197 protein-coding genes, 10 tRNA genes, 9 rRNA genes, 1 pseudogene and 1 riboswitch (2 of these 218 running past the window's edge) are annotated in these 230,686 nt (G+C 34.8%); of the genes and pseudogenes, 115 read left to right on the top strand and 102 right to left on the bottom strand.

The genetic code is table 11. The features are described 5' to 3' along the window. The 10 genes from sov to ACQQ6V_RS09195 form a co-directional block, all read left to right on the top strand. On the top strand, positions 1-1,369 hold the 3' end of the coding sequence (gene sov / locus ACQQ6V_RS09240) for a T9SS outer membrane translocon Sov/SprA (protein ID WP_448845231.1). Its footprint begins 5,738 nt before the window's first position; the window shows 1,369 of its 7,107 coding nt (coding positions 5,739-7,107); its start codon lies beyond the left edge, outside the window; the stop codon is at positions 1,367-1,369. 280 nt (positions 1,370-1,649) lie between these two features. Continuing rightward, a complete protein-coding gene (gcvH, locus tag ACQQ6V_RS09235; RefSeq protein WP_448845230.1) occupies positions 1,650-2,027 on the top strand; it encodes a glycine cleavage system protein GcvH in 378 nt (125 codons plus the stop codon). Continuing rightward, positions 1,978-2,388, top strand: a complete 411-nt coding sequence (locus tag ACQQ6V_RS09230; RefSeq protein WP_448845229.1) for a VanZ family protein — start codon at positions 1,978-1,980, stop codon at positions 2,386-2,388. Before gcvH ends, ACQQ6V_RS09230 begins: the two co-directional genes overlap by 50 nt. A gap of 925 nt (positions 2,389-3,313) precedes the next feature. Next, positions 3,314-4,831, top strand: a 16S ribosomal RNA gene (locus tag ACQQ6V_RS09225). 216 nt (positions 4,832-5,047) lie between these two features. Continuing rightward, positions 5,048-5,121, top strand: a tRNA-Ile gene (locus tag ACQQ6V_RS09220). A gap of 99 nt (positions 5,122-5,220) precedes the next feature. Continuing rightward, positions 5,221-5,294, top strand: a tRNA-Ala gene (locus ACQQ6V_RS09215). 155 nt (positions 5,295-5,449) lie between these two features. Further along, positions 5,450-8,213, top strand: a 23S ribosomal RNA gene (locus ACQQ6V_RS09210). Positions 8,214-8,354: 141 nt separating this feature from the next. Next, positions 8,355-8,462 (top strand): 5S ribosomal RNA (gene rrf, locus ACQQ6V_RS09205). Together the 16S, 23S and 5S rRNA genes with 2 tRNA genes alongside form the textbook arrangement of a ribosomal RNA operon. A gap of 600 nt (positions 8,463-9,062) precedes the next feature. Then, complete coding sequence (locus tag ACQQ6V_RS09200; protein WP_448845228.1) at positions 9,063-9,542, top strand: BON domain-containing protein; 480 nt, start codon at positions 9,063-9,065, stop codon at positions 9,540-9,542. Between the two features lie 6 nt (positions 9,543-9,548). After that, on the top strand, positions 9,549-9,965 hold the full coding sequence (locus tag ACQQ6V_RS09195; protein WP_448845227.1) for an SH3 domain-containing protein: 417 nt from the start codon (positions 9,549-9,551) through the stop codon (positions 9,963-9,965). Positions 9,966-10,059: 94 nt separating this feature from the next. On the opposite strand, the gene ACQQ6V_RS09190 is transcribed toward ACQQ6V_RS09195, so the two are convergent. Together ACQQ6V_RS09190 and ACQQ6V_RS09185 are read right to left on the bottom strand one after the other, a co-directional pair. Continuing rightward, positions 10,060-11,034, bottom strand: coding sequence for a glycosyltransferase family protein (locus ACQQ6V_RS09190; protein ID WP_448845226.1), 975 nt, complete (start codon positions 11,032-11,034; stop codon positions 10,060-10,062). After that, positions 11,031-11,861: a UDP-2,3-diacylglucosamine diphosphatase gene (locus ACQQ6V_RS09185; protein WP_448845225.1), complete on the bottom strand. Its 831-nt coding sequence runs from the start codon at positions 11,859-11,861 to the stop codon at positions 11,031-11,033. The genes ACQQ6V_RS09190 and ACQQ6V_RS09185 overlap by 4 nt, the downstream gene beginning before the upstream one ends. A gap of 157 nt (positions 11,862-12,018) precedes the next feature. Here ACQQ6V_RS09185 and ACQQ6V_RS09180 point away from each other — a divergent pair, with 157 nt between their 5' ends. From ACQQ6V_RS09180 to ACQQ6V_RS09170, 3 genes are all read left to right on the top strand, one after another. Further along, on the top strand, positions 12,019-13,554 hold the full coding sequence (locus ACQQ6V_RS09180; protein ID WP_448845224.1) for a dicarboxylate/amino acid:cation symporter: 1,536 nt from the start codon (positions 12,019-12,021) through the stop codon (positions 13,552-13,554). Between the two features lie 93 nt (positions 13,555-13,647). Then, positions 13,648-14,745 carry an Mrp/NBP35 family ATP-binding protein gene (locus ACQQ6V_RS09175; protein WP_448845223.1) on the top strand — a complete coding sequence of 366 codons (1,098 nt, stop codon included), beginning with the start codon at positions 13,648-13,650 and terminating at the stop codon, positions 14,743-14,745. 6 nt (positions 14,746-14,751) lie between these two features. Then, on the top strand, positions 14,752-15,006 hold the full coding sequence (locus tag ACQQ6V_RS09170) for a NifU family protein (protein ID WP_448845222.1): 255 nt from the start codon (positions 14,752-14,754) through the stop codon (positions 15,004-15,006). 71 nt (positions 15,007-15,077) lie between these two features. On the opposite strand, the gene ACQQ6V_RS09165 is transcribed toward ACQQ6V_RS09170, so the two are convergent. From ACQQ6V_RS09165 to aroC, 4 genes are all read right to left on the bottom strand, one after another. After that, a complete protein-coding gene (locus ACQQ6V_RS09165) occupies positions 15,078-15,422 on the bottom strand; it encodes a YkvA family protein (protein WP_448845221.1) in 345 nt (114 codons plus the stop codon). Positions 15,423-15,494: 72 nt separating this feature from the next. Continuing rightward, positions 15,495-16,052, bottom strand: a complete 558-nt coding sequence (locus ACQQ6V_RS09160; RefSeq protein WP_448845220.1) for a TlpA family protein disulfide reductase — start codon at positions 16,050-16,052, stop codon at positions 15,495-15,497. Between the two features lie 207 nt (positions 16,053-16,259). After that, positions 16,260-16,826 carry a thioredoxin family protein gene (locus ACQQ6V_RS09155; RefSeq protein ID WP_448846195.1) on the bottom strand — a complete coding sequence of 189 codons (567 nt, stop codon included), beginning with the start codon at positions 16,824-16,826 and terminating at the stop codon, positions 16,260-16,262. Positions 16,827-16,831: 5 nt separating this feature from the next. Next, positions 16,832-17,893, bottom strand: coding sequence for a chorismate synthase (aroC, locus tag ACQQ6V_RS09150; RefSeq protein ID WP_448845219.1), 1,062 nt, complete (start codon positions 17,891-17,893; stop codon positions 16,832-16,834). A 147-nt stretch (positions 17,894-18,040) separates the two neighbouring features. Between aroC and ACQQ6V_RS09145 the strand changes: the two genes are divergently transcribed. Then, a complete protein-coding gene (locus tag ACQQ6V_RS09145) occupies positions 18,041-18,769 on the top strand; it encodes an SDR family NAD(P)-dependent oxidoreductase (protein WP_448845218.1) in 729 nt (242 codons plus the stop codon). A gap of 60 nt (positions 18,770-18,829) precedes the next feature. On the opposite strand, the gene ACQQ6V_RS09140 is transcribed toward ACQQ6V_RS09145, so the two are convergent. After that, on the bottom strand, positions 18,830-24,751 hold the full coding sequence (locus ACQQ6V_RS09140; RefSeq protein WP_448845217.1) for an alpha-2-macroglobulin family protein: 5,922 nt from the start codon (positions 24,749-24,751) through the stop codon (positions 18,830-18,832). A 59-nt stretch (positions 24,752-24,810) separates the two neighbouring features. On the opposite strand from ACQQ6V_RS09140, the gene ACQQ6V_RS09135 reads away from it, so the two are divergent. Continuing rightward, a complete protein-coding gene (locus ACQQ6V_RS09135) occupies positions 24,811-25,569 on the top strand; it encodes a UbiA prenyltransferase family protein (RefSeq protein ID WP_448845216.1) in 759 nt (252 codons plus the stop codon). A gap of 51 nt (positions 25,570-25,620) precedes the next feature. Continuing rightward, positions 25,621-26,697 carry a DNA replication/repair protein RecF gene (gene recF / locus ACQQ6V_RS09130; RefSeq protein ID WP_448845215.1) on the top strand — a complete coding sequence of 359 codons (1,077 nt, stop codon included), beginning with the start codon at positions 25,621-25,623 and terminating at the stop codon, positions 26,695-26,697. Between the two features lie 169 nt (positions 26,698-26,866). Here recF and ACQQ6V_RS09125 read toward each other — a convergent pair whose 3' ends face one another. The 3 genes from ACQQ6V_RS09125 to ACQQ6V_RS09115 all read right to left on the bottom strand — a co-directional run bounded on the left by ACQQ6V_RS09125 (position 26,867) and on the right by ACQQ6V_RS09115 (position 28,830). Further along, entirely contained in the window at positions 26,867-27,346 is a 480-nt protein-coding gene (locus tag ACQQ6V_RS09125) for a cytidine deaminase (protein ID WP_448845214.1), read from the bottom strand. A gap of 76 nt (positions 27,347-27,422) precedes the next feature. Next, positions 27,423-27,815: an alternative ribosome rescue aminoacyl-tRNA hydrolase ArfB gene (gene arfB / locus ACQQ6V_RS09120; RefSeq protein ID WP_448845213.1), complete on the bottom strand. Its 393-nt coding sequence runs from the start codon at positions 27,813-27,815 to the stop codon at positions 27,423-27,425. Beyond that, a complete protein-coding gene (locus ACQQ6V_RS09115) occupies positions 27,808-28,830 on the bottom strand; it encodes an AMP-binding protein (protein ID WP_448845212.1) in 1,023 nt (340 codons plus the stop codon). The genes arfB and ACQQ6V_RS09115 overlap by 8 nt, the downstream gene beginning before the upstream one ends. A 102-nt stretch (positions 28,831-28,932) precedes the next feature. On the opposite strand from ACQQ6V_RS09115, the gene ACQQ6V_RS09110 reads away from it, so the two are divergent. Then, positions 28,933-29,003: transfer RNA gene (locus tag ACQQ6V_RS09110), tRNA-Gln, on the top strand. A gap of 308 nt (positions 29,004-29,311) precedes the next feature. Here the strand turns inward: ACQQ6V_RS09110 and aspS are convergent. Continuing rightward, the gene (aspS, locus tag ACQQ6V_RS09105; protein WP_448845211.1) at positions 29,312-31,066 is read right to left on the bottom strand and encodes an aspartate--tRNA ligase; all 1,755 of its coding nucleotides are present in this window, start codon (positions 31,064-31,066) and stop codon (positions 29,312-29,314) included. A gap of 352 nt (positions 31,067-31,418) precedes the next feature. On the opposite strand from aspS, the gene ACQQ6V_RS09100 reads away from it, so the two are divergent. After that, a complete protein-coding gene (locus ACQQ6V_RS09100) occupies positions 31,419-31,619 on the top strand; it encodes a 30S ribosomal protein THX (RefSeq protein ID WP_448845210.1) in 201 nt (66 codons plus the stop codon). 35 nt (positions 31,620-31,654) lie between these two features. On the opposite strand, the gene ACQQ6V_RS09095 is transcribed toward ACQQ6V_RS09100, so the two are convergent. The 5 genes from ACQQ6V_RS09095 to ACQQ6V_RS09075 form a co-directional block, all read right to left on the bottom strand. Then, entirely contained in the window at positions 31,655-33,949 is a 2,295-nt protein-coding gene (locus ACQQ6V_RS09095; RefSeq protein ID WP_448845209.1) for a T9SS type A sorting domain-containing protein, read from the bottom strand. A 30-nt stretch (positions 33,950-33,979) separates the two neighbouring features. Further along, positions 33,980-35,170 carry a cell surface protein gene (locus ACQQ6V_RS09090; protein ID WP_448845208.1) on the bottom strand — a complete coding sequence of 397 codons (1,191 nt, stop codon included), beginning with the start codon at positions 35,168-35,170 and terminating at the stop codon, positions 33,980-33,982. Between the two features lie 11 nt (positions 35,171-35,181). Further along, positions 35,182-36,312, bottom strand: coding sequence for a YncE family protein (locus ACQQ6V_RS09085; RefSeq protein WP_448845207.1), 1,131 nt, complete (start codon positions 36,310-36,312; stop codon positions 35,182-35,184). Further along, on the bottom strand, positions 36,309-38,318 hold the full coding sequence (locus ACQQ6V_RS09080; protein ID WP_448845206.1) for a TonB-dependent receptor: 2,010 nt from the start codon (positions 38,316-38,318) through the stop codon (positions 36,309-36,311). The genes ACQQ6V_RS09085 and ACQQ6V_RS09080 overlap by 4 nt, the downstream gene beginning before the upstream one ends. A 100-nt stretch (positions 38,319-38,418) precedes the next feature. Next, positions 38,419-38,609, bottom strand: a riboswitch (cobalamin riboswitch). 28 nt (positions 38,610-38,637) lie between these two features. Next, positions 38,638-39,753 (bottom strand): DUF3667 domain-containing protein, encoded by a 1,116-nt coding sequence (locus tag ACQQ6V_RS09075; protein ID WP_448845205.1) that lies wholly within the window; start codon positions 39,751-39,753, stop codon positions 38,638-38,640. Between the two features lie 306 nt (positions 39,754-40,059). Here ACQQ6V_RS09075 and rplM point away from each other — a divergent pair, with 306 nt between their 5' ends. The 3 genes from rplM to rpsB all read left to right on the top strand — a co-directional run bounded on the left by rplM (position 40,060) and on the right by rpsB (position 41,843). Then, positions 40,060-40,515, top strand: a complete 456-nt coding sequence (gene rplM, locus ACQQ6V_RS09070; RefSeq protein WP_448845204.1) for a 50S ribosomal protein L13 — start codon at positions 40,060-40,062, stop codon at positions 40,513-40,515. Between the two features lie 5 nt (positions 40,516-40,520). Further along, entirely contained in the window at positions 40,521-40,907 is a 387-nt protein-coding gene (gene rpsI, locus ACQQ6V_RS09065) for a 30S ribosomal protein S9 (protein ID WP_448845203.1), read from the top strand. Positions 40,908-41,084: 177 nt separating this feature from the next. Then, entirely contained in the window at positions 41,085-41,843 is a 759-nt protein-coding gene (rpsB, locus tag ACQQ6V_RS09060) for a 30S ribosomal protein S2 (RefSeq protein ID WP_448845202.1), read from the top strand. Between the two features lie 88 nt (positions 41,844-41,931). Here the strand turns inward: rpsB and ACQQ6V_RS09055 are convergent, their stop codons facing one another. The 6 genes from ACQQ6V_RS09055 to ACQQ6V_RS09030 all read right to left on the bottom strand — a co-directional run bounded on the left by ACQQ6V_RS09055 (position 41,932) and on the right by ACQQ6V_RS09030 (position 49,816). Beyond that, complete coding sequence (locus ACQQ6V_RS09055; RefSeq protein WP_448845201.1) at positions 41,932-42,519, bottom strand: DUF6759 domain-containing protein; 588 nt, start codon at positions 42,517-42,519, stop codon at positions 41,932-41,934. Position 42,520: 1 nt separating this feature from the next. Beyond that, positions 42,521-43,198, bottom strand: coding sequence for a tRNA (guanosine(46)-N7)-methyltransferase TrmB (gene trmB, locus ACQQ6V_RS09050; RefSeq protein WP_448845200.1), 678 nt, complete (start codon positions 43,196-43,198; stop codon positions 42,521-42,523). Positions 43,199-43,271: 73 nt separating this feature from the next. Further along, a complete protein-coding gene (locus tag ACQQ6V_RS09045; RefSeq protein ID WP_448845199.1) occupies positions 43,272-44,069 on the bottom strand; it encodes a hypothetical protein in 798 nt (265 codons plus the stop codon). Between the two features lie 129 nt (positions 44,070-44,198). Beyond that, a complete protein-coding gene (locus ACQQ6V_RS09040; protein ID WP_448845198.1) occupies positions 44,199-46,577 on the bottom strand; it encodes a choice-of-anchor L domain-containing protein in 2,379 nt (792 codons plus the stop codon). Positions 46,578-46,703: 126 nt separating this feature from the next. Next, entirely contained in the window at positions 46,704-48,440 is a 1,737-nt protein-coding gene (locus tag ACQQ6V_RS09035; RefSeq protein ID WP_448845197.1) for an FG-GAP-like repeat-containing protein, read from the bottom strand. 173 nt (positions 48,441-48,613) lie between these two features. Further along, positions 48,614-49,816 (bottom strand): aminotransferase class I/II-fold pyridoxal phosphate-dependent enzyme, encoded by a 1,203-nt coding sequence (locus ACQQ6V_RS09030; RefSeq protein WP_448845196.1) that lies wholly within the window; start codon positions 49,814-49,816, stop codon positions 48,614-48,616. A 156-nt stretch (positions 49,817-49,972) separates the two neighbouring features. Here ACQQ6V_RS09030 and ACQQ6V_RS09025 point away from each other — a divergent pair, with 156 nt between their 5' ends. After that, a complete protein-coding gene (locus ACQQ6V_RS09025) occupies positions 49,973-50,425 on the top strand; it encodes an Lrp/AsnC family transcriptional regulator (RefSeq protein WP_448845195.1) in 453 nt (150 codons plus the stop codon). A 116-nt stretch (positions 50,426-50,541) separates the two neighbouring features. Here ACQQ6V_RS09025 and ACQQ6V_RS09020 read toward each other — a convergent pair whose 3' ends face one another. After that, the gene (locus tag ACQQ6V_RS09020) at positions 50,542-53,907 is read right to left on the bottom strand and encodes a methylmalonyl-CoA mutase family protein (protein ID WP_448845194.1); all 3,366 of its coding nucleotides are present in this window, start codon (positions 53,905-53,907) and stop codon (positions 50,542-50,544) included. 159 nt (positions 53,908-54,066) lie between these two features. On the opposite strand from ACQQ6V_RS09020, the gene ACQQ6V_RS09015 reads away from it, so the two are divergent. Beyond that, positions 54,067-55,602: a membrane-binding protein gene (locus tag ACQQ6V_RS09015; RefSeq protein ID WP_448845193.1), complete on the top strand. Its 1,536-nt coding sequence runs from the start codon at positions 54,067-54,069 to the stop codon at positions 55,600-55,602. Beyond that, on the top strand, positions 55,602-55,934 hold the full coding sequence (locus ACQQ6V_RS09010; protein ID WP_448845192.1) for a hypothetical protein: 333 nt from the start codon (positions 55,602-55,604) through the stop codon (positions 55,932-55,934). Before ACQQ6V_RS09015 ends, ACQQ6V_RS09010 begins: the two co-directional genes overlap by 1 nt. Positions 55,935-56,060: 126 nt before the next feature. Here ACQQ6V_RS09010 and ACQQ6V_RS09005 read toward each other — a convergent pair whose 3' ends face one another. Genes ACQQ6V_RS09005 through ACQQ6V_RS08995 form a run of 3 tightly spaced genes read right to left on the bottom strand, consistent with a single transcriptional unit; the run spans position 56,061 to position 57,793 of the window. Continuing rightward, on the bottom strand, positions 56,061-56,717 hold the full coding sequence (locus ACQQ6V_RS09005; RefSeq protein ID WP_448845191.1) for a DUF937 domain-containing protein: 657 nt from the start codon (positions 56,715-56,717) through the stop codon (positions 56,061-56,063). A 60-nt stretch (positions 56,718-56,777) separates the two neighbouring features. Next, on the bottom strand, positions 56,778-57,248 hold the full coding sequence (locus tag ACQQ6V_RS09000; protein WP_448845190.1) for a nucleoside deaminase: 471 nt from the start codon (positions 57,246-57,248) through the stop codon (positions 56,778-56,780). Positions 57,249-57,280: 32 nt separating this feature from the next. Beyond that, positions 57,281-57,793 carry a DUF2480 family protein gene (locus ACQQ6V_RS08995; protein ID WP_448845189.1) on the bottom strand — a complete coding sequence of 171 codons (513 nt, stop codon included), beginning with the start codon at positions 57,791-57,793 and terminating at the stop codon, positions 57,281-57,283. 115 nt (positions 57,794-57,908) lie between these two features. Between ACQQ6V_RS08995 and lpxB the strand changes: the two genes are divergently transcribed. From lpxB to ACQQ6V_RS08970, 5 genes are all read left to right on the top strand, one after another. Continuing rightward, entirely contained in the window at positions 57,909-59,015 is a 1,107-nt protein-coding gene (gene lpxB / locus ACQQ6V_RS08990) for a lipid-A-disaccharide synthase (RefSeq protein WP_448845188.1), read from the top strand. A gap of 62 nt (positions 59,016-59,077) precedes the next feature. Further along, positions 59,078-60,889, top strand: a complete 1,812-nt coding sequence (locus ACQQ6V_RS08985; protein WP_448845187.1) for a ComEC/Rec2 family competence protein — start codon at positions 59,078-59,080, stop codon at positions 60,887-60,889. A gap of 107 nt (positions 60,890-60,996) precedes the next feature. Then, positions 60,997-61,665 carry a succinate dehydrogenase cytochrome b subunit gene (locus tag ACQQ6V_RS08980; RefSeq protein ID WP_448845186.1) on the top strand — a complete coding sequence of 223 codons (669 nt, stop codon included), beginning with the start codon at positions 60,997-60,999 and terminating at the stop codon, positions 61,663-61,665. A gap of 16 nt (positions 61,666-61,681) precedes the next feature. Continuing rightward, positions 61,682-63,694: a fumarate reductase/succinate dehydrogenase flavoprotein subunit gene (locus tag ACQQ6V_RS08975; protein WP_448845185.1), complete on the top strand. Its 2,013-nt coding sequence runs from the start codon at positions 61,682-61,684 to the stop codon at positions 63,692-63,694. 24 nt (positions 63,695-63,718) lie between these two features. Then, positions 63,719-64,489: a succinate dehydrogenase/fumarate reductase iron-sulfur subunit gene (locus tag ACQQ6V_RS08970; RefSeq protein WP_448845184.1), complete on the top strand. Its 771-nt coding sequence runs from the start codon at positions 63,719-63,721 to the stop codon at positions 64,487-64,489. Positions 64,490-64,553: 64 nt separating this feature from the next. Here ACQQ6V_RS08970 and ACQQ6V_RS08965 read toward each other — a convergent pair whose 3' ends face one another. The 4 genes from ACQQ6V_RS08965 to ACQQ6V_RS08950 all read right to left on the bottom strand — a co-directional run bounded on the left by ACQQ6V_RS08965 (position 64,554) and on the right by ACQQ6V_RS08950 (position 69,069). Then, positions 64,554-64,772: a PspC family transcriptional regulator gene (locus ACQQ6V_RS08965; protein WP_448845183.1), complete on the bottom strand. Its 219-nt coding sequence runs from the start codon at positions 64,770-64,772 to the stop codon at positions 64,554-64,556. Beyond that, complete coding sequence (locus tag ACQQ6V_RS08960; protein WP_448845182.1) at positions 64,765-66,036, bottom strand: DUF2851 family protein; 1,272 nt, start codon at positions 66,034-66,036, stop codon at positions 64,765-64,767. Before ACQQ6V_RS08960 ends, ACQQ6V_RS08965 begins: the two co-directional genes overlap by 8 nt. 95 nt (positions 66,037-66,131) lie before the next feature. Further along, on the bottom strand, positions 66,132-67,256 hold the full coding sequence (gene bshA, locus ACQQ6V_RS08955; protein ID WP_448845181.1) for an N-acetyl-alpha-D-glucosaminyl L-malate synthase BshA: 1,125 nt from the start codon (positions 67,254-67,256) through the stop codon (positions 66,132-66,134). A 124-nt stretch (positions 67,257-67,380) separates the two neighbouring features. After that, the gene (locus ACQQ6V_RS08950; protein WP_448845180.1) at positions 67,381-69,069 is read right to left on the bottom strand and encodes a glycoside hydrolase family 3 protein; all 1,689 of its coding nucleotides are present in this window, start codon (positions 69,067-69,069) and stop codon (positions 67,381-67,383) included. Positions 69,070-69,180: 111 nt separating this feature from the next. Here ACQQ6V_RS08950 and ACQQ6V_RS08945 point away from each other — a divergent pair, with 111 nt between their 5' ends. Continuing rightward, positions 69,181-69,717 (top strand): hypothetical protein, encoded by a 537-nt coding sequence (locus tag ACQQ6V_RS08945; protein ID WP_448845179.1) that lies wholly within the window; start codon positions 69,181-69,183, stop codon positions 69,715-69,717. 77 nt (positions 69,718-69,794) lie between these two features. Here ACQQ6V_RS08945 and ribA read toward each other — a convergent pair whose 3' ends face one another. From ribA to ACQQ6V_RS08905, 8 genes are all read right to left on the bottom strand, one after another. After that, positions 69,795-70,394: a GTP cyclohydrolase II gene (gene ribA / locus ACQQ6V_RS08940; RefSeq protein WP_448845178.1), complete on the bottom strand. Its 600-nt coding sequence runs from the start codon at positions 70,392-70,394 to the stop codon at positions 69,795-69,797. 14 nt (positions 70,395-70,408) lie between these two features. Next, on the bottom strand, positions 70,409-70,870 hold the full coding sequence (locus ACQQ6V_RS08935; RefSeq protein ID WP_448845177.1) for a hypothetical protein: 462 nt from the start codon (positions 70,868-70,870) through the stop codon (positions 70,409-70,411). Beyond that, positions 70,867-71,478, bottom strand: coding sequence for a DUF4254 domain-containing protein (locus ACQQ6V_RS08930; RefSeq protein WP_448845176.1), 612 nt, complete (start codon positions 71,476-71,478; stop codon positions 70,867-70,869). Before ACQQ6V_RS08930 ends, ACQQ6V_RS08935 begins: the two co-directional genes overlap by 4 nt. A gap of 15 nt (positions 71,479-71,493) precedes the next feature. Further along, positions 71,494-71,700: a Sec-independent protein translocase subunit TatA gene (locus tag ACQQ6V_RS08925; RefSeq protein WP_448845175.1), complete on the bottom strand. Its 207-nt coding sequence runs from the start codon at positions 71,698-71,700 to the stop codon at positions 71,494-71,496. 32 nt (positions 71,701-71,732) lie between these two features. Continuing rightward, positions 71,733-73,289, bottom strand: coding sequence for a murein hydrolase activator EnvC family protein (locus ACQQ6V_RS08920; RefSeq protein ID WP_448845174.1), 1,557 nt, complete (start codon positions 73,287-73,289; stop codon positions 71,733-71,735). Then, the gene (gene lolB1 / locus ACQQ6V_RS08915; protein WP_448845173.1) at positions 73,286-74,089 is read right to left on the bottom strand and encodes a lipoprotein insertase outer membrane protein LolB1; all 804 of its coding nucleotides are present in this window, start codon (positions 74,087-74,089) and stop codon (positions 73,286-73,288) included. Before lolB1 ends, ACQQ6V_RS08920 begins: the two co-directional genes overlap by 4 nt. 127 nt (positions 74,090-74,216) lie before the next feature. After that, positions 74,217-75,236 carry a sugar phosphate nucleotidyltransferase gene (locus ACQQ6V_RS08910; RefSeq protein ID WP_448845172.1) on the bottom strand — a complete coding sequence of 340 codons (1,020 nt, stop codon included), beginning with the start codon at positions 75,234-75,236 and terminating at the stop codon, positions 74,217-74,219. A gap of 70 nt (positions 75,237-75,306) precedes the next feature. Then, on the bottom strand, positions 75,307-76,767 hold the full coding sequence (locus tag ACQQ6V_RS08905; RefSeq protein ID WP_448845171.1) for a lipopolysaccharide biosynthesis protein: 1,461 nt from the start codon (positions 76,765-76,767) through the stop codon (positions 75,307-75,309). A 143-nt stretch (positions 76,768-76,910) separates the two neighbouring features. On the opposite strand from ACQQ6V_RS08905, the gene ACQQ6V_RS08900 reads away from it, so the two are divergent. The 3 genes from ACQQ6V_RS08900 (at position 76,911) to ACQQ6V_RS08890 (ending at position 81,654) form a co-directional block, all read left to right on the top strand. Then, positions 76,911-78,248, top strand: a complete 1,338-nt coding sequence (locus ACQQ6V_RS08900; RefSeq protein WP_448845170.1) for a dihydroorotase — start codon at positions 76,911-76,913, stop codon at positions 78,246-78,248. Positions 78,249-78,436: 188 nt separating this feature from the next. Continuing rightward, positions 78,437-79,315: an SDR family oxidoreductase gene (locus tag ACQQ6V_RS08895; protein WP_448845169.1), complete on the top strand. Its 879-nt coding sequence runs from the start codon at positions 78,437-78,439 to the stop codon at positions 79,313-79,315. A 143-nt stretch (positions 79,316-79,458) separates the two neighbouring features. Next, positions 79,459-81,654, top strand: coding sequence for a M1 family metallopeptidase (locus tag ACQQ6V_RS08890; RefSeq protein WP_448845168.1), 2,196 nt, complete (start codon positions 79,459-79,461; stop codon positions 81,652-81,654). A gap of 44 nt (positions 81,655-81,698) precedes the next feature. Here the strand turns inward: ACQQ6V_RS08890 and ACQQ6V_RS08885 are convergent, their stop codons facing one another. After that, a complete protein-coding gene (locus tag ACQQ6V_RS08885; RefSeq protein ID WP_448845167.1) occupies positions 81,699-82,382 on the bottom strand; it encodes a response regulator transcription factor in 684 nt (227 codons plus the stop codon). Further along, positions 82,372-83,649 (bottom strand): sensor histidine kinase, encoded by a 1,278-nt coding sequence (locus tag ACQQ6V_RS08880; protein WP_448845166.1) that lies wholly within the window; start codon positions 83,647-83,649, stop codon positions 82,372-82,374. The genes ACQQ6V_RS08885 and ACQQ6V_RS08880 overlap by 11 nt, the downstream gene beginning before the upstream one ends. 169 nt (positions 83,650-83,818) lie before the next feature. Between ACQQ6V_RS08880 and ACQQ6V_RS08875 the strand changes: the two genes are divergently transcribed. The 4 genes from ACQQ6V_RS08875 to ACQQ6V_RS08860 all read left to right on the top strand — a co-directional run bounded on the left by ACQQ6V_RS08875 (position 83,819) and on the right by ACQQ6V_RS08860 (position 89,920). Next, positions 83,819-86,191, top strand: coding sequence for an outer membrane beta-barrel protein (locus tag ACQQ6V_RS08875; protein WP_448845165.1), 2,373 nt, complete (start codon positions 83,819-83,821; stop codon positions 86,189-86,191). Between the two features lie 81 nt (positions 86,192-86,272). Next, the gene (locus ACQQ6V_RS08870; protein ID WP_448845164.1) at positions 86,273-86,986 is read left to right on the top strand and encodes an AAA family ATPase; all 714 of its coding nucleotides are present in this window, start codon (positions 86,273-86,275) and stop codon (positions 86,984-86,986) included. 101 nt (positions 86,987-87,087) lie between these two features. Continuing rightward, positions 87,088-88,950 carry a M1 family metallopeptidase gene (locus ACQQ6V_RS08865; RefSeq protein WP_448845163.1) on the top strand — a complete coding sequence of 621 codons (1,863 nt, stop codon included), beginning with the start codon at positions 87,088-87,090 and terminating at the stop codon, positions 88,948-88,950. 265 nt (positions 88,951-89,215) lie between these two features. Further along, a complete protein-coding gene (locus ACQQ6V_RS08860; protein ID WP_448845162.1) occupies positions 89,216-89,920 on the top strand; it encodes an FKBP-type peptidyl-prolyl cis-trans isomerase in 705 nt (234 codons plus the stop codon). Positions 89,921-90,021: 101 nt separating this feature from the next. On the opposite strand, the gene clpB is transcribed toward ACQQ6V_RS08860, so the two are convergent. Further along, positions 90,022-92,625, bottom strand: a complete 2,604-nt coding sequence (gene clpB / locus ACQQ6V_RS08855; RefSeq protein ID WP_448845161.1) for an ATP-dependent chaperone ClpB — start codon at positions 92,623-92,625, stop codon at positions 90,022-90,024. A gap of 342 nt (positions 92,626-92,967) precedes the next feature. On the opposite strand from clpB, the gene ACQQ6V_RS08850 reads away from it, so the two are divergent. The 6 genes from ACQQ6V_RS08850 (at position 92,968) to ACQQ6V_RS08825 (ending at position 97,378) form a co-directional block, all read left to right on the top strand. After that, positions 92,968-93,771: an enoyl-CoA hydratase/isomerase family protein gene (locus ACQQ6V_RS08850; RefSeq protein ID WP_448845160.1), complete on the top strand. Its 804-nt coding sequence runs from the start codon at positions 92,968-92,970 to the stop codon at positions 93,769-93,771. A gap of 5 nt (positions 93,772-93,776) precedes the next feature. After that, the gene (locus ACQQ6V_RS08845; protein ID WP_448845159.1) at positions 93,777-94,199 is read left to right on the top strand and encodes a PaaI family thioesterase; all 423 of its coding nucleotides are present in this window, start codon (positions 93,777-93,779) and stop codon (positions 94,197-94,199) included. 70 nt (positions 94,200-94,269) lie between these two features. Then, on the top strand, positions 94,270-94,887 hold the full coding sequence (locus ACQQ6V_RS08840) for a hypothetical protein (RefSeq protein ID WP_448845158.1): 618 nt from the start codon (positions 94,270-94,272) through the stop codon (positions 94,885-94,887). A gap of 32 nt (positions 94,888-94,919) precedes the next feature. Beyond that, positions 94,920-95,210 carry a winged helix-turn-helix domain-containing protein gene (locus ACQQ6V_RS08835; RefSeq protein WP_448846194.1) on the top strand — a complete coding sequence of 97 codons (291 nt, stop codon included), beginning with the start codon at positions 94,920-94,922 and terminating at the stop codon, positions 95,208-95,210. A 337-nt stretch (positions 95,211-95,547) separates the two neighbouring features. Continuing rightward, positions 95,548-96,909 carry a DUF4153 domain-containing protein gene (locus tag ACQQ6V_RS08830; protein ID WP_448845157.1) on the top strand — a complete coding sequence of 454 codons (1,362 nt, stop codon included), beginning with the start codon at positions 95,548-95,550 and terminating at the stop codon, positions 96,907-96,909. Next, a complete protein-coding gene (locus ACQQ6V_RS08825; protein ID WP_448845156.1) occupies positions 96,887-97,378 on the top strand; it encodes a hypothetical protein in 492 nt (163 codons plus the stop codon). The genes ACQQ6V_RS08830 and ACQQ6V_RS08825 overlap by 23 nt, the downstream gene beginning before the upstream one ends. 34 nt (positions 97,379-97,412) lie before the next feature. Here ACQQ6V_RS08825 and aroQ read toward each other — a convergent pair whose 3' ends face one another. From aroQ to ACQQ6V_RS08800, 5 genes are all read right to left on the bottom strand, one after another. Next, positions 97,413-97,820 (bottom strand): type II 3-dehydroquinate dehydratase, encoded by a 408-nt coding sequence (aroQ, locus tag ACQQ6V_RS08820; protein WP_448845155.1) that lies wholly within the window; start codon positions 97,818-97,820, stop codon positions 97,413-97,415. Positions 97,821-97,902: 82 nt separating this feature from the next. Beyond that, positions 97,903-97,974, bottom strand: a tRNA-Glu gene (locus ACQQ6V_RS08815). A gap of 12 nt (positions 97,975-97,986) precedes the next feature. Then, positions 97,987-98,241, bottom strand: a complete 255-nt coding sequence (rpsT, locus tag ACQQ6V_RS08810) for a 30S ribosomal protein S20 (RefSeq protein WP_079668198.1) — start codon at positions 98,239-98,241, stop codon at positions 97,987-97,989. 87 nt (positions 98,242-98,328) lie between these two features. Next, positions 98,329-98,400: transfer RNA gene (locus ACQQ6V_RS08805), tRNA-Glu, on the bottom strand. 63 nt (positions 98,401-98,463) lie between these two features. Then, positions 98,464-99,753: an N-acetylmuramoyl-L-alanine amidase family protein gene (locus tag ACQQ6V_RS08800; protein ID WP_448845154.1), complete on the bottom strand. Its 1,290-nt coding sequence runs from the start codon at positions 99,751-99,753 to the stop codon at positions 98,464-98,466. Positions 99,754-99,805: 52 nt separating this feature from the next. Between ACQQ6V_RS08800 and ACQQ6V_RS08795 the strand changes: the two genes are divergently transcribed. The 3 genes from ACQQ6V_RS08795 to ACQQ6V_RS08785 are packed head-to-tail and all read left to right on the top strand — an operon-like array spanning position 99,806 to position 103,262. Continuing rightward, positions 99,806-102,391 carry a putative LPS assembly protein LptD gene (locus ACQQ6V_RS08795; RefSeq protein ID WP_448846193.1) on the top strand — a complete coding sequence of 862 codons (2,586 nt, stop codon included), beginning with the start codon at positions 99,806-99,808 and terminating at the stop codon, positions 102,389-102,391. A 53-nt stretch (positions 102,392-102,444) separates the two neighbouring features. After that, entirely contained in the window at positions 102,445-102,825 is a 381-nt protein-coding gene (locus ACQQ6V_RS08790; protein ID WP_448845153.1) for a RidA family protein, read from the top strand. Further along, a complete protein-coding gene (locus ACQQ6V_RS08785) occupies positions 102,825-103,262 on the top strand; it encodes a hypothetical protein (RefSeq protein ID WP_448845152.1) in 438 nt (145 codons plus the stop codon). Before ACQQ6V_RS08790 ends, ACQQ6V_RS08785 begins: the two co-directional genes overlap by 1 nt. Positions 103,263-103,322: 60 nt before the next feature. Here ACQQ6V_RS08785 and ACQQ6V_RS08780 read toward each other — a convergent pair whose 3' ends face one another. Continuing rightward, positions 103,323-104,843, bottom strand: coding sequence for a S1C family serine protease (locus tag ACQQ6V_RS08780; protein ID WP_448845151.1), 1,521 nt, complete (start codon positions 104,841-104,843; stop codon positions 103,323-103,325). A 349-nt stretch (positions 104,844-105,192) separates the two neighbouring features. On the opposite strand from ACQQ6V_RS08780, the gene trhO reads away from it, so the two are divergent. The 3 genes from trhO to ACQQ6V_RS08765 all read left to right on the top strand — a co-directional run bounded on the left by trhO (position 105,193) and on the right by ACQQ6V_RS08765 (position 107,624). After that, on the top strand, positions 105,193-106,557 hold the full coding sequence (gene trhO / locus ACQQ6V_RS08775) for an oxygen-dependent tRNA uridine(34) hydroxylase TrhO (protein ID WP_448845150.1): 1,365 nt from the start codon (positions 105,193-105,195) through the stop codon (positions 106,555-106,557). Between the two features lie 12 nt (positions 106,558-106,569). Beyond that, positions 106,570-107,142, top strand: a complete 573-nt coding sequence (locus tag ACQQ6V_RS08770; protein ID WP_448845149.1) for a 5-formyltetrahydrofolate cyclo-ligase — start codon at positions 106,570-106,572, stop codon at positions 107,140-107,142. A gap of 176 nt (positions 107,143-107,318) precedes the next feature. After that, positions 107,319-107,624 (top strand): hypothetical protein, encoded by a 306-nt coding sequence (locus ACQQ6V_RS08765; protein WP_448845148.1) that lies wholly within the window; start codon positions 107,319-107,321, stop codon positions 107,622-107,624. A 53-nt stretch (positions 107,625-107,677) separates the two neighbouring features. Here the strand turns inward: ACQQ6V_RS08765 and ACQQ6V_RS08760 are convergent, their stop codons facing one another. Beyond that, positions 107,678-108,301, bottom strand: coding sequence for a hypothetical protein (locus ACQQ6V_RS08760; protein ID WP_448845147.1), 624 nt, complete (start codon positions 108,299-108,301; stop codon positions 107,678-107,680). After that, complete coding sequence (locus ACQQ6V_RS08755; protein ID WP_448845146.1) at positions 108,285-109,481, bottom strand: hypothetical protein; 1,197 nt, start codon at positions 109,479-109,481, stop codon at positions 108,285-108,287. The genes ACQQ6V_RS08760 and ACQQ6V_RS08755 overlap by 17 nt, the downstream gene beginning before the upstream one ends. Before the next feature lie 182 nt (positions 109,482-109,663). Here ACQQ6V_RS08755 and ACQQ6V_RS08750 point away from each other — a divergent pair, with 182 nt between their 5' ends. Then, positions 109,664-109,894 (top strand): hypothetical protein, encoded by a 231-nt coding sequence (locus tag ACQQ6V_RS08750; RefSeq protein ID WP_448845145.1) that lies wholly within the window; start codon positions 109,664-109,666, stop codon positions 109,892-109,894. Between the two features lie 54 nt (positions 109,895-109,948). Here the strand turns inward: ACQQ6V_RS08750 and ACQQ6V_RS08745 are convergent, their stop codons facing one another. After that, a complete protein-coding gene (locus ACQQ6V_RS08745) occupies positions 109,949-110,722 on the bottom strand; it encodes a TrmH family RNA methyltransferase (RefSeq protein ID WP_448845144.1) in 774 nt (257 codons plus the stop codon). Positions 110,723-110,981: 259 nt separating this feature from the next. Between ACQQ6V_RS08745 and lptB the strand changes: the two are divergent. From lptB to ACQQ6V_RS08730, 3 genes and pseudogenes are all read left to right on the top strand, one after another. Further along, a pseudogene (gene lptB / locus ACQQ6V_RS08740) lies at positions 110,982-111,707 on the top strand (LPS export ABC transporter ATP-binding protein); the annotation flags it as partial. 523 nt (positions 111,708-112,230) lie between these two features. After that, complete coding sequence (locus ACQQ6V_RS08735) at positions 112,231-113,961, top strand: ABC transporter ATP-binding protein (RefSeq protein ID WP_448846192.1); 1,731 nt, start codon at positions 112,231-112,233, stop codon at positions 113,959-113,961. Beyond that, positions 113,958-114,911 (top strand): helix-turn-helix transcriptional regulator, encoded by a 954-nt coding sequence (locus ACQQ6V_RS08730; protein WP_448845143.1) that lies wholly within the window; start codon positions 113,958-113,960, stop codon positions 114,909-114,911. Before ACQQ6V_RS08735 ends, ACQQ6V_RS08730 begins: the two co-directional genes overlap by 4 nt. Positions 114,912-114,962: 51 nt before the next feature. Here the strand turns inward: ACQQ6V_RS08730 and ACQQ6V_RS08725 are convergent, their stop codons facing one another. Then, positions 114,963-115,439, bottom strand: a complete 477-nt coding sequence (locus ACQQ6V_RS08725) for a DinB family protein (RefSeq protein WP_448846191.1) — start codon at positions 115,437-115,439, stop codon at positions 114,963-114,965. Positions 115,440-115,783: 344 nt separating this feature from the next. On the opposite strand from ACQQ6V_RS08725, the gene ACQQ6V_RS08720 reads away from it, so the two are divergent. The 4 genes from ACQQ6V_RS08720 (at position 115,784) to ACQQ6V_RS08705 (ending at position 118,825) form a co-directional block, all read left to right on the top strand. Further along, entirely contained in the window at positions 115,784-116,368 is a 585-nt protein-coding gene (locus tag ACQQ6V_RS08720) for a cob(I)yrinic acid a,c-diamide adenosyltransferase (protein ID WP_448845142.1), read from the top strand. Then, entirely contained in the window at positions 116,365-116,733 is a 369-nt protein-coding gene (locus ACQQ6V_RS08715; protein ID WP_448845141.1) for a DUF1801 domain-containing protein, read from the top strand. Before ACQQ6V_RS08720 ends, ACQQ6V_RS08715 begins: the two co-directional genes overlap by 4 nt. After that, positions 116,730-117,344 carry a thiamine diphosphokinase gene (locus ACQQ6V_RS08710; RefSeq protein WP_448845140.1) on the top strand — a complete coding sequence of 205 codons (615 nt, stop codon included), beginning with the start codon at positions 116,730-116,732 and terminating at the stop codon, positions 117,342-117,344. Before ACQQ6V_RS08715 ends, ACQQ6V_RS08710 begins: the two co-directional genes overlap by 4 nt. Before the next feature lie 89 nt (positions 117,345-117,433). After that, positions 117,434-118,825 carry a type III PLP-dependent enzyme domain-containing protein gene (locus ACQQ6V_RS08705; RefSeq protein WP_448845139.1) on the top strand — a complete coding sequence of 464 codons (1,392 nt, stop codon included), beginning with the start codon at positions 117,434-117,436 and terminating at the stop codon, positions 118,823-118,825. A 196-nt stretch (positions 118,826-119,021) separates the two neighbouring features. Here the strand turns inward: ACQQ6V_RS08705 and ACQQ6V_RS08700 are convergent, their stop codons facing one another. From ACQQ6V_RS08700 to ACQQ6V_RS08685, 4 genes are all read right to left on the bottom strand, one after another. Next, on the bottom strand, positions 119,022-119,687 hold the full coding sequence (locus tag ACQQ6V_RS08700) for an HAD family hydrolase (protein ID WP_448845138.1): 666 nt from the start codon (positions 119,685-119,687) through the stop codon (positions 119,022-119,024). 80 nt (positions 119,688-119,767) lie between these two features. Then, positions 119,768-120,349, bottom strand: a complete 582-nt coding sequence (locus ACQQ6V_RS08695; protein WP_448845137.1) for a hypothetical protein — start codon at positions 120,347-120,349, stop codon at positions 119,768-119,770. A 73-nt stretch (positions 120,350-120,422) separates the two neighbouring features. Beyond that, complete coding sequence (locus ACQQ6V_RS08690) at positions 120,423-121,031, bottom strand: hypothetical protein (protein ID WP_448845136.1); 609 nt, start codon at positions 121,029-121,031, stop codon at positions 120,423-120,425. A 10-nt stretch (positions 121,032-121,041) separates the two neighbouring features. After that, positions 121,042-122,670, bottom strand: a complete 1,629-nt coding sequence (locus ACQQ6V_RS08685) for an acyl-CoA carboxylase subunit beta (protein ID WP_448845135.1) — start codon at positions 122,668-122,670, stop codon at positions 121,042-121,044. Between the two features lie 234 nt (positions 122,671-122,904). Between ACQQ6V_RS08685 and ACQQ6V_RS08680 the strand changes: the two genes are divergently transcribed. From ACQQ6V_RS08680 to ACQQ6V_RS08660, 5 genes are all read left to right on the top strand, one after another. Continuing rightward, positions 122,905-123,810: a DMT family transporter gene (locus ACQQ6V_RS08680; RefSeq protein WP_448845134.1), complete on the top strand. Its 906-nt coding sequence runs from the start codon at positions 122,905-122,907 to the stop codon at positions 123,808-123,810. Between the two features lie 4 nt (positions 123,811-123,814). Beyond that, positions 123,815-124,897 (top strand): putative type IX sorting system protein PorV2, encoded by a 1,083-nt coding sequence (locus ACQQ6V_RS08675; RefSeq protein ID WP_448845133.1) that lies wholly within the window; start codon positions 123,815-123,817, stop codon positions 124,895-124,897. A 187-nt stretch (positions 124,898-125,084) separates the two neighbouring features. Next, positions 125,085-127,373, top strand: a complete 2,289-nt coding sequence (locus ACQQ6V_RS08670) for a TonB-dependent siderophore receptor (RefSeq protein WP_448845132.1) — start codon at positions 125,085-125,087, stop codon at positions 127,371-127,373. Positions 127,374-127,579: 206 nt separating this feature from the next. Then, positions 127,580-128,170, top strand: a complete 591-nt coding sequence (locus ACQQ6V_RS08665; protein ID WP_448845131.1) for a hypothetical protein — start codon at positions 127,580-127,582, stop codon at positions 128,168-128,170. Positions 128,171-128,248: 78 nt separating this feature from the next. Continuing rightward, a complete protein-coding gene (locus tag ACQQ6V_RS08660; protein WP_448845130.1) occupies positions 128,249-129,103 on the top strand; it encodes a mechanosensitive ion channel family protein in 855 nt (284 codons plus the stop codon). 118 nt (positions 129,104-129,221) lie between these two features. Here the strand turns inward: ACQQ6V_RS08660 and sucC are convergent, their stop codons facing one another. The 6 genes from sucC to ACQQ6V_RS08630 form a co-directional block, all read right to left on the bottom strand. Next, positions 129,222-130,412, bottom strand: a complete 1,191-nt coding sequence (gene sucC / locus ACQQ6V_RS08655) for an ADP-forming succinate--CoA ligase subunit beta (RefSeq protein ID WP_448845129.1) — start codon at positions 130,410-130,412, stop codon at positions 129,222-129,224. A gap of 126 nt (positions 130,413-130,538) precedes the next feature. Next, the gene (locus tag ACQQ6V_RS08650) at positions 130,539-131,081 is read right to left on the bottom strand and encodes a hypothetical protein (protein WP_448845128.1); all 543 of its coding nucleotides are present in this window, start codon (positions 131,079-131,081) and stop codon (positions 130,539-130,541) included. Positions 131,082-131,091: 10 nt separating this feature from the next. After that, a complete protein-coding gene (locus ACQQ6V_RS08645; RefSeq protein WP_448845127.1) occupies positions 131,092-131,481 on the bottom strand; it encodes a DUF423 domain-containing protein in 390 nt (129 codons plus the stop codon). A 12-nt stretch (positions 131,482-131,493) separates the two neighbouring features. After that, complete coding sequence (locus ACQQ6V_RS08640; protein ID WP_448845126.1) at positions 131,494-131,658, bottom strand: hypothetical protein; 165 nt, start codon at positions 131,656-131,658, stop codon at positions 131,494-131,496. Positions 131,659-131,662: 4 nt separating this feature from the next. Beyond that, on the bottom strand, positions 131,663-132,382 hold the full coding sequence (locus ACQQ6V_RS08635; protein WP_448845125.1) for a sterol desaturase family protein: 720 nt from the start codon (positions 132,380-132,382) through the stop codon (positions 131,663-131,665). A gap of 7 nt (positions 132,383-132,389) precedes the next feature. Further along, positions 132,390-133,718 carry a hydroxymethylglutaryl-CoA reductase gene (locus ACQQ6V_RS08630; RefSeq protein ID WP_448845124.1) on the bottom strand — a complete coding sequence of 443 codons (1,329 nt, stop codon included), beginning with the start codon at positions 133,716-133,718 and terminating at the stop codon, positions 132,390-132,392. A 166-nt stretch (positions 133,719-133,884) separates the two neighbouring features. Between ACQQ6V_RS08630 and ACQQ6V_RS08625 the strand changes: the two genes are divergently transcribed. The 5 genes from ACQQ6V_RS08625 to ACQQ6V_RS08605 all read left to right on the top strand — a co-directional run bounded on the left by ACQQ6V_RS08625 (position 133,885) and on the right by ACQQ6V_RS08605 (position 137,843). Next, positions 133,885-134,556: an MFS transporter gene (locus ACQQ6V_RS08625; RefSeq protein WP_448845123.1), complete on the top strand. Its 672-nt coding sequence runs from the start codon at positions 133,885-133,887 to the stop codon at positions 134,554-134,556. Position 134,557: 1 nt separating this feature from the next. After that, complete coding sequence (locus ACQQ6V_RS08620; protein ID WP_448845122.1) at positions 134,558-135,064, top strand: MFS transporter; 507 nt, start codon at positions 134,558-134,560, stop codon at positions 135,062-135,064. 99 nt (positions 135,065-135,163) lie between these two features. Further along, a complete protein-coding gene (locus tag ACQQ6V_RS08615) occupies positions 135,164-135,676 on the top strand; it encodes a YceI family protein (RefSeq protein ID WP_448845121.1) in 513 nt (170 codons plus the stop codon). A 77-nt stretch (positions 135,677-135,753) separates the two neighbouring features. After that, on the top strand, positions 135,754-136,581 hold the full coding sequence (gene ygiD, locus ACQQ6V_RS08610; RefSeq protein ID WP_448845120.1) for a 4,5-DOPA-extradiol-dioxygenase: 828 nt from the start codon (positions 135,754-135,756) through the stop codon (positions 136,579-136,581). Between the two features lie 89 nt (positions 136,582-136,670). Further along, a complete protein-coding gene (locus ACQQ6V_RS08605) occupies positions 136,671-137,843 on the top strand; it encodes a carboxypeptidase-like regulatory domain-containing protein (RefSeq protein ID WP_448845119.1) in 1,173 nt (390 codons plus the stop codon). Here ACQQ6V_RS08605 and ACQQ6V_RS08600 read toward each other — a convergent pair whose 3' ends face one another. The 4 genes from ACQQ6V_RS08600 to ACQQ6V_RS08585 form a co-directional block, all read right to left on the bottom strand. Continuing rightward, positions 137,844-138,293, bottom strand: coding sequence for a GNAT family N-acetyltransferase (locus tag ACQQ6V_RS08600; RefSeq protein WP_448845118.1), 450 nt, complete (start codon positions 138,291-138,293; stop codon positions 137,844-137,846). It abuts the gene before it with no gap. Positions 138,294-138,345: 52 nt separating this feature from the next. Then, entirely contained in the window at positions 138,346-138,813 is a 468-nt protein-coding gene (locus ACQQ6V_RS08595) for a DUF2059 domain-containing protein (protein WP_448845117.1), read from the bottom strand. A gap of 1 nt (position 138,814) precedes the next feature. Then, on the bottom strand, positions 138,815-140,305 hold the full coding sequence (gene hutH, locus ACQQ6V_RS08590; protein WP_448845116.1) for a histidine ammonia-lyase: 1,491 nt from the start codon (positions 140,303-140,305) through the stop codon (positions 138,815-138,817). A gap of 125 nt (positions 140,306-140,430) precedes the next feature. Next, positions 140,431-140,967, bottom strand: a complete 537-nt coding sequence (locus ACQQ6V_RS08585; protein WP_448845115.1) for a HugZ family pyridoxamine 5'-phosphate oxidase — start codon at positions 140,965-140,967, stop codon at positions 140,431-140,433. Positions 140,968-141,219: 252 nt separating this feature from the next. On the opposite strand from ACQQ6V_RS08585, the gene uvrC reads away from it, so the two are divergent. After that, the gene (uvrC, locus tag ACQQ6V_RS08580) at positions 141,220-143,022 is read left to right on the top strand and encodes an excinuclease ABC subunit UvrC (protein ID WP_448845114.1); all 1,803 of its coding nucleotides are present in this window, start codon (positions 141,220-141,222) and stop codon (positions 143,020-143,022) included. Between the two features lie 36 nt (positions 143,023-143,058). Here the strand turns inward: uvrC and ACQQ6V_RS08575 are convergent, their stop codons facing one another. The 4 genes from ACQQ6V_RS08575 to ACQQ6V_RS08560 all read right to left on the bottom strand — a co-directional run bounded on the left by ACQQ6V_RS08575 (position 143,059) and on the right by ACQQ6V_RS08560 (position 145,405). Continuing rightward, positions 143,059-143,787: a hypothetical protein gene (locus ACQQ6V_RS08575; protein WP_448845113.1), complete on the bottom strand. Its 729-nt coding sequence runs from the start codon at positions 143,785-143,787 to the stop codon at positions 143,059-143,061. A gap of 50 nt (positions 143,788-143,837) precedes the next feature. Continuing rightward, entirely contained in the window at positions 143,838-144,182 is a 345-nt protein-coding gene (locus tag ACQQ6V_RS08570) for a tRNA-binding protein (protein ID WP_448845112.1), read from the bottom strand. Positions 144,183-144,426: 244 nt separating this feature from the next. Further along, positions 144,427-144,756, bottom strand: coding sequence for a DMT family transporter (locus tag ACQQ6V_RS08565; protein WP_448845111.1), 330 nt, complete (start codon positions 144,754-144,756; stop codon positions 144,427-144,429). Positions 144,757-144,820: 64 nt separating this feature from the next. Beyond that, positions 144,821-145,405, bottom strand: coding sequence for a Crp/Fnr family transcriptional regulator (locus tag ACQQ6V_RS08560; RefSeq protein ID WP_448845110.1), 585 nt, complete (start codon positions 145,403-145,405; stop codon positions 144,821-144,823). Positions 145,406-146,285: 880 nt separating this feature from the next. Here ACQQ6V_RS08560 and ACQQ6V_RS08555 point away from each other — a divergent pair. From ACQQ6V_RS08555 to ACQQ6V_RS08475, 17 genes are all read left to right on the top strand, one after another. After that, positions 146,286-147,800 (top strand): 16S ribosomal RNA (locus ACQQ6V_RS08555). 209 nt (positions 147,801-148,009) lie between these two features. After that, a tRNA-Ile gene (locus ACQQ6V_RS08550) sits at positions 148,010-148,083 on the top strand. Positions 148,084-148,183: 100 nt separating this feature from the next. After that, positions 148,184-148,257: transfer RNA gene (locus ACQQ6V_RS08545), tRNA-Ala, on the top strand. 155 nt (positions 148,258-148,412) lie between these two features. Next, positions 148,413-151,175: ribosomal RNA gene (locus tag ACQQ6V_RS08540) — 23S ribosomal RNA — on the top strand. Positions 151,176-151,323: 148 nt separating this feature from the next. Continuing rightward, positions 151,324-151,431, top strand: a 5S ribosomal RNA gene (gene rrf / locus ACQQ6V_RS08535). A 247-nt stretch (positions 151,432-151,678) separates the two neighbouring features. After that, positions 151,679-152,266, top strand: coding sequence for a hypothetical protein (locus ACQQ6V_RS08530; RefSeq protein ID WP_448845109.1), 588 nt, complete (start codon positions 151,679-151,681; stop codon positions 152,264-152,266). Beyond that, a complete protein-coding gene (locus tag ACQQ6V_RS08525; protein ID WP_448845108.1) occupies positions 152,203-152,697 on the top strand; it encodes a L,D-transpeptidase in 495 nt (164 codons plus the stop codon). The genes ACQQ6V_RS08530 and ACQQ6V_RS08525 overlap by 64 nt, the downstream gene beginning before the upstream one ends. 656 nt (positions 152,698-153,353) lie before the next feature. Then, positions 153,354-154,870: ribosomal RNA gene (locus tag ACQQ6V_RS08520) — 16S ribosomal RNA — on the top strand. 216 nt (positions 154,871-155,086) lie between these two features. Further along, a tRNA-Ile gene (locus ACQQ6V_RS08515) sits at positions 155,087-155,160 on the top strand. A gap of 99 nt (positions 155,161-155,259) precedes the next feature. After that, positions 155,260-155,333 (top strand) — tRNA-Ala (locus ACQQ6V_RS08510). Positions 155,334-155,488: 155 nt separating this feature from the next. Continuing rightward, positions 155,489-158,252 (top strand): 23S ribosomal RNA (locus ACQQ6V_RS08505). A 141-nt stretch (positions 158,253-158,393) separates the two neighbouring features. Further along, a 5S ribosomal RNA gene (gene rrf, locus ACQQ6V_RS08500) occupies positions 158,394-158,501 on the top strand. Positions 158,502-158,802: 301 nt separating this feature from the next. Continuing rightward, positions 158,803-160,140, top strand: coding sequence for a T9SS type A sorting domain-containing protein (locus tag ACQQ6V_RS08495; RefSeq protein WP_448845107.1), 1,338 nt, complete (start codon positions 158,803-158,805; stop codon positions 160,138-160,140). 319 nt (positions 160,141-160,459) lie between these two features. After that, positions 160,460-161,953, top strand: coding sequence for a TlpA family protein disulfide reductase (locus ACQQ6V_RS08490; RefSeq protein WP_448845106.1), 1,494 nt, complete (start codon positions 160,460-160,462; stop codon positions 161,951-161,953). Positions 161,954-161,969: 16 nt separating this feature from the next. Further along, positions 161,970-163,376 carry a 23S rRNA (uracil(1939)-C(5))-methyltransferase RlmD gene (gene rlmD / locus ACQQ6V_RS08485; protein ID WP_448845105.1) on the top strand — a complete coding sequence of 469 codons (1,407 nt, stop codon included), beginning with the start codon at positions 161,970-161,972 and terminating at the stop codon, positions 163,374-163,376. A gap of 38 nt (positions 163,377-163,414) precedes the next feature. Further along, positions 163,415-163,906 carry a DUF6452 family protein gene (locus ACQQ6V_RS08480; protein ID WP_448845104.1) on the top strand — a complete coding sequence of 164 codons (492 nt, stop codon included), beginning with the start codon at positions 163,415-163,417 and terminating at the stop codon, positions 163,904-163,906. Beyond that, positions 163,872-164,531, top strand: coding sequence for a DUF6048 family protein (locus ACQQ6V_RS08475; protein ID WP_448845103.1), 660 nt, complete (start codon positions 163,872-163,874; stop codon positions 164,529-164,531). Before ACQQ6V_RS08480 ends, ACQQ6V_RS08475 begins: the two co-directional genes overlap by 35 nt. Before the next feature lie 92 nt (positions 164,532-164,623). Here the strand turns inward: ACQQ6V_RS08475 and sppA are convergent, their stop codons facing one another. Further along, a complete protein-coding gene (sppA, locus tag ACQQ6V_RS08470) occupies positions 164,624-166,372 on the bottom strand; it encodes a signal peptide peptidase SppA (RefSeq protein ID WP_448845102.1) in 1,749 nt (582 codons plus the stop codon). 20 nt (positions 166,373-166,392) lie between these two features. Here sppA and folK point away from each other — a divergent pair, with 20 nt between their 5' ends. The 5 genes from folK to fmt all read left to right on the top strand — a co-directional run bounded on the left by folK (position 166,393) and on the right by fmt (position 172,330). Continuing rightward, positions 166,393-166,806 (top strand): 2-amino-4-hydroxy-6-hydroxymethyldihydropteridine diphosphokinase, encoded by a 414-nt coding sequence (folK, locus tag ACQQ6V_RS08465; protein WP_448845101.1) that lies wholly within the window; start codon positions 166,393-166,395, stop codon positions 166,804-166,806. Between the two features lie 23 nt (positions 166,807-166,829). Then, a complete protein-coding gene (locus ACQQ6V_RS08460; RefSeq protein WP_448845100.1) occupies positions 166,830-167,900 on the top strand; it encodes an OmpA family protein in 1,071 nt (356 codons plus the stop codon). A 46-nt stretch (positions 167,901-167,946) separates the two neighbouring features. After that, the gene (locus ACQQ6V_RS08455; protein ID WP_448845099.1) at positions 167,947-169,392 is read left to right on the top strand and encodes an OmpA family protein; all 1,446 of its coding nucleotides are present in this window, start codon (positions 167,947-167,949) and stop codon (positions 169,390-169,392) included. An 87-nt stretch (positions 169,393-169,479) separates the two neighbouring features. After that, positions 169,480-171,381 carry a RecQ family ATP-dependent DNA helicase gene (locus ACQQ6V_RS08450; RefSeq protein ID WP_448845098.1) on the top strand — a complete coding sequence of 634 codons (1,902 nt, stop codon included), beginning with the start codon at positions 169,480-169,482 and terminating at the stop codon, positions 171,379-171,381. Position 171,382: 1 nt separating this feature from the next. Continuing rightward, on the top strand, positions 171,383-172,330 hold the full coding sequence (gene fmt / locus ACQQ6V_RS08445; protein ID WP_448845097.1) for a methionyl-tRNA formyltransferase: 948 nt from the start codon (positions 171,383-171,385) through the stop codon (positions 172,328-172,330). A gap of 25 nt (positions 172,331-172,355) precedes the next feature. Here fmt and ribB read toward each other — a convergent pair whose 3' ends face one another. Next, positions 172,356-173,477, bottom strand: a complete 1,122-nt coding sequence (ribB, locus tag ACQQ6V_RS08440) for a 3,4-dihydroxy-2-butanone-4-phosphate synthase (RefSeq protein WP_448845096.1) — start codon at positions 173,475-173,477, stop codon at positions 172,356-172,358. A gap of 196 nt (positions 173,478-173,673) precedes the next feature. On the opposite strand from ribB, the gene ACQQ6V_RS08435 reads away from it, so the two are divergent. Beyond that, positions 173,674-173,744, top strand: a tRNA-Cys gene (locus tag ACQQ6V_RS08435). Between the two features lie 226 nt (positions 173,745-173,970). On the opposite strand, the gene ACQQ6V_RS08430 is transcribed toward ACQQ6V_RS08435, so the two are convergent. From ACQQ6V_RS08430 to ACQQ6V_RS08375, 12 genes are all read right to left on the bottom strand, one after another. After that, positions 173,971-174,564 carry a hypothetical protein gene (locus ACQQ6V_RS08430; RefSeq protein WP_448845095.1) on the bottom strand — a complete coding sequence of 198 codons (594 nt, stop codon included), beginning with the start codon at positions 174,562-174,564 and terminating at the stop codon, positions 173,971-173,973. Positions 174,565-174,673: 109 nt separating this feature from the next. Next, complete coding sequence (locus ACQQ6V_RS08425; protein WP_448845094.1) at positions 174,674-175,015, bottom strand: hypothetical protein; 342 nt, start codon at positions 175,013-175,015, stop codon at positions 174,674-174,676. Between the two features lie 20 nt (positions 175,016-175,035). Beyond that, positions 175,036-176,328: a hypothetical protein gene (locus ACQQ6V_RS08420; RefSeq protein ID WP_448845093.1), complete on the bottom strand. Its 1,293-nt coding sequence runs from the start codon at positions 176,326-176,328 to the stop codon at positions 175,036-175,038. A gap of 98 nt (positions 176,329-176,426) precedes the next feature. Then, entirely contained in the window at positions 176,427-176,669 is a 243-nt protein-coding gene (locus tag ACQQ6V_RS08415; RefSeq protein ID WP_448845092.1) for a hypothetical protein, read from the bottom strand. A gap of 2 nt (positions 176,670-176,671) precedes the next feature. Then, entirely contained in the window at positions 176,672-177,082 is a 411-nt protein-coding gene (locus ACQQ6V_RS08410) for a hypothetical protein (protein WP_448845091.1), read from the bottom strand. A 2-nt stretch (positions 177,083-177,084) separates the two neighbouring features. Further along, a complete protein-coding gene (locus ACQQ6V_RS08405; RefSeq protein ID WP_448845090.1) occupies positions 177,085-177,369 on the bottom strand; it encodes a helix-turn-helix domain-containing protein in 285 nt (94 codons plus the stop codon). 113 nt (positions 177,370-177,482) lie between these two features. After that, positions 177,483-178,253 carry a hypothetical protein gene (locus tag ACQQ6V_RS08400; RefSeq protein WP_448845089.1) on the bottom strand — a complete coding sequence of 257 codons (771 nt, stop codon included), beginning with the start codon at positions 178,251-178,253 and terminating at the stop codon, positions 177,483-177,485. A gap of 32 nt (positions 178,254-178,285) precedes the next feature. Then, positions 178,286-178,600 (bottom strand): hypothetical protein, encoded by a 315-nt coding sequence (locus tag ACQQ6V_RS08395; RefSeq protein WP_448845088.1) that lies wholly within the window; start codon positions 178,598-178,600, stop codon positions 178,286-178,288. Positions 178,601-178,610: 10 nt separating this feature from the next. Further along, entirely contained in the window at positions 178,611-178,931 is a 321-nt protein-coding gene (gene relB, locus ACQQ6V_RS08390) for a type II toxin-antitoxin system RelB family anti-toxin (RefSeq protein WP_448845087.1), read from the bottom strand. Next, complete coding sequence (locus ACQQ6V_RS08385; protein WP_448845086.1) at positions 178,913-179,251, bottom strand: type II toxin-antitoxin system RelE/ParE family toxin; 339 nt, start codon at positions 179,249-179,251, stop codon at positions 178,913-178,915. The genes relB and ACQQ6V_RS08385 overlap by 19 nt, the downstream gene beginning before the upstream one ends. Positions 179,252-179,294: 43 nt before the next feature. After that, on the bottom strand, positions 179,295-180,587 hold the full coding sequence (locus ACQQ6V_RS08380) for a tyrosine-type recombinase/integrase (RefSeq protein WP_448845085.1): 1,293 nt from the start codon (positions 180,585-180,587) through the stop codon (positions 179,295-179,297). A 251-nt stretch (positions 180,588-180,838) separates the two neighbouring features. After that, positions 180,839-181,744 carry an endonuclease/exonuclease/phosphatase family protein gene (locus ACQQ6V_RS08375; protein ID WP_448845084.1) on the bottom strand — a complete coding sequence of 302 codons (906 nt, stop codon included), beginning with the start codon at positions 181,742-181,744 and terminating at the stop codon, positions 180,839-180,841. A gap of 179 nt (positions 181,745-181,923) precedes the next feature. Between ACQQ6V_RS08375 and ACQQ6V_RS08370 the strand changes: the two genes are divergently transcribed. Beyond that, complete coding sequence (locus tag ACQQ6V_RS08370; RefSeq protein ID WP_448845083.1) at positions 181,924-182,352, top strand: hypothetical protein; 429 nt, start codon at positions 181,924-181,926, stop codon at positions 182,350-182,352. A 91-nt stretch (positions 182,353-182,443) separates the two neighbouring features. Here the strand turns inward: ACQQ6V_RS08370 and fabV are convergent, their stop codons facing one another. Next, positions 182,444-183,643 (bottom strand): enoyl-ACP reductase FabV, encoded by a 1,200-nt coding sequence (gene fabV / locus ACQQ6V_RS08365; protein WP_448846190.1) that lies wholly within the window; start codon positions 183,641-183,643, stop codon positions 182,444-182,446. A gap of 104 nt (positions 183,644-183,747) precedes the next feature. On the opposite strand from fabV, the gene ACQQ6V_RS08360 reads away from it, so the two are divergent. Beyond that, positions 183,748-184,587 (top strand): restriction endonuclease, encoded by an 840-nt coding sequence (locus ACQQ6V_RS08360; RefSeq protein ID WP_448845082.1) that lies wholly within the window; start codon positions 183,748-183,750, stop codon positions 184,585-184,587. Between the two features lie 41 nt (positions 184,588-184,628). Here the strand turns inward: ACQQ6V_RS08360 and ACQQ6V_RS08355 are convergent, their stop codons facing one another. Next, positions 184,629-185,159 carry a DUF4136 domain-containing protein gene (locus ACQQ6V_RS08355; RefSeq protein WP_448845081.1) on the bottom strand — a complete coding sequence of 177 codons (531 nt, stop codon included), beginning with the start codon at positions 185,157-185,159 and terminating at the stop codon, positions 184,629-184,631. Beyond that, a complete protein-coding gene (locus ACQQ6V_RS08350) occupies positions 185,156-185,344 on the bottom strand; it encodes a C1orf53 family protein (RefSeq protein WP_448845080.1) in 189 nt (62 codons plus the stop codon). Before ACQQ6V_RS08350 ends, ACQQ6V_RS08355 begins: the two co-directional genes overlap by 4 nt. A gap of 39 nt (positions 185,345-185,383) precedes the next feature. Between ACQQ6V_RS08350 and ACQQ6V_RS08345 the strand changes: the two genes are divergently transcribed. The 7 genes from ACQQ6V_RS08345 to ACQQ6V_RS08315 all read left to right on the top strand — a co-directional run bounded on the left by ACQQ6V_RS08345 (position 185,384) and on the right by ACQQ6V_RS08315 (position 193,080). After that, complete coding sequence (locus ACQQ6V_RS08345; RefSeq protein WP_448845079.1) at positions 185,384-185,710, top strand: hypothetical protein; 327 nt, start codon at positions 185,384-185,386, stop codon at positions 185,708-185,710. A 332-nt stretch (positions 185,711-186,042) separates the two neighbouring features. Next, positions 186,043-188,025, top strand: a complete 1,983-nt coding sequence (locus ACQQ6V_RS08340) for a KUP/HAK/KT family potassium transporter (protein WP_448845078.1) — start codon at positions 186,043-186,045, stop codon at positions 188,023-188,025. Positions 188,026-188,078: 53 nt separating this feature from the next. Then, positions 188,079-188,552, top strand: a complete 474-nt coding sequence (locus tag ACQQ6V_RS08335; RefSeq protein WP_448845077.1) for a Fur family transcriptional regulator — start codon at positions 188,079-188,081, stop codon at positions 188,550-188,552. 3 nt (positions 188,553-188,555) lie between these two features. Next, entirely contained in the window at positions 188,556-190,286 is a 1,731-nt protein-coding gene (locus ACQQ6V_RS08330; RefSeq protein ID WP_448845076.1) for an OstA-like protein, read from the top strand. A 192-nt stretch (positions 190,287-190,478) separates the two neighbouring features. Next, entirely contained in the window at positions 190,479-191,663 is a 1,185-nt protein-coding gene (locus tag ACQQ6V_RS08325) for an aspartate aminotransferase family protein (RefSeq protein WP_448845075.1), read from the top strand. A 160-nt stretch (positions 191,664-191,823) separates the two neighbouring features. Next, entirely contained in the window at positions 191,824-192,210 is a 387-nt protein-coding gene (locus ACQQ6V_RS08320) for an START-like domain-containing protein (RefSeq protein WP_448845074.1), read from the top strand. A 51-nt stretch (positions 192,211-192,261) separates the two neighbouring features. Beyond that, positions 192,262-193,080, top strand: coding sequence for an aminotransferase class IV (locus ACQQ6V_RS08315; protein WP_448845073.1), 819 nt, complete (start codon positions 192,262-192,264; stop codon positions 193,078-193,080). 66 nt (positions 193,081-193,146) lie between these two features. Here the strand turns inward: ACQQ6V_RS08315 and ACQQ6V_RS08310 are convergent, their stop codons facing one another. Beyond that, positions 193,147-193,725 (bottom strand): N-acetylmuramoyl-L-alanine amidase family protein, encoded by a 579-nt coding sequence (locus ACQQ6V_RS08310; protein WP_448845072.1) that lies wholly within the window; start codon positions 193,723-193,725, stop codon positions 193,147-193,149. 128 nt (positions 193,726-193,853) lie between these two features. After that, complete coding sequence (gene pdxH, locus ACQQ6V_RS08305) at positions 193,854-194,498, bottom strand: pyridoxamine 5'-phosphate oxidase (RefSeq protein WP_448845071.1); 645 nt, start codon at positions 194,496-194,498, stop codon at positions 193,854-193,856. An 86-nt stretch (positions 194,499-194,584) separates the two neighbouring features. Between pdxH and ACQQ6V_RS08300 the strand changes: the two genes are divergently transcribed. Further along, entirely contained in the window at positions 194,585-195,133 is a 549-nt protein-coding gene (locus ACQQ6V_RS08300; RefSeq protein WP_448845070.1) for a YqgE/AlgH family protein, read from the top strand. Positions 195,134-195,148: 15 nt separating this feature from the next. Here the strand turns inward: ACQQ6V_RS08300 and ACQQ6V_RS08295 are convergent, their stop codons facing one another. The 4 genes from ACQQ6V_RS08295 to ACQQ6V_RS08280 form a co-directional block, all read right to left on the bottom strand. After that, positions 195,149-195,631 (bottom strand): hypothetical protein, encoded by a 483-nt coding sequence (locus ACQQ6V_RS08295; RefSeq protein ID WP_448845069.1) that lies wholly within the window; start codon positions 195,629-195,631, stop codon positions 195,149-195,151. Continuing rightward, the gene (locus ACQQ6V_RS08290) at positions 195,628-196,395 is read right to left on the bottom strand and encodes a hypothetical protein (protein WP_448845068.1); all 768 of its coding nucleotides are present in this window, start codon (positions 196,393-196,395) and stop codon (positions 195,628-195,630) included. The genes ACQQ6V_RS08295 and ACQQ6V_RS08290 overlap by 4 nt, the downstream gene beginning before the upstream one ends. A gap of 208 nt (positions 196,396-196,603) precedes the next feature. Further along, positions 196,604-197,098 carry a Smr/MutS family protein gene (locus tag ACQQ6V_RS08285; RefSeq protein ID WP_448845067.1) on the bottom strand — a complete coding sequence of 165 codons (495 nt, stop codon included), beginning with the start codon at positions 197,096-197,098 and terminating at the stop codon, positions 196,604-196,606. Beyond that, complete coding sequence (locus ACQQ6V_RS08280) at positions 197,095-197,589, bottom strand: metallophosphoesterase family protein (protein WP_448845066.1); 495 nt, start codon at positions 197,587-197,589, stop codon at positions 197,095-197,097. The genes ACQQ6V_RS08285 and ACQQ6V_RS08280 overlap by 4 nt, the downstream gene beginning before the upstream one ends. 245 nt (positions 197,590-197,834) lie before the next feature. On the opposite strand from ACQQ6V_RS08280, the gene truA reads away from it, so the two are divergent. Both truA and ACQQ6V_RS08270 read left to right on the top strand, forming a co-directional pair. Continuing rightward, positions 197,835-198,587, top strand: a complete 753-nt coding sequence (gene truA / locus ACQQ6V_RS08275) for a tRNA pseudouridine(38-40) synthase TruA (RefSeq protein WP_448845065.1) — start codon at positions 197,835-197,837, stop codon at positions 198,585-198,587. A gap of 11 nt (positions 198,588-198,598) precedes the next feature. Continuing rightward, positions 198,599-200,332: an ABC transporter ATP-binding protein gene (locus ACQQ6V_RS08270; protein ID WP_448845064.1), complete on the top strand. Its 1,734-nt coding sequence runs from the start codon at positions 198,599-198,601 to the stop codon at positions 200,330-200,332. A 63-nt stretch (positions 200,333-200,395) separates the two neighbouring features. On the opposite strand, the gene ACQQ6V_RS08265 is transcribed toward ACQQ6V_RS08270, so the two are convergent. Both ACQQ6V_RS08265 and ACQQ6V_RS08260 read right to left on the bottom strand, forming a co-directional pair. Then, positions 200,396-201,670, bottom strand: coding sequence for an acetyl-CoA hydrolase/transferase family protein (locus ACQQ6V_RS08265; protein WP_448845063.1), 1,275 nt, complete (start codon positions 201,668-201,670; stop codon positions 200,396-200,398). 84 nt (positions 201,671-201,754) lie between these two features. Beyond that, complete coding sequence (locus ACQQ6V_RS08260) at positions 201,755-202,906, bottom strand: homogentisate 1,2-dioxygenase (protein WP_448845062.1); 1,152 nt, start codon at positions 202,904-202,906, stop codon at positions 201,755-201,757. A 122-nt stretch (positions 202,907-203,028) separates the two neighbouring features. On the opposite strand from ACQQ6V_RS08260, the gene ACQQ6V_RS08255 reads away from it, so the two are divergent. From ACQQ6V_RS08255 to ACQQ6V_RS08240, 4 genes are all read left to right on the top strand, one after another. After that, positions 203,029-205,095 carry a TonB-dependent receptor plug domain-containing protein gene (locus tag ACQQ6V_RS08255; protein ID WP_448845061.1) on the top strand — a complete coding sequence of 689 codons (2,067 nt, stop codon included), beginning with the start codon at positions 203,029-203,031 and terminating at the stop codon, positions 205,093-205,095. Then, positions 205,092-205,544, top strand: a complete 453-nt coding sequence (locus ACQQ6V_RS08250; protein WP_448845060.1) for a thioredoxin fold domain-containing protein — start codon at positions 205,092-205,094, stop codon at positions 205,542-205,544. The genes ACQQ6V_RS08255 and ACQQ6V_RS08250 overlap by 4 nt, the downstream gene beginning before the upstream one ends. A gap of 115 nt (positions 205,545-205,659) precedes the next feature. Beyond that, entirely contained in the window at positions 205,660-205,992 is a 333-nt protein-coding gene (locus ACQQ6V_RS08245) for a DMT family transporter (RefSeq protein ID WP_448845059.1), read from the top strand. A gap of 86 nt (positions 205,993-206,078) precedes the next feature. Next, complete coding sequence (locus ACQQ6V_RS08240; protein WP_448845058.1) at positions 206,079-206,363, top strand: hypothetical protein; 285 nt, start codon at positions 206,079-206,081, stop codon at positions 206,361-206,363. Between the two features lie 116 nt (positions 206,364-206,479). On the opposite strand, the gene ACQQ6V_RS08235 is transcribed toward ACQQ6V_RS08240, so the two are convergent. The 4 genes from ACQQ6V_RS08235 to ACQQ6V_RS08220 form a co-directional block, all read right to left on the bottom strand. Continuing rightward, the gene (locus ACQQ6V_RS08235; RefSeq protein ID WP_448845057.1) at positions 206,480-207,817 is read right to left on the bottom strand and encodes a UDP-N-acetylmuramate--L-alanine ligase; all 1,338 of its coding nucleotides are present in this window, start codon (positions 207,815-207,817) and stop codon (positions 206,480-206,482) included. A 115-nt stretch (positions 207,818-207,932) separates the two neighbouring features. After that, positions 207,933-208,739: a lysophospholipid acyltransferase family protein gene (locus ACQQ6V_RS08230; RefSeq protein WP_448845056.1), complete on the bottom strand. Its 807-nt coding sequence runs from the start codon at positions 208,737-208,739 to the stop codon at positions 207,933-207,935. Positions 208,740-208,787: 48 nt separating this feature from the next. Continuing rightward, positions 208,788-209,417: an NUDIX hydrolase gene (locus ACQQ6V_RS08225; RefSeq protein ID WP_448845055.1), complete on the bottom strand. Its 630-nt coding sequence runs from the start codon at positions 209,415-209,417 to the stop codon at positions 208,788-208,790. A 66-nt stretch (positions 209,418-209,483) separates the two neighbouring features. Continuing rightward, positions 209,484-210,839, bottom strand: a complete 1,356-nt coding sequence (locus tag ACQQ6V_RS08220; protein ID WP_448845054.1) for a TolC family protein — start codon at positions 210,837-210,839, stop codon at positions 209,484-209,486. 144 nt (positions 210,840-210,983) lie between these two features. Here ACQQ6V_RS08220 and ACQQ6V_RS08215 point away from each other — a divergent pair, with 144 nt between their 5' ends. The 4 genes from ACQQ6V_RS08215 to ACQQ6V_RS08200 are packed head-to-tail and all read left to right on the top strand — an operon-like array spanning position 210,984 to position 215,505. Further along, positions 210,984-211,673 (top strand): ABC transporter ATP-binding protein, encoded by a 690-nt coding sequence (locus tag ACQQ6V_RS08215; protein ID WP_448846189.1) that lies wholly within the window; start codon positions 210,984-210,986, stop codon positions 211,671-211,673. 41 nt (positions 211,674-211,714) lie between these two features. Then, entirely contained in the window at positions 211,715-212,944 is a 1,230-nt protein-coding gene (locus tag ACQQ6V_RS08210; RefSeq protein ID WP_448845053.1) for an ABC transporter permease, read from the top strand. 49 nt (positions 212,945-212,993) lie between these two features. Continuing rightward, a complete protein-coding gene (locus ACQQ6V_RS08205) occupies positions 212,994-214,265 on the top strand; it encodes an ABC transporter permease (RefSeq protein WP_448845052.1) in 1,272 nt (423 codons plus the stop codon). Positions 214,266-214,311: 46 nt separating this feature from the next. Next, complete coding sequence (locus ACQQ6V_RS08200) at positions 214,312-215,505, top strand: efflux RND transporter periplasmic adaptor subunit (RefSeq protein WP_448845051.1); 1,194 nt, start codon at positions 214,312-214,314, stop codon at positions 215,503-215,505. A gap of 86 nt (positions 215,506-215,591) precedes the next feature. Here the strand turns inward: ACQQ6V_RS08200 and ACQQ6V_RS08195 are convergent, their stop codons facing one another. Beyond that, complete coding sequence (locus tag ACQQ6V_RS08195; RefSeq protein WP_448845050.1) at positions 215,592-217,139, bottom strand: M28 family peptidase; 1,548 nt, start codon at positions 217,137-217,139, stop codon at positions 215,592-215,594. A gap of 160 nt (positions 217,140-217,299) precedes the next feature. Between ACQQ6V_RS08195 and ACQQ6V_RS08190 the strand changes: the two genes are divergently transcribed. The 3 genes from ACQQ6V_RS08190 (at position 217,300) to tamL (ending at position 225,394) form a co-directional block, all read left to right on the top strand. Continuing rightward, complete coding sequence (locus ACQQ6V_RS08190; protein WP_448845049.1) at positions 217,300-217,815, top strand: GNAT family N-acetyltransferase; 516 nt, start codon at positions 217,300-217,302, stop codon at positions 217,813-217,815. Between the two features lie 197 nt (positions 217,816-218,012). Continuing rightward, positions 218,013-223,043: a translocation/assembly module TamB domain-containing protein gene (locus ACQQ6V_RS08185; protein WP_448845048.1), complete on the top strand. Its 5,031-nt coding sequence runs from the start codon at positions 218,013-218,015 to the stop codon at positions 223,041-223,043. Continuing rightward, complete coding sequence (gene tamL, locus ACQQ6V_RS08180) at positions 223,043-225,394, top strand: translocation and assembly module lipoprotein TamL (RefSeq protein ID WP_448846188.1); 2,352 nt, start codon at positions 223,043-223,045, stop codon at positions 225,392-225,394. The genes ACQQ6V_RS08185 and tamL overlap by 1 nt, the downstream gene beginning before the upstream one ends. Before the next feature lie 191 nt (positions 225,395-225,585). Here tamL and ACQQ6V_RS08175 read toward each other — a convergent pair whose 3' ends face one another. Genes ACQQ6V_RS08175 through dapF form a run of 3 tightly spaced genes read right to left on the bottom strand, consistent with a single transcriptional unit; the run spans position 225,586 to position 229,997 of the window. Continuing rightward, entirely contained in the window at positions 225,586-228,114 is a 2,529-nt protein-coding gene (locus ACQQ6V_RS08175) for a TonB-dependent receptor domain-containing protein (protein ID WP_448845047.1), read from the bottom strand. A 57-nt stretch (positions 228,115-228,171) separates the two neighbouring features. Beyond that, positions 228,172-229,197: an endolytic transglycosylase MltG gene (mltG, locus tag ACQQ6V_RS08170; protein ID WP_448845046.1), complete on the bottom strand. Its 1,026-nt coding sequence runs from the start codon at positions 229,195-229,197 to the stop codon at positions 228,172-228,174. A 32-nt stretch (positions 229,198-229,229) separates the two neighbouring features. Then, positions 229,230-229,997, bottom strand: coding sequence for a diaminopimelate epimerase (gene dapF / locus ACQQ6V_RS08165; protein ID WP_448845045.1), 768 nt, complete (start codon positions 229,995-229,997; stop codon positions 229,230-229,232). 376 nt (positions 229,998-230,373) lie between these two features. On the opposite strand from dapF, the gene ACQQ6V_RS08160 reads away from it, so the two are divergent. After that, on the top strand, positions 230,374-230,686 hold the 5' portion of the coding sequence (locus tag ACQQ6V_RS08160) for an RNA polymerase sigma factor (RefSeq protein WP_448845044.1). The gene runs 245 nt beyond the window's last position; 313 of the gene's 558 nt are visible here — the first part of the coding sequence; it begins with the start codon at positions 230,374-230,376; its stop codon lies off the right edge, out of view.

Below are 230,686 nucleotides of genomic sequence, written 5' to 3'. Positions count from 1 at the left end.
TAAGTTAAATCCAATCCAGGCGGTGGCTTATGCCTTAACTTCCTTTAAGCAATTGGATATTAATTATAATGAAAATAATGGTATTGTATTACCAGGATTATTGTCTGCACCTAACTTCTATGGTATAGGCCAGACTTTAGGAGGTCCTACAACAGGATTCTTGTTAGGCTCACAAGCTGATATTAGAAGAATAGCCTTAGAGAATGGTTGGCTATCTAACTCTTATCTGATGACAGACCCTTACATGGAAACTAACACAAGAAGTCTTACTGCTAACTTGCAAGTGATGCCAGTTAATGATCTAAGAATTGATTTTAAGGTATTACAAAACTATAATCGTAATTATATGCAGACAGGGTTTAATATTAATCCAGATCCTAAGTTTTCTTTCGGATCAGAGTTAGTCACTTACTCTACGACATCTTGGACTATGGGGACTTCTTTTAAAGATGGATCATACTTATACAATACGATTAAGGATAACGCAAAAATTATATCTCAACAATCCTTGTCAAGAGAGGTCGGACCAGATCAGTTTGATACAGAAGGTTATAAAGTAGGATACAGTAAGTCTAATGCCTATGTATTGATACCAGCCTTTAAAGCTGCGATAGAAGGAAAATCACCAAAGCAATTAGGAGATCCTAAAAAAGCAGGTTTCCCTTTACCAAATTGGAACATCACTTACTCTGGACTGAAAAATATCCCTATTGTTAACAGTCAGTTTTCTAAGTTTGATGTCTTGCACTCGTACGCATCTACTTATACAATGACGGGTATGCAGTCTAATGTAGATTATTTTGCAAGCAATGATAATTCTAGAAAAGATGTTAATGGCAATTATATTAACCCTTACACTTTTACACAAGTTGGTTATGTAGAGTCATATGCACCATTGTTAGGTGTAGATGTAACAATGCGTAATAATATGCAGTTCAGAGTTCAATATAATAGAGATCGTACCTTTATGTTAGGATTAGTTAACCATACTTTAACAGAAGATTCTGGTAATGAGTATGTCATTGGATACGGTTATATTCTTAAGGATCTTAAGCTGAGAATTAACTTTAAAGGAAAACCGAGAGATATAAAGAGTGATCTTAATATCCGTGCAGATCTAGCCATTAGAGATAATCGTACAAGAATTACCAATATCTTGGTGGATGATTCTCAGGTAACAGGTGGACAAAGATTAATGACGGTTAAATTCTCTGCGGATTATAACATGTCACAGAATTTTAACTTAAAATTCTTCTACGATCAGATGATGACTAAGTATAAGATTTCTACCGCCTTCCCGTTGTCAACGGTAAGAGCTGGTATAACGGCAACCTTTACATTTGGAGGAGCTGGTGGATCAGGATTCTAGATCTCAATTGATATACATAAAAAAGGACTCTTGATAATTCAAGAGTCCTTTCTGTTTAATTTGACGAAGTTAAAATGGTCTATGATTAGTTTTTGTTTTTTTTCATCACTTGTGTTATTCTTGAGTTCAAATTTCAAGTTTTTAGATCATTTTAGAAATACCTATTTCTCGGTATATTTTGTACGCTACTATAGATTAATTCCAAATCATCAGAAACTCATCTTTATTATTGGAGCATAAAGAAAATTCTGTTAAATTTGCTTCTATCTAAAATAAGAAAATGAATACACCATCAGAATTAAAGTACACCAAAGATCACGAGTGGATTAAGATCGAAGATAACGTTGCAACAATAGGTATTACAGACTTTGCACAAAGCGAGTTGGGCGATATCGTTTTTGTAGATGTAGATACTGTAGATGATGCTTTAGCATCTGGAGACGTTTTCGGTAGCGTAGAAGCAGTAAAAACTGTATCAGATCTTTTCTTGCCAGTAGCAGGTACTGTTATTGAGTTTAATGCGGCTCTAGAAGATCAACCAGAACTTCTTAACTCAGATCCATATGGAGAAGGTTGGATCATAAAATTGCAATTAGAAGAAGGTACAGATGTTTCTGTTTTACTTTCTGCTCAAGAATATCAAGAAAGTCTTGGATAGATATTCGCCAACTTTTCGTAAGATTATATTGCCCATTTATTGGGCATTTCTTACTTATATGCTCTTACGTCCAGGTGTAGAGAATCAAGAATATTCCTTTATGTTTCCAGGTATAGACAAGGTTTTACATTTTGGGATCTTTGGAGCGCTAGGTTTTTTTATTTGTATAAGTTTTCCTAAAATACGCTATGTCTTGTACCTCCAATTAATGTTAGCTTATGCTTTGTTAACAGAGATTTTGCAAGAAACAATGGGCTTTGGACGCTCATTAGAAATTTTAGATGTTGTAGCGGATATGGCGGGAGCAGTTTTAGCTTACTATATATATAGATACATCGATAAGGTATTTTTTCAAAATTGATACTTCTCGGGATATAACCAATTCTCATAATATTGTCGAGTATTTCCATTCCTCAAATTATATCTGCTCATTATCACATTTGCTCATCACCATATTGTCAAATCATCGCATCAATTTTGGCAATACCCTTGCCTTGGCGCAAGCCTTTGCTATAGGGTCGGGCTGTCCGCTGTATCTTTTACTTTTGTCACTCAGGTGTCTCCGCTTCGCTGCGCCGCCTCATTCCACAAGAAAAAGGATGTCGCTTCCATCCCTATTGCGAGCAAAGAGGGCAACTAGAAGCTTACTTTCATTATTTAAAATCGAATCCTTCCCGTTAAAAAAGATGCGCCTGACTAATTAGATAGGTTTATTTTATATAGCCTCTCGCTGTATTGTATCATCGTTGCATTTTCCAATCTTCGAATCCCATATCCATGTCTGAAGACTAAGATTAAAAAAATAGCATTGAATTTCAGTGTGTTTAAGGATGCGTTAATAAATAGTTCACAATAAGTTTGCGGGAGATATGTAAAGGGCTTACCTTTGCAGTCGCAATTAGAGATAAGAGCGGCGCAGAAGACAGTAAAGATGACATAAACTATAAAGATTCTCAAAAAATAAATACAAATTTTATTTGCGAGTATTGATAAAAAGTTTTACTTTTGCAAACGCAAATCGAGATAGATTAGCAAGCGTAGGAGTAGAGTATAAGATGTGTGATGATGATTATTATGGCTAAGAAAAATAGTAATAATAAGAGTTGTGTATATCGGAAAAAGTTTTTACTTTTGCACTCGCAAATCAGGGACGACTGACAGAGAAGATTCCTGATAGAAAAGCGAGAAGAATATAGATCATTGAAATAACATATAACAACCAAGTAAGGAAAAAAAACCAAAGCGTCAATTTTAGGATTGAGTAGAGTTTAAGGACAAACCAACATACAATGGAGAGTTTGATCCTGGCTCAGGATGAACGCTAGCGGGAGGCCTAACACATGCAAGCCGAGCGGTAGATGTCCTTCGGGACATTGAGAGCGGCGCACGGGTGCGTAACACGTGTGCAACCTACCTTTATCAGGGGGATAGCCCGAAGAAATTCGGATTAATACTCCATAATATGAGTCAAGGCATCTTGATTTATTGAAAACTCCGGTGGATAAAGATGGGCACGCGCAAGATTAGATAGTTGGTGAGGTAACGGCTCACCAAGTCTACGATCTTTAGGGGGCCTGAGAGGGTGATCCCCCACACTGGTACTGAGACACGGACCAGACTCCTACCTGGAGGCAGCAGTGAGGAATATTGGACAATGGGTGAGAGCCTGATCCAGCCATCCCGCGTGAAGGACGACGGTTCTATGGATTGTAAACTTCTTTTATATAGGGATAAACCTACTTACGTGTAAGTAGCTGAAGGTACTATATGAATAAGCACCGGCTAACTCCGTGCCAGCAGCCGCGGTAATACGGAGGGTGCAAGCGTTATCCGGATTTATTGGGTTTAAAGGGTCCGTAGGCGGGCTTGTAAGTCAGTGGTGAAATCCGGCAGCTTAACTGTCGAACTGCCATTGATACTGCAAGTCTTGAGTAAAGTAGAAGTGGCTGGAATAAGTAGTGTAGCGGTGAAATGCATAGATATTACTTAGAACACCAATTGCGAAGGCAGGTCACTATGTTTTAACTGACGCTGATGGACGAAAGCGTGGGGAGCGAACAGGATTAGATACCCTGGTAGTCCACGCCGTAAACGATGCTAACTCGTTTTTGGGATTTAGGTTTCAGAGACTAAGCGAAAGTGATAAGTTAGCCACCTGGGGAGTACGTTCGCAAGAATGAAACTCAAAGGAATTGACGGTGGCCGCACAAGCGGTGGAGCATGTGGTTTAATTCGATGATACGCGAGGTAACCTTACCAAGGCTTAAATGGGAATTGACAGGTTTAGAAATAGACTTTTCTTCGGACAATTTTCAAGGTGCTGCATGGTTGTCGTCAGCTCGTGCCGTGAGGTGTTAGGTTAAGTCCTGCAACGAGCGCAACCCCTGTCACTAGTTGCTAACATTAAGTTGAGGACTCTAGTGAGACTGCCTACGCAAGTAGAGAGGAAGGTGGGGATGACGTCAAATCATCACGGCCCTTACGCCTTGGGCCACACACGTGCTACAATGGACGGTACAGAGGGACGCTACCAGGCGACTGGATGCAAATCTCGAAAGCCGTTCTCAGTTCGGATTGGAGTCTGCAACTCGACTCTATGAAGCTGGAATCGCTAGTAATCGCGCATCAGCCATGGCGCGGTGAATACGTTCCCGGGCCTTGTACACACCGCCCGTCAAGCCATGGAAGTCTGGGGTACCTGAAGTCGGTGACCGTAACAGGAGCTGCCTAGGGTAAAACAGGTAACTAGGGCTAAGTCGTAACAAGGTAGCCGTACCGGAAGGTGCGGCTGGAACATCTCATTTTAGAGCGTCTTTAAGACGAAAAACGTACAAGTCATTAAATTGACAACAACTCCTTAGACAAAACTACAAGTTTTGGTTTTTTTACTCGGTTGGATATATAAAAAAGATAAACCCACTAGAAATTAGTATAGGGAAGAGATTTGGAAAAAGAAGTTAGGAATTAGAAGTTAGAAATTAGTCTAACCTTTATTATCTAAAATCTAACATCTAAAACGAAGTCTCGTAGCTCAGCTGGTTAGAGCGCTACACTGATAATGTAGAGGTCGGCAGTTCGAGCCTGCCCGAGACTACTAATTGGAATAGAGGTTAGAGGTCAGAATTTAGAAGTTAGATATATGCGTGAGCAAAAGTCTAAGATCTAAATCTAGTATCTAACATCTTAACTAGAGGGGGAATTAGCTCAGCTGGCTAGAGCGCCTGCCTTGCACGCAGGAGGTCAAGGGTTCGACTCCCTTATTCTCCACAGTTTTAGGAGTTTGATTTAAAAGTTACGATTGGAGCCAAAAACAACAATTGTTCATCAGACAAATAAGAAGAAAACAAAGATCATTGACATTAACGGTAAAGACATCACAAAGAGAAAACCGAGCGCAAACAAGCGCTTGAGTAACCAATAGGAAAGAAATCGTTAAGGGCGTATGGCGGATGCCTAGGCTTTCAGAGGCGAAGAAGGACGTGGTAAGCTGCGAAAAGCTGCGGGGATCGGCACACACGAATTGATCCGCAGATGTCCGAATGGGGCAACCCGTCTGGTTGAAGACCAGTCATCTTGATGTTTACATTGAGAAGCAAACCCGGAGAACTGAAACATCTAAGTACCCGGAGGAAAAGAAATCGAAGAGATTCCGTAAGTAGTGGCGAGCGAACGCGGATTAGCCCAAAAGTCTTTATATATTTAGAAGAATGTTCTGGAAAGAACAGCCGTAGACGGTGATAGCCCGGTATTCGAAAGGTATATTTAGATGATAAATGAGTATGGCGGGACACGTGAAATCCTGTCTGAATATGGGGGGACGATCCTCCAAGGCTAAATACTCCTGAAAGACCGATAGTGAACAAGTACTGTGAAGGAAAGGTGAAAAGCACTTCGAATAGAAGGGTGAAATAGAACCTGAAACCGTACGCCTACAAGCGGTCGGAGCTCACAAGTTGAGTGACGGCGTGCCTTTTGCATAATGAGCCTACGAGTTAATGTTACTAGCGAGGTTAAGGACTTCAGGTCCGGAGCCGGAGCGAAAGCGAGTCTGAATAGGGCGCTTAGTTAGTAGTATTAGACGCGAAACCTTGTGATCTACCCATGGGCAGGTTGAAGCTTTGGTAACACAAAGTGGAGGACCGAACCGGTTGACGTTGAAAAGTCTTCGGATGACTTGTGGGTAGGGGTGAAAGGCCAATCAAACTGGGAGATAGCTCGTACTCTCCGAAATGCATTTAGGTGCAGCGTCGTATATAAGTTTATTAGAGGTAGAGCTACTGATTGGATGCGGGGGAGTCAAATCCTACCAATTCCTGACAAACTCCGAATGCTAATAAATGTTCTACGGCAGTGAGGGCATGGGTGCTAAGGTCCATGTCCGAGAGGGAAAGAACCCAGACCAACAGCTAAGGTCCCAAATATATGTTAAGTTGAAATAACGCGGTTGGACTGCATTGACAGCTAGGATGTTGGCTTGGAAGCAGCCATTCATTTAAAGAGTGCGTAACAGCTCACTAGTCGAGCGGTCCGGCATGGATAATAATCGGGCATAAACATATTACCGAAGCTATGGATTTATACCTTAGGGGTATATCTGGTAGGAGAGCATTCTATTTGCGCCGAAGCAGTATCGTGAGGTATTGTGGAGCGGATAGAAAAGAAAATGTAGGCATAAGTAACGATAAAGGGGGCGAGAAACCCCCTCACCGAAAGACTAAGGTTTCCTCAGCCATGCTAATCAGCTGAGGGTTAGTCTGGACCTAACGCGAACCCGAACGTGGAAGTGGATGGACAATGGGTTAATATTCCCATACTTGCTCACACTAAAAAGGGGACGGAGTGCCGTACTTACTGGAGACTGACGGAATAGTCAAGACCTAGCCTTCGGGCGAAGTTGTTGTAAGGAAAGCGCTTCCAAGAAAAGCCGAAGTGAAGCAACCCGTACCAAAACCGACACAGGTAGTCGAGGAGAGAATCCTAAGGTGCTCGAGTGAGTCGTGGCTAAGGAACTAGGCAAAATAGTCTCGTAACTTCGGAAGAAGAGACGCCAACAGCAATGTTGGCCGCAGTGAAGAGGCCCAGGCGACTGTTTATCAAAAACACAGGACTCTGCTAAATCGAAAGATGCTGTATAGGGTCTGACACCTGCCCGGTGCTGGAAGGTTAAGGAAGGGCGTTAGCGTAAGCGAAGCGTTTGACTGAAGCCCCAGTAAACGGCGGCCGTAACTATAACGGTCCTAAGGTAGCGAAATTCCTTGTCGGGTAAGTTCCGACCTGCACGAATGGTGTAACGATCTGGGCACTGTCTCAGCCACGAGCTCGGTGAAATTGTAGTATCGGTGAAGATGCCGATTACCCGCAATGGGACGAAAAGACCCTGTGAACCTTTACTATAACTTCGTATTGACTTTGAGTAAGTAATGTGTAGGATAGGTGGGAGACTTTGAAGCAGGCACGCTAGTGTTTGTGGAGTCAACGTTGAAATACCACCCTTTACTTACTTGGAGCCTAACTTCTTTTAGAAGGACATTGCGTGGTGGGTAGTTTGACTGGGGTGGTCGCCTCCAAAAGAGTAACGGAGGCTTTCAAAGGTACCCTCAGCACGCTTGGTAACCGTGCGTAGAGTGTAATGGCATAAGGGTGCTTGACTGTGAGACCAACAAGTCGATCAGGTGCGAAAGCAGGACATAGTGATCCGGTGGTTCCGTATGGAAGGGCCATCGCTCATAGGATAAAAGGTACTCCGGGGATAACAGGCTAGTCTCCCCCAAGAGCTCACATCGACGGGGAGGTTCGGCACCTCGATGTCGGCTCGTCACATCCTGGGGCTGGAGAAGGTCCAAGGGTTGGGCTGTTCGCCCATTAAAGTGGCACGCGAGCTGGGTTCAGAACGTCGTGAGACAGTTCGGTCTCTATCTATTGCGGGCGTTAGAAGTTTGAGCGGACTTGACTCTAGTACGAGAGGACCGTGTTGAACAAACCTCTGGTGTATCAGTTGTACCGCCAGGTGCACCGCTGAGTAGCTACGTTTGGAAGAGATAAGCACTGAAAGCATATAAGTGCGAAACTCGCCGCAAGATTAGACTTCTTTTAAGGGTCGTGGGAGATGACCACGTTGATAGGCTATAGGTGTAAAGGCAGTAATGTCATAGCCAAGTAGTACTAATTACCCGTAGATTTATAGCCTATTGTAAAGCGCAAGTTTGCGCGCCAAAGGTTTTGTCTTTGTGAACGTTTTTATCGATAAACATAGTTTTTAGTGTATTGTTTTTAGTATGAATGCTAAATAGCCAACACTAAATACCCAAAACTAAAATATACCTTATTTAGGGTGGTTTTAGCAGAGGGGCTCACCTGTTCCCATTCCGAACACAGAAGTTAAGCCCTCTAGCGCCGATGGTACTGCTAACGCGGGAGAGTAGGTCGCCGCCAGTTTTTTTTAAAGCTCAATCATTTAGTTGATTGAGCTTTTTTTTGGTCTATACTTTTGAAAAAAGACGAAAGATATTAAACTTTAGAAGTTAGATATTAGAAATGTGATGAAAAGACATGAGAAACGAAATGGCATATCACCGTATCTCGACATCCTCGAATTGTCGCATCGTCCTCGCGCTAGGGATAGAAGCGGTTATCCTTTTTCTTTTGGCTTCTGGTGATTATTGTAATAGATTTTGAGGTGATGAAGTTCTAAACAACGAAATATAGACACTGAAATAAGAAAAAGATAGTAGCGGATAGCCCGGTGACATAGCCTAAGCCTGGACCTAAGCAAGGAAGGATAGGGCAAGCGCCATAGAAAAGATTGGAATGTAATTATTGTAGAGTTGTATATTATTTAGTACTAAATAATAAGAGAGGTTATTATTTTTCCATTTTAGATTGGATTAATAAAAGAACAATTACATGCTCCTCAGTAGGGTATATTAGTAATAATTATCTGTTGCATATTTTATTTTAAGAAAATTTTATCATTTGTTTTATTTTTGGTAAGAGTTTTATTATTACTTTTGATAGAATATAAAATATTATTTTACTATGAAAAAAACACTTAAAATGACAGCATTAGCCTTAATGGTATCTTTTGCTGCAGTTTCTTGTAAGAAAAAAGTTTCCGATGCAGATTTGACGACCAAAGCAACAACTGTAGTAGTAGCGTATCCTGGTGTATCGGTTGAAGTTAAAGATGGACAAGCTCACTTAAGCGGTAGTTTTGCAACACCAGCTGAAAAAGAAGCAGCAATTGCTGATCTTAAAAAAGTTGAAGGTATTAAAGATGTACATGATATGGCAACTATTGCAGCACCTCCTGCTCCGGTAGAAGTTAATGTTGTAGATCCTGCAATTTTACAAAAAGTTAATGATGCCGTTAAGGATATCAAAACTGTTAAAGCTGAAAATGTTAATGGTGTCCTTACTTTGACAGGAACTGCTTCTTCTGCTGATGCTAGAAAAGTAAAAGAGTCTGTAGATGCTCTTAAAATCGGTAAATATGATAATAAAATTGTAGTTAAATAAAAGATTATGAGTTTACAAGAGAAATATGCAAACGTTGTATCTGCGGCTCAGTCTGCAGGTATTTCAGGTCTTAGCGTTCAGGAGCAAGACGGTATTTTATATATTACTGGATCTGCAAGTAATAGTGCGGCAAAAGATACAGTATGGAATGCCTTAGGAACAATTGATCCTAATTATACTGCTACAGATATTAATATAGATGTGCAAGTTTCTGGCTTGTCAGCTGGAGCAAGTTTGACTGTTGCTACAGATGAGTCTAATCTTAACATAAGACAGAATCCATCTACTGATGCGAGTGTACTAGGTAAAGCTGCAAAAGGCTCCACAGTGACATTAGTAGAACAAAGTTCTGACGAATGGTGGAAAGTAAAGACAGCTGATGGCGTAGAAGGATATGCCTATGCAAGATATCTTAAAGCCTAAAATATATTAATTACAATATATAATAATAACCTCTGATTATTTTCAGAGGTTTTTTTGTTTAAGGTGAAGTCATTAACAGAAGTGATTTAGTTCATTATCTAAATTTTAATACTTCCTTTAATAAAATCTGCTCTATGTTATTAGGATAATCGATTGTTAAATCTTCTTTTTTATGAATCCATTCTTTTAATAATTCGGGATTAAGTTCTGTAGAAGTCGATATGCCAATTTCTTTTAGTGCTAAGGCATTGCAAAGTTGTTCATATTGATTATGAATAGGGATAACAAATAACTTTTTGTTAAGATACAGAGCTTCTGCTGGTGCTTCGAAGCCTGCGTTACATAAGATACCTTTGCAGTTAGAAAATTGTGTTAGAAAATTTTTTTGATCTATGGGGAATATTTCAACATTATTGATTTTGCGATAATAAGTGGCATAGCGTGAAAATATTTTCCAGGAAACATCTACTTTTGATAATGTTTTGATTAAAATATCGTCCGAAAAACTAGGAAGGTAAACCAAGAAGAAGTTGTCTTGCTTAGGCTCTAATTCTCGGATATTTTTTCTAATTACTGGTGTTTTTATATCAGGATGATAAGATTGAAAATGAAACCCAATTTTGTTTTTGCACGGGGCGTAATATTTCAATATTTTTTCTCCGAGCCAATTTTTAGACGGAGGTTTTGGTACGCCATCAAAAGATAAGGCTGCTTGATGGCTTAATGCCAAGATGGGTAAGTTTTTCAATTTTGCTGCCCAAGCTGTTAAAGGCTCAAAATCATTAATGATGAGATCGTAACCTTTTAGATCTAGTGATTGTATAACTTTAATGGCTTTGCAATAATTATTTTCTAGCAAGGTTTTTTTATAAGACAATCCGCCATGGCTATTGTACAATAAAGATAGTCCACTAAATTGATAATCTATTTCTAATGATGGTTTTAGTTGGCTTTGATGTCCACTGATGAGAACATCTACCAAAGCATGTTTTTTCAGGATGGGGATTATCTCTTGAGCTCTTGCGATATGTCCATTTCCTGTCCCTTGTATGGCGTATAACAGTTTCATGTTAAGTGAGTTTTGAACTGTATAATGTCTTCAATATTAAGAAGTGGGAAGTCGTCTTCTTTATCATCTACGGTAGTTATTTTATCTTTTATATCCTCATAAAGAACGATATTCCATTCGCCATTTTGGTACTCCAAAGCGCTTAGGTTTTCTATCCAATCACCAGAATTTAGGTAGATACATTCTCCTTTTTTATTTTTAACGAGTCTTTTTTGAGGTTGATGGATATGGCCACATATGACATAATCATAATGATTTTCTATTGCTAATTCTGATGCGGTTATTTCAAAATCTCCTATGTATTTTACAGCTTTTTTGACATTATTTTTAATTTTTTTAGAAAGAGAATATTTTTCTTTTCCCATTTTCAACAAAAACCAGTTCAGTACATTATTAATTTGGATAAGTAGGTCATAACCTTTTCCTCCTAATTTTGCAATCCATTTAGAATGTTGGACAGAAGCATCAAAAACATCACCATGAAAAATCCATACTTTTTTACCATCAAGGTCAAAGGTCGCTTTGTTGCATAACTTTAATTTGCCTAACTCTAGATCTGCAAATTTTCGGAAACTCTCATCATGATTTCCTGTAATGTAGTAGACTTCTGTACCTTTTGTTGCAAAGCTTATCAGTTTTTTGATTACTTTAAGATGTGCTTTCGGAAAATATGATTTCTTAAATTGCCAGATATCAATAATGTCACCATTTAGTATTAATATCTTTGGCTGAATGGATTGCAGATAGCGCAACAATTCTTTGGCTTTGCAACCATAAGTTCCTAGATGAACGTCAGAAATTACTACGATTTCCGGATGTCGCTGCATAATCTTTTATTTATACAAAAAAAGTGTTTTAATTTGAACTGAATATTAATTGAATTTTACCTTTATAAGAAATTAACTAGCAGAGACTTAAGCGTAATTTATGGTTTGATTATCGAGTTAATTTCAAAACTTTATATTTGCAGTATTAGAAATTATTATGAAAGGACAAAATAAACTTTTTATTGCCATTATTGTTGCGCTAGTTATTGGTGTGATATTGGGCGGTGTTGTTAATAAATTCCAAAGAGGAACGGAGATTAGAATTAACACAGATCTTGTGGATGCAAAACATGCTCCTTTGGATGAAGTCAAATTTGTAACCAGCGATGGGAAGGCACTTTCTCAGAAAATTTACATCGCAGTTAATCCAGAAAAAAAGGACTCATTAACTAAGGTTTTCCAAGGACAAGATATTTTGGTTGTTGATAAAGAAGTGAAAGCCGTTTTTGAACCCACTGCATTAAAAGGAAAAAAGGATGTTCAAATAGAAAAGGTTGAAAAAAAATCGAAAAACGGCAGAGCTTCTGTTGTAGATGATATCACGTCTTTCTCAGAAATGATAAAGCTATTGGGGACTATTTTTATCCGACTAGTACAGATGATTATTGCACCTTTGGTATTTACAACTTTGGTTGTGGGTATTGCAAAGATGAGTGATATTAGTATGGTAGGGCGTGTTGGTAGTAAGGCTATGGCTTGGTTTCTTACCGCATCGTTTGTATCATTATTAATAGGTTTAGCACTTGTTAATTGGTTAGAACCCGGGAAAATGATGCATCTTGAAAAGCCTGCTTCTGATGCGGCAGGTGACTTAATGAAGAGTGCACATGATGGTTTATCATTAGAACAGTTTGTATCTCATGTTGTACCAAAAAGTGTGTTTGAAGCTTTTGCAACCAATGAAGTATTGCAGATTGTAATCTTTGCCGTGATGTTTGGTATTGCTTTGTCTGCATTGGGAGAAGAATATACTAAGCCTGTTGTAAAAGCATTAGATATCTGTGCACACGGGATTCTTAAGATGGTAGGTTATATTATGTGGGTAGCACCTCTAGGAGTATTAGGAGCTATTGCAGCCGTTGTTGCAACCAATGGGTTTGAGATTTTTAAAGTCTATGCTATTTATTTAAGAGACTTTTTCTTCGCATTAGGTATTCTTTGGTTGGTTTTGTTGCTTGTAGGATATATAATTTTAGGTAATCGTTTATTTGATTTGATTAAAAGAATAAAAGCACCATTGCTAATTGCGTTTTCTACAACCAGCTCAGAAGCTGTATTCCCGAAATTAGTAGAAGAATTAGAAAATTTTGGTTGTAATAAAAAAATTGTATCATTTATCTTACCCTTAGGTTATTCCTTTAACCTAGATGGAAGTATGATGTATATGACATTTGCATCAATATTTATAGCTCAGATTTATGGAATTGAGATGTCATTAGGGCAGCAGATAGTGATGTTATTAGTACTTATGTTAACGAGTAAGGGTATTGCAGGTGTACCGCGTGCAAGTTTGGTAATTATTGTTGCAACATGCTCTATGTTTGGGATTCCGCCAGAAGGTATTGCTTTGATATTACCGATAGATCACTTCTGTGACATGGGAAGAAGTATGACCAACGCATTAGGTAATGCATTAGCAACTTCTGCCGTTAGCAAGTGGGAAGGAGAGCTGGGAGAACCATTAGAGAGTTAATTTCTATAAGACTTATAGTTAGCAATGATTACTAAGATGGGATAATTGTTTTTATTTCCGTATTTTTGTAAGATATTTTTGAAGTAAATTTTTATGTTGACGAAAGATAAAGTTCAGGCCTTTTTAAAGGAAATAGAAGTTGATGATCTAGTGACCAATCTGCATATGATGGGCAATGATGTTTATATTGATATGACTGCGCATTCTCCTGCTATGCACGAGAAAAAGAAGTTAGAAGTTGCGATGAAGCAAGCTTTCGCATCCGAGTTTGGAGAAGAAATTAATCTTAAATTAAAAATTGCTTCGCCAGAACTTCCTCCTCAAAACGAAATCAAAGGGAAAGAACTTCCTGGGATAAAAAATATTATTGCCGTTGCCTCTGGTAAAGGTGGTGTGGGTAAGTCTACCGTTTCTGCTAACTTGGCAGTTACTTTGGCAAAGATGGGTTTCAAGGTTGGTATTTTAGATGCTGATATCTATGGACCATCCGTACCAACTATGTTTGATACCGAAGGTCAAAAACCAATCTCTGTAGATGTTAATGGCAAAAGCCTAATGCAACCAATAGAAAATTACGGTGTTAAAATGTTGTCTATCGGATATTTCTCTGGTGCCAACCAAGCTGTAGTATGGAGAGGCCCAATGGCAAGCAAAGCGCTTAATCAGATGTTGAGAGATGCCAATTGGGGAGAGTTAGATTTCTTACTAATAGATCTTCCTCCAGGTACAGGAGATATTCATTTATCTATTATCCAAGAAGTGCCAGTTACGGGTGCTGTTATTGTAAGTACACCACAGCATATTGCGTTAGCAGATGTAAGAAAAGGTATTGCAATGTTTAATATGGAAAGTATTAACATCCCAGTTCTTGGATTAGTAGAAAATATGGCGTATTTTACACCAGAAGAATTACCAGAGAATAAATATTATATATTCGGTAAGCAAGGCGCTCAATATATGGCAGAAGACTTAGGAATTCCTGTATTAGGCGAGATTCCTTTGATCCAAAGTATAAGAGAAGCGGGAGATGTAGGTCGTCCTGCAGCATTGCAAGAAAATTCTATAATAGCAGATATATATACAAAAACTGCTCAGAATATGATAGAAAGCTTGGTAGAACGTAATAAGAGCTTACCACCTACAGAAGCTGTAAAAATTACAACCATGGCAGGTTGTTCACCTAAAAAATAACAAAAGATGCATACAGAACAAGTACATGAAGAATTGGTAACCAAAGTGATGGACGCTTTGGAGAGTATTCGCCCATTTCTTAACAAAGATGGTGGAGATATAGAATTGATTGATGTCAAAGACAGTAAAGTTTTTGTAAAACTATTAGGAACTTGTTCTAACTGCCATATTAGTCATTCTACAATGAAATTGGGTGTAGAAACTACTATAAAACAATACGCTCCAGAAATATTAGAAGTAATTAATATCGAAGAAGCATAGACATTATGTCAATCTAATTCATTAGACATAAAAAAACCTTTCAATTAATTTGAAAGGTTTTTTTATGAATATTATTCTACAATTTCTGCATCAATAATGGTAGGACTTTTATGAGAAGAAGCTCTTTGGAATTCCCACATCAGAAACTTATCAACCTCTTTTAATAACATAGGGATAGCAAAAGCGAGAATTGCTAGATCATCTATTACACCAACTACAGGGATAAAATCCGGAATTAAATCTATTGGTGATATAACATAAATTAATGCTATTGCGGGTAACAGAATATCAATAATTTTTATTTTGTAAATACCATTTTTCCATGCTTTTAACATACGGAAAACAGCAGGAATTTTTTGTAAAAAGCCTTTATGTCTTAAAGCTTCTTGTGCTAATTTCATTTTGGAATATTTCATTATTGTGTGTTTTATTTTTTTTCATCATATATCTACAAATAGCATTCCATTACGGTCTTAACAATTTATAAATTATTGTGTTACGTTATCTACAAAGTTACGGTTTTCGTTAGAATTCCAGTCGGCAACATTTTCTTCCTTTTTCAAAATCTGAAGATTTTTCCCCACAATAAAAGTAGAAGGGAAAACATTAGGCAACATTTTGGGAGTCAGCGGACTTTGAGCGATATATACAGGTGCAGAATAGCTATTTTCAGATAAAAACTTCTTAACATCCTCTTCTTTATCCTGCATAGCAATAAGAACAAATTTTATTCTCTCACTTTTATCCTTATGCAAAGCCTCTATACTAGGCCATTCTTTACGGCAAGGCGGACACCAAGTTCCCCAGAAATTAAGGAAAATAACCTGTCCTTTAAAGTCCTTAAGGTTAGCATCAGGAACATTAATACCTTTAAGTTCTATATCAATATCAGCATCGCTAAAACTACTTTCTGCAACAACTTTGTCCACAGTTGCTGTCATCCCAAATTGTGACGAGACAAATTCTCTCAACGGTTTTATCACCACAAAAGCAGCAATAATACCGAGTAAAATAAGGTAAACTATATTTTTTTTAACAAAGTTCATACGATTAATTTATATTTTGGCGTGACCCAAGTTGTCGATCATTACGGCGCTCGCTTCGCTCGCGCCTCCAATCTCTCCAACTTTGGTCGGTCTCCGTGCAGTCGCTGTCTATGGTGGAGACTTCGCTGTGCTCAGCCACCACAATAGACGAGCTCCAACAATGCACTTTGCCCTCACGCAGATTGGTGTGTAAAATTAACTTCAGTCTTACAAAAGCTGAAGCAGTTCTTCTATTGTATCTTTGCCTCTGTTCTTAGCATAATAAGTCTGAAGCTCTACATAAAAATCCTCTCTCGGGAAAGTTTCTGGATTAGCTTTATGCTTTTCTAGAAGCTCTGCGCCAAATTTCGGTCTCGGTCCCCAATGATTAATGTAGTTAAGATTTTCATCTAAAAATATAACAACTGGGATAGACTTTCCGCCATTAGTTAAGAAATTATCAATTAAAGATGGCTCTTGGTCTCGATAAGTAATTTTAACTTCAAATTGTTCAAAAAACTTAACCACGACAGGCACAACCTGACTGGCGTCACCACACCAAGCTTCTGAGATAATCAATATTTTTCCGCGGAAGTTTTTATTAGCCAAAGTTTCTACTTGCTCTTCTAGCGGGATATATTTCTCCTGCATTCTGCTCATTCTTTGGATGCCTAATTTGTAATACTCTGCAAATTCTGCGTCTTGTGGAGTTTTAGGATTTCCTAATCGTTCTCCTGCTTCACGAAGATATTCGGTATAAGATACCGCTTCTTCCCAATATTTTTTAAAATCTATAATCATTATATCTTTCTAATTTTGTTAATTAAATACATATCTGCCAACACAAAAGCAGCCAGACTTTCTACGATAGGCACAGCTCTAGGGACAACACAAGGATCGTGTCTACCTTTGCCTTCTACAATAACCATTTCTCCATCTTTGTTAATGCTATCTTGTGGTCTAAGAATAGTTGCCACAGGCTTAAAAGCTACTCGGAAATAAATATCCATTCCGTTAGAAATCCCACCTTGGATTCCTCCAGAAAGATTGCTTTTGGTAGAGCCATCTTCATTAAAAAGATCATTGTGCTCACTTCCCAACATCTTGGCACCACAGAAACCGCTTCCATATTCGAAGCCTTTACAAGCATTAATATTAAGCATTGCTTTCCCCAATTCTGCATGCAACTTATTAAAAATAGGTTCTCCCCAACCAGCAGGTACATTCTTAATCACACAAGTCACGGTACCGCCAATCGTGTTGCCTTCTTTTTTAATTTCTTTGATTTTATCAATCATTCGTTCTGCGGTTTCTGTATCAGGACAGCGGACGATATTGCTTTCAGTTTTAGAAAAATCTAAAGCTTGATAAGGTTTTTCACAGAAAATATCCCCAACCGAAGAAACGTAAGCGTTAATTTCGACATTAGGAATTAATTGCTTAGCAATGCTTCCCGCAACAACCCAGTTAAGTGTCTCACGTGCAGAAGACTTGCCACCACCGCGGTAATCACGGATGCCATATTTTTGATCATAAGTGTAATCTGCATGGCTTGGACGATAGGCTTGTGCAATATGATCGTAATCTTTCGATCTTTGATTTTCGTTTTCTACCAAAAATCCGATAGGAGTTCCTGTCGTTTTACCATCAAAAATCCCGGATAAAAATCTTACAGTATCAGATTCTTTTCTTTGTGTTACAATAGCCGATTGACCAGGTTTTCTGCGATCCAATGCTTCTTGAATCAACTCTAGATTTACTTCTAAACCTGCCGGAAAATTAGTAATTGTCCCACCATAAGCTTCGCCATGACTTTCTCCGTACGAAGCCAAAGTCATGAAATTTCCTAGTACATTAAACATACATAAAAGTTAGATGTTAGAAATCAAATATTAAACTTTAGAATAGATATTTTTCTAAAGACAATGATTTCTTTAATAACTACAAATTTACGAATTTTAGAACGGACTAATATCTAAAATTTAACTTCTAATATCTATTTTTACAAAATGAATATTCGTAAAACTGTTTTGATTCTTGGCGCCAATTCTGATGTTGCCAAACAAGCCATAAAACTCTATCTAGAAAAAGGATTTTCTGTGATTGCCGCTTCTCGAAATCTAGAGTCTCTAGAAAATTTTGTCAAAGAGAATCAATTGCAAAAAGATTATATTGAGTTAGTATATTTTGATTCTGAAGATTTTGAAAGTCAACAAAAATTCTATGATAATCTGACCACAAAACCTAATATTGTGGTTTATGCAGCTGGATTTTTAGTTCAAAACGAAAAAGCTTTTGTAGATTTTGATGCGACTTTCAAAATGATGAAGGTTAACTACATCGGCGCCGTTTCTATCCTGAATATCATTGCGATGGATACAACCAATACAGCTTTAGAAAGAATTATTGGATTGTCATCACTTTCTGGTGTGAGAGGGCGCAAAAGTAATTTTGTCTATGGTAGTACAAAATCTGCTTTTACCCAATATTTAGCAGGATTAAGACAAGAATTAGCATCAAGAAAAATTGCTGTCAATGTTCTTGTTATTGGTTATATCAACACGAAAATTAATGCGGGATTAGAACTTAATGAAAACTTAATGATGGAACCTGACTATGTTGCAAAACATATCATTAATGCAGGAAATTCTTTCTCAATTGTTCCTAATTTTAAATGGAAAATCATCTATTGGATTGTAAAACTATTACCAGAAAGTCTTGTGGCAAAGTTGCCATAGATTAATAGTATAAAGCCAAAAAAAGCGAGATCTAGTCTCGCTTTTTTGGCTTTAATTAAATTATTGTGCTTTAATTTCTAATGTACTGCCTTTAGAATGACTGTTCATCTGAGGCGCATAATAATTTTGCAAAGTAGAAATTCCGTTAGAGAAAGTTCCTGATGCATTGGCTACTAAGTCATACTCGAAGACATATTTTCCTTTCGGCATATATTCTATGTAGAAATTGTTAGAAGCATCTTTTGTTGATTGATAATACCCCAAATTGTTTTTCCACTGATAACCAGAAATAACATCCAAAGGCTCTAATCCTGCAGCGCGCATATCTTTAAGATGAATATATTCCATATTTCTGTCAGTGTTAAGAATCATTCTTACGGTAATCTTGTCGCCAACTTTTATGGGAACATTAGCCGAAATAGGTTTTAATTCTTCACCATTTTCGGTTTTAACTTTTCTGTAATATTCTTTGGTAATCGAGATATAATTTTCAGAAGATTTAATCTTATCAAGATCCTCATAATATTGCCAGAATAATCCACCTTGCACAATGCCAGCACCAGGTTTGGTCACGGTAACTGTTCCTAATTTTGAGTCAATTTGTTCTCCACGTAAGGTTGATTTTACATAACCTGTCGCTTTGGTATCAGGATTGGTTAATTCTTTTCTGCCCCAGACAATCGTTACTTTATCACTATCTGCAGACGTCCAAGATTTCCCAGAATTAAGAATGGTAAAAATCACTTCTGCGGTACTTCTAGAACTTCCCCAAGCGTTAACTTCTTTCTGAGTAATGAGCCAGATTTTCATTTCTTCAATCAATTGAGTGTCAGTTGGTGTTAATAGGTTGAAAGCTTCCAAAGCACCAGCCTGATTAACAACATTAGAATTGTACCAACCCCAATTGTTAAGATTTTGTTTCCAATAGATGCCTTGTGTTTTAGACTCTGTAGAAGTTTCTTTAAGATAAGTCAATAATTTTTTAGACACATCTTTTAATCCATATTGATCAAAAAGTAACGCCGATCTGTGTAATCCAAAGAAGGTAAAATCTGTGATTTTAGCCGATTTCGCTTTTTTAATCACCATATCTTTCAAAGCTTTTGGGTTGGCGGTTAATGGATGATCTTTTTCCCAATAACGACGTACATCCAAAAATTCTAAAGACGCATTGCTCCAAGGGTTTTCTTTGCGGGCATCCCAATATTTGTTGATGTTGCTGTCCACATAATTAACGAGATTTTTCACCATTGTTTTTTGATCTTCGGATTGGTAATCTTTAGCATTTCCTTTTAGCCAAACATTAATTTTCCCGAGGTTTTTAAGAATATACAATGACGTGTAATAAGAACTCGGATAACCTTGATACCAGCTAAATCCACCATCCGGATTCTGAAGTTTTGACAACTCGCTCCAATCTGCTTGGATAGAATTACGCATGGTGTTAGCATCAAACAATCTTGCCAATTTCTGCATTTGTTCTTCTTCATTTTTACTGTCTAAAACCCAGGGTGTTTCGTCTAACAATAATTGTTTTAGTTCTTGATTTTTTTCTAGGTTAGAGGTTAATAAGCCTTTGCTTTGGTAGTCGTCAAAAACGGTTTTCAGTTTTGGATTAGATTTAAAAATTTCCGAAGCCAAAACATCCGCAAACCATTTGTTGAAAATAACATCCGCAGAATTGTTAACATCATTCTTTAGACTTGGTAATGCAAACATAATTTCCCAAATCGGATTGGTTGTTAATTCTAAAGTATTGCTAACATTAGTCGCTGTCTTAGATGTATTATTAATTAAATTATCAATTGTGAAAGTTTTAGTTTCGCCTTCTTTTACAAAAATTGGTGTAGCATCAGTTACGAGCATTCGGTTAGGTAAAACAGCAATTGCTTTTTGCTCGCCGTCAGAAAATTCGCCCGCTTTTGCAACGACTTTAATGATAATTGACGAAATATCTTTAGGCACTTTTACCGTCCAACCTAAAGCTGTGCTTGAGTTAGAATCTAGTTTAAAACTTTGTTCAACATTATAACCAGACACTGCAGTGAGTTGGCTTAATCCGAATTTGTCACTAATATCTTCATTGGTAAAGGCATCGAGAATCTGTAGTTTTGCCGATCCTGTTAAAGCTTTATCAACTAAACTTGAGACTTTGGTTTGAAAATTAAGAACATCGCCTTCACGTAAAAATCTTGGATAATTAGGTGTTACAGAAAAGTCTTTCTGCGTCACCACAGTTTTCTCTAGATAAGCAGATTGTGCATCTTTGGTGTGTGCCAATAACATTAATTTCCATTGGGTTAAAGCTTCTGGCGAGGTAAACTCAAAACTCACATTGCCGTCTTTATCCGTTAATAATTGAGGATAGAAAAATGCCGTTTCGTTAAGGTTTTCTCGGACTTTTACATCGTCGAAGTTTTCGACACCTGGAGGTGCATAATCAACTTTAGGGTTTCTTTTAGGTTCTGGAACTACATTTTGGACAATTTCAATTTTTTCTTCTTTAATTGAATCAGAATCATAACCTTTTGCTCTCATGCTCGGTGCAGGAGCCATTGCACTGGCTTTAACTTTAACACCAGCTACACTTCCTTGTAATGACATTGTACTTCCATACAAAGCAGTATAGACGATATTTCCATCAAACCAGCTAAATCTCGGTACTACAACTTCGCTATGATCTTTATAAGCTAAATTTTTAGAATAATATAATTGTTGCAATCTGCTCGACATATTATAACTGCTAATGATATCTCGTCTGTAATACAACGGCTGAAAAGAATAAGAATTGGACGCAAACTGATCCAAAGATTTGTCGTACATACTTGCCAAAACTTCTGCGGTCATGCTGAGCGCCGTCGAAGCATCTTTGCCGCCTTTCACCTTGAAGCTCCATTTTTCTTTTGTACCAGGTTGTAACTTGTCTCGGAAGGTTACCGTTTCTATAGTCAAAGATTTTTTGTCGGTCACAATAGGCACATAGATAGAACTAGATTGTACATCGTTGTACGCCGCTAAATTAACCTGAACATTAAGCGTTTTTTGTGTTGGACCAATTTTAGTTTCATAAATGTAAAGTCCATTAGTCAACGATTTCGTTTCATATTTGGTTTTGCCATCGCCCAATTGTGTGTAAATATGTAAAGTCGCATCCGGAATGGCAGAGTAGATGTACAATTTAACTTGCTCACCTGCTTTGTATTCTTTTTGATTCAATTTAAGAGTCAGGAAGTTTTTTTGATCCGAAGCCAATCCTGATTTGTTCCAAATTCTGAAATCCTGAGAGGTTTTAATCGTATCTTTTCCTTCGATGTTATAAAGGTCTAATCGGTAATAACCAGCGTCTAATTTTCCTAAACTTAACTTGCTGTCAGTTGCCGTTTTTTCAATAATCGTTTTCTGGATATTCCAGTTGGTTTCTAGATCTTTTTTGTCAAATCTATCATGCGGAAATAACTTTTCAAATTCTTCTTTAGAATAATTAGGTAAATCCTGAATCTGTGTTTTAAACTGATTTCTGAAAATCCGTTGCGGTTCTTCTAGTTTTGATAATTTGACTTGATAATTTTTCTTTAAACTTTGCCCGTTGTAATTTTTAGTTTCAACATTAAGGTCAATATTATCGTCAGAAAATGTAGAATTAACCGTATCAGCTGTAATATAATGCGTTACTGACGATACCGTAAGACTGGTATTGGCTGTCTGAGTTTCTCCACTGATGTCCGTTACAGAAGCATTAATGGCATAATTGTCAATCTGTATGCCGTCTATTTTTTCATCTTTCTTAAGATCTAAAATAATCGTGAATTCTCCTTTGTCATTGGTTTTTACTTCGCCAAGAATGGAGTTCTCGTTATCGAAACTTCTCGGATACCAAGAGAAATATCGCCAACGGATATTTTGTTTTTTGATATCATAGTTAACTGTTGCATTACTAAGTGCAATCCCTGAAAATGTCGTGGCTTTACCTTTAAGCTCAACTTTTTCGCCGTATTTGTACTCGCCTTTTATCGGCTCAAAAGTCACCTCAAAATTAGGACGCTTGTATTCTTCTACCAAGAAATCTTTGGACTCATCAATATCATTGGCATCGTCTTCTATGTTGATTGTGAAACGACCATTTAATTTCCCTTTCGGCAAAGTGAAGCTTCCGTTATAAGAACCGAATTGGTTAGTTTTGAATATCTGGTTAGAAATTTCTTGTCCATTAGCATCTTCCAGAATCACTTTTTGAGAAGCGCTAGACAATACAGATTCTTTATTATCAATCAACTTTGTGCTGATGACTTTAAAATAAACAATCTGTCCAGGTCTGTAGATGGCTCTATCTAAGAAAATCTGTGCTTTATATTCGTTTTCTGCTTTCTTGCTGCCAGATGTAGAAACTCTACTGCCGTAATTTTGTTTTAGCTCTACATCGCCAGTTTCTGTATTTTGGATTAAATAATATCTGTAATAAGAATCACTAGAGAAAGTTGGTAATTGATAGTTTCCGTCCGCCGAAAGTTTTAGGTTAGATATTGAGATGTCTTTTTTGCCTGCCAGATATTCTGTAATCTTTAAAGTTTTATTAGCAATTGGTTTACCGTTGTCGGCATTAATCCAAACAAAACTATTTTTAGCGGTGTTATTATCTTCAACATTTTTTAAAATACTTTTAGCCTGAGATACTAAAAAATATAAGTTGTTTTCTCGTTGTGACTTGTCACCATCGACTGTATAGTCTATCATGTAAATGCCTGCTGGCAAAGCTTTCATCTCCAAAGCAGTTTTATGCAAGTCGTAATCTCCAAGCGTTTTCAACTCGAAGTTGTCTTTTCTGACCAAAGTCTTCTTAACCGTAGAAAACTTGTTGTTATAATTGTCATTAACATAAGCCAGAAAACCTTTGATATCATTATCAACCTTATAAATGTTAATCGAAAACTGTTTAACATTTTTAGCCTCTGCCAAAAGCATAATAGGTTGGTTAGGAAGCATTGTTGGCTCCATAAACAAGTTAATAATTGGCTGGACAATATTGTTTTCTAGGTTTTTGATATTGCCAATAAATCTAGATTTAGGATAGTCTTTTTGTAGATTATTAATTAATATTATCGCTTCTTTTGGCTTTTTATCAGCAATGAGTTGCTCAATAATTTGACTAGCAATCATGACTTTATAATCGCCTTTTTCGTTGGAGTTAAATAGAGAAGTATAAGCTTCTAGTTTTTTATCTTTTGGTGTGATGTTTTGCCAATCTAATTTTTGAGTTTGGAAATAAAGCTTTGCATTGCCAGAGTTATTGGTAATTAACTCATCGTAAAGAGATGTTATCTTTTTTTGATTTATGGTAAGTTCATTTTTTGTGAAAAGACCATTGTTTTTCATGAATTCTAAATATTCACTAGAAGCCCAATCCAAAATAGTCGGGAAATATTCTGCGTCATAGTCACTATCGAAAATACTTTTGTAGCTATTAGTTGATATAGTTTTTAACACGGAGCTTTGTCCGAAAATATCGCCGTAAGCTTTTGTTAAGTAGTTCTTGTAGGCGAGTTTGCTCCAAGTTTCTATTTGGGTTAAGTCTTGGGAGTCAAGATTAGTTCTTGTATTAATTTGCCAACGATTTTGCTCGTAATGATCTTTTATATAATTGGCTTTTAGAATGTCTAAAACTAATTTTTCTTGTTTAGAAAACGATTGCCCGGCAATATCAATATCCTTGAAAAATTGACTTGCGGTATTATTCTTATCATGATCTTGCGTCATTTTTACAATACTGAATTCCGCTTTGAGTGATTTGATAAGTTCTGGGAGATTTTTATCTTTCATGGCTTGTTTTTGGATGTTTTTGATGGCTGGCAAGTTAGATTTGTATTGCCCTTTCTCTGCTTGAGCTTTTATCAATTTCCATTGTTGCTCATAATAGTTCTGTCCATTAATGGGCGTTAGCCATGCGCTCATCAATATAAACCCGAAAATAAAGATCAGTTTTTTCATAAATTCGTATTTAATTTCCCATTAGCAATCAGCTTTTTTTGCTTTACTTTGTAATGAAAATGTATGTGTTAAAATTACTAAAAAAATATGTCGTAGACAGCCAAGTTTATGTTTCTTTAATGGGAACAGCCTTGGTTATTTTTTTTCTTTTGGAACAAAATGCGTTCCGTTTTCCGAAGGTTATCTTTATTTTCCTAACGTTTTTCAGTGGTTATCTTTACACAAAGTATCAAGGTCAAAAAAAAATATTTTATAAAGTTTTGATTTTTAATGCGATAACAGGCGTGATATGTGTCCTTCTAATCCTTAAGAATCATAATTATCAAGTCTTGATAAAGTGGCTCATTATTGTGATTCTCGGTTTTTTTTACAATAGTTTTTTTTTAGATTTCTTTATTCGAAAAATACCTTTGTTCAAGGCTTTTTATGTAGGAATTGTTTGGGGGCTAATGGCTGCCTTCTTGGGGATTTCTGATTTTAATTTTGCTATTTTTAGTATAGTTTTTCTATTTGTTACCGCGTTGGTTTTGCCGTTTGATATTAGAGATATGAAATATGATGAGGTCATGACCTTCCCAAAATTAATCGGAATACAAAACACCAAATATCTCGCTTATTTCTTTATTTTTCTGTCTAATATTATAAGTGTTTTTAACTTAGAAATTAACTTTGCTTTGGCTTTCTTTTTAGCGTCAATAGTTAGTTACGCGCTTATTTATTTTTCTGATGAAGAAAAGTCGGATGCTTATTTTTCTTTTGGGATTGAGACTTGTAGCGGATTGATATTGGTTTTTTATTTCGTTTTATACTTTTTGTAATGCTTTCTAATTGGCGTATCTTTGCAAAGATCTAGTCAAAAATACTTCCTTTTGAAAATTAACAAACTTCAGCTTATCAATTTTAAAAATCATGAGAGCCTTTCTCTTGATCTATCGGCGCCTATCAATTGTTTTGTAGGTAATAATGGCGTGGGAAAAACCAATGTGTTGGATGCGTTGTACTATCTTTCTGTCGGGAAAAGTTTTCTAGGAAATTCTGATCATAATAATATCCGGACAGAAGCCGATTTTTTCAGCATTGAGGCTGAGGTAGAAAATGATGATAAGGAAGATATTATTAAAATTCTTCTGCCTAAAGAAGCTAAAAAGACGATTAAGAAAAACGACAAATCTTATGATAGATTGTCAGATCACGTAGGATATTTGCCTTCTGTGATGATCTCTCCCTATGATCAAAACTTGATCTCTGATTCTGGAGAAAGCAGAAGACGATTTCTGGATGCGATGATTTGTCAGACCGATTCTGATTATCTTTTTTCGTTGATACAATATCAGAAAACTCTGCAACAAAGAAATGCTCTCCTTAAATCTTTTGCTAAGAATCGATATTTTGATATGGATAGTCTTGAGATTTATAATGAACCTTTGACTAAATTCGGGACGATCATTCATCAGAAAAGAAAGATTTTCACCCAAGAGCTTTTGCCTGTGATGCAAGAATTCTACGCAACTATTTCTGATGCTAAAGAAGAAATAATTGTCACATATCAATCTGATCTGGAAGAGGATTTCCAAACTTTATTAAAACAAAATCTAGAAAAAGATAGAGTCTTAACGTATACGTCCAAAGGTATCCACAAGGATGATTTGGTTTTTGAAATGTCTGGTTTTCCGATTAAAAAAGTAGGGTCGCAAGGACAGCAGAAGACGTTCTTAATTGCTCTTAAGTTGGCACAAATGAAACGGATTAAAGAACTGACAGGCAAAACGCCCATTCTGTTATTGGATGATATCTTTGACAAGCTGGATGACAAAAGGGTATCGCAACTGATTGTCTTGGTTAATCAGGAGAACTTTGGTCAGATTTTTATTACCGACACGCACAAAGAAAGAACAGAACAGATTGTTAAGAATATCAACGATCAAAGTTCTATTTTCGAAATCTGATAAACACTTTTTTCTAGGCAAAAAAACTCCCGAACAAAAGTGCTCATGGTCTTTGTAGCCCCGGTTGCAGCAACTGTCTGAGCTCTTTTCTTTTGTAAAAAGAAAAAGCGAGTGCGGAAAACGGGACTCAATTTCCTAAGAATAAGCTATTGTCTTGCTCCTAAAAATACTATAAAAAGCTAGAATCAAAAGAAAACGGCAACAGATCTCTAACAGATTTAGTCTTGAAAACTTCACCTTCTAGAGTCCCAAAGTAGATTTCTATCTCCTGATCTTGCTTAGCTTCGTATTCTAAAATGCTTTGACGACAAGCACCACACGGAGGAATTGCTTGTATAGCAGGCAAATCTCTAGGGCCACCAATGACAAAAAGCTTTTCTATTTTGGCATTAGGGAAATTAGCTGATGCCCAATAAATAGTGGTTCTCTCGGCACAAATACCAGAAGGGTAGGCAGCATTTTCTTGATTGCTACCTTTGATGATCTCGCCATTATCTAATAGCAATGCACATCCCACAAGGAAATTGGAGTAATTAGCATAAGCGGTTTCTCGAACTTTCTTAGCCGCTTGAAATAGTTCTTTCTCAGTATCATTCAAATCTTGGTAAGAAGAAATGACTTCGAAGCTGATCTTTAATTCTTTTTTCATTTTTAAAAATCGGGGCATAAAAGTAAGTCTTTTTATCCAACTGGCAATAGAAAAATAGGATTAAAGTAAATTTTTGTTAAAATTTGAATTTCCGATTTTCTTTTTTCTCTGAGATTTTCTTTTTATTGTCTAGGCGTTTTTGGATTTTTCCTTTAGATGGCTTAGTTGCTTTTCTAAGTTTTGGGATGTATGTGGCTTGGTCTACGATTTCTAAAATCCTTTCTGTTGCTGCTTTTTTATTTTGAAGCTGAGTTCTGCTTTCTGTCGCTGTTAGTTGTAGAATACCGTCGGAATTGATTCGGTTTTTAAGTTTGGTCATAATCATTTGTTTCTGATAATCCGAGAACAATTGACTCTCTGACACATTCCACATCACAGTAACAGCCGTCTCAACCTTGTTAACGTTTTGTCCGCCTGCACCGCTGCTACGCGAAGTTTTGTAGCTGAGTTCTGAACTGAAATTAATCACTGTTTTTGTTATTTAAAAGGTTTTTCAATTGAATACGGCTAACTTTACCATTATCCGTCCTTGGGATTTTTTCTATGTAAATGATTTCTTTGGGGCGATGCGCTTTAATGTCATAATTAACAGTTGAAAGTTGTTGATTAATCTTGTCATTGGATTCGCCTTCTACGACTAAAATTAGTTTTTGTCCCAACATATCGTCATCTAGTCCTATAAAAACGATTTCGTTAGAAATGGATTGTTTGACTAAGGCTTCCAAAGCTTCTGGGAAAATCTTAACGCCGCCAGAGTTAATCACATTGTCTGTTCTGCCTATAAATCTGAATTGATTATGACTAATAATATCAACAATATCGTTAGTCTGAAGAATTTCCTCACTAAGTTGTGGTGCGTCAATTTTCAGGCAACCTCTGTCGTCCGTAGAGATTGTGATACCATCGAAGCAAGTAAAATAATCTTCTGACTGCGGACGAATCATTTTTAGCGCAATATGAGATAAGGTCTCGCTCATACCATAAGTCTCGTAGATCTCTGTGTTAGTCGTAGATAATTTTGATTTCAAGCTTTCTGAAACTGCTGCGCCACCAATGATTAGTTTCTGGATCAAATGAAGCTTGTCCAACGAGTTTTCTACTTGTAACGGTGTCATGGCAGAAAAATCAATAGATTTATCAATGTTTGCTAAAGGATTGAGAGAAGGTTCGGTTATTGTAACACGTAATTGTCGCTCTATGGATCTTACCAACAACATTTTTCCCGAAATATATTCTACAGGAAGACAAAGTAAGGCGGTATCATGAGGTTTTAAATTCAAAAAATCACAAGTCATCTTTGCGGAATGTCTCATTTTAGATTTTTCGACGTCAAAAATTTTAGGTTTTCCTGTGGATCCCGAAGTTTTTACGGACATGAAATCCGATTGTGAGAACCAACTTTTAAAAAAATCTAAAATTTGTATTTCGAATTGATTTTTTGCTTCAATCTTATTTATCTGAATATCAGAACAGTCGACTATCATTGGATTTGTTGATGTAAATATTTGTATAAAATTATGAATTTTTTTTCAAATTTATTTGCAGGTTAACGAAAAAGTCTATACATTTGCACCAGAATAAAAGACAGACCCATGGTGTAACGGTAGCACTTCGGTTTTTGGTACCGCCTGTCGGGGTTCGAATCCCTGTGGGTCTACAATTTATTAACAAACAACTTCTTGATTTTCAAGGAGTTGTTTTTGTATGTAGTTACTTTGACCTCAGATTAAGCTTTGTATATTTATTGAAATTTATTGAAATTTCTGATGTAAGCTTTGTTTTTGGCTATTTAAAAAAAATAAGAAGAATTCAGTTATTAAAATTATTAAAGGTTAATCAAGTGATTTGAGAAGCTGAATAGCGATAAGTTGGGTTGCATATTTAAGTTGTTGTTTCTGTTTCTTTAAAATAAAAAAGCGAGGTTTTTATAAACCTCGCTTTAATGTATATCTTTTTTAGATAAAATTACCCTTTCAAGTTCAATTGTAATTCTAGCTCATCTAATTGTGCATCGGCAATACCTGCTGGCGCATCAATCATGACATCTCGTCCAGAATTATTCTTAGGGAAAGCGATGTAATCTCTGATGACTTCGTTGCCGTCCAAAATCGCCACCAATCTATCGAATCCAAATGCTAAACCTCCGTGTGGTGGTGCGCCATATTTAAAAGCGTTCATCAGGAATCCGAATTGCGCCTCCGCTTCTTCTTTTGAGAATCCTAATAAATCAAACATTTTAGATTGTAAATCTTTATCGAAAATACGGATAGAACCGCCACCAATTTCGTTTCCGTTAAGAACCAAATCGTAAGCGTTAGCTCTTGCTTTGCCTGGATCTGTTTCTAAAAGATGGAAATCTTCAGTTTTTGGAGACGTGAATGGATGGTGCATTGCGTGATAACGTCCGCTTTCTTCATCAAATTCTAATAATGGGAAATCAACCACCCAAAGTGGTGCAAATTCATTCCCTTTTCTTAGGCCAAGACGATTGCCTAATTCCATTCTCAACGCAGAAAGTTGTGCTCTAACTTTATTCTCATTCCCTGAAAGGATGAATATTAAATCGCCAGCTTTTGCGCCAAATCTCTCAACAATAGCTTTTAAGTCATCTTCGTTGTAGAATTTATTAACCGAAGACGTGATGGTTCCGTCGGCTTGATATTTTACCCAAACCATTCCGGAAGCGCCAATCTGAGGGCGTTTTACCCAATCTGTTAATTCGTCAATTTGTTTTCTGGTGTAGTCTGCGATACCTTCAACGTTAATACCAACCACCAATTCGGCTTCGTCAAAAATCTTGAAATCTTTACCTTTTACCAAATCATTTAGTTCGTTAAACTCCATTCCGAAACGGATGTCTGGTTTGTCATTTCCGTATTTTTGCATGGCGTCAGCAAAGGTTATTCTTGGGAAATTCTCGAAATCTTTTCCGGTAATGTCTTTCAGAAGCGTTTTGGTCATTCCTTCGAAAACATTCATGATATCTTCTTGCTCTACAAATGCCATTTCGCAATCGATTTGGGTAAATTCTGGCTGTCTGTCTGCACGCAAATCCTCATCACGGAAACATTTCACAATTTGGAAATATTTGTCCATTCCGCCAACCATCAACAATTGTTTGAATGTCTGTGGCGATTGAGGTAATGCATAGAATTGTCCAGGATTCATACGACTTGGTACCACAAAATCTCTTGCGCCTTCTGGTGTAGATTTTATCAAAACAGGTGTTTCTACCTCTATGAAACCTTCATCAGAAAGATAGTTTCTCACTTTCTGCGCCATCTTATGACGGAAAATAAGTTTGTCTTTTACTGGATTTCTTCTGATATCAAGGTAACGGTATTTCATTCTCAGTTCTTCGCCGCCGTCGGTCTCGTCTTCTATGGTGAAAGGAGGCAACTGAGATTCGTTAAGAATTGTTAGTTTTTCTACTAAAATTTCTATTTCTCCTGTTGGGATTTTTGGGTTTTTAGAAGATCTTTCTATGACGCGTCCTGAAACTTGAATTACAAATTCTCGACCTAATTTTTTGGCTTCTTCTAATAATTCTGCTGTAGAACGGTCTTGGTCAAACACCAATTGTGTAATGCCGTAACGATCTCGTAAGTCTATCCAAATCATAAATCCTTTGTCTCGGATGGTTTGTACCCAGCCAGAAAGTGTTACTTCTTCATTTAGATTTTGTAGCGATAGTTCGCCGTTAGTGTGTGTACGGAACATTTTTTTTAGATGTTAGATGTTAGACATGAGATTTTAGATTTTGTATCTAAAATTCCGTTACAAAGATAAGGAAATTGACTTTAAAATATTGAAGCTAGAATTTCAAATTTTAAACGAAAGGAAATTGAGTCACGATAGTCTGCGTGAGGTGGACGGAAGGAGCGCGCGAAGCGTGCTGTCTAGAAAAAAGAGGTGACTTGGATCTGGGTTTTTCTAGACCGAAACGAAGTGGAGCCTGGAGAAGACCGACCTGCTAGCTTGGAAAGGAAATGGGGCAGGACACGCCCTGAAATATAATTTTGTCAGTTGGAATATAATGGCTAACTTAGTTGTTATCAAATACTTAATTATTATGGGAAAAGGAGATAAAAAGACGGCGCGAGGGAAAATTATCCAAGGTAGTTATGGAAAGACGAGACCTAGAAAAGCTTCAAAGTCGGCTGAAGTGCCTGAGAAAGTTGAGAAGGTGAAGGCTGAGCCAAAATCGAAAGTTGAAAAAACTGAAAAAATAGAGAGTTCAAAACCTAAAAAAACGAAAAAGACCGAAGATTAACTTCGGTCTTTTTTTGTGAGTTTTTTAAAAAAATATTATTTCTTAATAAATTTCTCTGTGTGTGTTTTTTTGTCGGTAGTGATCTGAATGATATAGTTACCTTTAATTAAATTAGACACATTAATTTCGTTAGCATTAGAGTTAGATGATACTAGTTTTCCGCTAAAGTCGAAGATGTTAATTGTATCAATTTTGTCATTAGATTTAATCTTTAATACATCCGAAACAGGATTAGGATAAATGCTAAGCGATACTTTTGTAGTTTCTGTTGTCGCAAGGAAATTGGCTGTTACAGCAAGCGTTTTAGTTACAACTTTTCCGTTAGAGGTAAAGTCTATTTCTATATTGGCAACACCAGAATTAAGAGGTGTTATAACCAATTCTTGATCGTCATTAATCTCTGCTTTAACAGAAGTCTCTTTGCTGTTAGATCTAATACTTTTTACAATTGCAGCAGATAAATTGTCTTGATCTGTTGCTACATTTTTTAGATTGATTTTAGTTTCTGCATTTAATGTAATTTCTGAAGGGAAGTCACTGCTAACAACTGGTGCATAGATGTCTGGGAAAACTGTTATAGCAGGGAACCAATAATAGTCATTTAAGGTAATCGTGTTAAGTAATTCTCCGGTATTGTCGTAAGTATGTACCCAGTTTTTTTGATAATGAGAAGATCCTCCGCTTTCTGTAGTGTTAAGAATCAGGTTGTCAGTCACAGGGTCTATACGCAATGCTGCACCATAAGGAATTTGTTTAAACTGTAATGGTGTTCCGCTGGTATCAGTCTGCCCAGGAATTAGAGCGAACTTTTCGTTAAACGTTTTGGTCGTTACATCAAATTTTACAACTTGTGTGCCACCCACAAAAGAACTAATACTGTTAATCCAGAATAAAGCATTCTGCTTAGTACTGTACGTAAAGCTACCAGCACGCCAAGATCCCCAGTCTGCAATATATCTTGTTGTAGGAATTGGATACTCGGTTATTGTAAATGTTTTTTCGTTGATATTAATTAATTTTTTGTCTTGTATTGCCCAGATGCTACCATCTTTAGCTTGTATAATAGAGATGTATGCTCCTTCTAAAGTACGTGTTACTTTTTTAGTTTTAGGATCAATAACAAGAATACCTTTAGACTGTTTAACAGCGTATACATAATTTGGGGTTCTGATCATATTTCCAATTTGGCCACTATAAGTACTTCCTCCGCCAGTTCCTTCTATCATTTCTTTCACTTTTAAGTTTTCGATATCAAACTCAAAAATACCATTAGCGGCGCCAATGTAACCCGTCTTGCTATCTACTCCTAAGAAAGATCTACCATCACCACCGCCAATATTATCAAATTGTGCAATTTTTTTCATGGTTTTGGCATCAGCAATAACTAGTCTCCCGCCTGGTTTGTAAAGGAGGTCACCTCTATCTTTTTCTTGTTTTGAAATGAAATAAAACTTATCTCCGTAGATTGTTCCGTATTGCGTTGTAGCTCCAAAAGCCTCATTGTTATTAACGTTGCTGTAAACTCTGTAATTAGCATTGTTATTAGCATCTACAAAATTAACAGACCCGTTAGTGTGCCCAAACCATTCTTCATTAACCATAAAGTAACCTTTGGTAAAATCGATGTTAGAAGAGTAAGGCGTTACAGCTGTAAATGTGGTAGCGATTTCTGTCCCGCTAAGTTCTATGTCAAAATTCCAAAGATCCCAAGATCCATTTTCTAATATTCTACTAGATGCCCCTACATTAGAATATCCATAATCATCACCATAAGAATCTCTCACCCAATAAGACCAATACCCATTAGTTTTCCATCCAGATTGCCAGTGATCACTAGCGTCTATGACAGTATAGTAGTCAAAATCATAATCTACAGTGTTAATAATCCCATCCAGTGGATAGAATGGGTAGGTTAAATTGTTATCTTTATAAAGTCCAATAGACCCTTTGCCATCTAGATCAAAGCCTAGACCACCAATGGCTGTGCCAAATTGTGTCCCTTGTCTCAATAGCGTGAAAAATCTTTTATCAGTTTTTGCGATGGCTTTTATCATGTCTTCGCCAGTTGCTTCGCCGTCCCATCTAAAGCCCCATACAAGTACATCGGGATTTTTTTTGTCGTTCCATTGTACTGCAAAAGCAGCTTGATTACTACCAGTACCTACCCAATACTTAATATCGGAGAAGCTAAAGTCAGATTTTTTTTGTTTTTTGTTTTTAGGTTGTTGTTGTGTTGTAAGGTCCGTCCTAGGGAAGCCTTGTACATTGACTTGCGCATTAGTGATAAACGCAAATAAAAATAACATGGTTAAAAGATAAATCTTTTTCATTGTAATTTAATTTATTAGTATTGTTAATTGTTATTTTAATCTTAGATCATAAGCGCCAGCAACTTCAGTTGATACTTCGCCTAACCAGCCAGCTTCTTGATTAATCCCTGTATAGACTTTGACAAAATCTATCCCTGGAAGTTTTACGTATTTACCATTTTTATCAACGGCCCAAGAAATGTCAATATTAGAGGCATTGTCTGTATTAGGTGCATTGTCTGCATAGCCATAGGCATAAGACTTGCCTACCCAATAAGTCCCAGTGCCACTTTGATCATAAAAGTTGTTGGCTAACTTGGTTCCTGTAAAGCTGTAAGAAATGTCCGTAATCCATAATGGGTAATAACTTTGTGAATGAAATACATTTTTGGATTTAAAACCAGAATTACCGAGGTTGTCTTGCCACTTAATATATTCTATATCGCTTGCCCACTCATGTTCTCCTAAAACAGGTGACTTGCTCTCGTCTGGTTTATAATAGGTGATGTTATAATTTTTGACAGTTGTATTTTTGAAATACTCGCTACCCGCAATTTCGTACCACTCGTCATCGTCTGGTTTTCCGTTTTTATTTTTGTCATAGGCTACTAGGATAATCCCAGGCTCACAAGAACCAGCACGCTCTTCTAAGGCATCACTCGCCCAAAAAGCATTGCCCAAAATTTTGAAATCTTGACCATCCAGATTAGGAATAGTATGATCAAACCCAAAAGTTACATAACCTCCGAAACCACCAAGGCTAACCATAGATGTATTAGATCCTACAATAGATTGTCGGGCTTTAGTCAGCATATCGCTTGTGGAGTTTCCTTTAGTATATATTGGTATATCGTTGATAAATTGCCCTACAGCAGGCCTAAAATCGAAAACATCAGAGATGTATTTACTGTAAGTTTTTAGTTCTTTATTCACAATAATTTTAGAATGGTAGATGTCGGTTTTGCCATTAGTTTCTACCTTTAAAGTAATAGGGTAAGTTCTGACATAAGGACTGATAAAGTCTAAATTATGATTTTCTGATATCAAAGAATCATTAACGCTCCAGGTCAGCTTTGCATTGGTCGGGAAATCTGTCGCAATATTAAGAACCTTAAAACGATCTATTGAATAAGAATTTTTAAGTATGCCGTTTCCTAAGTCTTCTCCTATATCACGTTTACAAGCAACGAGACTAGCTAATATGAAAAGAGAAATAATTGATTTTAAAATAATTATTTTCATGATAATGTATTTTATTTTTTATAAAGAAAAGCAAAGTGTGCTGGGATATTTCCGGCTTCTGTTTTCCATTTAAAGGTTCCATTTTTATTAAAACAATACAAATATCCTGTGGATACATAATTGCCAGCATCAGTCAGATAGATATCTTCTGTGATAGGGTTGACTGCAATGCCATAAGGCGTTTTAATATTGGCGACATAATTAGGATCTACAATATTTTTAGAGATAATCTGTTCGGTTTTTACATCAATAATCCCAAAAGTTTTGGTGTAAGAATGGGTAATATAACTGAATTCATTTCCGTAATAATAAAGCTTATCATTAACGATTGTCATCTCGCTGACGGCAATATCAAAGGTCTTTTTGATTTTTCCTGTTTTAGAATCCAGAATAAAAAGATTAGAAGGCGTGTTGTAATAATCACCGCGAGAACTGACATAAAGATCACCGTAATTATCTTTTTTGATATGATGAAGATTGATGCCGACGTCTATTTTGCTCGTTTCTTTAAAAGTGTTGAGGTCCACAACAGAAACAGTTCTGTCATAATCAGGAAATCTATATCCACCAGAATTGGCAACATAAAGATTGTTCTCAATAATTGCCATTTCTTCGGGTTGATAACCTACGGTAACTTCACGTTTTATAGATAAAGATAAGGTGTCAATCTCTACAACTTTCCCAATTGGTGCATTAGGATCTAATACAACTGGACCCGCGTAACTGCTGGCATAAGCTTTTCCGTCTTTGAAAGCCATATAACGACAATTCTCTAGCGGAATGGTTTTAATACGTTTCGCTGTTTTCGCATCAAGTACTTCAATCTTGTTGGATACGTTAATCACTGCATAGATTTTACTACCATAGATCTGGATATCATTGCCGACGTCTCCTAATTCTTTCACGACGTTGGGATTAATTTCGGCGTAGATATTTCTGCGATACGTTCCGGTTTCGTAATCAAAAAAGTCCAAAGTCGCTTTGTTACTTCCCATATTGCCTTCATTAAGAAGATAAAAACCTTTGATGTTAGTAAACTCCGGTTCTGCAATATTATCTTGCTCTTCGCGGACAATCGTCTCGTCCGTTCGGCAAGCAGAAAATAGGCTTAAAATGATGAGTAAAAAGTATATTTTTTTCATAACGTAAAACTTAAGATGAGTTTAAATTGTCTTCCTGGCATTGGCATATTAATCACGACATCATAATATTGATTGAAAATATTATTGACTTCAAAGCTGGCTTTAGCTTGGTGAGAATTAATTTTTATTTTTTTCTGAATAGATAGATCATGTGTGTACCAAGGCTGAATATAATTGTAAGCGATATTATTTTGGTTAACATCATAGCGCTCTCCAACGTACATAAAACTATAATTGAAACCCCAATCTTTATAATCAGACATTAATGAAAAAGAGCCGCTGTGCCAAGGCGTGTATGGGATTTGGTCTCCATAAAAACTCTCATTTTTATCACTAAAATCTCTTGCTTGTTGATAAGTATAGCTTACGAGAGGTCTTAATTTTACATTACCGATTTTTAGATTAGCTTGGATGTTAACATCTGTACCGATGATTTCTACATTGCCGAGATTCATCATTAACCAGCGGAACATACTGCCGTTGGGTGCTGCGATAATTTTATTTTCGACCTTATTATAATAGGCATCTACTTTAGCATAAAAAGATTGAAGAATACCGGTGTCTAAAGATTTTTGATACGTAAACCCAACGTTATATTGATTGGTGAATTCTGGTTTCAAAAATGTATTTCCAATATTGGTATAATAAAGGTCATTGAAAGTTGGCATCCTAAAAACTCTTTTGTAGAAAGCTCTTAAGGTTAAAGAAGGATTTTCTAACGGTTGATAACTCGCAAAGAAAGCTGGCGTCCATTCGGTTTTATCTGGAGATTTGGTATTTAACGCTACATTTTCATGGACAAAAGTACCAAGGACACTTCCTAATAATTTAAGACGATTCCATTGATAAGTTGATGCAAAAGATACTAATGTTGTATAACGTTCTGGATAAGAAAATAGCTTAAGATCCGCATCTAGATTGTTATACTGGAAATCTGCAGAAGCGCTCACGTCCCAATTGGGCGTTATCGAGTAAAGATTGGATGACGATACATAGACTTCTCGTTGGATGTATTGATTTTGGATTTTAATAGAAGAAATTGTATCAATATAATGCGAATAATCGTAAGCGAACTTAGCCTTTAATTGAGTCTCTAATTTCGGGAATATTTTTTTCTTGAAGTTGGCTTGTACAAAGTAGCTGTCTTCTGTCAATCGTTGTCCACGACCGCCAAATCTTCCGTTAACAATTGCCGCAGGAATGCCTCTGTCGGACAAATAAGCGTAGCCACGTACTGCCCAATTGCCGTTGCGCAGAGCTCCGTTAAGGCTGGTTTCTATTCGTTTGAATTTTACATCGCCATCATGTCTTTTAGCAATAGTATCATAAGCCACGCCGCCGTCTGGATATTTCTTTTTGTATCTGAAACGATACACGCCATCACTTTCTAAAAATTCTGAACTTAAAGTCGCTGATATTTTATCCGAAATTTTTTGTTCTAATCTAAAGGAAGGATTGAAGAGCGCGATGCTATAATTCTTATTCCGAAGTGTAAGATTGGTCGTTCTTCCGTTTTTGAAAATAGGATTTTTTGGTTGAAGATAGATCGATCCTGATGAGCCGAAATCTTTAGCTGGCTGAAAAATCTCACTTTTTTGACCATTGTAAAGAGAGATTTCTTCTAAGTCATCCAGAGAAAATCTACCAAGATCTATCACGCCGTTTTGAGCATTACCTAATTGGATACCGTCATAGAAAACACCCACGTGTTGTGTACCCATGCTTCGGATGTTGATGGTTTTCAGCCCTGCAAAACCGCCGTAATCTTTGATTTGTATTCCGGAAAAATAGCGTAGTGCATCGGCAACATTTTGAGAATTTAAGCGTTCTAATGTTTCACCAGATAATGTCTGTGCAGGTAATATTTCTTTAAAGCTTTTTTTCTTTAATTCGATTTGATAGATGGCAATAATGGTGTCTTTACTTTGTTGAGAATAACAAAATAGGGTGGGAGTTGTCAGTAAAACTATCCACAAAAAACGCAACCGAAATAAAGTTAATTCCATAGCCAAATTATTAGTTTGGCGCTGTATGGGTAAAAGGAAATATCGAGCAAAGATAGTTTACTCTTATTGATATGTCTTGTAACTTTACTCCACGAAAGCGTCAAACGTTATTGTTCTGGCAGGTCTTCTGACTTACTTCATTTTTGATGTCCTTCCCATTTATAGAAAATAAACAGTGGATAAATAATCAAAAACTTGGGTGTGAAGCTTACAGCAGCGGGTCTGTTATGGGTTTTCACCATATTCCCTATTAAGTGCTTTTTACGGCTCACCAAAACGGGATAAAGATAAACTTTATATTTTAAATATTTTTCTTATTTTAATGCATCGTCAAGAAGCTGATTATTCCTAATGCAATTATTAAGAAAGTAAATGCAAAGAAGTTACAAGTCCAAATGATAAAGCCAACGATAATACTTGTAAAGCGCGAGGATTTGTAGACTCTGTGATGCGCAACATAAAAATAGATTGCCATATATATCAGGATGGCGATCATTATTATTGCAATTATCGGATTGAAAAATGCATAGTCTGATAGGATATTAGTAAGTCTTAATAAAACCCCGAAAAGCAGTATGCTTACCAGCAAGAAAGAAAAGTAATGTAAGGTGAAAATCCCATGATCAAAATACCACCATTTTTTTTTACGATGGAAAATCCATAAAAATAATGCGAAAACCGGTAAGTATATAAATAATGCTTTTGGTAAGTTATGAAATGCGTTTTCGGCCAGGCTTTTAAAAATTTCTCCTTTTTTTACTCCTTTTTCTTTGAGCTCGAAAAGCTTTTTGGCAAATGCTTCATCAAGCATACTAAAGAGTCCTGTCCTGTCTTTATTCCCTTTTTTGTATTCCTCAAACGTTTTATAACCTTTATATGTAGTGTCATCAGCAATTTTATTTTGCATGTCTAGCGAGTTTTCAAAACCTTTTTGGAATTCGCTGGTCTTAGGGTCATCTAATACTTTTTGTGCGTAATCAAATTTAGCAACCATTGCAGAATCTTTCTCATTTTGTTTTTGGAATTCAATTGCTTTGGATGCTTGCTTTGTAAACTGCTCTGTACCTTTAGCGTACTCTGCTTTTTCTTTGTCAGATTTTTTGTCGTAATTAATTTTAAAAGGAGGAAACACCGCAAAGATGAAGAATGTAATAAAACTTATGAAAATATACAGTTTAACAGGCGGGACAAAGGCTTGCCGCTTGCCATCAAGATAAGTGCGCGTTAACTTCCCAGGACTGAAGAGGAGATTCTTTATCGTTCCCCAGAATTGTCCATCATAATGCGTAAAGTCTTCTATAAAATGCGTGAAGAGATAATAGAAAGGCTGGCGTGGCTCAACGTTTTCTTGCCCGCAGTTAGGACAGTACTTTTCTAAAACCTGATGATTGCAATTAAGGCAATTTTTGTCTGTTCTTAGTTTTCCGTGACTCATTATAATATAGAAGATTTTGGCAAATATAATTTTTTAGGATCAAAATTAAATCAATCCTTCATGAAAAATAAAAAATTAGTATTAATTAATAAAGCTTAATTATTAATTCTTACATAATGTTGAAATTAAATAATACGCAGAAAGCTTTGATAAAGGTGTATTATAATAAGATCAGACATTGTATTTCTTAGATTAAATATAGTAATCTGATTAGTTTTTTCTAAAACGATTTTTTATTCTGAAAAAAAATCCTACCTTTGCACACCCTTATTAGGGAAAATTATGTTTAATCGTAAACGATAAATTGTGAATACATTAAGTTACAAAACAGTATCGGCAAGTAAGGCTACCGCTAATAAAGAATGGGTTGTGGTAGACGCTGCTGAGCAACCATTAGGACGTCTAGCTTCTAAAGTTGCAAAGATTTTGAGAGGTAAGCACAAAACGAATTTTACACCTCACGCAGACTGCGGAGATTATGTAATCGTTTTGAATGCAGAGAAAGTAGCACTTTCTGGAAACAAGTGGAATGATAAGACTTATATCTGGCATACAGGTTATCCTGGTGGACAGAAGTCTATGACTGCTTCTGAGTTAATGAAAAAAGACAACCTTAAAGTTGTACAGAGATCTATTAAAGGTATGCTTCCTAAAAACAGATTAGGTAGTGCTATTCTTAAGAATCTTTATGTATATGAAGGTACTGAGCACAAGCATGAGGCACAACAGCCAAAAGTAATTAACCTTAACGAATTTAAATAATAAGTATGTCTACAATACACAAAATCGGAAGAAGAAAAACTTCTGTAGCTAGAGTATACGTAAAACCAGGTACAGGTAACACTACTATCAATGGTAAAGACGTTAAAGTTTACTTTGGTACAGATGTTTTAGTATATAAAACTAACCAACCATTTTTATTAACAGAGACTGTAGGTCAATATGACGTAACAGTTAACGTTTTTGGTGGAGGTATTACAGGTCAAGCAGAAGCTATCAGACTAGGTGTTTCTAGAGCACTTTGCGAAATTAACGCAGAGTTCAGATTACTATTAAAGCCACACGGATTATTAACTCGTGATGCTAGAATGGTAGAAAGAAAGAAATTCGGTCAGAAAAAAGCAAGAAAGAGATTCCAGTTCTCAAAACGTTAATCATCAGACTTCAGATTTGGGATATCAGATATCAGATTTTTTACAATCTATTATCTTCTATCTAGAATCTATTAATCTAATTAATAATTGCCCGTTTAGTTTAGCACCCAAACATTTCTCCCATCTAAAGAAATTGTTGATTGCGTTAAGCGGAACGTAAACTAAAAAACAAAAGACATGGCAAAAGCAAATGTTAAAGACCTATTAGAGGCTGGTGTACACTTCGGTCACATGACTAGAAAGTGGAATCCAAATATGGCTCCATATATCTTCATGGAGAAAAACGGTATTCACATCGTAGATTTACATAAAACAGCTGTTAAATTGGACGAGGCTTGTGCAGCTTTGGAAAAATTAACTTCTGCAGGTAAAAAAGTTCTTTTCGTTGCAACTAAAAAGCAAGCGAAAGAAGTTGTAGCAAAACATGCTGCAGAACTTAATATGCCTTATATTACAGAAAGATGGCCAGGTGGTATGTTAACAAACTTTGTTACTATCCGTAAAGCTGTTAAGAAAATGAACTCTATCGATAAAATGAAGAAAGATGGTACTTTCGAAACTTTATCTAAAAAAGAAAGACTACAAGTTGACAGACAAAGAGCTAACTTAGAGAAGAACTTAGGATCTATCTCTGACATGGTTAGACTTCCTTCTGCAATTTTTGTAGTTGATATCATGAGAGAGCACATTGCTGTAACTGAAGCTAAGAAATTAGGTATCCCAGTTTTCGCAATCGTTGATACTAACTCTGATCCAAGAAAAGTAGACTTCGTTATCCCAGGAAACGATGATGCTTCTAAGTCTGTTGATATGCTATTAAGCGTTGTTGCAGATGCGATCAAAGAAGGTCAATCTCAAAGAAAAGCTGACAAAGAAAAATCTAAAGAAGGTGAAAAAGTAACTGCTGAAAAAGATGCAGACTTCGAAACTGAATAATTAGATATTTCTCAGAAATATAAAAGCGACTTAGAGTAATCTAAGTCGCTTTTTGTATTTATATTAATTGCAATATAAGAGCTTAATCTTATGATTTATTCAGTGCCAATAATATATTAGCTTTTACTTGTTTTTTCGAGTTGTATATGGCGTCACAGAGGTTGCTAGAGATGTTATAATCACCTTTGCTAACTACAATAGAAGTTTCTCCTTTAGAAGGAATTGCTAGGTTATAAGATTTCTTTCCTTCTATTTTTAAAATCATATCACAGTCGGATTGATTTCTAACCATAATAATAGCATCCGGACTTTCTGCAGAGTTCTCAGTAAAAAGTTCATTAAGTAAATTAATAGTCCTTGCTCTTTGATCCATTTTGGCATCTGCTAATAAACGATCGTATAATGCTTTGTCAAAATTAGATTTGCTATTATTTGTTGGGATCTCTGTAACGATAGGTCGTGCAGCCATTGGCACGCCTTGTCCGCTTTTCATCCAGGCAGCATTCTTTAGAGAAATTAATTTCCTTTTCAAAAAAACACGGTATTGATCGTCTTTGTGAGCAGTTTTTAAGTAATTCTCAATTTCCTTAATATTATTACTTTCTGTAATAAGTGGTTGGGATTTGCATTGCCAAAGAAAAGATAGACATAGCGCCATTAATACAACATTTTTCATACTATTTAACCCTGAATTTGATGTAAGTAATAGTCTTACCTTTTGCAGAAAAAAGACCTTCATAGTAGGTTTGGATTTCTCTCAATAATGGAGTTCCTGGCTCATATTCTTTAGCAGCATAGATGTCATGGTGCGCAGTGATAATCTCATGTCCAGCACCTTGTAGATAGCCTAATGTATAACCATGCAGAAACTCAGAGTCTGTTTTTAGGTGGATGATACCGTCTTTTTTCAGGATATTTTTGTAACGTGCAAGAAAATCCGGATGTGTTAATCTATGCTTAGTCCTTTTAAATTTAATTTGAGGATCAGGAAAAGTAATCCAAATCTCATCTACTTCATTTTCTGCAAAAAAAGAGTCTATTAACTCGATCTGCGTTCTTAGGAAAGCCACATTATCCATGTTGTTAAGCTGTGCTTCTTTGGCTCCGAACCAAAATCTTGCACCTTTAATATCAACACCAATAAAGTTTTTGTCAGGAAAAGCCTTTGCTAATCCAACGCTATATTCTCCTTTTCCGCAACCTAATTCTAAAACAATAGGTTTATCATTTTTAAAGTGATCTTTATGCCAATTCCCTTTTAAAGGAAAATTATTAAGTGCTTCTTCTCTCGTTGCTTGTATGACATTCGGAAGAACTTTGTTTTCTTCGAACCTCGAAATTTTATTTTTACCCATGCTAAATTAATGGGGTCAAAAATAAGAATTTTTAACGACTCGTAAATTGGTTTTAAGAGAAATTGCACAAGAATTATTTATTATCGTTATTCATATTCATTAGGTTAGAGTTTCGTAACCTTTTCATATAAATTGGCAGGTATTTTTCGATATAAATCTTGACTGGCTCATAGTTACCATTGTCTGTAAAGACGTTGAGGTTATCAGAACTATATATAAATTGAAGGAAATTTGGTATTAATTCTTTTGGGATTTTAAGACGTGTAAAATAATCATCACCAAAGTATTGCTGAATATTACTGATGGTTTTGCTCATCTTTTCGTATTCATGAAAGCGTTTCTTTTTCTTAGCCTCGCCAGATATCATATCAAAAAAACTATCAATGCTAAGACTAAGTCCGCCATTAAGCCCTAATATCGGTATTTCTGGAGGTGTGCCATCGCCTTTTGGCTCAGGAAGACCAATGATTTTTCTTAGCTCAAAAGCTTTGTCAGAAGCTTTTAACATACTGACATCTTTTCTAAGATTTCCTGAAGGTTTAAAGGCTTTTATAATAACTTCCTGTATTTCGTAATAAGCAATTTGTAGTTCTATATAATTCTTAAGATTAGTAAGCATTTGTTGAGTTACTTCTACATCTTTTCTCTCTGTTACGATAGATGTAAATCTTATGACATCGCCAACACTTGCGGGTAAAGCAAAATTCCCATTATAGTCTGCCAGTACAGTTTTGTGTAAGGTTACATTGGTTACATAGAATTGATTAAGGTAAAGATTAGACTTGTCTCTGATGTATATTTCTCCTTTAAAAGATTGCCCAAAAAGACACGAAAATATTCCTATGCTAATGAGTATTAAAAATTGCTTCATAATTGTACACAAAAGTATTGAGAATTTATTTTTATTATTGACTTTAAGATATATAAAAAGGGTTAAAGTTTTTATAAACTTTAACCCTCAATTGTTAAGATTTTTATAATTAAAAAATAGTGCTATTATTTATCTATTCTTTAGCAAGATCCATCCTGTTCTTTGGATAGGAGTTAGCACCCCGAATTCTTTCCATTCTAAAATGTACCAATACGAGGCTGTTGGTAGTATTGCACCATTATAAGTACCATCCCAGATGAAAGTTTTTTTCTCAGTAGAATCAAATATTTTCTTGCCATAACGATCTATAATTATGACTTTGGGATCTGTTTTGGTCGCTAATTCGGAGTAATCTATAACATCGTTAATGCCGTCGTGATTAGGCGTAATTGTATTAACTGGATTAATAACCGTAAAGATCATTGTAATCGGTCCACAGCTATCTCCATATTTAATATAAATCGTATGTTGCCCTAATTTAACATTACTAAAGATATTAGAATTTTGATAAGTATTGGTATCTATTGCATAAGAATATGGTTGTGTACCGCCTTCTATCTGTACAGTTACAGTACTTCCGTTGATGTCGATGGATTTTATCTGAGGTTCTTCTGAAGCTGTAATTTTTACAAATTGTCGGTAAGTACAGCCATTAGAAGAAAGGTCTACCCAATATTCTCCAACAGGAAGATTATTAACGATTGATCCTTTTTTACCATTAACAGGAGAGGATGCGTCACTGCTTCCCCAAGTGTAATCATCAAAGTTAGATTCTGCCTCAAGATATGTCGTTGTATCTTTACAGATTATCTTATCGGCTAGGATTAATGATTTTTTTGGTTGCTTGAAGATAAAAGACAATGGTGCAACATTATCACATAGTCCAGCTTGGTGATACCTTACATAAACCGTTTTGTCAGAAGTCAGTTTGTAATTAGTAGCTTCTGTTGGGCTAATTCTGTCTACGGTATTTTGATTTTTTGCACCTGATTCTGTTTTGTAGAAAAATGGCGTACCATTGATGTTGTTAATCAAAGCTGGAATATAATCATTAAGATTAATTGTTTTTGTTCCTTCTAATTTATCATCACATATTTTAATAGCAGGGATGTTATTGCTTTGACTTAAAGAATTTTTATTAAATGTTATCTTTTGCAGAATAGGTGTACATTGTCCAGGCTTTACCCAAATCCAAACGTCTTTAGACAACCCAGAGAAGGATATCATTGCAGGTAATGGTGTTTCTGTTGGTGCATTAATGTTGGTCGGGATTTGGTCAAAATATTTAATATCAAAACCAGAATCTTGGGAAATATTAGTCACAATCTGATTGATATAGCTAGAAAAATAAACATCCGTATCGCCATCTAGATTATCATCACAAACCGAAAATGTTGGATTAGTAGCTAAAACCGGAATAATCTGTTGCTCTATCATTAATTGACCTTTTAATCTACAACCGCTATTAAGTTCTATCTCAACTTCGTAGATTGCTGCGTCTGCATAGTCTACAGTATGTGTTGGGAAGTTGCCAGATTTGATCTGTACACTATCTTTGTACCAAGTGTATTTTATTGCACCTGGTGTTGTAGCATTAATAATTTTTGAACTACCAAAGCAAAGCGCATTTCCGTTTCCTAAGGTAAGGTCTTTCCCAAGATCTTTGTTACCAACAAAACTTCCTGCTTTTAAGAAAACTGCAGAATCGTAAAGTCCATTACCTTGGTCTGCAACTACTAATTTGATATGATAGACTTGCCCAGGAATAACATCTGTCGTTGCTGTTAATATTTTGGTTTCGCCGTTAAAGTTAGTTGCACTTGTATTATAGTTGTATTGCCCAAAATAAGCCTCGTTAATTGCTTCACATTTTTCGCCACCACCTCTAACGGTATTAGATTTTATCGGCGTATTAGTGCCTGGTATAACCGCTAAGTTTTTATAATTAGTATCACCTTGTTTCTTTATTAAAAATGCAAATCCATCCGTGTAATCACATCTTCCGTTATCTTTAGATCTTAGATATTGCTCTGATAAAAACATATAATCGAAAAAGATCTTGCTGCTGTTATTAGAGACAAAATCAAACTCAATATACGTTGCATCATAAGAAGAACTAGGATTTATATTAATGGCTTGTTCTAAATCTGCATCGCCTTTCCACGCACTGTTAGTTGCACTTTGCAATGAGTTATTAGGACCAATAGCATCTAGTGCATTCCCAGAAGATAAAATAATACCTTCTTTCATATCAAAAGAGCTCGTGCCTTTATCAAAAAAACCATAACTCGTATTACCGTTTCCGAAATCCCAACCGCTCATCTTTACATTGCTTACCGTAATACATGAGTTGCCAGATCCTAAGAATTTGTCCACCAATTGTTGGGCATTATAGCTTGTATCTACATTAATGTATTGTGATTTTATGTTGATACAGCTTAAGCTTAGTAATAGACTATATATTAATATTCTGAGGTTTATAGTAGAAAAAGTCATTTTCGTATCCATTATCAATTTATGATTTTGTGGGATGCAAATTTATTGATTATATATTAATAATAATTAAAAAAAGGCTACAATAGATTTATCTGTTGTAGCCTTACAATAAAAAAGATTTGGATATGAAAAGTTATATTATTCTTTAATGATTTTTTTGTTTATGGTTGTAGTGTCTTCAAAAGTTATTGTTAAAATATAAAAGCCTTTTTTGATTTCTGACATATTAATTGTTTTAGATGCCGGATAGTTTTTAATTAATTTACCACTTGCATCAAAAAGAGCAAAGCCTTTTATGGATTTGTTAGACGTTACGTTAACAATATCTTTTACCGGATTAGGATATATATCTAGTTTGGTAGAGTGTACATCTTTTGTAGAAAGTTTATTTATTTCTTTTACAACAGAAGCGTCAGAGTAACGTTTTCCTGCATCGATACTTTTTACAGACCAGTATAGTTTTTCTGGAGTATTTTCAAGTTCTAAAAACCATTGGTTAGTGGTTACTACATATTTTGCTATATCAGATTTGTTAGGGCTAGTGCCAACGCTTATCTCATAATTAAGACCTTTGGTTGGTGTTTTGTCATCTGTTGCGCCATCCCATGATAAGTTAATTCTATTACCAATTGTTGTATCTGTTAATGTTGTAGGAGGTGTCGGTTTTTCGTTGGTGTTAGTTTGATTACTGTAATATAACTTAGTTAATGTTGGTAGATTTTCTGTTTTCCAATCAAAACCAGACACCAAGATGTCCAACTGATTATCGTTGTTGAAATCTGCTAACTGCAAATTAGTTGTACCACCTAGAGGGATAATATTTTTTTCTGCTAGGTAATCAAAACCTTTAGTTTCAGGATTATAAAGATAAATTTTGTTTACAGAATTACCATCTTCATTATCGCCTGTTATAACAACATCTGGATAACCATCGTTATTAATATCGCCAGTGTCTATAGCCTTAGATCCACTCGAGTTAGAAACAGGTTCATGAGGTAAATCTGTTTCTGTAAAAATACCATCAGGATTATTTTTATAAAAACGGAAAACAGCTTCATATTCTTCATCTTGTCCTATGGCAATGATGTCTAATAATCCATCGCCATCAAAATCTTCTACTGCAAGCGAGCTATAACTTAACGGATTGAATGTTTGTTTTTCTATTAATTTTCCTCCATCATTTGTGTAAAGTGTCATAAAAGGGTTATAATTAATATCTAAACCAGACATAATAATATCTAATTGTTGGTCATTGTTAAAGTCAGCAACTTTGAAACTTCCATTTTGAGAACCAGGTATAATTCCAATTTGTTTCTCGAATTTTCCACCTATATTTTTATAAAAATCTACATCAAACAAAAATCCTTCGCCAGGTTTGTTTTCTATCCCATTAATGAAATAATCCATCTTCCCATCATGATTGTAGTCTGCAATTTCTATCGAGCTGTAGATCTTACCACCATCATCAGACGCTAGCTTGAAAGTATTATTATCATTGAGGTAAACATAAGTTTTATAATTTACAATATCTTCATAACTCAGTCCAACACTAACAATATCTAAGTCGCCGTCATTATCAATATCAATAAATCTAACATCACCAAGGTGTACAGGCATTTCTAAAACTTGATGCTCTGTCAACTTACCATTGTTATTTTTGTAAATGTAAGTTACAGAAGTATCAGCTCCTTCATTTTCATCAGTATCAAGTGCGCCAGTAACTACTAAGTCTAATTGTCCATCTCCATCAAAATCACCTACATCGCTAGAACTATAATAAAAATTTTGAAGTTGTGTTGTTTGTTCAACAAAATTTTGTGCGTGATAAAAAGCAGCAGTTCCTACAAAAAAAAGAAAGGAAATTTTTAATTTCATATTATTATTTTTAATTGTTCTAAATTAACGTTACAAATGTATTCATTTTTATTTAGAATGATTAAAAATAATAATGACTTTTGTCACAAAACAAAAAAACCTGCTTAGTAAGCAAGTTTTGATTTAACATAATAAAATAGGACAAAATTGATTTGTTTTAAGATTCAGTAGGTTTAAATAATTCCTACTTTTTGCATGCAATTTTTCATTTTTCCGTAAGTTCTTTCGATATCATGATCTAAGCCGATTGAGAATCTAATTAATCCATTAGATAGCCCCATTTCTTGTTGCTCTTCTAACGGGATTTCTGAAGAAGTAGACGTTCCGGGTGCTGAGAATAGTGTTTTGTAAAATCCAAGACTTACAGCGAGATAACCGAGATTTTCGTTTTGCATAAGTTCCATCAATTCATTAGATTTTTCTAATGTACCAACATCTAAAGTCACTAATCCTCCAAAACCATAATTGGGTTGCATCATCTCTCTGAATAAATCATGGTTTTTATGTGATTTTAGCCCAGGATATTTTACGGTAAGTCCATCTTTTTCGAACTGCTCAGCGAGATAAAGCGCGTTATAACTGTGCTGTTTCATACGGATATGCAAGGTTCTAAGATTTTTTAAAATATTAGCGGCTCTTAGACTATCCATTGTTGGACCGAGAAGCATACACGCGCCAGAATTAACGTTTTTGAGATCATTAATAAATTCGGTAGAGGCACAGATTACACCACCAACTGTATCGCTACTTCCATTGATAAATTTGGTCAAACTATGGATGATAATATCTGCACCTAATAGTTTTGGAGTCACTGATAACGGAGAAAAGGTATTGTCTACAACTAATTTTAATTGATATTTTTTAGCAAGATCTGCCAATGCTCTGATGTCAGCAACTTCTAGTAATGGATTGCTAACGGTTTCGCAAAACAAAACTTTTGTAGATGAGGTTATTGCTTTCTCTACAGATTCTATATTGGTAATGTCTACAAAGCTGGTTTTGATGTTGTAATTAGGCAGAAAATTTTTCATGAAAGCATAAGTTCCGCCATAGATTGTTCTACTGGATACGATATGGTCGCCTGCATGGCATAATTGCAACAATACGCTTGTAATAGCGCCCATTCCGGATGCTGTAACATTGGCAGATTCTGTTCCTTCCATTTGTGCCAAAGCTTCTCCTAGATAGAGATTGCTGGGTGACGAATGTCTGGAGTAAAGGTAGCAACCATCTGTATTACCTTCGAAGGTATCAAACATTGTTTTTGCGGATAAGAAGGTGTAAGTAGAGCTATCCGAAATTGATGGATTAACTCCTCCAAATTCTCCAAAGTATTGTAAATCCTGAATATTATTGGCTGCATCGAAATTTTCCATAATTATTTATCATTTTCTTTACAAATTTTGCTTTAATTGATAATAATTACAATAGATGTATTAATATATAGAAAATAAAATTATAACTTTAGATAATTGTAGATTATATTATGTTACAATTAATCTTATTTAGTTTTAATTAGAAAATATTATGTTTTGGATAGTATAGATAGAAAATTATTAAATCTCTTGCAAGAAGATTCTAAACAGACGACTAAAGAATTGGCTAATAGTCTCAATCTATCAGTGACAGCAGTCTACGAAAGGATTAGAAAATTGGAGAAAAATAAAATTATCAAAAAATATGTTGCCTTAATCGATTATGAAAAGGTAAACCGTGATTTTGTCGTGCTTTGTCATGTTAAACTACTTCAGCATAAAAAAGAATATTTAATGCAGTTCGAAAAAGAAGTTATGCAGTTAAGAGAAGTCATGGATTGTTTCCATGTAAGTGGCGATTATGATTATATTCTTAAAATTGCAGTGTCTAATATTAAAGAATATAGACAGTTTGTAGTGACCAAATTAACGAGCTTGCAACATATTGGTAGCTCTCATAGCTCTTTTGTTATCGGCGAAATAAAATCGACAACCGCGATGCATCTATAAAAAACTGTCGTAAATTAAATGCTAAATACTATTTAAATAAAAACCTCATGGACAAAAAATCTATGAGGTTTAATTTAAAAAAGCTAGTATTCAAAACTGCCAGTCTGGCTACGGACCTACATATTCCTCCTATATTTTCCACCTACTTCAAAAAGCGCATTGGTAATTTGTCCAAGAGAACAGTATTTCACGGCATCCATCATTACGGCAAATAAGTTTTGCTGATTGATGGCTGCATGTTGTAAAGTTTTCAGAGCTGCTTCAGATTTGTCTGCATTTGCATTTTGGTAAGTCAATAAAAACTCAATCTGCGCCTGTTTTTCTTCCTCCGTAGAGCGGATTACTTCTCCCGGACGAACCGTTGGCGAACCGTCTTTTCCAAGGAAAGTATTTACCCCGATGATTGGATATTCTCCGGTGTGTTTCAACCATTCGTAGTGCATCGATTCTTCCTGGATTTTCGAACGTTGATACATCGTTTCCATTGCTCCCAAAACGCCACCTCTTTCTGTGATTCTGTCGAATTCTGTATACACAGCTTCTTCCACCAAATCCGTTAATTCCTCAATAATAAATGAACCTTGAAACGGATTCTCGTTTTTCGCTAAACCTAATTCTTTATTAATGATTAATTGAATCGCCATTGCTCGTCGCACAGATTGCTCAGTTGGTGTTGTAATTGCCTCATCATAAGCATTCGTGTGAAGTGAATTACAGTTGTCATAAATGGCATAAAGTGCCTGAAGTGTCGTTCTGATATCATTGAAATCAATTTCCTGAGCGTGAAGCGAACGACCCGAAGTTTGAATGTGGTATTTCAACATCTGGCTTCTTTCATCTGCGCCGTATTTCAGTTTCATGGCTTTTGCCCAGATTCTTCTTGCTACACGCCCGATTACTGAATATTCTGGATCAATTCCATTGGAGAAGAAGAAAGATAAATTTGGTGCAAAATCATTAATGTCCATTCCTCTTGACAAATAATATTCAACATACGTGAAACCATTTGCTAAGGTAAATGCCAACTGAGAAACCGGATTCGCGCCCGCTTCTGCAATATGATATCCTGAAATAGAAACCGAGTAGAAGTTTCTCACTTTTTCTGTGATGAAATATTCCTGAACGTCACCCATCAAACGAAGGGCAAATTCAGTGGAGAAAATACACGTATTCTGAGCCTGATCTTCTTTTAAAATGTCAGCCTGAACCGTTCCACGAACGGTTGCGATGGTTTTAGCTTTAATTTCAGCATAAGCTTCTGCAGGAATTACCTCGTCTCCGGTTAAACCTAATAATTTTAAACCTAAACCATTATTGGAAGGCGGTAATTCACCGTTATATTTTGGTCTTTCTAAACCTTTGTCATCAAATTTCGCTTTTAAAGCTTTTTCAACATTCGCTTCAAGATTATGTTCTGCAATATATTTTTCAACATTTTGGTCAATCGCAGCATTCATAAAGAAAGCCAACAACATTGGCGCTGGGCCATTAATTGTCATTGAAACCGAAGTCATCGCATTTACCAAATCAAATCCGGAATACAATTTTTTAGCATCATCCAATGTTGCGATAGAAACTCCCGCATTTCCGATTTTACCATAAATATCCGGTGGTAATGCTGGATCTTGTCCGTACAAAGTTACAGAGTCAAACGCTGTAGACAAACGTTTTGCATCCATTTCCGCAGAAACGTAGTGGAATCTTCTGTTCGTTCTTTCAGGGCCGCCTTCTCCTGCAAACATTCTCGTCGGGTCTTCTCCAGTCCTTTTGAATGGATAAATTCCTGCAGTGTAAGGGAAACTTCCGGGTAGATTTTCCTGACCTTTCCATTGGATGAGGTCGCCCCAATCGTTGTATTTTGGTAAAGCAATTTTTGGAATTTTGAGATGAGATAAAGATTCTGTTGAGGTTTCTACCTTGATTTCTTTTCCACGGACGAAATAAGAGTAAAACTCTGCTTTGAAAGCTTTTTTCGTATCGTCCCAGTTTTTCAGGAAATCGATATTTTCCTGTTGAAGATCTTTTTCAGCTTTTTGATATTCGGCATCCAAAGTTTCGTTGGAAAGGAATTTTTTTACACCCTCAATATGATACATTTTCCTTGCTAATTCGGCTTGTTTTTCAACATTGGCGTCGTAAATTCTATTATTTTCTACAATTTCTGATAAATAACGAACTCTTTTTGGAGGAATAATAGTTACTTCATCTGTAATTTCCTGTTCAACAAAACCTTGAAACTTTGGCGCATTGTCACCCTGAGCCTGTCGAAGGGTTTCGTTTACTTTTTCAACCAATCTGTTATAAAGTTCTGTTGTTCCGTGATCGTTGAACTGAGATGCTTTTGTCGCATAAACCGGCATGTCATCCAAAGGACTTTCCCACAACAAATGGTTTCTCTGAAACTGTTTTCTTACGGCTTGAAGCGCATCTAAAGCACCACGTTTGTCAGATTTATTTAAAGCAACTAAATCAGCGTAATCCAACATGTCGATTTTTTCCAACTGTGTAGAAGCGCCGTATTCAGGCGTCATCACATACATAGAAACATCAGCAAAATCTGAAACTTCCGAACCAGATTGTCCGATACCCGAAGTTTCCAAAATAATCACATCTGGATGCGCCAACTTCAACACATTCAAAGCAGAATGAATAAACGGAGAAACGGAAACGTTATTTTCCCTAGTCGCCATAGAACGCATATAAACTCTTGGGTCATTGATGGCGTTCATGCGAATTCTGTCGCCCAAAAGTGCACCTCCCGTTTTCTTTTTTGAAGGGTCAATCGAGATAATAGCAATCTTTTTACCAGGATTTGAACGGATAAAACGTCTTACCAACTCGTCCGTCAATGAAGATTTTCCGGCGCCACCAGTTCCTGTAATTCCGATGATTGGAATATTTAAGTTTTTTGATTTTTCGTCAATGGCTTTAACTAAATCTGGTTTTTCTTCGGAGAAGTTTTCAACAGCAGAAATGATTTTGGCAATGCTTGTAGAATTTTCAAAACTGATATTTTCTAAATCTGCCGCAGTGACTTCTTTTCCTGTTGGAAAATCTGATCTTTTAACCAAATCGTCTATCATACCTTGCAAACCAAGCTCACGACCGTCATCAGGAGAATAGATTTTATCAATACCATAATCCATTAATTCACTGATTTCTTCAGGCAGAATTACGCCGCCTCCACCGCCAAAAATTTTGATTTGTGGTGAGTTTTTTTCTCTTAAAAGGTCGTAGATGTATTTAAAATATTCGTTGTGACCACCTTGATATGAAGTTAATGCAATCGCATTGGCGTCTTCCTGAATGGCTGTGTTTACTACTTCTTCAGCAGATTTGTCGTGACCAAGATGGATAACTTCACATCCTGTTCCTTGGATCACACGACGCATAATATTGATGGCGGCATCATGGCCGTCAAACAAAGCTGCTGCGGTGACAATTCTGACTTTATTTTTTGGTGTATATTTTTGGTTTTCCATATTTATATTGAGTGAATTCTCAAATATAATAAATTAGTACGATAGGATAATATACTAGCTGGAACCAGTGAATTTAAAGGATAAATAGTGTTTGTTGACTAAGATTATATTCGTTTTTTTTACCTTTAGCTTTTAATTGAACAAGTAGAAATAAAATTTATGAAAAAATTATTCACTTCCGTTTTATTTGCGGTTGTTATCAGTGGAAATGCCTTTTCTCAACAAAAAACTTATTTTGACGAAAATTGGGAAGTTACTAGCAAAGATAAAATGGAGTTTTACCGAGAGAGTGCGAAGCAGGGTACTTTGACTCTAGTAAAAGATTTTTACAAGAATGGAACGTTACAGATGGAAGGATTGGTGTCTGATGCAACACCTGGCGCAGAAGTCTATGAGGGTAAAGTGACTTGGTATTATCCAGATGGTAAAATTCAGAATTTTGGGACGTTTGCAAAAGGAGTTCAGAATGGAGCAGCTCAATCTTTTGATAACAAAGGTAGATTAACAGAAGATGTTGTGTACGATGCAGAAGGTTTGTTTTCTGGGAAAACAACTGTTTATAAAGATACAGAATACGGAAGTGATAGTAACACGATTAGTGAGTTTAAGAATGGAGAACTTGCGCAATCTATTGTCTATGATGATGATATAAAAGGAATTAGACAGGAAACAATAGTCGACAAAAAAGGTAATACGGAAATAAAATTTTACGGCGATAAAGGTAAATATCTTGGCAGTAAAATCTATACATCAGATTATAAAATAAAAGGAATTGATGTAGCATATTATTATAATCCAATGCAAATTTCTAAATTTGAAAAATATGGAAATGACGGCGAAGTAAAAGAAGGTACTCTCTACGCAAGAAATGGAAAAGTTCTTCAAGAAGAAAAAAGAGATAAGAAAAGCAGCTATAAAAGAACTTACGACGAAAACGGAAAAGAAATAGGAGAGCTAACTTACAAAGCATTGGATGATAGTACTTACCAAAGTCCTTACGATGGTGTTGATTATCAGTATGATTACGAAAATACTTATTTTGTTAGTATAGATACTTACAAAGAAGGATCTGTAATTAATCGCAAAGCTTATGATGATAATGGGAAATTATCTAGTGAGACTTTCTTAGAAAATGATCAAGAGCAAAAAATTAATTATTATAATGAAAATGGCTCTCTTAAAGGTTCTTTGACATACAAAGATGGTGTTGCTTATGATGGTACATTGTATGATTATAATAAAGAACAGATCTATAAAAATGGTATATTGCAGGATTCTAAAATATTTTTTGAAGAAGGGAAGTTAATGTCTCAGAAGAAATTTTTGGTTTCCAAAAATCAATATGAAACCATTAATTATGATAATGATGGCAAGATTATTTTTAAGTTAACCCAAGGATTAGATTGGGAAGAAGGCTTTACGGCAGATATTGTACAATATGTTAATGGTAAAGCGGCTAATAAATCTGTTATTAAAGATGGATTATTACAAAGCGGTAAGATAAAAGTTAAAACATACGATCAGACTAGAGAATTAGAACGTAGCGGAAAGTGGATCATTATAAAAGTATACGACGAAAATCTAAAGCTAGTCCAAGAAAATAAAATCTTGATTGGTGACAATCAAGAAGGCACTTATTATGCTGCAGATGTATATATCCAAGAGGATCAACTGTTATATAGCGAATATTATTAATGAAAAGATCAATTATATATTTATTACTAGGAACTGTAATTAGTTTTCTACTCAATTATTTTGTGTCCGGAAGTGGCAATTGGAAAATAGATTTGTATTACGCATTTGCCTTTGGTTTAGGCTGGGGGATGGCATATTTTGTAGACCGCATCGATTGGCAATTACCAAAAAAAATGGGGTTTTCCTTTATAGGAGTTGCTATTTTGGTGATTTTGGGATTAGTATTTTTCAAGTTTGAAATAGCGATTCCGTCTATTATTAGATTCTCTACAGTTTTTGTTGCTTACTATCTAATTGCTAGCTTTAAAGAAAGCAAATCACTGCGTTATTGAGAGAATATTAAAGTTTTATAGTAGCTAATTATTAATTAAAAAAAAACAATCCAAAGTATACATTATACTTTGGATTGTTATATTATAGATACTGATGACTTTCAGTATTTTAGTGAAAATAAAGTGTTACTTACCAAAAATGCTTCCTAATAAGCCTCCCAATCCACCTTCTTTTGGTTGTTGCTGATTGTTGTTGTTACCAAGAACACTTCCTAGAATATCATTAAGAGGATTGCTAGAAGATGATTGTCCGCCACCGCCTAAAACACTTCCTAAGATATCGTTAAGCGGATTAGAAGCTTGTGATTGCGCTTGATTGGATGCGTTACCCAAAATACCACCTAATAAGTCTCCTAAACCTCCTGCACCAACATTATTTTGTTGTTTTTCTTTACCAATATATCCCATAATCACTGGAGCAAGCATCGCTAAAATTGGTCCGATTTTGTCCATCGAAATTCCTGTGTTTGCAGAAAGCTGATTTTCAACATTAGATTTATTACCACCGAAAATGTGATCTAAGATAGAGCTACCTTCATCTTGTCTGTTAACAGCTTGTGCGGGATCATTCAGGATACTTCCGTCGTGATCTTTGTCTAATGCGTTATTAAGAGCTTCTGCCTCTTTGCTATCTTGGGATTTTTTTCTAAGATAAGAGATAACCAAAGGTGTTGCTACAGCTAGTAGAGCAATAATTTGATTTTTACTAATCCCGAATTTATTTTCTGCCTGTTCTGCAACTTTATTGCTGGAGTTTCCTGTTAAAAGGTCTATTAGACTCATAGTGTTTTGATTTTTATTGTGTAGCCAAATTAACAAATTTTATACCGAAAAATAGTAATCTTAATACTCTTTTCTGTTTTCCTTATTTTCCCATTTTTCAAAAGCTAATATTCCTTCTTCTCTCAATAAAGGTATCATTGGGATTTTTCTCTTTTCTATTGGCAATGCAACTTCATCATAAATTAAAGAATCATCAAAGTTTATATCTTTAGCATCTTCGCGCGTGTTAGCATAGTATATTTTGTCTATTCTGGCCCAGTAGATAGCACTAAGGCACATGGGACAAGGTTCACAAGAAGTGTAGATTTCGCATCCCGACAAGTTGAAATCATTAAGATGCTGTGCTGCATTTCTTATAGCTACAACTTCTGCATGTGCGGTAGGATCATTGTTAATAGTGACTTTATTGCTTCCTTCTGCAATGATTTTTCCATTTTTTACGATGACGGCACCAAAAGGTCCGCCTCCAAGATCAATGTTTTCACATGAGCAAGCAATAGCTCTCTTCATGAAATTCTCTTTTTGATTCATAATTATAAGTTTAGAATCTAAAGATATAAAATCTAATTCTTAAAAATAGGAACGTTGCTGCAAGCTTCGCCAAACATTAGCGTCTTTGCAATTGGCTTCAGTTGTTCTACTAACTCTATGTAAGCATTGTTGGGTATTTCTTCGTCAGAGCAACCTTTTACCAAAACACGTTTATCTTTTAACTTAGAATAATCATAAGTTTTTATAGCGTTGTGCATCAATAAAACATTAAGATCTTCTCTGCTCCCAAAAACAATTTTCTTGGTAACATCTGTTAATCTAGCTGAGATCAAAAAATAAGCCCATAATGGGATAATGGTATCTTCAGAACAAAAGACATATACAAAAGTATCGCGATACTGTTCTATATCTATATTAGCAATTTTTTCTCTGTAGTCTTTCTCGCGTAGGATAAGACCTTGGTAAAGAAAATCCTTAAGGTCTATGCCTAATTTTTGACCTTTTGGCATCAAGCTAGAAAGATCAAAGTTAACTAGACTGGTATTTTCAGCAACTTTATTACGGATCTCGAATTCGTTGGACATTTTATTATTTTTATCTTTACACAAAATTAAGTTAAATATACGGTTATTAAAATTAAAAGTCTTCGGTTAAATGCAAGATGTTAATTGATATAATCTAAAAAACCTTTACACGACGTTGAAATATTATTTGATAGCTGGCGAAGCTTCTGGAGATCTGCATGGTTCTAATCTTATGAAAGCTTTAAAATTAAAAGATCCAAACGCAGAATTCCGATTTTGGGGTGGAGATCTTATGCAAGCACAAGGCGGTAACATGGTAAAACATTATCGAGATCTTGCTTTTATGGGCTTTGTAGAGGTTGTTCAGAATCTAGGAACTATTCTTAAAAATATTAAAATTTGTAAAAAAGATATCCAAGAACATCAGCCAGATGTTTTGATTTTGATTGATTATCCCGGCTTTAATTTAAGAATTGCCAAGTTTGCAAAATCATTAGGAATAAAGGTTGTTTATTATATTTCTCCACAATTATGGGCTTGGAAAGAAGGTCGAGTAGAAACGATCAAAAAATATGTGGACGAGATGTTGGTGATCTTGCCTTTCGAAAAAGAATTCTATCAAAAACATCAAGTTAATGCTCATTTTGTAGGTCATCCGCTTTTGGATGCTATATCGGGATTACAACCTGTATCCGAGGTAGATTTCAAAAAAGAAAATCAACTTAATGACTTACCTATTATTGCATTATTGCCAGGTAGTAGAGAGCAAGAAGTTAAGAAAATGTTAGAGTTAATGCTATCTGTACGCTCTCATTTTAAAAATTATCAATTTGTAATTGCGGGTGCTCCAAGCTTACCGAAATCTTTTTATCAACAATTTGTAGATGAAGATGTACATTTTGTATCTAATAAAACATATGATTTGCTTCGGGTTTCTAAAGCAGCGTTGGTGACTTCTGGTACGGCAACTCTAGAAACGGCATTACTCAATACACCAGAAGTTGTGTGCTATCGTAGTAGTAAAATTTCTTATGAAATTGCAAAACGTCTTGTAAAACATATCAAATATATCTCACTTGTTAATCTAATTATGGATAGAGAAGTGGTGACAGAGTTGATCCAAGATGATCTTAATACGAAGAATTTAGTTTTAGAATTAAATAAAATTCTAGAGGGTGATTCTCGTGAAAAAATGTTAGCTAGTTACCAAATATTAAGAGAAAATCTTGGAGGAAGTGGTGCAAGTAATGTTGCAGCAGATATCATATTTAACATAAAATAATTTTTACGCTTCGAGTTCTGAAATTCATTATTTTTAGTTTAACACAATTAAAATAATGAAAAATGTCAAAACAACCTTTACTAATAATGTTGTTGGTCTTTTGTTTTGGGATTTTTTCTCAAGATTATTTTTCTTGGGATATTTGGGTGTCTATTTCTGTGTTAGTGGTTTCGTTTTTAGGGCTAATTCTTTTAAGATTTAAAATTGAAATTCTTGTAAGACTAAAAAATTATTTGCTTGGTTTTTTCTTTTTTGGATTAGGATTGTTTTGTCATTGGCAAAACTCCATAATTCCTGATTTGCCCAAAATTGAAAAGCCAAAACAGATGGTTGTTTTTCAATTAAAAAAGAAGCTTAATAGCAACAAAAAGAATCGCCGTTACGAGATAGAAATTCTAAAAGTACAATCTTTACCGTCTGATAATTTTACTGCTTTTCTGTCGATTGTAAATATCCCGAAAGATCAGTCATTACTAGATTTTGAGCATTATTATCAGGCTGAGGTTTATATTAATCCTGTCAAAAAAACATCAGCGGATTTTCAATTTGATTATTATAATTATCTGTCTAGGCAAGGTATTTATTTTCAAACTTATATAAAAGGCGATATTTTGAGCCAAAGTAAATTGCAGATTTCTTTGAATGATCTAATCAAGCAAAAAAGACTTGCTACGCTTATAAATATTAATCAATCTTCTCTACATCCGAGAAATAAAGAGTTCTTGAAGGGAATTATTCTTGCCGATCGTACAGAGATGGATGCTGAGATGGTTCAGGATTTTGGGAAATCTGGGTTGATGCATTTTTTAGCGATTTCTGGATCGCACATGGCAATAATTTTCTGGTTAATATTAATAATTATAAAGCCGATTTTCTCATATAAGAATAGAAAATTGCCAATAATAATTACGTTGATACTAATTTGGATGTTTGCTATTTTTATAGATTATGGCAGTTCTGTTGTGAGATCATGCATTATGGTTACAATGTATTATATGATGGTAATTTTACAAAGAAAACCAGATTTGTTACATTCTATGGCGGTATCTGCATTTATTATTTTGATAGTTGATACACAACAATTGTACGATGTAGGATTTCAGTTAAGCTATCTAGCTGTATTTGGTATTTATTGGCTAAATCCAATTATTCTTAAAAAGTTTAGAAAGCCAAAATATAAATTAGAGACCTTATTTTACAGTATTGTAAGCATCTCTTTGTCGGCGCAATTAGCAACATTACCTTTGGTTTTATACTATTTTCATCAGTTTTCGGTTGTATCTATCATCGCAAATTTGGTGGTTCTTCCTTTTTCTGAGGTTGTTATTATATTTTCAATCATAATGGTTATTATGTATTCTTTCAATATTTATTGGAGTTTTGTTGATGTTGTTTATGATTTTTTTATTGACTGGCTTCTTAAGTTAATTCATTTTTTTGCATCATCTGACTCTTTTTATCATGATAATATTAGTTTTGGATTGGTTGAAGTTTTGATTTGTTTGTTAGGATTTTATTACTTGAGAGGATTTATCCAGAAGTTTACCTATAGAAATATCATCAATTTATCCTTCGTTATTTTGCTGTTCTTTGGGGTTAGAATATTGATTAATTTCTATTATGCTAGAAAAGATGAAGTTGTTTTAGTTGAAAATTTTAAAGATAAAATCTTGATTATAAAAGAAAAAGAACAAGTTTTATTTATTATTAAGGATTCCATTAAGGAAGAATATTTGCGGAAATCAGTCATTAATCCTTATTTAACAGCAAGAAGAGTAAGTGATTATAAAGTGATTTCTACAGAAAAAGGCGTGACAACCATCATCTATAATAAGCGAAAATATAATCTTGATAACGACCGAATTCATAATTAACACAGGTTTATTTAGAAAGATTACAAACTATTGAATTGTGACATTTCTCACTCTCGTATCTATTAACATTTTTTTAACTTTGTGCGTATTCAAATAATTTAAGAATTATGGCAGGATTTTCCTCTACTATCGGTAGAAAATATGCAATGGCATTATCAGCAATGTTTTTGCTGGTTTTCTTAGTGATGCACCTTTTTACAAATATGCTTTCTGTATTTGGAGAAGATGGTCCTTTTAACGGCGCTTCGTATTTTATGGGCTATAACCCAATGATACAGTATCTTATGCAGCCGGTTTTAATTTTTGCGGTTTTTTTCCATTTTATTATGGGATTTATTTTAGAAGCAAAAAATAATAAAGCTAGACCTGTAAAGTATGCTGTTAATGGTGCTGCAGCTAATTCTTCTTGGATGTCAAGAAATATGATTATCTCTGGATTAGTTATTTTATCATTTTTGGTACTTCACATGTATGATTTTTGGTTTCATGAGATGACTTACAAGTATGTGCCTGGTAATGGTAATGCGCTTGATATGACAAGATTCTGGGGAGAGCTTCATGCTAAATTCGAGAGTCCTCTTAGAGTGGCTTTCTATGTGGTTTCATTTATTCTTTTAGGATTGCACTTATCACATGGTTTTCAGTCATCTTTTCAATCTATTGGCGCGAGACATCCAAAGTACACACCTATTATTAAAGCATTTGGAACTTGGTATTCTATCTTGATTCCATTTGGATTCATTTTTATCGCATTATTTCACTTTGTAACTCAATAATATCAATATAATTAGAATGAGTAATTTAGATTCAAAAATTCCAGGAGGTCCGCTTAAGGATAAGTGGAGTAATCATAAAGACCACATGAACCTTGTTGCGCCTAACAACCGTGATAAAATTGATATTATTGTTATTGGTACAGGTCTAGCAGGAGGTTCTGCAGCAGCAACTTTAGCTGAGCAAGGTTATAATGTAAAAGCATTTTGTTACCAAGATTCTCCAAGAAGAGCACACTCTATTGCCGCTCAAGGTGGTATTAATGCTGCTAAAAATTATCAAGGTGATGGAGATTCTACTTATAGATTATTTTATGATACTATAAAAGGTGGAGATTATCGTGCAAGAGAGGCTAATGTCTATCGTCTTGCTGAAGTTTCTGCTAATATTATTGATCAATGTGTAGCACAAGGTGTTCCTTTTGGTCGTGATTATGGTGGGCAATTAGATAACCGTTCTTTCGGTGGTGTTCAGGTAAAAAGAACATTCTATGCCAAAGGACAGACTGGTCAACAGTTATTATTAGGTGCTTATTCTGCATTGAGCCGTCAGATTGGTAAAGGTAGAGTTAAGATGTATAACCGTCACGAGATGTTAGATCTTGTGATTGTTGATGGTAAAGCAAGAGGTATTATCTCTAGAAACCTTGTAACAGGTGAGGTAGAGAGACATTCTGCTCACGCAGTTGTTATCGCTTCTGGTGGTTATGGTAACGTGTATTTCCTATCTACTAATGCAATGGGATCTAACGTTTCTGCTGCATGGAAAATTCATAAAAGAGGTGCATATTTTGCAAATCCTTGTTATGTACAGATTCACCCGACTTGTATTCCTGTTCATGGGACACAACAATCAAAATTAACTTTGATGTCAGAATCTCTTAGAAACTCAGGAAGAATTTGGGTTCCTAAAAAGATTGAAGATTCTGTAGCGATAAGAGAAGGTAAGTTAAGACCAGAAAGTATTAAAGAAGAAGATAGAGATTATTACTTAGAAAGAAGATATCCTGCATTCGGTAACTTAGTACCTAGAGACGTTGCATCTAGAGCTGGTAAAGAAAGATGTGATGCTGGATTTGGTATAGAAAATAATGATACCAAAGAAGGTGTATATCTAGATTTCTCTACAGAGATTATGAAGAAGGGTAGAGAGTCTGCTACCGAAAAACATATACACAATCCAACAGAACAACAGATCTATGATCTTGGTAAAGCTTGGATTGAAGAAAAATATGGTAACCTTTTTGTTATGTACGAAAAGATTACTGCGGATGATCCTTATAAGACTCCAATGAAAATTTACCCTGCAGTACATTACACAATGGGTGGTGTATGGGTAGACTATAATTTACAATCTACAATCCCTGGATGTTTTGTTATTGGAGAAGCTAATTTCTCTGATCATGGAGCTAATAGATTAGGAGCTTCTGCATTGATGCAAGGTCTTGCAGATGGTTATTTTGTATTACCTTATACTATTGCTGATTATCTTTCAGCAGATATTAGAACGGGTGCTATCCCTACTAATTCTGAAGAATTTAATGTAGTAGAAAAAGAAGTTAATGATAGAATCAATTTCTTTATTACTAATAATGGTACTCATTCTGTAGATCATTTCCATAAGCAATTAGGAAACATTATGTGGAATAAAGTAGGTATGGGAAGAACACCAGAAGGTCTTAGAGAAGCGATTAAAGAAATCGAAGAAGTAAGAAATGATTTCTGGAAGAATGTAAAAGTACCAGGAGATGCTAATGAAATGAACCCAGAGCTAGAAAAAGCACTTCGTGTGGCTGATTTCTTAGAACTAGGACAATTAATGGCAATAGATGCACTTAATAGAAACGAATCTTGTGGAGGTCACTTCCGCGAAGATCACTCTACGCCAGATGGAGAAGCAGAGAGAGATGATGTTAACTTTAAGTATGTAGCTGCTTGGGAATATAAAGGGACAGACATCAATAACGAAGCTATGCACAAAGAAGACTTAGTGTATGATAATATTGAAGTTAAAACCAGAAGTTACAAATAATCTCCAACCAATAAATATACAATTATGAGTGCAAAAAAAGGCTTACATCTTACGCTGAAAATTTGGAGACAAAAAAATAGTAAAACCAAAGGTCAGTTTGACACCTATAAAATATCAGATGTATCTACAGATTCTTCATTCTTAGAAATGTTAGATATCTTAAATGAAAATTTAATTAACGAAGGCAAAGAACCAGTGGCTTTTGACCACGATTGTCGTGAAGGAATTTGCGGTATGTGTTCTCTTTATATTAATGGACGTGCACATGGTCCAGACACAGGTATTACAACATGTCAGTTGCACATGCGTCATTTTAAAGATGGCGAAACTATCGTTATAGAACCTTGGAGAAGTGCCGCTTTTCCTGTAATTAAGGATTTAGTAGTAGATAGAAGTGCTTTTGATAGAGTAATGGCTGCAGGAGGATTTATTTCTGTTAATACTTCTGGTAGAACGACAGATGCTAACAATATTCCTGTGCCTAAAGAAGATGCAGACAAAGCAATGGACGCAGCTGCATGTATCGGTTGTGGTGCTTGTGTAGCAACTTGTAAAAATGGATCTGCAATGCTTTTTGTTGGTGCTAAAGTATCTCAATTTGCCTTATTACCACAAGGTAGAGTAGAAGCAACAAGAAGAGTTCTTAGCATGGTTCAGGCAATGGATGACGAAGGCTTTGGTAACTGTTCTAACACAGGAGCTTGTGAGATAGAGTGCCCTAAAGGAATTTCTCTAGAAAACATTGCAAGAATGAACAGAGAGTTTGCAGCAGCAACGCTAAGTAGTTCTAAATAAATTTTAAAATTGAATTTTAAATATAAAAATAGCCTTTCAGGATTTTCTGAAAGGCTATTTTGTATTATAAATCAAAAACGCTAGGGCGCTTTGTGACAACACAATCTTTTATCCATAAAGTAAAAGCTAAACCGAGATAAAATAAAAAGAAAATCCCAGCTGTAGCAAAGGTTGAATAAATGAAAAATACCCGCAATTTAGAAACAGGAATTCCTAGTCTACTACCCATTCTAGTTAAGACTCCAAACCATTCTCTCTCAAAGCGATGTCTTATGTTACTCATTTTGTTTTAGAATTTTTAATCCGATACCGCAATTTAAGCATTTTTTATGGTTGCAAGAATTTTTATAATGGTATAATAATGATTGCGATTCTAAAGTGTTATTAGATTTTATCCCAAGATTTTTCCAATGGTCGATAACATTATTCTTTTCAGGTTTTAACGATTTATAAAACTCAATAATATCATCATTAATGTCTTCTTTTTGTAGATCAAGCCAATATTTTAACGGCAAGATTGCATTAATAATGATTATTTCTATAAAATCAGAACTTAATTTCTTTTCTAATTTGTCTCCTGATTCTTTAGCGAAATTATAATGATTATCCCAGTAGTTGCTGGTTTTAGTATTTTCGAAAATAGATTTTAATTCTCTAATACTTTTGTCTGCTTTAATTTTAGAAAATAAATGTGGCTCGTTATAATACAATTGTGACAATTGAGATAATCTAATGGTAGGGAAATTAGGAGGTCGTAACTTAGAAAACTTAGGACTAATGGTTATAGAGGATAACTGATATTTTGACTTTAAAAAATCAAATTCTCTCTTCCATAGTAACATTTGAGCATCTGCAGGATTATCTAACCAACCAGCAATCCCGAAAAATAAAGCTTCTAAAGCGTTAGGATTTTGTCTTATTTTATTAATAATGTTAAAGTCTATACTTTCTGCAATTTGCTTAAAAATTTCTGCATTAACTTTTAACCCGAATGCATATGCCAAATTTGAAAATAAGACCGCTTCATAATTATTTTTTAGATCTGTGAGTTGTTGCTGTATTTCTGAAGACTTGTCGTTAAGTTTTTTAAGTATATTTTCTTCATGAAAAAATAATGGTATATAGCTTTTTCGTACTAATTCTTCACATGCAATAAAATGGCTCTTCTCTATGTTCAGTTTTTGATAGCGTAGTATAACGCTTTCGTCAATGTAATTTTTGAGTTCTAGAGTTGGGATGTTTTTTGATTCGATATTCTCTAGGCTGGTATCATTTTCAAAAACGACATGCAGTATTATTTTCTGGTAGTTAGAGTCTTGGTCATGTTTATGAAGAGTCCAATCGGATGTTTTTACATGTAATTCTATATTTCCGACGAAGATTATATCTTGGTATTTTATTTTTGCAATTAGAAAATCTGGACCCTGATTGTAATTCCATTGTCCAAAATCTATTATTTCTATAGGAAAGCCCTTCGTGCAGACAAAGTTGTAGTTTTTAAATAGCTTCTTATCCCATAATAATTGCAAAATACTTTCATTAACCATGATAATTATTTATAACTCTAAAATACAATTTTTTAAGAGTCGTAACTTTTTAAAGTTAATATTTTAACCACGCAACATAGCCAAGGCTCTACTTTTTACTTTGCCAATACTTCATTATAAAGGTTAATGTATTGCGGAATTATATTTTTGATATCAAAAAGTTCTGCATTTTCTTTGGCATTTTGTTTCATTGTCGCCAATAAGTTCTGATCAGAAAGAAGTTGTTTAGCATAATTTGTCATTGCTTCTACATCGCCAATATTAGCAACAAAACCTGTTTTTCCGTGGATGTTAACCTCTGGTATTCCACCTGCATTACTACTGATAACAGGTACGCCCGCAGCCATAGCTTCTAAAGCTGCAAGTCCAAAGCTTTCTTGCTCTGATGGCAATAAGAATAAGTCGGCTAATTTTAGTATTCTGTAAAGCTCATTAACTTTACCAAGAAGTCTTATTTTACTTATTAGCTCTGGGTTTTCTGTAAGGAAACAATTGATTTTTTCCATATCTGGACCTTCGCCAATTATTATTAATTTGCAATCAATATCCTTTTCTACATTTTTAAAAATTTCTAATACATCTTCAATTCTTTTTACAGAACGTAGATTAGAAACGTGTATCAGAAGTTTTTCTTCAGGCTTGGCAAATTGGTCACGACAGCACGTACTTTTATCAATAAATAAGCTGTTGTCTATAAAGTTGGTAATGACTTTAATTTCTTTTTTAATATTGAAATTTTTAAGTGTATTTTGTTTTAAACTTTCAGAGACAGAAGTAATCGCTTCAGATTGATTAATTGAGAATTCTACTGCTTTATTATAAGTAGGGTGCTGTCCTACTAATGTGATATCTGTCCCGTGAAGCGTTGTAATTAATGGGATATCTTTGCCGTCTTCTTTAAGCATTTGTTTAGCATAAAAAGCACAATAAGCAAAAGGAATAGCGTAATGCGCATGCAGAATATCTAGATCATATAAGCTAACAACTTGATAAATTGTTGATGATAATGCAATGTCATACGGAGGAAACTTGAACAAAGGATAGTTCTCTACTTGTACTTTGTGGAAGAATATATTAGATCTTGTCATATCTAATCTCGCAGGTAGATTAGAACTTATGAAATGAACTTCGTGTCCTTGCTGAGCCAGAATCATGCCTAATTCTGTCGCAACAATCCCGCTTCCTCCATAGGTTGGGTAGCATAATATTCCTATTTTCATTGTTTTATTTTCTGAGTCCAATTTATTGTTTTTTTATTGAAAAATCTATTGCTTTAACCAATCTTTATTATTGATAATAGAGATTAGATTAATGGATAAATTATAATTTTGAAAGAATTGAATTTTACTTGTGACCTAAGTCTTTTCCTGCTCCAGCTTTCCATTGATCATTTACCAAAACAGGTAATCTTCCTGAGATTTTTGATTTTCCAAAGAGAGCATTAACAGATGCTTTTTGTGAGTCTGAATTGTTTTCGTAAGATAGAACAACAGTAGATATATTGTCTGTATTAAGATCACGAAGCGCATAAGGACTGCCAAAAACATCCAAAACTATATTTTGATTTTTTGCTAATTCGGTGATTATTTTCTTTGATTCTAGAGAAATTTTATAAGGTTTGTAAGCTGTAGAATTATCTTTATGGATCCCAATAATTACTTTAGAGTTTTTAGGAATGGTATTGATCTCGGTTGGTTTAACAACTTTTATATTACCTCTAGAGGCTAATTCTGTAGAAAATGTTGTTGATGGTGCTTCTTCTAATGCTAAATAATAGGTAGTTTCTGTAGCCGTTAAAGGTAATAATTGCTTGTCATCTTTAAGAAGTGTTATCGCATTTTCATATAAATTCTGAACTAAAACTTGATGAGAATCATTGATGAGATCATTGTCAATATTAGTGGGATCTATCGGTTGATATTTTGATAAGCCCAAATAATATTTGGTTAATAGAATCTTTTTAACACTTTCTTCAACTCTTTTTGGAGAGATTTCACCTTTGATAATTGCTTCTTTAATTAATCTTTTACCTTCTTTTACACCCTGTGAAAATAGCATGATATCATTACCAGCTTTAAAGGCTAAAGCATCTAATTCTCCAGGTTTGTAACGATTAGCAACCGCGCCCATATTAAGAGCATCGGTTATTATTAATCCTTTATAACCTAGTTTTTCTTTTAATAATCCTGTGATTATTTTTTCTGAAACAGATGCCGGAATACCTTTGCCATCTTCCAGTGCCGGAACATATAAATGTGCCACCATTACACCACCAATACCTTCATGCATTAATGTTTTGAAAGGTGCTAATTCAATTTCATTTAGACGATCTAAGTTGTGAGAGACTACTGGTAAATCAAGATGAGAATCTGTGTTGGTATCACCATGACCAGGGAAGTGTTTTATAGCTGCCAATACATTATGATCTTGTAAACCTTGAGAATATGCAAGAGCTTTTTCTGTAACATTATCAACTGTAGAACCAAAAGATCTATTGCCAATAATAGGATTATTAGGATTGGTATTGACATCTACAACGGGCGCAAAATCCCAGTTAATTCCCATTCTTTTGCAATCTTCGGCAATCTTCGCTGCCATTTGGTATATTAAATTTTTATCCTGAATAGCACCTAAAGTGATTGCCCAAGGGAATTTATAGGCTTTTGCAATTCTTTGATACACGCCCCATTCTGCATCCATCCCAATCATCAAAGGTATTTTTGATTTTGATTGAAATTCATTAACAAGATTAATCTCCATAGTGGCATCATCTTGCATTAAAATTATACCGCCAATTTTTTCTGTTTCTACAAGGTTTCTTACAGTATTAATATGTGACAGGTCTTTGTTAGTATAAAGTGCTACGATAAAAAGTTGTCCCAATTTATCCTCGTCTGATAAAGATTTGTAAGTATTATTAACCCATAATTTAGCTTCTTTTTTATCTTTTTCTGATATGTTTTTTGGAATATATTGCGCTTGCGAGTATATTGCAGAAAAAAATATTAAAACCGGAATTAACCTTTTTATCATTTCTATATCTAATTTTAAATTGATGATAAAGATAAAACCTTATAATTAATAAATAAAGGTTTTATGGTACAATTTTGGTTGATTACATTTAACGATTAAAATCTGAAAATTATGAAAATTACTATGAAAAAAATGATTCCCCTTTTGTTGTTAGCTTTTGTTGGGTTATTTACATTAAGTTGTGAGAAAGATAGAGAAGATACTACAGTATATTCTACCGTGTATGATCTTAATAGGAGTTTTAAATATGATGCGGCTACAGGAAAAGGAACTATTAACGAAGCTTTTGCTAAAACTTTAGGAAATGGAGATTATGTATTGATGTTTATTAAAGCAGATGTAACAAAAGATGGATCTCCAATCTGGGCGCCAATGCCAAGAACAGAATATCCTACTGTAGAAGGTAAGCAAGAAGAAGTAGATCTAGATTTTGATTATTCTGTGCATGATTTCAGCGCCTATGTTTCTGGGACTTATGATATAAGAAAAACACCAGAATTTCTTAATAATGTAACCTTAAGAATTATCTTTGTGCCAGGGGTTAAAGGTGCAAGTGCTAAACAACAACAAGGAGATCTTAGTAAATTATCTTATGACCAGATCATCAAAAAATTTAATATCAATGATTCTAAAGTGATTAATCTTTAAGAATCATTCTTACCAACAAAAAAGAGAGTTAACTATAAGTTGACTCTCTTTTTTTGTTTTTTTATACTAAATGATTTTTATAAATCATTCTCATCTTTAAGTAAATGACCAAAGAAATCTTTTTTTGTTTTAAGATAAGAAGCACTTATTTCATTAGCTTTTATTTGCAACGGAATTCTAGAATTAAGAATAATATCGCTCTTCTCAACAAATTTTATTTTCTCAGGATTATTAGTTAATAGATTAATAGATTTAACGTTTAAGATCTTTAAAATATCAATAGCAACACCAAAATCCCTATCATCAGCAGGTAATCCCAATTGTAAGTTAGCCTCCACAGTATCATAACCTTTTTCTTGCAATGCATAAGCCTTTAGCTTATTGATAATACCAATGTTACGTCCTTCTTGTCTTAGATAGATGATAATACCACCATTTTGATCAATATATTGGAGCGATGCATCTAATTGCTGACCACATTCACATTTTTTAGAATGGAAGACTTCTCCCGTAATACACTCTGAATGGAAACGTACGTTAACCACATCATCCATATTTGTTTTATCAGATATAATGGCGAGATGTGGCATCCAATCATTTTCATTTTCAGAAATTGCCAACATCTTAAATTGCCCTAACTCAGTAGGGACATTAGCTTCAGCTTGTATTTTTAACATGATCTTTACGTAATTTATTTAGAAACAATACCATCTTTGCTCTCTTTTACATCGATAGCTTCTAAAAGGTTGATATTTGTTTTGATCTTCACAAGATATCGGTTAAGAACTTGATCATCGTCTGGATGGATGTACTTTCTCAGTTTCTGAATTTTTTTATAACTACTCTCAAAACGCTTAATAGATTGTTCTTTCTCGTTAGAGCCATACACTTGCAATGCATTAAGATAATCTGTAAGATGTTGTTTTAAGTTTTTAATTTCAGAGTTAAGTGCATCATTTTTAAACTTTGGAAAGGTAGAAATCAGATTGGAAATCGTAGAAGCATAGCTTATCTTATCTGGTGATATACTTCGTATAAAACTAGGAGAAATTTCTATAGAATTATTATCAGAAGTGATATTAGATTCTGTAGAGCACGAAAAAATAAGTATAAAACTAAAGCCTATTAACAGCTTTTTCCAATATGCTATCATTTTTGCAATTTTTGATAAAGGATTGGATTAAGAGACTCGTCGTTGTACATTTTCATTTGCTTATAAGTCTTCATCTTAACATTCCCGTTTTCAATATCTTGCAATAATTGGTTGATGGCAGTAGATAAATCTTCATGTTGTTCTAACAAAACATTTAGTTTATTACTACATTTCAGATGATGATCTTCAGAAGCATCTTTACGATTTACTTCTTGGCTCATGTGGTATATCTTTAATGCTAAAATAGAATATCTGTCTACAGCCCATGCAGGTGTTTCAGAATTAATTCTTGCATTAGAATTAGCCTTGATGTCTTTATATTGATTAAGAAACCAATCGTCGATAAACTCAACAAGATCAGTTCTTTTTTGGTTAGAAGCGTCTATTGTTCTTTTCAGTTTTAGAGCTTCTACGGGATCAATATTTTCATCACGAATAATATCTTCTAAATGCCATTGTACGGTGTCAATCCAATTCTTAGAGTACAAAATCCATTCCAATGTATCTTTTTGGAATGGATTATTCTCTATGGTTTCTACATTATCGGTAAGGTGATAATCTTCAATTGTCTTATTGAAGATAGACCAAGCTAATTCTGTGAACTTCATTTTTTATCTCAAAAACTATGCGTTAGTATTATTAGAGTCTGACTTGTTATCAGATGTTTTTTTATCATCTTCTTTAACAGCATCTTTAAATTCTTTAATACCAGATCCCATACCTTTCATTAATTCAGGGATTTTTTTTCCTCCGAATAGCAAAACTAAAATCAATGCAACAATTAGAATATGTTGCCATGATAATGATAATATAACTAGTGAATTAATCATTTTTTAAATTTTATACAAAGTTAATCTATTTTTTAATACGATACCCAACCAAGTGGATCAACTGCTGTTGTACCGTTCCAAACTTGAAAATCTAATGTGTAAGAGCCATCCAGACCTGTTGCAACATCTCCTATCTGTGTGCCTGCAGAGACCTGCTGATTGGCTTTTACATAACTTTTGGAGATGTTAGAGTAGACTGTGAAATAATTACCGTGTTTTATAATTACGGTTTTTGTATCACCATCTACTATTCTTGTAACAATACCAGGGAAGACACAACGTGCTTTTGTACCAGGACTTACCGCGATTTTTATCCCACTATTGTCTTCATATATTCCTTTGAAAACTGGGTGCTCTTGACGTCCAAATCTGTGTGTAACTTGACCTCGGTCTACTGGGAAGCCTATTTTGCCTTTATTTTCTGCAAAGTTACTGCCAGCAGCGGTGCTACCAACATCAAAAGCTCGCATGGTTTTAACTTCTGCTGCTTTCTTTTCTTCGTCTTTTTTCTTGTCCAGTGCCGCTTCTGCCGCTTTGGCATTAGCTAATCTGTCTGCCGCAATTTTTGCTTTTGCATTGGCTTCTGCAGTTTCTTTTTCTGCTGCTATTTTTCTCGCATTAGCACGAGCATCAGATTCGGCTTTAATAGCTTCATCAGCTCGTTTTTTTTCGTCTGCAGCTTTTCTTGCTGCTAATTCTATGGCACGTTTGTTCTCTTCTTCTGCTAGTCTCCGTTCTCTTTCTAGAGCATCAGCTTTAGCTTTATTTTCTGCATCAATACGAGCTTTTTCTTTTGCAGCTGCTATGAGAGCTAGTCTTTTTCTTTCTTCTTCAGCTTTACGATTGGCTTCTTCTTTGGCTTTGGCAATTCTTATTTCTTCATTAATAATAGCCTTAATCTGGCCGTCCAAAGCTTTTTGTTGCTGTTGTTTTTGTTTAAGTTCTGCAACGAGGCGAGATTCATTTTGTTTAAATTCTTCTACCAAAAGTTGTTTTTGTTTTCTTTCTGCCTCGATAGTGATAAGATCTTTCTTTTGGGTTAAAAGAAGATTGTCTTTTTCTGTCATCGATTTTTGCTTGTTAGCAATGTTTTTTAAGATTTCATTGCCTTTGGCAGTTATTTCTGCTGCTTTTTTATCTTGATAATCAGAATATTGTTTTAGATATTGCACACGACGAAGTGCTTCTCCCATATTCTTGGAAGAAAGGATAAATGTTACTTTATTCTGTACGCCTTTATTTTTATATGCCTTAATCAATATATCTGAGTAATCTTTTCTAAGTGTAGAAAGCTCTCTTTTGTTTTTATTGATTTCTAGCTGATATTTATAAATATCATCTTCTATAAAACGCTTTTCTTTAAACGTATTATTATAAGCTTTTTCGCGCAATCCTAGCTTTTGATTAACAGCATTAAGATAGCCTAATGACAGTTTTCCTTCAGTTTTTGTCTTGGATAGATCAGAATTGATGGTTGCAATCTGCTTTTTGATTTCGGCATTTTGCTTTTGTAACTGTTCTTTAGTGTTTTGGCCGAAAATGCATCCGAAAAATAAGATACTTGTAACGAGACTAATCTTCTTTATCATTTAATAACGGTCTTTTTATAATTATTAGGGACAGAATAACTTGTGTCCATTTTAGAAAAATCAAATTTCGTGTTTTCGATTAAAATTTGGTCTGTTTTATTGCCTTTTATAATTATTTTAACATTTTTTGGAAAGCGATATTTCTCCACATTTTGCCAGTTTTCGTAGTTGATATTAAGGATATCGTTAGTGCTTATGTTCTCTAACTGTACGCTGGTAAGATCTTGTTCGGGAGAATAGTTAAGGCTAATATTGTATTCGCTTGTTTTTCCATCAACAACTATTTTTTGTGTAGATTTTGATGTTAAAGTAAAGCCTTGAGCGTTTTGAGTGAGTGTGAAATCTTTTTCTTTTATAGGAATAAAAGTTTTGCCTATCAATAAATTTTGAAGGGCATTATAATCTATAAAGTCTACTTTTAATAATTGGTTGAGATAACCAAAATCAGAGTCTATGTAAGTCTTGTTATAGGATTCATAGCCTTTTACACCAGAAGTTGTTGCGATACCACGACCAACATTAAAAAAGAGGGCGGAGAGATTCATCCATACTTTTTGACCGTTTTCTATATAAATAGTTGCATTAAGCGTTGGGATGAATCGACCTGTCTGTACATCTATTTTGCTATTGATTTTAACTTGGTCAAAATCATTTTTTTTCATAATAGATCGGTAGAAGTCACTATTATTAACAGCTTCTGTTGCGCTAATAGGATTGTTACTAGCTTCTGTACTTTTTGTCTGGACCTTGCAAGATACCAATGCAATGGAAGCAAGTATTAGGATTATGTTTTTTTTCATGACTTCAACTCTTTGTAGAGGATTTATAAATTTAACGTAAAAACGTTTAAAAAATTTTGAGACTTAATATACAAAGCATTGGCCATGTTATTAAGTCTCAAAAATAATATTTTACAAAGAATAATATCTAATCTTTCGATAAGAAATCTAAAACTGAATAATCTCCTAAGGATATTTCTCTAGATACTCCATAATATTTAGCCGAGTTACCAATCATAGAATTGGATAAATTACCATGATCTATAACAGTGCTTTCTTGGATTAGAGAATTTTCTATGTTAGAATTGTTGATTTTGGTATTGTTTCCTAATGATACAAAAGGTCCAATCTTAGAATTACTAATAACTACATTTTCTCCAATAAAACATGGCGGAATAATTAGTGAGTTTTCAATTTTTGCAGATGCTGGGAAATGCGACATTTCTTCTTTTTCATAGGCTAGAATTTTACCATTAGTTTCTACAGTAGCATTCTTATTACCACAATCCATCCAATCGTCTACTTTTCCTAGGGAGAATTTTGCACCTTTTTGACGAAGGTTTTCTAGAGCCGTTGTTAGCTGATATTCTCCACCTTCTTTGATGTCATTATCCATGATATGGTTAATCTCGCTCATTAATTTCTCAGCACTATTAAAATAATAAATACCGATAATCGCTAAGTCAGAAACAAATTCTTGTGGCTTTTCTACAAAATCTGTTATAAAACCATAATCATCTAATTTTACAACTCCAAAAGCAGAAGGATCATCTACTTTTTTAACCCAAATAACACCATCAGAATTAGTATCTAATTCAAAATCTGCACGGAATAATGTGTCTGCAAAAGCCACAACAACATTACCTTGCATGGATGCTTCTGCACATTTTATAGCGTGTGCTGTACCCAATGGTTCGTCTTGTGTGTAGATGCTTCCTTTAGCGCCTAATCTTTCTGCAATTTGAACTAAAGATTCTTCTACTTCTACACCAAAATCTCCTATAATAAATGCAATTTCTTCAATTTTTTCTCCAGCAACTTTAGCAATGTCTTCTACAAGTCTTTGGACAATAGGTTTCCCGGCAATAGGGATTAATGGCTTAGGAACTGTTAATGTGTGTGGTCTCAGTCTTGAGCCACGTCCAGCCATAGGTACAATAATTTTCATTATACTAAAAGTGTTTTGTTTTTATAGTTAGTTTGTTATAAAATTTGATTCTAAAGCTTAAATGTAAATATTAATTTCTTTTCAATTTCTGTAAAATCGAATCTGGAATTAATTTTTGAGTCTTTATTAAAATCAACGCCAAAAATAGAAATATAAGATTACCAATCCAAACACTTTCCCTTAAATATTGGTAACATATTAAAGAAACGAGCATTGTGATTAAAATTATCACGCTATTTGGGTAAATATTATACGGAATTGGATATTTTATTTGTCCCCAAATGTAAGAAACGACCATCATCGTAAAGTAACTTGCAATAGTTGCCCATGTAGATGCCCAATAACCATACCTTGGAATGAAATAAAAATTAATAGCAATAGTTACCAATACACCAATTGCCGAGATATAAGCACCAACAATGGTCTGGTCATTCAATTTATACCAAATAGAAAGGTTGAGATATATGCCTAAGAATAAACTGGCAAAAAATAAGATTGGCAAGATGGCAATCCCCTCATAATACTCGGGGTTCCTTATATAATAATGAGAAATCCACTCGATGTTAACACTAAGGAACAATACTATGAGGCAATTAACAGCAATGAAAATATCCATTAATTTGACATAAGTTTGCTTTGCATTAGCACTTTTAGAATGGCTAAAGAAGAATGGCTCAATGCCCAAAGAATAAGCTTGCCTAAAAAGAATAACAAAGGTTACAACCTTAGCTACACCACCGTAGACGCCCAACTCATGTCTTGCAATTTCTTCAGGAAGTAAGAACTTAAGAAACTGTCTGTCAAAGGTTTCGTTAATAATTCCTGCTAATCCTGCAATGGTTATTGGCCAAGAATATTTGATCATTTTTTTCCATAATTCCCAAGAAAAATATTTAATTCTAGCAATTAATATTTCTTTTAGCAAAAGGATGAAAGTTACAGCACTAGCCACGAGATTGGCAATAAAAACATAGCCAACTCCTAATTCTGGATTATATTTTAATCCTAGTAATCCTTCGGGGTATTTTGGTAAATACACAATGAAAAAGAATACCAAAATAAAATTAACAATACCATTAATGATTCTTATTGATGCATATTTTAGCGGTCTTTCGTTTTTTCTTAATAATACAAAAGGCATCGCACAGAATGCATCTAAGGTTAATGTAATCGTTATTAATGTTAAAAGATTGACTTGATCTGGTGTCTTAAAAGCGTTAGCCAAATCTTGCTTAAATATTAACGAGAATACTAAATACAATAAAGCAATAACTGCTACGCTATAAAAAGAGGTAGAAATTAACTTTCTGTCATCTTTTTCGTCTAAAGCAAAACGGAAAAACGTCGTCTCCATGCCGTGCGTTAATAAAACAGCGATAACGCCTGCCACCGAATAAAAATCAACAAATGGCGAATAAGCTTCTGGCCCAAAAGTTCTTGTTATAATGGGACTTATAACAAAAGGAAACAGTCGGATAATAACCGTGGTTAATCCATAAAGTGCCGTCTGTCCTAATAATTTCTTATACAAAATTGAAATATTTATGCAAATGTAAATAATTAGAAAGTGATTTTTATTCTAGGTCTTAAAATTCATTCATAAATCTTACTTTTGTTTAAAGCGAAAAAGAAAGAATACATCTAGATTTCTAATTTCTAATAAAAAGTAAAAAAGTGAAAATCCTTATTAAAAATGCTAAAATTGTCAACGAAGGACAAACCTTTGATGGTGATGTGCTCATCGAAAATGATTTAATTTCAAAAATTTCTAATAACATATCAGATACCCAAGCGGATCAAATCATCGACGCATCAGGAAAATATCTTTTGCCAGGCGTTATAGATGACCAAGTACATTTTCGTGATCCAGGTTTAACGCACAAAGGCGATATTGCGTCTGAGTCTAAGGCGGCTATTGCTGGCGGAATTACCAGTTTTATCGACCAGCCTAACACTGTTCCTAATGCGATAACACAAGAACTTTTAGAAGAAAAGTACAGACTCGGTGCAGAGAAATCTTATGCCAACTATTCATTTTCTATGGGCGGCACTAATGATAATCTGGACGAAGTACTCAAGACCAATCCTAAAAATGTTGCGGCGATCAAGCTATTCCTTGGATCGTCTACTGGAAATATGTTAGTGGATAATCCCGAAACTTTGGAGAATATCTTTAGCAAAACCAAAATGCTTATTTGTGTGCATTGCGAAGACGAAGCAACGATAAAAGCCAATACAGAAACTTATAAAGCGGAGTATGGCGATGACATTCCTGTAAAGTTTCATCATTTGATAAGAAGTGAAGAAGCTTGTTATAAGTCGTCTTCTAAGACAGTAGAGCTGGCTGAGAAAACAGGTGCGCGCTTGCATATTTTCCATTTGTCGACGGCTAAAGAAACGGCTTTGTTCCGCAATGATATTCCATTAAAAGATAAGAAAATCACGGCTGAAGTTTGTGTGCATCATTTGACTTTTACCAATGCCGATTACGATACTCGTGGTAATCTCATCAAGTGGAATCCCGCGGTAAAAACCCAGCAGGACAAAGACGGACTTTGGGAAGCGCTCTTGGATGATCGCATAGACGTTATCGCCACCGATCACGCGCCGCACACTTGGGAAGAAAAACAAAATCCATACACAAGTTGCCCTTCTGGAGCGCCTTTGGTACAACATTCTTTACCGGTGATGCTGGAGAATTTCCATAATGGGAAGATCTCTTTGGAGAAGATTGTGGAGAAGATGAGCCATAATCCTGCTATTTTGTTCGAAATTGAGAAGCGCGGCTTTATCAAAGAAGGCTACAAAGCTGATTTGGTTTTGGTAGATTTAGCCAATCCATGGACTATAGAAAAGGACAATATCCTGTACCACTGCGGTTGGAGTCCTTTGGAGGGTACACTTTTGCATAGTAAGATCACACACACCTTTGTCAATGGACATTTGGCTTATGATAATGGTAATTTTTCAGAAGAGAAGAAGGGCGAGCGATTGTTGTTTGATAGAGATTAATAGGATTTGGGCGCCTTATCCGCCTTCCGCTCTCAATCTTTTTGATCGTCGTTCCTCCTTTCAAAAAGGATTTCCGCTCAAGTCGGGGCGCAGGCTAGCGTTACCAAAGCACTATTTGCCGAATAACAGATATTGAGATTAATTGCATAAATAGTTTTATATTTAAGCATAAAACCAAACGTCAGATTATGAATTATAAACAACCGATGCTTCGAGAAGATGCATTACAAGATAAAGTAGCCATCGTAACAGGTGGCGGTAGCGGACTGGGAAAGGCAATGACCAAATATTTCCTAGAGTTAGGTGCCAAAGTTGTCATTACCTCCAGAAACTTAGAAAAGCTACAAGCAACAGCCAAAGAGTTAGAAGAGTTAACAGGAGGCAAAGTCTTAGCCGTAGCTTGTGATGTACGAAACTACGATGAGGTAGAAGCTGTAAAGGAAGCCACACTTAAAGAATTTGGTAAAATAGATATTCTGCTTAACAATGCGGCAGGCAACTTTATATCACCAACAGAACGATTGTCTGCTAATGCCTTTGACACCATTATCGACATCGTATTAAAAGGAACCAAAAACTGTACGCTATCTATCGGGAAACATTGGATAGATACCAAAACCTCAGGGACAGTTCTTAATATTGTGACTACTTATGCGTGGACAGGCTCTGCCTATGTTGTGCCATCTGCAACGGCTAAAGCTGGCGTGTTGGCTATGACGAGAAGCTTGGCAGTAGAGTGGGCTAAGTATGGTATCCGTACCAACGCTATTGCTCCGGGACCTTTTCCTACCAAAGGGGCGTGGGACAGATTGCTGCCAGGAGATTTGCAGGAGAAATTTGACATGACCAAGAAGGTACCGCTAAGAAGAGTAGGCGACCATCAGGAGTTGGCTAATCTTGCGGCGTATCTTGTGTCAGATTTTTCTGCGTATGTTAATGGAGAAGTGGTGACGATTGACGGTGGCGAATGGTTGCAGGGTGCAGGACAGTTCAATATGTTGGATCAGATCCCTAAAGAAATGTGGGATCAGTTAGAAGCCATGATAAAAGCCAAAAAAGCTAATTAATATAAATTTCAAATGAAAACTGTGCGTGACTTTAACTGAAATTATGCACAGTTTTTTTATGCCTTATAATCATGATAATTCTTTTAATATAAGAAGTTCTTAATTTTATTCATTAATTTGCTTTCATATAATACTAAAGTAACATGAATTTTAAACTCCCTCACAGATTTGCCGTCATTGCATTAGTTTCTATTGCGACCCACGGCTTTGCACAACAGACATCTAATTACGATTATAAAGAAACTTTTAAAGAAGCTTTCTATACAAAAAATGGTAATGAGTTTCGCTCCGCAAGTGGGCAGCCAGGACCACGATATTGGCAAAACTCTGCTGATTATAAAATTAATGCTTCACTTAATCCTGAAAAAAAAGAACTTACAGCATCACAAGAAGTAGATTATGTCAATAATAGTCCAGACGAGATGAGTTTTTTATGGATGCAATTGGATCAGAATCTATTCAGTAAGACATCTCGTGGTAATGCTACTATCCCAATGAGTAACTCTAGATATGGCGATAAGGGGCAGAGCTTTGATGGTGGTTATGACATTCGTTCGGTTAAGGTTAATGGACAAGTTGCTAAGTATACAATTACCGATACAAGGATGCAAATAGACCTGCCTAAAAATCTTAAAGCTAACGGCGGAAAACTGAAAATTAATATTGATTACTCTTTTGTAGCTCCAGATTATGGATCAGACAGAATGGGTATTTTGGAAACTAAAAACGGTAAGATTTTTACCATGGCGCAATGGTTCCCGAGAATGGCTGTCTATGATGATATCTTGGGTTGGAACAATGATGCTTATCTTGGTGCAGGAGAGTTTTATCTAGAATATGGTAATGTAGAAGCTAATATTACCGTGCCGTCTAACTATTATGTGATGGGTTCTGGAGAATTGCTTAATACCAAAGATGTCTATTCTGCAGAGCAACAAAAACGTTGGAACGAAGCTAAGAACAGCGATAAGACGGTGATGATTAGAACAGCTTCTGAGCTTGGGCAAGATAATACTTCTGGGACTAAAACATGGAAGTTTAAGATTAACCAAACTCGAGATTTTGCTTGGGCAGCCTCTCCCGCATTTATAATAGATGCAGCGCGTATTAATTTGCCCTCGGGGAAAAAGTCTTTAGCCATATCTGCTTATCCTGCAGAGAGCGATGGGCAAGCCGCTTGGAGCAGATCTACAGAATATACCAAAGCATCTATAGAGCATTATTCTAAACAATGGTATGAATATACTTATCCTGCAGCAACTAATGTAGCTGGTAACGAGGGCGGAATGGAATATCCAGGTATTGTTTTCTGTAAATTTACCTCAAAAGGAAAAGGACTTTGGGGAGTTACCGATCACGAATTTGGGCATAATTGGTTTCCGATGATTGTAGGCTCTAATGAAAGAAGACATGCATGGATGGATGAAGGCTTCAACACATTCATCAATAATCTATCCACTAAAGAATTTAACAAAGGCGAATATTATAGCAAGAAGCCAATTAGAGGCATGGCATTTTACCTGTTTAACGATAAGTTAGAGCCTGTAGATACACCACCTGACAATATGAAGGAAGCGAGTATTGGCGCACTGGCTTACTACAAACCTGGTGCAGCAATGACGGTTCTTAGAGAAAGTATCTTGGGACCAGAGAGATTTGATAAGGCTTTCAAGGAGTATATTAACCGTTGGGCTTTTAAGCATCCTGTTCCTGATGATTTTTTCAGAACGATGGAGAATGTGTCTGGAGAAGATTTGTCTTGGTTCTGGAGAGCTTGGATTCTTAATAATTGGAAGCTAGATCAAGCCATAACTAACGTAAAATATGTAGACAATAATCCCGCTAATGGATCTATTATTTCGGTGTCTAATTTAGAAAAAATGGTAATGCCAGTTAATTTGCAAGTGAAATATAAAGATGGTACAACTCAGGATCTTAACTTACCAGTTGATATCTGGAGACGTAATACGGATTGGACTTTTAGAGCAGATACCAAAAAAGAAATAGAATCTGTTACCCTTGATGTTAATGGAGATTTCCCTGATATTAATACGGCTAATAATACCTTTAAGATGAATAGTCCTGCAATAGAAAAAATTAATCTTAATGATTTTGTAGGTGTTTTTTCAGCTAAAGAAATACCAATTAAATTCACCTTGAAAGTTGACAATAATAAGCTTACCGCTCAGGCAACTGGTCAGCAATCTTTCCCGTTAGAGTATCAAGGAGATGGTCGTTTCAGCTTTGATATGGCTGGAATTGAGATTAAATTTGCTAAAGACAAAAAGACTTTTGATATTTTACAAGGCGGACAGACTTTCACTTTTAAGAAAGAATAATATCCAATACAATTCATGAAAAGGCAACTTCGGTTGTCTTTTTTTTATGCAGGAAAGTTAATCTCAAAGCCAATTCCTCGGATAGATTCTATCTTAATCAATGGATCTTGGCTGAGGTATTTTCTTAATCTGCTGATAAAAACGTCCATACTTCTTCCTGTAAAATAATCATTAGTTTCCCAGATTTCTTCAAGGATGGCGTCGCGTTTTATGGTCTGATGATTGTGTTTTAGAAGGTATTGAAGCAAGTCTTTTTCCTTTAATGTCAGTCGGATGTCGCCATTGCTATGTTGAAGTAAGAGTTTCTCTATGTTTAAAGTGTATTCGCCGATTTTAATAGTATTTTGAATGCTTGGTGTGCTTGTTCTTTTCAGTATATTATTGATTCTTAAGATGAGTTCTTCGGGATCACAAGGTTTTGAAATATAATCGTCGGCGCCAATTTTCAATCCCATAATTCTATCAATCTGTTGGTTTTTAGCCGTTAGAAACAAAATTGGAAATTGTGGATGCTTTGTTAAGATCATTTTGGCTAAAGAAAAACCATCAATATGAGGCATCATGATATCAAGAATCCCAATGTTGTAGGAGAAATTGTCGTCTAATTGATTGGCTATTTCTAGAGGATTGGAGAACCAAGATACCTCGAAATCACTCAACTCCAGATATTGTTGTAAGATCATCCCAAAATCTGAATCGTCTTCTACCAATAAGATTTTAGTTTTCATAAGGCAATGTTAGTTTGAAAGTTGTACCGATGTTAACCTCGCTAGTTAGTTCTATCTTTCCGTTATACTTTTCGATTATACTTTTAACAATAAAAAGCCCGAGACCTAAGCCTTTTGTGTTATGGATATTATCTGATTGGACTCTATAAAACTTCTCAAAAATATTATTAAGTTCCTTTTTTGCAATGCCAATTCCGTTGTCGGTGATGCTAATTTCTAGTTGGTTTTTGATGATCTTAACTTGGATTTTAACTTGAGTAGCACCATATTTTATGCTGTTTTCAGATAGATTCTTAATCAAGGTTTCCATGTCGGTTTTGTTAAAGGGAAGCTGTTCTGGAGTATGGTTTTCAAAATTAAATTCGATTTCTGGATGTGAGAACTTCAAATCTTCAATAAAATAATTCCAGTCAGAGAATACTATATTACGGACTTCAATAGTTGTATCGTCATCATTATGGAGTTGGTGCATGAGGCTTTCTAAGCGATTAATTTGTCTTTCTAGCAACGGAAGATTGTTTTTATTCCAGTCTTTTTTTAAAGCTTTGGTAGCAATTTTTAAAGTAGCAATGGGTGTTTTGAACTCGTGTGCAATATTGTCCACCACGGTATGCAAGACTTCTACTTGTTTCTGTTGTCTGATGAGGTTTTTGATTGTCAAAATAAATATCCACAACACCGCCGCAAGAATTAAAATACAACAAATAATCAGAATCCATAAGTCTTTGAAGACAATGGATTGGATGTTTTTTATTTCGTAATAGTTGGCAGTTTTGGTTTTGTAGCTATTCAATCTTGGTGTTGCGCTATCATTTTTGTCGTCATCAGTCGTGGATGATGATGTTTCCCAAGTTCCATCTTGTGTTTTTCCAGGCTTGGTGACTTTTCTGGAGGTCTCGAAAATCGTAATTGGTTTCGTGAACAGTAATCGGTCTTCCGGAAGATATTTAGTGCTCAACAAGTCATATCTAGTCGCGACTTCGTAATGGTCTTTACTGAAAATACTGTCTATTAAAAGGGTGTAAGATGGAATAGATTTTTTATTAAGGTGCTTGATGTTCTCTCGAAATTGCGACTCGTTAATTTTCCCTTCTCTGAATTTTACAAAATAACTTTGCACAGTATCTTCTCGCAAACCATATTCCTTTTTGAAGTCATCTCTGTAATAATCCAGTTGCCCAATAACATAATCATAAGCTTGACTTTCTTTAATTTTATAAGTTTTATACAAGAAATAAACTTGTATCCCAACCAAAATCAGGAACATTATAAAAAATATAGCAATCAGTTTTTTATGATTCTTAAGCATGAGCAAATATAAAATTTTCCTTAATCCTAAATGGACGTTAACCTCGCATTAACCTTTCATTAACCGAATTTCTTGTGGATAAAATTCAATTTTGTAGTGTTAAAATTAAACTTTAAAACATTAATCCATGAAAAATATATTTCTCGCCTTATGTTTTCCGGTTCTGGCGATGGCTCAGCAACAGAAAATTGATGTTAAGGTAACCAACGATCAGCAACAAAATATTTCGCAAGCTAAAGTTGAGGTTTTTAATACCAATAATGTTTTGATTAAAAGTTTTATGACTAATGACGAAGGCATTTTCAGCTTAGAAGGCATTACAGAAAATCAAATCAAATTAGTCATCAACGACCTAGAATACGCAACATTTGAGAAGCAATTAGATTTATCAAAATCTAGTTTGACCTTTAATATAATTCTAAAAAAAGAAAACACTTCCGAAATCGAAGAAGTAGCCATTATCAAGAAAAAACCTGTTGTAAAACGGAAAATAGATCGACTAGAATTCAATGTAGAGAATAGTAATATTTCTAGCCTTAGCGCTTGGGAGATTCTTAAAAAAACACCTGGCGTTGTGTTCTCCAATAATGATTTTAAAATCAAAGGAAGCGGCGGTATTCTTATCACCATTAATGATAAAAAAGTAATGGTATCAGGCGACGAGCTGAAAATGCTTTTGGAAAATACTCAAGGTAGCGACGTGAAATCTGTGGAAGTCATCACCAATCCGCCAGCAAAATATGAAGCCTCTGGTAATGCCGTTCTTAACATCGTGATGAAAGAAAATAAATTAGAAGGTTATCGTGGCTACCTGTCTGGGAAGTATGTCCAATCGATGTATCCTAAAGGCGTTGGCACGATTGCGCAGTATTACAAAAAAGGAAAGTTTTCTACTATGGCTAGCTATTCTCGCGGTGCTGGTGCCTACTATCGAGCAGAAGATAATTATATTTATTATGAAGAAGATCAGACCACTTGGAAGGGTATTCTTAACCGAAAAGATATCAATAATCAGCAGAATTCTGTTAATGCATCTGTAGAATTTCAACCTAATGAAAACACCTCTTTGGTATTAGGATACAGAGGTTATTATTCTCCAAAATCTTATGGGATTTACCACGTTCCTACCAAAATTTATAACGCACAAAACGTGATGGAATCTTACTATAACACAATTAACGATCATCACAGCAGTTCTATCAATAACAATCTGAGCTTGCAGTTGGATCACAAATTCGGGAAGAATAAATTGTCTTTTACCTCTTATTTTATCGCCAATAACAGTAAGGATTTTCAACATATTTTTACCGATCTTAACTTTGTTAATCAACAACCTACTTCTCAAACATTAATAAGTGACAGCGGTCAAGATGTTAAATTGTTCTCGCAACAAGCGGATTATAATTGGAAAAATGAAAAGTGGGAGCTGGATGCAGGTGCAAAATACAGCATTGTAAAAACCAACAGTATTCTTAATTTTTCGGATGACGAAAACGGAGCTATAGTTTATAGACCAGAGAAAAGCAATGTTTTCGATTATAAAGAAGGCAATGCAGCGGCTTATGTTTCCTTAGCGCTTAATTTGGATAAATGGAGTTTTAAAGGTGGATTACGTGCAGAAAATACGGATTTGACTGGCATCGTTTCTGAGCCTCATGAGGTTAATGATAATCAATATCTTAAATTATTTCCAACGGCTTACATTCAATATACGACAGAGAATAAGCATCAATTCGGGTTTTCTTATGGTAAACGAATTACAAGACCCAGCTATTCTTGGTTGAATCCCGCCAAATCGTACTACAACTTATTCTCATATTTTCAAGGAGATCCAAGGTTAAGAGCAACGATACGTCATGATTTTAATTTTACTTATAACTTTAAAAACTGGAATTTCGAGGCGTTTTATAGTAAAAACATTGATCCATCAATGGAGATTAATTTCCAAATGCCAGATACTAAAACATTGGTCTATCGTTACACAAATATTGAAAAAGCAACGTCTTACGGATTCAGTCTTGCGCGCGATTTCCAAGTAAAACCTTGGTGGACGATTAGCGTTTCGGAAGATCTTTACCATGACGAAAATTATTTTTTCGGGATGGATAAGCAATTGTATAAGAATCAGGTTTGGGTGTTTAATTCCAGTATTTCTACGAGTTTTACATTGGATAAAGCGTCGGATTGGACATTAGAAGTTGGTCATCAATATGGTTCTCCTGGTATACAAGGGACTTTTAGATATTCCGGAAATTGGACGGCTTATATGGTGATGAACAGAAAATTCTTTAATAAAAAACTAGAAGCAAGCCTTTTCTTTGATGATATTTTTAAAACCTCAAAAGAGAAATTAACCACCAAGTATGCCAATCAAAACAGTTATTTTTATGATTACCGCGATACTCAGTTGGTATCTTTAGCTCTTAAATATAATTTCGGAAATCAATCGGTAAAAGCAGCGAAATCTATCCAAAAAGCAGATGAGCAAAGCCGATTATAATTAAGTTTTTTTCAATAAAATATTGCGTAATTTTGAGTCGAAATTTTCACTCATTATTACGCAATTTCTTTTTAATCTGTAATGAATATTATTGACCTTTTAATTTTTGATCGAGAAAAAGTAGAGTGGGACGATGTTGTCCTTAACGAGTCTAACAAAAAAGCCTTGGATACTTTGCTTAAAGAATTTTCTTACATCGAAGAATTAAAAAAATATAATCTTCCTGTTAATAATAAAATCTTGCTGTATGGACATTCTGGTTGTGGAAAAACGATGACGGCAAAAGCCATTGCTTCTAAGCTTAATAAACCTTTGTTGGTGCTTGATCTGAGCAGTTTTGTATCCTCAAGAATTGGCGAAACGGCTAAGAATATCAAAATGGTTTTTGATAAAGCAGAACGTGAGAGAGCCGTTTTATTCTTGGATGAATTCGATCATTTGGGGAAAATGCGCGGTAATGACGATCATGATGTGGGCGAAATGAGACGCTTGGTAAATGCCTTAATCCAGCTGATAGATCAGTTTTCTGAGAAGTCATTGTTAATTGCGGCGACCAATCATGCAGAGATTTTGGATGTTGCTTTGATGCGGCGATTCCAAGTGAGAATTGGCTACGAAATGCCTAGCCAGAAGGTATTAGATGATTATTATGATCAAATTTTAAAAGCTTTTCCGGATCATCTCAAGAATACCAATCGACAATATAATATATCATTTGCTGAAGCTAAAGATCATGCATTAACTCAGGTTAAAGCACTTTTGATTGAAACTTTAGAAAATCTTAATTACGATTAGTGAAATCATAATGAAGTTGAATTAATAATTTGACATTTTAATTTTGAGTAAATATTTCGTTTCTTTAACCTAAATTTTGAAATTTATTATAACTATTAACTATGAAGAAGATATTTTTTAGCCTTGCATTTTGCGCTCTATTTTCACACGCATTTTCGCAAGAATTATATATGCCCAGAAATGTTAAAAAAGCTTATGCTAAAGGGACACGTGATATTTCTGGAAAACCCGGAAAAAATTACTGGCAGAATAAAGGAGTTTATGATGTCAAGGTAAAAGTAGATGCAGAAACTAAAATGGTTTCTGGATCAGAGGTTATTCAGTATTCTAATAATAGCCCTGATGATCTTAAGAATATCGCAATCAGATTTGTTAATAATTTGCACAAGCCACAATCGCCAAGATCTGGTTATGTTGGCAAAGATTTTTTGAGCGACGGTTTAACGATAAAATCTTTAACCATAAATGGAGAAGCTTATCAAGTTAATAATGACTTTGGAACGGTAACTTCGGTTAAATTGAAATCGCCTTTAGCTTCAAAATCAAATTCAGAGATTAAAATAGAATGGCAATATCCATTATCTGTACAGAGCGGAAGAGAAGGGCAAATTGATCCCAATACTTTTTTTGTAGCCTATTCTTTCCCGAGAGTTTCTGTGTATGACGATTACAATGGTTGGGATATGTTGGCACATTCTGACAGACAGGAGTTTTACAATGATTTTAACGATTATAATTTTGAGATTTCAGCGCCCAAGAATTATGTCGTTTGGTCAACGGGCGATTTTCTTAATCCGAGTGATGTCCTTCAACCTGAATATCTAAAGCGTTTTAAAGAATCTTTGAAATCTGACAAAATCATTTCTATCGCCAACGAATCTGAAATGAAATCAGGTAAAGTGACCAAACAAAACGATTGGAATATCTGGAAATTCAAAGCGAATCATATCACTGATTTTACCTTTGCACTGAGCAATCATTATGTTTGGGATGCGTCTAGCGTACAATTAAAATCAAAACGAGTTAGCGTACAGTCTGCTTATAAAGTCGGCGCCAAAGATTTTGAACAATATACCGGTTGGATGCGTTACAACATCGATTGGTTTTCTAAAAACTGGCCAGGTGTAGAATATCCGTATCCTGTGATGACCGCCATCCAAGGTTACGCCGATATGGAATACCCAATGATGATCAACGATACGAGCGTTCCTGATGATTTCCAAGATGCAAGATTAACCGCAGATCATGAGATTGCACACACGTATTTTCCGTTTTATATGGGAATTAACGAGACGCGTTATGCCTTTATGGATGAAGGTTGGGCAACCACTTTTGAATATCTGATTGGCATTGGACATTCTGGTAAAGAAGCGGCGGACAAGTTTTATAAAAATTTTCGTGTAAAGCGTTGGATTAACGATCCTTCGGCAGAACAAGATCAACCGATTATTACAATGAGTACGCAGGTGTCTGGCGCTGGATACGGTAATAATTCTTATGTGAAGTCTTCTTTATCTTATTTGGCAATTAAGGATTATCTGGGTGATGATTTGTTCAAAAAAACCTTACATCATTATATGGATAATTGGAATGGAAAGCATCCAATTCCGTGGGATTATTTTAATTCATTCAATACTGGATCTGGGAAAAATCTTAATTGGTTTTGGAACAATTGGTTCTACAGTAATTATTATATCGATCTAAAAGTGGATAATATTTCTCAACAAAATAATCAACTTAATGTCAATGTGAAAAATGTTGGAGGATTTGCGATTCCATTTGATGTGGTGGTAACTTATCAAGATGGATCTGTGGAGAATACGCATTATACACCAGAAGTTTGGGAGAAAAATCAAAAGGAAACAATTTTAAATATTCCAACAAAAAAAGCAGTGAAATCAGTCAACTTAGATGGTGGATTATTTATGGATTATACGCCAGACGATAATACTAAGTCGTTATAAATTTGATTTCAAATATCAAGAGAAAGCCTTCGGTACATTAATACTGAAGGCTTTTTTTTGTTTAATTTTAGAAAAAAAATAGATGCTTTTGCTGTTGATATTTTATGATGAAGTATTTTTTTAGATTATTTATTCAATGAAAATTGTTGTCAAAAATCATAATCAAAAAAGTTTGTCGTAGAAAAATGCTTTACAGCAGGGCAGTTCTTGTAATAAATGATAAATTTGCGGTCAATATTTAATCATATCAATATAAAATTATCATATGAAAAGACAGACTATCGCATTATTGTGCATAGCAGCATTTAGTTTTTCTTGTACTGAGAAAAGCGATAAGCAAGATGACAGCAAATATACTGATGACCAAAAAGCATCTTATTATATAGGCTTAAATATTGCTCAAAATATGAAGCAGGAAGGTATTAAAGTCGATGCAGATCTTTTGGCACAGGCTATTAAAGAAGAAATGGACGGGAAAAAGAAGTTATTACCAGCTGAGGACATGAATAACTTTATGCAGAGCTTTATGCAGAAACAACACGAAAAAAAGCAGTCTGAAGCATTGGGAAAGACAGACGAAAATAAGAAAAAAGGCGTTGAATTTCTTACCAAGAACGGTACTAACCCTAAAGTGAAAACTACAGCTTCTGGCTTGCAATATGAAGTTTTGCAGGAAGGTGATGGTAAAACTAAGCCTAAAGCATCTGATGTTGTAGAGGTTAAGTATACAGGGAAACTTTTAGACGGAACGGTTTTCGACTCTACAGATAAAAATGGAGGCGCACCGATGGATATTAATTTAGGCAGCGTGATCAAAGGTTGGACAGAAGGCATTCAACTCATGAGTAAAGGATCTAAATATAGATTTTACATTCCTGCAGATTTGGCTTACGGAGATCAGGGCGCTGGAGGAGCAATTCCTGGAGGTTCTACCATTATTTTTGATGTAGAATTAGTGAATATAAAATAAAAGATATTTCTCAATTGTTGAAGTATATCATCAAAAAGCCTTCAGTATTAATTTACTGAAGGCTTTTTTTAGTGTAATATGATATGAAAATTTAACGCTATTTATTCGGTTGGTCTAAAAACCAAACCAGTTTCTGAAAAGAAATCCATCGTAATTCTGTCGCCATCATTTACATTTCCGGCTAAGATTTCTTTAGATAATTTATTTAAAACATCTTGCTGAATGACTCTTTTTAGTGGTCTTGCCCCGAAAACTGGATCGTAACCTTTATTCATTAGATAATCCAATGCATCTTGAGTTGACGTCAAGATAATATTTCGTTGTGCCAAAAGTTCGTTAAGACCTCGCAATTGATACTGTACGATTTTTCCAATATTCTTTTTGGTTAAAGGTTGGAAAAGTACAATCTCATCAATTCTGTTCAAAAATTCTGGACGAAGACTTTGCTTTAACAAATCGAAAACTTCGGTTTTGGCTTGTTCTAATGTTTCCAAATCGATATTATCGTCTTTGTCACGCTGAGCGGAATCGAAGCGCTCTTGAATTAAATGTGAACCCAAATTAGACGTCATAATTATAATCGAATTCTTGAAATTAACCACTCTGCCTTTATTATCCGTCAATCTTCCGTCATCCAAAACTTGCAATAACGTATTGAAAACGTCAGGATGTGCTTTTTCTACTTCGTCTAAAAGTACCACAGAATAAGGTCTTCTTCGCACTGCTTCCGTCAACTGTCCACCTTCATCATAACCAACGTATCCAGGAGGCGCGCCGACTAATCGAGAAACGCTGTGACGTTCCTGATATTCGCTCATATCGATTCTCGTCATATTGTTTTCATCATCGAAAAGCAGTTCTGCCAAAGCCTTTGCCAGTTCGGTTTTTCCAACACCTGTCGTTCCTAAAAATAAGAACGAACCAATGGGTTTTTTATCATCACTTAATCCCGCTCTATTTCTTCTAATCGCGTTGGCAACAGCTTCTATTGCTTCTTCTTGACCAACCACTCGTTTATGAAGCTCGTCTTCTAGATGCAATAATTTTTCTCTTTCGGATTGGATTAATTTCGTAACCGGAATGCCCGTCCATTTGCCAATCACTTCGGCGATATTATCGGACGTTACTTCTTCTTTTATCAATTCATTTTGATGATTTTGCATTTCCAACTCTAAGGTTTGCAGCGCATCTTCTTTTTCCTTGATTTTGCCGTATTGTATTTCTGCAACTTTGGCGTAATCACCAGCTCTGGAAGCACGTTCGGCTTCTAGTTTTAAGGCTTCAATATCTTTTTTAATTGAAGTTAAATCCTCTGATTTTTGTTTTTCTTTAAGCCATTTGGCGTTAATGCCGTTTCGTTGCTCTGTAATTTTAGATAGATCTTCTTTTAGATGATCTATCTTGGTCTGATTGCCTTCTCTTGCAATGGCAGCCAATTCTATCTCCATCTGCATGATTTTTCTATCGAGAACATCCAGTTCTTCAGGCTTAGAATTAATTTCCATTCTGAGTTTTGCCGATGCTTCATCAATCAAATCAATCGCTTTGTCCGGTAAAAATCGATCCGAAATATAACGCTGAGACATCTCAACAGCTGCAATAATCGCTTCGTCTTTGATTCTTACTTTGTGGTGTGCTTCGTATTTATCTTTAATCCCTCTAAGGATAGAAATCGCAGATTCTGTATCTGGTTCTTCCACCATGACCTTTTGGAAACGTCTTTCGAGAGCTTTATCTTTCTCAAAGTATTTTTGATATTCGTTCAAAGTCGTTGCGCCAATTGCTCTTAACTCGCCTCTTGCCAAAGCGGGTTTTAATATATTAGCGGCATCCATTGCACCTTCGCCGCCACCAGCGCCAACTAATGTGTGAATTTCGTCGATGAACAAAATAATTTGTCCATCGGATTTTGTCACTTCATTAACCACAGATTTTAGACGTTCTTCAAACTCGCCTTTATATTTGGCACCAGCGATTAGCGCGCCCATATCCAAAGAATACAAGGTTTTGTCTTGTAGATTTTCAGGAACGTCGCCATTGATAATTCTATGAGCAATACCTTCTGCAATTGCCGTCTTACCAACACCAGGCTCACCAATAAGAATGGGATTATTTTTGGTTCTTCTTGATAAAATTTGTAGAACTCTACGGATCTCTTCATCACGACCGATAACAGGATCTAATTTTCCTTCAGCAGCCAGCTCATTAAAGTTTTTAGCGTATTTATTTAAGGATTGGTAAGTCTCTTCAGAACTTGCAGAAGTCGCTTTACTACCTTTTCTAAGTTCATTAATGCCGCCTTCCAATAGTTTTTTGGTAACGCCCATGTCTTTCAATAATTGAGAAACCGGCGAATTAACATCGATTAGCGATAACCAAAGATGCTCGATGGTCACGAATTCGTCGCCCATTTTTTTAGCAATATTCGGGGCGTCTAATAAAACTTTATTCGCGTTTTGCGAAAGATAAATTTGGCCACCTTCTACTTTCGGAAGTTTTTCTAACAGTTCGCGGTTTCTTTCTCTAACCAAAACAGCATCTGCTTCGGATTTTTTTAAGAGGAAAGGCGATATATTTTCATCCACTTGGAAGATGCCTTCCAAAAGATGTTGAGGTTCTATTTGTTGATTACCAAACTCCAATGCGACTTGTTGTGCAGCTTGGATGGCTTCTTGTGATTTTACAGTATATTGATTAAGATTCATTTTTAGGTTTTTAGTATGTTATAATTGGTGTTTAGTTTTCTGTTGTAGTATTTAGATTTTAGATCAAAAATTTAACGATGTAATATTTCATTTACTAAAGTTAAAGTATAATTTCTTAGTTCTAAAATCTAAACTCTACGTATCAATCATTTAATTCTGAGAACAATTTCGCAAAAACCGTACTTTTTTGAATTTAATAAAAAATTAAGCCAAAATTTCCGAATTTTTAAATTTGAAGCTTTTTCAATTGGACATAATTTCCGATTGTGTGTTATTTTATGCATTTTATCTTCATTTTATAGTTTGCATTTTATATCTTATCTTTGGGAAAACCATGTAGATATGTACACACAATTTGAAATAGAATCCCATTTTGAAGGTAAACTTCAAATTATTTTCCTTAATCAACCAGAAGTTTTCAATAGCTTAAATAAAGTGATGTTGCACGAACTGAAAACCGCAATTCATACTTTTAGCCATGATGATTCTGTACGTTGTATTGCAATTTCTGGCCGTGGAAAAGCTTTCTGTGCTGGACAAAATCTTAAAGATGCGATGTCTGCAGAACAAGATGATAATGATGACGACAGATTTATCCAGAGAATTGTCATTGATTATTATAACCCTTTTGTAGAAGAAGTGACGAAGTGCAGAAAACCAATTGTAGCCTTAGTTAATGGTCCTGCAGTAGGTGCAGGCGCAATGTTAGCCTTAATCACAGATTTTACATTGGCGACAGAAAGTTCTTATTTTTCGTTGGCGTTTGCTAATATTGGATTAATACCAGATACGGCGGGTACTTATTATTTGCCAAGATTAGTAGGTAGACAATTGGCTAGTTATCTATCATTTACCGGCAAAAAAGTCCCTGCGATGGAAGCCAAAAAATTAGGGATGATTGCCGATGTTTTTCCTGATGGAGAATTTGTACAAAAATCTATGGAAATCTTAGGGCATTTGTCTAATGCAGCTACTAAAGCTATAAGTTTAACAAAGAAAGCATTCTTAGAATCTGAGAATAACAGTCTTACAGAACAGTTAGATTTAGAGTCTATTTTGCAACAAGAAGCGGCAGAATCTCATGATTTTAAAGAAGGTATTACGGCATTTTTAGAAAAAAGAAAACCTAATTATATCGGGAAATAAGGATTATGGCAGAAAATATTTATTTAGAAACAGCAAAAAAAATCTATTCTCAGGATGCTTTTTCGCAGTGGTTGGGCATTAAAATTCTAGATGTTAAAGACAATTATTGCTTAATCGAGATGCCTATAAAAGCAGAAATGATTAATGGTCTGAAAACCGTACATGGTGGTGTGACTTTTTCTTTGGCAGATTCTGCTTTGGCATTTTCTTCTAATAATAAGGGTGAGGTCGCTGTGGCACTTAATTGTTATATTAATTTTGTGAAGGCGGTGCGCTTGGGCGATACTTTACGTGCCGAAAGTACATTAATGACTGAAACCCGAAAAACGGCGGTCTATGATATTAATGTGAAAAATCAAGATGATGTACTGGTGGCGGGCTTTAGAGGAACAGTTTATAAAATAGGCAAAAAGCTAGAAGAATTATAAGCTAAAAACTCCGGAATTTATTTTGGAGTTTCAATTTTATTTTTAACTTTGTAATTCAAAGTTCTTTTTTATGGAGCAAAATAATATCAAAGAAGATCTATTACACATCCGCCAAATGATGGAGCGGAGTTCTAGATTTATTTCATTAAGTGGATTATCTGGAGTTTTCGCGGGATTGTCTGCTCTAATTGGCGCTGTCTACGTCTATTTTGTATTTATAAGAGAAGGTATTTCTTATTTTGAAGAAAAAAAATATTTTTACAAACCAGCTCTGGTACAAGAATTATTCTTGACTGGAGTAGCTGTTCTTATTGTCGCTTTACTTAGTGGATATTTTTTTACAGCGCGGAAAAGTAAACAGCAAAATCTCAAAATTTGGGATTCTACCACCAGACGACTCATTTTTAATTTTTCTATTCCTTTGGTTGCTGGCGGTATATTTTGTTTGTCTTTATTGCAACATCATTTGTTTGTCTTTATTGCACCTGTTACTCTAATTTTTTATGGTTTGGCTTTAATTAATGCAGAGCGATATACCTTATCAGATGTTAAGTATTTAGGTTTTTGTGAACTTGGCTTAGGCTTGATTTCTTTATTCTTCTTAGGCTGGGGCTTGTTGTTCTGGGCAATTGGATTTGGGATCTTGCATATTGTGTATGGATTAGTGATGTATAAAAAATATAAATAAGTTAGTGTTACAATATTTCTGTAACGATAATAATAATGGATATTAATCAACTCAATAAAGAATTTGAAAGTCGTGTCAGGCTAGGCATTATGTCTGTGCTGATGGTGAACGATTGGGTTGATTTTAACGAAATGAAACGTCTGCTGAGTGTTACAGATGGCAACCTGGCGAGTCACAGTAGTTCGTTAGAAAAGTCTGATTATATTGAAATTAAAAAAGAATTTGTAGGTAAAAAAACAAGAACGTCGTACAGAGTAACTCAGCTTGGTAGACAGGCTTTTAAGACGCATTTAGACGGTCTTGAAAAAATGTTGAGATTATAAACTCTTTTTTTTAAGTTTTGACTTTGAAACACAAAGTGCTTTATAATATGAATCAATCGCTTTTTCTTTATTTTAAATTCAGTTGGATTTGCGGGCTTACCACGCTGGTATTATTTCGTTTTCAGCTAGTTAACATTGATCTTCTTGTCTGTGTATTTTTTTGGATATTCAATTTTATTATCAACTGCATTTTTATTGTATTTCAGTCGATTATGCTTTATTTCTTTCCGGAAAATAAGGAAGAATTTCTCAAGACCATATTGCTTCTCATGGTTAATTTTCCTTTTATAATAGTCTATTACTTTCTCATTTGTATAATTTTTTAAAACTTAAAAACATGAAAAAACACCATTTAATTATTTTATCATCAGTTGTATTTTTAATACTATTTTATAACGAAACGGCTGGGCTTAATCTTGGCATATTAGGAGTTTTCTACGCTGTATTTACTTTTTATAAAACTCCAAAATCTAATAAGACAAGAACATTTTTTGCATTGTTAATAACATCAATATTGTCAAGCTTTGCGTTTGCTTGGTTCGGTGACTTGTCGTCTTTTTTAGCTTTGGCAGTTTCTGTAATTTTATTGGGTTTTAAATCAAAATCTAAAGAATTGAAATCACTTTTGATTATTCCAGTTTTGATTACCAATTTTTTCACCTTTGTTTGTCGCTTTTTTAATTTTAAAGATTGGTTTCCTATGAGCCAATCAGAAGGAAAGCTTCAAAAATTGATTGCAATTATTATCATTCCAGTTGTTCTGCTATTTATTTTCTTTGCAATTTATACACACGGCAGCGATTATTTTGCTCAGTTCTTCTCTAACTTTGAATGGAATTTTGACCTGATTCAGTTTTTGATGTCGGCAATTTTGGGCTTTTTCATCGCTTTCAATTATTGGAATTTTAATATAGAACGGTTTATCTATAAAGTAAATCATCATTTTAAAAATGAATTTCTTAATGAAGACAAACAACAAAAACCTACTTTTAGTTTTTTGGACTTAAATCTTGAAAGGTTAAGTGGTGTTATTTCGTTAATGGCGCTTAATACGATGTTGGTATTTTTTATTATATCGTATAATTACGAACAGTTCTTTGACGTAAAAAGTATGAAAACTGATCTTTCTGCCGAAACACATGAGCGTGTAAACGCTGTAATATTGAGCATTGTTATGGCAATTGTGGTGATTTTGTTTTATTTCAAATCTAATTTTAACTTCGATTCAAAATCTCATCTATTGAAGTTGGTAGCCAAAATTTGGATTATACTTAATATTGTGTTGGTTTGTTCTGCGATTCTTAAAAATACAGAATACATTATTGGTTTTGGTATGACTTACAAAAGATTGGGCGTTTATGCTTTTCTAATATTGAGCATGATAGGCTTAATCGTGACATTAGTGAAAATTCAGAAACAAAAAACTAATATTTATCTTGTTAATCAGATGTTTTGGTATTTCTATGGAACAATTTTGGTATGTAGTTTTGTCAATTGGGGTGGATTGGCTACGCAGTACAATATTGATCATAATAAAGGTGAGTTTAATTTTTTAATTAGCCTTAACTTTAACGATCAACTAATAGAACAACATTTTCCTAATGAAGCTAAAAATAGATATAATTATGAAGAGCAGAATCAAAAAGATGTTGGAATATTATCAAAAATTTTATATTATGAATGGATTAAAAATGAATAAAACTTTGTTAAAATACGGTATCTTATTGCCATTAATTCTTGTGGCTTGTAAAAAAGAAAGTCCTAATATAGATCTAGTGGTTAAAAAAGATTCGATGTCATTAGTAAGACCAATGGATTCTTTATCTACAATTTTAAGCACCGAAAAAGAATCGAATCAAATTATATTAAGTGTTGATGCTTCTAAGTTACCGATTAGATTGATACAAGAAATTACCGATCCAGAGCAGCAAATTGTTTTGAAACTAGAAAACTATAATCATTCTCGTCTCAAAGCTTATATAAAACCAGAGAAACCAATGAATGTTAGAATTAACCAAATTAGGATGCCAGACAATACTTTTGATGGACCTTTCGGGGAAACTATCGATTATGAAACCCAACAAAAAGGAGAGTATTGGTTGATTATCTCTAAAAACTTAATGGCTTCTGGAGAAGCAAAAGGTCGGTTTTTTATTAAAATTGAATAGTAAACAGAAAAGAATCTCAATTGAGATTCTTTTTTTATTTTAGACTTAGTAGAGCGAGTTCATAACCTTTCATCCCAAATCCTGATATTACTGCATTGCAGCTTTCTGCAGTAACAGATTTTTTCCGGAATTCTTCTCGCTGATATATATTACTAATATGAACTTCTATTTTCGGTTTGTTGATGTTTTTTAGACAATCCGCGATAGCATAAGAATAATGTGTATAAGCGCCAGGATTAATTATCACAGCTTCAAAATTATCTTCTTGTAAACGATTAATTAGCTCGCCTTCTATATTAGACTGGTAATATAATATCTCATCATTAAGAAAGCTTGCTTTAAGCTTCTCTAGGTAATTCTCCATAGATTGAGTGCCGTATATCTCAGGTTCTCTTGTACCAAGGAGATTAAGGTTGGGGCCGTTAACAATGAGTATTTTCATAAAGTATAATTACTAGTGTAAAGATAATAAAGAATGCTTATTTAAAAACAAAAAAGCTTCAGAAAAAATCTGAAGCTTTAAGTAGCCCGTAGGGGAATCGAACCCCTCTTACCAGGATGAAAACCTGAGGTCCTAACCGATAGACGAACGGGCCATTTTTATTGTCTTAAGCTAATTTGTTAACGTGTTTTGTTAACTTGCTTTTTAAGTTAGCTGCTTTGTTTTTGTGGATAATGTTTTTCTTAACCAACTTGTCTAACAAAGAAATTACTTTTGGTAATTGCTCAGTAGCAACAGACTTTTCCGTTTCATTACGTAATACTTTCAAAGCTGTTCTAGCAGTCTTGTGATAGTATCTGTTTCTTAATTTTCTTTTTTCGTTCTGTCTGATTCTTTTCAGAGCTGATTTATGATTTGCCATAATTTCCTAAAACTTGGGTGCAAAGATATGATTATTTTTTAATATTCAAAATCTTTTTGCGATTTTTTTTAAAAATTTATTTTTTTGTAGCCTATAGGGGAATCGAACCCCTGTTGCCAGGATGAAAACCTGAAGTCCTAACCACTAGACGAATAGGCCATATTCGTTGTTGTTTTGTGGTTGCAAAAGTAGAGACTTTTTTTAATTCCTGCAAATGTTTTTTTAGTTTTTTAACACTTTTTCTATCACTGTATTCTTAATGCCTTTATTATCAATATCTTTTTGTGCAATTATGGCTTCTTCTAATGTTGAATATTTTCCAAAAGTGTAATAAAAAACTCCTTTTTCTTTAGTTCTTACGACATCTTTTAGACTTTTTAGGATATAATTGTTGCTATCTAATTTTTTATCTGTTGCGATTACTTCTATTGTGTAGTATCCGAAGCCTAAAGATTGATTAGGGAGGAAGCTTATTGCCATCGCGTTTCTAAAGCCAGAATCTTTAGCAGTTTTCAAGTTGTTATCTCTTGCCGATGCCATATTGGTCACGGCATAGTAGTATTTGTAATTTCCGTTTTCCTTGATGGGCAAAATGTAATTAAGCCCTTTTAATTCTGGAGAACTACTTTCGTATTTGGTAGGTGAGCTCATTAGCAATATCCTGAAGTCGTTTTTCAGCGCTATTTCAATAGGTTTTTCTGGTTCGCGGGGTTTTTCTGCAATTTTACCAGAAACGCCCCTATAGCTGCTAATTGCATTAAATATACTTTCTGCAATCTGCTGTTGACCTTCTTCGGTAGCAATATATCTAGCGTCATCATAATTGTTAACAAAGCCAGTTTCTATTAATACAGATGGCATGGCGTTCATTCTTAGAACATGGAGATCGGCTTGTTTTACGCCTCGAGAAAATCGTTTGTCTTTTTTTACGAAATTTTCTTCAACGTAGCCACCTAGGGTTAGGCTGGCTTCTAAATATTTACTTTGCTGGATTTTTAATGCAATTAAAGATTCTGGAGAGGTTGGATCATAGGATGCAAATTTCTGTTTGTCATTCTCATCCAAGAATATTACTTCATTTTCTGACTTTGCCACTTCTAGATTGGCTTTGTTTTGATTAGGACCTTGTACAAAAGTTTCTGTACCCTGGGCAGTAGAAGATGTGCTTTTAGAAGAATTAACATGCACGGAGACAAAAAAATCTGCTTTGCTTTTATTGGCAAGTGTCGTTCTAGATGTTAGAGAAGGATATTCGTCAATCTTTCTTGTGTAGATTACTTTATAATCTTTATTTTTTTCTAGCATCTTTCCTAGCTTTAAGACTATAGCTAGTGTCACATCTTTTTCTCTTACTGTACCTATATCACTATATGTTCTATTGGCGCCAACATCAGAACCACCATGTCCTGCGTCTAATACAATTGTGAATTTTTTTTGTGAAAAACCTAACACAAAAAGCATTAAAAACAAGGCTGTAAAATATTTTTTAGAATAAAATCTTAGAGTAATCATCTTAATTTTTAAAAATTAATTAATTTTGACCCAAATTTCCAGAAGTACTGATTTGAGTAAACGTGTTTTCAAAAATATACCACTAATTTTAATTATCCTAATTTTTAACAATTTTTTAGCACAGACAACGCCGAAAAATTTAAAAGAAATTGAGGTTAATCCAATTAGTAAAAGCAAACAAGATACCATATTGCCAAAAGAGCAATTGGATGATGTTGTGCATACAAAAGCTGACAAGGAGAGTAACTCGGTGTCGGGTAAGTTGACATTCTTAGAGCGCAAGGCGCAGATTGTTTATCAAGATTTACAAATTGATGCAGATTACATCCGTATCGATTGGTCTACGGGTAAGATCTATGCTAGAGGTGAGCTAGATAAGAATGGTAAAATGATAAAGCCAGCTGTTGCCACACAAGCTGGTAAAAAGTATGAGTATAACGAGGTTATCTTTAACTATAAAACTAAGCAGGCGGTCGCTTTTAATGCAAGGACAGAGGAAAGCGAAGGTGTTATAGTGGCAGAAAGAACCAAAAAATATAACGACTCTGTTTTTGCTATCAGAAGAGGAAAATATACGACTGATGAGTATTTTTTAGCTAAAAAAGATACGCTTGCGGATTACTATCTTCTAGCACCCAACATGAAGTTGATTAAAGGTAAGAATGGTTCTCAGGTTATCACAGGTCCTATACAGATGTATGTAGAAGAGGTGCCTACGCCGCTGGTGATGCCATTTGCAATTTTGCCTTTTTCTGATAAAAGGTCTGCGGGAATCTTAATTCCGAGTTTTGGAGAAAGACAAAATGATGGATTTTTCTTAAACGGATTAGGTTATTATCAGCCAATTGGTAAACATTTTGACCTTAAAATTTTGTCGGATCTATATACCAAAGGAAGCTGGAATCTTCGTCCAGAACTTAACTATCTTAAAAAATACCGTTACAGTGGACGTTTTGCTGCCGAGGTTGGTACGATGGTAAGAGGTATAAAAGGACTTGATGATTACAGCAAAAGTAGCGTTTATAAAATAGCATGGAGTCATCAGCAAGATAGTAAGGCAGATCCTTTTTTAACTTTTTCTGCTTCGGTAGATATTACGAGTCAGAAGTTTTATAATAATATCCTTAATAATAACTTTATATATAATCAGGATAACCTAAAAACGAGTCAGACCTCTAGAGTTTCTTTAACCAAAAGATTCCTGAATTTGCCAGTTACAATTAATGCTAACGCAACTTATTCTCAGAATTTTGCAACAGGAAATACCGATATTTATTTGCCAACAATGACGGTGGCGATTAATCAATTTTATCTTTTTAAACCCAAAACTGGGATTAGATCCGGATTGTTAGAGAATATTAATGTTAATACAGGATTAGCATTAAATAATTATGTCCAGACTAAAGAAGAAGATCTTTTTAAAGATAAAATGTGGAAAGACATGAAAACAGGTATTAAAAATAATATCGGATTGTCTACCAACACGACTTTGGCTAAGTTTTTTACGTTCTCATTAGCAGCTAATATTGATAATGTAATGACTACCAAAGTGCTTAATAGAGAGTATAATCCTATATCTAATAAGACAGAGGATACTTACCAAGGTAAGTTTACGGGGTTTTCTACTTTTTCTACCAGCGCAAGTTTGCAAACGATGTTGTACGGTTTTCTTAATTTCAAAAAAGGATCTGTTGTAGAGGCTGTTAGACATATGGTAACTCCAAGTTTTAGCTTTACTTATGCGCCAGATTTTGGAGAAAAAAATTGGGGTTATTATAAAGAATTTTATGGTTCGCGTGGCGAAATTACAAAGTATTCTATTTTTGAAGGAGGAGTTTTTGGATCGCCATCAACAGGTTTGACACAAAGTATAGGTTTTAATATTGCTAATAACGTGGAGATGAAGGTTAGATCCAAATCAGATTCTACAGGTGTTAAAAAGTTTAAAATATTCGAAAACCTTAATGTATCTGGTAATTATAATTTTGCGGCAGAGAAATATAAATGGTCGGTTTTTAACATCAGTTCTCAATCATCATTCTTTAACAATAAACTGAGTGTTAATACCAGTTTGACTTTAGAGCCTTATGAGATACGTTATGATGAAAACGGAAATAATGGCATCAGAACGGAAAATTTTGGACACTTTAGTCTGCAAGGATTTAATTTACAAATGTCTTTCCCGCTAAGTGATGCTATTTTTGGAGAGAAAGAAGATTTAGCAAAAACCTATAAGAAGAAAGGCGAAATCCGAAATGAAAATTATTATTTTGATGATAATAATTATGCCCACTTTAAGCAAGCTTGGACTTTAAATGTTAATGCGAATTACTCTTATAGTAAGACTGTGAGTAGATTTGGGAATAAACTTGCCACAGTTGGACTTGACGGAAGCCTTAAGTTGACACCTTTTTGGAATATTACAGCGAGAACCTCGTATGATGTTGTATCTAAGGAGTTAGCGCAGACTACAATTGGTTTCTCTAGAGATCAGCGTAGTTTTACCATTAATTTTAACTGGGTACCATTTGGGCAATATAAGGTTTATGATTTCTTTATTGGGATCAAAGCCAATATATTAAGTGATGCTGTGAAATATAAAGATCGTAGCTTTACTCAGCCTAATAGTAGCTTTTAGGATAGTTCATAAATTTTATTAGATTTGCACCAATAAAAATATTAAGTTTCAATATGAAAAAGATAGTTAACACTAGCAATGCACCTTCTGCAATAGGACCTTATTCTCAGGCTAATTATGCTAATGGAATTTTATATATTTCTGGGCAGATACCTGCAGATCCTGTGACAGGAAAGTTAGTAGAAGGTATTGAGAAAGAAACGCATCAAGTAATGAAAAACCTACAGGCGATATTAACAGAAGCAGGCTTAACTTTTCGTCACGTTGTCAAAGCAACTATCTTTCTCAAGAGTATGGATGATTTTGCAGTTATGAATGAGATCTACGCTTCTTATCTAGATCCAGAAGCTTATCCTGCGAGAGAAACGGTACAAGTATCTTGCCTTCCTAAGAATGTGGATATAGAAATCTCTATGATAGCGCACGCAGACTAATGAATTTTTGTAGAAATTTAATTGGTGTTTTAGCCGGCCTTTTTGTGGCTGCTATTATTATAAGTCTTGGAGTTAGGATTAACTCTGATTGGATTACTTATGAGGAATATGCACCTTTTAAACATTGGGGGCAATTGCTATACAGTGTCCAAAATAAAGATTATTTTTTTATAGCATTATTATTTTTCGGAGGATTAGGAGTTACTGTTGGCGGTGTTGTAACGGCGCTAATTGTAAAGTATGCAAAGGTTGCTTATGCGATTTTAATTGGATTTATTATCCTGTTTATCGCCATGTTGGATATTATTATTTATCCATATCATCCTACTTTTTATAAGATATCTATATTTTTAATATTTTTTCCTTTTTCTTGGATAGGCGGAAAAATTGTAGAAGTCATATACGAAAGAAAAAAAAGGCTCAAAGCAAAAAAATAATATAACGATAAAACAAAAAACCGTCTAAAGACGGTTTTTTTGTTTTCATTCAAATGATAATTAAGGCATTTTGAATCCTCTGGTAATAATTCTTCCAGATTCGTCAACATATTTTACTTGGACATTTCCTGAGAAACCGTCAAGTATTTTTTCAACATCTTTTTGGCTGTTGATTGGTTTACCATTGATTTCTATAACAATGTAGTTGTCTACAACGCCAATCTTGTCCATTTCGCCGCCATCTACTACATTCTTGGCAATAACTCCACTATTAAGACCATAATTTACTTTAAAACGATCACTTAGTTGTTCAAAATCGCTACCTATTTTTTCTGTAACGCTTAGGTCTGCTTTACTACGGAAAGATGTGTTGCCTTTTTGATCTTTTAAGGTAACATTAGTTGTATTGGCTTTTCCGTTTCTTGTATAAGTTACAGCAACTTTGTCACCAGGTCTTTTACTTCCTACAATTACAGAAAGATCAGAGAATCCTCCAATGTCACTTCCGTCAATTTTTGTAATAATATCACCGACTTTAAGCCCTGCGTCACTTGCGCCACTGCTATCTGTGATTTCTGTAACGTAGATGCCGTTTCCAGATTTTAAATTGGTTTTCTTTTGTTGATTGTATCCAGCAACTTGCATTTCGTTAGATAAGTCTAAACTGCCAACGCCTAAGAAACCTCTTTGTACCAAACCAAATTTCTTAATGTCTTCTATAATCTTTCTCGCTAGATTAGAAGGTACTGCAAAGCCGTAGCCCTCGTAATATCCAGTTTTAGACTGGATTGCAGAGTTAATACCTATTAGATCTCCATTAACATTAACTAGAGCGCCACCGCTATTTCCTGGGTTAATAGCAGCATCCGTTTGTATAAAACTTTCTATCGGTGTTCTAGATTGTTGGTTAAGAAGGTCAATGCTTCTACCTTTTGCAGAAACAATACCAGCAGTTACCGTAGAGTTAAGCCCTAATGGATTACCAACAGCTAATACCCATTGTCCGACTTCTACTACATCAGAGTTAGCAAAGTTAAGATATGGTAAGCCTTTTTCTTCAATTTTTAAAAGTGCAATATCTGTACTTGGATCTGATCCTACTAAAGTTGCGATATATGTCTTTTTGTTGCTTAATACAACCTCTAATTTATTAGCACCTGCAACAACGTGATTGTTTGATATAATATATCCGTCAGGCGATATAATTACGCCAGAACCTAATCCTGATGGCATATTTTTAGGAGGTTGTTGCTGCTGTCTTTGTTGCCCGCCACCTCCAAATGGATTTCCGAAGAAAAAGTCCATCATGTCCATGTCATTACTACGTTGCGTTGTGCGATTCTGATAATTTTTAATACTTACCACTGCCGGAACAGTCATTTTGGATGCTTTTACAAAATCATCGCCAACAGCACCAGAATTGATGCCTGCAAATCTAGAATTGTTACTGCTTTTTGTGAAATAAGAAAAATCTTCACTGCTATTTTTTGGACTAAAATAATGAATGGCTCCAAAAGTTGTTGCGCCTGACATTACGCCGACTACAGCGAAGGGCATTAGTTTTTTAATTGTATTCTTCATTTTAAAATCGTTTCTTTTTATGTTTTTATAACTAAACAAATTTAATGCTAAAAGACCGTAAACTAAAAATATAGTGTTATAGATTTAACTAAGTTTAACCAATCTTAAAAATATCTTAATATATAGCGTTTTATTTTAACTAAAATTTCACATATTTTTAGAATTATTAATACTAATTTGATAATGACTAATTGTCAAAGTTTATAATATCAATCTTTTTATTAATGACTTTGTGTCATTGTAGTTTAATAAGACTAAAGATAAGTTCTTGTATTCAGTCTGATAAGTATTAATACAATATTTATTATCTTTGCAGAAATATTATTCTCACTTAAAACCCGTTTATAGCATGCAACTGTATAACACTTTAAGCGCAGAAGAAAGAGCTCAACTTATTGATGAAGCTGGTAAGGAACGTCTTACTTTGTCTTTCTATGCGTATGCCAATCTTCAAGACCCTAAAAAATTTCGCGATGACTTATTTATAGCCTGGAACGCCCTAGATGCATTAGGTCGTATCTATGTAGCGAACGAAGGTATTAATGCTCAGATGAGTATTCCTGCGGAAAATTTTGAAGCTTTTCGTGATACGCTAGAAGTTTATGATTTCATGAAAGGCATTAGATTGAATGTTGCCGTGGAGCAAGACAATCATTCATTTTTAAAGTTAACGATTAAAGTTAGAAACAAAATTGTTGCAGATGGACTCAATGATGAGACCTTTGATGTAACTAATAAAGGAATTCATCTTAAAGCTCAAGAATTCAATAATATGTTGGATAATCCCAATACGATTGTAGTAGATTTTAGAAATCATTATGAGAGTGAAGTGGGACATTTTGAAGGGGCAATTACGCCAGATGTAGAAAATTTCAGAGAAAGCTTACCGATTATTAATGAACAATTGCAAGATTTTAAAGAAGATAAAAATCTCTTGATGTATTGTACTGGCGGTATCCGTTGCGAAAAAGCAAGTGCTTATTTCAAACATCAAGGTTTTAAAAATGTTTACCAATTAGAAGGCGGAATTATTGAATATACACGTCAAATAAAGGAAGAGAACATCGAAAGTAAATTCATTGGTAAAAACTTTGTGTTCGACCATAGATTGGGAGAAAGAATTACGGATGATATTATTTCTCAATGTCACCAATGTGGTAAACCTTGTGATAATCATACCAATTGTGCTAATGATGCTTGTCATCTGTTATTTATACAATGTGATGAGTGTAAAGAAGCTATGGAGAATACGTGTTCTACAGAATGTCTTGAAACAATTCATTTGCCTTGGGAAGAGCAAGTTGCAAAAAGAAAAGGTTTGCAAGTTGGGAATAAAGTCTTCCGAAAAGGTAAGTCTGATGCTTTGAAATTTAAAAATTCTGGAGATTTGTCTACACAAACTTTGGCTAAAGCTAAACCTGAAACAAAAGATATTCGTCAGAAACTGAAAGTTAAAAAAGTCTTGATTGGAAAAGGTGAACATTATTATTCAAAGTCAAAAATTGGACAGTTTCTAATCGAAAATAAAGACCTTTCTGTAGGAGATAAAGTTTTGATTTCTGGACCAACAACTGGTGAGCAAGAGTTTTTGATAAAAAAAATTTTTGCAAATGGTGCTTCTGCCGTAACTGCGAAAGTTGGAGATCAGATTACTTTTGAGATTCCTTTCAGAGTTAGAATGTCAGATAAATTATATAAAATACTAGAAGATTAAGAGTTTTTAATCATGAAATTAAGTTTCACAAAAAAAGAACTTAGAGTTATTTATAAAGAAAAAAGAAATGCCTTGTCGTCTGATGAGGTTATTTTTTTATCCAAAAAGATATTCGATAATTTTATAAACAACTTTGATCTAAAACAGAATGACAAAGTTCATTGTTTTATAACGATTCCGGGAAAAAAAGAGATTGATACATCATTCTTCTTCAATTATTTTTTTGAGCATAATATAAGAGTTTTTGTCCCGAAGATGATTGGCGATAATTTGGTTGCGATAGAGTTATTTCCTGATACAATACTTAATTCTAATAGTTGGGGCGTAATTGAGCCTGTAAATGATGATTTTTCGGTTATTAAAGATTTTGATATCTGCATAACGCCATTGTTATATTCTGATGATTATGGTCGTAGAATTGGTTATGGTAAAGGGTTTTATGATAAATTTTTTAGTGTTGTGAATGTTAAAAAGAAGGTAGGTATTAATTTTTTCGAGACTAAAGAAGTTATTGCTGATTTTGATAAATATGATATTTCTGTAGATTACTTAGTAACTCCATTTTCTGTAAAAAAGTTTAAATGATGTTTTTTAGTATTTTAAGTCGCTGATTTACAGGTGTTAATAATTGTAAAATCATTTACAAATAAGTTACAAGGTATTTGTTGAAAATGTAATGATTCTTGCAATACATTTGCAGTGTTCTATTAGAATGAACAACACGAATCTATTATATATTTAATTTAAAACAAATCATTATTATGAAAAAATCATTGTTCGTTGCAGCTTTAGCAACATTGTCATTAGTAGCTTGTAAGAAAGCAGATAAAGTAGAAACTTCATTAGATTCAGCTGCTGCTAAGGTAGATTCAGCTGCTGCAAAAGTAGACTCACTTGCTGCAAAAGTAGATTCAGCTGCTGTAGCTACTGATAAGAAAATTGATGCCGTAGCAGATGCTGCGAAATCAGAAGTTAAAGATGCTAAAAATTCTGCTAAAGAAGCTGTAAGTTCTGCAAAAGAACTAGCTAAAGATGCAAAAGATGCTGCAAAAGAAGTTAAAAAATAATTGAGATCATCTCTTATTATAATTACTGAAACCGCTTATTTAAGCGGTTTTTTTTATTTTTTAGCTTTCTTAGGTTTTGCTATTTCGGTAACTTTATTGATAGATGGTTTTGCTAAAGAATCTGCTTTTTTTGTTTCATAAAAATTAACAAAGTAAAACTTGAACTCTTTCTGAAGCTGATTGGTTGAGGCTTTTAAAATGTATTGAGCTTGGCGGTTATAGCTACCAATGAAGGCTTTCTTGTCATTATAGTATTCTACATTAAACTGTGCGTAATCTATTGTATCATGACCATTCGAGATTTTAGAAATGTCTAACTTGTTTATTTTAGCATAGCGTACTTTCAAAGAATCTAAGTCTTTTAGAAGGGGGGTTATATGGGTAGAATCTCCTTCTAAGAAGTAACCTCGCATTTGTGCATATATGACAGAATCTATTTCTGTGTCTTTATTCCCAGATGTATATAGGGTAGAAAGGTCTAATAAATCTTGAATTTTTTGTTTCGTGATGACATTAATAGCTTGTATGCTATCCATTTTGACAGAAGGAATGGTTTTTTTATTAGTTTTATACTTTACGTCCTCCAGCGATGTATCTCCTTCGTATTTTTTATTACAAGAATAGATGATAAAGCTTACTATAATGGCTATTATCGAAAGTTTAATTAGATTTTTCATCAGTTGTAATTTTAAATTTAATCATTACTATTTTACCATTCTTCATCTGAGTATCAATCACATTAAGGTTTTCCAGAGAAGTTGTAGGCAATGTTACCAATGATATATATTTTTGTTTGTCTAAAGTTTCTACACCATAAATTTCGTTATCAAAAACCTGAGTAATAACCGCATTATCACTAATGAGATTATTCAGTTGCTCTCTTTTTTTCTTGAAATCTTTTATGGATTTAGAATAATAGAAAAGCTGAATGGCGTAATCATTAGGTTTTAACTCTATATTTTCGCTTTCAGGAGCATTCTCTAAGTTTCGTTTAATAGTATCCGGTCTATAAAAAGGCGAAGATACAATCATTGTTAAATTCTTGCTTTTTGTAGTGTAGATAAAGCTTTCGTTAGGTTTTACACGAAAAAGAATAGGCGACTCATCCTTTTTTACAATCTTCACATCCAATTCATCTTTAATAGGAGTGTTTCTGTCAGCATCAATAAAACTATAGCGATATTCTTTAATCATCCAGTTATCTCTGAAAACAAGAAAAATTACAGTAATTGCTAAAATACTACTTATAACTAACCAGAAATATTTCTTTCCAAATAATTTATTATTATTGTTATTTGGTTGATTTTCAGTTTCTTTTAATTGTAAATTAGGGTTTTCTGTATTGTGGTCGCTTAGAGTTTGAGTGTTTTTATCATTAGACTCAACAACTTCTACTATTTCTGTTGTATTAGGTTGAAGTTCTTGTTCTGTATTATTATTATTAATTTCTGTTGGATTATTTTCTTCCAGACTAGTATTTGTAGTTTCTGCATCAGGTAAAGGAGAATTCTCTACTTCCTCTGGGGCTGTATCCACTTTAGAACTGTCCGAAGTAGAAAGATCTATAGGATTATATTTTTTATACTCAAACCAAGAATTATAACTAATATAACCCGCAAGAAGATTTAGCATATCAATCCTAGGTAACTTGCTTACAGGACTTGTTTTGAAGTAAGTATAAAATGTCTTTTCACTAATACTTCCTTTTACATTTTTTAAAAGTTCTTCTTGAAAATAAACAATATCTATACCTTTCCACTTACTAATATCATTGTTAGATGGGGTATGTGTTTCAAGATATTTATCCTGAACTTTCAGTTTTAATTGTTCGAATTGGAGTATTTCTAAATTTGTCAAAATTGGATATTAATATCTAAGTTGTTGATTTTCAATAGTGTCTATTTGTAAATCTATTTTACAAATATATTACAATTAATTTTCTAACGCAAGTTTTTTTATCATCATACCTTTGTCATGTTCAATTAGAGAACGAGAATATTTTTTAAAATATATATAAACAAAAATTAAATTTAATTATTATGAAAAAGTCATTATTTGTAGCTGCTATCGCTGCTGTTGCTCTTGTAGCTTGTAAGAAAACTGAAACTGTAGACGCTAACACTGATTCTGCTGCTGCTCACGTTGACTCAGCTGCTGCTGGTGTTGATTCTGCTGCTGCTAAAGTTGATTCTGCTGCTGCTAAAGTTGACTCTGCTGCTGCTAAAGTAGAAGGTGCTGCAACTGAAGTTAAAAAAGAAGCTACTAAATAATTCGAAATTATTTAAAGATCTTTAAACCGTTTCACTTTGTGAAGCGGTTTTTTTTTATGCCTTCTTTTGTCTTAATAACTCGTAACAACTTATAGCCACAGCATTGCTAAGGTTGAGAGAATCTATACTACCAACCATCGGGATCAATATATTTTCTGCCTTGCCTAACCAAAAATCACTTAAGCCAGAATGTTCCGTACCGAATAATATCGCAGAGTTTCCAGTTAAGTCAGCAGTTTGTATCTCTTTTGCACTTTCATCCATAAAGGTTGTGAAGAGGCGATAAGATTTTTGTTGTAAAAACTCATAAGTTTCGTCATTAGAAGCGGCAAAAATAGGCATCCCAAAAATACAACCTACACTAGAGCGGATGACATTAGGATTATAAAAATCTATTTTTGGATCTGTAATAATTAATGCATCAACCCCAAAAGCCTCACAACTACGTAAGATTGCACCAAGATTGCCAGGTTTTTCCACACTTTCTAAGATAATTACCGAGGAGTTTTCTTTCGGAGCAAAGTCCTTTATATCATGATTAGGGGTTTTGTATATCCCGATAATACCTTCTGTGGTACCTCTGTAAGCTAGTTTTTCATAGACTTTTGCGCTTATCAGATTAGTGATAGCTTCGGCAGGTTTCTTGGATGAGAAAATTTCGTCACAGATAAAAAACTCAATCGCTTCATAGCCATAATGTTGTGCGCGCTCATTTTCTTGTACGCCTTCAACAATAATAACATTCGCTTTTTTTCTATCGCTATTTTTTGTTAACCAACGGTTTACGCGTTTTATCTTTTCATTCTGAAGACTCTCAATTAATGACATTGTGGAAAATTTTAACAAAGAAAAACAATCTTTAGTCATGTTTCCAAATCTTATCTCAATTTTAGACAATTTTAGATAGTGTTAATTATTACTTAGTAGCTATTTCCCGCTTTCACTACTCGCTATCCTCGCTATCCTCGCTTTGCTAAGTCCAATGTGAGGATGAGCTCAGACAGACCGTTCAATCGGGGCTATGAGAACTGTTATTCTACAAGATTAATTGTTATAAGATATCAACCGAAATATTTATCTTTGCTCTATGATTTTACGAGGAGAAAATTTAATCAAAGAATACGGACCCAAAAAAGTAGTAAAAGGTGTCTCTGTAGAAGTTAGACAAGGCGAAATTGTTGGATTACTTGGACCTAATGGTGCTGGTAAGACGACATCTTTTTATATGATCGTAGGTTTGGTTAAGCCAACTTCGGGTAAGATCTTTCTAGATAATCAGGAGATTACGACAGATGCGATGTATCGCCGTGCTCAGAAAGGTATTGGTTATCTGGCACAAGAAGCTTCGGTTTTTAGAAAGTTGTCTGTAGAAGATAATATATTAGGCGTATTGCAATTAACGAAGTTGTCCAAGAAAGAACAGCAGATGAAATGCGACGAGCTTATCGAAGAATTTTCTCTGCAACATGTCCGCAAAAATCGTGGTGATCTATTATCTGGAGGAGAAAGACGACGTACGGAGATTGCGAGATGTCTTGCGACTAATCCTAGCTTTATATTATTAGATGAGCCTTTTGCAGGTGTAGATCCAATTGCTGTAGAAGATATCCAGAAGATTGTTAGAAGTTTGGTTGATAAGAATATCGGGATTTTGATTACCGATCATAACGTGCAACAGACTTTAGCGATTACGCATAAGACTTATATTATGTTCGAAGGGAGAATTCTAAAAGAAGGTCTACCAGAAGATCTTGCTAATGATCCTTTGGTACGAGAAGCTTATCTTGGAGAGAATTTTGTCTATCAAAGTATTGCAGATAAACCGAAAAAGAAAGTCACAGCGTATAATATTTGGGCAGGTAATTTTGATACAAAATCTGAATTTCAAAGTTTTGTAGATCAAAATTTTGCACAAGAAGATGGACTCAAATTAATGTATGGTTTCGAGGATATAAGTTTTGCGTCGCTGGCCAATTCAGAAATCGAGTTTATTTTTAATGATGTGATAGATAAAAATGCTAATAATGCCTTTGTGTTCCAGAAGAAAGATATCAATTTGCAATATACTTTGGAGCAAGCAGAAACAGAGTCACAAGCGCTAAGCCGCCCAGAACTTCATTATCTCACAACTTATCTTAATGAAAATTAATCAAAAAAAATATTGTTAAAGACAGATCTAATTTAGGTCTGTCTTTTTGTTTTTGTGAGGATGTCAGTTGGCTTAAAATCTTTACATTTATAGAACACAAAAATCTATGAAAAATCCATTTAACAGAACTGTCACAATTTTTGGTATTTTCAAACAACTGAAACCCTTTATCCAACCTTATCGTTTGATGATTTTTTGGACTTTGCTTCTAACATTGCTTGGAGCATTGGCAGCGCAAGTCAATCCTATTGTGTTAAAATATACGGTAGACGAAGTACAAAAATTGCTGACTTTGCCACATCCCATGCAAGAAGGTGTGCAGGTTTTGATCATTATTTCTATTATTTTGTTGGTGAAAGAGATTGCGAATATTTTCATCAATTTTGGACAAAAATTTTATGGTGAAAAAATCAGAATTAATGTCAGTTCAGAATTAGCTCAGAAAGCCATTGATAAAATTTTGACTTATAAAGTAGCTTATTTTAATGATGAAAACCATGAATCAGGAAAACTCCAGACCCGTATTGACAGAGGTATAGAAAGCTTAACTAAGCTCGTTCAGAATTTTTTTATTGATATTTTACCATTATTTACAACCTCCATTATTGCATTAATTGTAATGTATATGCAGAATATCTATGTTGGGTTGGTTTCTACGATTATTGTTCCGATATATTTTTGGGTGAGCAATGTGCAAGCTAAAAAATTGTCTGGTGTTAGACGGCAATTAAGAAATCAAAGAGAAGAGAAAACCTCTGGACTTTTAAATTTGATTAATTCGATTTTAGTTATTAAGAGTTTTGTCAGAGAACAATTTGAAGGAAAGAAACAATATGACCTTCAGATGCAACTCATGGAAAGCCAACTTTACACCCGTAGAACCAACTTTATTTATGATGGATTAAAAACTTTTATAGAACAGATTGGTGTTGTATTAATCATACTTCTGACCGTTTATCTGGTGTTGGACCAGCAGATGACCATTGGCGCGATCATGCTTCATATCATGTTGTTTAATAATGTATCGTCGCCTATTCGCCAACTTCATAGGATTTATGATGATATGAACGACGCGATGATTTATGCCGAAGGCTATTTTGATATTTTAAATGCTGATACAGAAAAAGAAGCAACAGGAACCTTCATCAAAAAAGATATTAAAGGTAAATTTGAATTAAAGAATATCAACTTCTCTTATCCCAATGGCACACAAGCTTTGCACAATGTTGATATGTGTATAGAAAATGGTAAAACTACAGCTTTGGTGGGATTGTCTGGTGCAGGAAAGTCCACGATTATCAATTTATTATGTAAGTTTTATTTGCCTAATTCTGGGAAAATATTACTGGACGGTGTTGACCTTAATGATTATGATAATAATTTTCTTAGAAATGACATTGGATTGGTGCTTCAGAAAAATCATATTTTTAAAGGAAGTATAGAAGATAATATTAGATATGGCGACATGACCGCTACTTTGGAAACCGTACAATTAGCTGCAAAACAAGCTTATCTACATGACCAGATTATGGATCTACCACAGGCTTATCAACATGATGCCACACAACTTTCTGGTGGACAGCAACAACGGATTGCTATTGCTAGACTATTTTTAAAAGATCCACCAATTATTTTTTTGGATGAGCCTACAGCAAGCTTAGATGCTATTGCAACAGAGCAAATAAAAAATTCTTTGGATGCCATAAAAAAAGGAAGAACAGTAATTATTATTTCGCATTCTTTATCGCAGATTTTGGATTCTGACACCATTTATGTCATGAAAAAAGGTCGTGTGGTAGAGAGCGGCACACATGAAGAATTATACCAAATAGAAGGAACTTACCGAGAGATTTTTGACGCTTCAGCGAGAAGTCTTAATCTTGATCGCCTGGTAAAAACCCTTAAAGATGAAGAATGAACGAGCATTACCTGAAAAAGATTGATAGAGTTACAGCAATTTTAACACAATTGCAGAGCAAACCTCTAGTGCGTGCGCTGGATTTAGCCAATAAATTTGACGTGAGCATTAGGACAATTTATCGTGATATTAAAACTTTGGAAAACGCAGGGATTCCTATTATTGGAGAATCAGGAAATGGATATTCTCTGATGGATGGTTATAAGTTGCCTCCTGTGATGTTTACTAAAGAAGAAGTATTAAGTTTTATCACGGCAGAAAAACTGATGCAAAAGTTTTCTCACAAAAGTCTCGGTAATCATTATCAATCCGCCATGGAAAAGCTGAAATCCGTATTAAGACATTCTGATAAAAACATGATTCTTAATATCGAAAACCAAATCGATGTTTATGGTTACCAACCGAAAGAAGAAGATTTAGTTAAAAATTCGATTCCTATTATTTTGCAAAGTATTTCGGAGAAAAAACAACTAAAGATTAATTATCAAGATGTTGTTGGAGAAATTACAGAACGGATTATAGAAGCTGTTGGCGTTTTCTATGAGTTTAATTATTGGTATGTTATGGCATTTTGTACAATGAGGAAAGATTTTAGACAATTTCGGATGGATCGTATTATGGAGCTTCAACAATTGGACATTATTTTCCAAAAAGAATACGGGAAGATTGATAATTATCGAGAAGTATCTAAGAACCCAAAAGTCGAAATTCAGCTTTTGGTCAATAAAAAAATCATGCCTTATATTGTAAATTCTAAAAAATATTATGGCTTAACAAACGAAGAAGAAACAGAAAACGGAATCTTACTAACCTTCGAAAGTAATTGGCTGAAAGATGGCTTTACCCGATGGATTATCAGCTTTGCAGACTGCCTAGAAATTGTAAAGCCTAATGAGCTGAAGATATACTTAAAGCAACTGATACTTGATGTCAACGAAAAACAATACTGAAAAAGTTTCGATGTATGATTACACCGAAACTTTACTAAATGTTTTATAAGATTATCTTTCCCAGAAAAAAGGAGGCTCTATGCCCAGCGCTCTTAGATAGACATAACCTTGTCCACGATGATGGATTTCGTTATCAATAAAATATAAGATATTTTCATAAATTGGAAATTTATATTCGCCAAATAAATTAAAACTTTCTTGGAATCGTTCTTCAGAAATTAGATTAAAATAATCATGAATTAAGACCGTTTCTTCATCCCAACGATCCAGGATTTCTTGCTTGGTTGTTGGTGCAAAACCTTCTTCATTGTAAGCTTCTTCGGATGCGTTAACAATACTTTTTAGAGCAGGACTTCCGATGTTAATCATCTCGGCACTTAGTTTTGCAAAAGATCTCATCCCACCTATAGAAAACTCGAATAAATCTTTCTCAGGAAAAGCTTTAATTACCCTTTTAGTAAGGTTTCTGTGACCTTGCCAATGGTTAAGTAATTGATCTTTGGACATAAATTGTGCGGTTGTTGTCATCATATTTTTATTTAAAGTTGATTCGTAAATAGTACCAAAAAGTAGAGCTATCATCTCTGTTTTTATTTCTTAGATAAAGTTAAGCCGGGATTATGACAACAGTTTGTCAGCATGGATTTGTGATGTTTTTTTTCTTTTTTAGGTGTGTCCGCTTTCTGCTTTGGCGCTCGCTTCGCTCGCGCTCCTTGGCAGGCGGTCGGTCTGCGCCTACAATCTTTTGGCTTCACATTGTTTCGCAAAAAGGATTTCCGGCTTCGCCCTCACACGGAGAAAGTGACTAAAATCAAATTTTGCCATCCAAAACCAAAAATAAAACCTTAATTTTAAACCATAAAACAAGAGTTATGACTTTTAAAGTTTATACAAAAACAGGTGACAAAGGCGAGACAGGACTTTACGGAGGTACAAGAATCTCCAAAGCCAGCGCAAGAGTAGACTCTTACGGTAATATAGATGAGCTCAACGCCTTTATTGGTGTGGCAAAATCTTATGTTAACGATACCGAAGTGTTAGAGCAGCTTAAGAGCATTCAGTTTGATTTATTTACGGTTGGATCAGAAGCCGCAACGCCGATAGACAAGTTGTTTTTAGCCAACGGAAAAGCGCGTCTTCCATTGGTTATTTCAGAAGCAGAAATAGAAGCGATGGAGCATTGGATTGATGCTTTCGAGGAGAAGTTAGAGCCGTTACAATATTTTATATTGCCAGGCGGCGGTAAGGCAGCCACTCATTTTCATGTGGCGAGAACTGTGTGTAGACGCGCGGAGAGAAGTTTAGTTTTCCTTAACGAAACCGAAGAAGTACGTCCAGAATTAATTAAATATCTTAATAGATTATCAGATTATCTTTTTGTATTATCACGTTATGTCTCAAAATTAGATAACGAAGCAGAAGAATACTGGAACCCCAACGATAGATCCCAAAAATGACAGAGCTTGAGCAGTTTTATGAAAAACAACCGGCAGAGTTAAGAGAGGTCTATTTGGCACTTAAGAAATTAATTTTGTCCCAGGATAATGACATCACTCCAGAATGGCGGTATAAATTGCCATTCTTTTATTATAAAGGAAAAATGTTATGCTATTTTTGGTTTCACAAAAAGTTGAAACAACCCTATATTTCGTTTATGGACGCTAATCTATTATTAGATCAGAGGTTATTAATGGAAGATAGAAAACGAGCTGGGATATTATTAATTAATACTCAAGAGGATTTGCCTGTAGAAACTATTTCGGAAATTGTCAATAATGCTATGAAAATAATTACAAAATCTATGCTTAAAACAAAAAAATGAAAAAGGCCCTTCTTTTTATCAATGGAGAACCTCCAAAGGTTTTAACAGATTTTTCTAAGTATGATTTGGTTGCTTGTACGGATGGAGCGCTCAATTATTTGTTGAGATTTGATGCGGATATAGTTTTAAGGCTTCATTTTATTTCAGGTGATTTTGATTCTCATCAAAGGATAGATTTGCTGGACGAAAAATTTATAGAAACGCCTGATCAGAACAAAACAGATTTCCAAAAAGCGCTCGAAATTATTCTAGAAAAAGGAATTACACATGTTGATGTCTACGGCGCAAGTGGAGGAGAGCAGGATCATTTCCTTGGTAATCTTAGCGTTGCCGCTTTTATGAAAGATAAGATGGCCATTACGTTTTTTGATGAATTTTCGAGTTATTATTTTATCCCGAAAAACGCCGTAATTAATACTGAAAAAGGAAAAACAGTGTCGTTGTTTCCGTTTCCTAAGGCAGAAAGTATCATCACAAAAGGTCTGAAATGGCCACTCTATAAAGAGAATCTCAAAATGGGAGAACGCATCGGGACCAGAAACATCGCCGAAAAAGACCAGATTAGCATACAATATAAGAAAGGAGATTTACTGATATTTATTAGCTTATAGATTAATATAAATTTTTAGCAAATAACGATTTTGCATTGCTTTTTAATTTAATTTTGCATTCGTAAAATACTTAAACCCATTTATAAGAAATGAAAATAAAATATTCGGAGTTAATTGATCAGACTTTATATTTTCCGACTCAAGAATTTAATGTAGAAGAAAATAAGCTGAGGTTTCATGATATCCCATTGATGGATGTTGTTGAGAAATACGGAACACCTTTGAAAATCAATTATCTACCGAAAATTTCTCAAAATATCGAAAGGGCAAAAGCCTGGTTTAAAGAATCATTTGAGAAAAATGATTACAGAAAAAACTACCGTTATTGTTATTGTACTAAGTCTAGTCACTTTGCATTCGTTTTAGAAGAAGCGCTTAAGAATGATATCAGCATTGAGACGTCATCTGCTTTTGATATGAATATCGTGAAAAGTCTTTACGAAAAAGGTAAAGTTGATAAAAAGGTAGAGGTAATCTGTAATGGTTTTAAAACTGATGATTATCTAGATCGTATCTCAGAGCTTATTAACAATGGTTTTGAGAATATTATGCCGATTTTGGATAATTATCGCGAGTTAGATAAGTTAACAGAAAGCATAGATTCTACCTTCAATATCGGGATTAGAATTGCATCTGAGGAAGAACCAAAATTCGAGTTTTATACCTCTAGATTAGGGATTGGTTATCGTGATATTATCCCTTATTACAGCCAAAAGATAGCAGAACATCCTCATGCAAGACTTAAGATGTTACACTTTTTCATTAATACTGGTATTAAGGATACTGCTTATTATTGGAATGAGTTATACAAATGTCTTCGCGTGTATGCAAGACTTAAGAAAATTGCACCAGAGGTAGATTCATTAAATATTGGTGGTGGTTTCCCGATTAAAACGTCACTTAATTTCGATTATGATTATCAATATATGATTGATGAAATCGTATCTCAGATTAAGAAATTCTGTGAAGAAGAAGGCGTAGAAGAACCTAATATCTATACAGAATTCGGGAGTTTTACAGTAGGAGAAAGTGGTGCCACATTATATGGTATTGTATCACAAAAACGTCAGAATGATAGAGAAAAATGGAATATGATTGACTCTTCTTTCATGACCACTTTGCCAGATACATGGGCAATTTCTCGTCACTTCATCATGTTGCCACTTAACCGATGGGACGATACTTATGAGAGAGTTTTTCTTGGTGGATTAACGTGTGACTCTGACGATTATTACAACTCAGAACAACATACCAACGCAATTTATCTTCCGGTTTATAATGATACCAAACCTTTGTATATTGGTTTTTTCCATACGGGAGCTTATCAGGATACGATTAGTGGTTACGGCGGCGTGCATCATTGCCTAATTCCGCAGCCTAAACATATCTTGATCGATCAAGACGAAGAAGGAAACTTTACGTATAAGGTTTTCCAAGAGGCACAACAACCGCAAGATGTGTTGAAGCTTTTAGGATATTAATCTTAAAATATATTAGATAATAAAAAATTCCAAAGTTGTAAAGCTTTGGAATTTTTTATGTTTAAAAGTGAAATTTTATAAAACCACTTCAACAGACTTTGAGTGACAACTCGGATAATTTCTCTTTTATTATTAGCGATGTCAGACTGAGCTTGTCGAAGTCATTAGGAGATAAAGTTGATAATCAATAATTTTTTTAAATTGAAAACCAATTTTTACTTGTTTCAAAATAAATTTCTGAATAGTCAGAAATTACATAATTAGCTTTAGAATAATCTTGATTTTTAGAATGTTCGCTTTTATAAGCTACACAAAAAATATGAGCATTATGTGCCGCAAGAATTCCGTTGGTAGAATCTTCTATAACGATGCAATTTTCTTTATCTTCTCCAGATATCTTAGCCGCTAATTCAAAAATTTCGGGATGAGGTTTTGATGCTTTAAGATCTGTACCGCTAATTTTTCCCATGAAATAGGGATTCAAATTAAATTTCTCAAAAACCATATCAATCGTAACATTGCTTGCCGAAGATGCTAAAACTAGCTTAATACCATTGTCATAATAATTTTGAATTAAAGCTTTAACGCCCGGAATTAAATCAAAATCTATATCGTTATAAAAAAGATGTTTGAAACGTTCTCTCTTCTTTAATATCAACTCTTCTGAAGTTATTTTTGAAGGAAAAGTTTCTGCCAATTGGTCGCAGACACTCTGTGTTGTACGTCCTGTAAAGGTGTTGAAAAGAGCTTCGCTAACATCCATGTCGTAATGAGAAAACATCTCGAAATAGGCTTTTCTGTGCAGCGGCTCTGTGTCTACAATAACGCCGTCCATGTCAAACAATACAGCTTTTAATTCCATTGTTTAATTTTTTTTGTAAAAATAAAGTTATTTTGATAATAAGAAGACACTCATTAGTTGAGATTGCAATAGGTTTTATTTTAAAGTATTTTGCCAATGATTAGCTTAGAGAGAAATTCGCAGATAATTAATACCAAAACAAACCCAAAATAATGTTGCCATTTTGTAGGTTTTGATGCATGCCGAAAGCCATTAAGCATAATCACTACAGAATAAACTAGAAGTCCAATGCTCAAACTTGCAAATAAAGTTAATGATAATAGCTCCGTAGTTGTAAAATTAAGTTTAGTAAGGTCATTAAGATGATTTTGAATTTTAAATTCCAGGCTTTTTATATTGGGGAGATTCATCAATAGTACAATGAAGTATATCGGAATTCTGTAATAAAATGATGTGTTAAGAATATCAATCATTTGAGTTTTTGGATTAATGCTTTTTCCAAGGATAAAGAGTAGCGTACAAGGTATGATGATATTAATAATATTGGCAGTTATGGCTTGAGAATAGGTGATAAACATATAGGTGTGAGCGTCCAAAATACCATCGAAAATAGTCTTGTTGAAGTATGATATAAAAGCACCTATTACTGCTATTATAATCCCAATCATCATCATGGGTTTTGCAGAAAATTTAGAAAAAGGATTAAAGATGTATTGCCACATTTTGTACTTATATTTTGATTAGATAAAGCTAGAAAAAGTCTTCAACTTGTGAAGACTTTTTTATGATTTTGTTTTAGTTCCAAAAATCTGTGCTGTAGGTTTTATTGTTTATTTTCACACATTTTCTTGTAGAAATAGTCAATTGAATTTTGTCAATTAACCTTTCTTTATCATAGTAAAATTGAGAAATTCTATCCTTAGATTCTGTTCTTGTATCATCATTATAGGTGACCATCCAATTGTATTTGAAGTTAATATTTTGACTATCTGGTAAGACTAATACTTTGCCATTATCATATTTTACTTCAGAAAACTTCATGCTAGGAATGTCACAATTTTCTTCTTCGTTGAGGTGATTTTCTTCCGTAATTTCTGTTAAAGCTTCTATGGTTTTGTTACATTCTTCTATCCCATTAGACGTAAGGACTAATAAGGATAATGTTGAGTTACCATCAGAAAAGGTTTTTATTTTTACGGAGTTTTTTGTATTGTTTCCTTCAATTTTGGCCGAGTTACTTAATAGTGTCCATTGATAACAATCTGGACATTGTGCATTGTTTTTTTCTACTCGGAAGGTTGTAGTTTCTGACGCTTTTACAGGTTTTACTTCTATAATATTACATTGAGAAAATAATTGAATGCTAATGGTTAAAACTAAAATTTGTGTTATTTTTTTCATCATTTGTATTATGTTAAACTTGGATCACACCTAGATTAAATTTTTCTGTTATTGGTGAGTGATCTGCGGCTTCTATCCCCATGCTAATCCATTTTCTGGTATCCAGAGGATTGATAATAGCATCCGTCCAGAGGCGAGCTGCTGCATATTTTGGGTCAATTTGTTTATTGTAATCGGCAAGGATTTTATCCAGAATTTCTTTACGTTCTTCTTCTGTAATTTCTTTACCTTGCTTTTTGAGCGAAGATTCTTGGATCTGAAGCAATACCTTGCCTGCCTGGCTTCCGCCCATTACGGCTAGTTCTGCCCACGGCCATGCAACAATTAATCTTGGGTCATAGGCTTTGCCACACATTGCATAATTTCCGGCACCGTAAGAATTTCCTGTGATAATAGTGAATTTTGGTACAACGGAATTAGAAACGGCATTTACCATTTTAGCTCCATCTTTTATGATGCCACCTTGTTCTGATTTTGAGCCTACCATAAAGCCTGTAACATCTTGCAAGAAGACCAAAGGAATTTTACGTTGGTTACAGTTAGCAATAAAACGTGTTGCCTTGTCTGCTGAGTCAGAATAAATGACACCTCCAAATTGTGCTTCGCCTTTGCCACTTTTTACTAATTTTCTTTGATTGGCTACGATACCAACGCTCCAGCCATCAACTCTTGCTGTACAGCAGATGATACTTTTACCGTAATCTGCTTTATATTCTTCAAATTCTGAGTTATCAACAAGTCGTTTAATAATTTCAAATGTATCATATTGATCTGCTCTAGACGATGGCATCACCCCAAATATCTCTTCTGGATTGTCTTTTGGAGGAAAGCTTTCTATTCTGTCAAACCCAGCTTTATCGTAAGACCCAATAGATTTCATGATATTTTTTATACGATCCAAAGCATCTTTGTCATCTTTTGCTTTATAATCGGTAACACCAGAGATAGAGCAGTGCGTGGTTGCACCGCCTAGAGTTTCGTTGTCTATGGATTCTCCAATAGCAGCTTTCACGAGATAACTTCCTGCTAAGAAAATACTTCCTGTACCTTCAACAATCATGGCTTCGTCGCTCATAATTGGTAGGTAAGCACCTCCTGCAACACAACTTCCCATGATGGCAGAAATCTGTACAATACCGGCAGAACTCATCTTGGCATTATTACGGAAAATACGTCCAAACATTTCTTTATCCGGAAATATCTCATCTTGCATTGGTAAAAAAACACCTGCAGAATCTACCAAATAGATGATTGGCAATCTATTCTCCATGGCGATTTCTTGTGCTCGTAAGTTTTTCTTTCCTGTTATAGGGAACCAAGCGCCAGCTTTTACAGTGGCATCATTAGCCACTACCAAACATTGTTTACCAGACACATATCCCATAACAACGACAACGCCAGCAGATGGGCAACCACCATGTTCTTCATACATATCGAAGCCAGCAAAAGCACCAATCTCAATGCTTTCAGAATTTTTGTCCAAAAGATATTCTATGCGCTCCCTTACGGTTAACTTGCCTTGATCGTGTTGTTTTTGAAGGGCTTTTTCGCCACCACCTTTTTTAATTTGATTGTAAAGACGATTAATTTCTGAAAGTTTCAGTTTATTTTGATCTTCTCTTTTATTGAATTCTAAATCCATTGTTTTATTAGTGCTTCTTAATCTCTAAAAATACTTGTTTTTGTAGAGATACACAAAATCTGATGAGAATAATCACAATTAATAGTAGTTAACTTTTTTATAATCTAATAAGTACTTGTTTTTTTAAGAGAAAAAATTCCGAATGAAAAGTCTATTTTTACAAAAAATTAAAAATAAAAGTTGCGCTATAATTTTTAATTTTGCAATAATATATTAGCGCCATAGTTTCTTATAATGTTAAAATCACATCTTTTCCGACTTCATTTAATTGTTTTTCTTTGGGGATTTACCGCAATTTTAGGAAAACTCATTCATGCAGAAGCCAATCTTTTGGTCTTTTACAGAATGTTGTTTGCCGCTATTTTTCTATATATCTTCCTAAGATTTATTAAAAAGGAAAATTTATCAGTTAGCAGATCTATGTTGTTAAAGTTAATAGGTATAGGAAGTATCATGGCGTTACATTGGTATTTCTTTTTTGAATCTATTAAAGTATCCAATGTTTCCATAGCCTTGTCTTGCTTATCATTGTCCACTTTATTTGCTGCTGTGTTAGAGCCTTTAGTTTTCAGACGAAAAGTAGATTGGGTAGAGATTATAATAGGATTGGTTATTGTGGGTTGTATTTCTTTGATTTTTAATGCAGAACTAGATTATAAATTGGGTATTATCTATGGTGTTTTATGTGCTTTTTGTGGTACTGTATTTTCTGTTTTTAATGGTGAAATTTATGGTAAAACATCTTCTGGTAATATTATTTTTTACGAAATACTGGGAGGATGGGCAGTTTTGAGTTTGGTATTTTTGTCTACCGGACAATTATCTAATCTTCATGAAATAAGTTATCGGGATTTATCGTTAATTATACTGTTGGCGAGTTTGTTTACAGCATATCCAATGTTCGAAAGTGTTAAGTTAATGAAGTACATCTCACCATTTACGTTAATATTAACCGTAAATCTTGAACCAGTGTATGGGATTATTTTAGCTTTTTTTATCTTTGGAGCTTCGGAGCATATGAGTCCCATTTTTTATATAGCATCTTTTGTAATGATTTTGGCTATTATCGTTAATGGAATAATTAAGACGAAACGAAAAAAAACAACCGCACAACAAGAACAAATAATTGATTTGCCTTAGATTAATGAAAAAAAATATACTTTTTATACTCGTGTTTTTTAGCTGGACTTTGCAGGCGCAGATTGTGAGAAAATATTCTAATGAATTTCTTAACATCGGTGCGGGTGCTAGAGCCTTAGGTATGGGTGGCGCGGTTATGACTAATCAAACTGATGTCTATGCACCAATGTGGAATCCCGCAGGATTAACAGGTGTAGAAAGTGATTGGCAAGGTGCAGCAATGCACGCTGAGTACTTTGAGTCTATCGCCAAGTATGACTACTTGGGATATGCGAAAGCTTTGGATAACGGTAATGGAGTCTTTGGATTTTCTTTGGTACGTCTTGGTGTGGATAATATCCTTAATACCACTCAGATGATAGATTCTGAAGGTAATATTGATTATGATAAAATTTCATCATTTTCTACTGCGGATTATGCTGCAATCTTATCCTACGCTTTTCATCCCAATGGTAATCATAAGTTAGATCTAGGGGTTAATGCAAAGATGGTATATCGTAATGTTGGTAAGTTTGCTAGCGGTTATGGCTTTGGGTTTGATATCGGAGCTAATTATCGTGCAGACAACGGTTGGACTTATGGCGCGATGCTAAGAGATGCAACAACTACGGTTAACTTCTGGACAATTAATCAAAAGGAATTATCGACAGTCGTTAACGGAGAAGAATTTAACCCTGCACCAACAGACAAATTAGAAATTACAATGCCGAAACTTAATGTAGGAGCAAGTCGTAGTTTTGAGTTTAATAGAGATCTTACTCTAATCTCTGAAGCAGGTCTTAATGTAGATTTTGCAAAAACAGCCGCATTAGTTTCTACAGATTTTGCAAGTATTACACCTTATGCAGGCGCAGAATTGGCTTTTCAGGATTTGATTTTTGTGAGACTTGGTGTTAATAGATTTCAAAATATTACAGATATAGAAAGCCTGAAACGTAAAATGTCCTTCCAACCAAGTGGTGGTATTGGTATTAAATATAAAGGCTTAACCTTAGATTACGCAATTACAAATTCTGGTATTGGTGGATCTAATTTTTATTCTAATTTCTTTTCTTTAAAGCTTGATATGAGGGCATTTAGGAATTAAAATCAACTTTATTACATCTCAATTTTTCTAACATCTAATACTGCATGATTTCTGTCATGTAAAATTTATTTTGCTGTTTATAAGTCAATTAATTTGATTTAATGCCTTGAGACAAAAAAAAGTATTGCGTGAGAATTACATATTCTTAAATTTGCGCAATTATTTTAAATAAGTCTAAATAAGCATTATGAGAAAGAGAATAATCTCAGTAGGTTTTTTGGTTGCGATAATTTCGGTTAATGCACAAACAGGTAATAAATCAGTTAATGATACAATAAAAATACAACAGATTGAAGATGTCAATCTTCATAAAAGTGGTAATCCTAATAAAGCTAAAATATTGACGTCTAAGTCTAATCTTACAGCTATGGAGACGCCTCAAGCAGTTGCCATCGTTACCCACGAAATTATAGAGCAACAACAAGCAAAGCAATTGAGCGATGTTTTACAAAACGTTAACGGTGTTTACATCACATCATCTAGAGGTAACGGACAGGATAGTTTTGGTGGGCGTGGATTTATTTTAGGAAATGATAATATTTTCAAAAATGGAGTAAGAGTTAATAGTGGCGTTTTCCCAGAAGTTAGTGGTCTAGAGCGTGTTGAGGCGCTTAAAGGAGCTAATGCTATGATGTTCGGTAATACTGCTGCTGGAGGTATTATTAATATGGTTACTAAGAAACCGAGATTTAATTTTGGCGGAAGTGTAGCACTTAATGGCGGAAGTTGGAATACGTATAAGCCGACTGTCGATTTCTACGGTCCACTTTCTAAAAACGTAGCATTTCGTGTTAACGGCGCTTATGAATATGCAGAAAGTTACCGCGATGTTGTAAAGTCTGATAAGTATTATTTCAATCCTTCATTCTTATTTAATTTAGGCGAAAAATCACAATTAATCATAGAAGGTGATTATCTTAAAAATCACTCTACGCCAGACTTTGGTATTGGTACAATAACTAATAAAGATCTTAGCTACAGCTTGAATAAAAATGTTGGTAGAAACACTTTCTTCGGAACAGATTGGCAATACCAAGATGTACAACAAGCAACTACAGATGCTATTTTTAACCATCAGATTAATGACAAATGGACATTAAATGCCGTGGCATCTTATCAAAATTATACCAAAGATTACTTTTCTACAGAAAGAGTAGCTTGGATATATGACAAAGATGTTGATATTAATAGATTGTCATATAAAAGACCTTTTACTAAGACTTATAATGAGCAAAATTATACTTCGGCACAAGTTAACTTGAACGGAGAATTCAATACAGGGAAGATTAATCACAAAGTGCTGTTAGGTGCAGATGCAGATTATAACCAAGCAGATTCTTATACTTATAATGTAAAGGCGCCTAATAATATTTTATTTTTAGATGATTCTTCTACGTGGGGAAGTGTAGCAATGCCTGATGCAACAATTAATATTAAAAATAGAGCTAGAGCAAGAAGAATTGGTGCGTATGCTCAGGATTTTATTAGTCTGACTAAAGAGTTAAAAGTAATTGCAGGTCTACGTTGGTCTTATATCCAGAATATGCCAACTCTTAGCACAGCTTTTACTAAGAATACTAAAAATATTGTTAATAATTCTTCTACTTCTGATCATGCACTATCACCTAAGTTAGGATTGGTATATATGCCAAATGATAATCTATCAGTTTTTGCAACTTATACTAATTCTTTTGTTGCTAATGTGGGTTATACTTCGGATAAATTCAATACAATTAATACGACTTTACCTTCCAAAGATGTACAATCTCAACTAGATAATCTTGATAAAAAAGCATTATCGCCTACCAATGTAGATCAATATGAAGTTGGTGCTAAGAAGAGTTTTTGGAATAATGCAGTTGCTGTTAACTTATCATTATATCAGATTAATTATAATAACTATTATCAGACTTTTTTATATTTTGATCCTAAAGGCAATACAATAGCTTCGTCAGATACTAACCTAAAAGATTTTGTAGGAAAAATGAGAAGCCGCGGCGTAGAATTGGATATTACTGGTAATCCAATGCCTAATCTATCTATTATTGGTGGTGTGTCTTATAATAATGCAGTCTATCTGGATACACCTGATACAGTAGGCTATGTAGAAAATCAAAGATTAGTAAGAACACCTGCTACTACAGCTAATTTATCAGCATTCTATACATTTACAGATTTTGCAAAAGGTCTTAAAGTAGGCGCAGGGTTTTATTATATGGGAGAACGTTTTGCTGGCTGGAACGATACCAAAGCTGGTAATAACAGCTTATTAGCAAGAAAAGGAGTTAGCAGAACTTTCGAGGTTAAAGATTATACTACAGTTTCTTTCTCTCTAGGTTATGAATGGAAGAAGTTTATGATCCAAGCTAAGGTTAACAATTTGTTTGATACGATTAACTATAATATTCATGAGAATTACTCTGTTAATCCTATTGCACCAAGAAATTACTATTTTACATTAACGTATAAACTATAATTTTTTACAAATAAGATTTTTCAATAAAGAAAGTGGGAATTAATATTTCCACTTTTTTTTGTTTTTACATATCAATTTCTGTTAAAGAATATACCAATGATAATACTAAAGTAAGTTGTAAAATAAGCTTATTATTAATTTTTGGCACAGAACTTGTAATTATTATTTCGTAAAATAAATAATAAACTATTATAAATTATTGAATTATGAAAAAAATATTTATAGGTGCTGTCCTTTTAACAGCTGGTCTTTTTACAACTGCTAATGCTCAAATCCAAAAAGGTAACTGGATGGTTGGTGGTAACCTTGCAGGTGCTAATTTTGGTCTTAATAAAGGTGCAGGTTATGATTTTTCTATCCAACCAAAAGGTGCTTATTTTATCGATGATAATTTAGCAGTTGGTGGATATGTAGATCTAGGTTTTGCAGGTAAAAAAGATGCTGCCACTACCTTTACATACAATGTAGGTGCTCTAGGGCGTTATTATGTATCTCCAGGAGAGGCAGGTGTTGATAATTTATTGAAGCACGGTAGATTCTTTGTAGAAGGTAATCTAGGTGTTGGTGGTACTTCTATCTCTAAAGGAGGATCTTCTTCTAATGGTCTTAACTTTGGTTTCGGACCTGGTTATTCTTACTTCATTACGCCTAATATTGGTCTAGAAGGTTTGGTAAAATATGATGCTAATGCAGGATTTGGTAGTGGAGGCCTTAACAGCAAAATTGTTTTTGGTTTAGGTTTTCAAGTTTATTTGCCAACATCTAAAGCAAAAGATATTATCAATAACGTAAAATAATTTACTTTTTATAATAATTATACCATCTGGATTTCTGGATGGTATTTTTTTTGAATACTTTTGAAAAAATAATTTAAAATGGATGAAACATTAAGCTACATACAGCTTGTTTACAAAGTTCTCAACAGCTGGTACGTAAAGTTAGCAGAGATCACACCAAGTCTAATTGTCGGAATTTTGGTTTTTGTCTTTTTTTTGACATTTAGCAAATATCTCAGTAAAGTTTCTGTCGACATATTTCATAGAGTTTTTCCTAACAGCAGACAAGAATCCGTAACGACATTAATAGGAGTTTTTCGATTTTTGATTATGATCATGGGGACATTTATCTCTTTGGAGATAATGGGCTTTAGTGGATTTTTCATTAAATTTTTAGGAAGTCTTGGGGTTGCCGGTGTTATTGCCGGTGTCGCTTTGAAAGATTTGGTATCTAGTATATTCTCCGGAATGCTTATTGGCATAGACAAAGCCTTTAAGGTTGGAGACTATGTCACAATTGGTGGTAACTCTGGAAATGTTTTAGAGATTGGTCTTCTAACGACTAAGATTATTACGGATGATGGTAGAAAAGTATATATTCCTAATCAGGTGATTTTTAATCAGCCATTTTTTAATGTAACCGCATCACCACAACGCAGGATTATTTTAGACTTTGAAATTCCTGCTGATGAAGATATTTATAAAGCGAAGGAAAGTGCCTTCGAAGTTATAAAAAAATTAGATAATGTTGATAGATTAGATACTGCTGATGTCGTTTTCACAAGTCTTAAGCAAGGTGCGTTTACATTGCAAGTTAAATTTTGGATTAAAATTGGATCTAATATTACAACTGCAAAAAGTCAAGCACTAATGGAAATCAAAAAACAATTTGATATTGACGGTATTCATCTAGTGACGCCTACAAGCATCAGTATTGCAAATCCAGGGTCATAAAATATATTATAAAATCATAGTGCTAGATTAGTGTTGCTATTTCAAGACTAGACAATATTTCAACTAAAAAAACCGTTTCAAAAATGAAACGGTTTTTATTTTATATTAAAATTTTAGACTATGCTAAAACTTCTTTTACTTTGTTTGCAGCTTCTTCTAGAGTAATTGCAGAGTGAACGTTAAGTCCAGACTCGTCAATAATCTTTTTAGCTTCAACAGCATTAGTACCTTGTAATCTTACGATAATAGGAACTGGGATATTACCCATTGCTTTGTAAGCATCTACAACACCTTGAGCAACTCTGTCGCATCTAACGATACCACCAAAGATGTTAATCAAGATTGCTTTTACGTTAGGATCTCTCAAGATAATCCCGAAAGCAGTCTGTACTCTTGCAGCATCTGCAGTACCACCAACGTCCAAGAAGTTAGCTGGGTTACCACCAGATAATTTAATAATATCCATTGTTGCCATTGCAAGACCAGCACCGTTTACCATACAAGCAACGTTACCATCTAACTTTACAAAGTTAAGACCAGCTTCGCCAGCTTCTACATCCGTAGGATCTTCTTCTCTTGTATCTCTAAGAGCTGCAAGATCTTTGTGACGGAACAATGCGTTGTCATCCAAAGATACTTTAGCATCTACAGCGATAATTCTGTTATCAGAAGTCTTAAGAACTGGGTTGATCTCGAACAAAGATGCATCAATACCAACATAAGCGTTGTAAAGTGCAGAGATAAATTTAACAAAATCCTTAAAAGCAGCACCTTCTAACCCTAAGTTGAAAGCGATTTTTCTAGCCTGGAAACCTTGTAATCCAACCGCTGGATCTACTACTTCGTTGTGGATAAGATGAGGTGTTACTTCTGCAACGTGCTCAATATCCATACCACCTTCTGTAGAATAAACGATCATGTTTTTACCTTGTGCTCTATCCAATAATACAGAAACATAAAACTCTTTAGTTTCTGTTTCTCCAGGATAATATACATCTTCAGCAACCAATACAGAATGTACTTTTTTACCTTCAGCAGAAGTCTGAGGTGTTACCAATTGCATACCAAGAATGTTACCAGCGTTTTCTTTAAGCTTGTCCATGTTAGGAGAAAACTTAACACCTCCACCTTTACCACGACCACCAGCGTGTATTTGAGCCTTTACAACCCAAGCTTGTGCGCCTGTATCAGCAGTTAATTTTTCGGCAGCAGCTACAGCTTCATCAACATTATTAGCAACAATACCACGTTGGATTGCAACGCCGTATTTCGATAAAATCTCTTTAGATTGATATTCGTGAAGATTCATAATATTTTTATTGTTTTATTTTCTAATATTTAAGATTTACAAATTTAATAAAATTGAAGCAAGTAAAATAATTTAAGCTCAACTTTTTAAACTCCTGATTTTTTTGATCTTTAATAAAAATGAATTTTATGGATTTTCTTTGAAAGAATTAGCCATTGTTCTAAATTCTGGTAACAACTTATCTTTTAGTTTTACTGGTGACCAAGACAGAATTTGATAATAATAATCAGGTGTTTCTACAACAGTAAAAACGTAATTGATTTTTACAATTTCTTTGGTTTCCTCATCTATTAGGTCACCTTCAAAAATCTTCTCAGTGGATGGATAACCATTAATATCGCGATAGGTAACCTTAGAAATCTTCTTGTTATTGTTATCGGTGAGATTACTAATTAATGTACGTGAGTAGAAATCAACAGCTTCTTCAAGGTTAGAGAACAAAACGTCAACAGATTTCAGAGATGCTTTTTCATCTTGAATAATAATAGAATATTTTTCTAATGCCGCATTAGATAATTGTAGAGAAGCATCTGTATTAAGCGTGTAAGTTCTCAGATAATTAGAAGGATATGCAAATTGAAAGGTTTTCCCAACTTTTACTTCTTTGATCTCTTGACCAAAACTTAGATTGACCAAAATCAAACCGAAAATAAGAGTAATTTTTTTCATTATTTTGTGATTAAGAAAGTTTTGCTTTTGCAAAATACAAGATTAGCATTCCCCAACTGAGAATCATTAATAATCCTCCCAATGGCGTAATTGGTCCTAGAAACTTTAGATTAACGCCCCAATAATCTTGGAAACTTAAGAAATAAATACTGAAAGAAAATAATACAGTCCCAAAAATCATTAATAGAGAAATCCATTTTTGACTAGAAGTATCAAATTTTAAAATATAACCTACTATCAATAAAAAGAAAGCAGCATACATCTGATATCTAACGCCAGTTTCGAAGCTTTCTAATCTTTCTAAAGATAATATTTTCTTAAAAGCATGTGCGCCAAATGCACCCAAAACAACGGATAAAAGTCCGTATAATGCACCGACGATAAGGGTAATTGTTTTCATATTTTTTTATAATTAATTTTTTAGATACATATTAACGATTCTTCCTATAAGTGTGACCACACCCAAAGCTATAAAAAGCCAAGCATATTTTTTAGAAGTTGCAAAACCTGGATTGTTGGAGATTTTAAGATAAATTCCAAAAGCTGTCATAAGAATGGATAAAATAATTCCGAACATTTTTTTATTTTAAATATTTAACATCCAAAGTCCCAAATAGTTTGTCCCAAATTAATGTGTAAAAACCAAAATTAGACTGGATATGTTGATGATGAAGGTTGTGAAACTCTGCCATGCCCAAAGATTTGATTAGAAATTTGTCCATATATCTCTTTGGTAATACTTCGACATTAAGATGTCCAATAGTTCCCCAGATAAGATTGGCAGAAAGATAAATAATCACGCTTTCTGGAGGGAAATTAAAGATGTAAAGAACCAAGATGATTAAAAAACCAAATCCCAAAGCTTCGGCGGGATGGAGTACAAATAAGCTGATGGCGTTGGTAGCGTCATGCTCGTGATGTCTTTTGTGAATCAGCGGATACAACTTTTCTGAGTGTACCATGCGATGGAAAAAATACATTAAGAAATCCATAGAAACTAATAACAAAATAGACTTCAAGATAATTTCTAAGATGCCAGCATTTAAGTTGATTTGTATGATTTGGTTTCGCCAAAGAAAAACACCCAAAACAAAAATTACAACGTTACAGATTAAAGTTACAACTGACAACAAAATGTCTTTTTTGTAGATCGGCTGAGATTGGATCCTAAATTGTCTTTTAACTAAAATTTTCGATAATAAAACATAAATAATGATAGAAAATAAAAGCAAAAAACCATTCAGAATAAAACTGAAAAGCGTTATGTTTAAATAGTTATTTTGCTTTAAAAATTCTAACATTAATATTTTATTTTGCTCTCAGTTTTTCTAATTCAGAAATAACTTCGTGATGGCTCACCGTTTTGTCTTTAAAGTAAGTCACAAAATGTTGCTTCTCTTCTTCCGTCGCTTTATATTGATTAAGAATATTGAATAAGTGCATCTTCATATGACCTTTCTGGATGCCCGTTGTTACCAAAGAACGAAGCGCACCAAAGTTTTGTGCCAGTCCAGAAACTGCCAAGATGCTCATTAATTCTTGAGCAGATGGTTTCCCAAGTAATGCCAAAGAGAATTTTACCAAAGGATGAAGATTGGTTAATCCACCAACAACACCAACAGAAATCGGTAAATCTATCCAAAATCTGAAAATCCCATTATCTGTCGTGCAATGCGTTAACGAAGAATATTTTCCGTTGCGAGAAGCGTAAGCATGGGCACAAGCTTCTGTAGCGCGGAAGTCATTTCCGGTGGCAATGACAACAGCATCTACACCATTCATAATACCTTTGTTATGTGTTGTCGCTCTGTAAGGTTCAATCTCGGCGATGTTAACAGCTTGTTTAAATTTCCTAGCGAACTCTTCGTTAGAAATTCCGCTGTCGTCTTTTAGATCTTCAATTTTACAAGAAACTTCGGCTCTAACGATACAGTCTGGTGTAAAATTAGACAAGATATTCATCACAACTTGTAGAGATTCTTTTTCTTCGTTAGAGAAATTATCCTCTAAAGAAACTTCCTCTTTCAATGTTTTACCAAATTGCTCTAGACAAGAATTGATAAAGTTGGCGCCCATAGAATCTACGGTGTCAAAGCTCGCTTTAAGCTGGAAATAATTAGGCATTTCTGCGGTCTTGTCAATCAATTTGATGTCTAATATTCCGCCGCCACGATTTCTCATGTTTTTGGTAATATCTTCTGTTGCCTCCAGCAATCTTTTCTTTAATTTAAAATTAAAAAAATGTTGCAGCTTATGAGGTTCTATATTAATGATAAAGTGGGTGTGACCTAGCTTTTCGGTATTGATAATTGTGGTTTTGAAACCGCCTTTATCCAGCCAAAATTTTGCGGCTTTAGAAGCTGCCGCAACGACAGAACTTTCTTCAACCGCCATTGGTAACGCTAGTAATTTCCCATCAATTAGGAAGTTGGGGGCAATACCGTAAGGCATATAAAAGTTAGAAATCGTATTCTCCGAGAACTCTTCATGAAGCTTTTGGATGTCGGCATCATTGTTCCAATATTGTTGTAATATTTGCTCGTAGCTTCTGTCTTCGCTTAGATATTCTTTGATTAACCAGTTTATTTTCTGTTGTTTAGAGAGTTTAGAAAAACCTTCAACGGGTTGGTGATTCATGTCTTGATAAAATTTGAAATTCAAAGATAAGGATTTAGTATCAGCTAATGTTTAGAATTAATTAAGAGTTGGTCTGAAAAATGTCAGTCTATTAATTTTTGATAATAAAGATTCTGTTCTGATAGATTGATGTAAATTTGCACTCGATTTTTAATTTCACTTATTTATGTCTGTTTTCTCCACACAACCATCCCTTGATACTGTTACAAAAGCCCGATACCGTACTGCTGTTTTTGGGTACTTCTTTTGTCAAGGTATTTGTTTTGCATCATGGGCAAGCCGGATCCCAACTGTTAAAGGCGCACTTAATCTAAGCGAAGGACAATTGGGAACAATGCTGTTGATGCTGCCTTTGGGACAATTGTTTACGATGCCATTATCGGGAAAGGTGGTGACCAAATTTGGGAGTGGAAAAGTTATCGCAATTGTTTCTCTAATCTATGCTGCGATTTTGTGCAGTATATCTTTTGCAACTAATATATATATGTTGGCGGCAAGTCTATTTGCGTTCGGTATTGCAGGTAATATGGGAAGTATTGCTGTTAATACGCAGGCTGTTGGTGTAGAGAGATTGTATGGGAAGTCTATTATGACGGCTTTTCATGGAGGTTGGAGCTTAGCAGGATTTCTTGGAGCTTTAATAGGCTTATTAACCATTAATCTTCATATTGATATCACTGGACATTTTTTAATAATATTTGGATTGGTTGTGATTAATACAATTTGGAATGCCAGATTTCTAATCCCAATGGAGGCTGCAGAAGGTAGCCAGCAGAAGAAAGCTAAGTTTAAGCCAGATTCTATTTTGATACAATTGGGGGGGTGTTGGCTTTTTTAGCATGGCTACAGAAGGTGCAATGTTTGATTGGACGGGTGTTTATTTTAAGGATATTGTAAAGTCTCCAGCATCATTGGTGATCTTAGGTTATACTTCTTTTATGATTATGATGGCTACGGGACGTTTTTTAGGTGATTTTTTAATCACTAAGTTAGGGAAGCGAAAAGTCTTAATCACTAGCGGTATATTAATGTTTGTTGGTATGATGTTGTCAGTACTTTTTCCTTATGTTGTGACATCTACTATTGGATTTATGTTAGTAGGGTTAGGTGTTGCTTGTTGTGTGCCTACAGTGTATGGCTTAGCTGGGAAGCATCCTACAATCCCACCAGGTATGGCAATTGCATTGGTGTCTAGTATTAGCTTTTTAGGCTTTCTTATGGGGCCGCCATTAATAGGATACATCGCAGAATTATCCAGCTTACGTTGGTCTTTTACTTTGTTTTCTTTCTTTGGGTTAGGTATGGTTGTAATGATGTTTTTTAGTTCTTATTTTAAAAAGTCTTAACATAGGATAAGCTGATAAATTATCATAAATCAATGTTTGGTTTGGGTTTCTGATGTTACATTTGCAGTAGAAATTTAAACATTAAAAAAAACGAATATTATGGCAACTAAATGGTTATTAGACCCAACACACAGCGAAATTACTTTTAAAGTAAAACATATGATGATCTCTAACGTTAAAGGTCAATTTCAAAGCTTTAATGCTGAGATAGAAGCAGACGATGATACTTTTAAAAATGCTAAAACAACAGCGGTAATAGATGTAGATTCTATCTTTACTAACAATACAGATCGTGATAATCACCTGAAATCTGCAGACTTCTTTAATGTAGAATCTAACCCGAAAATTACTTTCGAAACAGATTCTCTTAATAACAATATCACGGGTAATTTAACAATTAATGATATTACCAAACCTGTTAATCTTGATGTAGATTTTGGTGGAATTAATGTTGATCCTTGGGGAAATACTAAAGCTGGTTTCTCTTTTGAAGGTAAAATTAGCCGTAAAGAATTTGGACTTAGCTGGAATGCAGCTTTAGAAACTGGAGGTGTTATGGTGAGCGATGATGTAAAAATCGCTGGCGAACTTCAGTTTGTAAAACAAGCTTAATTTTTTATAAAATATCAATGTTGCAGATTTTCAATTCTATGTTTTGAGAATCTGCAATTTTATTTACTTAACATATAATGACTCTTAACGACTTACAAAGTATCAGTAGCCACTTTGCATCAACCGACAAGATGCCTGTCCTTTTTCTGGGACATGGTACTCCGATGAATGCCATTGAGGAAAATCAATTTGTACAAGGTTTTAGAAAAGTTGCAACAGAAATCCCGAAGCCTAATGCTATTCTGTGTATTTCTGCACATTGGTTTACACAAGGGACTTTTGTAACGGCAATGTCTATGCCTAGGACAATTCATGATTTTTATGGTTTCCCGAAAGAATTGTTTGATGTAGAATATCCTGTAAAAGGTAGCCCAGAATTGGCTGCAGAAACTATCGATCTGTTATTGCCTAATTTGGTAGAAGAAGATCATAATTGGGGATTAGATCATGGCGCATGGTCGGTGATTATGCACATGTATCCCGATGCAGATATTCCTGTAATTCAGTTGAGTATAGATTATAGCAAGCCGCCACAATATCATTTTGATTTGGCGCAGCAACTTCATAAACTTCGAGAGAAAGGCATATTAATTATTGGCAGTGGTAATATTGTTCATAATCTGAGATTGCTTGATAGAAGCAATATTCAGAAGGCTGGTACAGGTTGGGACTGGGCGATAGAAGCCAGAGAGAAAACTAATAATTGGATTTTAGATGGCGATTACGATAGCTTGATAAATTACCAAAAGCAAGGTATAGCGCTACAATATGCAGTGCCTACACCAGATCATTATTTACCTTTGATTTATAGTTTGGGACTTAAGCATTCATCAGAAGATTTATCATTGTTTAATGATGAATTAGTTGGCGGAAGCCTCAGCATGACAAGTGTGAAAATCGGTTAGATTTTTTTAGATATTGAATTAATGTTATTAAAGTTTTGTCAACATTTGACAGAACTTTTTTTATACCTAAGTTTTTAGTAATATTGACTATGAAAAAAGCTTTACTTCTTTTATGTCTAACCGTTGTGATATTTTCTTTTGGTCAAATCTTACAAGGAACAGTTACTAACGATGCTTCACAGACAATTTCTGGTGTTAATATCTATCTCGATGGGACCAAAATTGCAACGACTTCTTCTCAAGATGGTAGCTTTCAATTACCGGTTTCGGAGCAGACTAAAGGCAATCTTGTCTTTCAAAAAGATGATTATGATACCTTTAGTGTGAAGGCTTCGGATTATTTTAACAAAAATCTAAAAGTTGTTCTCAACAAAGTCACAGATATACAAGAAGTTATAATTATCCCTTACACAGACGAAGCTTACCGTAATTATATCAATTACTTTTTAGATAAATTTATCGGTTACGGCAGAGATGAGGTGAAGATTAAAAACCAAAAATCGCTGAAGTTTTCTTACGATAAAAAGAATAAATTCTTAAAAGTGAAAGCGCCTCAGACTTTGATTATAGAAAATAAAAATCTAGGATACACTATTCAGTATAACTTAATTAATTTTGAAGCTGATTTTAACAATAAAAGCTCCAGCTATCTTGGGACTTCATTTTTTAAAGAAATGAAACCCAAAAATGAATACATTCAAAACCGAATTAATGCCTACAAAGGAAGCTTGATGCATTTTTTTAGAAGTATTTATCAAAACGAATTGGAGAAAGAAGGCTTTATCGTTAATCAGGCTAGGCGCATAAAAAATCCGCAATATCCATCCGAGGAAGAGATACAAGAGCTGAGTAATTATTTCAGGTTGATAAAATCTCAAAAAATAGTTAATATCTCTATGCCGTCAGACTTAGAAGAAATAGCGAAACGTAGAAATCAAAATTCAGAATTTCTCCTTGCTATTCTAAAAACAAAACTGAAAGAATCAGACTTTACAAAGCGAGAAAAAGAAAAAGTATTTCTCAAGTTTGATGATCTTCTGCAAGTTAATTACAAAAAGTATTACTACGAACTGAAAAAAGACAAGATTCTACAGTCAGAAGGTTATTCTTCGCAATCTTCTATCATACATCCAGAGGCTCAAGAGTTTGAAGTTTTCCAAGAAGGCTTTACCTCAGATCCAGATCAATTAATATTGGAAGAGAGTTTTTCTCAGCAGAATATTTCGAAAATGTTACCGCTAGATTATCAATTAGGAGATTAATTATAAAACTTTTTCAAAACAAAGACTGCTTTCTATTCCTACATATTGCCCATAATTAGGAATTGCTGTGTAACCACATTTGTAGTATAACGCAATAGCTTCGGGTTGCATTTTACTTGTTTCTAAGACTACTTTTTTGTAATTTAATTCCTTTGCCCAAGCTTCTAATTCGGTTAGGATGGCTTTTGCTAAGCCATTTCTACGGAAAATAGGATTGGTGTACATTCTTTTAATTTCCATGGTATCTTCAGAAAATGACTTGAGAGCACCACAACCTGCCGGATTGTCGTCCAGATACGCAACAATACAATGTTGGATATTATCAATTTTATTGAATTGAGAGAAAAAAGCATTCTCTTCTCCGTTTCTTATCGCAAGATCAGCGTCTAATTGTGTAACTAACTCCCGAAAATGAATATTCTGAGAAGTGGTACGATCTAGTGTTATCATATTTTAATAAAAGGCTGTCTTTAATTTTTGAGGTTAAAGACAGCTGTGTGTGTTATTTATTTTTCTTAGAATGTAAAGTTGGAGGAGGAGGTGGCGGTAAGTAATTTTCTTTTTGCAAGTCGGTAATTACTTTTTTAGAAATTTCTTGTCCCCATTTTTCGCCAATTGCCATGGCATCGCGCATTACAAAAGGCATTACTTCTATTGATTTTTTACCAATTGGAGAATTATAAAACATGATTAACCCGTCTAGATCTTCTTCAGTGTAATATTTTAAATATACAGGTGTTAATTTTTTCTGAAACTCTTTTGCATTCATTTCCTTTTGAAATCTAGTCCAATATTCTTTCGGTACGTTAGGATATTTTTGAGAATAGCTTTCGAATAATTGTGTCATCATTGCATTGATACTTTTATCAAACTGCATGGCTTCTACAAGCTTTTCAACTTTTTGCTCTTTACTCTGAGAAAAAACAATACTTGAAAAACATAAACTAGTTAGTAGTACGATTTTTTTCATATTAAACAGTTACATTAAATTTTCTATTTCTGATTAACTCAGCAATCGCTAACATATCTTGTCCAATTAATCGATCATCTTCTAGTTTTGGGACAACAGCTCTGATGATATCGAAATTTTCTTCGATGATTTTAGAACATTTTGCAGGTCTTCGGAACTCTAATCCTTGTGCAGCAAACATTAATTCGACAGAGAAAATATTAACAAGATTATCTAATACCTGATTAAATTTTCTACCAGAAATACTTCCCATAGATACATGATCTTCCTGTCCAAGACTTGTAGGGATAGAATCTGCAGATGCGGGGAAACAAAGCGTTTTGTTCTCTGTTACCAAGGCTGCACTGGTATATTGAGGAATCATAAAGCCAGAGTTAAGGCCAGAGCTTTCTGTTAATAATCTTGGTAACCCGAATTTTCCTTCTAATAAAAGATAGCTTCTTCGGTCTGATATATTTCCTAACTCTGCAGCAGCTAGCGTCGCATAATCCAGAGGTAATGCCATTAATTGACCATGAAAGTTACCGCCAGAGATAGATTCTTCGTCACTTAATATGATAGGATTGTCCGTCACAGAATTAAGCTCTGTATTGGCCATTAATGATAAATGATCAAAAGCATTACGGCTAGCACCATGTACTTGAGGTACGCAACGCATAGAGTAGGGATCTTGTACACGCCCACAGAATTCATGAGATTGTAAGTTGTCAGAATTTTTTAGAAACTTCAACATCCTAGATGCTACTTTTTTGCTCCCTGCAAATGGTCTAATCTCGTGCAACTCTTTTTTGAAAGGGCTTGCAGATCCGCGGTAAGCTTCTAGACTCATCGCAGCTGTAAGATCCGCAAGGTCTAATATATAACTGAATTTTTCTAAACCTTTTATCGCATGTGCTAAAATAAACTGTGTACCATTAATTAATCCTAAACCTTCTTTAGGTCCTAAGATTAATGGGTCTAGATTATGTTTTTTTAAAACTGCTAATGTATCCTGAGGTTGGTCATTTTCCCATACTTGACCTAAACCTAAAAGTGGTAAAACCAAATGTGATAAAGGTGCTAAGTCTCCAGAAGCACCAACAGATCCTTGCTCTGGCACCACAGGAATGATGTCTTTCTCTAACATCTCGATAAGTCGCTCGATAAGCGTTAATGATACGCCAGAATATCCTTTGGACAATGCGTGGACTTTTGCAATCATCATTATTTTTGATAATTCTTTATCGATGGGTTTTCCCACGCCCACAGCATGCGATATAATTAAGTTATGTTGTAGTTGTGCTGTTTCTTCTTCTGAAATTTTCACATCACACAATGGGCCAAATCCTGTATTAATGCCATAAACAGTTCGGTCTGATTCTACTATTTTCTGAACATTTTGTTGAGATTTTATAATTTGGTCTTTCGCTTCTTCGTTAAGTATTGCTTTTTTAGGATCTTTACAAATCTCTAAAACATCTTGAAAAGTAAAAGTATCTATTCCGTATATCATCGTTGTAAAATTTCTTTAAAAATACGATTTTTAGGTAAACCCTATGATATATTATGATGATAAAAATAAAAACAGAAACCCTTAAAGTCGATACTTTAAGGGTTTCTTTTATGTTGAGTATTTTTTTACTTAGTATGATTGCCGTGCGCGCCTTTTACATGCTCATTAATACTTAGGTCTGCGTTAACAGAATAAGCACTCCCGAATCCATTAACATAAGAACCTTTTTCGGGGATTAGATTAATCATGATAAAGTCATTCATCTCAGCAAGGAGATCAACGACTTTGCCGTGTCTGTTTTTTAACTCTATGATAGCTTGGTCATGTAAAGGATCTTCTTTTGCAACTTCCACTGCATGGCAATCTAGTGTTAGACGGTCTCTTGCGTAGATTTGTTTTACGGTAGATTCGTCATCGATAAGCATAACAGAAGCTGATTTTCTTTCTTTAAGATTTTTAGTATGTTTTGCCATGAAAGACACAAAAATCAAAAAGTTATTCTCGATCTGCACAAAAGGAGCGTAGCTAGATTGCGGCTTCCCTTCTGCATCTATTGTTGCAAGAATTAAAGATTTAGAATTTTCGATAAGTTCGCTTACTTTAGGGGCTTTCGGTTTTATTTTAGATTGGTCTAATTGTGTTGGGTTTGTATGTTCACTCATTGCTAAAAGTTTGATTATTTCAAAATTACCAAAATTAACTCTTGTTTTGTGGTAATTATATATGATTATTGTTAGTTTGTTGTAATTATTACGTAAAGATTATTTTTTTTAAGTTTAAATTAAAATAATATTAACCTTATTAATATCTTAATTTGATTTGTGGATAAGAGTAATCTAATATCATTTTATTAAAATTTGAATTAAAGGATAGAGCTATTTTTATAGAGATGAGATAATCTGTATTTTTGCACGATGAATCCTAACCTCGAACTTCAACTGAAAACCCTAGCCTCCGATCCTGGCGTGTATCGTTATTATGACAAAAACGATCAATTGCTGTATGTAGGAAAAGCTAAAAACCTGAAGAAAAGAGTGTTGTCTTATTTCAATAAAAATCTTATAAGTTCTCGTACCAGAATTATGGTTGGGAAAATTGTAAGACTAGAAACGACCATTGTTAATAGCGAGTATGAGGCGCTTTTGTTAGAAAATAATCTTATCAAAGAACATCAGCCTTTCTATAATGTGATGCTTAAGGATGATAAAACTTATCCTTGGATTTGTATTAAAAATGAAGCTTTTCCGCGGATTTTTATGACTCGAAATGTCATTAAGGATGGCTCAGAATATTTCGGTCCTTATGCCAAAATTAGACCTGCAAAGGTTTTGTTAGAAACTATAAAACATATTTATAAACTTAGGACGTGCAATCTTAACTTGTCTAAAGATAAAATTGAAGATGGCAAATATAAAGTCTGCTTAGAATATCATATCAAAAATTGCGAAGGTCCTTGCGAAGGTCTAGAATCCAAAGAAGATTATGACGAGAAAATTGATGCCATCCGAGGCATTATAAAAGGAGATTTCCGTAAGGCTAAAGAATATCTTGTTAATCAAATGATGCGATATGCGGCAGATCTTAAATACGAAAATGCCCATCTTATCAAACAAAGAATTGATGCTTTAGAAGATTATCAGACCAAAAATACGATTGTTAATCCTAATATTGATGATGTTGATGTCTTTGGGATGACCAGTGATGAAACGGCGGCTTATGTTAACTTTTTCAAAATTAGAAACGGAAATATCATCCAAAGTTTTACCACAGAAATTAAAAAAATTCTTGACGAAAGTGACGAAGATATTCTGGAAGAAGCTTTAATTGAGATTAGACAGAAATTTAGTTCGGATTCTAAAGAAATATTAATTCCGTTTCACCTAAGCGTAGAAATCCCGAATGCAAAACTTATTGTGCCTAAAGTTGGGGACAAAAAACGAATTGTAGAATTATCTGAGAAAAATGCCAAAGAATATCGCCTAGAAAAGATAAAGCAAGTCCAGATTGTAGATCCTGATCGTCACACCAATCGTGTGATGGCAGAGATGAAACAACTTCTTAGGATGCCTGTAGAACCGAGACATATCGAGGGATTCGATAACTCTAATATCCAAGGTACCAATCCTGTTTCGGCTTGTGTGGTTTTCAAAGATGGAAAACCTAGCAAGGCAGATTATCGTATTTTTCACCCGAAAACGGTGGAAGGTGCTAACGATTTTGCCACCATGGAGGAGGTAATCTATCGTAGATACAAAAGATTACTGGACGAAAACGAACCTTTGCCACAGCTAATATTAATAGATGGTGGAAAAGGCCAATTGTCATCGGCAGTAAAAAGTTTGAGATTGCTAGGACTTTATGGTAAAATAACGATTGTAGGTATTGCCAAGCGATTAGAAGAGATTTTTTTTCCAGAAGATCCTATTCCGTTGTATATTGATAAAAAGGCAGAGACGCTTAAAATCTTGCAGCGTGTACGAGATGAGGCACATAGATTTGGGGTAAAACATCATAGAGTTCGTCGGAAAAATTCTACCATCAAATCAGAATTGGAAGAAATCCCAGGCGTAGGACCAAAATCTATCGAACTTCTTTTATCAAAATTAAAATCCGTAAAACGAGTAAAAGAATCTAACATAGAAACATTAGAAGAAATCCTTGGTAAAGTCAAAGCGAAAGTCGTCTGGGAATACTTTAATGGATCAGAAAAAGCATAAAAAAAGCAGTGAATGATTTCACTGCTTTTTTAGTATTTATTTCTTTAGGAAAACTTCTTTTTTGTAAGCATCGTTAGATTGAGGGATTTCTATAACAATGTTTTCGTTTTCTATATAGGCAATTGTAGATGATCCATTTTCTAATTTAACATGATAGACGCCATGTTTAGTAGATTCTTTAAGTGTAGCAAATGGCACAGAGCTATTGGCATTAGCTAGTATAAATTGCCCCGCTCCAATATTTATTTTTTGCAAGCTTAAAGAATTGTTGCTATATGTTTCTGATTTTGAGTTAGAAACAGTATTTGTTGTAGTGGTTGTTGGACTTGGGGTGTCTGCGATAGCTTTTGTTTCGCTAGGGTTAGAAACCGGAATGGACGGGAAAGCTTGTCTTAGTGCATCTGGGTAACCAAGATCGTAATCTTTTTCGTTTGATGCGCCTTTTGATTCTGAAATTATTTTGTCATTACAATCTTTAAATTGAATTTTAATTTTATTTTTTAAAAAACTACTGTCATCTATAATATTGGCTTTGGCAACTAGGCACTTGTTTAATTGTAAATCTGTTGGCCAGTTGTCTTGACTGTCTTGAAACGTTTTGTACTTCTTAGAGTTAAGATTTTTAATAAGAAGTTGATCTAACTTATAGTTATTAATTTTTTTGTCTAACTCTTTAGGAACGTAGATATACTCGTAGTCGCTTATTTTTTGTGCAGATGCTACAGAAAAAGCAGTTATTAATATAATGGATGTTAATTTTTTCATGATGCTAATTTACAAAAAGATGTGTTATTTTTATTTTTTCAATAAAGATTCTATCCTATTCGGGTGCCGTTTTTCACAGGATGATCAAATCCCATTAATGTTACAACATCACCTTCTACAGCGCCCATAACAAGACATTGGCTCTTGGTGGTTGCAATTTGTTTTTCAGGGAAATTAATAACGGCAACAATTTGTTTCCCGATGAGGTTTTCTGGTTGGTAGAGTTTAGTAATCTGAGCGGATGATTTTCTAATCCCAAACTCCCCGAAATCTATAAGTAGTTTGTAGGCAGGCTTTCTAGCTTCTTTAAAAACTTCTGCTTCTAAGATTGTCCCTACACGCATTTCAATTTTTGAAAAGTCTGCCCAGCTAATTTGTTCTTCTTCGGTTTTCATTATTGTGCAATTATATTCTAGGTTAAATTTATAAAAATATTTAATTATAATTTTAAAATAGAAAAAGCAAAACCCGTAGATCTTGCTTTTATTGTCTTGCTATTAAGTATTTTATAGTATCAATCTTTGCTGAGCTAATGTCAACCCCAGAAAAAAAACACTACTTATAATATTGATAATAGTAGATTGCCTCATCATATTATGTTATTCAAAATAAGATAAAGTTAAATTTATTAAAATCAATCTAATGAGAAGAAACGGCTTTCAATCCAACAATAGAGCTAATCAATGTGAAAATGAAAAATAGTCTCCAAAAACTTGCTGGTTCTTTAAAGATAAAAATCCCCATTAATACTGTTCCTACAGCACCAATGCCAGTCCACACGGCATATGCGGTGCCTAATGGTAAAGATTGTGTAGCTTTTATTAATCCTAACATACTAAAAATAAGACAAGCGGCAAATCCTGCGTACCAAAAGTAAGATTCTGTACCAGTTGTTTCTTTTGCTTTTCCTAGACATGAGGTAAATCCAACTTCGAAAAGTCCAGCGATGATTAAGATAATCCAATTCATATTTTTTTATTTTGCACAAATTTCCGGCTTTTCGGACAAAATATTTTTTACATATGATAAATAATTAACGGATTTCTGCTCTAATTCTGCTAAGACTTACTTGTGTAATACCAAGGTAAGAGGCGATATGTCCCAGTTGTACACGTAATAATAAGTCTGGAGTTTGTTTCAAAAGTTGTAGATAACGCTCTGTAGCGTTCATGGATATCCTAGAGATAAAACGTTCTTCGGTTTTTATCAATTCTTCTTCTGAAAGAATACGACCCCAATTCGCGATATTTATATCTTCCTTGAAAAGACCTTTTAATACCTCAGAATTGATTTTATAAAAGTCACAATCTTCCAAAAGTTGAATGCTCTCATAGCCTTTCTCGCGATGTAGATAACTTTTCATAGACAAAATTGCTTCGCCTTCACGCCCAAACCAAAAGCTCACTTCACTGTCGTTAATAACAGAAAATGCACGGACTAAACCTTTTTTAATAAAATAAATATTATTTTCAATCCTATCGGCATGCATGAGAATATGGTTTTTCTGAAAAGAAACTTCAGAAATATGCCTTTTTAGAAGCTGTTGCGAGTCTTCTGGCATGAAAAAGTTTAAGTTTATAATTTCTTCAATTATCATTTCATTTAAAATGTTCTTCAAAATTAATATTTTTCAACGGACTTTAATGGAAAAGAATATGCGATTGTATTATATATAAGGTGTCTTTAACTTAGGCAATACCCTTGCCTTGGCATAAGCTGCTGCTATAGGGTCGGGCTGTCCGCTGTATCTTTTACTTTTGTCATTTTGACGTCTCCGCTTTGCTCCGCCGCCTCATTCCACAAGAAAAAGGATGCCGCTTCCATCCCTATTGCGAGCAAAGAGGGCAATTAGAAGCTTACTTTCATTATTTAAAATCGTATTCTTCCCGTTAAAAAAGATAGGTTTGTCTAATTCGATAGGCGTATGTTATATGGCTTATCGCTGTATTGTTTCAACCTTGCATTTTGCAATCTTCGAATCCCATATCCATGTCTGAAGACTAAGATTAAAAAAAGAGCATTGAATTTCAGTGTGTTTAAGGATGCGTTAATAAATAGTTCACAATAAGTTTGCGGGAGATATGTAAAGGGCTTACCTTTGCAGTCGCAATTAGAGATAAGAGCGGCGCAGAAGACAGTAAAGATGACATAAACTATAAAGATTCTCAAAAAATAAATACAAATTTTATTTGCGAGTATTGATAAAAAGTTTTACTTTTGCAAACGCAAATCGAGATAGATTAGCAAGCGTAGGAGTAGAGTATAAGATGTGTGATGATGATTATTATGGCTAAGAAAAATAGTAATAATAAGAGTTGTGTATATCGGAAAAAGTTTTTACTTTTGCACTCGCAAATCAGGGACGACTGACAGAGAAGATTCCTGATAGAAAAGCGAGAAGAATATAGATCATTGAAATAACATATAACAACCAAGTAAGGAAAAAAAACCAAAGCGTCAATTTTAGGATTGAGTAGAGTTTAAGGACAAACCAACATACAATGGAGAGTTTGATCCTGGCTCAGGATGAACGCTAGCGGGAGGCCTAACACATGCAAGCCGAGCGGTAGATGTCCTTCGGGACATTGAGAGCGGCGCACGGGTGCGTAACACGTGTGCAACCTACCTTTATCAGGGGGATAGCCCGAAGAAATTCGGATTAATACTCCATAATATGAGTCAAGGCATCTTGATTTATTGAAAACTCCGGTGGATAAAGATGGGCACGCGCAAGATTAGATAGTTGGTGAGGTAACGGCTCACCAAGTCTACGATCTTTAAGGGCCTGAGAGGGTGATCCCCCACACTGGTACTGAGACACGGACCAGACTCCTCCGGGAGGCAGCAGTGAGGAATATTGGACAATGGGTGAGAGCCTGATCCAGCCATCCCGCGTGAAGGACGACGGTTCTATGGATTGTAAACTTCTTTTATATAGGGATAAACCTACTTACGTGTAAGTAGCTGAAGGTACTATATGAATAAGCACCGGCTAACTCCGTGCCAGCAGCCGCGGTAATACGGAGGGTGCAAGCGTTATCCGGATTTATTGGGTTTAAAGGTCCGTAGGCGGGCTTGTAAGTCAGTGGTGAAATCCGGCAGCTTAACTGTCGAACTGCCATTGATACTGCAAGTCTTGAGTAAAGTAGAAGTGGCTGGAATAAGTAGTGTAGCGGTGAAATGCATAGATATTACTTAGAACACCAATTGCGAAGGCAGGTCACTATGTTTTAACTGACGCTGATGGACGAAAGCGTGGGGAGCGAACAGGATTAGATACCCTGGTAGTCCACGCCGTAAACGATGCTAACTCGTTTTTGGGATTTAGGTTTCAGAGACTAAGCGAAAGTGATAAGTTAGCCACCTGGGGAGTACGTTCGCAAGAATGAAACTCAAAGGAATTGACGGGGGCCCGCACAAGCGGTGGAGCATGTGGTTTAATTCGATGATACGCGAGGAACCTTACCAAGGCTTAAATGGGAATTGACAGGTTTAGAAATAGACTTTTCTTCGGACAATTTTCAAGGTGCTGCATGGTTGTCGTCAGCTCGTGCCGTGAGGTGTTAGGTTAAGTCCTGCAACGAGCGCAACCCCTGTCACTAGTTGCTAACATTAAGTTGAGGACTCTAGTGAGACTGCCTACGCAAGTAGAGAGGAAGGTGGGGATGACGTCAAATCATCACGGCCCTTACGCCTTGGGCCACACACGTGCTACAATGGACGGTACAGAGGGACGCTACCAGGCGACTGGATGCAAATCTCGAAAGCCGTTCTCAGTTCGGATTGGAGTCTGCAACTCGACTCTATGAAGCTGGAATCGCTAGTAATCGCGCATCAGCCATGGCGCGGTGAATACGTTCCCGGGCCTTGTACACACCGCCCGTCAAGCCATGGAAGTCTGGGGTACCTGAAGTCGGTGACCGTAACAGGAGCTGCCTAGGGTAAAACAGGTAACTAGGGCTAAGTCGTAACAAGGTAGCCGTACCGGAAGGTGCGGCTGGAACATCTCATTTTAGAGCGTCTTTAAGACGAAAAACGTACAAGTCATTAGATTGACAACAAGACCTTAGACAAAACTACAAGTTTTGGTTTTTTTACTCGGTTGGATATATAAAAAAGATAAACCCACTAGAAATTAGTATAGGGAAGAGATTTGGAAAAAGAAGTTAGGAATTAGAAGTTAGAAATTAGTCTAACCTCTATTATCTAACATCTAAAACGAAGTCTCGTAGCTCAGCTGGTTAGAGCGCTACACTGATAATGTAGAGGTCGGCAGTTCGAGCCTGCCCGAGACTACTAATTGGAATAGAGGTTAGAGGTCAGAATTTAGAAGTTAGATATATGCGCAAGCAAAAGTCTAATATCTAATATCTATCATCTAACATCTTAACTAGAGGGGGAATTAGCTCAGCTGGCTAGAGCGCCTGCCTTGCACGCAGGAGGTCAAGGGTTCGACTCCCTTATTCTCCACAGTTTTAGGAGTTTGATTTAAAAGTTACGATTGGAGCCAAAAACAACAATTGTTCATCAGACAAATAAGAAGAAAACAAAGATCATTGACATTAACGGTAAAGACATCACAAAGAGAAAACCGAGCGCAAACAAGCGCTTGAGTAACCAATAGGAAAGAAATCGTTAAGGGCGTATGGCGGATGCCTAGGCTTTCAGAGGCGAAGAAGGACGTGGTAAGCTGCGAAAAGCTGCGGGGATCGGCACACACGAATTGATCCGCAGATGTCCGAATGGGGCAACCCGTCTGGTTGAAGACCAGTCATCTTGATGTTTACATTGAGAAGCAAACCCGGAGAACTGAAACATCTAAGTACCCGGAGGAAAAGAAATCGAAGAGATTCCGTAAGTAGTGGCGAGCGAACGCGGATTAGCCCAAAAGTCTTTATATATTTAGAAGAATGTTCTGGAAAGAACAGCCGTAGACGGTGATAGCCCGGTATTCGAAAGGTATATTTAGATGATAAATGAGTATGGCGGGACACGTGAAATCCTGTCTGAATATGGGGGAGCAATCCTCCAAGGCTAAATACTCCTGAAAGACCGATAGTGAACAAGTACTGTGAAGGAAAGGTGAAAAGCACTTCGAATAGAAGGGTGAAATAGAACCTGAAACCGTACGCCTACAAGCGGTCGGAGCTCACAAGTTGAGTGACGGCGTGCCTTTTGCATAATGAGCCTACGAGTTAATGTTACTAGCGAGGTTAAGGACTTCAGGTCCGGAGCCGGAGCGAAAGCGAGTCTGAATAGGGCGCTTAGTTAGTAGTATTAGACGCGAAACCTTGTGATCTACCCATGGGCAGGTTGAAGCTTTGGTAACACAAAGTGGAGGACCGAACCGGTTGACGTTGAAAAGTCTTCGGATGACTTGTGGGTAGGGGTGAAAGGCCAATCAAACTGGGAGATAGCTCGTACTCTCCGAAATGCATTTAGGTGCAGCGTCGTATATAAGTTTATTAGAGGTAGAGCTACTGATTGGATGCGGGGGAGTCAAATCCTACCAATTCCTGACAAACTCCGAATGCTAATAAATGTTCTACGGCAGTGAGGGCATGGGTGCTAAGGTCCATGTCCGAGAGGGAAAGAACCCAGACCAACAGCTAAGGTCCCAAATATATGTTAAGTTGAAATAACGCGGTTGGACTGCATTGACAGCTAGGATGTTGGCTTGGAAGCAGCCATTCATTTAAAGAGTGCGTAACAGCTCACTAGTCGAGCGGTCCGGCATGGATAATAATCGGGCATAAACATATTACCGAAGCTATGGATTTATACCTTAGGGGTATATCTGGTAGGAGAGCATTCTATTTGCGCCGAAGCAGTATCGTGAGGTATTGTGGAGCGGATAGAAAAGAAAATGTAGGCATAAGTAACGATAAAGGGGGCGAGAAACCCCCTCACCGAAAGACTAAGGTTTCCTCAGCCATGCTAATCAGCTGAGGGTTAGTCTGGACCTAACGCGAACCCGAACGGGGAAGTGGATGGACAATGGGTTAATATTCCCATACTTGCTCACACTAAAAAGGGGACGGAGTGCCGTACTTACTGGAGACTGACGGAATAGTCAAGACCTAGCCTTCGGGCGAAGTTGTTGTAAGGAAAGCGCTTCCAAGAAAAGCCGAAGTGAAGCAACCCGTACCAAAACCGACACAGGTAGTCGAGGAGAGAATCCTAAGGTGCTCGAGTGAGTCGTGGCTAAGGAACTAGGCAAAATAGTCTCGTAACTTCGGAAGAGAGACGCCAACAGCAATGTTGGCCGCAGTGAAGAGGCCCAGGCGACTGTTTATCAAAAACACAGGACTCTGCTAAATCGAAAGATGCTGTATAGGGTCTGACACCTGCCCGGTGCTGGAAGGTTAAGGAAGGGCGTTAGCGTAAGCGAAGCGTTTGACTGAAGCCCCAGTAAACGGCGGCCGTAACTATAACGGTCCTAAGGTAGCGAAATTCCTTGTCGGGTAAGTTCCGACCTGCACGAATGGTGTAACGATCTGGGCACTGTCTCAGCCACGAGCTCGGTGAAATTGTAGTATCGGTGAAGATGCCGATTACCCGCAATGGGACGAAAAGACCCTGTGAACCTTTACTATAACTTCGTATTGACTTTGAGTAAGTAATGTGTAGGATAGGTGGGAGACTTTGAAGCAGGCACGCTAGTGTTTGTGGAGTCAACGTTGAAATACCACCCTTTACTTACTTGGAGCCTAACTTCTTTTAGAAGGACATTGCGTGGTGGGTAGTTTGACTGGGGTGGTCGCCTCCAAAAGAGTAACGGAGGCTTTCAAAGGTACCCTCAGCACGCTTGGTAACCGTGCGTAGAGTGTAATGGCATAAGGGTGCTTGACTGTGAGACCAACAAGTCGATCAGGTGCGAAAGCAGGACATAGTGATCCGGTGGTTCCGTATGGAAGGGCCATCGCTCATAGGATAAAAGGTACTCCGGGGATAACAGGCTAGTCTCCCCCAAGAGCTCACATCGACGGGGAGGTTCGGCACCTCGATGTCGGCTCGTCACATCCTGGGGCTGGAGAAGGTCCAAGGGTTGGGCTGTTCGCCCATTAAAGTGGCACGCGAGCTGGGTTCAGAACGTCGTGAGACAGTTCGGTCTCTATCTATTGCGGGCGTTAGAAGTTTGAGCGGACTTGACTCTAGTACGAGAGGACCGTGTTGAACAAACCTCTGGTGTATCAGTTGTACCGCCAGGTGCACCGCTGAGTAGCTACGTTTGGAAGAGATAAGCACTGAAAGCATATAAGTGCGAAACTCGCCGCAAGATTAGACTTCTTTTAAGGGTCGTGGGAGATGACCACGTTGATAGGCTATAGGTGTAAAGGCAGTAATGTCATAGCCAAGTAGTACTAATTACCCGTAGATTTATAGCCTATTGTAAAGCGCAAGTTTGCGCGCCAAAGGTTTTGTCTTTGTGAACGTTTTTATCGATAAACATAGTTTTTAGTTTTTAGTGTATTGTTTTTAGTATGAATGCTAAATAGCCAACACTAAATACCCAAAACTAAAATATACCTTATTTAGGGTGGTTTTAGCAGAGGGGCTCACCTGTTCCCATTCCGAACACAGAAGTTAAGCCCTCTAGCGCCGATGGTACTGCTAACGCGGGAGAGTAGGTCGCCGCCAGTTTTTTTAAAGCTCAATCATTTAGTTGATTGAGCTTTTTTTGGTCCATACTTTTTGAAAAAGACGAAAGAAATGTGACGATGTGACGATGAGAGGATTGGGTGATGTGATGTGTTGATGGGAGACTTTAGAATGTATGCTAAAGTTAAAGATTGGATAAATTTGATTCAATTCTTAAACTTATTGACTGCTCATTGTAAAAATCATAAATTGGTATTATTATTGTTAAGCAATCGATTAATAGACATTTATGAAAAAACACGTATCAAAAAACTATTTATTGTTGTTATTTATTCTTTTATCCTTTTGGGCTTGTAAAAAAGAAGAAGTTGATAAGTCAATAGATGATAATACATCTGCTTCAGAAGATATTATTATAAAGGATTCTATCATAAAAAAGGAGAATGATAGTGTAAAAGTTGTTATAAAGAAATCAATTCCGCCAGCTGAGCAAGAGTTTGGATTCTATAATGCTTTTATTTTCCCAAAAGATAAAAAAGATAAAGATTCTATTTTTTCTATTTTCAATAAAAAGTACAACGAGCAGGAGCAATATGCTATCTATGCACTTAATAGACTCGATGTAAAAAATAGATTAAAAGCAGATACATTAGTAGTCCCAAAGGTAATTGATACAAGTCTTATGGACTATTCTCCTTTCCCTAAGCAGCTGGATATCTTAAGCCCAGTTAATAAATTTGTTGTTTTTTCTTATCCGATACAAGCATATGGAGTATACAATAATGGAACTTTAGTCAAATGGGTCCTACAAGTATGGGGAAAAAAACTTCAAAAACTAAAACAGGACTTACCTTTGCAAATTGGAAGAAAGAATTAGCCATATCTACAGTTAAGAGTGAATGGAAATTACCCTATAATTTTAATATTTTTAATATGGATGGTATAGGATGGCACGAGTATGAATTACCAGGTTATCCAGCCTCACATTCATGTCTACGATTACTGAAAAATGATGCGATATGGTTATATTCTTATGCAGATACTTGGATTCTTAATCCAGGAGGCGCTACGACAAAGGCAAAAGGTACAGCAGTCTTAGTTTATGGCGATTATCCTTGGGGGAAGCGCAGACCATGGAAAAACCTTCTTCAAGATCCCAGCTCTAATAATGTTTCTGTAGAAGAAATGACAACGATGCTTCAACCAAAAATTGAGTTGATTATAAAAGAACAAAATAATCGTATAAAAGTTTCAGATTCTATAAAAACCGCTAGATCTATAGCATCAAAACAAAAATTAGAAAACTAAACTAATTATATTAATACTTTCTTCAGTATATAAAATAGAATCCTTCCCGTTAAAATAGATGCGCCTGTCTAATTGATAGGCTTATTTTATATAGCCTCTCGCTGTATCGTTTCATCGTTGCATTTTGCAATCTTCGAATCCCGCATCCATGTCTGAAGACTAAGATTAAAAAAAGAGCATTGAATTTCAGGGTGTTTAAGGATGCGTTAATAAATAGTTCACAATAAGTTTGCGGGGGATATGTAAAGAGCTTACCTTTGCAGTCGCAATTAGAGATAAGAGCGGCGCAGAAGCAGTAAAGATGACATAAACTATAAAGATTCTCAAAAAATAAATATAAATTTTATTTGCGAGTATTGATAAAAAGTTTTACTTTTGCAAACGCAAATCGAGATAGATTAGCAAGCGTAGGAGTAGAGTATAAGATATGTTTTGATGATTATTATGGCTAAGAAAAATAGTAATAATAAGAGTTGTGTATATCGGAAAAAGTTTTTACTTTTGCACTCGCAAATCAGGGACGACTGACAGAGAAGATTCCTGATAGAAAAGCGAGAAGAATATAGATCATTGAAATAACATATAACAACCAAGTAAGGAAAAAAAACCAAAGCGTCAATTTTAGGATTGAGTAGAGTTTAAGGACAAACCAACATACAATGGAGAGTTTGATCCTGGCTCAGGATGAACGCTAGCGGGAGGCCTAACACATGCAAGCCGAGCGGTAGATGTCCTTCGGGACATTGAGAGCGGCGCACGGGTGCGTAACACGTGTGCAACCTACCTTTATCAGGGGGATAGCCCGAAGAAATTCGGATTAATACTCCATAATATGAGTCAAGGCATCTTGATTTATTGAAAACTCCGGTGGATAAAGATGGGCACGCGCAAGATTAGATAGTTGGTGAGGTAACGGCTCACCAAGTCTACGATCTTTAGGGGGCCTGAGAGGGTGATCCCCCACACTGGTACTGAGACACGGACCAGACTCCTACGGGAGGCAGCAGTGAGGAATATTGGACAATGGGTGAGAGCCTGATCCAGCCATCCCGCGTGAAGGACGACGGTTCTATGGATTGTAAACTTCTTTTATATAGGGATAAACCTACTTACGTGTAAGTAGCTGAAGGTACTATATGAATAAGCACCGGCTAACTCCGTGCCAGCAGCCGCGGTAATACGGAGGGTGCAAGCGTTATCCGGATTTATTGGGTTTAAAGGGTCCGTAGGCGGGCTTGTAAGTCAGTGGTGAAATCCGGCAGCTTAACTGTCGAACTGCCATTGATACTGCAAGTCTTGAGTAAAGTAGAAGTGGCTGGAATAAGTAGTGTAGCGGTGAAATGCATAGATATTACTTAGAACACCAATTGCGAAGGCAGGTCACTATGTTTTAACTGACGCTGATGGACGAAAGCGTGGGGAGCGAACAGGATTAGATACCCTGGTAGTCCACGCCGTAAACGATGCTAACTCGTTTTTGGGATTTAGGTTTCAGAGACTAAGCGAAAGTGATAAGTTAGCCACCTGGGGAGTACGTTCGCAAGAATGAAACTCAAAGGAATTGACGGGGCCCGCACAAGCGGTGGAGCATGTGGTTTAATTCGATGATACGCGAGTGAGCCTTACCAAGGCTTAAATGGGAATTGACAGGTTTAGAAATAGACTTTTCTTCGGACAATTTTCAAGGTGCTGCATGGTTGTCGTCAGCTCGTGCCGTGAGGTGTTAGGTTAAGTCCTGCAACGAGCGCAACCCCTGTCACTAGTTGCTAACATTAAGTTGAGGACTCTAGTGAGACTGCCTACGCAAGTAGAGAGGAAGGTGGGGATGACGTCAAATCATCACGGCCCTTACGCCTTGGGCCACACACGTGCTACAATGGACGGTACAGAGGGACGCTACCAGGCGACTGGATGCAAATCTCGAAAGCCGTTCTCAGTTCGGATTGGAGTCTGCAACTCGACTCTATGAAGCTGGAATCGCTAGTAATCGCGCATCAGCCATGGCGCGGTGAATACGTTCCCGGGCCTTGTACACACCGCCCGTCAAGCCATGGAAGTCTGGGGTACCTGAAGTCGGTGACCGTAACAGGAGCTGCCTAGGGTAAAACAGGTAACTAGGGCTAAGTCGTAACAAGGTAGCCGTACCGGAAGGTGCGGCTGGAACATCTCATTTTAGAGCGTCTTTAAGACGAAAAACGTACAAGTCATTAAATTGACAACAACTCCTTAGACAAAACTACAAGTTTTGGTTTTTTTACTCGGTTGGATATATAAAAAAGATAAACCCACTAGAAATTAGTATAGGGAAGAGATTTGGAAAAAGAAGTTAGGAATTAGAAGTTAGAAATTAGTCTAACCTTTATTATCTAAAATCTAACATCTAAAACGAAGTCTCGTAGCTCAGCTGGTTAGAGCGCTACACTGATAATGTAGAGGTCGGCAGTTCGAGCCTGCCCGAGACTACTAATTGGAATAGAGGTTAGAGGTCAGAATTTAGAAGTTAGATATATGCGTGAGCAAAAGTCTAAGATCTAAATCTAGTATCTAACATCTTAACTAGAGGGGGAATTAGCTCAGCTGGCTAGAGCGCCTGCCTTGCACGCAGGAGGTCAAGGGTTCGACTCCCTTATTCTCCACAGTTTTAGGAGTTTGATTTAAAAGTTACGATTGGAGCCAAAAACAACAATTGTTCATCAGACAAATAAGAAGAAAACAAAGATCATTGACATTAACGGTAAAGACATCACAAAGAGAAAACCGAGCGCAAACAAGCGCTTGAGTAACCAATAGGAAAGAAATCGTTAAGGGCGTATGGCGGATGCCTAGGCTTTCAGAGGCGAAGAAGGACGTGGTAAGCTGCGAAAAGCTGCGGGGATCGGCACACACGAATTGATCCGCAGATGTCCGAATGGGGCAACCCGTCTGGTTGAAGACCAGTCATCTTGATGTTTACATTGAGAAGCAAACCCGGAGAACTGAAACATCTAAGTACCCGGAGGAAAAGAAATCGAAGAGATTCCGTAAGTAGTGGCGAGCGAACGCGGATTAGCCCAAAAGTCTTTATATATTTAGAAGAATGTTCTGGAAAGAACAGCCGTAGACGGTGATAGCCCGGTATTCGAAAGGTATATTTAGATGATAAATGAGTATGGCGGGACACGTGAAATCCTGTCTGAATATGGGGGGACCATCCTCCAAGGCTAAATACTCCTGAAAGACCGATAGTGAACAAGTACTGTGAAGGAAAGGTGAAAAGCACTTCGAATAGAAGGGTGAAATAGAACCTGAAACCGTACGCCTACAAGCGGTCGGAGCTCACAAGTTGAGTGACGGCGTGCCTTTTGCATAATGAGCCTACGAGTTAATGTTACTAGCGAGGTTAAGGACTTCAGGTCCGGAGCCGGAGCGAAAGCGAGTCTGAATAGGGCGCTTAGTTAGTAGTATTAGACGCGAAACCTTGTGATCTACCCATGGGCAGGTTGAAGCTTTGGTAACACAAAGTGGAGGACCGAACCGGTTGACGTTGAAAAGTCTTCGGATGACTTGTGGGTAGGGGTGAAAGGCCAATCAAACTGGGAGATAGCTCGTACTCTCCGAAATGCATTTAGGTGCAGCGTCGTATATAAGTTTATTAGAGGTAGAGCTACTGATTGGATGCGGGGGAGTCAAATCCTACCAATTCCTGACAAACTCCGAATGCTAATAAATGTTCTACGGCAGTGAGGGCATGGGTGCTAAGGTCCATGTCCGAGAGGGAAAGAACCCAGACCAACAGCTAAGGTCCCAAATATATGTTAAGTTGAAATAACGCGGTTGGACTGCATTGACAGCTAGGATGTTGGCTTGGAAGCAGCCATTCATTTAAAGAGTGCGTAACAGCTCACTAGTCGAGCGGTCCGGCATGGATAATAATCGGGCATAAACATATTACCGAAGCTATGGATTTATACCTTAGGGGTATATCTGGTAGGAGAGCATTCTATTTGCGCCGAAGCAGTATCGTGAGGTATTGTGGAGCGGATAGAAAAGAAAATGTAGGCATAAGTAACGATAAAGGGGGCGAGAAACCCCCTCACCGAAAGACTAAGGTTTCCTCAGCCATGCTAATCAGCTGAGGGTTAGTCTGGACCTAACGCGAACCCGAACTGGGAAGTGGATGGACAATGGGTTAATATTCCCATACTTGCTCACACTAAAAGGGGACGGAGTGCCGTACTTACTGGAGACTGACGGAATAGTCAAGACCTAGCCTTCGGGCGAAGTTGTTGTAAGGAAAGCGCTTCCAAGAAAAGCCGAAGTGAAGCAACCCGTACCAAAACCGACACAGGTAGTCGAGGAGAGAATCCTAAGGTGCTCGAGTGAGTCGTGGCTAAGGAACTAGGCAAAATAGTCTCGTAACTTCGGAAGAAGAGACGCCAACAGCAATGTTGGCCGCAGTGAAGAGGCCCAGGCGACTGTTTATCAAAAACACAGGACTCTGCTAAATCGAAAGATGCTGTATAGGGTCTGACACCTGCCCGGTGCTGGAAGGTTAAGGAAGGGCGTTAGCGTAAGCGAAGCGTTTGACTGAAGCCCCAGTAAACGGCGGCCGTAACTATAACGGTCCTAAGGTAGCGAAATTCCTTGTCGGGTAAGTTCCGACCTGCACGAATGGTGTAACGATCTGGGCACTGTCTCAGCCACGAGCTCGGTGAAATTGTAGTATCGGTGAAGATGCCGATTACCCGCAATGGGACGAAAAGACCCTGTGAACCTTTACTATAACTTCGTATTGACTTTGAGTAAGTAATGTGTAGGATAGGTGGGAGACTTTGAAGCAGGCACGCTAGTGTTTGTGGAGTCAACGTTGAAATACCACCCTTTACTTACTTGAAGCCTAACTTCTTTTAGAAGGACATTGCGTGGTGGGTAGTTTGACTGGGGTGGTCGCCTCCAAAAGAGTAACGGAGGCTTTCAAAGGTACCCTCAGCACGCTTGGTAACCGTGCGTAGAGTGTAATGGCATAAGGGTGCTTGACTGTGAGACCAACAAGTCGATCAGGTGCGAAAGCAGGACATAGTGATCCGGTGGTTCCGTATGGAAGGGCCATCGCTCATAGGATAAAAGGTACTCCGGGGATAACAGGCTAGTCTCCCCCAAGAGCTCACATCGACGGGGAGGTTCGGCACCTCGATGTCGGCTCGTCACATCCTGGGGCTGGAGAAGGTCCCAAGGGTTGGGCTGTTCGCCCATTAAAGTGGCACGCGAGCTGGGTTCAGAACGTCGTGAGACAGTTCGGTCTCTATCTATTGCGGGCGTTAGAAGTTTGAGCGGACTTGACTCTAGTACGAGAGGACCGTGTTGAACAAACCTCTGGTGTATCAGTTGTACCGCCAGGTGCACCGCTGAGTAGCTACGTTTGGAAGAGATAAGCACTGAAAGCATATAAGTGCGAAACTCGCCGCAAGATTAGACTTCTTTTAAGGGTCGTGGGAGATGACCACGTTGATAGGCTATAGGTGTAAAGGCAGTAATGTCATAGCCAAGTAGTACTAATTACCCGTAGATTTATAGCCTATTGTAAAGCGCAAGTTTGCGCGCCAAAGGTTTTGTCTTTGTGAACGTTTTTATCGATAAACATAGTTTTTAGTGTATTGTTTTTAGTATGAATGCTAAATAGCCAACACTAAATACCCAAAACTAAAATATACCTTATTTAGGGTGGTTTTAGCAGAGGGGCTCACCTGTTCCCATTCCGAACACAGAAGTTAAGCCCTCTAGCGCCGATGGTACTGCTAACGCGGGAGAGTAGGTCGCCGCCAGTTTTTTTTAAAGCTCAATCATTTAGTTGATTGAGCTTTTTTTTGGTCTATACTTTTGAAAAAAGACGAAAGATATTAAACTTTAGAAGTTAGATATTAGAAATGTGTGTTTAATAATAAGTATTTATTATTAAGCCCCTATAATTTATAATAAAAGGTTTGTTAATCACTATGTTATATTGGTGTTTTGAGATTTTATAGTATTGTGTTTATAATATGTTTTTGTGGTAATTACTAGTAAAAAATAAAAATTTGAAGTTAATTTTTATTATATTGCCATTTAATAATATTTATAATAAGAATTATGAAAAAAAGGATTAGTTTAATTTTATTTTTTATTTCAATCATTTGTTATTCGCAATTTTCTGGTGGTACGGGTACTAAAGCAGATCCTTATATTATTTCAAATTTGAATGATTTAAATTTTTTGAGTGAGAATAATGTATATTGGAATAAGAATTTTTCACAAAATTCAAATATTGATGCATCGCCTACTAATTTGAGTAATTCGGGCTTAGGTTTTTCGCCAATTGGTAATTATTCTAAACCTTTTACAGGACATTATGACGGTAATGGTTTTTATATTTCTAATTTGTTTATTAATAGGCCTACATCAGATTATATAGGATTGTTTGGAAATTGTGAAAAAGCAACATTTTCAAATATTAATTTAAGAGAAGTGTCTGTTACGGGATATAAGTATGTTGGAGGTCTAATAGGCACATTGAGCAATCCTTTGGTAGTAGGAGCTAGTCCTTTACCTGATGGAATTGTTAATTGTTCTGTTCAAGGATATATTAAAGGAAATGATGGAGTAGGTGGGATAGGTGGAACAGTTACACATTGTAATGTTAAAAGCTCATATTCTGATTCTAGTGTTAAAGGAAATAGAATGGTTGGCGGTTTATTTGGCTTAGCTGCTTGTAATATTTCTCAATCTTATGTTAAGGGAACTGTTGAAGGAACTAATTGTGGCGGATTTGTAGGTGAATTTTATGATGGTATAATTGATAACTCCTATTGTGTCTCTAATATTATCGACGGATATGGTTTTGCTGATAAAGTAGGCTTATATTCTCGTGCAACTGGTATTTTATCGTCTTGTTATTTCGCTGGAACGATTAGCAATAGCAATTCATTAAAGTTAGTAGGACAAATAGTAGGTGTAGGTAATGTAAACTTAAGCGGAGTTACTGATAGTTTTTGGGATAATGATAAAGTTAATATTATACCTGATCCTAATATTATGGCAAGTCCTAAAAGTACTTCTGAACTGAAAAACCTCTCAACCTATGTAAGCCATAATTGGAATTTTAGTAACAATGGAATTTGGAAAATGGATAATACAAATATTAATAATGGTTATCCTGTCTTAAGACATCAATTAAATAGTTTGTCCAATAATGAAGTTAGTAAAAATGAGATAAAAAAATGTTATGTAGATAAAAACTCTAATGTAGTTTTATTAAATACAAATGATATTGCCAAATCACAATTATATAGTATCGATGGAAGGCTAATTAAAGAAGATAATCGTACTTTCTTTAATTTATTGGGGTTAAAAAGCGGTCTTTATTTTGTTCAGGCTCAGGATAATAATGGTAAAAATTTCAACTGTAAATTTAGATATATTGTTAAGTAATAATATTAATAAATTATTTTTAATAGCATCAATGTTTAGAATCTACTCAATATTTCCTCATTATATATAGAAAATTATAGAGTAAGTGACAGACCGTTTTTTATGGCTCAATCATTTATTTGATTGAGTTTTTTAATTATACCCTTTAATATAGAGATTCAATGCTAGATATTAGAAATGAGATATTTATATTGAATGATTGATTTATACAATTTTTAAAAACATAAATTGTTTCTTGTTAATATATTCACAATTCTTTTGGTATAATTTTTATTTCAGCTTTTTATCTGCTATTTTTGCAATCAAATATTAATTAGTAATGAAAAAACTATGTTTATTAGTTTTGGCGAGTTTATTTATTATTTCTTGTTCAAAAACTAAGATTAACGGTAAAATTAATGGAGGATCTCCACTAGAGAGAATTGAGTTTATTGAGGCTTCTGGTGTAGCAACTTTACCATTAATCAACTTAGGCGTTAATGAAAAAGGAGAATTTAAAGGAGAGTTTAATGCTCCAAAAAGTGGTTTGTACGCAATGACTTACGGAGGACAGATGAGTTTTGTCTATGTAAAAAAAGGCCAAACGCTTAATATTATTGGTGATGCGGGAACATTTCCTACAGTATATCGTGTAGAAGGTGATGCAAAAGCTAATAATGATTTTATTAAAGAAACTCAGAATTTTATGGAAACATATCTTTCTAAGTTTGATATGAATCTATTGGCAAAAGATGAAAAAGCATTTCTTGTAGACATCAAAAAAATCAATGTAGATCTTAATAAAAACTTAGACGACGCAACAGCTAAGAATAAGCCTGATAGCGAAGTTATACAACTGAAAAAAGATGAGTTAGCAACTAATATTTTGACGTTTTTAGTACAGTATGAATCTACTCATGGGCAGGCAGTTAACAATCCTAATTTCAAGGTTTCTAAAGAATTTTTAGACTATCAAAAAACTTTTGAAGCTAATAATGATAGAATGGTTAAAGAATTGCCAACGTACAGAAACTATTTATTGAACAAAATCGGAAGAGATTTCCAAAAATTTGCTCAAGAAAAATCTGATAATAAGGCGTCTATGTCTTCTATGTTTGCGAAGTTTCTAGATACTAAAAAAGAGTTGTCTCAAGATACAAAGGACTATTTATTAGCGTTTGTTATTGCTAAGTTTGACCTTAATCCTTCAACAGAAAATATTGCAGATCTTAAGAAAGTTGCTGAAGCTAATATTAAAAATACAGAAGTAAAAAAAGACCTTAATAACGCTTTTGATGCTGTATTTGGATTAGCAAAAGGGACAGAAGCACCTAGCTCTTCTTTGGTAAAAGCTGATGGTAAGTCTGCTTCTATGGCTGATTTTAAAGGGAAACCAACTCTGGTAATGACTTATGCTTCTTGGAATCCTTATATCGCACAATCTACTATACCTGTTTTAAAAGAAGTTTTTAATTTCTATAAATCAAAAACTAACTTTGTATTTGTCAATTTAGATGATACCAAAGAGCAGTTTACAAAAACTTCTAATTCTATGATGAAAGGTATTGCGGGGACTAACTTGTATGCAGAAGGAGGCTTAGGTTCTAAATTTGCAAAAGACTATTTTATTTATGGATTCAAGGTGCCAGGATTTTTAGTTTTAGATAAGGACGGAAAAGTAGCAGGACCAACTTTTTATAATCTTGGTGATGAGAAACTTATAGAGTTACTTAATAAATTAACAGGTCTTAGTGCACCAACTGCTGCGCCTGCACAGTTAACACCTGAGTTGATGCAACAGATGCAACAAGCAGAACCTCACGCTGCAAAATAATTGATTATTCTTATTAATGAAGAAAAAAAGAAATCTAGTATTAGATAATATAAAACTCCTTTCCGCTGGTGCGAAAGGAGTTTCTGTTGGTAAAACAGAAGAAGGTAAGACCGTTTTGGTTAGCGGTGCTGTACCTGGAGATGTAGTTAATGTAAGAGTTAAGAAAGCTAAAAGCAACTATTACGAAGGCGAAGCGGTAGAAGTGTTGATACCTTCTCCTGATCGTGTTGATCCAAGGTGTGTGCACTTTGGGACTTGTGGTGGTTGTAAGTGGCAGAATCTTGCTTATGACAAACAATTGTTCCACAAGAACGAAGAAGTTTATAATAACATCAAGAGAATTGGTGGCTTTGATGATTTTGAATCTATGCCAATTCTTGGTGCAGAAGAACATTATTTCTACAGAAACAAAATGGAGTTTTCTTTCTCTAATGCAAGATGGTTAACTCATTACGAAATTAGTTCCGAAGAAAATTATGGTAACAGAGATGCTTTAGGATTTCATATTCCGGGGCAATGGAGCAAGATTTTGGATCTTAAAGAATGTTTCTTACAAGAAGATCCGTCTAATGCAATGCGTCTTTTTGTTAAGAATTTTGCTGTTAATAATGGTTTAGAATTTTTTGATGTAAGAGAGCAGAAAGGTTTGTTAAGAACTTTTATGCTTCGTCAGAATTCTAAAGGAGAATGGATGCTTTTATTTCAGTTTTTCAAAGATAATAAAGAGCAAAGAATCTCACTATTAGAAGCGGTTCTTAAAGAATTTCCACAGATTAAAACCTTACTTTTTGCTATTAATCCAAAAGGAAATGACAGCATCTACGACTTAGATATTCAGGTATATTCGGGAGAAGGTTTCTTATATGAAGAGATGGATGGACTTCGATTTAAAATTGGACCAAAATCTTTCTTCCAAACTAATTATAAGCAAGCACTTAATCTTTACAGAAAAACGCTAGAGTTTGCAGATCTTAAAGGCGACGAAGTCGTATATGACCTTTACACAGGGACAGGAACGATTGCGCAATATATTGCTAGAAATGCCAAGGAAGTTATCGGTATAGAAGCTGTACCAGAAGCAATTGAAGCAGCTAAAGAACATGCAGCGCTTAACGGTCTAGAGAACTGTACATTCTATTGCGGTGATATGAAGCAAGTATTTACCGACGAGTTTTTGGCATCACATCCTAAAGCGGACGTTCTGGTAACGGATCCTCCAAGAGATGGTATGCACCAAAAAGTGGTTGAGCAGATTTTGAAATTATCACCAGAGAAAATTGTATACGTAAGTTGTAATTCTGCAACGCAAGCAAGAGATATTGCATTGATGAAAGAACATTATGACTTGGTGAAAATTTTGCCAGTAGATATGTTCCCACAGACTCATCATGTGGAAAATATCGCTTTGTTGGTTAAAAAATAGGTTCAAATTTGTTCAGTTTTAATCATTAATTTTAAAGAATGAAATTTTGTTTTAAATATGTTTTACTCTGTTTCGCTTCCATAAGTCTAATGTCTTGTGGAGGAGATGATGATATCTGTCTAAGTGCAGAAGCAACACCAAGACTGAAAATTAAATTTAAAACAACTTCAGAAAATGGAGAGGATAAATTGACCAGATTAGATTCTTTAAGAATTGATGTGGATTATGGCAATGGTACTCTGAAGAATATGATTAAAATGAAGGATGTGGATTCTGTGACAATACCGTTGCGTGTTGATAATTCTACCTTTACAGATGTCTATGTGAGCAAGTCTTATAAAGGACCAAAATCAAAAGTTAGAGTTAATTATACAACAGAATCAATCTATGTTTCGCCGGCTTGTGGTTATAAGAAATTATACCATAATGTAACGTCAGAATTATTAGTGAAAGACCCTGTTCTTAATGTTGAATCTCCTCAAAATGTAATTGTAGATGAAAAAAAAGCTCATCTTTTTCTTAAGTTTTAGTTGTATGACTTTCGGGTTTTCTCAGAAGAAAGCCGAAGATACAATTAAAAAGAAGTGGCAGTATCAACCCAATTTTATTGTTGGAGTTGATGTTTTGAATGCTGGTTCTGGATTTTTTGGAGATAGAAAATTATACCAAGGTTTTATATCTTCTAGGATTTCTCGTAATGTACATGCTGTTTCGGATTTAGGATTTGATAAAAATAGCTATGACAAAAATGGTTACAATGCCACGGTTAATGGGATGTTCGTAAAGTTAGGGGCTTTTTATATGCTGACTTCAGATCCGGAGAATCATTTTAATGGATTTTATGGAGGCGGAAAAGTAGTAGGAAGTTTTTATAAGCAAGAATATTTTTCTGTTCCTATACGAGGTTCTGGTGGTGGTGATGCTTTTGTAGCATTAGCAGAGTCACAACAATCGTCATATTGGGTAGAAGCAGTTATTGGTGGGCGTGTACAATTATTTGATTCTAATTTTTTTATTGATGTTAATATACAGCCTAGATACTTAGCTTATACTACAAAACAAGACGAGTTATATCCAATGATTGTTGCAGGATTTGGGAAAAGTTCAGGTAAATTCGGGATGGGATTTAGCTGGAATATTGCTTACAAGTTTTAATATAAATCATTTACAAAAATAGAAAAGTCCGACACAAAATATTGTGCCGGACTTTTCATTTAACAATTATTAATTAAGTTAAGGTGGTTCTTTTATTTGATACTAATGTCGTAGGGCAGTTGCATCATAATTCCTGATTGAGCCTTAGGATCTGTTATATGTTGGAAGATTTTATAATTATCTGCACCAATTTTACTCTTGATAAGTTTAGCAGAAACTTCGTCCTCGTTCATGTTTTTGAAAAATTGCTCAAACGGTGTTGACTTTGCAGGATAAGAGCTAATGCTGTATTTGTCTAATTTGGCTTGCTTTGCAGCGTACTTAACAGCATCTGTAAGGCTACCTAACTCATCTACAAGACCTATTTTCTTAGCACTTGTACCAGACCAAACTCTACCGCCACCAACAGCGTCTATTTCTTCAAAAGATTTTTTTCTGTTTAGAGTTACAAAGTGTACAAAACGGCTATAAGTTCCTTCTACACTTCTTTGCATGATGCTTACAGTGCCAGGCGTAATACCATTGAGCATAGAGTACATGTTAGAGTTAGCGTTAGTAGAAACGACATCTGCTCTAATTCCGTTTTTATTGGCAATTTCTTTGGCGTAAGTAATTAAGCCAAATACGCCTATAGATCCAGTAATTGTATTAGGTTCAGAGTATATTTTATCAGCAGCCATAGATATGTAATAACCGCCAGAAGCTGCATAATTACCGAAAGAAACAATTAATGGTTTTTTCTTTTTCAGTTGTTGAAGCTCGAACAAGATTTCATCTGATGCATTGGCGCTTCCTCCTGGTGAGTTAACGCGGAGCACTACAGCTTTTATTTTTTCATTGTCTTTAAGTTTTTTGATTTCTTTAATTAAAGTTTCAGAATAGATATTGTTATAACCTTCTCCACTATTAATTTCTCCAGATGCATAAAGAAGACCAATCTGATTACTTTCAGAATCGGTATCAAGACTGTTGATGTATTTGTTAAAAGATACTTTGTTGAGCTTGTCGTCTGCTTTTAAATTTATTTTTTGCTTAATCAAATTATCATATTCTCCTTTTTGTATTAATTGATCTGCAAGACGATATTTTAGGCTAAGATCAGGGATTACGCCATAGAGACTGTCAACAATTGTTTTAAATTCTTCTGGGTTAATTTTTCTAGACTTAGAAATACTGCTGGAAGTTCTGTCCCAGATGTCATTAAGTAAAGTAGAAAGTTGCTCTTTATTCTCAGGAGAAATTTCGTTTCTCAAGAAAGGTTCCACGGCTGCCTTGAATTTACCATGTCTAATTACCTCTATTCCGATGCCATATTTATCAGCAAAATCTTTGAAAAAAGTAACCTCAGAAGCCATTCCTTTTAGTTCTATACCACCAGAAGGATTTAGATAATATTTGTCTGCAACAGAGCCAAGATAGTAAGCTGGTTGAGAAACAGCATTTCCGTAAGCGTATACAAATTTCCCGCTCTTTTTGAAGTCTTCCAGAGCAGTTCTTATGTTATCTAATTGCGTCATCCCAGCGTTGATATTATCAGTTTCTATACTGATACCCTTGATGTTATCATCTGTTTTTGCTTTCTTTATCGCATCTAATATATCTAATAGCATTACATTCTCGCTTTTTTTATTAAGGTTGAATATAGACTGCTCTTCTTCTGTTGGGCTATCAATAATATTAGTTTTGAAATTAAGTGTTAAGACAGAATTCTTATTAATCTTAGTTGACGTATCACTAAGAGAGCCTAATAATATCATAGCAAAAAAGCCAATCACAATAAGAAGACCAATTAGCATAAAAGCCACTATATTTGCAATAACAATTTTGAAAAAAGATTTCATATAAAATTAATTTATAATATATGTCGTTACACAATGTCGTTTTGTTACTAGGAAGTAATATTAATTTTCCGAGGCAGAATATTGAGAATGCAATAAAGAATATTGAAAATGAGGCAGGCAAAGTTGTTAATATGTCAAAAATCATGGAAACGAAACCAGTGGAATTTGATAGTGTTAATATTTTTTGTAATATTGCAATTATAATTGAAACTCAACTATCTCCAATTAATTTACTTCAAAAATTGAAATATATTGAAGTAAAAATGGGAAGGCTGAAAGATTCTAAAATGTTAGGAGGTTATCAAGATCGGATAATAGATATTGACATTGTTAGCTATGATAATGTGATGTTTTTTTCTCAGTCATTAGAACTTCCCCATTATAGACATTTGGAGCAGAGAAAGTTTTCTAGAGAACTTCTCGATCAATTATAAAATTGTAGATAAACAACACAAATATGAAAAAAACATTAATTCTTTTGGCAGCTGCATTGCCTTTTTTGTCTTTTTCGCAAACATCTAATGCGACTACGTTTTCTTCAGGTTCTGAGAAAACAGAAAAGTTCACTAACAAAAGCAGATTATTTAAAGATTGGTCTATTACTGTCGGCGGAGGTACTGCCTTTATGATTCATTCTGATCTTACTTCATTCTATGGTGGTAAAGTCAACTGGGGATGGAATGGTATTGGAAGTATCAATAAGCAGATTAATCATACTTTTGGATTAAGTCTTTTTTATCAGCAAGGTAAAACCAATCAGAAAGCTTTTATGAATGCTAAATCAGGTTTAGCACATGGTTGGACAAAATATAGACAAGTCGGTTTATTAGGAGATGTTAATTTTTCTAATCTTATGAGACGTGTCGATAATCATTCTAATTTTAAGTGGTCTTTACATGGATATGCTGGGATAGGATTTATGGGTTATGATACTTATCTTGAAGATAACAGCGAGTTCCGTACTGGTACGCCATACAGAAGACCATTAGAGATTAATCAAAAGCTTGATATTAATTCTATAGCTTACAATTTTGGTTTAGGGTTTAGATATAATGTGTCGAAACTAGTAGATTTAGAGTTAAGAACAATGTACCTAATATCAGGAGATGATACTTTTGATGGAAGTGGATATACAGATCCAGGAGATTATGATCCATCTAGACAAACTTATACTCAACTTAATGATAGAAGATCAGATAATTTACTATCTGTAAATTTAGCTGTAAATTTCAAAATTGGTAATAAAGACAAACAATTAGGTTGGTTTGATCCTCTTCAAGATATATATAACAAAACAAAAGCCTTAGAAGAAAATTCTAAAGATTTTGTAGTTTGTGAAAAGGGAGATCAAGATAATGACGGTGTATGTGATGATTGGGATAGAGAGCTCAATACACCTGCAGGTGCTAGAGTTGATGGAGCGGGAGTTGCTCTAGATATGGATCTAGATGGTGTAATTGATTTATATGACAAATGTGTAACTGTACCAGGACCTAAAGAGAATGACGGTTGTCCTCTTGTTAAATAACAGAAAATTACCCATGTTCTTCATTTTTTAAATAAAAATACTCAATATGAAACAAAATTTATTAACCTTAGTTGCAATGGCAGGATTATTACTACCTAACATTGCCTTAGCACAAAGTGCTTCATCCGAAACAGAAAGAAATTCGGGATCACAAAATGTATCGCCTTTTACGCAACAATCAAAGAGATTTAATGATTGGGCTATTTCTGCTGGTGCTGGTGTACCACTTATGCAGTCTGCAGACATGACCTCTATCAAAAACGGAAATGGTAAAAATCTTTTTGGATACTCTGCATATATTAGTGTTGACAAAGCTATAACTCACGCATTTGGACTTAACCTTCAATATGATCGTGGCGAAACTAGACAAGGATATGTTAATACAAAAGATCATACTCCAATAGATGGTAGAACTGGTGGTGCAAGAACGCAATACGATGCAATATCAATTTTAGGAGATGTTAATTTTTCTAATTTATTAAGAAGAGTAGATAATAAATCACCTTATAGATGGGCGCTTCATGGTTATGCTGGTATTGGTACTTTAGCATACAGAGCATATCGTCAAGATGCCGGGCCAGTTTACAATCAAGCATTAGTGACAGAGGTTAAACCTTTTAAACTAAATTCTTTATTTGCACAAGCAGGTGCCGGAGTGAAGTATAATGTATCCAATAGAATAGATATTGAAGCAAGAGCAATGTACGTCATGACTGGTGATGATAATTTCGATGGAGGAGGACCAGGACAGACAGGTATTAATCTTAACTCAGAGCAAATTTCTGATAATTTCTTTAATGCAACTTTAGGAGTTTCTCTTAAGCTAGGTAAGCATCAGTCACATCTAATGTGGCATGATCCATTACAAGAAATTTATTATAAACTAGATGTTCTTGCAGATAAAAGTCAAGATGTTGAAGTTTGTAAAAAAGGAGATGCAGATAATGATGGCGTTTGTGATGATTGGGATCGTCAATTAGATACACCAGCTGGTGCTAGAGTAGATGGAGCAGGTGTTGCTTTAGATACTGATCTAGACGGTGTTATCGATCTTTACGATAAATGTGTTACGGTTCCTGGACCAGTAGAAAATAACGGATGTCCTATAGAACCTGTTAAAGATGGTGGTACTGTTGTAGAGATAGAATCAGCAATTAAAGGAATAGAATTCAACCTTAATTCTGATAAAATTACTGCTGCTAATACTCCAATTTTAAATAATGCGATTAATCATATTAATGCATCTAATTCAGGATTTAAAGTAATAGGAGGTACAGATACTCGTGGAGCAGAGGCTTATAATCAAAAGCTTTCTGAAAGAAGAGCAGGTAATGTTAAAACATTCTTGATTAAAAATGGAGCAGATGCTTCTAAATTAGAAGTTATCGGGAAAGGAGAAAAAGATCTTCTTTATCCAGAATGTAACCCAGCTACTAAGTGTCCAGAATGGAAGAATAGAGCTAATAGAAGAGTTTATTTCGAAGCTAAATAAATTTTTATTTTCAATATAAAAAAACCGCTAAGTAAATCTTAGCGGTTTTTTGTTTTCTAAGCGATCTTATTTCATTATTTTTACATCATGATTTCGCAAAGCAAAACAGAAACCTTAATTTATAAAATCCTTAATGACTTTTGGGGCTTTCAGGAGTTTCGTTATGCTCAGAAAGAAATTATAGAAAGTGTAATTTCTGGTAAAGATACACTTGCTTTATTGCCTACTGGCGGAGGAAAATCTATGTGTTATCAGCTGCCTGCAATTATTTTGGAAGGGACTTGTCTAGTGATTTCACCACTTTTGGCCTTAATGCAAGATCAGCTTTTAAGTTTAGAAAAAATTGGGATAGAAGCAGACTACCTCAGTTCAGAATTAGACGAAGCAGAAACCGAAATTATTTATAATAAATGCATAGAAGGCTTTACAAAAATACTCTATGTGTCGCCAGAACGTCTTCGTAATCAAGAGTTTTTAAGAAGGATCCAAGAGATTAATTTATCTTTTATTGCAGTGGATGAGGCACATTGTATCTCAGAGTGGGGACAAGACTTTCGGCCGAGTTATCAGAATATTCAAAATTTTAGAAAAGAGTTTAAAAATGTTCCAATTTTAGCTCTTACAGCAACTGCGACCCATAAAGTAGTAGACGAAATTGCGACAAAATTAGAGCTTAAAAAACCTGTCATCTACAAGGAAAGTTTTAAGAGAGATAATATTAAAATTGTTGCTAATGATATAACAGACAAATATAAAGTTGTCAGAGATACATTATTACAGAACAGAAATTCTGGTATTGTATATACGAGGACCAGAAAGGAGGCGGAGCATCTTGCTGAGTATCTGAAACAAGATAAGTATCTTAATGTTGATTACTTTCATGCAGGATTAACAAAATCTGTTAAGAATCAAATCCAGAAGCGTTGGTTGGATAGTAATAATCATGTTTTGATTTCTACTAATGCCTTCGGGATGGGTATTGATAAGGATAATGTAAGATTTGTCATACATTTTTCTCCATCGCCATCCATTGAGAATTATTATCAAGAAATAGGAAGGGCAGGTCGAGATGGTGAGCCTTCTTTGGCATATTTGTTATGGAATGAAGTAGAGCTTAACAATATAGATTCTATTTTAAAAAATCAAAGTCCTACTAAAGAAGAATATCAGAAAATATTAACGTTTTTGTACTCAATTTTTCAAATTGCTGAGTTTGAGTTGCCCGAGAAAACTTTCGCTTTAGCGTTAAGCCGAATCCAGAATTTGACTAAAACATCAAGAGCTAAAATCATTAATGTTTTGACCTTTTTGCATAATCAAGAATTGGTTTTTTATAAAAATACCAAAAGCCTTTCTACAATAGAATCTCTTATTAATCCTCAGGATTTAGAACTATTACCGCAGAAAGATGCTTACTTTATGGAGTTGTTATTCCGTACGATTTCGGGATTGAGTAGTCATAAAGTTCATTTTAGCGAAAAGTATTTTTGTGAAAAAAATAGCTTTAGCCTACCTCTTTTTAAAGAGCGTGTTTTGGACATGCAGAAGCAAAATTATTTAGAATATCTAGACGGTAATCTTTCTAGCGTAAAGTTTCTCAAACCTCGTGATGAGCGGAGATTATTTGGGCAATATTGGAAATTATTTGAGGCTATTCAAAAGAATAAACTGCAGAAATGGGAAGAAATGAAATTCTTTATTCGCAATAAAGATTATTGTAGAATGAAATTAATCTTGCGTTATTTTGGTGAAAAAAACGCCCCTAATTGTAATAATTGTGATGTTTGCGAAAGCAAAAAACCTAATCAATCTAATGCAATTTTAAACCAAATTTTATCTCAATTACAAAAAAGACCATATACCTTGGATGAGCTAACCATCCAGCTTAGTTTTTATCCAAAAGATAAATTATTAGAAAATTTGATTTTCCTTTTAGATTTAGGGAAAATAAAAATGTTGAATTTTAAAACCTACATGATAAATCAGTAATATGAAGAATTTGAAAGTTGTTTTTCTAGGAACGCCAGAATTTGCTAAGACCGCGTTAGAGGCTATACATCAGTCTCAACACGAGGTAGTTGGAGTGGTTACTGCACCTGATAAAGCCAGTGGAAGAGGACAAAAGTTAACAGCATCTCCTGTAAAAGTCTATGCTGAGGAAGAAGGATTACAGCTTTTTCAGCCAGAAAAATTAAGAAATCCTGAGTTTCTAGAAAGTATAAAATCACTTAATGCTGATATCTTTGTGGTGGTCGCTTTTAGAATGATGCCGCAGATGTTATTTTCTATTCCTGCGATGGGTACTTTTAACCTTCATGCATCGTTATTACCTGATTATCGTGGTGCTGCACCAATTAATTTCGCGGTGATTAATGGTGAAACAACAACGGGAGCAACAACGTTTTTTATCAATGAAAAAATAGATGAAGGGCATATTTTACTTCAAGATTCGGTTGATATTTTGCCAGAAGATAATGCAGGAAGTCTTCATGATAAATTAATGTTCTTAGGTGCTAAATTAGTTGTTAAAACATTGGATCAATTGGCAGATGGACAGCTTAAAGAGCATCCTCAGCCAGAAAAAGAAAATCCTAAAACTGCTTATAAGATTTTTAAAGATGACTTGAAATTAGACTGGAATCAAGCATCCAATACCATTCATAATTTTGTAAGAGGTATGTCGCCTTACCCGACAGCTTTTACAGTTTTGAATATTGAGAATGAAGATAAATCTTTAAAATTATTTAAAGGAAATTTTCAATTAGAAGATCATAATAATAATCCAGGAACGGTTTTTATTTCTAAAAATGAATTTAAAATAGCCACAAAAGATGGGTATTATTTCCCAGAAGAATTACAACTTCAAGGCAAAAAAAGAATGGCTCTAAAAGATTTCCTGAATGGTTTTAGGAATTTTGATCAAATAAAAATGGCTTAGTTAATCACTAAGCCATTTTGGTTTTTTATAAAGAAATCATCTCGGTAACTTCTACATCATAACCAGAAATTACAGGTTTGTGTTCTGGAGTCTGTGTAATAACTTTAAATTTACTGATGCCAAGATCTTTTAAGATTTGAGTTCCTATGCCATAATCTCTGTAGTTAGCCATAATGGTAGGATATTTCTCTTGACCTCCTTGGAAATTCATGAATTGTTGAAGTTTTCTCAATGTAGTTTCTGAGTTAGAAACATTGTTGATAAACACAATAACGCCCTTGCCATCTTTGTTGATAAGATTAGTTATTTTTTCTAACAATGGTTGCTCTCCGTTGGTAATTCTGCTTAATACATCAAAATATGAGCTAGAGGATTGTACGCGTACCATAACTGGTTCGTCAGCAGTCCAAGTCCCTTTTGATAGGGCAAAATGGATCTGATCGCCAGGTTTTTCTTGGAAGGCATAGAATCTGAAATCACCATAATATGTTTTGACATCACGCTCTTCAATACGTTCTACAAGATCACCTTTTCTCAATCTGTAATGGATAAGATCCTCGATAGAAATGATTTTAAGATCGTGTTTTTTCCCAAATTCAATAAGATCTGGTATGCGTGACATGCTACCATCGTCATTCATTATCTCACAAATTACGCCACCTTCCTTAAGACCTGCTAATCTTGTTAGATCTGTTGCTGCTTCTGTATGACCAGCTCTTTTAAGAACACCACCTTCCTTAGAACGTAATGGGAAAATATGTCCAGGGCGCATAAGATCAGACGGTTTGGTCGCTGTGTCCATAATAGCTTTTATGGTTTTTGCACGGTCACCAGCAGAGATTCCTGTTGTAGCGCCATTTCCTAATAAGTCTACAGAAACTGTAAAAGCAGTTTCTTTAGGATCAGTAGATTTACTTACCATAGAGTGCAGATCTAGCTCATCACAACGTTTTTCTGGAAGTGGCATGCATATCAAGCCTCTCGCATGGATGGTCATAAAATTGACAATCTCTGTTGTTACTAATTCTGCAGCAGCAAGAAGATCACCTTCATTCTCACGGTTTTCGTCATCAACAACGATAACCATTTTTCCGTTCTTAAGGTCTTCTATAGCTTCTGCTATGGTATTGAGTTGGAATTTTTCCATTTTACTATTTTTTATGATTGCAAAGATACTCAATAGAAGATAATTACTAAAGGATTTTGATTGATAACAATCATATTAGAGATTGAAATTATTATGGTAGAAATATTTTTCTGCTTGAGAATCAGACTCTAAAATATTTTTTTGCAAGAAGTCTTTGTTTTAAAGAAAAAATACTTAAATTTGCAAACCAAGAAACGGTGCTTTGGCCGAGCGGCTAGGCAGTGGTCTGCAACACCATCTACAGCGGTTCGAATCCGCTAGGCACCTCACTGGTAAACCCTAATTCATTTATTTACAATGTTTTAGGGTTTTTTGTTTCTCAATAATTCCAACCAAATTCCAACCATTTGAAAAAAGTGTGTTTTATTTCTTTTTTATGGACTCCGAAAATTCCGAAACATATTGAAACATTATTACATCAGTTAATTGTTAGACTCGTCTAACTTTTTTTTATATTTTATTCACATGTGTACAGATAGTGGAATATAGATAATCACATCAAAAAAGACCGTTCAAAATCTTCAATACTTGTATTTTCTTTTTTCTTTATTATTTTTGACAACTTTAAAAATCTTTTTGTTGGTTTGCCATTGTAGTGACTTTTAAAATGTTTGCTATACAATTGTTGATAAACCTCGTCATTTAACATAATTCCAAACATTTTGCTCCATTCTCGCATTTTCTTTGATTCTAATTGTTTTTCGTACATCAAATTTGGATTGGCGGAACGGTGTTTAAAATAACCGTTAATCAAATGTAATTTTCTGCAAACTCTTGCGGTCTTTGGACAAACGAAAAACCATAATTTTCCATTTCCCAAATTTGATGGTCTTGTGATGAGTTGGGCGGTGTATCTTATCTTCTCTGTATCTCGATATGTATAATCAAATGTAATTGAGCCGTTATTTTCCCCCGTATGAATAGATACGGATATTGAACCGTTGTTTTCTTTGGTGTTGCGGTTCGTCCAGTTTATCGTTGTAGTTACGAAATTATCGGGTGTTAATAATTTCATTCGTTTCAAATCTGCAATTGAAATCATTTTTAATCTTTCAATCTCTGTTGGATAGGTTGCATATCTTCCCATTGTTGTATCAGTTTATATTTAAACCTAAATTATTAAGGAACTTTTATATTTAATCTTTAATGAAAATTGCACCTCTAAAATTATAAAGGTGCATTATCATTAAGTTTTTCTATAATTCAAACGCTGGTCTGAACTCGTTTTTTAATGTTTCCAATTCCGCTATTTTGAAAAGTCGTTTTTGATAGTTCAAAATTCTATCTTCAATCTGTGCCATTTCGTGGGTGGTTTCCAAATTGTATTCCTTGTAAATCATTTTCAGCGTGAAGTAGTTTTGCATTAAGTCGTCCACATATTCCCCTAATTTTTCATTGCTCAAATAATCGTCTGCGGTCTGTGGGTTTATTTCTTGAATCTCGATTATGTTTTCCCAACATAGGTGGATTAAATCAGATTCGTCAATTGTGAGCGGTTCGTGTTTTCTTACTTTGATTGTAATTTTAAATTTTTCCATTGGTTTAAGTATTAATATGATTAAAAATTAAATTGCAGTTGTTGTTTGTTGTAGTTCCGTTGTTCAAATCTTTCACGGCTGTATTTCGGGTTGTGGGTTGGGTTGGTTTTGGCGTTTCGGATATTGTGCGCTATAAAATAATTTTGGCGGTCAAAACTTTTTCCCTTTTGTTTTTCTGTCAAATATTTTTCAGTTAGTTTTTGGTAGGTTTCGGGTTGGTTTTCTTTGTAATATTTCAAACCTTTAACGCATAAAAACTTACTCCCTTTTTTCTGCATTGATATATCCAATCCTGTAACTAAACATTGAGTAAAATGTGCATATTCCAAGTTTATCAGTGTAGAGGTGTTTATTTCATTTTGTAATTTTTCCCTATTTATGGGGGTTCGCTGTGTGGAATTTGCACATTTTGAGTAAATGAAAATTTTATCTACAATTTTGGTTTTTATTTGTTGGTGGAGGTTGTTTTTTCTCCCCAACATTTTGTAATATTTTTCCTTGTTTAGTTGGAAAGTATTTCGATGTTTTTCGGATATTAATTTGCTCCAAAATTCAACGTTTTTACCCTGTTCGATAAAACTTACCTCATCGGTGTTTGAGTTGCTCAAATCGGGTTCTTTGTTGCTACATAGAATAAAATCCCATTCGTTCAATAAACTTTGCCCTAATCGGTTGTAGGTTTCTAAATTCAGCAAATCAGTAGAGATGTTTATTCCGTAGGTTGCAACGTTTTTAAATTGTTTGGTCTTGACTTCAAAACGGAATGTGTTGGGATGGATGCCGTATTGTGGATAGTCCAAAAACTGCAAACCTTTAGCGTATGCCTTTATTTTTTTATAGCTGGTTGCATCGGTTATTCTGAAATATGGAAACTCTCCAATTTTGAAAGGTGTTTTTTTATAGAAAAATAGTCCATTGATGAGGTTTTTAATATCCGTATCGGGAATGATGTTTAAACCAAATTCCAAATTAACCACTCGTAAACTTTCAAATTCATCTTTTTTAATGCCTAAATACTCGAAGATGTCATTTAGTGAGTTTATGCAATCATAAGGCGTAAAATCGTTCCCATTGTGTTGGTATTGGTTAAAATGATAGTGTGGACTTATATTTATTTCCAAATGTCCGTAACCAATTACACTTCCGTTTTCTACTGCCTTTCTGAAATCTAAACTTAGTTTGATACCATATACAGAATGTTTCAATGAATGATAATAGTTGTTTTTCGGTTTACACACCACAAAATCGGGGTGCATTTGCATCCTCTCAATTATGGTTTGATTATCCGTTAAAAACTTAGTGTTATCTATCATTATTTTTCTATCTTTGGCGTATTGTAATGGTTGCCACTATTGCAAATTTTGAACATAAAGGGACTGCGGTTTGCACTCCCTTTTTTTGTTGTTCAATTTTAAAAAGGTGTTTTTGTTTTAGTGATATTTTCTTTTGGCGTTTCGCTATTGTACCAATCCAACCAATTCCGATACTCCATAAATTGCATAACTTCCAATACTTCCCCTGTAAGGATATAATGCAAGTCTGCAAACTCTCTAAATGATTGGTTTAATATTTCTTGTTCAAATCCTGCGGTAACGCCATTTTTTAACTCATCTTTGGCGTTATCCATTGCGGTTGCTAATTTTCTAAGTTCCATTGTTAAAAGTTTTGAATTAAATGTTTTACTAATCGGGTGCGGTCAGTCGCATTGTGTGGATAGAATTGTTTACAGGCTCGTATTTCAATCGTACCAACATTGGAAAGGTATTTGATAACGCACAAAGATTTTACACCCTGTATTGGCAAATCTGAATAGTAGAAATTATCTGTTTCCGTTGGTCGCAATCCTGTTAAGGTGCATTTACTCCAATTCGTAGCGTTGCGTATTCTCAAAAGTAAGTTTGCGCCCGAAATGGAATTATAACCGTTGTTTTTTTCTAGCCTTACCAGTTCAGATAATAGCGGTTTTTCTGCGGACTGCTGTTTGAATTGCGCAAAGGTCTTTTTAACCTCATCGAGGATGTAGGTTAATTTGTAGCTGTCGGGGATGTAAGTGGTTGCCGTTTTCATTATTAACTCAATTTGTTTTGGTTAATAATTGCATCTACTTCCGAACGTTTGAAGTACACACGGTTACCCATCCCATAACTAGGGATTGTATTATCCTTTCTCCAACGGTGCAAAGTGGAAAGGTCAATTTTTAGAAGTTTGCAGACTTCGGAACGTGTGAGGTATTCCGTTGGTTCTTTAGGTTGGAATTTTGCGGAAAGGTTTTCCGAAATTTCGGGAATAAGTGATTTTTTTAACTCTGCGAAAAAGTCGGGTAAATCATAACCGATAATTTGTAATTGACTCATAGTTTCTATATTTTGAAATTTTTGAAATTCTATGAGACAAAGGTCTATTTATAACGAATTAAGGGAGTGCAAAAACACTCCCATATCGCTCCCATAAATAATTTTTTATTGTTTTATTCCATTTCTTTTAATAGTTTTTTCATCTCATCTAGATACTTGTATGAGCCATATTTGTCAATTTGATAATTGGGATTTTTAGAGTTGATATTTAATCTGTTTTTATAAACAAACTCCTGTTTATCAGCATCTAGCAAAAGTCCTATTATTTCATTTTGTTTGTCATCCGATAAGTTTTTCATAATAGGCAAATCAAAAATTCCTAATTCCTGTAATAATGCTAATTTTTTTGGATTGGATAATTTAGATTTAGGTTTTAGGTTTGTTCCCTTAATTTGCTCTTTTTGTATTTCTACATCAAAAAATAAAATTACCTCTTTGCATTTTTCTTTAATAGTCTTTTGTTGAAGTGTTACATATTTATCGCCAACACTATACTCGCAGTATTCTTTAAGTATTTCTTTTGAATGGTGGATGTTAATTTTTTCAAGTAATTCTTTAACCAAAAGAAAACTCACCATAAACCTAATTTCGGGAATGTCTTTAAAATAATCTTCCATTGTTTTTTCGATTATCTTAATTTCATCGTCCGAAAAATTCCGCTCTAATTCGTTTAATTTTTCCCATCCTTTTTCTAACATTGGGTCTAGGATGTCGTCAATAGTTTCTAAATAATTTGTAAATTTTGTTTTTTCATTATGTAGAAATGTAGGATAATCATTACCACTATCATTATAATTTTGTAGTAAATTGTTTTTGTAATCCTCATCTATTATTTTATGATATTTTTCGTAGAATTCCTCTAATGTGTCGTCTTTGCTAAACATATTTTGAACGTTTGTAATTGGTTGCCTTTGTTTTAGTTGCGTTGAAATGTTATATCGGGGAAATAGAATACGTTGCGTAAAAATAAAGTATAACACCCTCTTTGTCTAATTATATCATCTTTAAGAAAATCATTAAAATCTTGGTTTTTTTGCCAATTTTTAATATAATCTAATCTAAACGGAATATCTGATTTAATGAGAATTTTCAAATCTGTAATACTCATTTCTTTAATATCTTTGCAAATTCTTGAGTATTCATTTTCCGATTGGATAATAAACTGCTCTTCGATTTTACCTTTACACTTCGGTATAAAATATATTGGTTTAATTGGCTCTATTGCTTTCATGGTATATTATTTAATTTCCTGACACTTTCAAACTCAATCCCAATGCATTGATGATCTGGGTAAAATTAGAAATCTGCAAATCTGTTTTGCCCTGTTCTATTTTTGCAATGTAGGCACGTTCTTTTCCTATCTTGTCGGCAAGTTCCTGCTGGGTTAGTTTTTGTTCCTTTCGGGTTTCTTTTATCAGTTCTCCGTAGTAATAGGCTAGTGCCTTTGCAGAAAACTCTTCACGTTCGGGTGTGCCGTGTTTACCGTATTTTTCAGCTAAGTAGTCGTTTGCGGTTGGTAGTTCTCTTTTTATTTTTTCTATGTCTAATTTTGGTCTGTCCATTTTTCTAAAATTTTAATTGCCTTTTTTATTTCTTTGTCGTAGTCCTTTGTTGCCTTTTTCATAAATCCCGAAATCAATAAAATGGTTGTTGCCTGATTGATATTTTCGTGGTCAATGGAAAAAGTTAATATCCGATATTCGTTTTCTGTTTGGATTCTCAACTCATGCAAATTTGTATTCGTGAGTTTCTTGATTATTTTAGAATTGATGACGGTTTGTGTTTCCAAAATGTCAAAAATATAAAGGATTTTGTTTCTTAGTCTTTCATTAGAATTTTCTACAAACTCATCAAATTCGGGTGTTCTAAATAATATTCTCATATCAATTACTATGCAAATGTAACAAATTAATTACATTCTGTTTTTAAGATATTTTCTGGTTTGATAGTTTTTTGAAAGTCTTTGCGGTCTGCATTGCCCAATCGTCTGCGGTTCTGCCTATGTAGTTCAGAAACATATTTTCTGTTTTGTGTCCTGTGATACTCATCAGTTGAGGTGTTGTAAATTCTTTGTTTCCGTAAAAATTAGTCGCAAACGAACGTCTGCAAACGTGGGAACTTACCAAATTATATTTTTCCGTTTCTACAATTTCGTTTTTCTTTTTGTCCTCATTGTACACTTTGCCCTTTATCATTTCGTCAATTCCTGCGAGTTCGCAAACCTTTTTGATGTGGCGGTTAAACAGTACTGCATTGGAATCAAAATTAACGGCAAGTATTGGCGGAAAATCTCCGTTGTATTTTTGCAAAAGGGTTTCCACCTCATCGTGGATTGGTATTACTACTTTTTCCCCTGTTTTCTGCTGTTTAATCTCAATGAATCGGAATGCGTTCCCCTCGCTGTCAGTTTTGGTGTAAATCATCCGTTTGTTCATCCTCAAAAGGTCAGATACTCTCTGCCCAAGATAGCAACCAAGTACCAACCAATCTCGGGCAATGTTCCAATCTGTATTGAGTGTTGTAACGTCTTTTATTTTCTCAATCTCATCAAAGGAAAGGAAAACTTTGTACTCTGTGTTGGTTGTTCCTGTACTGAATCCTCTAATGGAATAATGGATAGATTTGCCACTTTGCTCTGCATCAAATAAAACTGTTTTCAGATTCTTAATAAATCTTACGGCTGTGGTTTCCATCAGGTTGCAATCTGTGATAAGGTAGTTTTTGAAATCAATTAAGATTTTGGAACTTACATCCTGCAATAGAAAGATTTTCTTTTTCTTCTTTTGATAAGATAGAAAACGGTCTTTCAGGTTGTTGTATTTTTTTAATGTAGATTCTGTGTAGGATGCAGTACTGCGTTTGAAGTCTGTGAAGTTTTGCAGATAGTTTATGAAAACAGAATCATCTTCTTTGACTTCGATGCGGTTGTAGAATTTATCAATCTTTTCCGCTAACCAATCTTTTGAGAAAATAACGCCTTTGGAATAATCAGAATTATATTCTTTCAAAACAAAGGTTTCCAACTCATTTAGCTCTGTGTAAAGTATTTTGAACTCTGGTTGGGTTTGGATAGGTCGAGATGTTTTTACGCTCCAGTATTTCGGATTGATGATTTTCCCTGTTTTGATTTGGAAAACATTATCTCTATCAATTGAAAAACGGATATAGATTTGAGCGTTCTCGGTTTTGTGTAAAACCCGAAATTTAACGGTTGCCATATTTGAAATTTTTGAACAATCAAATGTACAAAATCCGTTGGAATTAATTCCAACCAAATTCCAACCGTTCTGAAATTTAGTAAAACGCTATGCAACTACATGCCATTGTAAAGTACCATTAATAAAGGATTTGTGGCGTATTTTTAAGTTTTACGAAAATGCTATAAAAATCGTTTGTCGGGTACGCTAGGCACCTCAATTGTAAACCCTAATTTATTGTTAACCAATATTTTAGGGTTTTTTTTATGGGGTTATTTCTTTAATCTTAAAATGACAGGGAAATGATCGCTGTAGCCATTCATATAACGTGAGCCAGAATAAGTTCTTGACGGATATTTGTTATGTTTTCCATCTTTATTTTTCAATCGGATGTTATTGTAAATTTCTGCAGTGATATTTTTAAATTGATCTTTCAGTAATTCATTAGAAAAAATAATTTGATCAAATAATACACCTTCTTTACCATGAAATGAAGAATATACATTTTTTTGAAATAAATCTTCAAAAGGATTCGTTAAAACGCGGTGCTTATCTTTATCATACAGTAATTGCTGGATAACGTCTCCATCAGGATTTTCATTAAAATCACCCATGATAATAACGGCTTCATTTTTTTGATACAAAACTTCTAATACTTTGTAAAACTCATTAATGATATGTTTCCGTAGATCTTTTTTAGCATCCTGAAGCCTTTTGGAAGGAAGGTGGACGGTAAATGCATGGAGTTTCTGATGATTGAAAATAAACTCAGCATGCAAAATATCTCTAGTTTTATTTTCTGAATTATCATCAATATTGAAATTTAAAAATTGAGAGTGTATCAATTCTAATTTTGATTCGTCATAAAGCATTGCGACGCTTAAGCCTCTAGAATCCTGCGATTTTTGATAAATTATAGAATGTTTACTAAGCGGAGAATCGTCTTTTTTAAGATCTTCCAAGACGGATAAAGCGCCAATTTCTGCCAAACCTACAATAAGAGGCAAGCTGTTATAATCTTCATAGATAAAACGAAATACATTTTTTATTCTGTTGATTTTCAAATTGTATTTGTAAGGATTCCAGTTATAAAGTCCAGAATAAGGACGATTTTGAAATTCTGTATCTGGCGGGAAAAAGTTTTCTACATTATAAAAAAGTATTAATTCAGAATTCATAGACATCATGGAAATGTTGAAGATTTGCACAAAAATAAGGTTTCCCATAAAATAATTTGAAATAAAATTACTATTATTGCGCGATTATTAATAATGGGCGGGCAAACTAACTTTAAAAATACTTTCTATTTCGACGTCCTTAGCTTTATAATGAAGTAAATCGAGAGAGTGAAAAAACTATGAAAAAAGCTTTATATTGTGCTATGATAGCGGCTTCTGCCTTATCAATGACGAGTTGTGGTGTAATGTTTGGAGGGAGTAAGTATGCAGCAGATATATCTGTTGAAAATCATCCCAATGCAGATATTTATGTTGACGGTAACAAAATAGGAACAGGAAATGCTCATGGGCTTTTTTCTAGAAACCGCGTGTTAAACGTTCAGGTGAAAGAAAATGGTTGCGAGCCTAAAACTCAAACTTTTGATAAATCTTTCAGAACAGGTAATTTTATACTAAGTGTTATTTCTTGGGGAATTATCGGTATTGGGGTAGATTTAGGAACGGGCGCAGCTTATAAGCCAGCACATAACTCTAACCCTAATATCCAAAAAATTAGCGATAAAAATTATAAGTTTACAGTCGATTATTCAGAATGTAAGAAGCCTTAATAGTATCGTGAAATCTTTAAGGTATCATGCTTTAATAAAAAAGTCCAAAGAGAAATCTTTGGACTTTTACTATTTTATGAGAATGTTGTAATTATCCAATACTTGGGATAGTTACATTTTCGTTAGTGTCTTTTTCGTAATCAATTCCATCCATTTCAAAACCAAAAAGATTAAAGAAGTCTTTTCTATAACCTTCTATGTCGCTTATATCGGCAAGGTTTTCTGAGGTAACATTGTTCCAAAGTTTTGCAACTTCTGCTTGTACATCGTCAGCCATTTCCCAATCGTCAATACGGATTCTTCCTTTTTCGTCTAAAGGAACTTCTCCATTTTCTGTATATAATCTATCCGCGAAAAGACGTTGTATCTGCTCAATGGTTCCTTCGTGTGTTCCTTTGGCTTTCATTACTTTATACAATAAAGAAATATACAATGGTACAACAGGGATTGCCGAGCTAGACTGAGTTACCAATGCTTTGTTAACAGAAACATAAGATGTACCATTAAGCTCAGACAATAGATCGTTAAGAACAGTTACAGTCGCTTCTAAGTCATTTTTTGCTTGTCCAATTGTTCCGTTTCTATAGATTGGGAATGTAAGTTCAGGGCCAATATAAGAATAGGCAACAGTTTTTACACCATCTGCCAAAACGCCAGCATTTTTAAGATCTTCCATCCAGAATTTCCAATCTTCACCGCCCATTACAGCGATGGTGTTGTCTATATCTTCTTGATTTTCTACTGGCTGAATGCTGATGTCAGAAACAACTCCAGTGTGAAAATCTACAGTTTTATTAGTAAAGGCGTCGCCAATTGGTTTAAGAACAGAAGCGTAAGCAACACCTGTTTTAGGATGCGTACGTCTTGGAGATGCTAGGCTATAAACGACTAAGTCAATCTGACCAAGATCTTGCTTGATAAGCTCTATTGTTTGCTTTTTGATATCATCAGAAAAAGCATCACCATTAACACTTTTAGCATATAATCCAGCAGCATGAGCTTCTTTTTCGAAAGCTGCTGAGTTGTACCAACCTGCAGTTCCCATTTTTCCTTCAGAGGCAGGTTTTTCAAAAAATACACCAATAGTTGCTGCATTAGATCCAAAAGCCGCTTCGATTCTTGATGATAAACCGAATCCAGTAGAAGCACCAATGACTAATACTTTTTTAGGACCGTTTTTTAGTTCGCCTTTAGATTTAACATATTCAATTTGATTTTTAACACTTTGCAAAGCACCATCAGGATGCGCTGTTAAGCAAATAAAACCTCTTGTTCTTGGTTGGATAATCATTTTTATTATTTTTAACATCGCAAATTACGCATTTTTTAAATTATCATCAACAAGTTCTCACTTAAGTTGAAATATTGTATCTTATTTTTTTTAAAATTGAATAAATGAAAATTAAAAATAATTATGGTGACTTGGTAGAGTTTGATGTCAAAAAACTAGAAGCATCACTGTCTAATTCTGGCGCTAGGTCTGCCGATGTCAAAAAAGTTTTGGATATTATCACGCCCAAATGTTATGAAGGTATTAGGACAAGAGATCTTTATAAAATGGCTTTTGATGAACTTAAAAAGTTGCCCAATGCCGTTGCCGCTCGATATAGTTTGAAAAAAGCATTGTTAGAGTTGGGGCCTGCGGGATTTTATTTTGAACAATGGATTGCAAGAGTTTTTGAAGCTTTAGGTTATGATACCGAAACGGGCAAACATATAAAAGGTCACGCTGTTACACATGAGGCGGACGTTATCGCCAAAAAAGATGATAAAACTTATTGGATGGAGTGCAAGTTCCGGAATAGTACCGAAGCTAAAATATCTGTGACGACACCAATGTATGTCTTGTCAAGAATTAGAGATATTTCTGAGATTGATTATCAATTATTCGGTGGTAAGACGAGGTTTACAGATGGCTGGTTGGTGACTAATAGTTATTTTACATCAGATTCTGTTGACTTTGCCAATTATTATAACCTCAAATTATTATCATGGGATTATCCTCAAGATAGAGCTTTGAAGAATCTCGTAGATGCTAATGTTCTCTATCCAATAACATGTCTGACAACTCTTGATGACAAAGAAAAATCAAAGTTATTAGAGAACCAATGTCTTTTGGTAAAAGAGTTGGTGGATAATACTCAATTTCTACAGCTTCTTAACCTTAGTGTTAACCAAGAAAAAGAAACAATGCAAGAAGCAAGAGAATTACTTCAAATCAAAATTTCAGAATAAAAAAAACGAGCTTTCATTATAGAAAGCTCGTTTTATAATCGTTATTTCCCTTTTTGAGGAGGATAATTAGCCATTATGTCTGCAACAATTTCTGGGATTTGTTTTTGTTTAGATTTAGGAGAGTCTACAGAGATGCCACTTCCTATACCTTGCCAAACTAACTTGTTGGTTTTAGCATCAACAATATCGACAATAATCGTTCCGCTGTTGTAAGTGTTAGTCCAAGTTCTATTCATCCCGAAACCCCAGCCCCAAGGTCCGCCCCAACCGTACATTCCGTAAGGAGAGCTAGATTGTATATCTTGGATTTTTTTATGAGATGCTTTAACGTTAATAATTAGATCTGGTGATTGCGAAGAAGTTAATCCTTTGCTTTGCACCTGCTTAGACAATTCGTTAAGTACACGATCTTTGTCTAGGTCATTCATTTTTAAATCATCTGTACGAAACAGATAAGTTTTATACTCGTTAAAGTTAGCTGTAGCAGAGTAATCGGATCTTACCTGGAAAGGGCTACAAGATGTTATTAGTCCTGCGGTAGCCAATGCGAAAAGAAAAACATATTTTTTCATTGTTGGTCGAGATTTTTTTTATCCTTAATAAATGTGTCCGTTTTTTTATCATAACCATAAGGGCAATGTCTACAACCATTCTTGCAACAATAGCCTCTTTTAAGGTGAAACTTTGCCGTAAAAACGCGATAGCCATCTTCATTATAATAAAAGTCTTCGTTTTCTTTGATATCGATTTTGGGCATAAGTTAAAAGTTATTTCAAAAAAAAATTATCTTTGATAGATGATAATCATCTGTCAATCTTTGCTCAAAAATATGAAAATTTCGGGGATTACGCTGTTTCCGTTTATACTTCTTCAAAATCCAAAAGATCGTGATAATAAAACCTTGATTAATCATGAGAAAATCCATATCAGGCAGCAGGTAGAATTGCTCATTATTTTCTTCTATATTTTATACGTTGGAGAATTTTTGTTTTGGTATTTCATCCTCAAACATCCTTATAAAGCTTATCGCAGAATCTCTTTTGAGCGAGAATCTTATGGGAATGAAGATAATTTCGATTACCTTAAAAAAAGAAAATTATGGTCATTTCGTAGGTATTATTAATAAGCTTTGGGCGTTTCCCTCATTTCGGGTATTCCGCCGCTCGCTTCGCTCGCGCTCTATATCCTCACTCGGGTCGGTCTTCGGGCAGTCGCTGTCATAATCTTTGCGTTGCTACAGATTATAACGAGCTCCAACAATGCCCTTCGCCCTAACGCAATATTTGAGTGATAATTAAGCTAATGTGTATATTATTTAGAATTTAGTTAAGTTTTATGGCTTTTAATATTTTGACAATCAGTATTTTGTGCTGGTTATTTAGAATCGTGTTAATTTTCAAATAAAAGCATTGTCGATTTCTAAAATAATATAAATTTGCACTTTAATTTAAAATTATGTCGCAAGATCAGAAAGGTCATTTAGATGTCAGTAAGTTATCCTTTTTAGGAATCATAGTTTCCCTAGGAATTGTTTTTGGAGACATTGGTACCTCGCCATTATATGTGATGAAAGCTATTATTAGTGCAGGTAAATCTGGCGGAGTTATTTCCGAAGAATATATAGAAGGCGCATTGTCTTGTATTATCTGGACGTTAACATTGCAGACCACGATAAAATATGTAATTATTGCTCTAAGAGCTGATAACAAAGGCGAAGGCGGGATATTATCATTATATTCTTTAGTTAAGCGCTTCCGAAAAGGATGGTTATATCTTATTGCGATTATTGGTGCTGCGGCTTTGGTTGCAGATAGTATTATTACGCCATCGCTAACCGTGATGTCTGCTATAGAAGGTCTGGAGTTAGTGATTCATAAACCGCCAGTTGTACCTATTACGTTAGGTATTTTGGTGCTTATTTTTGTTGTACAGCAATTTGGTACAGCTTTTATTGGTAAGTTTTTCGGGCCAGTGATGGTATTATGGTTTCTGACATTAGGCGTATTGGGTCTTATACATTTGGTAGAAGCACCAACGGTTCTTAAGGCTTTTAATCCAATGTATGGTATCAAGCTGATATATAATTCGCCGTCTGCTATTGTTATTTTAGGAGCTGTTTTTTTGTGTACAACTGGGGCAGAAGCTTTGTATTCTGACTTAGGACATTGTGGACGATCTAATATTAGAATTAGCTGGGTGTTTGTGAAAAGTATGTTGATTCTTAATTACTTAGGGCAAGGAGCTTGGTTGCTTAATAATTATCATGAAGTTTTTAACGGTAAAAATCCATTCTTTGGGATTATGCCAGAATGGTTGATTTTACCAGGTGTAATTTTGGCTGCTGCAGCTGCAATTATTGCGAGCCAGTCAGTGATTACGGGAGCATTTACAATGTTTTCTGAAGCAATGTCTATTAACCTTTGGCCTAATCAAGAAATAGAATATCCTTCTGGAGTTAAAGGTCAGATGTACATCCCGAGAATCAATTGGGGGATTCTAGCTTTATGCGCCATTGTAGTGATGTTTTTTAAAGAATCTGGTAAAATGGAGGCTGCTTATGGATTATCCATTACGGTGACAATGTTGATGACGACGGTATTGCTTGTATTTTGGTTTTTCAAGACTAGGACTAATAAATTATTAATAGGGCTTTTTGCAGTCGTATATTTAATTATAGAAGGAGGTTTCTTTAGCGCTAACATTATCAAGTTGCATGAGGGAGGTTGGATTTCTGTTGTGTTAGCTGGTTTTATTGGGACTTGTATGTACGCTTGGTTTAATGGTCGTCAGATTAAAACTAAGTTTATAAAATATGTGAAGCTAGAGAAGTATGTATCTACTATCAAAGATATGAAGCTAGACGAAACCATACCGAAGTATGCAACTAATTTAGCATTTTTCAGCCGTGCCAAAAGAGATGATGAAGTAGAGTCTAAAATTATATATTCCATCATTAGATCTCAGCCGAAGAGAGCAGATCATTATTTTATTTTGAATATTATTAATCAGGAAGAGCCTTATACTTTTAAATATCATATTGACGAAGTCTTGCCAGGGACAATATATAAAGTTAATTTCCTGTTAGGTTTCAAAATTGATAGAAGGATTAACGATTATTTTGCTCAGATCTTAGAAGATATGATGACGGAAGGGACAATACCATCTAGAAGTAGTCATCCGTCACTTAGAGGACATAATATCCCGCCAGATCTTAAGTTTGTATTAATTGATAACGTGTATATTAACGATTATCTATTGACAATAAAAGAGAAAATCATCATGAATATCTATAACTTCGTGAGAAGAATGGGGAGTAATGATTTCAAATCTTATGGTGTAGCTTCTCATAATGTTGTTGTAGAGTCGGCGCCATTATTAGATCAGACTTATTTAATAGATAAAATACAACCCGTAAAAAATCATTCTTCGGAACTATAAAGGAAAAGTTTTAATACAAAAAAATATCGTAATTTTGTATTATCATTTCGATTATGGATACAAAACAAAAAGAGCTTAATATAGCGACTATCAAAGATGTGTTACGTCAATATCTTATGGATAAAGGATTTCGTAATACGCCAGAACGTTATACAATTTTAGAGGAGATATACAATTTAGACCATCATTTTAATGTTGATGATCTTTATTTGATCATGATGCAAAAAAAATATCATGTAAGTAAAGCGACTATTTATAATACAATAGAGATTTTCTTAGATGCAGGCTTAATAAGAAAACACCAATTTGGAGAAAAAACATTAAGTTCTTCATCTTATGAAAAATCTTATTTTGATAAGCAGCATGACCATTTGGTAATCTACAAGGAAGGAACGGATAAAGAAATTTCAGAAATTATAGAATTTTGTGATCCAAGAATCCAGGGGATTAAAGAATCTATAGAGCAAGCTTTTGGAGTATCTATCGATACACATTCTTTATATTTTTATGGCCATAAGAAGGCATAGTCAATGAGGTATTTATTTCTTGTCGTCTTTTTTTTTAATGTTTGGGTTAATGCTCAGGTATCACCTAATACATCTTCTGTAAAAGATCCTTTCTTTAGCAATCCCGCGACTACACAACAAGAAGCGTCTCAAAAAGTTCGTTATGTCCATTCTGATACAGCAGGAGTTAAGCCAGATAAATATGATGGTAACATGGTATTTTCTGGTAATGCAAAATTTGAGCATCAAGGTTCTGTATTAACAGCTGATGAGGTTGTTTGGTTTAAAGAAACAAACTTCTTAAAAGCCATTGGTAATGTTGTACTAACCAATGCGGATGGGACAAGGATTACTTCTGGCGAAATGGAGTATGATGGTAATACACAGCGCGGTATTGCCAGAAAAAATGTAGTTCTTACCGATCCTAAACAGACGATAAAGACAGAAACTCTTTATTACGACAGAGTTCCTAATACGGCTTATTTTAATACAGGTGGGACTATTACTACTGCAGATACATCGATGTACACTAATTCTGCTACCTATTATATTAATTCTAAAGACATAGATTTTGTAGGGAAATCAACGATAGATACCAAGGATTATACAATTATAAGTGATAATATTAAAAATAATCAGATCACTAAATTATCTCAGTTTTTTGGGCCAACAACAATAAGAAGTAAAAAAAACTATGGCGATTATATCTACACAGAGCAAGGCGATAGTTCTGATATAACAGGTATTTCTCACCTTAACAAAAACTCTAGGATTCATTATAACGGTAAGATTTTGACGGGTGATAAGATGGAGCACAATCGCAATACGGGATTCGGAAAGGCGATAGGAAATGTTATGCTTGATGATCCTAGAGAAAAACGTTACATAAAAGGCGGTTATGCAGAGGCGTATGAGAAAAAAGATTCTGCCGTTGTCACTGAGAAGCCTTATTTAGTTAAGATTTTAACAAAAGACTCTTTATACGTTGCTGCGGATAAATTTATAAGTTATCAAAAGCCTGATTCTACAAAAATCAAAAAAAGTTATTTTAGAGCTTTTCATAAAGTGCGTATTTTCAAAACCAATTTACAGGCACGTGCAGATTCTTTATCTGCTAATGAGACAGATGGTGAGATGCATTTTGTAGGTAAAGCAATGGCTTGGTCTGGCTTCAAGCAAATTTCTGGTGACGAAATCCGTGCCTATGCCAATGTCAAAACAGAAAAATTAGACTCTGTAAAAGTCTTGGGAAATGCTTTTGCAATCAGCAAGGCAGATTCTCTTAACATGAAAGACGAGTTCAACCAGATTAAAGGTAAGTGGATGGGCGTCTATCTAAAAGAAGGTAGCATAGACTTGGCAAAATCTGTAGGCAATGCTCAATCTATTTTGTACGCAGACGACACAGACGAAAAAACCAAAGAAGTCAAGCGTATTGGCGTCGCCATTGCAGTTAGCGGAGAGATAGAAGCTCAATTTATCGAGAAAAAATTAGAAATCATCACCTATAATATCGGTGCTCAGTCGGACATTTATCCCATGAGCAAGATTTCTAGAGAAAAGCGATTTTTCCCAGATTTTAATTGGAACACCAAAGATCGACCTCAGAAATGGACGGATATCTTTTTAGATTCGCCCAATTATGAAGACATAAAATACGAGTCCGACGACATATTTTATAATAGAGCCGAAGAAGAACGATTAAAACTCGAAGAAAAAAACAAACCTAAAACACCAGTTAGGGTTAAGCGTTAATTTTTTATTTGGGCGCCATTTCCGTCTTCGGTTCCCACTCTTTTTGGGAAGCCTTCGCTATGCTCAGCTTCTCAAAAAGGAGTTCCACCTACGCCGGGGCGCAGTATCGTGTTTCTTGTCAATAATAGACAAAAAGAAGAAATCTAAGTTTTTTTATTTCAATAATGAATTTCAATTTTATAGCAATATACAATGGACGTTAGAAAAGATTTTTTTAAATATCAAGCCAAAACTACTCAATTTGCCGCAGGCTTCGAGGTAGAAAAAGCAGTTGGTAATTATATATACGGAAAAGACGGAAAAGCCTATCTGGACTTTGTAGCTGGTGTTTCTGCCAATACATTAGGACATTCATATCCCAAGATTGTTTCGGCAATCAAGGAGCAGGCAGATCAATATCTCCATGTGATGGTTTATGGTGAATATGCTCAAGAGAAACCAGTAGCATTATGTAAGCTTTTAGCAGATGCTACACCAGAGCCTTTAGAGGTTACCTATTTGGTTAATAGCGGTGCAGAAGCTATAGATGGTGCATTGAAGTTAGCTAAGCGTTATACAGGCAGAGAAGAGATTATTTCTTTTAAAGACGCTTACCATGGTAATACACATGGGGCATTAAGCCTTGCAGGTAATGAGTATCATAAGAGAGAATTTCGTCCGTTATTACCAATGATTAACTTCATAGAGTATAACAACGAAGACGATTTTTTAAAAATTACAGAAAAAACAGCTTGTGTTGTTGTAGAAACTATCCAAGGTGCAGCAGGCTTTATAACGCCTAATTCAGACTATTTTATCAATCTTAAACATAGATGCGAGGAAGTTGGCGCTTTGTTAATTTTAGACGAAATTCAACCTGGATTTGGTAGGACAGGGAAGTTGTTTGCTTTTGAGCATTATGGTATCGTACCGGATGTTTTGGTAATGGGTAAAGGTATGGGCGGTGGAGTTCCTGTAGGAGCTTTTATGAGTTCTGCAAAGATTATGGATAGTCTTTCTCATTCTCCTAAGTTGGGACATATTACTACTTTTGGCGGTAATCCATTAATTGCTGCAGCATCTCATGCGACTTTAAAAGAAGTTTTAGAAAGTGGACTGATGGATGAAGTTGACGAAAAAGAACAGCTTTTCCGATCATTATTAGTACATCCAAAAATTAAAAACGTTAATGGTAAAGGATTAATGTTAGCAGTTAATCTTGGATCGCCAGAGGTTACATTGCGCGTAGCACAGCTTTGTATGGAAAAAGGATTGATCGTTTTTTGGCAACTTTACAGAAACGAGTACCTTCGTATTTCTCCAGCATTAACGATATCTAAAGAAGAAATAGAAATTGGTTGTCAAATAATCATTGATGTTTTAGATGGTATTGAATAAAAAATGATAGATACTATCTAATATTAACAAATAATTAAAATTATAGAAAAAGTGATAAAAAACATATTTTTTTTGTCACTTTTTTTTATTTTAGACCAAGTAAAAGATTTGCAAATAAGAAATTAATTTATATATTGCGCACACTTAAAATATATGGAATATGGCTAAAACGAAAGTTCAATATGAATATCATATGCACTGTCTATCAGAGATTTTGTACGAGTATCTAGCAAGTGCAGAAGGTCTGTCAGAATGGTTTGCCGATGAGGTTGTAGAGCGTGGCGATGACTTCTTTTTTAGCTGGGGAGGCGGCCCTGCAGAAAGAGCCACAATGATTAGATATAAACCAGAAAGTTTTGTGCGTTTTCGTTGGGAAGAAGATGAGGGGACAAAATATTTCTTCGAGATGACCATTATTATCGATGAGATTACAGATGATTTGTCACTTAACATCACAGATTTCTGCGAGCCAGGCGACGAAGAAGAAAACCGACTATATTGGGAAAATCTTGTTGAAAACTTGAAAATAAAATTAGGTGCAGCATAATGATAATGAACGATTTTATCGTTCATTATTTTTTTATAGAAGTTGAAAATCATGCAAAAGTTAATTTTTACAGAAGACAATTTACAAATTGTCAACCGTGCATTTCTTTATGGCGATGCAGTTTGGGTATCTTTTTTTGTAAGAAACGGACAATTAATCATGGCAGAAGAAAGCTATTTTTTTCTAATGGCTTCCATGAGAAAAATGAGGTTAAACATCCCGTTGACTTACACTTTAGAGTTTTTTCAGAATTTATTTCAAGAAAAAGTTTTAGATCAAGGCGTTAATCAGGCGATTATACAATTTATGGTATACCGTCAAAATGAAGATGGAGCAAGTCTTACAAAGACTAAAACCTCTTTCTATTTTGAAGTAGATCATCAAGATCCATTGGCGCTACAGTCTAATGTTGAGATGGATATGATTAAAGAAATTAATGTTAATAGTAATCTCTTAAGCAATATCAGAGTCCATAGTGCAGAGAATATCTATGCGGGTATCTATGCCAAAGAAAATGATCTGGATGATGTTATTTTGCTTAATCCTAATAAACGTATTGCGAGAACTGTTTTTGGTAATCTTTTGTTCTTACAAGGAGATGTTATCAAAATCCCAAAACAATCAGAAGGTGCTTATATTTCGCCATTAATGGAGAATTTTGTCACCTTTGTTCATAAGAATAAATTGGCAGAGATAGAAGAAGCAGAAGTTATTGCTTTCGAGTCTCAAAAGTCTGATGAGATTATCAGAATTTCTGACGAAAAAGGAATTCATCCAGTGTCAAAAATCAGAAATAAAACCTTTACAACAGAGAGATTTTCTGAGATGATTTCTCAATGGAGAGAGTCTTTTGACAAAGAAAATGTTTAGATAAGTTAAAGCATAAAAAGGAGTTTCATCTTAATTGAAACTCCTTTTTTTATATTGAATAGAAAATTAATTTTTCTGTATAAAGCTTAATATTTTTTCAGCAGCTTCAGTTTTACCAATTTCACTATTATAGTAATTACGATCATCCTCATTAGAGATAAAGCCTAGCTCTAACATAATGGCTGGAGAAGTGCTTTGTCGTAGAATATGAAGATTAAGATGCTTCGTAAGGCAATTATTGAAATTCTCAGCCAAAGATTCTGCTAATTTTTTAGAAGTGTCATTGTCTTGGTAGTAGATTTCTGATCCTTTTCTTTCCGTATTATTCTGCATACTGTTCATGTGTAACGAGATCACCATATTCGGTTTTTTGTTATTGATAAAATTAGAACGCTCTACAAGTGCAGGATATGTATCTTGATCTCTTGTTAAGATAATTTCAATATTTTTATCTTTATTCAACGCTTTAATTTTCTTTGCAATATCCAGTACAATATCTTTTTCTTGGATGCCGTTTCTCATACTGCCTTTGTCTTCGCCACCGTGACCAGCATCTATAACGATGATTCTTTTTTCGGGATTATTACTAAAAGAAAAGCTCAGAAGAATAGCCAGTAAGAAAGTAAATTTCAATAATGATTTCATAAGTTATTTTTTTGTTTAACAAATATGAAGATTTAGATTCTAAACGGCTTGTTAAAAGTTAATAAAAAAAGTTAAACAATGTGAAATTGTGATGATTATCTATTTCTAAACATAGAATCCAACTACTCTTAAGGCGCTAATCTTGTGATGATCCAATCCAGATTATTCTCTAAAGTGTAGATAATACGATCATGAAGTCGATTGGGTCTGCCTTGCCAAAATTCTATTTCGTAAGGTTTTGCGATGTATCCGCCCCAATTTTCTGGACGCGGAATTTCCTGCCCTTCCAATTCTTTTTCTAGGGATGATAATCGGTTTTCTAGAAATTCTCTATTGGGGATTTCTTGGCTTTGTGGTGACACCAGAGCACCAATTTGGCTTCCTCTTGGTCTGGAATGAAAGTAACCATCGCTCAAGTTAGGTGCTATTTTTTCCAGATTAGCCTTGATGATAATTTGACGTTCTAGACTTGGCCAAAAAAAGTGCAAGCAAGCTTTGTGATTGTTCTCTATGGCAAGTCCTTTTCGGCTATCGTAATTGGTGTAGAATATGAAACCTTCTTCGTTGTAAGCCTTTAGGAGAACCATTCTTGATCGTGGGCAACCGTCTTTTTCTACCGTAGAAATTGCCATGGCATTAGCTTCCGAAACCAATGGATTTTCTTCTGCATCCAGATACCAATTTCTGAATTGCTCTATGGGATTTTGGCGGATTGTATCTTCCGTAAGCTCGGCTTTGTCGTAGGAATGTCTTTTATCGTGCAGATTTTCCATAGTTGAAAAATATGAATTATGTTTTCTAATGTGAAATTTTTAGTGAAAGCTTTTTCCAAGATTCAAAATTTTGTTAGATTTGAGTTATGAATAGCTCTTACAAAGGTAAAATATTAATCTCAACGCCTGATATTTCGGGAGATATTTTTTCCAGATCAGTCGTGTTGATGATTGATCATAAAGAATCAGGTGCTTTTGGGTTAATTCTCAATAAGAAGCATAAGTTGATGAGTTCTCGTCTCTTAGAGATTTTTGGATTTCAGGTGGATGTATATGAGGGCGGACCGGTAGAAAATGACAAAATATTTTTTATTATTAAAGGTGAAATTTTAGTCCAAGATTACATCAAAATTTCTGATGATTATTATCTTACCGAAGATATAGAAACGGTTATCTCATTGATGATTGATAAGAATTTGGCTTTAGAAAACGTCAAAGTTTTTTCAGGATATTCTGGTTGGGGACCTATGCAATTGGACTCTGAGTTGCGCCAGAAATTATGGACGGTTGTAGAAGTCTATAACCTGGATTATACGATGCCAAATGACCAGAATCTTTGGAAAGATATCATGCAAAATCTCGGCGGCGATTTCCTTCTTTGGGCTAATGCGCCAGAAGATGTGTCTCTTAATTGATTTGTTAAGGTTGATTTAAAAAAGGGTACCTAATATATCTTTAAGTGGAATTGATAAGTCAATGAATTCAAAAGTAAGACCTTTTTCTAAACGTAAAGGCTGAATCATTTTTGGTAAAGCCTTTCTATCTTTTGTAATAAATCCGTCAATTTCTCTATTCTTTACTTGCGCAAATAGTTTAATATCGTTAATTATTACTTTCCTTTCTTCAATATTTCTTAAATCAGCATCATTTTTTAAATAAGAAAAAAAATCTCCCGAAATTTTTGCATCTTCATAATCATATTCTAAAATTTGAAATGCATTCAATGCTAATAGATTATCAGGATTATCAGCAACAGCATATTCGCTAATAACAATTGTAGAAAGATACATTATAATGTTATTATTGAGAAAGTATTCAAAATAATCAACCACATTTTGATGAAATTCGTCGTCTTTTTTTAATAGACGAGTAACAAATGAATTATCTAAAAGAATACTTTTTATATTTTTCATATTCCATCAACCTTTAATGATTCAATCCATGAATCTAAATTTTTAATTTTACTTAAATTATCAGATGCTCTTTCTATAACTTTATCTAATAATTTTCTATTAAAAACCGGCTTGTAATTAATAAATTCAACTAATTTTAGATCGCTAAATTTACCATCAGACATATTTTTCTTTCCTTTCACTTTTATTCCAAAAGGCTTATAAGTTTTTTTTTCTCCCTCAAGAATTTGTTCTCTGGTCACTGAAATAGTTAAATTACCAAATTTTGATGTACTAATATGAATATTAGGGTTTTTTCCTCCTTCCTGATATATTTCTCCATATAAATAGAATTCACTTTCATAAAATTGAGGAGCAATCATATCAAAATTAGTAGTTGAATCTATTGTTAATAAAGATTCTTTTGCAAGTGAACTATTAAATTCAATAATAAAGCCTTCTTTTAAAGCCTTTTTCTGAAATTTATCTATAATCTCTTGCCGTTTGTAATCTAAAAAATCTAGATTTTTTCTTTTACTAATCTCTGATACTAAACCATTGAACAATAATACAGCTGAAATTGGAAGAAAAAATTTATGTTTTGCAGAGCCAGATTCAATGTCGTAAGAAATTTGTGGACGAAATTTTTTATCGTCACGATTTGGATACAAAAAATTCTCGATGTCTGATATAACGTTTTTAATTTCGTTAATATCAACATCTTTCGGAGTTAAAGTATTATTATAATTATTAACTCTAATTTCTATGTAGCCTTGTTCTTCCACTTTTCAAATTTAAAAAAAAAAAATAATATCAGGACTAACATTGATATTACAAAATGTGTAAGTATATTATAAATTGTACTTTATATAATATTGTTCAGATAACCAACTAAATTTAAAATATATATATGTTATATTATCTAAAGATTTATTTAAGCTCAGTCTCTGATATAGCAAAAAAGTATTGTTTTCTAACAACTTAAACCTCTCACTAAAGAAACTTAAGCTCAAGATTTCCTGATTGATGGTAGAAAAAGCCATCTTCGTCATATTCTACATTAGGAAGTCCGCTTACGACGTCGTAGACCATTTTTTGGAGGACACCATCGCCAATTCCGTGAATAATCAGAAGTCTTTTTAGCTTGTGTTTTCGGCAAAAGTCTATCGCTTCGTTCAGTTTTTCTTTTTGGACTAATAATCGCTCAAAAGAGTCGTAATCTCTTGGGTTTCTTACCAGATTGTCGAAGTGTAAATCGATTTTGAAGGCTTCTTTATTGTGCTTTTTAGAAATGTGTTTGGAGGTTTCTTGCTTTCTGACCACTCTGATATTGTCGTACAAATCTTGATTGGCGGGGACAACTTTCGATTTTAAAAATTGATATCTAAAACCATAATCATCTTCTACCTCATACGTAAGAGGTAAAACAGAGATGATTGTCCCTCGGAAATCCTCATCAATAACGGAAACTTTATCGCCTATTTTCATCGTGCTCCTAATTCTATAACCTCTAGATCTTGTATATTTTTACCATTAATACTAAAGCGCATCATGGTTCTCACTTTATGCCAGCCTTGCGTACCACAGGCACCTGGATTAAGATGAAGCAGATTATTTTTGCTATCATTCATCGCCTTTAAAATATGAGAATGTCCAGAAATAAAAAGTTGAGGTTTTTGGGTTTCGATTTCTTTTTTTGCTAATGGAGAATATTTGCCCGGATAACCACCAATATGGATCATCAAGACCTTAACGTCCTCACACATAAAGCTAGAAACTTCTGGAAAGATCGTCCTGATTTTAGCATCGTCTATATTGCCATAAACCCCGCGAAGTGGCTTGAGTTGTTCTAAGGCTTCTATGACTTGCAAATTCCCGAAATCACCGGCATGCCAAATTTCATCGGCGTCTTCTGCGTATTTTAAAATACGGTCATCCATATAAGAGTGCGTGTCTGATAGTAGCAAAATACGTTTCATACCGCAAAGGTCTTATTTTTTTGTTGAATTAAAAACAGAAATCTTCAATTAAGTATACTCGCCCGCGTTAGGGATGGAAGCGGCATCCTTGGCGCTGGAGTGAGGCGGCGGAGCGTAGCGTAGCCGCCCGAGTGACAGCGGAAAGATACAGCGGACAGCCCGACTTTTTGGTGCCGGAATAATGAGGGCAAAAAAGGAACGCCCAAATTCTTTTTATTGGAAAAAAATCAGGAAATTTGCACCCGATGAGATATTTCATAGAGTTTTCTTACGATGGGACGCATTTCTTTGGTTATCAGATACAACCTAACCAGATTACGGTGCAAGAAGAGATGGAAAAAGCATTGTCTACTTTGCTCAGGAAGCCTATAAAGATTACGGGTGCGGGACGTACAGATACGGGCGTGCATGCTAAAAAGATTTTTGCACATTTTGATTTCGAAGAGGAGTTGAGCGATAATTTGGTATATAGACTTAATGGATTTTTGCCAGAAAGTATTGGTATCAAAAGGATTTTCAAAGTTTCGGATGACGATCATGCGAGATTTAGCGCGACTTACAGGACTTATCATTATTATATTTCTTTGGAGAAAGATCCTTTCACAGTGCAAAATGCATGGCAACATTGGCGCAAAAAGTTGGATGTCCAAGCGATGAACGAAGCCTGCAAAATTCTATTCGAATATGAGGATTTTACAAGTTTTGCAAAGTTGCATGCTGATAATAAAACCAATCTGTGCAAAATTTATCAAGCAGAATGGGAAACCCACGGCAATCAGCTGAAATTTACCATAAAAGCCAATCGTTTTCTTAGAAATATGGTGCGCGCAATTGTCGGGACAATGGTAGAAATTGGCGTTGGGAAACTGAAGCCAGCAGATCTGCATCGTATAATCCAGGAACAACAACGTAATTCTGCGGGAACTTCTGCGCCGGCGCAAGGTCTATTTTTAGCAGATGTAGGGTATGATTTTTTAGAGATATCTCCTTCTAATTAGATTAAAAAAAAATGAAACAACAAAGTACTTGGGATATTGTAAAACGTCTTTTCTTAATTGGAATGAAGTTCAGGATATGGTTTATTATCACCTTAATCATATCTATCGTTTTGGCAATTGTTTCTACTTATCGACCAATATTAACAAAGGATGTAGTCGATCACGATATTATACAACTGAAAGATAAAGCCATCTTGATGAAGCACATCTATGTGTTAATCGGATTGGTGGTTGCAGAGACAGTTCTTAACTTTTTCCTGGTTTATTTTTCTAATTTTATTTCGCAAAATGTTATCCGCGACATTAGAGAACGTTTGTACAAAAAGCTTATTTATTTCCGAACGTCTTTCTTTGATAAGACTGCCATTGGTAATCTTGTCACGCGAGCTGTTGGTGATGTAGAAACGATTGCGACAGTTTATACAGACGGTTTTTTAATGGTTTTTGGGGACATTTTAAGAATTGCAATGGTTCTTTTTGCGATGTTTCAGGTGGATAAAGAATTGAGTTTTATCGCATTGGCAATTTTACCATTAATGGTGATGATTACTCGATTTTTCCAAAAAAGATTGAAGAAGGCTTTTGGCGAAGAAAGAAGCTGGACATCGGTACAGAATAGTTTTGTGCAAGAGCGATTGGCTGGGATGCCGCTCATTCAGGTTTTTAACAGACAAGACGCAGAGTTTAAAAAATTTGATAAAATTAACATCGAACTGAAATCCGCATTGCTAAGAACGGTTTTCATTTTCTCATTATTTTTTCCTGTTGTAGAGCTTATTTCATCTTTATTTATTGGATTTATTTTGTTTTACGGTGGATTTATAAAGGCAAGTCCAGGGGTGATTATCGCATTTATTCAGTTTATTAATATGTTGATAAGACCGCTTCGTCAGATTGCAGATAGATTTAATAATATTCAAAGAGGAATTGTTGGCGCAGAGCGTGTTCTTGGGATTATGGATGAAGATTTTGCAATGCCTAACAACGGTAAAATTGTGAAGTCAGAATTTGCAGGTGAAATAGAATTTAAAGATGTTCATTTTGCGTATGATGACAAGCAAGAGGTTCTTAAAGGTATTAGTTTTAAAGTAAATCCTGGAGAAACGGTTGCGATTGTTGGAGCAACTGGTGCGGGTAAATCTACCATTATCAGCCTTATTACAAGATTATACGATATTAATTCTGGTGAAATTCTCCTAGACGATGTCGAGATTAAAAACTATGAATTATATAATCTCAGAAGTCATATTGGTGTGGTGTTGCAAGATGTATTTTTGTTTCATGGGACTATTTTCGAAAACCTGACTTTTGGGGATGAAAGTATTACTTTGGAGCAAATAAAAGAAGTTGCAAAAGCCATAGAAGTTGATGATTTTATAGAAAGCTTGCCTGGTGGTTATAATTATGTGGTGAGTGAGCGCGGTTCTTCGATTTCGTTGGGGCAAAGACAATTGTTGTCATTCTTGAGAGCTTATTTGTCTGATCCTAAGATTTTGATTTTAGATGAAGCGACGTCTTCTATAGATCCAGAAAGTGAAAAATTAATCCAACGTGCCACCGAAAAAATTACACAAGACAGAACATCCATCATTATTGCACACAGACTTTCTACCATAGAAAAAGCGGATAAGATTATCGTGATGGAAAAAGGTAAGATTGTGGAAGAGGGCAAACATCAAGATTTATTAGTACTAAATGGTTATTACGCTTTGCTCTATAACAACCAAACAAGATCTGAAAATTAGTCATAGAAATTAATTACTTTAAAAATAAAAAACCGCTTTCTGTAAAGGAAGCGGTTTCTATTTTTATTTATTAAATCTCGTGAAAGCTGCTCTTTCTAACATTTCGCGATCATCAGGATGCGAAATATCTATTAAAGCTTTTGCTCGCTGTTTCAAATTTTTTCCGTAGAGATAAGCAGTTCCGTATTCTGTACAGACATAATGCATATGTCCTCTTGTGGTTACCACTCCAGCACCTTCTTTAAGGAAAGGTACGATTCTCGGGATTCCTTTTTTTGTTCTAGAAGATAAAGCCATAATTGGTTTTCCTCCTTTGCTTAGTGCAGCACCACGCATAAAATCCATCTGACCACCAATTCCACTGAATTGATATGTCCCGATAGAATCTGCACAAACTTGACCTGTTATATCGATTTCTATTGCAGAATTAATGGCGTGCATATTTTTATTTTTCATAATGTTAATCGGGAAATTAACATGTTGTACATCTAAAAATGCTACCGAAGGATTGTCATCTACAAAATCATATAATCTCCTTGTGCCAAAACAGAAACTGGTGATACTCACATTATTATGGAATCCTTTATACTTATTAGTAATAACGTCATTTAATATAAGGTCTATAACGCCATCGCTCAACATTTCTGTATGTAATCCAAGATCTTTATGATTACCTAGTGCTTTCAGTACTGCGTCAGGAATAGTACCAATTCCCATTTGGATCGTTGCTCTATCATCGATAAGTTCTGCAACATGTTTAGCAATAAGAGCTTCTTCTGCACCAGCTTTTGCTCCATAATCTATTGTCATAAGGTCTTCTTCATGCCAGACCATTTTGTCTATTTTGCTATAATGGATCATGCCATCACCATGAGTTCTTGGCATTTTTGGGTTGACCTGAGCAATTACTAGCTTTGCACTATCTACAGCAGAACGAGCTATATCAATGGATGTCCCTAATGTTACATAACCATGTTTGTCTGGTGGAGAAACCGTAATTATCGCCACATCAATTGGTAGAATCTTATTTTTAAAAAGATTAGGTATTTCGCTTAAAAAAATTGGTACAAAATCACCATTTTCAGAATTGACAGCATTTCTTACAGGAGCAGAAACAAATAGAGAATTAATGAAAAAATTATCTTTAAACTCTGGCTGCGCAATACTAACTTCCCCTTGTTGGGTGATAGATACCATTTCTACATTTCGTAGCCTATCGCGATGGTTTGTTAATTCATTTAAAAGAAAATTAGGTGTACAGGCACTACCGTGAGAAAAAATTCTATCTCCACTTTTAATGACTGATACTGCTTCTTCAGCACTTACATAATTTATCATACTTTATAGAGTATTATTATAATAGTTTAAATTTAAGACTTTATGATGGATTTTTAGAAATGAGATTTGTCAACTAGACTCAATTTACTCTAGCCAACTTGTCACATAAGAAGGATCTTCAACTTTGATAGCTTCATCAGTAATCATCAAAGGACGGAAGGGATCTACCATAACTGCATATTCATGAGTTTCTTTCACACCGATACTTCGCTCCATGGCACCAGGATGAGGCCCATGTACAATGCCTCCTGGATGAAGTGTAAAATCCATCAAGTCGATATGATTTCTGCTCATAAAATCACCTTCTGTATAAAACAAAACCTCGTCAGAATCAATATTAGAATGATTGTAAGGCGCAGGAATAGCCAATGGATGATAATCAAATAATCTTGCGCAGAAAGAACATACCACAAAGTTATGCGCCTCAAAAGTCTGATGCACTGGTGGCGGTTGGTGGATTCTACCTGTTATCGGTTCGAAATTTTTTATGTTAAATTTAAAAGGATAAAAATAACCATCCCAACCAACAACATCAAAAGGATGCGTTGCATAGATGAAATCCCAAATGACATTTTCTTTTTTAACCTTAATTAAAAACTCTCCTTTTTCGTCTATTGGGTCAACATAAGTTGGCGTGATAATATCTCGCTCGCAGAAAGGAGAATGCTCTAATAATTGCCCAAACTCATTTCTATATCGTTTTGGTGTATAAATTGGCGATTGGCTTTCTATGAATAATAAAACATTTTTTTCTGTGTCAAATTCTATTTGATAAATCGTTCCTCGTGGGATAATCAGATAATCTCCAACAGAAAAACTAAGATTTCCGACAAAGGTTTTTAATGTTCCGCTTCCTTCATGGACAAAGAGAAGCTCGTCGTTATGAGCATTTTTATAAAAGTATTCTGTTGATTTTCTAGGTTTAGCAAGACCCATTTTTAAGTCATTGTTTAGCAATAATACTTTTCTGCTATCCAAAAAATCATCTTCAGGCGCGACATTCATCCCTTTAAACATCCTTGGCGTCACGTTTTTATCAATTGCAACTTTTGGCGTTACATCTTTATATAGCGTTACATTTTTAATCTGAGTTGGACGATGGATGTGATACAATAAAGAAGAAATACCGTGGAAACCCTCTGTACCAAAGAGTTGTTCATAATAAAATTGATCTTCTGGAGATTTGAAAATCGTATGCCTTTTCTGTGGGATATTTCCCAAAGTATGATATCTCATTTCGGTTTTGCTTTTTCTCAAATTTAATCAAATTTTACTAGTGCAACATAATTTATCAACATTTTAAATAAAAGTTTTGTAATTGGAATTTAATTGTTAGATTTGTCTAACAATTTATTTATATGAAACGAAGTTTTATAAGTTTGATATTTTTATCAATTCAAATCACAGCGCAGGAGAAAGATAGTTTGTCTTTATCATCATCATTAACAGATAGTTTGTCGTTATCAGAAAAGAAACAGATGATCTATTCTATAGATGATGTCGTGATAACCGGAACACTGAAAGCGGTAAGGAAATCTCAAAGTCCTGTTCCCGTAGAAGTCTATTCTCAGCAATTTTTTAAGAAAAACCCTACGCCCAATATTTTCGAATCGGTGGCGATGATTAACGGTGTTAAGCCCCAGCTTAATTGTTCTGTTTGTAATACTGGAGATATCCATATTAACGGATTAGAAGGGCCATACACAATGATTTTGATTGACGGAATGCCCATTGTAAGTTCTCTGTCTACAGTCTACGGACTTAGCGGAATCCCGAATGCTTTAGTCGACAGAATAGAAGTGGTGAAAGGTCCTGCATCATCGCTTTATGGCTCCGAAGCCATGGGCGGAATTATTAATATTATTACCAAAAATGCTTTAGATGCCCCTTTACTTAGTGCTGATCTAACTTCTGGCAGTCAAGGTGATGTTAATGTTGATCTATCAACTAAATTTAAAATCAATGACAAAGTCGCGTCTTTGTTAAGCCTTAATTATTTCAATTTTAGTAAAAGATGGGATGACAACAAGGATAATTTTACCGACACGGCATTGCAAGACAGAATTTCGATTTTTAATAAATGGAATTTCAAACGTCAAGACAATAGGCTGGGAAGTTTTGCACTAAGGTATTATTATGAAGACCGATTTGGCGGAGAAATGAATTGGAATAAAAACTACCGCGGCAGTGATGAGGTTTACGGAGAAAGTATTTTTACCAATAGAATAGAAGCTTTTGGTGTTTATCAATTGCCGATTAAAGAAACGATTATCACGCAGTTTTCTTATAATTTTCATGACCAGAATTCTTATTACGGAGAAAATCCTTTTTTGGCGCAGCAAGAAGTTTTTTTTAGCCAAGCTTATTGGGAAAAGACTTTGGGTAAGCATCAATTAATCTTGGGAGCAAGTTTTAAAAATTCTTATTATGATGATAATACACCAGGTACTGCTGATGAGTTGGGTAATAACCAGCCGATGCGCTCACCATTGATTGGAGTTTTTGTGCAAGATCAATGGGAAATTTCTAAGGCTAATACTTTGCTCTTAGGCTATAGATTTGATTATGATAAGATCCATCACAGCATTCATTCTCCTAGGTTAGCCTGGAAGTTTGCGCCTAATCCCTTGCATACTTTTAGATTGAGTTTTGGGACTGGTTTCCGTGTGGTTAATCTTTTTACGGAAGATCATGCTGCGCTCACAGGCTCTCGAGAAGTTGTGGTTGCTCATAATCTTCAGCCAGAAAAATCTGTTAATTCTAACTTTAATTACATCCTAAAAGCACCAATTGGAGAATCGATTTTTAATTTTGACTTTTCAGCATTTTATTCCTATTTCAGTAATAAAATTGTGGGCGATTTTGATACAGATCCTAATAAGATTATTTATGACAATTTAGAAGGTTACGCGATTTCTAAAGGTGCGTCGCTTAATTTTGATATCGCTTGGTCTTCTCCATTAAAATTGATGTTGGGCGTAACGTATCTCGATGTTTATCAGATGTATGACCGAGAAGGAATCACCGAAAAATCACAACAATTACACGCCCCCAAATGGAGCGGAACTTACAATATAAGTTATAATTTTCCTAAAAAATGGACATTAGATTTTACGGGACAATTTTATGGACCAATGCGTTTGCCAGTTTTAGAGAATGATTTTAGACCAGATTATTCGCCGTGGTTTACGTTAGCCAATATCCAGGTGTCTAAGAAATTGTCTAACGGTTTTGAGATTTATGGTGGCGTAAAAAACCTCTTCAATTTTGTACCGAAAAATCCGATTATGAGACCATTTGATCCTTTTGATAAAGATGTTGACAATCCTAATAATCCTAATGGCTATACTTTTGATACCACATACGGTTATGCGCCCATGCAAGGTATTAGGAGTTTTCTCGGTGTAAGATGGACGTTGAAATGAAAGTAATATTAACACTATTGATCCTATTGTCAGGCTTTGGGTTTTCTCAAAGTCTGCAATTTGTTTCCCTTCCTGAGTTAGAAAAATTACAAATGAATGAAAGAAAGCCCGTGATTATTCATTTTAAAACCGATTGGTGCGCCGTATGCAAAGTCGAATCTTACCAACTTAATAAAAATAAAGATTTAGTTAATAAGGTTAATCAGGAATTTTATTTGATCGAAATTAATCCAGAACAGTACAAATCAAAGATTGTTTGGCAAAACAAAACCTATGATTATCTCGTTAATGGTCAATCTGGCATTCATTCTTGGGTATATCAATTTACCGAAAACAGACCGCCAGCTTATCCGCTTTGGGTATTTTTGGATGAGAATTTAAATTTAATTTTTGTGAATGAAGGAAAGTTGGATTTAGATATTTTCAATCAAATGAAACCCGAATTATAATTAATATTAAGAAGACAAAGCATGTTTTTTTCTTAAATCTTTTTTGAATATAATCTATAGTAGAAGCTTGTAGCTTGTTATGTTTCTATAAGTCTGTATTTTGTATTTTTGCATCATGAAAGCTAGCCTTTATTTACTCATTGCAATTCTTTTTGAGATTATTGCGACCACTTACTTAAAAAAGTCCGAATCATTTTCTAAGCTTTTTCCTTCTATTATTAGTATTGTGGGTTATTTAATTGCTTTTTACTGTCTAAGTCTAAGTTTGCGCACAATTCCTGTTGGTATTGCTTATGCGATTTGGTCTGGCGTTGGGATTATTTTCATTACGTTAATTGGCATTTTAGTTTTTAAGCAGATGCCAGATCTTCCTGCTATTATTGGTTTGGTTTTTATCATAATTGGTGTTGTAATTATTAATGTTTTTTCTAAAATGGGAACCCATTAAATATTATTTTTTCTACGCTTAAAATACTTCTGATTCAGATTGTAATTTTTAGTGATGTACATGGTGATATTCCAGCTCTGGAAGTAGTGTTACATGATATTGAACAAAGAAATATTAATATTCCTTGTATCATGGGTAATCATGATGAAATAGCATATGATTTTCCTATAATCCCTTTTTTAAAGCATTCTGAGGAAGAAACGGCTGCACGATTTGTGGCAATTGATCATTCTAAAAAATATATTAGAGAAAGCAATAAGAACTATTTGGCAGAATTGCCATTTCATTTTAGGTTGAATTATAAAGTAGCTAATAAGCATTGGAATATTCAGTTCCTGCATTCTGGATTAGAAAGCAATTGTTACCATTAATGCATGGAATAGAATTGCAATTAGCACGCATTTGCAAATCCCGAAATAGATTATTATAGACCGTAAAAATGAGCTTTTTGCTTGTGAAAAGCTCATTTTTATATAATTATGTTTTATTATTTAGTCAAATCCAGATTTCCAAAATTACCAGAGCTCATCATCATAAAAACACCTTTGGTTTTGTCCAGAGTTTCCCAATATTGATGAAGGTCTTCTGCATTGGTGAAGACTTTTAGGTTTTCATTTTTAAACTTTTCTTTGATAAACTCTTTAGAAATAGGTTCCATTCTTTTAATCTTGAGAGCATCTTCGGAGTAAAAAACAATTGCTTCATCCAGCCCATCCATAGCATGATCATATTGTTCTAAAAAAATAGGATTAAGACTAGAGTAGGTGTGAAGTTCTAAAAAGCCATACTTTTTTTCATTTTTAAATTGCTCTACAAAAGCTTTTACAGCAGCTTTTACTTTACTTGGAGCATGTGCAAAATCTTTATAAAGAATACCATTATCTTCGCGATCGACTTTTTCTAGTCTTTTAGAAGCACCTTTGAAACTCATGATAGCTTCATAGAAATCTTCGTCCATAATACCTAATTGGTGGCAGATTTGTCTTGCCCCATCTAGATTAAGTAAATTATGCGCCCCGAAAACAGATAACGGAATATCGCCCATCTCTGTTTGCAAATGTACCGTTCCGTTTACAATCTTGTAATCTGGTGTTTTATAAGAGATCTTTCTAAAATAATTTTCTGCGCTTGCAACAACTTTTACCACTTCTGGATCCTCTTCATTATAAACTAAAACACCACCAGGAGTTATGCTCGCAACAAATTTTCTGAACTGTTCTATATAATCATCAAAAGTTTTGAAAACATTAATGTGATCCCAAGCAATCCCACTTAACAAAGCAATATTAGGTTGGTATAGTAAAAATTTAGATCTTAAATCTATTGGAGAAGACAAGTATTCGTCGCCTTCTAAGACCATAAAATCATTATCCTCAGTTAACTTTACCATACAATCAAATCCTTCTAACTGTGCGCCAACCATATAATCTACATCTTTATGATGAAAATTAAGGACATGCAATATCATTGATGTGATGGTCGTCTTACCATGAGAACCAGCGATAACAACTCGAGTTTTATTCTTGCTTTGCTCGTATAAAAATTCTGGATAAGAATAGATTTTTAATCCTAATTCTTTGGCTTTCGCTAATTCTGGATTGTCTTGATGGGCGTGCATACCAAGAATTACGGCATCAATGTCAGACGTTATTTTTTCTGGAAACCAACCCAATTCTGTTGGTAGAATTCCTTTTTTTTCTAACCTGGATTTTGAAGGTTCAAAAATAGCATCGTCAGAACCTGTAACCTGATAGCCTTTGTCTTTAAGCGCAATAGCAAGATTATGCATGGCGCTTCCACCAATAGCGATAAAATGAGTTTTCAAATCTAAAATTATTTCAAACAAAAATAAGCAATTTCTCTGTATTAAGAAGGTATTTCTTAGAAACAAAAAATCCATAACAAAAGCTATGGATTATATATTGAACAAAAAATAAAATTTAAGAATTAGGATTTTTACCATCTGTTTTTTGACCTTTTAGTTCTTGGTCGTAATCGTGTAATAGGTTGTGCTCTGGAGTCTGTTCTATCGCATGCATGATTTTATCAAGGATTTCTGCGGCAGACTCATTATCATAATCAATATCTAAAGCGGGCTTAAACTCCATTGTAGGTTTCACGCCGGTCACTTTTATTTTTAATCCTTTTTTGTCAAAAGCTCTACGGAAACCATTTATTTTTATAGGAATTACAATTGGTCTTTGATTTTTCACCAATCTTGCCGTTCCTTTTCTGCCTTGTGCAAAAGCTGAGGTTGTCCCTTGCGGAAAGGTAATTACCCAACCGTTATCCAAAGCTTTCATAATGTTTTCTACCTCGCCCATGTCTACCATTCGGTTAACATTCTGACCTTCGGCACGCCAAGTTCTTTTAACAGTGACGGCGCCAGCGATTTTAAAAATTCTTGCCAAGATCCCTTTATTCATGGTTTCTTCGGCAGCAACATAATAAAAATCTACTTTTGGGTTAAGGAGATAGACTGGATTTTTTATCGTATTAAGATAACCATTATTGACTGAGCAAAATGCATGGTACATTGCGGCAACATCGGCAAAATAGGTCTGATGATTAGAAACAAAAATAACGTTGGTTTTAGGAAGGTCTACGAGATTTTCTGATCCTGTGATTTTCAGTTTATTAAAACCATTAAAACGTCTGTAAGAAACCAATCCTAAGATAAATATGATGAAACGCTTTAATACATAAAGATTTCCAAAAGAATCAGTAAAGATATTTTTCTTAGCCATTTTTTACAAGTATAAAAACAATTTTTTGTCTAGCGACGAAGCGCAAATTTAAACATTTTTCAGCAACTTACTGAACTCGCTTAAAATCATTGAGGTTGCGCCCCAGATAATGTAACCATTAAAATCTATCACGGGAACTTCCATGCCGCGCGTAGAATCCAAAATCATCATTTTGGGTTCCTCAGGAAGGTTAAGCAATGAGTCTATCGGAAATTCTATAAGTTCTATCGCTTCTGCTTCTTGTAAAAAAAACTCGGGATTTTTCTTTGTAAAAGATATATAAGCATGAACATAAAAGTTGCTCGGCGGGATATATATTGGCGAAATCTCCCTAATTATCCTTACATAATGTTCTTCTATTCCTATTTCTTCTGATGTTTCTCGCTTAGCAGTTTCGGCAAAATTAAGATCACTTTCCTCACGTTTGCCGCCAGGCAAAGAGATCTGCCCACTGTGACGATCGTGCTCATTCTCGCTTCTTACCATCAATGGAAAATGCCACTCATTGTCTTTGAGATAAAGTAAAATATTAACCGCTGCAAATTTTGGATTTCTTTGCAGAACTTCGTCATAAGAAAAGATTGGACGGTATGGAGGAGAATAGATACAGTGTGCAGATTCTCCTTCTAATTCTGCATTTTTTATTTTTTTTAATAAATCTTTTCCAAACATTCGCATCTCTCAAATTTAGTAAAATTAATACAAATGTGAAAGTATAGATCTTAAACTTATGTGAATTTTAGCTTAAAGACTTAATGGTAAACCAGAGTAGAAATCTAATAACTTTTGACTAAATAAATAATTGAATTTAGCTTGTGCTACTGTACCTTGAGCATTAGCATAATTATTTCTTGCAATATTAAGGTCATAGATACTTGTGCGACCAGCTTCATAACTTTTTTCTGCAAACTCCATGGCGAGTTTTGTGCTTTTCTCAGTTTGCGTAGCAGCTAAGAAGGCTTCATAATTGACATCTGCATCAAAGGCTGCTTTCTGTACACTTTGTCTTATCTCTTGTTTCTGTAGTTCAAGATTATTTTTAGCTATGTCTTCGTTAATTTTGGATTGTTCTACCTGAAGCTTGGTAATACCTTTATTGAAAATAGGAATGCTGGCACTGAGACCTACCTGCTGACCAAAATTATCCTTGTATTGACGAAAAAAATCACGTTCTTTAATTGGTGTTCCGTCAAGATTTCTTCCTATTGTGTTGGTCGCTAGAGAATTGAAGTAGAATGACCCAACGCCAGCGCTTGCTGTAATTGTTGGCCAAAAAGCAGTTTTTGTTACTTCAGTTTGTACTTCAGAAGATTTGATTCTAGTTTCTGCCGCTTTTATCTGCGCCTGTCCTGCATAAGCGGTGTTAATAACTTGGTCTGCAGAAAAAACAGGAGCTTGTGGGTTATATTGTCCCGGTATGTCTTCTACATCAAAATCTTTAAAATCTTTTAACTGAAGTAAAAGCGCTAGAGAAAATCTGCTTCTATCTGCATTAATCTGCGCAGTTTTCAAATTTTGTTTTTCTCTTGCCAAGGCAGCATCTGCTTCTGCCAAAACGGTTTGTGCTGTAGTACCAACATTGGTTGTAATCTTTGCACGATCATATAATTTTTGAGCGTTAGTAACAGCACTTTCTGATATTTTTATGATTTCTTTGTTCAATAGAATATTAAGATACTGTTGTGCGATCTGCAAAGAGATATTATTCTTAATTGTTTCAATATCATATTGAGCAGCTTCTACGTCAAAACCAACTTTACGAATGTTCTTCTCTAAACGGCCGTGGTTATAGATTAGCATATTAGCCCCAAGATTAGCATTGTTATTGAAGTTGTCATTTCTCTGGCTATTCCCGAAAACATCTTGCCCTTGTCCAAAGCTTGCTGTATTAGATATAGTACCACTTACGCTAGGTAGATATTCTTTTTTTGCGGCTAGCAGATTCTTGTCTTGTATCTGCTTATTGTAGTTATTTTGTATTACTTGTAGGTTATTTTTAGTAGCATAATCTACACATTCTTGCAAAGACCAAACTTTTTGGGCAGAAACAGTAATGCCTAAAAATATCATCGAAATATTGAAAATCTTATGAAGTGTCATAAAAGTTGTTTATATACAATAAGACAACAAAAATGTTTTTTTGTTACGACTGATATAAAATTTTTTATTTTTTTTAAAAGATTTGTAACTTTTCAGTATTACTTATTACCAATTGATATATAAAAGTAGATCATGTCGCATCCTATTCTAAAAATAGAAGAACTTAATAAATCTTACGATATCGGAAAAAGTCAACTTCATGTCCTTAAGGGTATTAATCTTAATATTGCTCAAGGCGAATTTGTTTCCATTATGGGATCTTCTGGATCTGGAAAATCGACGTTGCTTAATATTATCGGTATCTTAGACGAGAAGGATAGCGGGATTTATCAATTAGATGGCTTTCCTATAGAGAACTTAACTGAGACACGTGCGGCTGAATATAGAAGTCGTTTTTTGGGATTTATTTTCCAGTCTTTTAATTTGATTAACTATAAGACGGCTTTAGAAAACGTAGCATTACCTCTTTATTATCAAGGTTTCTCAAGAAAAGAACGTAATAAAAAGGCTTTAGAATATTTAGAAAAAGTAGGATTAGCTAATTGGGCAGATCACTTACCAAGTGAGATGTCAGGTGGACAAAAACAGCGTGTGGCTATTGCAAGAGCATTGATTACAGAACCCAAATTAGTATTAGCCGATGAGCCTACTGGAGCCTTAGATTCTCAGACGACACATGATATTATGAAGTTACTACAAGATATTAATAACGAAGGGAAAACCATTGTGGTAGTAACGCACGAGCCTGATGTTGCTGCACAAACCAAAAGAAATGTAGTTCTTAAAGATGGTAAAATAGAGAGTGACGAGTTTATACAACAGATTGTTTTATAGATTGTATACCATTAACCATTCATCATTAATAATTAAAATAAATGTTTGATATAGATCGTTGGCAAGAGATTTTTAGTTCTATTCGCAGTAATGTATTGCGGACGATTTTGTCTGGTTTTACGGTAGCTTTGGGATTATTTATATTCATTGTATTATTTGGTATTGGTAATGGGCTTAATAACTCTTTTACCCAGGCTTTTACAAGAGATGCGGCTAATCTGATCATGATATTTACTGGTAAAACATCAGAGCCTTTTGCGGGATTGCAAGCTAACAGAACTATTACCCTTAATAATGATGATTTTGCAAGTATTGAGAAAACAGATAAAGAGAAATTAGAATATGCTTCGCCACGATATAGTGCGAATTGGATGGTAAAATATGGCTTCGAAAGTGGTAATTACCAGATTTATGGTGTTTTGCCTGATGAGAAATTTCTAGAAAACCGTGTCATGATGAGTGGTCGATATATCACAGATCTTGATATCCAAAGAAAAGCACGCGTTGTGTCTATTGGTAGAATGGTACAACGAGATTTAATAAAAAACGGAACACCAGTTGGTAAGATGCTTCAGATTAATGGGACAATGTTCCGGATAGTTGGAGTCTTTTCTGATGCTGGCGGTGACTGGGACGAGCGTCATGTGATTATGCCATTGTCTACCTTACAACAGATGAAAAAAGGCTCAGATAGTTTGAGTCATTTGATGTTATCTTACAACCCAAAAATGTCTCCAGATGAAGCCCTAAAATATGGTGATGATCTTGAGAAAAAAATAAAGTCCAGACATAATATTTCACCAACCGATCAACAAGCTGTTGTGGTAAGAAATAATGCTAAAAATAATCAAGAATCTTATATGTTTATTTTCGTGATATCGGCAGTTGTTGGTTTCATTGGACTAGGAACTTTGATTGCTGGGGTTATTGGGATAAGTAATATTATGGTTTATATCGTAAAAGAACGGACAAAAGAGATTGGTATTAGAAAAGCAATTGGTGCAAAACCCGGAGGTATCGTAGGATTAATCTTACAAGAAAGTATCGTGATTACAGTTATTTCTGGGCTAATAGGTGTAGGCGCAGGTGTTATGACGTTAAAGTTAATTGGTGATAGCTTAGAAGATTACTTTATTACCGACCCAATGGTAGGTTGGAGATTAATAAGCGTTGCTTTTTTCTGTCTGATATTTGCCGGAGCAATAGCAGGATTTATCCCAGCGTATCGCGCTTCTCGTATTAAGCCTATTGATGCTTTAAGATCAGAATAATTATTAAAATAAACTGTAGAACAAACTCCTAATCTATAAAGATTACATAATGAAGATTTTATTCAAACTTGATACTTGGCAGGAAATTTATTATTCTCTCAGTAATAATAAGCTACGTACCTTTCTGACAATGATTGGAGTGGGATGGGGTATGTTCTTATATGTAAGTCTATTGGGAGCTGCTAAGGGTATGGAAAATGGTTTTAATAAAGCTTTTTCTGGCTTTGCAACCAATTCAATTTTTCTATGGGCGCAGAATACTAATATTCCTTTTGAGGGCTTTCCTAAAGGTAGAACTATGAAGCTTCATCTTAAAGATATAGAGATGTTGCAAGCAAAAATACCACAGATTGACTATATCTCACCACAAAGTGCACGTGGTAATTTTGGAAATCCTCCAGAGCAAATTGCAAGAAATGGGAAATCTCAAACGTATATGTTGACGGGTGATTTTCCTATTGGGAATTTAATTTCGGAGAAAAAATTATTATTCGGAAGATACATCAATGAGCCAGACGTAACAAGCAGTAAAAATGTAGCTGTTATAGGAGAAGAGGTTTATAAAAACCTTTTTGATGCCAAGAAAAACGAAAATCCAATCGGGAAGTCAGTCAATATAAAAGGAGTATTTTTTACCGTAATTGGCGTTTTTAGAGTACCGAAAAATGGAGGGCCTTTATCCAGTGATCAGTCTGCGTATATTCCGTTTTCTACTTATAATAAAATGTATAACGCAGGAGATGTAGTTGATTTTTTTGCCATTGTAAGTAAAGAAAATGCCAATGTCAATGATGTGGAAGAATTGGCTAAGCTAGAGCTAAAGAAAGAATACCACGCTTCGCCAGAGGATACTAATGCTTTCGGGAGTTTTAACCTTGGTAAAGAATTCAAGAAGTTAACAGGATTCTTAACAGGGATGCAGTTTTTAACCATTGTTGTTGGGACATTAACTATTTTGGCAGGTGTTATCGCTATTTCTAATATCTTATTAATTACCGTTAAAGAAAGAACGAAAGAAATCGGAATACGACGTGCTTTGGGGGCAAAACCTAGCGAGGTAAGAAATCAGATTTTGTTAGAAAGTGTGGTCATTACATTGTCATCAGGATTAATAGGATTTTTATTCGGGATTTTCTTGTTGATGGGACTTAATGTCGCAACAGCCAATAACGATTCTTTTCCGTTTTATAATCCAACGGTAGATTACAGTAATGTCTTTACGGCACTAGGGATTATGCTGGTTTTAGGATTACTTATAGGGATGATCCCGGCACAACGAGCGGTGAGAATCCGTCCAATAGAAGCGTTAAGATCAGAATAATACATCAAAAATTTAATTAAATATAAACTAACAACATACTTTCATAATGAAAAAGAAGTTCACCTTTAAAAAGTTTCTGTACCTATTTTTAGGACTTATTGTTCTGGCAGCTTTGTTTGCAGGAATTAGTTATGTCGTAAAATCCAATTCTACCGAGAACGAAATTTTCTTGACACGTAAGCCTACTATTTCTAATCTAGAAGACAAAGTGATGGCAACAGGAAAGATAGTACCACGTGAGGAAATCGAAATTAAACCTAACATCGCAGGGATTATCCAGACTATTGATGTTAAAGAAGGGGACAAAGTGGTTGCAGGACAACTATTAGCGACCTTAAGAATTATCCCAAGTATCTCAGAGGTTAACGCGGCAACTCAGGAAATTAAAAACTCAGAAATTCAATTGAATAATACAAGAATTAATGTAGATAATCAGCAGAAGCAATTCGCGATGCAGGATAAATTGTATAAGCAAGGTGTTATTTCTAAGCAAGAATATATCACGGCAGAGCAGCAATTACAGACAACTATTCAGCAACAAAAACTAGCTGGACAACAGCTTAATGCGGCACAGAAAAGATTGCTTATTGTAAGAACTGGTGCTACGCCAGAACTACAAAATATGGCAACCACGCAGATTAGAGCTAAAGCTGCAGGTACGGTTTTAGAAATTCCTGTTAAAGTCGGAAGTCAGGTTATTGAGGCTAACTCTTTCAATGCTGGGACAACTATCTGTTCTATCGCAGATCTTGGATCTTTGATTTTTCAAGGGACAATAGATGAGGCGCAAGCTGGTAAATTGAAAATGGGTATGGACATGAATGTGGTTATTGGTGCTCTTCAAAATAAATCTTTCCCAGGTAAATTGACATTAATTGCTCCAAAAGGAAAAGAAGAAGCCGGAACTATAAAATTTGCTGTAGAAGGTGATGTATATAACAAAACCAATGAGTATATCCGTGCTGGTTTTAGTGCCAATGGTGAGATCTTAATGAGCAGTCAGAAAAATGCTTTGTTATTGGACGAATCACTAATACAATATGAGAAAGTTGGTAATCAAGACAAATCTTTTGTTGAGGTAAAACAAGCTAACGGAAGCTTTAAGAAGGCTTATGTGAAATTAGGCGCTAGCGATGGTATTAATGTTCAGATTATTTCTGGGATTGATAAAAACTCTGAAGTTAAAGTCTGGAATCCTTCTGATAAAGACAAAGAAGAATTAAAAGAAAAGAAAAAATAACTTAATCTAAAAATAATAATTTCAAAAAAATACCTTCAGAATATGAAGGTATTTTTTTTATTTAAAATAAACGTTAAGGTTTTATATTAGTTAGTTCCTGTTCGTTTCGGTTCTTTTACTTCTGGCCATTTTTGACCTGCTGGTAAAACACGTTTTTCTTTACTAGCAGTTTCTGGATCTTCTGATGCCATATATGCCATAACAGCTGCTGTGATTACGTTACTTCTCACTTCGTCAAACATAATTTTGTCATAAGTATCTCTTGTTGTATGCCAAGTATACCCAAAATATCCCCAATTAAGAGAACTTAATGAAATACCAGGTACACCTGCTGCTACAAAAGAAGCGTGATCTGATCCACCACCACCTGGCATCCCAGGGAAAGAAGTTTCTATATTTTTAGAGATGCTTTTTGGTAATGCAGACATCCATCTTCCTAGATAATCATAAGAGTTAACAAAACCTTGGCCTTGGATGTTGACAACGCGTCCTGTACCATTATCTTGGTTGAAGGCTGCTTGGGTATTTTTTATAATCTCAGGGTTGTCATATACAAAACCTCTAGATCCATTAAGACCTTGCTCTTCGCTGCCCCAAAGCCCAACTATGATTGTTCTCTTATTGTTAGGATAGTATTTTTTAAGGATTCTTGCAGCTTCCATCATCGTGATAGTTCCGGTACCATTATCCGTTGCACCTTGTCCGCCATCCCAAGAATCAAGATGTGCAGAAAGAATTACATATTCATTTGGTTTTTCTTTTCCAGGAATTGTTGCAATGGTATTAAAGGATTTTGCAGTACCAAGATTCTTAGATTGAGTATTAACTTTTATGGTTGGTTTTTTACCATTAAGCGCTAGACGATAAAGCATTCCGTAGTCTTCTACAGCAATATCAATTGTTGGGATTGTTTTAGTTTTAGCACCAAAAATACGGTTAGCGCCCATAATACCTGTCCAGTTAGAAATTGCAATTCCTGCTGCGCCTGCTTTTTCTAATGCTTCTGGCAAAGTGTTGTTGTCATATCCAGTACTTTTAACTAAAGCTCTGAAATCTTCGGCATCTTGATCTCTTTGTTTTTTGAAAGCATCATAGTTTTCTGGTAATGCAAATTCTTTTACTTGATAATCTGGTCTACCAGAACGTTGATATTGAGATAGAAGTACAAATTTTCCTTTTACAGTTTTTAGCCAGTTGGTAAATTCCTGTGGGCTGTTAACTTTTGGGAGTATAACGACTTCTGCATCAATAGGTTTTTTGGTAGCAGGTGACCATGCTAATTGCATAGATTCTAGACTTTTTACTCTTGGCGAGGTCATTTCTACCTGCGTAATGCCACGTTGCCACGATGCCCACTCTCCGAATTGTTGTTTTTTGGCATCAATTCCCCAACTTTTAAATTTGTCAATAGACCAATCATTGGCTTGTTCCATAGCTGGAGATCCTACTAATCGAGGTCCGATAACATCCAACAGTTCAAAAGCAAGTCCTTCTAATTGAGAATTGTTATTGGCTTCGTTAACAATACTTTGGACGATTGGGTTGAGTTTTTCTGCTTGGGGATTTTGTTGAGCAATCACAATTTGTGATGAAATCAACAAGGCAGAAAGGGTCATTTTCTTGTACATTTTCATAGTCATTACACTTTTTATAAATAAAGGGATGAAGATAATTATTTATTTTTAGCTTTCAAAGTGAATGTTGAATTGTTTTTAACTTTATTTTGTCAAAATGTTACTGTTTTGGTGTTAATTCAATAAAATTTTTATATTATTAACGAATAAAATTAACGCAATGTTTCCAATTATTAAAACGTCTAGATTAATTCTTAATAAGATAGAGTTAAGTGATGCAGATACTGTTTTCTTTTTAAAATCTAATCCAGAAGTTATGCGATATATCAAGCGTGATCCTTACACAGAAATAGAGCAAGCTGTAAATAATATAAAATTGATAAGCAGTCAGTTAGAGGCCGGAGAATCTGTTAATTGGGCCTTGCGAGATTCTGAAACTAAAGAAATGATGGGTTCTATAAGCTTGTGGAATTTTTCTAAAAATCGTAAAACTGCTGAAATGGGTTATGCGATGAAGCCTGATTTCCATGGGAATGGTTATATGGACGAAGCCATGAAGGCGGTTGTTAATTATGGTTTTGAAGAATTAAATCTTGACCTGATAGAAGCATTCACCAGTCGATATAATGAATCTTCTAAAAAGCTATTGTTAAAGAACCATTTTGTGCATAATCCATCAAGAGAAGATGAAGATAATCTTGATAATTTTATTTTTGAACTGAAGAAAGAGCAATAATTCGGCTTATCTTTTTAGAAATAAATTTCTACTGAATCTCCACGATATTCTATTTCTGCATTAGTTTTTAGGTTTCGATGATAGTGCTTAGGTAAAAGTTATTTTTATCCATTCAAAGTCAATGATATATCAATAAAATTTATTAATATTACGATATAGTACGGTATTTGCAATGGGTATCGCGTAATTACACAGATTTGAAAATAATAATTAATAAAAAGAAAATCCTCAGGCGTATTGTTATCACCATAATTTCTATTTTGGTGTTTTTAATAATACTTATACTAAGCCTACGACTCGCTATTGTTCAGAATTTTATTAAAGACCGAGCAATTGCTTATCTAGAAGATAAAATAAAAACAAAAGTAAGCCTAGACAAGATCTATATTGGTTTTCCGAATAGTGTGGTGATAGAAAATCTTTACTTAAAAGGTCAAGATATTGATACACTTCTAGCGGTGAAAAAATTAGACGCAGGACTTGATATGTGGCAACTTATCGATTCTAAAGCAGATATCACTTCTATAGACTTAGAAGGCGTGAGGGCTAATATGGTTAGAAAGCCAGATGGAAAATTCAATTTTGATTATATTCTTAATGCTTTTGCAACCTCTGATAAAGAGGAAAGCGCATCCAAGCCGTTTATTATTTCTCTGGATAAAATTAGATTGAAGGATATTGGCGTTACTTTTAACGATCAACAATCCAAAAATGATATTAATGTTTATTTTAAATCCTTTGATACTCGTGTAAAAACCTTTGATCTCGAAAAAAATTCTTATGCCGTTAACGATATTAATCTTGATGGATTAAAGCTAAAATTAAAACAAGATCTTATCCAAGAGGTTTCTGAAAAAGTAGAAAAAAAAGTAGATTCTCTTAACCAAAATAAGCCAATGACCTTGGGGCTTAATGGTATTAAATTAACCAATTTTGATATTGATTACGGTGATGAAAATACCAAAACTTTTGCAAAACTTATTTTTAAAGAACTAAATACCAAAGTCAATAGTATTAATCTAGAAAACAATGCTTATGATGTTGGTAAAGTCTATTTGACAGGCGCAGATATTAATGCTAATTTGTACCTTCCTACAGAGAATTCTACCTCTAAAAAAGAGCAGACAACAGAGCAGAAAAACAACTCTGCCAAAGAAAAAGCCATGACATTACTTCTGGGTAAATTACTATTAGAAGACGTCAAAGTTAATTACAATAATACCGCCATTGCACCTACAAAAAGTGGACTGGATGCTAATCATCTTAATTTTTCAAAATTAAATCTTGATGTGAGGGATTTTAAAATGGAAAATAATGGCTTTGCAGGAAGTGTAAAGTCTGCAGAAATCCAAGAGGCAAGAGGATTGGATATTCAGAAATTTAATACAGATTTTGTATATGCAGAGAAAGAAGCTTACCTCAAGAATCTTTATTTACAGACTTCCAAAACTATTCTAAGAGATGAGGTTATTGTCAATTATGATTCGGTTGAGCAGTTATCGTCCAATCTTGGAGCAGTTAAAATTTCGGCAAATATCAATAACTCAAAAATAGGATTTTCGGATATTTTAAATTTAGTTCCGAGTTTAAGAACCACTGTTCCTTTCAATAAATATCCTAATGCGGTCTTGTCAGTTAACGCCAATGCAAAAGGGACTGTCAATGATTTATTAATTAATGAATTAAAGCTATCTGGACTTGATAAATTACGTGTGTCTGCTTCTGGTAGAATAAAAAATGCGATGAATCCCGATCAATTGTACTACGATTTAAGAATTGGAGAATTCTCAGCAACTGCGCAGACTATTTTTAATTTGGTGCCAAAAAATACCATTCCATCTAACATTGCTTTGCCGTCACAATTTAATATTAAAGGAATTGCAAAAGGCACGACAAAAGTGGTAGATACCGATCTCAATCTATCTTCTACACTTGGGAATGCTTCTCTGGTAGCCAAGTTGGATATGAGAAAAAAAGATCAAGAATTGTATGATGTAAAGGCTAACTTGCAGAATTTGCAAATAGGAAAATTCATTCAGAATAAAGATGTTGGAGCTATTACAGCTCAGATTTCTGCTAAAGGTCAAAGTTTTGATTTCAAAAAAGCCAATGTCAAGTTATATGGTAACGTTCAATCTGCGGTTTACAAAGACTATCGCTATCAGAATATGAATCTTATTGGCAGCATTAATCATGGCGCTTACAATGTTATTTTGAACTCAAAAGATCCTAATGCTAACTTAGATTTAATGGCATCTGGTATTTACAGCGAAAAAAATCCAACGGTTAAAGTTAACGGTAAAATTACCAAATTAGACATACATAAACTTGGTTTCTATGATACGCCAATGATTATTGCTGGTGAGCTAGATGGTGATTTTTCTAATCTAGATCCTGATTATCTTAATGGCTATTTTAATATTAAAAACTTTGCTATTTCTGATACCAAAGAGGTTTTCCCGATACAAGAAGTTAACTTACTTGCAAGCTCTACTGCAGATTCTAAACAAATTAAACTTAACTCTCAGATTGCTGATCTAGAATTGAATGGACAGTATAAACTGACTCAGATTTTCGGTGCTTTACAACAAACGATTAATCAATATTATCAGTTTCAAAAACCGGAGAAAGCATTAAAAATTGATGCAGGACAGTTTTTCAGTTTCAACGCTAAAATTAAAAATGATGATCTGATAAGGAAGTTTGTACCAGAACTGAAAAGCTTCGAAACTATTAATGTTGATGGAACTTACAATGCAGACTCTCAGAAGATAGAATTAGATGCAAAAATCCCACAGGTTTTATACGGAAATAATACCTTAGAGAATACTTCTCTTAAGGTGACTAATGATAATCAAGCATTGCAATATAATCTTGATCTTGCTGCATTAAAAAGCGAAAGTTTTGCTATTAATAAAGTTAACGTAAACGGTGATATAGCTAATAATATTATTAATTATAACATCACAACTAAGGATGACAAAGATGTGACGCAATTTCTAATTGCCGGGCATGCAAAGTCTATTAATGATATCACAGAAATTGCACTTAATCCTGATGGATTAAAGTTAAATTATACAGATTGGGCAGTAGCAGAAGATAATAATATACAAATTGGAAGCAATGGCATTCTTGCTAATAATTTTAGATTGTCCAATGCAGGAAGCCAGATATTGCTGCAATCCGATAAAAACCTTGCCGGAAATCCGTTGGATATTTCCATTAAAGATTTTAAGATAGAGACCATTACAGAAATTATCAAGAAAGATTCTCTTCTCGCAAAGGGTATGATTAACGGAACTGCTCAGTTGAGAAACTTAACCAAAGACATGACTTTTATATCAGATATTAACGTCTCGGATTTAGCTGTTTTTGGTAGTCCAGTTGGTAATCTAGCTGTTAAAGTAGAGAATACGACGGCTAATATTATGGATGCTAATATTGCGCTGACTGGCAATAATAATGACGTTAATATTACAGGTCAATATAATACGTCAACAAGTACGTTTGACTTAGATCTAATTATGAAGCAGCTTCAGATGAAAACGCTTCAAGGTTTTTCTATGAATGCTATTACCAATACAGAAGGTTATCTTTCTGGTGATCTAAAAATTGCCGGATCGGCTGCTGCTCCTAGTATTGTTGGAGATGTAAAAATGAATAATGTAGGATTGATGATTGCCCAGACGGGAAGTGATTTTAGGAAAATAAATGACAAAATCTCCTTTACCAACAGAGGAATAGAATTTGATAATTTTAGAATTAATGATAAAGATGGCAATTCTCTAAAGATAGATGGACAAGTTCTCACAAAGACTTACAAAGATTTTACATTTAACTTAGATCTTAATGCTAAGGATTTTAAAGTTGTTAATTCTGAGAAATCTAACGATGCTATGATGTACGGAATTCTCGCTATAGATGCTGCTTTAAAAGTTAGAGGTAATCTAGATTTGCCAAAAGTAGACGGAAGATTAGCCGTTTCTGAGGCAACAGATTTTACTTTTGTTTTGCCACAATCTAGTCCGGCATTACAAGATCGAGATGGGATTGTAGAATTTATTGACCAAGATCAGATCGTATTAGATAAAACAATTGTTGCAGATTCTTTAAGCTCTCAGACTAAGTTTAAAGGGATGAATGTTAGCGTTAATATTGAAGTAAATAAAGAGGCAAAAATGTCTGTCGTTATCGATAAAGCTAACGGTGATTTTGTAAAATTACAAGGAGAAGCAGAGTTAACGGGAGGGATAGATCCATCCGGAAAGACAACTTTGGTTGGGGTTTACGAAGTAGAAAAAGGTAGCTATGATATGTCAGTAAGTTTATTAAAACGCCAATTCGAGATCCAAAAAGGAAGTACTATTACTTGGACTGGTGAGCCAACGGCTGCAATAATGGATATCACGGCAGTTTACAAGACAGAAGCGGCACCAATTGATCTTGTAGAGCAGCAGTTAAGTGGAGAAAGTGCTTCTATTCTTAATCAATTTAAACAAAGAATAGAGTTCAATACTTTATTAAAAATGAATGGCGAATTACTAAAACCTAGTATTACATTCGATATTACAACAGATGAAAAAAATAACTCGGTGTCTTCTAATGTAAAAGATATTGTAGATCAAAAATTGACGCAACTTAGGACTCAGGAAAACGAAATGAACAAGCAGGTTTTTGCTTTGCTTTTATTGAATCGTTTCATTGGCGAAAATCCATTTGAGAGTAGTGCGGGATTATCTGCAGAAGCAATGGCAAGACAAAGTGTAAGCAAGATATTGTCTCAGCAACTTAACAATTTGGCGTCAGATCTTATAAAAGGTGTAGATCTTAATTTGGGACTAGAGTCCTCAGAAGATTATAGCAGTGGCGAAAAAAATACAAGAACAGATCTTAACGTTGATATCAGTAAAAAACTTCTTAATGATCGACTAAAAGTTTCTGTCGGTAGTAATTTTGGTCTAGAAGGAGATGCACGACAAAACGAAAATATGACCAATATTGCAGGCGATATTACTGTAGATTATAGCCTTTCTAAAGACGGAAGATACATGTTGAGAGCTTATCGTAAAAACGAGTATCAAGTGGCGTTGCAAGGTCAGATTGTAGAGACTGGTGTCGGCTTTATTATCACATTAGATTATGATAAATTCCGAGAGATTTTTCAGAAATCGAAAAGACAAAAATTAAATAAAAAATCAAATAATAACCAAGTAGTAGATTTTAAATGATGAATGGTAGACTTTCTCTTTATTACAAACCAATCATTGCGCTAACTCTAGTGACAATCGTTGCCTCTTGTAGTAATATTAAATATCTGAAAGAAGGGCAAATGCTCTACACAGGTGCTGAGGTTAAAATTAAAAATGATAGTATTTCTAAAAAGCAAAAGAAAGAACTTCAGGCGACATTAGAAAGCAATCTAACCCCGAAACCTAATTCTACTTTTTTGGGGCTTCGTCCAAAATTATTTTTCTATAACATTGCCAAAGAGCCTAAAAAGCAAAAAGGCTTTAATTATTGGTTGAAGTATAAAATGGGCGAAAAACCTGTTTTACTCTCTGATGTTGATCGAGAATTTAATAAAGAAATTCTGGTTAACTATTCAGAAAATAAAGGCTATTTTAATGCCAAAGCAACAGCAGATACTATTTCTAAAAATAGAAGAGCTAAAGTTATTTATTCTCTAAATCCTGGTGCTCAATATCTTATAAGTGAAGTGAAGTTTCAAAAAGATTCTACGTTAATAAACAAAGAAATACAGAATCTTAAAGCTAAATCTTTGCTTAAAACCGGTGCTCCTTTTGATCTTGATGTTATCAAAGCTGAAAGAGAAAGAATTGATAATGCGCTCAAAGAAAGAGGTTTTTATTACTTTCATCCAGATAATATTATCGTACAGGCGGATAGTACTGTGACTAAAAATCATAAGGTAGAGCTTAATGTTAAACTAAAAGATCAGACACCAGATCTGGCTACACAACAATATAGTATTGATAAAGTAGTTGTTTTTCCTAACTATAATATTAGAGATGTCAAAGAAGGAAAGTATAACATCCCGATGGAAGCTGACTCTTTATCTAAGTATGCTTACCAGGATATTTACGTGATAGATCCAGATCATAAATTTAAACCGAAAATCTTTGATCGCGCTTTATACTTCAAAAAAGGAGATCTTTATAATCGTAAGAATCATAACCTGACTCTTAATCGATTGATTAGCTTGGGTGTTTTCAAGTTTGTGAAAAATGAGTTTGTAGTTTCTGATTCTTTAAAGCATCAATTTGATGCCTATTATCTTTTAACGCCAAGAGAAATTCAATCTCTACGATTAGAAACCTTGGGAAGAACTAACTCTGCTAATTACGTTGGTAGTGAGCTTAATCTTAACTGGACACATCGCAATATTTTTCGTGGTGCAGAACAGCTGAAAGGTTCTCTTTATGGTGCTTTTGATGTACAAATGGGTGGTCCTAAAGACGCCAATAATATTTTTAGAGCAGGTGCTAATATGCAACTTTCTATCCCGAGAATTGTAGCGCCGTTCCGTTTTAACTCTTCGAGTGCTTTTGTCCCAAGAACTAATATTAATCTGGGTTACGAATATCAAAGTCGTACACAGCTTTATACACTTCACAACTTCAATGGATCATTTGGTTATGTTTGGAAAGAAAATATAAGAAAAGAACACGACCTGAAGGTGATTGATATTACCATGGTGGCACCACAAACTGTAACAGAGAAGTATCAAGAACAAATCAACGGAAATCCTGCGGAAGGAATTCCTGCCAATCCTACTTTGCAAAGGGTTGTAGACAAGCAGTTGATCTTTGGTCCAACTTACGCTTATACTTACACCAATACGACCTCGCCACAGACCAATACCATCTATTACCGTGGTATGTTGGATCTGGCTGGTAACATAACTGGGCTAATAACGGGCGCTAATGCAAAGGATGGAAAGCAGAAAAATATCTTTGGAGTGCCATTTAGCCAATATATAAAGTTGGAAAATGATTTTAGGTTTTATCACAAATTTACAGAGAAAACTAACTTGGCAACCAGACTGATAGCTGGTGTTGCTTATCCTTACGGGAATTCTGAATTTGTACCGTACTCCAAGCAGTTTTTTGTAGGCGGTAGTAACAGTATCCGGGCTTTCCGAGCAAGAACGCTTGGGCCTGGTAGTTATGATCCGAGAGTTCAAAATGCAAGTTTCTACTTTGATCAATCTGGTGATATTAAGTTAGAATTTAATGCAGAATATCGTGCAAATTTATATAAATTTTTAAATGTTGCAGCGTTTGTAGATGCTGGGAATATCTGGTTGGTTAATGAAGATCCAATGCGTCCCGGAGGTAAATTCTCTAAAAACTTTATGCACGAATTAGCCGTTGGTGCAGGTGTAGGTCTACGCTTGGACTTTTCTATTCTGGTGCTAAGATTAGATATGGCAATGCCACTACGTATACCATATTATGAAAAAGGAGATCGTTGGGTTTTGGATAGGATTAACTTTGGTGATAGTGCTTGGCGAAAAGATAATCTAATTCTTAATATTGCTATTGGTTATCCTTTTTAATATATAGTTAAAGATAAGTTTTCTATGCTACTATTTCTAAAGAATAGAAAGTGTAGAGTTTAAAAAAAAAGAATTTTTATTTGTTTGTAAAATTGCAACTTAAGCATATTCTAATCATAAAAATACCTCCAGATTTTGGAGGTATTTTCTTATTTTAAAGTAAAAATTTATTTCAAATTAAATTGATATAATTACATTGGCCCTTGTTGGTCATCACCGCCGTTCTCGTTATTCATTTCTCTTTTTTTCTTAGGTTGATCGATCTTTTCACCTTGCTTAAAACGATACGTTAATGATAAACTAAACTGTCTTGGCTGCCATTGCATATAACTTCTTCTTGTAAAATCAGAGTTGAAACTATACACCTCTCTAGATCTTGTATTGAAAATATCTTGTATGTTAAAGTTAATGGTACCGTTGCCTTTCCAGATTGTTTTAGAAGCGCCGAGATTAATCGCGTACATATCAGATGTATTTTGATTAGCAGCTTTTTGACTTCCTCGGTAGAATCCTTGTAGCTGAACACTAAAGGTTTTATCTAACTTAAAGGTAGAATTCAACCTAGCTCTTGTAGAAAAGCCATCACCAGTAAAGTCCATGCTTCTGTTAACTTCAAGTCCGTTTTTATCTAAAGCAGAAAAGTTAGCAATTCCTGTTGTTTTGTATCCAAAGACATCTAAACTTCCCATTAATTTTAACCAAGAAAAAGGATCATAGTTGAAGTTAAGATCCAATCCATAACGATCATCATCTCCTAGATTAATCGGTTTTGTGTAGAAAACATCTAGCCTTTCGTCGTTACGATACACCAACATCTTGGTATCATCTGTTGCATGACGATAATATAATGTTGGATTAAAAGTGATTTTGCCCTTTTGTAAGCTATAACCTAACTCGAAAGAGTTAACATAAGATGGATTGAGATCCACATTACCTTCGAAGATATTCTGGTTATCAGAGTAATTAGGGAATGGTACCATGAAGAAAGATCTTGGACGATCTATCCTTTTAGAGAAATTCAATAATAACTGATTTCCTTTTGCGATATCATAGCTTAGATAGATGCTTGGAAAAAAATTATTGTAGTTCTTGGTGTTATGCGGACGTGTATCTTTTAAATTTCTGTAATCGATATCAACTTTTGATATTTCGTCTCTTAAGCCTAATTGATATGCTAATTTTTCGCCTAACTTACTCTTAAACTGTACGTAGAATGAGTTAAACATTTCTTTGTAATTCGTTACGTTATTATAGTAAGGAATCATCGGGTTGTTAGACGTACTATTAACAGTATTGTTATAATCGTTGTTGTTAATATCTAGACGATAACCAGCTTCAAGTTTAGATTTTTCACCGATTGGAAGTTCGTAATCAGCTTTACCAATAATGGTTTTGTTAAGCGTTCTTCTCCAGATATTATCTTCAAGTTGGAAAATATCATTTTTGGTTTCTTCAATATTATTTTTATTAACAGAACGGTTACGCTGCGCACTAAATGATAAGGAAATGTTCTGACCTTTATCATCAAATTTATGATCCAACCCAATATCACCTTGGAAAGCTAAGTTAACATTACGACCATCCTGATTACGATTTCTAAAAGAATCTGCCATTTGGAAGTTGGTGTAATCGTATTTTAATAATGAGGTATTATCACTTTCAAAAGTCCTAACTGTACCAGAAACATTTATTGATGTTCTGTCATCAAAATCATAAACGATACCAGTAGTTGCATTATAATTACTGCCTTTATTCTTGTTTTTAGTTCTTTGAAGGATAGATGTAGAGTTACCGACAACGTTTACATTATTAAAATAAGTATCGTTTTCATTTTTGGTTTCGCTTTCTGAGTAACCACCGCCACCGTTAAGGAAGACGGTTAGTTTGTCTTTTTTCCAGCTAAGATTAGTGTTAAGATTGGTTCTTGGGAAATAACCTAAAGATCCAGTAACGCTACCATTGAAGCCTGCTTTTTTAGACTTCTTAAGAATGATATTAAGAATACCTGATGTTCCACTTGCTTCAAATTTTGAAGAAGGATTGGTAATGACTTCAATTTTTTCAATTTGATCTGCAGGGATAGATTGTAGAGCATTAGCACCATCATCAATTCCTAGTAAAGAAGACGGTTTGCCGTTAATTAAGAATTTGACATTAGAGCTTCCTCTCATACTTACTGTACCATCCGTATCAACAGAAACCGAAGGTACATTAGATAGAACATCTTGTAAGCTTCCTCCTTTGCTTACAATATCTGCAGAAGGATCATAGGTTTTTTTGTCAAGTTCTACACGGTAAGGTTTAGCTGCTGTTGCGGTAATGATAACGCCATCTATCTGCGTAGTGTTATTAAGCTTCGCAATTTGTGCGGATTCTATTATGATTGTAGAAATAGGACCAGCTTGGCTAATGCTAAAATTTTGAGTTTTCGTTTTGTAATCTATTGCTTCTATTTTGATATCGTAGTTACCAGGGACTAGATCAATCTTGAAGTTACCATCTAGGTTGGTTAAGATCGCATCGTTAAGCTGAGAATTATTTTTATTAATGAAAGTTATAGAAGCATACCCAACGCCGTCATGATCTGAGTTTTGTACGTTTCCTGTTATGGATATTTTTTGCTGTTGCTGTTGTGCAAAAGCGAAACTAGCCGCACCAAGGACAAATACAAGCCCCAAAGTTCTTCTCTGGATAATGTTTCTGATTTCTGTTGTTATCATAAATTTTAGTTTTCTGGATTGTAATAATCCATCGGTTTTTTATTTTTTTTTGAAAAATTATTTTATTTGTTTTGTGTTAAGCCAATCCTGATATGCTTTTGCATTTTTGGCATGCTCAGCATCATTATCTGTAAATTTATGAAAGCCAAATCTCGATGGATCGGCACACATATAGATATAATTGTTGTTTTCGGCATTAAGAACTGCATCTAGTGCGTTTTTATCAACAATGCATATTGGTCCTGGAGGTATGCCTGCATTAGCATAAGTGTTATAAGGCGATGGGGCTTTTAGATCTTTGTAATAGACTCTTTTTATTTGTTTTGTAAAATTACTTGCCTTATTAATGGCGTATATAACGGTTGGGTCACTTTGTAATTTCATTCCTTTTTTATAGCGGTTGATGTACAATCCAGCAATCGTTTTTTGCTCGTCTTTTTTACCACCAGATTCTTTATATACAATAGATGCAAGAGCGTATATTTGATCTCTTGTTAAGCCAGATTTCTTTTCTTGGGCAACTCTTTCAGCGGTCCAGAATTGCTTATATTCTTCATCAAATTTGCTGAAAAACTCCTTAGGCGTCACTGTCCAAAAGAATTGGTAAGTGTCATTGAAAAAATATTTTTTAAGATCTTCGGCATTATTGTAACCTTTATCTTTGGCGATTGCATCAAGATCTTTGGCGAATCGTGCAGAATCTAATTCTGTTTTCTTAGAAACACGACCAATCATCTGGTAAACATCATCAAAATCTTTAATTCTGAAATTGTTAGGCGTTTGGTTTCCTGCTTTAATCATATTAACCAATGCCGTATTGTTGTCGCCTTTTTTAATTTCGTATCGACCAGATTTTATGTGATCTAATAAGTTTTTACTTTTAGCGACGGCAGCAAAGTTGCCTGGATTAGAAAGATATGGTGCGATAGAATCCATAACTTGTTTAAATGGAGCATTCTGAGGGATGAGCACGAAGCCATCTTTCACAACATTATTTCCGTAATATTTACTGTAAAATTTAAAACCGAAAAAACCGCCTACAATAAGGACGATAATAACAACAATGACTAATGTTTTTTTCATTTTTGAATTAATTAATGTGAAAAAGAATGATCTTAAAATTTGATAAGTCCACTAAAAACTTGTTTTGCAGGACCTTCTAACCAAATGTTACTAAAACCATCTCCATTTTTTTCGGCGTAGACCTTAAGATTCCCACCAATAACCTTAACGCGTACTGCGGTTAGATGTAAGTTTTTCATAAAAGTTAAAGCAGTTGCCGTAACTCCCGTCCCACAACTGTAAGTTTCGTCTTCAACGCCACGCTCGTATGTTCTTACAAATAATTCGTCCTCAGAAAGTTGGCTTGCAAAATTGACGTTAATGCCATCTTTTTTATAAGTGTTATTATTTCTAATTTTTTTACCATTATTGTACACATCATAGTTTTCTACATCTTCTACATATTGTACAAAGTGTGGAGATCCAGTGTTGACTACAAAATTATCTTCGTCCGAAAAGATTTTTTCAACATCTATCATTTTGAGTTTTACAATACCATCTTTAATCTCTGCTTCATGCATGCCATCAATCGCGATAAAACTTGTTTTTTCTTGGAAAATATTTAGAAAATGAGCAAATGCCACGATGCATCTTCCGCCGTTACCGCACATGGTACTTTCGTTGCCATCTGAGTTATAATACACCATTTTGAAATCATAATCTGTATCATTTTCTAATAAAATTAATCCGTCTCCGCCAACACCAAAGCGTCTGTCACAGAGGTTGCTGACCAATTGAGTGTCTTCTTTTGGGAAATCTAGCTCTCGATTATCAATAATTACAAAATCGTTGCCTGTTCCTTGATATTTATAGAATTTCATAGTTTTTATGATTAAATTTTGAATTAAATATAGACTAAGTAAAAGCTAACAAAATTAAGCAATTATAAAACGGTATAATAGACGTTGTCATTATTTAAAATCATTCTAACAAGCAGTGGCTTTTAGGGATTTTTCATTCCATTAAATATTTAGCTTTTGATAAGGGAAAATTATTTTTGTTAATTCAATTATTTTAATTCATAATTGATAAGATTTTAATTATAAAAGAGAACTAGAAGTTTCGGGATGTTGTTGTAGCAATATTCTTGTTGATAGGATGGGATTTTAGCAATATCAGAGTTGTAATTATCGTTAACTTCTATGACTAATATAGGATTTGTCTAGACTTAATATTTTGTATCTTTGCTTGTCGTTAATGAGAGAAGAGCAATTATTTTTGTTAATTCAGAAGGCTAAAGAAAAGGATCAGAAAGCCCAAACCCAATTGATTAATCTCTATTGGGTAGACGTGTTTTCGTTTGTAATGAAAAAGCTTAATGATGAAAATGATGCAGACGAGATTACCGTAAATGTTTTTTCTAAAGTCTTGTCTAAGTTAGATTTGTTTGATCCTAACTTTCAGTTCAAAACGTGGATTTTGACCATAGCCCAAAATACGATTATTGATTTTTGGCGTAAGAAAAGTAGGGAGAATGAGGATAGCAGTGATAGCTTGGATGAAGTGAAAA

Source organism: Chryseobacterium electrogenes (assembly GCF_053553015.1).
The sequence above is the reverse complement of the archived record's forward strand: the minus strand, read 5'-3'. Positions and strand labels throughout refer to the sequence as shown.

Excerpts from the sequence above, each read along its gene's own strand:
- ACQQ6V_RS08780 (WP_448845151.1), bottom strand. The coding sequence starts at position 104,843 with ATGAAGAATACAATTAAAAAACTAATGCCCTTCGCTGTAGTCGGCGTA.
- ACQQ6V_RS09005 (WP_448845191.1), bottom strand. The coding sequence starts at position 56,717 with ATGAGTCTAATAGACCTTTTAACAGGAAACTCCAGCAATAAAGTTGCA.
- ACQQ6V_RS08665 (WP_448845131.1), top strand. The coding sequence starts at position 127,580 with ATGAAAAAAATATTTATAGGTGCTGTCCTTTTAACAGCTGGTCTTTTT.
- ACQQ6V_RS09035 (WP_448845197.1), bottom strand. The coding sequence starts at position 48,440 with ATGAAATTAAAAATTTCCTTTCTTTTTTTTGTAGGAACTGCTGCTTTT.
- ACQQ6V_RS08285 (WP_448845067.1), bottom strand. The coding sequence starts at position 197,098 with ATGAAAATAGGCGATAAAGTTTCCGTTATTGATGAGGATTTCCGAGGG.
- clpB (WP_448845161.1), bottom strand. The coding sequence starts at position 92,625 with ATGAATCTTAATCAATATACTGTAAAATCACAAGAAGCCATCCAAGCT.
- tamL (WP_448846188.1), top strand. The coding sequence starts at position 223,043 with ATGAATGGTAGACTTTCTCTTTATTACAAACCAATCATTGCGCTAACT.
- sppA (WP_448845102.1), bottom strand. The coding sequence starts at position 166,372 with ATGAAATCTTTTTTCAAAATTGTTATTGCAAATATAGTGGCTTTTATG.
- ACQQ6V_RS08375 (WP_448845084.1), bottom strand. The coding sequence starts at position 181,744 with ATGAATTCTGAATTAATACTTTTTTATAATGTAGAAAACTTTTTCCCG.
- mltG (WP_448845046.1), bottom strand. The coding sequence starts at position 229,197 with ATGAAAAAAACATTAGTCATTGTTGTTATTATCGTCCTTATTGTAGGC.
- ACQQ6V_RS08355 (WP_448845081.1), bottom strand. The coding sequence starts at position 185,159 with ATGAAAAAATATGTTTTTCTTTTCGCATTGGCTACCGCAGGACTAATA.
- ACQQ6V_RS08400 (WP_448845089.1), bottom strand. The coding sequence starts at position 178,253 with ATGTTTAGCAAAGACGACACATTAGAGGAATTCTACGAAAAATATCAT.
- ACQQ6V_RS08380 (WP_448845085.1), bottom strand. The coding sequence starts at position 180,587 with ATGGCAACCGTTAAATTTCGGGTTTTACACAAAACCGAGAACGCTCAA.
- ACQQ6V_RS08585 (WP_448845115.1), bottom strand. The coding sequence starts at position 140,967 with ATGAGTGAACATACAAACCCAACACAATTAGACCAATCTAAAATAAAA.
- ACQQ6V_RS08925 (WP_448845175.1), bottom strand. The coding sequence starts at position 71,700 with ATGATTAATTCACTAGTTATATTATCATTATCATGGCAACATATTCTA.
- ACQQ6V_RS08910 (WP_448845172.1), bottom strand. The coding sequence starts at position 75,236 with ATGAAAATTATTGTACCTATGGCTGGACGTGGCTCAAGACTGAGACCA.
- ACQQ6V_RS08385 (WP_448845086.1), bottom strand. The coding sequence starts at position 179,251 with ATGAGAATATTATTTAGAACACCCGAATTTGATGAGTTTGTAGAAAAT.
- ACQQ6V_RS08950 (WP_448845180.1), bottom strand. The coding sequence starts at position 69,069 with ATGATAAAAAGGTTAATTCCGGTTTTAATATTTTTTTCTGCAATATAC.
- ACQQ6V_RS08425 (WP_448845094.1), bottom strand. The coding sequence starts at position 175,015 with ATGGAAAAATTTAAAATTACAATCAAAGTAAGAAAACACGAACCGCTC.
- ACQQ6V_RS09140 (WP_448845217.1), bottom strand. The coding sequence starts at position 24,751 with ATGAAAAAACTGATCTTTATTTTCGGGTTTATATTGATGAGCGCATGG.
- ACQQ6V_RS08575 (WP_448845113.1), bottom strand. The coding sequence starts at position 143,787 with ATGAAAAAATTAACATCCATTATATTAATAACTGCTTTTTCTGTAGCA.
- ACQQ6V_RS09165 (WP_448845221.1), bottom strand. The coding sequence starts at position 15,422 with ATGAAATATTCCAAAATGAAATTAGCACAAGAAGCTTTAAGACATAAA.
- ACQQ6V_RS08255 (WP_448845061.1), top strand. The coding sequence starts at position 203,029 with ATGAAACGAAGTTTTATAAGTTTGATATTTTTATCAATTCAAATCACA.
- ACQQ6V_RS08315 (WP_448845073.1), top strand. The coding sequence starts at position 192,262 with ATGCAAAAGTTAATTTTTACAGAAGACAATTTACAAATTGTCAACCGT.
- ACQQ6V_RS08640 (WP_448845126.1), bottom strand. The coding sequence starts at position 131,658 with ATGTTCGGAATTATTTTATCCATTCTTATGACAGCTTTTGGAATTTAT.
- ACQQ6V_RS08330 (WP_448845076.1), top strand. The coding sequence starts at position 188,556 with ATGAGGTATTTATTTCTTGTCGTCTTTTTTTTTAATGTTTGGGTTAAT.
- ACQQ6V_RS08210 (WP_448845053.1), top strand. The coding sequence starts at position 211,715 with ATGTTTGATATAGATCGTTGGCAAGAGATTTTTAGTTCTATTCGCAGT.
- ACQQ6V_RS09145 (WP_448845218.1), top strand. The coding sequence starts at position 18,041 with ATGAATATTCGTAAAACTGTTTTGATTCTTGGCGCCAATTCTGATGTT.
- ACQQ6V_RS08280 (WP_448845066.1), bottom strand. The coding sequence starts at position 197,589 with ATGAAACGTATTTTGCTACTATCAGACACGCACTCTTATATGGATGAC.
- ACQQ6V_RS08880 (WP_448845166.1), bottom strand. The coding sequence starts at position 83,649 with ATGTTCCTGATTTTGGTTGGGATACAAGTTTATTTCTTGTATAAAACT.
- ACQQ6V_RS09080 (WP_448845206.1), bottom strand. The coding sequence starts at position 38,318 with ATGGAATTAACTTTATTTCGGTTGCGTTTTTTGTGGATAGTTTTACTG.
- aroC (WP_448845219.1), bottom strand. The coding sequence starts at position 17,893 with ATGTTTAATGTACTAGGAAATTTCATGACTTTGGCTTCGTACGGAGAA.
- ACQQ6V_RS09000 (WP_448845190.1), bottom strand. The coding sequence starts at position 57,248 with ATGAATCAAAAAGAGAATTTCATGAAGAGAGCTATTGCTTGCTCATGT.
- ACQQ6V_RS08530 (WP_448845109.1), top strand. The coding sequence starts at position 151,679 with ATGAAAAAACACGTATCAAAAAACTATTTATTGTTGTTATTTATTCTT.
- ACQQ6V_RS09055 (WP_448845201.1), bottom strand. The coding sequence starts at position 42,519 with ATGAAAAATGTTGTATTAATGGCGCTATGTCTATCTTTTCTTTGGCAA.
- ACQQ6V_RS08525 (WP_448845108.1), top strand. The coding sequence starts at position 152,203 with ATGGGGAAAAAAACTTCAAAAACTAAAACAGGACTTACCTTTGCAAAT.
- ACQQ6V_RS09045 (WP_448845199.1), bottom strand. The coding sequence starts at position 44,069 with ATGAAGCAATTTTTAATACTCATTAGCATAGGAATATTTTCGTGTCTT.
- ACQQ6V_RS09230 (WP_448845229.1), top strand. The coding sequence starts at position 1,978 with ATGTTTCTGTTTTACTTTCTGCTCAAGAATATCAAGAAAGTCTTGGAT.
- ACQQ6V_RS08895 (WP_448845169.1), top strand. The coding sequence starts at position 78,437 with ATGAATTATAAACAACCGATGCTTCGAGAAGATGCATTACAAGATAAA.
- ACQQ6V_RS08430 (WP_448845095.1), bottom strand. The coding sequence starts at position 174,564 with ATGGGAAGATATGCAACCTATCCAACAGAGATTGAAAGATTAAAAATG.
- ACQQ6V_RS08620 (WP_448845122.1), top strand. The coding sequence starts at position 134,558 with ATGGCTACAGAAGGTGCAATGTTTGATTGGACGGGTGTTTATTTTAAG.
- fmt (WP_448845097.1), top strand. The coding sequence starts at position 171,383 with ATGAAGAATTTGAAAGTTGTTTTTCTAGGAACGCCAGAATTTGCTAAG.
- ACQQ6V_RS09195 (WP_448845227.1), top strand. The coding sequence starts at position 9,549 with ATGAGTTTACAAGAGAAATATGCAAACGTTGTATCTGCGGCTCAGTCT.
- ACQQ6V_RS08345 (WP_448845079.1), top strand. The coding sequence starts at position 185,384 with ATGATAATCATCTGTCAATCTTTGCTCAAAAATATGAAAATTTCGGGG.
- ACQQ6V_RS08695 (WP_448845137.1), bottom strand. The coding sequence starts at position 120,349 with ATGTGGCAATACATCTTTAATCCTTTTTCTAAATTTTCTGCAAAACCC.
- ACQQ6V_RS08705 (WP_448845139.1), top strand. The coding sequence starts at position 117,434 with ATGAAAATAAAATATTCGGAGTTAATTGATCAGACTTTATATTTTCCG.
- ACQQ6V_RS08645 (WP_448845127.1), bottom strand. The coding sequence starts at position 131,481 with ATGAAAACAATTACCCTTATCGTCGGTGCATTATACGGACTTTTATCC.
- ACQQ6V_RS09160 (WP_448845220.1), bottom strand. The coding sequence starts at position 16,052 with ATGAACTTTGTTAAAAAAAATATAGTTTACCTTATTTTACTCGGTATT.
- ACQQ6V_RS08300 (WP_448845070.1), top strand. The coding sequence starts at position 194,585 with ATGAATAGCTCTTACAAAGGTAAAATATTAATCTCAACGCCTGATATT.
- ACQQ6V_RS08730 (WP_448845143.1), top strand. The coding sequence starts at position 113,958 with ATGAACGAGCATTACCTGAAAAAGATTGATAGAGTTACAGCAATTTTA.
- ACQQ6V_RS08190 (WP_448845049.1), top strand. The coding sequence starts at position 217,300 with ATGTTTCCAATTATTAAAACGTCTAGATTAATTCTTAATAAGATAGAG.
- rpsI (WP_448845203.1), top strand. The coding sequence starts at position 40,521 with ATGTCTACAATACACAAAATCGGAAGAAGAAAAACTTCTGTAGCTAGA.
- ACQQ6V_RS08790 (WP_448845153.1), top strand. The coding sequence starts at position 102,445 with ATGAAAAAGATAGTTAACACTAGCAATGCACCTTCTGCAATAGGACCT.
- ribB (WP_448845096.1), bottom strand. The coding sequence starts at position 173,477 with ATGGAAAAATTCCAACTCAATACCATAGCAGAAGCTATAGAAGACCTT.
- relB (WP_448845087.1), bottom strand. The coding sequence starts at position 178,931 with ATGGACAGACCAAAATTAGACATAGAAAAAATAAAAAGAGAACTACCA.
- ACQQ6V_RS08735 (WP_448846192.1), top strand. The coding sequence starts at position 112,231 with ATGATTTTTTGGACTTTGCTTCTAACATTGCTTGGAGCATTGGCAGCG.
- ACQQ6V_RS08635 (WP_448845125.1), bottom strand. The coding sequence starts at position 132,382 with ATGTTAGAATTTTTAAAGCAAAATAACTATTTAAACATAACGCTTTTC.
- ACQQ6V_RS08490 (WP_448845106.1), top strand. The coding sequence starts at position 160,460 with ATGAAAAAACTATGTTTATTAGTTTTGGCGAGTTTATTTATTATTTCT.
- fabV (WP_448846190.1), bottom strand. The coding sequence starts at position 183,643 with ATGATTATCCAACCAAGAACAAGAGGTTTTATTTGCTTAACAGCGCAT.
- ACQQ6V_RS08850 (WP_448845160.1), top strand. The coding sequence starts at position 92,968 with ATGTACACACAATTTGAAATAGAATCCCATTTTGAAGGTAAACTTCAA.
- ACQQ6V_RS08225 (WP_448845055.1), bottom strand. The coding sequence starts at position 209,417 with ATGCGAATGTTTGGAAAAGATTTATTAAAAAAAATAAAAAATGCAGAA.
- ACQQ6V_RS09175 (WP_448845223.1), top strand. The coding sequence starts at position 13,648 with ATGTTGACGAAAGATAAAGTTCAGGCCTTTTTAAAGGAAATAGAAGTT.
- trmB (WP_448845200.1), bottom strand. The coding sequence starts at position 43,198 with ATGGGTAAAAATAAAATTTCGAGGTTCGAAGAAAACAAAGTTCTTCCG.
- ACQQ6V_RS08615 (WP_448845121.1), top strand. The coding sequence starts at position 135,164 with ATGGCAACTAAATGGTTATTAGACCCAACACACAGCGAAATTACTTTT.
- ACQQ6V_RS08270 (WP_448845064.1), top strand. The coding sequence starts at position 198,599 with ATGAAACAACAAAGTACTTGGGATATTGTAAAACGTCTTTTCTTAATT.
- ACQQ6V_RS08410 (WP_448845091.1), bottom strand. The coding sequence starts at position 177,082 with ATGAAAACGGCAACCACTTACATCCCCGACAGCTACAAATTAACCTAC.
- ACQQ6V_RS08700 (WP_448845138.1), bottom strand. The coding sequence starts at position 119,687 with ATGGAATTAAAAGCTGTATTGTTTGACATGGACGGCGTTATTGTAGAC.
- aspS (WP_448845211.1), bottom strand. The coding sequence starts at position 31,066 with ATGTTCCGTACACACACTAACGGCGAACTATCGCTACAAAATCTAAAT.
- ACQQ6V_RS08450 (WP_448845098.1), top strand. The coding sequence starts at position 169,480 with ATGATTTCGCAAAGCAAAACAGAAACCTTAATTTATAAAATCCTTAAT.
- ACQQ6V_RS08480 (WP_448845104.1), top strand. The coding sequence starts at position 163,415 with ATGAAATTTTGTTTTAAATATGTTTTACTCTGTTTCGCTTCCATAAGT.
- sucC (WP_448845129.1), bottom strand. The coding sequence starts at position 130,412 with ATGAATCTTCACGAATATCAATCTAAAGAGATTTTATCGAAATACGGC.
- ACQQ6V_RS08750 (WP_448845145.1), top strand. The coding sequence starts at position 109,664 with ATGAAAAAGTCATTATTTGTAGCTGCTATCGCTGCTGTTGCTCTTGTA.
- ACQQ6V_RS08460 (WP_448845100.1), top strand. The coding sequence starts at position 166,830 with ATGAAAAAAACATTAATTCTTTTGGCAGCTGCATTGCCTTTTTTGTCT.
- ACQQ6V_RS09200 (WP_448845228.1), top strand. The coding sequence starts at position 9,063 with ATGAAAAAAACACTTAAAATGACAGCATTAGCCTTAATGGTATCTTTT.
- ACQQ6V_RS08230 (WP_448845056.1), bottom strand. The coding sequence starts at position 208,739 with ATGGCTAAGAAAAATATCTTTACTGATTCTTTTGGAAATCTTTATGTA.
- ACQQ6V_RS09030 (WP_448845196.1), bottom strand. The coding sequence starts at position 49,816 with ATGGAAAATTTCGATGCAGCCAATAATATTCAGGATTTACAATACTTT.
- ACQQ6V_RS08945 (WP_448845179.1), top strand. The coding sequence starts at position 69,181 with ATGAAAATTACTATGAAAAAAATGATTCCCCTTTTGTTGTTAGCTTTT.
- ACQQ6V_RS08765 (WP_448845148.1), top strand. The coding sequence starts at position 107,319 with ATGAAAAAATCATTGTTCGTTGCAGCTTTAGCAACATTGTCATTAGTA.
- ACQQ6V_RS08930 (WP_448845176.1), bottom strand. The coding sequence starts at position 71,478 with ATGAAGTTCACAGAATTAGCTTGGTCTATCTTCAATAAGACAATTGAA.
- ACQQ6V_RS08965 (WP_448845183.1), bottom strand. The coding sequence starts at position 64,772 with ATGAGTAACATAAGACATCGCTTTGAGAGAGAATGGTTTGGAGTCTTA.
- uvrC (WP_448845114.1), top strand. The coding sequence starts at position 141,220 with ATGAATCCTAACCTCGAACTTCAACTGAAAACCCTAGCCTCCGATCCT.
- ACQQ6V_RS08980 (WP_448845186.1), top strand. The coding sequence starts at position 60,997 with ATGGCAGGATTTTCCTCTACTATCGGTAGAAAATATGCAATGGCATTA.
- ACQQ6V_RS08630 (WP_448845124.1), bottom strand. The coding sequence starts at position 133,718 with ATGAATCACCAACCCGTTGAAGGTTTTTCTAAACTCTCTAAACAACAG.
- hutH (WP_448845116.1), bottom strand. The coding sequence starts at position 140,305 with ATGATATACGGAATAGATACTTTTACTTTTCAAGATGTTTTAGAGATT.
- gcvH (WP_448845230.1), top strand. The coding sequence starts at position 1,650 with ATGAATACACCATCAGAATTAAAGTACACCAAAGATCACGAGTGGATT.
- ACQQ6V_RS08970 (WP_448845184.1), top strand. The coding sequence starts at position 63,719 with ATGAGTGCAAAAAAAGGCTTACATCTTACGCTGAAAATTTGGAGACAA.
- lolB1 (WP_448845173.1), bottom strand. The coding sequence starts at position 74,089 with ATGAAAAAAAACATAATCCTAATACTTGCTTCCATTGCATTGGTATCT.
- ACQQ6V_RS08675 (WP_448845133.1), top strand. The coding sequence starts at position 123,815 with ATGAAAAAAAATATACTTTTTATACTCGTGTTTTTTAGCTGGACTTTG.
- ACQQ6V_RS09180 (WP_448845224.1), top strand. The coding sequence starts at position 12,019 with ATGAAAGGACAAAATAAACTTTTTATTGCCATTATTGTTGCGCTAGTT.
- ACQQ6V_RS08960 (WP_448845182.1), bottom strand. The coding sequence starts at position 66,036 with ATGGTTAATGAAAGTATTTTGCAATTATTATGGGATAAGAAGCTATTT.
- ACQQ6V_RS08175 (WP_448845047.1), bottom strand. The coding sequence starts at position 228,114 with ATGATAACAACAGAAATCAGAAACATTATCCAGAGAAGAACTTTGGGG.
- ACQQ6V_RS08860 (WP_448845162.1), top strand. The coding sequence starts at position 89,216 with ATGAAAAGACAGACTATCGCATTATTGTGCATAGCAGCATTTAGTTTT.
- ACQQ6V_RS08420 (WP_448845093.1), bottom strand. The coding sequence starts at position 176,328 with ATGATAGATAACACTAAGTTTTTAACGGATAATCAAACCATAATTGAG.
- ACQQ6V_RS08745 (WP_448845144.1), bottom strand. The coding sequence starts at position 110,722 with ATGTCATTAATTGAGAGTCTTCAGAATGAAAAGATAAAACGCGTAAAC.
- ACQQ6V_RS09020 (WP_448845194.1), bottom strand. The coding sequence starts at position 53,907 with ATGGAAAACCAAAAATATACACCAAAAAATAAAGTCAGAATTGTCACC.
- ACQQ6V_RS08935 (WP_448845177.1), bottom strand. The coding sequence starts at position 70,870 with ATGATAGCATATTGGAAAAAGCTGTTAATAGGCTTTAGTTTTATACTT.
- ACQQ6V_RS09015 (WP_448845193.1), top strand. The coding sequence starts at position 54,067 with ATGAAAAAATTATTCACTTCCGTTTTATTTGCGGTTGTTATCAGTGGA.
- ACQQ6V_RS09135 (WP_448845216.1), top strand. The coding sequence starts at position 24,811 with ATGTATGTGTTAAAATTACTAAAAAAATATGTCGTAGACAGCCAAGTT.
- ACQQ6V_RS09170 (WP_448845222.1), top strand. The coding sequence starts at position 14,752 with ATGCATACAGAACAAGTACATGAAGAATTGGTAACCAAAGTGATGGAC.
- ACQQ6V_RS09010 (WP_448845192.1), top strand. The coding sequence starts at position 55,602 with ATGAAAAGATCAATTATATATTTATTACTAGGAACTGTAATTAGTTTT.
- ACQQ6V_RS08265 (WP_448845063.1), bottom strand. The coding sequence starts at position 201,670 with ATGATAAATTATGTAAGTGCTGAAGAAGCAGTATCAGTCATTAAAAGT.
- ACQQ6V_RS09075 (WP_448845205.1), bottom strand. The coding sequence starts at position 39,753 with ATGAGTCACGGAAAACTAAGAACAGACAAAAATTGCCTTAATTGCAAT.
- aroQ (WP_448845155.1), bottom strand. The coding sequence starts at position 97,820 with ATGAAAATACTCATTGTTAACGGCCCCAACCTTAATCTCCTTGGTACA.
- ACQQ6V_RS08565 (WP_448845111.1), bottom strand. The coding sequence starts at position 144,756 with ATGAATTGGATTATCTTAATCATCGCTGGACTTTTCGAAGTTGGATTT.
- ACQQ6V_RS08340 (WP_448845078.1), top strand. The coding sequence starts at position 186,043 with ATGTCGCAAGATCAGAAAGGTCATTTAGATGTCAGTAAGTTATCCTTT.
- ACQQ6V_RS08865 (WP_448845163.1), top strand. The coding sequence starts at position 87,088 with ATGAAGAAGATATTTTTTAGCCTTGCATTTTGCGCTCTATTTTCACAC.
- ACQQ6V_RS08650 (WP_448845128.1), bottom strand. The coding sequence starts at position 131,081 with ATGAAAAAAATTACTCTTATTTTCGGTTTGATTTTGGTCAATCTAAGT.
- ACQQ6V_RS09100 (WP_448845210.1), top strand. The coding sequence starts at position 31,419 with ATGGGAAAAGGAGATAAAAAGACGGCGCGAGGGAAAATTATCCAAGGT.
- ACQQ6V_RS08670 (WP_448845132.1), top strand. The coding sequence starts at position 125,085 with ATGAGAAAGAGAATAATCTCAGTAGGTTTTTTGGTTGCGATAATTTCG.
- ACQQ6V_RS08260 (WP_448845062.1), bottom strand. The coding sequence starts at position 202,906 with ATGAGATATCATACTTTGGGAAATATCCCACAGAAAAGGCATACGATT.
- ribA (WP_448845178.1), bottom strand. The coding sequence starts at position 70,394 with ATGTTAAAAATACAAGCTGAAGCTAATGTCCCTACTGAGTTAGGGCAA.
- ACQQ6V_RS08785 (WP_448845152.1), top strand. The coding sequence starts at position 102,825 with ATGAATTTTTGTAGAAATTTAATTGGTGTTTTAGCCGGCCTTTTTGTG.
- ACQQ6V_RS09095 (WP_448845209.1), bottom strand. The coding sequence starts at position 33,949 with ATGAAAAAGATTTATCTTTTAACCATGTTATTTTTATTTGCGTTTATC.
- truA (WP_448845065.1), top strand. The coding sequence starts at position 197,835 with ATGAGATATTTCATAGAGTTTTCTTACGATGGGACGCATTTCTTTGGT.
- ACQQ6V_RS09190 (WP_448845226.1), bottom strand. The coding sequence starts at position 11,034 with ATGAAACTGTTATACGCCATACAAGGGACAGGAAATGGACATATCGCA.
- ACQQ6V_RS08725 (WP_448846191.1), bottom strand. The coding sequence starts at position 115,439 with ATGACAACAACCGCACAATTTATGTCCAAAGATCAATTACTTAACCAT.
- ACQQ6V_RS08395 (WP_448845088.1), bottom strand. The coding sequence starts at position 178,600 with ATGAAAGCAATAGAGCCAATTAAACCAATATATTTTATACCGAAGTGT.
- ACQQ6V_RS08660 (WP_448845130.1), top strand. The coding sequence starts at position 128,249 with ATGGATGAAACATTAAGCTACATACAGCTTGTTTACAAAGTTCTCAAC.
- bshA (WP_448845181.1), bottom strand. The coding sequence starts at position 67,256 with ATGAAAATAGGAATATTATGCTACCCAACCTATGGAGGAAGCGGGATT.
- rlmD (WP_448845105.1), top strand. The coding sequence starts at position 161,970 with ATGAAGAAAAAAAGAAATCTAGTATTAGATAATATAAAACTCCTTTCC.
- ACQQ6V_RS08475 (WP_448845103.1), top strand. The coding sequence starts at position 163,872 with ATGAAAAAAAAGCTCATCTTTTTCTTAAGTTTTAGTTGTATGACTTTC.
- ACQQ6V_RS08885 (WP_448845167.1), bottom strand. The coding sequence starts at position 82,382 with ATGAAAACTAAAATCTTATTGGTAGAAGACGATTCAGATTTTGGGATG.
- ACQQ6V_RS08890 (WP_448845168.1), top strand. The coding sequence starts at position 79,459 with ATGAATTTTAAACTCCCTCACAGATTTGCCGTCATTGCATTAGTTTCT.
- ACQQ6V_RS08800 (WP_448845154.1), bottom strand. The coding sequence starts at position 99,753 with ATGATTACTCTAAGATTTTATTCTAAAAAATATTTTACAGCCTTGTTT.
- ACQQ6V_RS09090 (WP_448845208.1), bottom strand. The coding sequence starts at position 35,170 with ATGAAAATAATTATTTTAAAATCAATTATTTCTCTTTTCATATTAGCT.
- ACQQ6V_RS08680 (WP_448845134.1), top strand. The coding sequence starts at position 122,905 with ATGTTAAAATCACATCTTTTCCGACTTCATTTAATTGTTTTTCTTTGG.
- ACQQ6V_RS08570 (WP_448845112.1), bottom strand. The coding sequence starts at position 144,182 with ATGAAAACCGAAGAAGAACAAATTAGCTGGGCAGACTTTTCAAAAATT.
- ACQQ6V_RS08320 (WP_448845074.1), top strand. The coding sequence starts at position 191,824 with ATGGCTAAAACGAAAGTTCAATATGAATATCATATGCACTGTCTATCA.
- ACQQ6V_RS09115 (WP_448845212.1), bottom strand. The coding sequence starts at position 28,830 with ATGATAGTCGACTGTTCTGATATTCAGATAAATAAGATTGAAGCAAAA.
- ACQQ6V_RS08405 (WP_448845090.1), bottom strand. The coding sequence starts at position 177,369 with ATGAGTCAATTACAAATTATCGGTTATGATTTACCCGACTTTTTCGCA.
- folK (WP_448845101.1), top strand. The coding sequence starts at position 166,393 with ATGTCGTTACACAATGTCGTTTTGTTACTAGGAAGTAATATTAATTTT.
- ACQQ6V_RS08770 (WP_448845149.1), top strand. The coding sequence starts at position 106,570 with ATGAAATTAAGTTTCACAAAAAAAGAACTTAGAGTTATTTATAAAGAA.
- ACQQ6V_RS09125 (WP_448845214.1), bottom strand. The coding sequence starts at position 27,346 with ATGAAAAAAGAATTAAAGATCAGCTTCGAAGTCATTTCTTCTTACCAA.
- ACQQ6V_RS08250 (WP_448845060.1), top strand. The coding sequence starts at position 205,092 with ATGAAAGTAATATTAACACTATTGATCCTATTGTCAGGCTTTGGGTTT.
- ACQQ6V_RS08370 (WP_448845083.1), top strand. The coding sequence starts at position 181,924 with ATGAAAAAAGCTTTATATTGTGCTATGATAGCGGCTTCTGCCTTATCA.
- ACQQ6V_RS08360 (WP_448845082.1), top strand. The coding sequence starts at position 183,748 with ATGAAAATTAAAAATAATTATGGTGACTTGGTAGAGTTTGATGTCAAA.
- ACQQ6V_RS08875 (WP_448845165.1), top strand. The coding sequence starts at position 83,819 with ATGAAAAATATATTTCTCGCCTTATGTTTTCCGGTTCTGGCGATGGCT.
- ACQQ6V_RS08720 (WP_448845142.1), top strand. The coding sequence starts at position 115,784 with ATGACTTTTAAAGTTTATACAAAAACAGGTGACAAAGGCGAGACAGGA.
- ACQQ6V_RS08830 (WP_448845157.1), top strand. The coding sequence starts at position 95,548 with ATGAAAAAACACCATTTAATTATTTTATCATCAGTTGTATTTTTAATA.
- ACQQ6V_RS08295 (WP_448845069.1), bottom strand. The coding sequence starts at position 195,631 with ATGAAAAATATAAAAAGTATTCTTTTAGATAATTCATTTGTTACTCGT.
- ACQQ6V_RS08840 (WP_448845158.1), top strand. The coding sequence starts at position 94,270 with ATGGAGCAAAATAATATCAAAGAAGATCTATTACACATCCGCCAAATG.
- rpsB (WP_448845202.1), top strand. The coding sequence starts at position 41,085 with ATGGCAAAAGCAAATGTTAAAGACCTATTAGAGGCTGGTGTACACTTC.
- ACQQ6V_RS08595 (WP_448845117.1), bottom strand. The coding sequence starts at position 138,813 with ATGAAAAAAATCGTACTACTAACTAGTTTATGTTTTTCAAGTATTGTT.
- ACQQ6V_RS08350 (WP_448845080.1), bottom strand. The coding sequence starts at position 185,344 with ATGCCCAAAATCGATATCAAAGAAAACGAAGACTTTTATTATAATGAA.
- ACQQ6V_RS08825 (WP_448845156.1), top strand. The coding sequence starts at position 96,887 with ATGAATGGATTAAAAATGAATAAAACTTTGTTAAAATACGGTATCTTA.
- ACQQ6V_RS08335 (WP_448845077.1), top strand. The coding sequence starts at position 188,079 with ATGGATACAAAACAAAAAGAGCTTAATATAGCGACTATCAAAGATGTG.
- ACQQ6V_RS08325 (WP_448845075.1), top strand. The coding sequence starts at position 190,479 with ATGGACGTTAGAAAAGATTTTTTTAAATATCAAGCCAAAACTACTCAA.
- ACQQ6V_RS08985 (WP_448845187.1), top strand. The coding sequence starts at position 59,078 with ATGTCAAAACAACCTTTACTAATAATGTTGTTGGTCTTTTGTTTTGGG.
- ACQQ6V_RS08200 (WP_448845051.1), top strand. The coding sequence starts at position 214,312 with ATGAAAAAGAAGTTCACCTTTAAAAAGTTTCTGTACCTATTTTTAGGA.
- ACQQ6V_RS09085 (WP_448845207.1), bottom strand. The coding sequence starts at position 36,312 with ATGAAAAAAATATACTTTTTACTCATCATTTTAAGCCTATTTTCTGCT.
- ACQQ6V_RS08625 (WP_448845123.1), top strand. The coding sequence starts at position 133,885 with ATGTCTGTTTTCTCCACACAACCATCCCTTGATACTGTTACAAAAGCC.
- ACQQ6V_RS08710 (WP_448845140.1), top strand. The coding sequence starts at position 116,730 with ATGAAAAAGGCCCTTCTTTTTATCAATGGAGAACCTCCAAAGGTTTTA.
- ACQQ6V_RS08685 (WP_448845135.1), bottom strand. The coding sequence starts at position 122,670 with ATGGATTTAGAATTCAATAAAAGAGAAGATCAAAATAAACTGAAACTT.
- ACQQ6V_RS08975 (WP_448845185.1), top strand. The coding sequence starts at position 61,682 with ATGAGTAATTTAGATTCAAAAATTCCAGGAGGTCCGCTTAAGGATAAG.
- ACQQ6V_RS08920 (WP_448845174.1), bottom strand. The coding sequence starts at position 73,289 with ATGATAAAGAAGATTAGTCTCGTTACAAGTATCTTATTTTTCGGATGC.
- ACQQ6V_RS09185 (WP_448845225.1), bottom strand. The coding sequence starts at position 11,861 with ATGCAGCGACATCCGGAAATCGTAGTAATTTCTGACGTTCATCTAGGA.
- ACQQ6V_RS08760 (WP_448845147.1), bottom strand. The coding sequence starts at position 108,301 with ATGAAAAATCTAATTAAACTTTCGATAATAGCCATTATAGTAAGCTTT.
- rpsT (WP_079668198.1), bottom strand. The coding sequence starts at position 98,241 with ATGGCAAATCATAAATCAGCTCTGAAAAGAATCAGACAGAACGAAAAA.
- ACQQ6V_RS08600 (WP_448845118.1), bottom strand. The coding sequence starts at position 138,293 with ATGATAACACTAGATCGTACCACTTCTCAGAATATTCATTTTCGGGAG.
- ygiD (WP_448845120.1), top strand. The coding sequence starts at position 135,754 with ATGACTCTTAACGACTTACAAAGTATCAGTAGCCACTTTGCATCAACC.
- ACQQ6V_RS08310 (WP_448845072.1), bottom strand. The coding sequence starts at position 193,725 with ATGAAATCATTATTGAAATTTACTTTCTTACTGGCTATTCTTCTGAGC.
- ACQQ6V_RS08995 (WP_448845189.1), bottom strand. The coding sequence starts at position 57,793 with ATGTCCAACGAATTCGAGATCCGTAATAAAGTTGCTGAAAATACCAGT.
- ACQQ6V_RS08495 (WP_448845107.1), top strand. The coding sequence starts at position 158,803 with ATGAAAAAAAGGATTAGTTTAATTTTATTTTTTATTTCAATCATTTGT.
- ACQQ6V_RS08605 (WP_448845119.1), top strand. The coding sequence starts at position 136,671 with ATGAAAAAAGCTTTACTTCTTTTATGTCTAACCGTTGTGATATTTTCT.
- ACQQ6V_RS08455 (WP_448845099.1), top strand. The coding sequence starts at position 167,947 with ATGAAACAAAATTTATTAACCTTAGTTGCAATGGCAGGATTATTACTA.
- ACQQ6V_RS08845 (WP_448845159.1), top strand. The coding sequence starts at position 93,777 with ATGGCAGAAAATATTTATTTAGAAACAGCAAAAAAAATCTATTCTCAG.
- ACQQ6V_RS08205 (WP_448845052.1), top strand. The coding sequence starts at position 212,994 with ATGAAGATTTTATTCAAACTTGATACTTGGCAGGAAATTTATTATTCT.
- pdxH (WP_448845071.1), bottom strand. The coding sequence starts at position 194,498 with ATGGAAAATCTGCACGATAAAAGACATTCCTACGACAAAGCCGAGCTT.
- trhO (WP_448845150.1), top strand. The coding sequence starts at position 105,193 with ATGCAACTGTATAACACTTTAAGCGCAGAAGAAAGAGCTCAACTTATT.
- ACQQ6V_RS08870 (WP_448845164.1), top strand. The coding sequence starts at position 86,273 with ATGAATATTATTGACCTTTTAATTTTTGATCGAGAAAAAGTAGAGTGG.
- ACQQ6V_RS08415 (WP_448845092.1), bottom strand. The coding sequence starts at position 176,669 with ATGGAACTTAGAAAATTAGCAACCGCAATGGATAACGCCAAAGATGAG.
- ACQQ6V_RS08195 (WP_448845050.1), bottom strand. The coding sequence starts at position 217,139 with ATGAAAATGTACAAGAAAATGACCCTTTCTGCCTTGTTGATTTCATCA.
- ACQQ6V_RS08245 (WP_448845059.1), top strand. The coding sequence starts at position 205,660 with ATGAAAGCTAGCCTTTATTTACTCATTGCAATTCTTTTTGAGATTATT.
- ACQQ6V_RS08715 (WP_448845141.1), top strand. The coding sequence starts at position 116,365 with ATGACAGAGCTTGAGCAGTTTTATGAAAAACAACCGGCAGAGTTAAGA.
- ACQQ6V_RS08690 (WP_448845136.1), bottom strand. The coding sequence starts at position 121,031 with ATGATGAAAAAAATAACACAAATTTTAGTTTTAACCATTAGCATTCAA.
- dapF (WP_448845045.1), bottom strand. The coding sequence starts at position 229,997 with ATGAAATTCTATAAATATCAAGGAACAGGCAACGATTTTGTAATTATT.
- ACQQ6V_RS08220 (WP_448845054.1), bottom strand. The coding sequence starts at position 210,839 with ATGACACTTCATAAGATTTTCAATATTTCGATGATATTTTTAGGCATT.
- ACQQ6V_RS09040 (WP_448845198.1), bottom strand. The coding sequence starts at position 46,577 with ATGGATACGAAAATGACTTTTTCTACTATAAACCTCAGAATATTAATA.